Raw genomic sequence first — 230,686 nt, forward strand, 5'->3', positions numbered from 1 at the left:
AGAACCTAATCGCTTTAAATCAATGTAATAAAATAGCCTTAATAGTTTAACCGTCATCGGACTAATTTTCAAATGATAAGGATCTTTTTCTAAGCATCGATGACAAATAAACCCGCCTTCTCGAATGGAAAAATGAAATGTTCCTTCACCTCGATGGCAGACTGCACATTCATTTAATGTAGGATGAAGACCTAGAACGTTTAACATTTTCATTTCATAAATAAATGTTAAGATCTCTGCATCATACTCTTCGTTCATATAATGAATGGTTTGGTGCAGCAGTTCAAATAGAAATGGATTTGGTTTATTGTTCTCAGTAGCTTTATCCGTTAATTCAAGAATATAAGAAGCATACGCTGTTGTGAAGATATCTTCGCGTATGCTTCTCATAGATGAGATAACTTCTCCTTGATGGAGAGTACCCATTCCTGAACCTGCTTGTATAAAAAAGTATCCATACGTAAATAATTGTGTGACGGAAGCTAAGCGACTACTGGGCTTTTTTGCTCCTCTTGCCATGAGACCCACTTTTCCGAGTTCACGTGAATAAATGGTGACAATTTTATTTGATTCACCGTAATCATTCGTTCGAATGACAATTCCTTCACACTTTTTAAACAATCATCATCACCGCCATCTTACAGAAGGCTAAGACAAGGGAGAATTGAGACTTTCGCTGTTGTCCTCATATGTTTCGGGTCTTTCTTTCACTTCATTTTCAAGTTCCTTAAAAATGAGATAAGTATCAATGCTACCTGTTTGTGAAAAAATGTTCCAAGTAAAATTCAACATAGAACTCCCACCTTTCTAACCATAAAGATCAGATACATATTTCAATTCCTTATGTTTAGAATAGCCTTCCGACGTAAAATCATGTAACACAATTTTTTACAAATTACCTTCTTTTATGAAGGGATATAAATCGACGCAAACAAGAATTCAAATGATTAATATTCGTCTTCTCTAAATCCAAAGTCACGGAGATGCGACGCTCGGTTTCGCCAATCTTTTTGCACTTTTACCCATAGTTCTAAAAATACTTTTGAACCTAAAAGGGCTTCAATGTCTGCTCTTGCTTTTCTTCCTACCTCTTTTAACATCTTTCCTTGCTTTCCAATTACGATGCCTTTTTGTGAATCTCTTTCGACGATAATTGTAGCGCCGACGTAAACAGCACCATTATCTCGTCTTTGCATAGAATCCATCACAACGGCAATAGAATGAGGTATTTCTTCCCTCGTTGCATGCAGTACTTTTTCACGAATTAATTCCGTAATAATAAAGCGCTCTGGGTGATCTGTTACTTGATCTGCCGGGTAATATTGCGGCCCTTCCGGCAATCGCTGCTTAATTTGATCAAGCAAACGCTCCACGTTATTTCCTTGTAAAGCTGAAATTGGCACAATTTCAGCAAAAGGATATAAGTCTTTATAATTCGTGATAATTGAAAACAATTCGTCTGGATGAATTTCATCAATTTTATTAATCACAAGGAAAACAGGCGTTTTTGTATCCTTTAAACGCTCGATAATAAATTCATCGCCTCGACCTAAGCCTTCTGTTGCGTTAATCATAAATAAAATTAAATCTACTTCTTTAAGCGTATTTTGCGCTACCTTCATCATAAAGTCGCCTAATTTATGCTTCGGTTTATGAATTCCTGGTGTATCAATAAACACAATTTGCGCCTGATCTTCCGTGTACACACCCTGAATTTTATTTCTAGTTGTTTGCGGTTTGTCACTCATAATCGCAATCTTTTGACCAATTACTCGGTTCAAAAAAGTTGATTTCCCTACGTTTGGTCTTCCAATAATTGAAACAAAACCTGACTTAAATTCATTATTACTCATGTAAATCCTCCGATGAAAATGCTCCTGGAAGTAATTCTTCCACAGTTAATTCTTGTATGTCATTTTTTAAATTGGTTAATATAACTTTCATTTCTTTTGGACAAAGCTCAGAGATTACTTGTCTGCATGCTCCACACGGAGAAACAGGACGATCAGTATCAGCTACTACAGCAAGTGCTGCATACTCTTTATCTCCTTCTGAATAGGCTTTAAATAAAGCCGTACGCTCAGCACAATTGCACATGCTATAAGCTGCATTTTCAATATTGCAGCCGCGATAAACCTTTCCATCTTTCGTCAATAAAGCTGCACCAACTTTAAATTTTGAATACGGTACATAAGCCATTTCACGAGCTTTTTTCGCCTCATCAATCAGTCCGGTCTTATCCATTTATCCGCTCTCCTTTTGCGCTTCTACATGTCTTTTAACTTGTCCTTTTTTATTATACCACGGGGGTGTAAAGAACCAAAAAGAATCCTTTTTAAAACAAATACTTTAAGAAAATAATTCCTCCTATAAGGACAGCAAAACACGCATAGACCAACACCGCCGCTGCAGCTGCATCTTTTGCGTGTTTTGCTAGTATGTGATATTCAGGAGAAACTAAATCGACAACTTTTTCAACCGCTGTATTCATTAACTCCAAGCTGAACATGCCTGCAATCAGAAGCAGCACAACCGTCCATTCACCAGCTGTAATTGACAGCACGGTGCCTAAGAGAAGGACGATGAAAGAAGCTGCTACGTGAATTTGCATATTTCTCTGTGTTTTACAAACATAGAGAAACCCTTCTATTGCATAACCAAAGCTACTGACAACCTTAGCTATCCCTTTTTTATCGCGAGAGTCCATATTGTTCTAAAATATCTTTTTGACGTGTAAACATCTCTTTTTCATCTTCTGATGTTTCATGGTCATATCCAAGCAAGTGCAAGAAACCGTGAACCGTTAAGAATCCTAGCTCCCTCATAAACGAGTGATTGTATTCTTCTGCTTGCTCATGAGCTTTTGGAATCGAAATGACAATGTCCCCTAGGACTCTTGGCATCTCATCTCCGATAATTTGCATTTCATCTTCGCCCATTTCTTCTAGCGCAAATGATATTACATCCGTTGGCTGATTTTTATGGCGGTATTGATGATTGATTTCTTGAATTCGATCATTATCCACAAATGTAACGGATACTTCTGCATCCTCTTGCAGATTTTCATATATAGCAGCGGCTTCAAGCAGCTTTTCAAGCTCTTTTTGCTGCTCTTCACTCACTTCGTTTGTTTCATCAATAAAATCAATAACTAAACTCATACCTTCACCTTCTCTTTTTTTATCTCTGGATATTCGATTCGGGAATGAAAAATCCCATTTAAAGTTTCACATAGTGCTTGGCGAATTAACTCTAGCTCTTTGAGCGTTACGTTACACTCGCTAAGCTGCCCATCCTGCAAGCGATCTTTAATAATATTTCGCACCAAGTTCTCAATTTTTTCCGGAGTCGGATTGGACATTGACCTTACGGCTGCTTCTACACTATCAGCTATGCAAATAACCGCTGCTTCTTTCGACTGAGGCTTTGGTCCAGGATAGCGATATTCTTTTTCATCAATTTTTTCTTCTGTCTGTTCAAGTGCCTTATGATAGAAAAACTTAAGCAGGGTCGTTCCGTGATGCTGCTCTGCAATATCTACAATCTCTTTTGGAAACTTGTGATTTCGCAAAATGGTAGCTCCATCTGTAGCATGTGCGATTATAATATTTTTACTAGTCTTCGGACTTAGTTTATCATGCGGATTGGTAATATTCATTTGATTTTCAATAAAATACTGCGGTCGCTTCGTTTTACCAATATCGTGGTAATAAGCCCCCACTCTCGCTAATAAACCGTTAGCTCCTATCGTTTCGCACGCCGCTTCAGATAAGTTTGCCACCATTACACTGTGATGATACGTCCCCGGTGTTTCAGTTAAGATTTTGCGTAATAGCGGATGATTAGGACTCGATAATTCAATCAGCTTCATCGTAGATAAAATGCCAAATCCACTTTCAAAAAACGGAAGCAAACCTATAGTTAAAACGGACGCAATAACACCAGATGCAATTGACATCATGCTGTAATAGCCAAGCTCTACAGTGCCGATTTGGCCATTTTTAATAAAAATAATAGCAAAGCTGATAATTACGTTTACCATAGCCACAAATAGACCTGCCTGCAAAATCCGTGAACGCCTGTGCTGCCTGCTTAAAAATAAAATAGCAGCAATATTGCTAATTAAAAAGTAGATCCCAATGTTCATATTAAACGAGGTTGTCAATTCACCATTAAAAATAATGCTTCCACAAATAGCAAATACAATGCTTGATAAAATAGCAATGCGTTCATCCATTAAAATTCGAATCAGTAAACCTCCCACCGCAACAGGAGCTAAGAAACCAATTTCCGATAAATCAATTTGCTGAAACAAGCTTAAAATTTTCATGAGGCCAATCGTAATGGTTGCTACCAATACATACAGCAACAAGGGCTGATATGTATTGGTGTGAAACTCACGCAAATAGTAAATGAGGCCCGCTATCATCATCACAATTAGCAAAGCTAATCCCGCAAAAGGCTGAATAGATCCTTTATTATTCAACAATCCCGCGAGCTGGAGCTGACGATATATATCAGGATTAATAAGCTGATTTTCTTCTACAATAATCTGGCCTTGTTTGATTCGCACAGGCTCCACTTTTTCCACAGCTGCTTGGCGGTTTTCAGCTGTTTTTTGCGGATCATAAATCACATTTGGAATGATAGCGAATTTAGCAATTGCATTCATTGAATCCTTTAGGGAGTTGCTGACATTGGTGTAAACAAGCTGACTTTCTACCTGGTCTTTTTTCTCTTCTACATCGCTAATCTTCACTTGATCTTTCATCACATGATGAACGGCCGTGACTACAGCGTCTTTCGCAATCGATAAATCACTGTTAGAAGACTGAAGCAACTGCTTAATGGTATCCTTTGGCAAGTTTTTTTGAATGTCTTCAGGAAGCTTGTCTTCTAGCATTTTTTGTTTGGTTTTTAATACGGCATCGATACTATCATCTTCATGATCTTCTTTTTCATATTCCGTATTAACTTCCATCATCGCATCAAAAATAGATGCAACAAGATCGACTTGGTTCTGTGCGTATTCTGTTTTTTGTGTATACACATCTTCAACGGCTTGTTCTGCCTCTGCCCGTTTTTTCTCTGTGCTCTCTTTATCTTCAATGGTAACGGGTGAGTAAATGGTTTGCGGGGAAATAGACAGTAATCTGAGATCTAATTCCTGCGGCTTTACATTGCTATACATAGACGCAAACATCATTACACCTAACAAGGCATATAACCCAATTTGAATTAACCGTAATCGCTCGATCTGTGCCATTGTTTGCTTGATTATCCGAAACGTTGACACAAACGTACCCCCTTTTACAAAAAATAGACCCTATTAAGAAAGGGTCTTTTGGTCAGCTTGTTCGTACGCTTGAATGATGCGTCCCACAAGTGGATGGCGCACAACATCTGACTGTTCTAGATGAACAAACGAAATACCTTTAACATTGGTCAGGATTTTCGAGACAGCCGCTAGACCAGACTGAGCTCCTTTTGGTAAATCAATTTGTGAAATATCTCCTGTAATCACCATTTTAGACCCAAATCCTAGTCGTGTTAAAAACATCTTCATTTGCGCCATCGTGGTGTTTTGTGCTTCGTCTAAGATAACAAACGCATCATCTAGTGTACGGCCTCGCATATAAGCAAGGGGTGCTATTTCAATAACTCCGCGTTCGATTAGGCGTTGCGTATGTTCTGTTCCTAATACATCATGTAAGGCATCGTACAGAGGACGCAAGTACGGATCTACTTTTTCTTTCAAATCTCCTGGCAAGAAGCCAAGACTTTCACCTGCTTCAACAGCAGGACGTGTTAAAATAATACGCTGTACGTGACCATTTTTAAGAGCATTAACGGCCATGACAACGGCTAAATACGTTTTGCCGGTACCAGCAGGCCCAATTCCAAATACCAAATCATTTTTCTTAATAGCAGAAATGTATTGACTTTGTCCTAATGTCTTAACACGAATAGTCTTACCTTTTACATTTTTACCAATTTCTTCTTCATATACATCTTCAAAAAACTCGAGAGAATTTTTCTTAGCTAATTGAATCGCATACACAACATCTCGTTCAGATATGGAAATATTTTTTCGGATAATGTTCAGTAACTTTTTAAGCATTTCTTCCACTAGCTGAACATTTTCTGTACTTCCGGAGACTACAACAGTCTCACCTCTTGAAATAATAGAGACCTGCATTTCTTCTTCAATTCGCTTTAAATTCGCATCTTGTACGCCAAATAATGAAATGGCTTCGTTTGAATCATCAAGTTGTACGTTAATTGTTACTAGCTGTTCTGACATTCATCAATCTCCTTGAATAATTGGTTGAGTGTTCGCAATATTTTCTATAACTTGGTAATGTATTGATAATCTAACTTTACCATTGTCCTGTTCTTGGTGCAAAACTTTTTCACCTTTTATTTTAGCATCCTCACCTAAAGTTGATAGTAATTTTTTTCGACCGATTTCCAAAGCTTTTTCCACCGCCTCTTGTTTAGAATAGACGCGCTGCGAGTTCTGTTCTTCTCGTACAGCAACTATCTCATACGACAGAGGTAATTTCCATTTAAAAAAATAGAGTGGATGCTCCACTTTTTCTGTCACCTTTGAGCCGTATTTTTCTTTGTTAAAAGCCCAAAGAGGCATTTTAAAAGCTTGAAAATCTAAATAGTGCTTCGTATATCCATTACCCGTTAATACCTGAAAATCAGTTTTTAAAGGCACTTCTACCTCAGACTTATACCATGTTTCACCGTAGACTTTCCCTTTAGCAGCTACTACTTTTTTATTTTTTTCGTTTCCAATAATACCGGAAACTAAGACCTCGCCTTCATTGACAAAATCATTAACCTTGACTAAAGGTTGTCCTTTTTCGACAAACAAATTCGTAATAATGGCTTTCTTTTTAGCAATTAAATGTTGGTAAGGTGTTTTTTGCTGAGCCTTGGGTTCATTTTTTTCAACCACTTGGAAGTGATAAGAAGTGCCGCGCACTTCTACTCCCACCCAGGTAATATTGTTCATATTATCCGTTAAATAGCGCTGAATTTTTTCAGGACTCTCTAACAGAAATTGAAACTCTCCTCTTTTTACACCTATTTTGGCAAGCTGCTTAGTCATTTGATGTTCTGTTTGTGGTTCTGCACCGCTAATTTCCACTTTCCACACCATGTTGGAAAGCAAACCAAGAATAATAAAAAAAGAAAGAAAACCTAAAGCAAATCCACTATTTTTGATCACTCGTTTTGTTAAAAAAGGAAAACCTCTGCCTCTTATAAAATAAATTTTACAATCTGCGTTGCGAATTAGTATACGAATTTTCTTTACATCTTTCAATAATATCGTTGCTGTCGCTAGCTGACCGTCAACTTTATGGACATTCGAAATCATAATCTGTTGTCTCACACAATTATTTAAGAAACGTTCAATTCCTTTTCCAACAATTCGAATACGTACGGTACCAATAACAAAGTTTGTCCATCCATTCTTCATTTTTTTCCTCCTTGTGTTATTGTTCTAAATAAAGAACTTGATTGATTTTACCTTCTAAAACCAGTTCTTCTGGCAGTATTACTTTAATGACCAGTCCTTCACCTCGAATTAACATTTGTCCCTGTTTTAGTAACACGCGTATTTCAGTATCAGAAAAGGCTAATAAACCTTTATGATTTTCAATATAAATGTGTATTTGTCCAACTAACGTAATACGGGGAAGATCCATTAATACATCAGCGGGTAGTTCCATTGTTTTGGTCATCCATCTTTTCATTTGGTGTCTCCACTTTTTGCTCATAAAAAGAACCCCCTTTCATCTCATGTTTATGAGAAAGGGGGTTAATGTATCACATCTATTTATCGTTTATATTTACGTTGTTTCGATTTTGGCGGCCCTAGAATTTCGGACCATATCACTCCTTGAACAGCTTCTTTACGAGAAATGGGCTTAAAAACGTTTTTCTCACCCGTGATTTTTGGTTTGTCAACTGTGATTTTCTTTTGAATAGACGGTTCATGATACGAACGATTTTTTAGCTCTTCCAATTTTTCTTGCAAAGGATTTGTTTCTGCTGAAGGAACAGTTTCTGGCTCCATACGAGCTGTTTTTGGCTCTTCTTTGACAGGGCGGTATCTAGGTCTTTCCCGCCTTGAAGGATTGTTTACAGGAGGCATAGGAGCTCTTTTAGAACGCTGCTGTTCTTCCTCTTTTGACTGAGCCATAAAACGCTGCACAACGTTAAAAATAATCCCTCCAATGATGACAAAAATGAAAGCATTATTAATAATTAGTTTAATAAGCGTTTCAACGATATTCATTAGGAGAAAACCTCCTTGTTAAACTGATTCATTATTTCTCATCGTCTTCTTTAGACATTTTTCCAATTGAATCACGCATATCCGTATCAGCAGTCAAGTTTTGAATATTCATATAATCCATGACGCCAATATTGCCGGAACGCAGTGCTTCTGCCATCGCTAACGGTACTTCTGCTTCCGCTTCTACTACTTTTGCACGCATTTCTTCTACTTTTGCACGCATTTCTTGTTCTTGAGCAACGGCCATAGCACGACGTTCTTCGGCTTTTGCTTGTGCAATATTTTTATCTGCTTCCGCTTGGTCTGTTTGAAGAACTGCCCCAATATTTTTACCAATATCGATGTCAGCAATATCAATGGATAAGATTTCAAACGCTGTTCCTGAATCCAACCCTTTTCCTAAAACCGTTTGAGAAATCATATCAGGATTTTCCAATACTTTTTTGTGATCAGTTTGTGAACCGATTGTGGAAACGATCCCCTCGCCAACACGGGCAATAATCGTTTCTTCTCCAGCTCCCCCTACTAGTCGATCAATGTTTGCACGAACGGTAATTCGAGCTTTTGCTTTGACTTCGATTCCATCCATAGCCACCCCTGCAATAAAAGGTGTTTCAATAACTTTTGGATTAACGCTCATTTGTACAGCTTCTAGCACATCACGGCCCGCTAAGTCGATAGCTGCTCCGCGCTCAAATGTTAACTCAATATTTGCTCGGTGCGCTGCAATCAACGCATTTACCACGCGGTCAACGTTACCGCCTGCTAAATAGTGGCTTTCTAATTGATTAATGGTAATACCTAAACCTGCTTTACTTGCTTTAATTAACGGGTTCACAACGCGAGATGGTATCACTCGACGAAGTCTCATTCCGACCAGTGTGAAAATACTAATACGAACGCCTGCTGCTAATGCTGAAATCCATAGCATAATTGGTACAAAAGTGAAAAAAACAGCTAAAGCAATAATTGCTAGACCAATAACTACAAAAAACAATACGCTACCTACTTCCATTAATTAAGGTCCTCCTTTTTCAAAGGCTCTGTAAGCTTCCGCACCACAACCCTTGATCCCTCTACTTTTATAATATTTACTAACACATCTTTGTCTAAATATCCGCCTTCAGTGACTACATCCACATACTCTTCATCGATGAGCACGGTACCTGAAGGACGCAGCGGTGTTGTTGTTTTACCTTGTTTTCCTATTAATTCATAACGATTTTGATTCGACACATAACCAGATTCGGTATTAAGTGAATCATTAAGCACCATTTTTTTGAAAGGTGTAAGCTTTCTTTTAAAAAATTTCATCATCACAAACGCACCTCCCAGTGCCACCACTATTGCAATTACAAGAGAAATTCCCATTTCGACATTATTATCTGTTGACATAAAAAAACTTAAAATGATAGCTCCAAGCCCTAGTAGTCCTAAAACTCCGCCTGGTACTACAATCTCTAAGAGAAGCAATATAATTCCTGCTATAAATAAAACGAGCGCTTCCATTCCAGCTAATCCTGCTACCATATGACCATAGAAAAATAAAAGAAGTGAAGCTATTCCAATAGAGCCCGCAATACCAAATGAAGGCGTAAACAATTCAATTACAATTCCTAAAGCACCAATGGATAATAAAATGGGAACAACAAGCGGATGGGTAAGAAAACGAGCAATTTGTTCACTTACACTCATTTTTGCATACGTCAGTTTAGCATCTTCATAGCCAAGTACGCTTAGGAGATCGTCTAAATTTTTTACAGTCCCTTCTGAATAACCAACTTGCTCGGCTTGCTTCGGAGTGAGCGTCAACAATTCGTTTCCTTTTAAGTTGAGCTCAGGTATTACCATCTTTGTATTTGCCATCGCTTCTGCATATTTAGGGTTTCGGTTATTTTGTTCTGCTGCGCTCTTCATAGCCGATAACCAGTAGGACTGAGCTTTTTTTCCTGCTGCATTTCCCTGTTGGTCAATCACAGCTGCCGATCCCATTGTAGAACCGGGTGTCATATAAATTTGATCGGCGTTAAGTGCAATATACGCTCCGGCTGATAATGCTTTTTTATCGACAAAAGCAGCGGTAGGAATAGGTGTTGAGGTTAAGCTTTTAGCTATTTCAGAAGCTGCATTTACAGCTCCTCCAGGAGTATCTATGTCCAATATAATCAAATCTGCACCGTCATTTTCCGCATCTTCAATGGATCTGTTTAGAAAAGAAAGCAGTCCATTTTCTACCGTTTTATTTACAGGAATAACGTGTACGCGCTTCACGTCAGCGGTGCTAATAGTGGGGAATAACCCAGTGGCTAAGATAAGAAAGCACACGAAAGAAAATAAGGTTTTCACCGAATACACTTCCCTCCTTCCATAGATAGTATGAGTATGTATCTGTATATACGAATAACTTTAACAATAGTTTCAAATTTTTTAAAATTTATCTATTTTATTCTTCACACTAGAAAAACAAAACATACGTTCGTTTATTATTCATATAAAAAACACCTTACACAAGGTAAGGTGTTTTTTATGATAAGTGTTGAAGGACAAGCTTATTAACAAGAGAGCCATCCGCTTTGCCTTTTACTTTCGGCATAAGCGCTCCCATAACTTTCCCCATATCAGCTTTAGAGGAAGACTGCGTTTCTTCAATCGTCGTTTTAATAATTTCAGATAACTCTTCTTCAGTTAGCTGTTTAGGAGCGTAAACTTCTAAAACCGCTAATTCAGAATGAATTTTATCAACAAGATCTTGACGACCTGCTTTCTCAAATTCATGGAGGGAGTCTTTACGTTGTTTGAATTCGCGAGAAATAACCGTCAACTCGTCTGCTTCAGTTAGGTCAGTTCCTAACTTAATGGCTTCGTTTTGAAGAGATGCTTTGACCATACGAATGACCCCAAGCTTCTCTTTCTCTTTGTTTTTCATCGCTTGTTTCATATCACTATTTAAACGCTCGAGAAGACTCATAAATCCACCCTCTTATTAGAACTTGCGTTTTCTAGCAGCTTCAGATTTCTTCTTACGCTTTACGCTAGGCTTTTCATAGAATTCGCGCTTTCTTGCTTCTTGTAACGTACCAGTTTTTGAAACTGAACGTTTGAAGCGACGAAGAGCATCTTCAAGCGATTCGTTTTTACGAACAACTGTTCTTGACATTCTAATTCCCTCCCTCCGAACAAAACCACTAACATCATAATGAAATGACATGTTAGACATGTCTTTTGCAATTATAATATAATGATTCCTTAAGGTCAACCGCTTTACACAAAGTAATGCAGTTATTCCCCCTTTATTTTATGAACTTTCTTGATAAAACATTACTCGTTCAGCTTTTTTATACGTATGAAAAAAGCTGCGTATACACGCAGCTTTCCAATAAGTGTTATGAGCTCATTTTCACCTGATCTTGAAGATGAACCTCATCTAGCACGCGAACAAACTCACCTTCATTATAAGGATATCCAGCTTTTGAAATTTTAACTTTTACAAGCTTTCCAACCATCTCTTCAGACGCTTTAAACACAACCTTTAAGTAGTTATCAGTATATCCTACATATAAACCACTTTCAGGATCTTCTTTATATTTTTCTTCCGGAATTACTTCTAGTACTTCTCCTTCAAACGTTGAAGCATATTCTTTTGCCAATTGATTTGAAAGTTCGATTAAACGATGCACACGTTCATTTTTTACTTCTTCATCAATTTGGTCGGTCATACGAGCTGCTGGCGTACCTGTACGTTTAGAATATGGGAATACGTGAAGCTCTGAAAAACCGTGCTCTTTAATAAAGTTATACGTCTCCATAAACTCTTCTTCTGTCTCACCTGGGAAGCCAACAATAACATCTGATGTAATCGCTAATCCAGGAAGAGCTTCTTTCAGACGGTTTAAGCGCTCACCAAAGAACTCCATTGTATACTTACGACGCATGCGCTTCAATACCGTATTTGAACCTGATTGAAGAGGAATATGCAAATGACGTACAACCATTTCTGATTGATCTAGTACCTCAATCACTTCGTCCGTAATTTGGCTTGCCTCGATTGACGAAATACGAATACGTTTTAGCCCTTTTACTTGAGATTCTAAATCACGAAGAAGCTGGGCAAGATTGTAATCTTTCATGTCTTCTCCGTATCCGCCAGTGTGAATACCTGTTAACACAATTTCTTTATATCCCGCATCCACTAGCTGCTGTGCTTGTGCTACTACTTCTTTAGGATCACGTGATCGCATTAAACCGCGCGCCCATGGAATAATACAGAATGTGCAGAAGTTGTTACAGCCTTCTTGAATCTTTAACGAAGCACGTGTACGGTCTGTAAAAGCCGGTACATCTAGCTCTTCATATACGCGTGTTTTCATAATATTTCCTACGCCGTTAATCGGTTGACGCTCTTTTTTAAATTGTTCAATATAATCAAGCATCTTAACGCGATCTTGTGTACCTACTACGATATCAACACCAGGAATGGCCATAATTTCAGCAGGCGAAGTTTGAGCATAACACCCGGTTACACAAATAACCGCATCTGGATTTTTTCGCACAGCTCTGCGAATAACTTGACGGCTTTTTTTATCTCCTGTATTTGTTACCGTACATGTATTAATTACATATACATCGGCAGTTTGTTCATATTCAACACGCTCATAGCCTTGGCCTTTGAACAATTGCCAAATTGCTTCTGTTTCATAGTGATTTACTTTACACCCTAGCGTGTGAAAAGCAACTGTTGACATAATCGTCACCTCATTAACTCAGTTTGATAAGATATAGCAGACAGCGCATATAAAGGAGCTGTTTCTGCTCGTAAAATTCGCGGACCAAATCCGCTTATTGTAAATTCATTTTCTTCTAATACTTCTACTTCCTGCTCGGTCAAACCACCCTCGGGGCCTACAACCACAAGCACGGAATTGCCGGGTTTTAAAGCTGAAAGAACAGCATGCAGATGAGATGTTTCTCCTTGCTTCGCTCTTTCTTCATAGGCTACAACTTTATGAGTATAGTCACCGCTAATTTCTACTAGTTTTTTAAAAGAAATTGGGGCTTCTACTGCTGGTACAATCGTACGATGAGATTGTTCTGCAGCCTCTTTAGCAATCTTGTTCCAGCGATCTAATTTTTTTTGACTCTTTTTATCATCCCATTTAACAACTGAACGAGCCGCAATAAAAGGGATAAACTTATACGCCCCAAGTTCTGTCCCTTTTTGGATAATAAGCTCGAGCTTATCCCCTTTAGGCAGACCGTTCACAATTGTAACATGGACTGGAAGCTCTTTTTCTTCGCTTATCCATTCTATAATAGATGCTTTCACTTCGTTAGCGGAAATATTTTCAATTTCACACAAAGCAGCTTGCCCCTGTTCATTACAGGCAATAAACTGTGATCCTTCATTCATTCTCATGACGCGTGAGATATGATGGGCATCATCATGTGTCACTATGACACTTTGCTCTTGAAATTGATCATTTGGCAGAAAATAACGTTGCATCTTGACACCTTCTCACTTGTTAAGCTTGTTTTTGCGCAATAATTGCTACCCAGTCTTCCATAAGCGTTACTTCTTGAATAACAAAGCCCGCTCCCGTTAACGCTTTTTTGACATCTTCTTTTTTCGCACTAATAATACCTGATGTAATGAACATGCCTCCTGGCTTTAATACCTTTGCAGCATCGTCTACAAAACGAACGATTACTTCAGCTAGAATATTCGCCACAACAATGTCAACCGGTCCTTCTATACCTTGCAATAAGTTGTTTTGACCTACTGTTACGACGTTCCCAACTTGATTCAGTTCAATATTTTCGCGGGCAGAACGTACGGCTACTTCATCAAGGTCTAGAGCTTGTACATTACTTGCTCCTAACAGAGCTGCGCCAATACTTAGCACTCCTGAACCTGTACCCACGTCGATAACAGTATCTCCTGCTTTCACTGTTCTTTCCAATGCTTGAAGAGACATAACCGTCGTTGGATGCGTACCTGTACCAAAAGCCATTCCGGGATCAAGCTCGATAATCAATTCATCTGTGCTTACTTTTTCATAGTTTTCCCAAGTTGGTACAATCGTAAAACGCTCTGAAATTTTCACGGGATGGTAATATTTTTTCCAAGCAGTGGCCCACTCTTCCTCGTTCACTTCACTGATCGTAACTTTGTTAGCTCCTAAATCAAAGTCGTAAACAAGCAGTCCATTAATTTCTTTTTTGATACCATCCACAGTTTCTGCTAAAAAGCTGTTAACTGGAAGGTATGCTTTAATCACTACACCTTCTTCTGGATAGTCTTCTACGTTTAAATCGTAGATTTCACCAAAAGTTGTATCTCTGTCCTTCACTAAATCAGCAGGATCTTCAATGACTACCCCGCTAGCTCCTGATTCATGTAAAATATGAGAGATGGGTTCAATTGCTTCTTGCGCTGTATGAATACAAATTTCAGACCATTTCATTGCTACCAACTTCATCCTTTCTGCCTTCAGTAATATAGGATTTTAAATATGAACATGACAGATGACAGGTTGGCAAAGTACCTTTACCAACCTGTCTCTGTTTACTATGAAAGACAATTATTCTCCTTTAATTGCTCGTTTTACTTTTGCAAAAAAGGAATCATGCTGCTCATCAACGGCTTCTTGACCGCTCAGTTCAGCGAACTCACGCAATAATTGTTTTTGTTTTTCTGATATTTTTGTTGGAGTTACAACTCGAACGTGAATATGCTGATCTCCTTGACCATACCCTCGTACGTTTGCCACACCTTTTCCTTTTAAACGGAATTTCGTCCCCGTTTGTGTACCAGCAGGAATCTTCAGCTTCACCTTGCCATGTAGAGTTGGTACTTCTACTTCATCACCTAGCGCTGCCTGAGCAAACGTTAAAGGCATTTCGCAGTAGATATCGTCTCCATCACGTTCAAAGAATTCATGAGTGCGCACGTGGAACACTACGTATAAATCTCCCGGAGGACCACCATTTACCCCTGGTTCTCCTTGAGCACTAACGCGCAGCTGTTGACCATCATCTACACCAGCTGGAATTTTAACATTAATTTTACGTCGTTTTGTTACTTTACCGTCACCGTGGCACGTTGCACATTTGTCTTTAATGATTTTTCCCGTACCATTACAATGATGACACGCACGTCGATTTACCACGCGGCCAAACGGCGTGTTTTGTTCAACGTTTAACTGACCTGAACCATTACAGTGCGAACATGTATCGACTTTTGTTCCAGGTTTTGCACCTGAACCGTGACATGTTTCACACGTTTCTTCACGTGGAATTTCAATTGTTGTTTCTTTTCCGAAAACAGCTTCTTCAAAAGAAAGTGTCATCGTGTATTGTAAATCGGCACCTTGTCTCGGAGCATTAGGGTCACGTCTGCGACCACCACCACCAAAGATCGAGCTGAAAATATCTTCAAAGCCGAAGCCGCCAAAGTCTGAGCCGCCTCCACCAAAGCCGCCAAAGCCTTGATTTGGATCAGTATGACCAAATTGATCGTATTGTGCTTTTTTTTGGTCATCACTCAATACTTCATATGCTTCTTTTACTTCTTTAAATTTGTCAGCAGCATCTTCCGCTTTGTTAATATCTGGATGATATTGTTTAGAAAGCTTGCGGTATGCTTTTTTTATTTCATCTTTTGTAGCGCTCTTACTGATACCGAGTACTTCATAGTAATCTCGCTTACTCATCAATACTCACTCCCGAATCGTTTCACATAAACGTAATTGTATCATTATTAATAATTCCATAGCAACATAAAAGTTACTTTCTATTGCTCCCGTGCACGCAGAGAGCTAAGAGAAAAACTTTCCCTTTCGCTTTTCCACGTTAAAAAAGTCAAAGCCAAGAAATAAGCTTGACTTTGACTTTTTAAAAAGATGTGAATCGCACCATGGCGTCATTCACGTTAGTCGTCAAGATGCATTATTTTTTGTCGTCGTTTACTTCTTCAAACTCTGCATCTACAACATCATCATTTTGAGCGCCTTGTTCACCTGCTTGCTGAGCTTGTTGAGCTTGCTCATACAATTTTACAGTTAACGCTTGAACGATTTCTTGAAGTTCATCTTTTTTCGCTTTGATTTCTTCAAGGTCATTCTTTTCAATCGCTGCTTTTAAAGCATCTTTTGCTTCGTTAGCTTTTGTTACTTCAGCTTCTTCTACTTTTCCTTCAAGATCTTTTAATGTTTTTTCAGTTGTGAACACTAATTGATCTGCTTCATTGCGTAGTTCCACTTCTTCTTTACGTTGCTTATCAGCATCTGCGTTTTCTTCCGCTTCTTTTACCATGCGGTCGATTTCGTCATCTGATAAACCTGTTGAAGATTTAATTGTAATAGCTTGCTCTTTGTTTGTTCCTAAATCTTTTGCACGAACGTTTACGATACCGTTTTTGTCAATATCGAATGATACTTCGATTTGAGGTACTCCGCGTGGTGCAGGTGGAATGTCAGTTAACTGAAAACGACCTAGCGTTTTGTTGTCTGCAGACATTGGACGCTCACCTTGAAGAACATGAATATCTACAGCCGTTTGGCTATCTGCAGCCGTTGAGAATACTTGTGATTTACTTGTTGGAATCGTCGTATTACGCTCAATTAGCTTTGTAAATACGCCACCCATTGTTTCGATACCTAGTGATAAAGGCGTTACGTCTAGTAATACAACGTCTTTTACATCCCCAGTTAATACGCCACCTTGAATTGCTGCACCAAGTGCAACTACTTCATCAGGGTTTACACCTTTGTGAGGATCTTGACCAGTTTCTTTTTTGATTGCATCTTGTACCGCTGGGATACGAGTTGAACCACCAACTAAGATTACTTTATCAAGTTCGCTTGCAGAAAGGCCTGCATCTTTTAAAGCTTGACGCACAGGAGCCATTGTACGCTCTACAAGGCCTGCTGATAACTCGTCAAATTTAGCACGTGATAAAGATACCTCTAAGTGAAGAGGACCAGCTTCTCCAGCAGTGATAAATGGTAAAGAAATTTGTGTAGATGTTACGCCTGATAAATCTTTTTTCGCTTTTTCAGCCGCATCTTTTAAACGTTGAAGCGCCATTTTATCTTTGCTTAAATCAACGCCGTTTTCTTTTTTGAATTCAGCTACTAAATAGTCGATGATTACTTGGTCAAAGTCGTCACCACCAAGGCGGTTGTCACCTGCAGTTGCGCGAACTTCAAATACGCCGTCGCCAAGTTCTAGAATAGATACGTCAAACGTACCGCCACCAAGGTCATAAACTAAAACTGTTTGATCTTCATCTGTTTTTTCTAATCCGTATGCAAGTGCTGCTGCAGTAGGCTCGTTAATAATACGCTCTACTTCTAAACCAGCAATTTTACCAGCATCTTTTGTTGCTTGACGCTCAGCATCATTAAAGTAAGCAGGAACTGTGATAACAGCTTTTGTTACAGGCTCACCTAAATACTCTTCAGCATAACCTTTTAAATGTTGAAGAATGATAGCTGACATTTCTTGAGGCGTGTATTGCTTTCCTTCAGCTTCTACCTTATGGTCTGTACCCATATGACGTTTAACTGAAATAATTGTGTTAGGGTTTGTAATAGCTTGACGTTTCGCTACTTCCCCAACTTGACGCTCACCGTTTTTGAATGCCACAACTGATGGCGTTGTACGGTTTCCTTCTGGATTTGGAATTACTTTTGGTTCGCCGCCTTCTAATACAGCGACACAAGAGTTAGTTGTACCTAAATCGATACCAATGATCTTACTCATTGACAATGACCTCCTTCATAATATGTAGTGTTATTGATTCACTTTAACCATCGCAGGGCGGATGATTTTATCTTTTAATTTGTAACCTTTTTGAAGCTCTTCTACTACCGTGTTTGGTTCGTATTCATCGTCTTCTACTTGCATCACTGCTTGATGCTCGTATGGATCGAAAGTTTTCCCGACTGATTCAATTGCTTCAACACCTTCTTTTTGAAGTGCCTCTACTAATTGACGGTATACCATTTCTACACCTTGCAGCACAGATTTAGTTTGTTCGTCCGCTGTGTTAACTTGTAATGCACGTTCAAAGTTATCAAGTGCTGGTAAAATATCCGAAACTAATGATTGAGCACGGTATTTTTGAGCAGCTTCTGCATCGAGACGTGAACGACGACGGAAATTATCGAAATCAGCTTGTAGACGTAAGTAGCGATTCTCTTCTTCTTCAAGCTGTTGCTTTAATTGATCATTTTCTTGTTGAAGAGGGTTTACTTCCTCAGACACTTCAGCTTCAGTTGCTTCAGCAGCGTCTGTTTGAACTTCTTCAACCACTTCTTCGTTTTGTTCTTCTACTTGCTTTTCGTTTGACAATTCATTCACCTCCCTTAAATGTTTACACACATTTTCACATTTTAAACAACGATTTTTATTTTATCACAGGGAAAGGATGGAAGTAATATATTCCACCCGATTCCTTTATTCTTTATACAAGTTTGTTAATACTTGAGACATATCTGATGACAGCAGTGTAAGCAAACTAATCACACGCGCATATTCCATGCGGGTCGGTCCTAGTATAGCAATTGTGCCAAGCTGTTCGTGACCAAAGGAATAACTAGCTGTAATTAAGCTGCACCCTACCATTTCATTCAATTTATTTTCATGGCCAATTTTCACATGTATGCCAGCCTCATTTGGGCTTAACAGCTTATAAAACTGCTGTTCATGTTCAATAATGTTAAACAGCCCGCGAATTTTATTAAGATCATGAAATTCCGGCTGAGCAAACATATTCGTTTTGCCGCCAACTACTAATTTGCCATTCATGTTGAGCTTTAATGCATCATTGAGTATATCCATCGTCTGCTCATACCCTTGAATATGGCTTTTTAAGAGCGTCGCTACTTCTTTGTACATTTTATCATGTAAATCAGTAATGCGAACGCCGATGAGCTTTTCGTTTAAAATGTTAACCATTTTTTCAATATCGGAAGGTTGAATACTGCTCGGCAGCGTAATCGTCCGACTTTCAACGTGTCCTGTATCGGTCACAATAATGGCAACAGCTGACTGAGCCGTTAAAGGTAAAATCTGAAGCTGTTTTAACTTATGGCTGACCGCTTTTGGTCCTAGCACAATAGACGTTAAACTCGTTAAATCAGATAAAATTTGCGCTGACTTTTGAACGAGCTGCTCCAGTTCTACAATGCGTTCAGCGAATACCGAACGTACCGTCGAAACGTCGCTTGCTTTCAAGTGCTGCGGGGACACTAGATGATCAACATAATAACGATAACCTTTCTCAGACGGAACGCGCCCTGAAGAAGTATGAGTTTTTTCAATAAATCCAAGTTCTTCTAGGTCTGACATCTCATTACGAATCGTAGCCGAACTAAAATTAAACTCTTCTTTCTTAGATAATGTTCGAGAGCCTACCGGCTGCGCAGATCGAATGAAATCATCAATAATGACTTGTAAAATTAATAACTGTCGATCAGTAAGCACGCTTCATCACCTCTGTTAGCACTCTAAAACTCTGAGTGCTAAATCTAATAATAAATTACCAAATCACTATAGCGATGTCAACGATTTGATATTAGATTATCCCAATAAAGGCTTGAAAAACTTCATTCCCCAAAAATCGACCATTGTGTGTTAAAAAGACTGAGCTATTGTCTTCACCCAAAAGTCCTTTCTCTTTGTATTCTTGAATAGGTTCTCCAAATACATCTTTTAATTCTCGATTGAATTTTTTCTTAAACTCCTCTTTTGAGACTCCTTTCGTTTTACGAAGGCCCAAAAACATTTCTTCTTCCATTTTTTCAGCCTCGGTCACGCTCACTTCATTGAGATATGCATTTCCGTTTTGCTCGACCGAATCAATGTACTTTTTTAATGGTCCAATATTTGCTCGTCTTATTCCGTCTATATAGCTATGTGCGCCTGCGCCAATTCCGTAATAATCTTCGTTGTTCCAATATGTTAGATTATGAATACTCTCGTAGCCTGGCTTTGCGAAATTACTGATTTCATATTGATGAAAACCTTGTTTGTCCATTTCTTTCATAAGCAGCTCATACATAGCTGCTTCTTCTTCTTGAGCAGGCAACGGTAGCTTTCCTTTATTCATTAAATTATAAAATACCGTTTTAGGTTCAATAATCAACGAATAGGCAGACATATGCTCTACCTCTAATGAAAAAGCCGTTTGAAGCGTAGAAGAGAAATCAGCTACCGTTTGTTCCGGCAGGCTATAAATTAAGTCTAAGCTTATATTCGACATTCCAATCTTTCTCGCTTGCTCAACACAATCAAATACCTGTCTATTTGAATGCACACGTCCAATTTTCTCCAATAATCTTTCATTAAACGTTTGTACACCAATGCTTAAACGATTCACACCATAATCATGGAGAAGCTGAAGCTTTTCTTTTGTCAATTCATTCGGATTCGCTTCAAATGTAAACTCACCTTTCTCGTCATAAGGGAGGTACATACGAATGGATTCTAAAAAATACTCTAGCTGCTGTTCATCTAAGGCTGTGGGCGTTCCACCCCCAACGAATATCGTGTTTAAATTGGTCGTTGGATAACGTTCGACTGTTTGTTTCATTTCTTCTCGCATGCTTTCCAAATACGGCATAACGGGCTGATTTTTGAAAAACACTTTATTAAAGTCACAATAGTGACAAATATGATGACAAAACGGGATATGCAGATATGCTGCCTTCACCATGGACTTCCACCTCAATCACATTTATAAATGATAAAAATACCGCAGAGTCTCTCTGCGGTATTTTTATCTATGTTCGTTCACACTTATTTACAGCGCTCAAAACTCTTTACTATCGTATCAGATTAGCTTGATTTTCAAAACTAATTTGACATGTTAAATAATAGAATTTCAGCTATTAATCTTCGTCCATGCGAAGCACAGCCATGAATGCTTCCTGCGGTACTTCAACAGAACCGACCTGCTTCATACGTTTTTTACCTTCTTTTTGTTTTTCAAGAAGTTTACGTTTACGAGAGATATCTCCTCCGTAACATTTTGCTAAAACGTTTTTACGAATGGCTTTAATTGTTGAACGCGCCACAATTTTTTGACCGATTGCCGCTTGAATCGGCACTTCGAACTGTTGACGTGGAATAAGCTCTTTAAGCTTTTCTACAATGACTTTACCACGATCGTAAGCTGAATCTCTGTGCACGATAAAGGACAGCGCATCGACCGTTTCGCCGTTTAAGAGAATATCCATCTTCACAAGCTTCGAAGGCTGATATCCAATAAGCTCGTAATCAAACGAAGCATAGCCTTTTGTATTTGATTTTAATTGATCAAAGAAATCATATACAATTTCAGCTAGTGGAATTTCGTATACAATACTCACGCGATTAGCATCCAAGTACTGCATATCAATAAAGTTGCCTCGCTTCTTCTGACAAAGCTCCATCACAGCACCAACATAATCGTTTGGTACCATCATCGTTGCCTTCACATACGGTTCTTCCACACGTTCAATCTTTTGTGGGTCCGGCATATTAGACGGGTTATCTACAGACAGATGAGTCTCGTCTGTTAAATACACGTCATAAATAACGCTTGGAGCTGTTGTAATTAAATCAATTTTAAATTCGCGCTCAATACGCTCTTGGATAATTTCCATGTGAAGCAACCCTAAGAATCCACATCGGAAACCAAACCCTAAGGCCTGAGACGTCTCTGGTTCAAACTGAAGTGCAGAGTCATTTAGCTCTAACTTTTCTAGTGCTTCACGAAGATCGTTATACTTCGCTGTATCAATCGGATACAGTCCGCAGTATACCATTGGATTCAGACGACGATAACCAGGAAGAGGTTCACTTGCTCCGTTTTTAGCAAGAGTAATCGTGTCCCCTACTCGCGTATCTCCAACGTTTTTAATAGCTGCTGTTAAAAACCCTACGTCGCCAACAGAAAGTTCATCTTTAGCAACGGCTTTTGGCGTTAACACACCTAGCTCCGTTACCTCAAACTCTTTTCCTGTTGCCATCATTTTAATTTTGTCGCCTACTTTTACTCGTCCCTGTACGATACGAATAGATGCAACTACACCTCGGTATGCATCATAAAATGAATCAAAGATTAGTGCTTGAAGCGGTGCATCTGGATCCCCTTCAGGAGCAGGAACTTTTTCAACAATTTGTTCTAAAATTTCTTCGATTCCAATTCCTGCTTTAGCTGAAGCTAATACAGCTTCCGACGCATCTAATCCAATTACGTCTTCAACCTCTTGGCGCACTCGCTCTGGCTCTGCGCTCGGCAGGTCAATCTTATTAATGACAGGTAAAATTTCAAGGTTGTTATCAAGCGCTAAATATACGTTTGCTAATGTTTGAGCTTCAATACCTTGAGCTGCATCTACTACTAGAATAGCACCTTCACACGCGGCTAAACTTCGCGACACTTCATATGTAAAATCGACGTGTCCCGGTGTATCAATTAGATGAAAAGTATACTCTTCTCCATCTTTTGCTTTGTATTGAAGCTGCACAGCATTTAATTTAATGGTAATTCCACGTTCACGTTCTAAATCCATCGAATCTAAAAGCTGAGCTTTCATTTCTCGCTGTGTTAACGCATTTGTTTTTTCTAAAATACGGTCTGCTAATGTTGACTTACCGTGGTCTATATGAGCAATAATCGAAAAGTTTCTGATTTTCGATTGTCGTTTCAATCTTGCTTCTCTATCCATATTTTTTTCACTCCTACTGAAAATCGGCAAAATACACTAAATTAAATTATAACAACACATTCGTCAACATTCAATAAGCATTCCATTGGGGATTTTTCCATACAAAAAAGCAGAAAGAGATTCTGCTTTTAATTAAGAAGATGATGGATAGCCTTAAAAGCTTTTCCTATTGTACTTTTCACGCCTTCCGCTAGACTTTGACCTAGCGAGGAGAAAAAGTTAAAAGCCTTTCGTTTTTCTAAAAACTGCTGTTTTTCATCAATGTTCACGACTTTTTTTGAACCTAAAACAGCAGCTTCCACCTGACCATCTGACGTTTTAGACACATTAATAACATGTTCAATCGAAGGATCATTATATCCCTTCATTTTAATCAACCCTTGCTGAGCCGTCTGCATTCCTAAAAATACGACACACAGTAAAAAAATGGTTAGCACTACTGATTTTAAAGTAAATTTAATCATATTATTAGGCCCCTTACTTCTTTATCTTCTGTAGTACTAACCATTATGACTATATTCTGAAGAACTCATTCATCTAAAAACGTATTAATGAGTATATGCCCCAAAGTTCTCTTGATCCACTTCATGATGCAAAGCAGCGTTAAGTCCTCCTGCAACTACATTAGCCATATCTTCAATAAACATATCCACTTCTTTTGGCGTAACCATCAAATTATGGCCTAAAGGTGCAAGCACTTCATGAATAAGACGTCTTTTTTCTTCATCGGGAAGAGTACCAATCATACCGAGATACGTTTGACGCTGCTCTTCATTAGGTAAATCATCCTCCGTGAGCTTCTTTTTTTCTCCAAACGTCATACCAGACGGAAGCAGTGACTTAGACGGCTTTCCCTGCTCTTTCATTTCTCGGCCGAAATGTTTTAAGATAAAGTCAATTGTATCGCTTGTAATGGAAACAGCATCCACCACCGTTGGAATACCTATTGCAATAACTGGAATGCCAAGTGTTTCATAACTGATTTCTTTACGCTTGTTTCCAACCCCAGACCCCGGATGAATACCTGAATCTGAAATTTGAATGGTAGCATTTACCCGTTCAATCGAACGAGCGGCCAGCGCATCGATTGCAATAATAAAATCTGGATTCACTTTCTTTACAACGCCAAAGATAATATCACTTGTCTCAATACCCGTCATTCCCATTACTCCCGGAACAATGGCGCTAACGGGTCTAAAGCCATCTTGCACGCTTTCAGGCTGTAACTCAAACAAATGTCTTGTAATCAACAAATTATCTACTGCCTTTGGTCCAAGCGCATCTGGTGTAACACTTAAGTTTCCAAGACCCACTACAAGACAGCTAGCATCATCTGGAATGTTGAGGCTTTTAATAAAAAAATTCAGCTCTTTAGCAAATACTTCTTCCATGGCCTCTTGCTTTTCAGTATCCTGCTCGCGAATGCCTACCGATTCAAGGGTTACATATCGGCCTTTTTTCTTACCGATTGCTTCTGCGCCCTCTTCCGTAATTTCTACCATTGAAATTTTGACATCTTGTTCTTCTTTTTCTTTTACAATTACGCCTTTGATTTCTGACTGGTTATTCGGTTTAGGCTGGTTTTCTAACGCTATGTCTTTTGCTTCGACAGCTAAATCCGTGCGCACGCTATATTGACTTAAATCAAGTTCTTTTTCCATTTCTTAACCTCCTAGACAATCTTTGTTGAAATTATTGTCACCGAGGACTGGCAGATTCATGCATTTAAGAAATGAAAAGTAGAAGGAAGGGCTCAATATCAGCTACAAGCTTGTGAAGAGAGATCTGTCATATAAAATTCCTTGTCAAGGCTATTGCATTCTGTCCTTGTGTTTGATAAAATATCTTTTGTTCTTATTGTGAAGAATGTCGAGTTCTATATAATCTCGATTGTTATCATTTCGGGAGGTGAAACGGATGCCAAACATTAAATCAGCTATCAAACGTGTAAAAACTACTGAAGCTCGCCGTGCTCATAACATTCAAGCTAAATCAGCTATGCGTACTGCAATCAAAAACTTTGAAGCTTTAGTTGAAAACAACGATGTAGATAACGCAAAAGCAGCATTTGCTGTTGCTTCTAAAAAATTAGACAAAGCTGCACAATCTGGTATTATCCACAAAAATGCTGCAGCTCGTCAAAAATCTCGCTTAGCAGTAAAACTTAACGGTTTATCTGCATAATTGAGACAAAAACGATCCCATTAGGATCGTTTTTTTATTGCGCTCTTTTTAGTAAAAACAGCTGTAAAATAAGCGCTTTATCCATTTTTCCTGTCTTCATTTCATAATCTGCCTCTGCTAAATCCCTTAAAATTCCTTTAAGCTGCTGTTCCTCAAAACTTCTGCTCTGCTGCAAAGCAATTTTTACACGAAACGGATGAACCTTAATCGTTTGAGCAATTTGCTGCTGACCGTACCCTTGGCTAGACAGCTGCTTCGTATGATAAATCAAACGAAACTGCGTCGCTAACAAAGATAAAATTTTAATAGGCTCTTCGTTATTACGCAGTAAATCCTGATACATATTTAAAGCAGTAGAAACCTTTCGCTGAATAACAGCGTCAATAAGCGTAAATACATTTTGTTCAAGCGTTTTTGCCACAAGCTTAAGCACAACTTCTTTTGTAATGACTCCGCCTTGTCCAACGTATAACACCATTTTTTCAATTTCATTTGTCACAAGCGTTACATTAAGACCCACAAGCTGAATAAGCAGCGTTACAGCATCTTCATCCATATTCACTCCATCTTTTGAAAGTAAATTATGAATCCACTGCTTCATTTCTTTTTCACCAAATTCGTTCGCTTCGATGTAAGCTGCTTGTTTTTTTAACAATTTTGTTATTTTTTTTCTTTCATCCAGCTTTTCATAAGGGGCTAGTAGAATTAATGTTGAAAAAGACGGGGGCTGCTCCACATATTGCTGAAGTTTTGCGAGATCATGCTCTACTTTATCTTTCGATTTTTCAGCCGTTAAAAATGCTGCATTTTTCGCAACCACTACACGCTTGTCTCCTAAAAAAGGAAGCGTTTCAGCATCTTCTAGAACTTGATCAATCGATGTTTCTTCTAAATCGTATAGTGACAAGTTAAATTCTTTATCTTCTTCATTTAACGTATAGTCGACGATTTTATCTCTAATCTTTTTACTCATAAATGCATTGACCCCGTGTATTAAGTAAACGGGGGCTATATTATTTTTGGTAATACTTTTTAAGCTATCAACTGCCAACGTATATACGCTCCTCTTTTTTATTCATCTATATTGATTATGTATAGTTACTGATAAACAAAATACAATTTCTATCGTAAAGGTGTTATGAGTTTTTGGCAACAATACAAAAGGAATTGCCTTAAAACGACAATTCCTCAGTTTATAATAAACATTAACAATATAAGCCCTAGGTTACTTATTTGTTAATGATTAAACCCTTATCTCTATTTTCTCCTCATGCTCATAAAGTATAGTTGTTAACTGTTGTCAGTTTGTGAAAACGCTTTTAAATTGTCTAGATTTTTAAAAAAAGTTAGATTATACTGTAAACAGGAGGGGTGTTAATGAACCAATTTGAAGAAAGTGTCCAAAGTAAACGCAACGACGCTGTCGATTCTGCCGTAGGATTTGGTGTTTCATTTGGCTTTTTCACTGCCTTATTTGTTATTGCAACTGTGATTCACTACTTGGGTTCGTAAAATTGCTTCAAGGCTGCTTCTTAGCAGTCTTTTTTAGTTCGTTTTTCTTACTATAGACTATGGAAGTTGCCGCGAAAACGTTCCTGACTTTTTTGTAAATTCATACATTACCCCACCATCTTCATCCGTTCGATAAATATACACTCCGTAGCTTTTCAGAAGCTCTAATATTTCTTGATGAGGATGACCATAACGATTTTTTTGTCCCGCTGAAACAAGCGCTACTTTAGGATTTAAATGTTGAACAAACTCTTCTGAAGTTGAAGTTTTACTGCCATGATGCCCAACTTTTAATACATCTGCTTTAAGGTTTGGAAAGCCTTTCAATATTCTTTGTTCTCCTTCCTTTTCTAAATCTCCGGTGAATAGCCATCTTAAATTTCCTAACTTAGCGTCTATTACAATTGAGCCGTTGTTGCTCGTTTCTTCGAAACCTGTCGGAGAAATAATCTCAAATAAGACACCTCCTTCTTGCCAGCTATCTCCTTGTTGAACAATTTGAACAGGCACGCTTTGTTTTTGAGCAGCGATCACCAAGCCAGTCTCTACGTCATTTAATTCAGCTTTTTTCCCAAGCACCAGCTCTCCGACAGCCACTTGTGAAAATAAATGCTGTGCCGCCCCTGCGTGATCATAATCGCCGTGTGTGATAATCATTTTATCTACCCTTGTCATTCCTTTTGAATGCAAAAAGGGAACAAGTACGTCTTCTCCCACGTCAAAAGAAGAACGACGTTTTTGCCATGGTTCTTTTGGAAATGAAACGGTTCCTCCGGTATCGATCATATACACACCTTTTCGATAAGGAAGCTCAATGATAAAGCAGTCGCCTTGTCCTACATCGACCATTGTGATCGTTCCTTTTGGATTCAAATAAGGATACATACATTGTGCGGCTAACAATGCCACGAGAAGAAACATATAGCGAACGAAAAATTCTCCTTCTTCCACCGCCACAAATAAAGCATAAATGCATAAGTACATGCCCAAAAACAGCACAATGTGGGGTTTTCCCGTTACAAAATCAGCGGGAATCCACTCAAAAAATCCAAGCAATTTTTCACAAAAAAGTAAAAGAATATGAAGAATTTGCTCCAGCAATTCACTCACTCCCGGCAAGATGATACGAACAAAAAGAATGAGCAAACAAAGAGGTAATACAACAAGAGAAAACAGCGGTACAAAAACCATATTTAATGGCAAACTGAGGAGAGATACTCCATAAAAATAGTACAACAATAAAGGAAGTGAACTGACTTGTGCAATCGCTGAAACAGCCATGAGCTGGCTGAAAGAAGAATGAAAACGAGGTAAAATCGTCTGACTCGATAAAATCAATGCAAAACTAACGGCAAAAGAAAGCTGAAATCCTACATCAAATAAATAGTACGGCTTAAAAAGCAGCATGGCCATAAAAGCAAGGCTGATGCTATCAATCAAAAGAATTTTTCTTTGTATTTTTATCGATATAAGCATCAGCATACTCATAAGAACAGCTCGGACAACTGAAGCGCTGCCACCGGCCAAAACCATGTATACAGGAAGAAGCAAAAGTAAAAGCGTAATGGCTCGCTCGCGCGTTATTCCAATCCGAATTAGCAAATAAAAACACATCGCTGTCAGCAGTCCAACATGAAGACCTGATATGGCAAGCAAGTGTATTAAACCAAATTGCTGATAGCGCTTGATACTCTCTTCTTCGATGCCAGTGCGCTCGCCGTAAATTAGTGCCTGCATAAACCCAGCGCCTGGATCCGAAATATTTTGTTGAATGTAATTAATTCCTTTTTGACGAATAAAAGTAAGGTACGTAAGTGGAGTTAAAGTGGGGAGATGGCACTTTACCAAATCAAGTCTCTTGACGTTAAGCTGCCAATGAATAGACTGATGGTACAAATATTGCTGATAATCAAATGCATGAAGATTGCGAGCAGGTGAAGGAGAAGTTAATTGCCCCGCTAGTTGACAAACTTGATGAATCGTTAGCTTTTCGAGCTGCCGTTTCTCTTCCAACGTTTTTAGTTTATAAAAAGCCATGACCTCTTCATTTTGAACCGTAAACTTAAAAGTAAGCTTATCGCCGTCACTATGCGGAACAGATGAAATTTCGCCTGTAAAAGTAGAAGATTCAGCTAAAAGAACCGTTTTGTTATGCTTATTTGTCTCAGCTAATAGGTAGACGCACAAAACACTCAACAGTGCAGAAGCAATAACCACTTTCCTCGGACATTGTAGCCATTGAAAAATGAAAAGCAAGATTAGCAAAAACAGGCTTACAGCGGAATGATTATCATATACATATAAAGCTATCATCATGCTAAAAGCACAGTAAATATAATATCCTTTCACTTTTAGCTCCTTTCTTCTTAAAAGAAAGAGGCTTCTTACTGTTACCAAGTAAAAAACCTCTTTTACCTTTAATTTGCCGTAAACAAAGCGAGAGCTTCGCGCTGTAAATTCATCACTTCTGCTTCGTCAGCTCCGCTTTTTTCTAAACGAGCGAGAACATCCGTCACAAATTGAAGCTTCTCTTTACTTTTTAAGTCAATGATTGCTTCATCAAGTTCAACTTTTGCTGTTTTCACTCCCGCCTGTTGAAATAACTCAACAGCATACGGATGATTTTTGTAATCATTAGCGTAATATACTGTTTTAATTCCCGCTTGAATAAGGGCTTTACAGCAGTTTAAACAAGGAAAATGCGTGACGTATACTTCCGCATCTTCTGTTTTCACACCAAACTTAGCACACTGTAGCAGTGCATTCACTTCTGCATGGACAGTTCTTACACAGTGTCCATCAATCACATAACAGCCTTCGTCAGCACAATGCACGCCTCCGCTGATCGAGCCGTTGTATCCTCCAGCTATAATACGTTTATCACGCACCACTGTAGCCCCAACAGCCAGACGTTCACAAGTGCTTCTTAAAGCTAGCAAATGGCTTTGTGCCATAAAATATTGATCCCATGAAATCCGGTTCATCTCATTCCCTACCTTTTTATTTAACTGAATAATTATAATTATACTTGTCTCTTTCATAGTGTAGCGTTTCTTTTCCTTTTTCGTCAATAAGTCTCTACTGTACCGTAATTTGAGCTTTGATTTTTTCTAGCGACTTCTCGCCAATACCTGATACTTGCCCCAAATCCTCTACTGTTTGAAACAAGCCATTTTCCTCTCGATATGAAACGATGGCACTCGCTTTTGAAGGTCCAATGCCATTTAACGTTTGTAGTTCATCAGTGTTCGCTGTATTAATATTAACAAGGGGCTGATCATTTGAAGTTCCTGAGGAAGAGATTGAAGAAACTGGAGATGAAGGCGGGATTTCTTCTCCAGCAGCTGGAATGTAAACAGCCATTTCATCTTGTAGCTTGCTAGCTAAATTGAGCTGTCTTAAGTCCGCTTCTTTCGTAGCGCCTCCGGCTTGTGCTAGAGCATCTTTTACCCTTGCATCTTTCGGAAGCTGGTATACACCAGGCTTCTGAACAGCTCCTTTAATATCCACCATAACAAACGGGGAATCTTGGCTTGAAATGACTTGATCAGACGACTCTCCTTCTTTTTTTGTAGCAGAAGATTCTGCCTTTATCATATCTGAGGTTTGAAGAGAACTTTCCGGTTTCTCTCCGCCCGTGCGATAGATATAAAAAGCCAATCCAACTGCTAAGCAAACACACCCAATTAGCCATTGTTTTTTTGAAAAAGTCAAATTGTACACTCCTTTGAATTTTGAAGTAACGTCATAAATTCCGTTACGTCTTCATAGTGTTTAGAAGAAAAGGCTTTTGAAGGAGGGAATGAATCAGTGAACATAGGGTTTATCGGAACAGGAAACATGGGGAAAATATTAATTGATGCGTTTATTGAATCAAAAGCCGTACGTCCTTCTAAAATTACTATTATGAATCGCACAAAAAAAAGAGCCAAAGAGATTCAACAGCAGCATAAAAAAATTCATGTTGCTGATACAGCTGAAGAAGTTGTTCACGCATCCAAAGTCATTTTTATTTGTGTTAAGCCATTGGATATTCACCCCCTTTTAATAAAATTAGAACCACTGCTGACGAAAGATCACTGCATTGTATCCATTACCAGTCCAATTAGCGTAGAACAAATCGAACGCCTCATTCCGAGTCAAGCAGCTAGAATTATCCCTAGCATTACGAATCGAGCATTAGCAGGTGTTTCTCTTTTCACGTTTGGAGAAAGATGTACGCCTTTTTACCAAAATTATTTACATGAATTATTTTCATCTATGTCAAAGCCTGTGGCCATTGATCAAACGATTACGCGCGTATCATCTGATATCGTAAGCTGCGGTCCTGCATTCTTCAGCTTTTTGCTTCAACGCTTTATTGATGCAGCAGTTCAAGAAACAAATATTTCTGAAGAAGAAGCTACCGTCATGGCCAGTGATATGATTATTGGAATGGGAAAACTGTTGGAAAAAGAAATATTTACGCTTCCTACCCTACAGGATAAAGTATGCGTAAAAGGTGGTGTAACTGGAGAAGGTATTAAAGTTTTAGAAGCTGAACTCGGAGAAATGTTTGTGCACGTATTTCAAAAAACACATGAAAAATTTGACGAAGACATTGAGCTTGTTCACAATCAGTTTGATAGTCTTATTCCATAATTTCTGTAGAAATCCTGCTTTGAAACAAAAAAAGAAGCCTCTACTCGGCTTCTTTTTTTTGCGCAGAGAAAAAGATGCGCTCACTGTTTGAAGTAGGCTCACTCATTTTGAAATCTGCACTTACTTCTATATTTATAAAACCAGCTTCGCTCAGCCATGATTGATAATGGTCAATCGACCAAGTGCGCTGAGCATGCACCTCATCAAAGCGATGATATGCATCGATTTCTTCATCATAAGCAAAAAACGTAATATCATGCTCTACGCGGATATCTGCATCATTATAGGCGCAATTCCAAATATATGACACGTCTTCATCTACGTAAGAAAAAGATTGATTTCCAAATACATGCTGCATCTTATGCACCGAATGAACATCAAATATAAAGAGTCCACCTGGTTTTAAGTGCTTATATACACGTTGAATGGTTTCTTGAACTTCTTTATCACTTTGCAAATAGTTCAAAGAATCACAAAAAATTACTACACAGTCAAACTCTTTCAATAACTCAAGTTCCGCCATGTTTTGTTGAAAAAGAGATAGCGTTACCCCTGCTTCTGCTGCCTTTTCTTGAGCTACCATAAGCATATCATCAGACAAATCAACGCCTACTACGGAGAAACCTTCTTTTGCAAATCGAACGGAGAGTTCTCCCGTGCCGCAGGCAAGGTCTAATATACTGTCAGGCTTTGTTTTCGCTTTTGCCACCTGCTGATTAAAAAATTCAGCCCAATCGTCATACGGAACGTCTGCCATTAGCTGATCATATACGTAGGCAAATTCTCCGTACCTGCTCATAGCTGTAGCTCTTCTGAACTTACAAATGGTGCATCTCCCCATAAGCGTTCTAAGTTATAATATCCGCGCTCATCTTTATGGAAAATGTGAACCACAACATCTCCAAGATCAACAAGAACCCACTTAGCCTGCTCAAATCCTTCTAAACGCTTCACAGAAACGCCTTGTTCGTGTGCTTTTTCTTTAATTTCACGAGCGATTGCCTGCACTTGTTTATCTGAGTTACCGTGACAAATAACAAAATAATCTGCCACAAGTGAGATTCCTTCCATATTTAACGCTACGATATCGATTGCTTTTTTATCGTCTGCTGCTTCTACAACAAGAGATAGCAATTCACGTTCAGTCATGTGTTTGACCTCCTAAGATTAAATCATTATATGTCATCATCGTATCGGGATAAACGGCCTGATGTTTAGTCATTAAAAAAGAAATGGTGTTTTTTAGTGATTGAATAAGTGCTGCATTTAAGTCGGTTTTAGCTAACTCCCGCACTTCATCAACACCTAGAAATCTCCTTCCAGGTTCAATGTAATCAGCAACGTACACAATTTTTTCAAGTAACGTCATGCCAGGTCTTCCAGATGTATGGTAAGCAATTGCATCCAATACTTCCTTATCCGTAATCCCTACTTCATTTCTAACTAAAAACGCGCCTACTGGAGCATGCCATAATTCGGTATTGTATTCCAATAAAGAAGGATTCATGTTTTGATCAATAATAATTTGCTTCATCTCTTCCTTTGGACGAAACTTGGCGTAGTCATGAAAAATAGCAGCCAGTTCTGCTTTTTTTTCGTCTGCTTCAAAACGCTTAGCTAATTCAATTGCTGTTTCCATTACCCCAACAGTATGAATATAACGACGTTCTGTTAACTGTTTCTTTACGATTTCTAATGCCTCAGTTCGATTCATATAATTGATTCTCCTCGATATATTGTTTAACACCAGCAGGTATAAAATAACGAATGGTTTCTTTCTTTACTACTCGTTCGCGAATAAAGGAAGAGGAGACATCAAACTGTGGAACTTCTACTTCTTTTATCGGGTAAGGGGACGTAATGGTATACCCCGGGCGCTTTACACCTACAAATGTAACCAAATTGACTAATTCATCAATTTCATACCACTTCGGCAAATATTCTACCATATCAGCACCAATGATGAAATGAAACTGATACGTTGGATATTTCTCTGTTAGTATTCTCATCGTATCATATGTATATGAAGGCTCTTTGCGCTCAAATTCAATCGGCTGCAGAGTAAATTGATCATGTTCTTCAATAGCTAGCTTTAGCATCTGTAAACGATGATATGGCTCAATAGGCTCTTTGATTGTTTTATGAGGTGGAATGTACGACGGCATGAACCATATCTCATCTAATTTCAAGGCATGCAAAACCTCATTTGCCATCATTAAATGCCCCAAATGAGGCGGGTTGAATGTTCCACCTAAAATTCCAATACTCTTCAACAATCCCCGACTCCTTTAATTTACTTCATTATTAAATAGAGCGGGTTTCCCCGCTCTATTTCATTTCACTTTTGGAAGCATTAACTGCTTATTTTCGCGTGATTCTTTATATAAAACAATTGTATTTCCAATCACTTGTACAAGCTCTGCTTTTGTTCCTTTTGTTAATCGAGCAGCAACCGTGTCACGATCTTCGTCACAGTTTTGCAGAATGCTTACTTTTAATAATTCTCTTGCTTCTAATGCATCAGCAATTTGACCAATCATATTTTCATTGACTCCACCTTTTCCTACTTGGAAAATTGGATTTAAATGATGTGCTTTTGAACGTAAAAAACGTTTTTGTTTACCTGTTAACATAAAAACCTCCGCTGTATCTTATCTCTTAGTTAGTGTTGAAAGGACAATGTGTTCCATTGCCTCTTCGTCAGGACGAACGTTCGTCCACTTTTCAAATGCAAGTGCACCTTGCAGCACGAACATACCGACACCATTATGAGTGCCTGCCCCTTTTGCTTCAGCCTCTTTTAAAAGCTTTGTTTTTAAAGGGTTGTAAATAATATCGCTGACTACCGCTTCTTTTTGCAATAAAGTAAGTGCTAAAGGCAGCTCATCAACGTTAGGATACATCCCCACTGAAGTGGTATTAATAATAATATCGAATGTATCTAATTGTTTTTCCGCATCAGAAATAGACATCGCCGCCGTTTTCGTCGAAAAAGGCAGCTCATTAGCTAATACAGCTGCTTTTTCGACGGTACGATTGCATATCGCAATTACCTCGGGAGCGTGCTGAGCTGCAATTGTATAAAAAATAGCTTTGGCAGCTCCTCCAGCTCCAATAATTAAAATTCTTTTTTGGGATAAGCTGCCTTCTACTGCTTTTAGTAAAGAAGTCACATATCCCTCTCCGTCGGTATTGTATCCAATATAACGGCCATCTTGATTAACAACTGTATTTACAGCACCAATTGCCTTTGCTAATGGATCGACTTCATCCAAATGATTCATAATATCAACTTTATAAGGAATCGTGACATTAAATCCTTGAATGTTTTTATTTTTTAGCTCTCCAATGGCTGACTCAAAATGAACAGGTTCAATTGGAAAAGCTTCATAATGAGCGTTCATATCCAGACGTTTAAAGGCATCATTTTGCATCAATGGCGATAGTGAATGCCCAAGCGGATAACCAACTAGACCATATAATGTACTCAAGATTTTTTCCCCTTTTTGTTTAAATTAAAGAATCGCGCACAAATACGCCGACTCCTTTTGGTGCATGGGCCACAACTTTTGAACCTGCTTCATTAACCGTCACCCAGCCAAGCCCTGAAAAAACAATATCGGTTTTTTCATTTTTTATTGTAAATTCATGTGCAACGAGTTCAGGAAACTCATCCATTTGCTCTGGGCGCGGCGGCTGAAGCAGTTCACCTGCTTGCTTTTCATACAACTCATCTGCTTTTTCAAGCTTCGTACGATGGATATGCAAATCATTCGATACATAACATGTTAATGACTTGCGGCCTCCCTGTACATAATCTAAGCGCGCCAGTCCTCCAAAGTATAACGTTTGCCCTTCATTTAGCTGATAAACCTTCGGCTTTATTTCTTTTTTAGGAGAAATCAGCTTTAAGTCTCGTTTATCTACATAGTGAGCCATTTGGTGGTGATTAATAATGCCAGGCGTATCATATAAAGACGCGCCGTTATCAAGCGGGATATCAATCATATCCAGCGTTGTGCCGGGATATTGAGATGTAGTAATAATATCTTTTTCTCCCGTTACTTCTTTAATAATGGCATTAATAAATGTTGATTTACCAACGTTTGTACATCCCACAACATATACATCTTTACCTTCGCGATAATGTTCAATGGCTTCGGCAATTTCTCGAATTCCTTGTCCTTTTTGTGCGCTCATGAGGAACACATCCACTGATTTTAGCCCAAGCTCTTTCGCTTCTCGCTTCATCCAATGAATTAGTTTATTTTTCTTTATAGACTTTGGCAGTAAATCTGCTTTATTTCCCACTAAAAGAACCTTGTTATTTCCAACAAATCGATGCAAACCAGGTAACCAGCTGCCGTTAAAGTCAAAGATATCTACAACTTTTACAACTAAACCGTCCGTTTGACCAATTCCGTTTAAGATTTTTAAAAAATCATCGTCTGTTAAGGAAACATCTTGTACTTCATTATAATGCTTCAAGCGAAAGCATCGCTGGCAAATAATAGCTTCTTTTTCTAGTGCTGATTTTGGAGCATAGCCAAGTTCATCCGGTCGTTCTGTTTGAATCTCCACTCCGCATCCTACGCACTGTAATTTTTCTTCACTCACGTTTTAATCCTCCCAGTTAATCATACCTTTTCGTTTCATCCAACCTAGAATTCTTCGTTCCATTTTACGGTTAAATTTCGTTACAAATCCATCTGTTTGCGCAACTGGTACAACCAAAACTGTATATACGCCGAGACGATTTCCTCCTAATACATCCGTTAAAAGCTGGTCACCAATAACTACAACCTCATCTTTTTGCAGCTCCATATCACGAAGAGCTCTTCTAAATGCTTTACGCATCGGTTTGCGTGCTTTATATACAAATGGAAGTCCAACTGGATCTGAAAACAGCTTGACTCGTTTCTCCACATTATTCGATACAATCGTAATTTTAATTCCACTATCTTTCATTAACTGAAACCACTCAATTAATTCCGGAGTGGCATCAGGGCGATCCCATTCCACCAACGTGTTATCTAAGTCGGTAATAATTCCTTTTATTCCGCGCTCTTTCAAATCGTCTGGCTTAATTTGAAACACGTTTTTCACATGTTCATTTGGTAAAAAAAGTTTCAACACGTATCATGCACCTCGAATATATAGTTACATACTAAAATTAACGCCGTCTATCATTATAACGACTTCTTGTTATTTTCCAACCTAAAATTTTATTCTCTTCAAAAACAGGTCTTTTCTTAGTATAAAGGATATGCCTTGTGAATGCTTTAACTTTATACAGAAAGTTATTGACAAAAGGTAGTAAAACTCCATTTGTTCGTGAGCTTATGATATATTCACCCACTGTAAACTTAAAATAAAAAATAGTGCAGAAAACGTTTATTACTTATCAAATAGGGTAAGTGGTAAACAAATTCCGTTAAAAGTTTTCGACAAAAATTGATAAGCCCAATTATGTGGATAAGGTTATACACATTATCCTCTGTTATAGTTCAGCAATTAATGGTAATTATAAACAACATACCCACATTTTATCCACCGAAAGCTGTGGATAACAGAACGATTGTTCCTTTATTTGATTCATGTTAGATTATAAATAAGGAATTTATTAGCATTTAAATATAACTTTTTAGGATATTTATTTTAGTAGGAGGTGGCGGCAATCTTATGAGAAAATTATCAGATGAGCTGCTTATTGAATCATACAGCAAAGCAACTGAACTGCAATTAAGCCCTGATTTTATAAAATTAATTGAAGAGGAAATTGAGAGAAGATCATTAAAGATTAGCATACAAATTCCTTCTTAATGAATAAAAGAGCCTTCTTAATAAAAGAAAGCTGCATCTTCATTTATCTATCTACTCTTTTATTATATAGGCTCTATTTTTTCAAATGAGCAATTGGTTCTCCACATTTTACGTAAGAACCTGAGTAAACATTAGAAGCAAAAGTGATTGAGTTCTTCTCAAATAATAAAATGACAGTCGAGCCAAACGTGAAGTAAGCCATTTCTTCCCCTTTTTCGACTACTTCTTTTTTAGAAACCGCTTCAATGCTATTGATAAACATGGCTCCTACTTTTACCATCAGCATGTGACCATTTTCAAATGTTAACTCCGTGAGCTTCCGGAAATTTTTCACAAGCGGTTCTTTCCCGTATTTGATTCCTAATGAATTTACTGGATAAGACTTTTGTCCAACGGTCCACGTATCCCCCACTTGGGCTTTAAGAGGGCTGTGAATGCGATGATAGTCTTTCGGACTAAGGTAGAGGATAATAAACTGTCCCTCTATATATTTTTCAAGAACGAGATCATTTGAAACCATTTCCTGTATAGAATAAGGTTTGTTTTTTACAATCATTTCTTTTTGAGGCGTAATGACTCCATATGCTTCTATCTTTGCATCTACAGGACTGACAACGCTGTCTTTCTGCTGATCGACCGGACGGGCAGAAGGTTTCAAACGGCGAATAAATAGCTCGTGTAAGTTTTGATAGTGATGCAGAGGCTTGTCCATTTCTTCTTTATTTACTTTAAAAACTTTTGTATAGGAGGGTATAACAAACCGACTCCATTTAGAGAAAGTGAATTTTCGAATGAGCTTCGATGATCCTTGGTGATTCGTAAGCTCAATAAACGTTCGATACAGGTGCTGCAACAATAATTTTACCTCCACATACTGAATAGTTCTTTACTAGAATAAGGTTTGCGTCTACAATGAAATTACCATTATTTTTACCTTTAGTTCATTCCATCCTTTAAAGGAGTGAGGAAATTGTTTTTATTAGACTATCTAGATCATACAATTAAAAAGCTGAGATCCCAAGCGGCAAACTCCTTAACGATTGTTAATTTAAGTTTAGGAAGCTTTGCTATTTTATTTGTCATGAAAAATGAATTGAACTTAAGTTTATTACTAATTTTTTTAGCAGCGTTAGCAGACCGATTCGACGGCATGGTAGCCAGAAAGCTGCAAATTGAATCTGAACTTGGAAAACAACTGGACTCCATGTGCGATATTATATCATTTGGCATCGCTCCAGCTCTACTACTTTATCAAAGTATTTTGTCTCACTTTGGTGCTGCAGGTTCAATTGTTACCATCTGTTACATTGCTTGCGGAGCACTTCGTCTTGCCCGCTTTAACATCACAGAAAATACTGGGTATTTTACAGGGCTCCCTATTACCGCAGCAGGTTGTTTATTAACTCTTAGCTACTTGGGCGTCCCTTATTTGCCTTCACACTTTTATATGTTTTTAATTATCGTACTCGCTTGCTTGATGATTAGTACTTTCAAGCTAAAAAAAGTATAGAGCTCCATTTACTTTTACAGAGGGATATTATCGTCTTGCTTCTTTTCTTAATTATAGAATAAATCATCTTCTTTAAGAAACAAAGCGAAAATTCCTTAAGAATTCTTAAAAATGAATGGTTCTATTCGGTAGGATATGTCATCTAAAAAAACTCATGCGCATGCATGAGTTTTTTTTAACACCAGCAGCTAAACCAATAGAAGCTTCCGAAAATTAATAACAGGACAAACAGAACAATCAACAATCCAAGTCCCCAGCCAAAGCCTCCTCCACATGGGTAAGCTGGATAATTAGGATAACAGCAGCCTCCGTAACCGTACATACTCTCCCTCCTTACGCTATGAACTACTACTAGCGTATGTACATACTTTTTTCCCTGTATAGGCTGGTAACTATCTCTAAAGAAAAATCTGTGGACTTTTTCAAACTCTCTTGTCCCCGGGGGGAATTTTAAACGTACAGGCAAAGACATCCTTCTTTTTACATATAGTGTAATGTTAGTCTCTCACAGGTTGATATCCCCTTATGGAGGTGAAGAGATGTCTGCATTATTTACCGCACTAGGCTATTTCTTTAAAGAATTGGTTTTCCTTGTTTCCTACGTAAAAAACAATGCGTTTCCTCAACCCTTGTCTGCTGCTGAAGAAAAGAGATATTTATCTTTAATGGAACAAGGAGATCAAGAAGCGCGAAACCTTCTTATTGAACACAATCTCCGACTCGTTGCGCATATTGTTAAAAAGTTTGAAAACACGGGAGAGGATGCGGAAGATTTAATTTCAATTGGGACAATCGGTTTAATTAAAGCAATCGAAAGTTATTCTCAAGGAAAAGGAACAAAATTAGCTACTTATGCCGCACGCTGTATTGAAAATGAAATATTGATGCACTTGCGAGCGCTCAAAAAAACAAAAAAAGATGTGTCGCTGCATGATCCAATTGGCCAGGATAAAGAAGGAAATGAAATCAGTTTGATTGATGTATTAAAATCAGAATCAGACGATGTAATTGATATGATTCAACTAAATATGGAATTAGAAAAAATAAAAGAATACATCGATATCCTCGATGATCGAGAAAAGGAAGTAATTGTTGGCCGCTTCGGTTTGGATCTGCAGGATGAAAAAACCCAGCGAGAAATTGCAAAAGAATTAAATATTTCAAGAAGTTATGTTTCGCGAATTGAAAAGCGAGCGCTGATGAAAATGTTTCACGAATTTTACAGAGCCGAAAAAGAGAAAAAAAAGAGCGGAAAGAAGGAGAATTAATCCTTCTTTCCGCTCTTTTTTTAAAATAATTTCCAAATAATAATCCGTAGCAAACACATCATTACTCCCCCTACTAATCATTTAGGTGGAATCTTTCTCCACAAGTAGCCATACAACGATATATCCTTTTTGATTAATCATCATTCATCCACTCCTTTCCACTGTTCAAATTAGAAATGACGATAAAACTCATACTTGCGGTCTTTTATTTCTTCTTCTAATTGTCTTACATACTGTTCATGCTTAATTTCTGCCTCTGAGTATTGACGGGACTTTATGGTAATAGTTAAAAAGAAAATGTTCAGTGTCATTACAATCACCTCCTTATACACAAAAAAGCCACAGTAATGCATAAGCATCCTGTGGCTGAAAAATAATAAAAACCACAGGGCTACTATTCGCACCTGTGGTGAATTAACGTGTTTTAATGATCAAGGTAAGAAAGTTACTTGATACAGGAACACGGCCGAATAGTATACGTATATAGACGATTTTTGAACATAGTTGAAACTGGATGACCCATAACTGATAAACGTCTTAACATATGACTCGACCTCCTTTTAATAAAGTATTTTCCTTACAATGGTAATTATATCCACGAACTTATAAAAAGTAAACTGTTTTTTTGAAAAATAGGGAATTTTTTTATTTTTTCAACCCTCATAAAAAAAAGACGATGTATGATCGCCTTTTTATATCTATTATTCTTTTTCTTTCATTAGTTCTTTTTTCAGTTTTTTAGTTTGATAACTAAAATAAAAGGCAAGGGCGGCAAAAAGAATAACGATCGCTTCCATTATTCCAAGCTGCATATCACTTTTTTCACCTTGGCCAATCATAACACCAATGTACAAGAATGTACTTACGGCTAGAAGGACGTAAATAAAGCGGCTGTAATCTTCAATTTTTGCTTTGATGTGTTGAGCTTTCATACAATCACCTTCTCAGTAGAATGTTATAGCTCTACTTTATCATAGATCTATAGGTCTATAAAAATCCTATTTTTACCACCCTTATTTCAATGCCTCTTCTAAGTCTTCAATTAGATCTTCTACATCTTCAAGGCCTACAGAAATACGAATTAATCCATCTGTAATTCCTAGCTCTTTACGTCGGTCGCTCGGTATAGACGCATGAGTCATTTTGGCAGGAATTGAAATGAGGCTTTCAATGGCTCCTAAACTTTCTGCTAATGTAAAATACTTCACTTTGCTCAGTACTTGTTCCGCTTTCTCTTCGCTTCCCACATCAAAAGAAACCATTCCTCCAAAACCTCTTGCTTGCTTTTTAGCAATGAGGTGGTTTGGGTGGGTTTTTAATCCTGGATAATATACTTTTGTAACAGCAGGATGAGCAAGTAAAAATTCTACTATTTTCCCAGTGTTGAATTCATGTTCTTCCATGCGTATTCCTAATGTTTTAATCCCCCTCATTAAAAGCCAGGAATCTTGGGGTCCTAAAATGCCTCCAGTCGCATTTTGAATAAAATGAAGGTCTTCTGCCAATTTAGGCGAATTCACAACGGCTAGCCCTGCTACAACGTCACTGTGGCCTCCTAAATACTTAGTTGCACTATGCAGAACGATATCCGCACCTTTTTCGATAGGATTTTGCCAATACGGAGTACTGAATGTATTGTCGACGATGGTAAGTAAATGATGCTGTTTAGCTACTGAAGAAGCATGCTGCAAGTCAGTAATTTTTAGGAGAGGATTCGTGGGAGTCTCGATATAAATAGCTTTTGTGTTGGGGCGAATTTCTTTCTTAATATTTTCGATGTCGCTTGTATCAATAAAAGTAGCTTCAATGCCAATACGGCTCAGCACTTTTGTAATAACTCGGTACGTTCCTCCGTATACGTCATCTGTAATTAACACATGATCTCCGCTGTTAAACAGCATGAATACAGCAGTAGTAGCTGCCATACCAGATCCAAACGCAAACCCAGCATATCCTCCTTCAATTTCTTTGATAAGTTCTTCTAAGGCGTGTCGTGTAGGGTTACCGGTTCTCGAATACTCGTATCCCGTATGTTTTCCAGCTCCCTCTTGTTTATAAGTGCTTACTTGATAAATAGGAACAGAGACAGCACCCGTCTGTTCATCGCCAACAATTCCACCATGAATTAACTGTGTTTTACGTTTCATCTTATCTTCCTCCACTGTAAATATTTTTACTTAAGTACCGTTCGCTGCTATCGGGAAAAATGGTGACAATATGAGCGCCTTTTTCTGCATTTTTTACTTCGAGCAGGGCTGCTTCGAAGGCTGCTCCTGAAGAGCTCCCTACTAGTAACCCTTCTTTTAAAGCCAGCTCTTTCACTCTTTGAAAAGCATAAACATCTTCAACAGTATGAATAGCATTAAAATAAGACCGCTCCATATAATCAGGGATGAACTCCATTCCAATTCCTTCAGTTAAGTGAGGGCCGGATTTTCCTCCGTTTAAAATTGAACCTTCTGGCTCAACAATGACTGTTTTTAGAGAAGGATTTTTTTCTTTCAAAAATTTTGCTGTACCCATAAATGTTCCACCTGTACCTGCTCCAGCTACAAACACGTCAATTTTTCCATCAAGCTGTTCATATATCTCTGGCCCTAAGGTTTTGTAATAAGTCATAGGATTGGCCGGATTAGCAAACTGCTGAGGGCAATAAGAACCAGGTATTTCACGCAGCAGCTCTTGAGCCTTGTTTATAGCACCTTTCATACCACCTTCAGTAGGCGTTTGAACCACCGTTGCCCCCAAAGCCTTCATAAGCTGCTGTTTTTCAATACTGAATTTTTCTGGAACACATAGTATAACGTTTATTTCGTGCTGAAGAGCAGCTAAAGCCAGACCAATCCCCGTATTCCCAGCAGTAGGCTCAACCACCGTTCCGCCTCGCTTCAGTCTTCCAGATCCAAGAGCTTCTTGCAGTAGTTCTTTTCCTAAACGATCTTTTACACTTCCTCCTGGATTAACATATTCCAGTTTGGCAAATATCCTGATTTTTCTAGGTAAATCAAATTGTGTAATCTCAATCATAGGTGTGTTTCCAATCAATTCATGAACGTTTTTGGCTACCTTCATAATCTTGAACACCTCGCTATCGAAATAATATAACTTAACCCATAAACAAAGTGGGAATTAAAGTAAAAATATAGTCTACACCCCATGTTATGACAAACGATGCAGAGTGTAGACGAAAACAAACTCTATATTTTATGAACAGCTTATTTTAATTTTGTAATAAAATTCAATACTAATTTCGTTGAATTAACAGCTGCTTTTTCTAAAAATTGCTCAAAAGAAACATTTGATTCTTTGCCGGCGATGTCAGAAAGAGCACGAAGAATAACAAACGGTACGCCAAATTGATAGCATACTTGAGCAACAGCCGCCGCTTCCATTTCAGCTGCATACAGGTCTGGAAACTTAGAGCGAACAAACTCTACGCGCACAGGATCGTTCATGAACGAATCTCCTGTAGCAATTAGTCCTTTTACAATTTTCATATCCGTTACTTCAAGAGCACTTTCTTCAGCAAGACGAACTAGTTTTTCATCTGCTTTAAAAGCTGCAGGCAAGTTTGGCACTTGACCGTATTCATAGTTGAATACCGTTACATCTACATCATGATGACGAACTTCTGTTGAAATAACCGCATCCCCTACGTTTAACTCTGGATGGAAGCCGCCTGCTGATCCTGTGTTAATAACGTAATCAGGTTTGAACTTCTCTAGTAAGATGGCTGTAGATAACGCCGCATTTACTTTTCCAATACCTGATTTTAATAATACAACCTCCACGCCGCTGATTGTTCCTGTCGAGTATTCACATCCTGCGATTACTGTTTCTTGACGATTCTCAATTTTATCACGTAAAATCGTCACTTCTTCTTCCATTGCTCCAATGATTGCTACTTTCATTTTAAAACCTCTTTCTACTATTGTTTCGTTGCCTCCAATACCCACACAAAGTGATTAAATTGTGTAAAGGTTATGTGAAAACCATTGCTTTCAAAGATTTGCTGTAAGACGGGAATCGTTGTATAGTATTCCCTCTCTAGATCTTCTGCTAGTTGCGTATACCCTTTTTGTTTTGCCTGAACAATGGTATCAGCAAATGAATCCGCTGTTTCAAACATTGTATCAGCAAACACTATTTTACCACCGGTTTGAAGTAACTTTCCATAGTTTATCACAGCTTCTTCTTTTTCTTTATCTGTTAAATGATGAAAAGCATACGTACTAACTAAGCTCTCTGCTGGAAACAATGATGTATCAAATTGTAAAAAGTCTCCTGGTGTGACTAAAACATCTGCCCCTAATTTCTGGTGTGCCAATTGTCTCATTGGTACTGAAGGTTCAATTCCTACTACCGTCAGTTCTTTTTCTAACAGTTTTTTTGTTAAGTTTCCAGTCCCTGTTCCAAATTCTATCACATGCCCTATTGAACGGTCTGCTACATATTCTAAGATTTCATTATAATTGCGAAACACTTCCCTATACTGTTCATCTTTCCCGCTTACCGATGCATCATACTCATTCGCCCACTTTTCAAAGATATCTAAAAACTCTAGACCCATAAAAAACGCCTCCTTATAACTAATAATTCTTATGGATATAGTATGTTTTTAGCTATCGTTTGTTCTTCATTTACAAATATTTTAAGCTTTTAACTTTCTATTTGCTATACTATAGTAATGAGGTAAGGAGGTCGTAAGATGAATTTTGAATTTGAAATGATTGAAGATAAAATAGAATTTTTTGAAGCGCCTGATGTTAAAATGCTTGAGAAACAAATTGCTGAAAAAATTGATCAAAATAAAGCTATTTTACTTGAGGTGTATAGCGTATCTCATCAAATGTCTGTGGACTATGAACAAGGTAAAAAACTGTACTCTGCAGTTGTTCATTTCAAATTAAAAAAGCAGCGCTAGCGCGCTGCTTTTTTATTGAAGCTTATCCACTACTGCGGGCTTCCAGCCTTCTCCATCTACCCATTCAATTTGAACGCGGTATTTTGTTGATGAGTTTCCTTTAGGACTAACCGTAGCTACGGCTTTACCTACGCCACCGTTATTCCCTAAACGCCATACGGTCATATTGCTTGGGCTAATGCCTGACCCTTCGCCTACAGCTTTTAGCATTTCGTTCCAATCCGTTGATCCTTTTTTATATGTTGCTGCAGGTGCATCTTGTGACGTACCTACTGAATCCCATGAAGGATCTACCTTGCGTTCTGCCACGCCAGGCTCTGGATTTTTCTCTACTTCAGCCTGTGAATCTGAGTCGTTTGATTCTTCATCTGTTACTTGATCATCTTCAGAGCTTTGGTCATCTTCAGAACTTTGATCGTCCGTTGCTTGATCATCTGTTGCTTGATCATCTTTCGAAGAATCATCGTCTTTTTTAGCCGTCTTGTCCGTTTTTTGGTCATTTGTTTGCGGATTGTTTTGAGTTGTTTCCGCTTGGTTATCCGATTTATCCTTGTTTCCAAGAATCATCGTACCACCGACAAATACAATTAAAACTGCTACGACAGCAATTAACAGATTATATAATCGGTTTACTTTTTTTTCTTTGTTTTCGTGTCTTGAAGAACGATTGTTATTCATTGCTACAATTTCCTCCAACTTTTATAATGCTTTATTCTAACATGTGTTTTCTTATACATGAAGCATCAAAATTTATTTGAAGTATATTTGTAATATTTTTTACAAATTCTTCTTGTTTTAACGTGTATTTAAGTCATACATCCCTTTAACAATATCATAAAATACGCTGTTTGTGGGAGATATCGCACTTTTTGTATTTAAATCCACTACTACCATTGCATATTTTGGATCATCTGCAGGAAAGTAACCCGCAAACCATTTATTGACGATATCGTCTTTCACATTGATTTCAGCAGTTCCTGACTTTCCTGCCACTTCATAAGGAAGCGTTTGAAATCTTCTTCCCGTTCCTTTTTCGCTCTGTACGACACCTTTTAAAAGCTGCTGCATAGAAACAGCTGTGGCTTCATTAATCATATCTCCTTTTAGCTCATGCTCTTTAAACGTATACAATGACGTGTTGTTTTTATACTCTAGCGCATCTACAGCTTTTACCTGTTTCTTTTCTCCTCCGCGTGCAATTGTCGCCATCATATTTGCTACTGCAAGCGGAGTCACTTTTACATCAAGCTGTCCAATTGCCGTTTGCGCTACAGCATTTGGGACTTTTTTTTCTCTTTCATTTGTCCAAACTCTTCCCGATTTTTCTCCTAAAAACTGCTTAAAATGCTCAAAGTGAAACACATCACCCGTCCATCCTACAGGCTGAATAAGCCCTAACTTATCAGCGTATTGTTCAAGGATATTCGGATTAGATATTATCATTTCTTTTGCTAGCTGGGCAAACGTTGCATTACAACTTTGCGCGAAGCTTTCTTCAAACGTCAGCTGCCCTTTTTGATGATCTTCTTCTACATTATTGCCATAAATACTTTTATCGCAGTTATAGGTAAAAGAAGGCTGAATTTTATTTTGTTCAAGCGCTGCAGCTGCTGTTACGGTTTTAAATATAGATCCAGGAGTTTGTGGCGTCAGCAAACGATTTTCTACGCTGTCTGAACCGTTTTGCTCTTTAAATGGATCTTTCTTATTAATCGAAGGCCTGCTGGCCATCGCAATTACTTTATTGTTTTTTATATCAATTAAGACGGCTCCTCCGTCTTTTAACTTATAATGATTTAATGTATTCTCCACTAGCTCCTGAGCAGACAAATCAAGCGTCGTACGCACACTGACTGGATAATAAGGGTTAGCTGTGCCCGTATATTTTACATCGATGCCAAACATAGGCCCACCTAGGCGATCAACATGATAAAGGAGCTTAGACTCCTGTTCAGGCAGCAAAAACTCGTCAAAAGCCCTCTGCATCCCTGAGATACCTACAGGCGTAGTTGATTTAATTGCTCCATTTTTCAATTTGTCACTATACTTCTCTTCAATTATTTGCTTACTTTGTGCCTCTAGTCCGATTAAATGTTCAGCAAGAGGAACTGGACGCTCATCTTTTAGAGGAATTCCAAATACGCCAGGTACCTTTAATGCATTTATTTTTTCGACTTGTGCATGGGATAATTCTTTTGTAATAATAACCGGTGTTTTAGCATTCGCTAGTCTGTTCGTTAGTTCCTTTGGTTGCATTCCCACGATTTCGCTTACTTGCTGAACAGGCCACCTCATTTTTTCTAAAAATGGAAACAGGACTAAGCGATTATGCGTGATAGATGTTAAAGACTGTCCATTTTTATCTTCAAATTTCCCTCGCCCGTCGTCTACCACCATTTCCTGCGTACGCTGTTTTACGCTTCCTTCAATTAAGTTGATCTTTTTGTCAGTAAAAGATTCTGTGCTGACAAGCTGGAGTTGAACAAGCCGTGCTCCGAGTCCACTAATTAATAATAAAATAAAAATAAGAGTAATATAAATTCGCTTGTGAATTATTTTCATGACTACACCTCACTCTTTACAAGTGTCGACGTTGCCATTACTTTTAAAACCATTATCTTAAGAAATATTCATTCTTTTTTTCATTTCACAAAAAAACTTGCTGATTCAGCAAGTTTTTATTATTAATTTTCCGTTAAAAATTGTTGAGTTGTTCTTAGCTTTCCTATTTTCGGAAAGATGTAAGAAAGAGTTGCTTCATGCTCTTCTTTTGTAAATGTCGCCATGGCATCCGTGATAAAAATTTGGTTATACCCATACTGAAATGCTTCACGAGCTGTGCTTTCCACACCAATATTTGTTGCAATTCCGCAAAGGACAATTGTATCAATTCCTCTTCGGCGAAGCTGAAGGTCTAAATCTGTCCCAAAAAAGGCTCCCCACTGACGTTTTGTCACAATGTAATCATTCTCTTGAACATTAAGTCTTGGATCGAATCCTGCCCAGTCTGCAGGTCTTTCTTGAGGAGCAGATGGCTTTTGATCCGTTTCTGGCGTCAACGCATCTTTTCCATCTTGAAAATCTACTCGTACAAAGCTAATAAATCCATTTTGTTCGCGGAAACGATTCACAAGCTGAACAGATTTCTCTACAATTTCGTCTCCTCCAATTGGAACAATCCCTTTTTGTAAATCAATTAAAACAAGCGCTGTTATAGTAAAATCGATATCTTCCATCTTCATCTTTCCTTTCTTACATATCTTTTCTATTCTCTCCGTTTTTTAAAATCATATAAAAAAAGCTGACGCGTGTCAGCTTTTTTACTTACGAGCATTCAGTAGAACGCTTCCAACCATATGTTTTACTTAACAGATACAATTTTTACTGACATATCTCCACCAGGAGTTTGAACAGTTACTTGATCTCCAATTTGTTTGCCCATTAGACTTTTAGCAATTGGCGAATCATTTGAAATTTTCCCTTCAAACGGATCTGCTTCTGCACTACCTACAATTGTATACGTTTCTTCGTCACCATCTGGCAACTCTACAAATGTTACAGATTTACCTAATGATACAATAGAAGAATTTTCTACATCTTCTTCAATAATTTTCGCATTGCGAATCATATTCTCAAGCGTTGTAATACGGCCTTCTACGAAAGCCTGCTCGTCTTTTGCAGAATCGTACTCAGAGTTCTCCGATAAATCTCCAAAACTGCGGGCGATTTTAATACGCTCTACAACTTCTTTACGTTTTACTGTTTTTAAATATTCTAGCTCTTGCTCTAGCTTTAGCTTTCCTTCTTCTGTCATTGGAAATACTTTTTCTTGTGCCATAATCCCTTCACTCCTTCTTGAACTCAAAATCTCTAGTGTATACAGTCGATTTCTGTATGTACAAAAAATTTTCCACTCTGTGGAAAAATCAGTTAATAGAGAAATGACAGCTTCAAAATAGAAGCTGCTCGTTTCTCTATTCTTTATAATGTTTGTGTTTAGTTAGCAGAATATGTCTGCATTGTCTTCAAAAAAATTCCTGCATCTATGCTATGTTATTATAAAATGGCATTTTGTTCAAGAATTGTTTGAATTTTAGTGACCATCAAGTCAATCGCTACGTGGTTTTGACCGCCTTCAGGAATGATAATATCTGCATATCGTTTTGTTGGTTCAACAAACTGATTATGCATCGGGCGAACGACAGATACGTATTGATCAACAACTGACTCAAGCGTACGCTCTCGTTCTTTAATATCACGAAGCATACGACGAATGATACGAAGATCCGCATCTGTATCTACGTATAGCTTGATATCCATTAAATTACGCAAGCGCTGATCTTCTAGTACAAGAATACCTTCTAAGATAATAACATCTTTTGGTTCTTCTCTAATTACCTTTTCAGAGCGCGTATGAATTGCGTAATCATATACCGGTTTGTCAATGCTCTCATAATTTAATAAGTTTTGCAAGTGTTCAATCAGCAAATCATTATCAAATGCTAAAGGATGATCGTAGTTTGTTTGCAAACGCTGTTCAAACGGTACATCGCTTTGATCTTTATAATAATAGTCTTGCTCAAGAAGCATAATAGAATGCCCTTTAAAATACTCATAAATAGCTTTGGTTACAGTTGTTTTACCAGAACCGGATCCACCAGCGATACCGATTACAACGGGCTTTTTCCCCATTTATATTTAAATCCCCTTTCGCATCATGTTATATGAAAATAGAGGTTGGTCCACTTTAAATTTCACAATTTGCAGCGGATGACGCGCAGCATCTAGTTCATTGCCATCTTCGTCCCAAATTTTATCTATTTTTTGCGTAAAGTTTTTAATTTCCGGACCGAAAAATTCCACTTCTTCTCCCGGTTTAAAATAGTTACGCTGTTGCAATGTCACGATGCTTGTTTCTTCATCATAATTCAATACTAAACCAGCAAAATCAAATTTTGTTTTCTTGCCGTGTACGCCAAACATTTGCTCATCCACTCCAGGAATCCCTTCAAAAAAGGCAGGAGCCGTATCGCGGTTTGCACATTTGTCTAGCTCATCAAGCCATTCTTTTTGAATCACAAAATTCTCAGGATCTGCACAGTATGCGTCAATCACCTTGCGATATACGCTCACCACTGTTGCGATATAGTGAATCGACTTCATACGACCTTCAATTTTTAAGCTATCAATACCCAGCTCAATCATTTGAGGGATAGATTGAATTAAATTTAAGTCTTTTGGACTCATTGCAAACGGATCGTCTTGCTCATCAAATAAAGCCGTTTCCGTTTTACCGTCTTCTACTTTAAATAAATCATAGTCCCAACGGCATGATTGACAGCAGCCTCCACGGTTTGAATCACGCGCTGTCATATGGTTACTTAGCACACAGCGGCCTGAATAAGCAATACACATCGCTCCATGAATAAAAGCTTCAATTTCAATATCCACTTTTTCTTTCATTTCGCGCATTTCTTCAGCACCCGTTTCACGAGCAAGTACAACACGTTCTAATCCTTCTTCTTTCCAGAACTGAACGGCTTTCCAGTTTGAAAGTGATTGCTGCGTACTTAAATGTACTTCAAGCTTAGGTGCAACGCGTCGACAGGTTTCGATAATTAACGGATCAGCTACGATGATTCCAGAAACACCAGCGCGCTCTAAGCCCATTAAATAATCTTCAAGTCCGTCCATATTTTCATTGTGAGCAAAAATGTTTGTTGTAACATAAATACGTGCGCCGTATTTGTTTGCAAACTGAACACCTTCTGCCATTTCTTCAAATGTAAAGTTATCTGCATTTGAACGAAGGCCAAACTCTTTTCCTCCGATAAATACAGCATCTGCTCCATAGTGTACGGCAACTTTTAATTTTTCAAGGTTACCGGCTGGAGCTAACAACTCAGGCTTCTTAGTAATAACTCGTTTACCTTCTACTACAGTATCGATTTGAACAGCCATCGTTTGTACCTCCTTTGTTTATCTTTCTTTGCATGCTTTTTAATATACCGTTTCTTTAAAGAAAAACCCTGTGTCTAACGGACGGTTAATTGGCTGCAAGCTTTCAATTTCTTCTAACAAATCGTCTTTAACGTTTTCGTATTCTTCACGGTCATCTACACATAAATCAATCGCTTGACGATATTTTTTTGTTACTTCTAAAATATATTGCGGTGACTTTAATACGCCGTCAATTTTGAATACATCTACTTCAGCGTCAATCATTTCGGAAAGCTCATCGATAATGCACATATCATTTGGACTCATAATGTGCGTTCCATTTTCATCTTCGAAAATTGGATACTTATTGTTTCGCTCATTATCAAGTAAAAACATATCTTTTTCTACTTTACGATTTTCAATTTCCATGACTTTTCCTTGATACTCAAAGTAGTTGCCAAGAAGTGAACGTTTTGATTGGAACATACACGTCATGCCATGCACCTGAACTTCAATTTCTACTTCGGCTTTTTCTTTGATATCAATGATGCTATCCATGCTTAGCTCACGAGCAAGAACTGCACGCTTAGCTCCTTTACGCCCCCAGTAGTTACATGAATACCAGTTTGTTCCCGTTGTTTCAGTACTCCAGTGCATCTTCATTTCTGGAGCTGTTTCACGCACTGCCATCAATACAGCAGGATCTCCAAATACAATCGCATCCACGCTTGCTTCTTTTAAGAATAAAATATATTCATTTAGTTCGGCGATTTTATCATTGTGAAATAATCCGTTCATCGCTACGTAGACTTTTGCATTATGCTGATGAGCAATATTTACAGCTTCTACGATATCTTCACGTTTGAATTCACCTGCTAAACGCAAACCGTAGCGCTGTTCACCAACCATAATAGCCGTTGCTCCAGCTTGTAGTAATGATTCGATTTCCGAAACTGCAGTTGGTGTCACTAATAGTTCTGGTTTTTTCATTCTTGGTCACCTCTTTTAATACTAATCGCGATTCCGTCTCCAATAGGGAGAATAGTTGTATAATAATCGGGATGATTCATCAGCCACGTATTGTATGCCTGAATTTTTTTAATTAAGCTGCGGCGTCGACGCGTTTCTACTTCCGCCAAATCGGTCGCTACGTGACCTTTAAATAGTACGTTATCCGAAATAATCATTCCTTTAGAAGATAGCATCGGCTCATAATGTTCAAAAAAACGCTGATACTGACCTTTAGCTGCATCGATGAAGACTGCATCATAAGGACCATGACGTTCAATCTCATCTCTAAGCTCTAGTGCATCTCCAAACAACGACACTATTTTATCTTGTTTTCCCGCCCGTTCAATAAACTCTTGCGCTTTTTGGTAACGCTCTTCATTTCGTTCTACCGTAACCACTCGTGCCTCTGGAAGCGCATGGGTCATTCGAATAGACGAATATGCAATCGCTGTTCCAATTTCTAATATATGTTTTGGCTGATGAAGACGAAGAATTTGCAATAGCGTTTCAACACCAATCAATTCCATAATCGGAACGTGATGTTCTTTTGCATAAGCTTCCATTTCTTCAATAAGCTCCTGGCGCTTAGGAATAAGCTTTTCCACATACTGCTCTACGTTTTGTAAAAGCAAAACACTTCCTCCGTTCTCAGAAGTACATTTTACATTATGTTTTCATAACGTTTCATTACTGCAAAATAGTAAGACAACTAGTCTATTATAAGTTTTTTTCGTTTTTACGTAAACCCGATATATTTTAACATAAAAGATGGGGAATGCGAAGTATCGCGATTCCCCAATTTTAAATTTCCAATTATTTTTCGGTATTTTGCTTTTCTTTACCTGTAATATGCTTGGCTTTTTCTTTGTTATGTTCTTCTAACGTTTTGGTAAAAATAACTTTTCCTTCAGGTGTAGCCAAGAAGTATAAATAATCTGTATTGGCTGGATGTAACGCAGCTTTGATTGACATCAAACCAGAGCTGGCAATTGGTCCTGGAGGCAACCCTTTTACTTTATACGTATTGTAAGGAGAGTCCACTTCTAAATGCTTATAGAACACGCGGTCTTTATGCTCTCCTAAGGCATATAAGACGGTTGGATCCGTTTGAAGAGGCATGTTTTTTTCAAGGCGATTATAAAAGACGCTGGCAATTTTTTCTCGGTCGACTTTCTCAGTCGCTTCCTCTTCAATGAGGGAAGACATTGTTAACAATTTATGTGCACTGAATTTTTTCTTCTCCATTTGCCCACTGTACTGAGCTAATACATTATTTGTTTTCCCTACCATTTTATCCAATATTTCATCTAACGACACATTTTTATCATAAAAATCATACGTAACGGGATATAAATAACCTTCTAGCGGATGTTTAATATCTTTTTGCATCACTTCATCCGTTACTAAATCTGGATACTTTTCTTTCATTTTATTAACGAATGCCTTATCGTCTAGCTTTTTCATGACTTCGTCTTTTGTAAACTTTGTGTTTTTAGCAATGATATCAGCAATTTCGACAAGCTGGCGTCCTTCTGGAATGGTGACACGAATATCAGGTTGTTTTGAAACCTCGCCTTTTTCCATTTTTTCAACCATTTCCCCTAAGCTCATGGAAGGAGAAAATAAATACGTTCCAGCTTGAAATCCAGACACATGGGTTAATTTTACGTAATAGCGAAATGCACTTTTACTTTTAATTAAATCTTCTTTTTTCAATACCGTACCAATCGATTGGACGGAAGAACCTTGTGGAATGGTCACATTTACTTTTTTATTGCTGTTTTGATCCACGGGTGTTAAGCGGGATTGGGCATAGAAAAATGCACCGCCAACAAGTAAAAGAAGTACGATAATTGTAACAAGAATAACTCGTTTTTTTCTTGAACGATTAGGTGGTAAAAATGTTTGTTGCGACAAGCAGCTTCCTGGTTAAATCTACTTCTGTAAAAGAAGATACAACCAGTTTCACCTCTTTTCTTCTTGATTTTTTATAAGTATGAACAGAGAGGAGACATGAGATTGCGATTCATTCGTATCTCCTATAGGTGTGAGATGGTATCGCTTCCTTAAACTCTCGCCTCTCCTAAAATTTTTCCATGATTTATGTTATTGTCTGCCCAAAGTCTAGTTTCATCCGTTCAAACAATGAATTCTTTTATTAAAATGCACTCTCACACGCAGGAATTATTATACTACAATTTATCTTATTTTTCGTCATTATCATACAATCTGCCCTAAGAATGCAAGGAAAAACCTTTTTATATCTAAAAAGAACAGCCACTATGTAAAAAAAAGCTGATAACGATTGTCATCAGCTTTTTGACTATAATTATTCGCCTTCTTCGTCAAGGAATGTATTAACCATTTCCTCAACCATGTCCCACTCTTCTTCTGTTTCAATCGGTTGAAGCTCACCGTCTTGACCATCTTCACTTGGTGTGAAAGCAGATGCATGAATTTCAATTTCCTCTTCATCATCTTGGTCTGCTCCGATTGGATAGTAAATTACATATGATTTGTTATATTGATCAGAATCAAATGTGAATAAAATTTCGCATAGCTGCTCATTTCCATTCTCATCGACGATTGTAATTTTATTTTCTTCTACGCTCATGTTTGCACCTCATTTTATATTGTAAGCTCTTAGCTTAACTTTTTCTTCAGCGAAAAGCAAGCTGTTCAGTTATTTCACTTCCCTTTTACGTACAAAAGAATATGCAAAAGGGAAATTCATAACTTGTCAGCTTAAGCAAAGCCTGCTGCTTTTCTTATTGCTTGCTGTCTAAGTATCCTTGAAGAATCATCACAGCTGCCATTTTATCGATTACTTTTTTGCGTTTCTTGCGGCTCACATCGGCAGACAGCAGTACTCGCTCTGCTGCCATCGTCGACAAGCGCTCGTCCCACATCATCGTTTCAATGTTAAGTTTTTCTTTGACGTTGTCAGCAAACTCAATGCACGCTTCGCCTCGAGGGCCAATCGTACCATTCATATTTTTAGGAAGACCCACTACGATTTTCTCTACGGAATATTCGTCAATTAACTGCTGTAAACGAGGATATGATTGCTCCATCTGCTCATCTGCAATTTTAATTGTTTCAATTCCTTGCGCTGTCCATCCCATTTCATCACTAACTGCCACACCAATTGTTTTGGTTCCTACATCTAATCCTAATACGCGCATTTATGAATCCTTTCGATGCTGTTGTAAATAAGATTTAACAAGTTCTTCAATGAGCTCGTCTCGCTCTAACTGGCGAATTGTGTTTCTCGCATCGTTATGACGAGGAATGTAAGCAGGGTCTCCTGATAACAAATACCCAACGATTTGGTTGATCGGGTTGTAGCCTTTTTCTTGCAGTGCGTCATAAACCGTAAACAATACTTCATGTACGTTTGTTTCAGCTGGCTCATCTTGAAAATTAAATTGCATGGTTTTATCAAATGAACTCACGGTCCCACCTCACTCTCTTAATTTGTGAACACATTGTGCACTATGCTAAGTCTTATTTATATTGTACACCAAGAAAGAGGAGAATTAAACGGATTTAACCCATTCTTCTACAGTGCCAAGTGCTTTTTCAATTTGGCTAGCGTCTTTTCCTCCAGCTTGCGCCATGTCAGGACGTCCGCCTCCGCCTCCGCCGCAAATCGTCGCTACTTCTTTAACAAGTTTGCCAGCATGATGACCTTTAGCAATTAAATCTTTTGTTACACCTGCAATAATATTTACTTTTTCACCTTGTGGAGAAGCTAATACGATCACAGCAGATTCTAATTTTTGTTTTAAATCGTCAACCATTGCACGAAGGTTATTCATATCCGTTGCATTCACTTTCGCTGCTAGTACATTCACACCATTAATGTTTTGCACGCGGTCAACGAGATTGCCAGCTTCAATATTGCCAAGCTTTGTAGATAGTGAATCATTTTCACGCTGAAGATTACGAATTTCTTCTAGTAATCCTTCAACGCGCCCTACTAAATCACGCGGGTTGGATTTTACTTTTGCCGCAGCTTCTTTTAGTAAACCTACTTGGTCGTTCATTAACTGATAGGCAGCTTTTCCAGTTACAGCTTCAATGCGTCGAGTACCTGCACCGATTCCCGATTCTGATACAATTTTAAATAAACCGATAACAGATGTATTTGGCACGTGACATCCACCACATAATTCTAAGCTGTAGTCGCCTACTTGTACTACGCGCACGATATCTCCGTATTTCTCACCAAATAGCGCCATTGCACCCATCGCTTTTGCTTCGTCAATTGCTTTGTTTTCAATTTGTACAGAGATGCTGTCCCAAATTTTTTCATTAACGATTTGTTCAATTTTCTCAAGCTCTTCTTGTGTCACTTGACCAAAGTGAGAGAAGTCAAAGCGCAAGCGGTCCGCTGTTACTAAAGAACCCGCTTGATTAACATGCGTTCCTAACGTATCTTTTAATGCTTGATGCAATAAATGCGTTGCTGTATGGTTTTTCACAATAGCACTGCGGTTTTCTTCATCAAGCGTCGCCGTGTATGTTTCACCTTTTACAAGCTCACCGTTTGTTACAGCTACCGTTTGGACATTTTGGCCGTTTGGCGCTTTTTGAACATCTTTTACTTCCGCTGTTCCTGCAGCACTTTGGATCGTACCTTGGTCCGCAATTTGACCGCCGCTTTCTGCGTAGAATGGCGTGTGGCTTAAGATGACTTGCGCTTCTGTTCCAGCTTCAGCGCGGTCAACAAGCTCACCGTCTACAATAATTGCTTCAACAACTGTTTCTACTTCATTTTTATCATAGCCCACAAACTCACTTGCAACCGTTACTTCACCAAGTACGCCGCCTTGAACTTGCATAGAACTAGAATCTTGACGAGCAGCACGCGCACGCTCACGCTGTGCTTCCATTTCACGTTCAAAACCTGCATGATCAATTTTCATGTTCTCATCTTCTGCATATTCTTCCGTTAATTCAACAGGGAATCCATACGTGTCATATAAACGGAAAACATCTTCGCCTTGTACCGTATCACTGTTTTGCGCTTTTTCTTTTTTAATAACGGTTGCCAAAATAGCTAGTCCGTCATTTAACGTTTCGTGAAAACGCTCTTCTTCATTTTTTACTACGCGCTGGATAAAATCCGTCTTTTCCTTTACTTCCGGATAGAAATCAACCATGATTTCACCTACTACCGGCACTAGCTCGTACATGAATGGACGATTAATGTTTAACTTTTTAGCATAGCGAACTGCTCGGCGTAACAAACGGCGCAGCACATACCCACGGCCTTCATTTGAAGGAAGCGCACCATCACCTACAGCAAATGTTACCGTACGAATATGGTCAGCAATGACTTTAAATGCCGTATCTTGCTCATCATTTGTACGATATTTAGCGCCTGAAATGTTTTCTGTTGCTTCAATAATTGGCATAAACAAATCTGTATCAAAGTTTGTTTGCACGTCTTGAATAACAGAAACCATACGCTCTAAGCCCATTCCCGTATCGATGTTTTTCTTTGGAAGCGGCGTGTACGTACCATCAGGATTGTGATTAAATTGAGAAAATACAAGGTTCCAAATTTCTAAATAACGCTCATTTTCTCCACCTGGATATAATTCCGGATCAGTTAGATCATTTCCATATGCTTCTCCGCGATCATAAAAGATCTCTGTATTTGGACCACTCGGACCTTCTCCAATATCCCAGAAGTTACCTTCTAAACGAATAATGCGCTCTTTAGGCACGACCATTTTTTCATTCCAGATCTTAAATGCTTCTTCATCTTCAGGGTGAACTGTTACAGACAGCTTATCTGCGTCGAATCCAATCCATTTATCGCTCGTTAAGAATTCCCATGCCCATTGGATTGCTTCTTCTTTGAAATAATCACCGATAGAGAAGTTACCAAGCATTTCAAAAAACGTATGATGGCGAGCCGTTTTACCTACGTTTTCGATATCGTTTGTACGAATGGATTTTTGCGCGTTACAAATACGCGGATTTTGAGGAATAACACGACCATCAAAATATTTTTTTAATGTGGCTACTCCACTGTTAATCCATAATAAAGATGGATCTTCATGCGGAACTAAAGATGCGCTTGGTTCTACATCATGGCCTTTTTCTTTAAAGAAATCTAAATACATTTGACGAACTTGTGCTGACGTCAGTTTTTTCATGATTGGTCCTCCTTTAATACTCTTCTTATTTATAGACAAAAAAATGATGACATAAAAGCATCTATTTTCTCTGTGTACAAAAGCAATTGCTAGTTATTTGCACACAAAAAAACTCTCATCCCTGTAGCAGGGACGAGAGTTGAACTCGCGGTACCACCCTGATTATAAATGCCAAAAGCATTTATCACCTTCATAGCGTTAACGTTGCTGACACGGCAGGTTTTAGCCTGCACTCTGGACTAGCGTTCCGCTGCTCTTTGTTTAGCGCTTCTTTCAGCCAAGGAAGCCCTTCTCTAAAAACCAGTGTGCAACGTACTCGATCCATCATTGTGTTTAAAATATGTAGCGTTTTCTTATGGCGATATTATGACAAATTAACCGCTCTTTGTCAATGTTTGAGCGTATAAGAGCGGATATGCAAAATAGATATTTTAATGACTGCTAAAATTGGCACAGCCAAAATGAGACCCAATACTCCTCCAAACTCTCCTCCTAAAAGGAGCGCAAGCATGATAAACAAAGGATGAATATGAAGACTCTTTCCTACGATAAGCGGAGACAGCACATTTCCCTCTAGAAACTGCAGCACAAAGATTATAATGACAATGGTAATAACCAACTTTATCGAGATTGTGGCTGCAATAATAGCTGCTGGAACCGCACCAATAATCGGGCCAAAATACGGAATGATATTCGTTACGCCAATAATGAAGCCTAAAAGAAGTGCATAAGGTACATGAAAGAACCACAGTGCCGCTGTGGCAATCACACCAATAATGAGACAAACAAAAAATTGCCCTCTAATGTAATTGCCGAGCGATTCATTCACATCCGATAAAAAACGTTCGCCTGGTTTGTGCCACTTTTTAGGTGTGACATAAGCTGTTGCTTTCTTAATAGAGGAAAAATCCTTCAGCATATAAAAAACAATAAATGGAATAATGATTAAAATCAAAAAAGAGGTAATCAATGACTTTAATCCTTCGGTCACTTTTGTAAGCCACACGTTGAGCGTAGCCTCTACATCATCAATGCTGCCTTCAATTTTCTCATGTACACCGTTTGGAAGTGAAGTTGTACGATCATGAATCGATTCTACCCAATGTCTATATGTATTCGTAAAATGAGGCAGCTGTTCGTTTAAATCTTTTACTTGTTCCACAAAAATAGGGTAGGACTTATAGGCTCCAAACCCGATTCCTCCAAAAAAGATGATGTAGATCAGTAAAATAGCTAGAGGACGAGGCACGCCTTTATCATGCGTTTTTTCAATAAGCGGATGAAGTAAATATGTAATGAATGCTGCAATAAAAAAAGGCAGCAGTGCTTTTAAAAACATGTAAATAACAGGAAGCCATAAAAACTGGACTTTAAAAAAGACTAATATGCACAGCAGCGCTAATAACAGCAGTCCGAATCTATAGAACCATTTGAATGAACTATCTTTCAACGTAAACTCCTCCTCTCTTCTATTTTTTGATAAAGAAAGGAGTTTATACATGCAGTTGTATCTTCTGCCTGCAAAAAAGCACTATTGCAGCTCAGTGCAATAGTGCTTTTTTTATTAGTGAATAGCTTTCATCATACGTTTACGCATTTTTTTCATATTTCTTTTTGTAAACATCTCTCGATCATCTGCCATTTTAAATGCATAAGCTCCAAGACCGAAAGCGACTACTGACGGAATGATTCTGCCCATTGCTCTTCCTCCCGGTAAAAAAGAATTAGAAATTGATTGTGCGCTCGTCGTCTGAGAACAAATCATCAAGCGAGCTCAATGTTCCATCTTCTTCTACTTGGTGAGTATTAATTTGTCCTTTTGAAATAGTCATTTCAATAAAACAATTCCAGCAGTAATACTGATTTACACCAATTTTGCCAACGTCAATACTTTTACAGTTTGGACATTTAAACAAAGTCGACACCTCTTTATACGTTCTACTTATATAAACGCATTATGTCCACTTCTTTCCATGTCCATACTTTATTTTCTGACAATTAGCAAAGAAGGATGGCAACAAAGGAGTTTATTTAACTCTTTGTTAGCATGCGAAAGGTTACATGAAATCATACGGCGTAACGTTTTCCATCCCAATATTTGCATCTTTCATAAATGGAATTTCGGGATCTTCTATGTCGTTATCCAAGCTTTCTCGAAGCAAGGGCTGTAAATTCGTTTGGCGAACGCTGTCTTCATTTCGGCTGACTCCAAGCTGAAACGCTTCGTCTTCGCCGCATAAAATTAAAAACTGTTTGCTTCGCGTAACGGCGGTATAAAGTAAATTGCGTCGCAGCATCCGGTAATAGCTTTTGACAATTGGAAGCACAACAATGGGAAATTCACTTCCCTGTGATTTATGAATGGAACAGCAGTATGCATGAGTTATTTGATTAAAGTCTTGCTTTGTGTAAGTTACTTCATTTCCTTCATATGAAATAACCAGCATATCCTGTTTTTCCGTATTTTCTTTGGCAAAGAAAACGGAGACGATTTCTCCCATATCTCCGTTAAATACGTTGCTATCCGGCTGATTTACAAGCTGCAGCACTTTATCTCCGACTCGGTACGTAATATCTCCCTGCTTAAGCTCTCTTCTTTGCTCAGAAGCCGGGTTAAATAATTCCTGAAGAACTTCATTCAGTTTATCAATCCCTGCAGGACCTTTATACATAGGAGCTAGAACTTGAATATCTTTAGCCGTATACCCTTTCTTTAACGCATTCCCGCACACTTGCTGAACGACGTTTGTGATGTGTTGTCCTTGACAACGAATGAAGGAACGATCTCCTTGCTGTTTAGATAAATCTTCCGGAAGCTTTCCTTTTTTTATTTCATGAGCCAAATCAATAATTGACGATCCTTCCGCTTGTCTGTATACATCTGTCAGGCGGACGGTAGGAACTACTTCTGAACTCAGCAAATCTTTTAGCACCTGTCCCGGACCTACTGAAGGAAGCTGATCTTCGTCTCCAACGAGAATAACCTGTAAATTAGCAGGAAGGGATTTAAACAGCTGATGAGCAAGCCATAAATCTACCATCGAGACTTCATCCACAATCAGTAATTTGCCGTCGATCGGATTCTCCTCATTATGATCAAATCCTTCTTGCCCGTTCCATTTTAATAATCTGTGAATGGTAACTGCAGGAAGTCCCGTCGCTTCGCTCATTCGTTTAGCAGCTCGGCCAGTAGGTGCCACAAGCAAAACAGGAAAAGCTTCATCTTTTTTGTAATCACCTGGATTTAACGAACATCCGTGAAGCTCTGCATAGAGTTCAACTATTCCTTTAATAACCGTTGTTTTCCCTGTGCCTGGTCCACCTGTTAAAAGGAGCATTGGAGACATTAAAGCGGTTTGTATTCCTTTGCGCTGAGACGGTGCATACTGTACGTCTAATCGCTCTTCCAGCTCACCTAGAGCTAATAAAAATTCTGATTCTGGAAACTGCTCTTCGTACTGTGTTTGAGCCATAATTTTTTGAATAGCTTTAACCAGCCCTTTTTCAGCATAGAAAAGGGGCGGAAAATAAATTTTTTCGTCTTGAATAATAAGCTTTTTATCTTCTTTTAACGCGTCCACTTCTCTTGTAAGATCCATTTCAGACAGATTCTCATGCCTGCTTTTTCGAAGAAGCTCCGCTGTTTTTCCGTACAGCTGATCTGCCGTGACGTATACATGTCCCATTTGATTGCATTCTTGCTCAATGACATATAAAATACCTGCACGCAAACGATCAGGATGATTGGTTGCCATACCAAGCCTCTTTCCAAGTTCATCGGCCCGGCTAAAACCAATACCTTGAATATCTTCTACAAGCTGATATGGGTTATTTTGCACAATTTCAAGCGCTTCTTGTTTGTACGCTTGGAAAATCTTCATCGAAAGCTGTGGTCCAAACCCGAGGTCCGTCAGCTTGACCATTACTTCTTCTAACCCTTGATGTTCACGAAGCTGCGTGACTAAAGCTTCTGCCTTGTCGGCTGAAAGCCTCGGAACCTCTTTTAGCACAGACTCATTTTGTAAAATACGAAAGATAGCGCGTTCTCCTAAGGCGTCTACAATATTTTCAGCGGTTTTTTTACCAATTCCGTGAAATAAATCACTAGATAGGTACTGAACAACCCCTTGCCTTGATTGTGGAAGTTCTTTTTTAAACTGTTCAACATGGAACTGCAGACCAAACTTTGGATGCTCTTTGAAGTCTCCGTAAAACGTGTATGTTTCATCTTCATTCAGCTTAGGAAAATAACCTGTGACGACCGTTTCTTTATCTTCAATCTCTAAATTTGTTTTTTTGATCCGTATCCGCGTAACGTTATACAAGTTTTCTTCGTTATGAAAGACGGTTACAATCGACGTGCCGCTTATATAATGACGTTCTGGCTGTGAAGGGTTCACTAGTTCTTCGTTCATGTTATCCTTCCTTTACCCGCTTTCTTAATGTTCTAGTGTGGACAGAACTTGTTTGGCATTTGCTGCCATTACATGATCTGGCTGTACGTTTAAAGCTTCATCTAACATCTCAATCGCTTTGTCCTTCTCATCTTTCATGGCATACGCTACGCCCAAATTATAAAAAGCATCGGCATGTTCTGGCTCTTGATTTACTACCTTAAGAAATTCAGCAATCGCTTCATCCACCATTTCGAGCTGTGCTAAACAAAGACCGTACTGAAATTTTGCTTCTACATCATGGTCATTTAGTTCTACTGCCCGCTGAAGATAAGGCATCGCAAAACGAATTTCCTCCATATGAAACAGCGTTAAACCAAGCATAAAATACGCATCGGAGGAATCTAAGCCTTTTTTGATTGCTAAATCAAAATAGTGCTTTGCCTGCTCAAGCTGCTCTGCATTAAAATAAATATTTCCTGCTCCGTAATACGCTGTTGCCGTTTCTTCATCTAATTCGATTGCACGCTCATAAAATTTTAAAGCACGATCCATTTCACTAACAGCCGCTAATAAATTGCCAAAATTCACATACACAATCGGATCTTTTGGATTATCTTCAATTGCTTCTGAAAATGTTTTAGCTGCCTCTTCAAATTTCCCTTCCTGCATATACTGAATTCCTAGCTGATTTTTATCTGTCATTTTTTTGTTCACTCCACTGTTTTAGTTATAATTTAAAAGATTTTCACGTCATGAAAATCTAGAATATGTAAGTTGTTAGTTTACCCAATAATTAGAGTATATCATAGAAAAACCTCAGCTATATACAGCCGAGGTTTTTCGTTCTTGCTTATATGAATTATACGTACCAGATTTGCTCTTCTTCTTGAAATACTTTGTCAATTGTCGCTCCGCCAAGACATTCATCATCTTTGTAAAACACAACTGCTTGACCTGGCGTAATCGCACGAACAGGTTCAGCAAAAATAACCTTGATTGTATCATCATCGACTTTTTCAACGGTTACTGCTGAATCGGTTTGACGATAGCGGAATTTTGCTGTGCACGTCATTGGCGACGACCAGTCACGTTCACTTACCCAGCTGACATTAGTTGCTGTAAGAGATGTTGAGTAAAGCAATTCATTGTGAAATCCTTGATCAACGTACAAAACGTTTTTTTCTAAATCTTTTCCGACTACAAACCAAGGTTCACCGCTGCCTCCGATGCCTAAACCATGGCGCTGACCAATCGTATAGTACATGAGACCGTCATGCTTGCCTTTCACTTCGCCGTCAAGCGTTTGCATCATACCGGGCTGAGCAGGAAGATACTGACTTAAGAATTCTTTGAAGTTGCGTTCACCAATAAAGCAAATACCTGTGCTATCTTTTTTCGTTGCTGTAGCGAGACCTGCTTCTTTCGCAATTTCACGCACTTTTGATTTCTCAATTTCACCAATTGGGAACATTACTTTGGACAGCTGATCTTGTCCTAATTGATTTAAGAAATACGTTTGATCTTTATTTCCATCCACGCCTCGAAGCATTTTATACTCTCCGTCACGATACGCAACGCGTGCATAATGTCCTGTCGCTAGATAATCTGCTCCTAGCGTCATTGCATGCTCTAAAAAGGCTTTAAATTTAATTTCTTTATTACACATTACATCAGGATTCGGTGTACGACCTGCTTTATATTCATCTAAAAAGTAGGTAAATACTTTATCCCAATATTGTTTTTCAAAGTTGACTGCATAGTAGGGAATGCCAATTTGATTACATACGCGAATAACATCGTTATAATCTTCAGTAGCAGTACAAACGCCATTTTCATCTGTATCATCCCAGTTTTTCATAAAGATTCCGATCACATCGTATCCTTGTTGTTTTAATAAAAGAGCTGCTACGGATGAATCAACGCCTCCGCTCATTCCGACTACTACACGTGTATCTTTAGGTGATTTTGTCAACTTCGCCACCTCCGTTTTCTTCATTTTAATTAAATTGTTCGCTAAAAAGCGAAAGAAACGACACAAACCATCAGGGAGGGATGAAGACCCTACTGATGGCTGCTATTTACATCGTTAGTCGCTTAACGATGTTTGCTGTTTGACGTGCGGTTTTTTCAATTTGCTCAGCTGAGTTTCCTAGACCAAAGCTAAATCGAATAGAAGTTGTTAAACGTTCAGAACCTTTTCCAAACATAGCAACAAGCACATGAGAAGGATCAATCGCTCCCGCTGTGCAAGCTGAACCGCTCGATGCCGCAATTCCTGCTAAGTCTAAATTTACGAGCATAGATTCAACATTTGTTTTTGGAAATGATAAATTTAACACATGTGGCAGAGAGTTTTCAAGATGTCCGTTAATTTCAAATGAAATACCTTCTTTTTTCAACACAGCTACCATTATTTCTTTGTATCTTCTATATTCATCTGCACGTGTTTGCAGCGTTTGTTGCGAAATTTTCACAGCTTCTTCAAACCCGACAATACTTGTCATGTTCTCAGTTCCAGCTCGTCGTTTGCGCTCTTGTTCGCCTCCAAATAGCAAAGGAGACAGAGAAACGTGGGCAGCTGCATATAAAAAGCCCATACCTTTTGGTCCGTTAATTTTATGAGCAGAAACGGATAAAAGATCGACACCTAATTGTTGCACATTTAACGGAATTAATCCATAAGCTTGCACTGCATCCGTGTGGAAATATGCTCCATGCTCTTTTAATAGAACTCCAATTTCTCCAATTGGCTGAATAGCACCTACTTCATTATTTCCAAACATCACCGACACAAGAATTGTTTGATCCGTCAGGGCTGATTTTATTTCATCCACAGATACTTGTCCGTACTCGTTAACTGGTAAGTAAGTCACTTCAAAGCCCTGTGTTTCTAAATATTCACACGTATAAAGCACAGCGTGGTGTTCAATTTGCGTGGTAATAATATGATTTCCTTTATGGCGGTTTGCAAGAGCGACTCCGATCAGTGCCATATTATCTGCTTCTGTCCCACCACTTGTAAAAATCAGTTCATTTTCGTGTGCTCCAATACTTGCTGCAATCGTTTGGCGAGCTTCGTCTAAATAACGTCGACTTTCTCGCCCGTAGTGATGAATACTAGACGGATTTCCAAAGTACTCATGCATAAAAGTCGTCATTTTTTCAACAACTGCCGGATGTATTGGAGACGTTGCTGCATGATCAACATAAATACGTTCCAAAATAAACGCCTCCTAGCTCATTATTAAATATAAAACATATAAGACGCTTGATCATCATCGGAATGATTCGCTAAATCCTCAAGCGTTGTACTATCTAGTACTTCTTTAACTGCATCTCGAATACGAATCCACAGCTCACGTTTTGCAGGCTCTTCATCTTCAATTCCTTCTACAGGGCTAATAGGCCCTTCTAAAACAGAAATAATGTCACCAGAAGTAATGTTAGCAGGTTCATGTGCTAAGATGTAACCTCCATAAGCTCCGCGCACGCTTTTTACAAGCCCAGCGTTACGCAGCGGTGAAATAAGCTGCTCTAAATAATGTTCAGATAAGTCATGCGTTTGAGCAATAGTTTTAAGCGAGATAGGACCTTCGCCAAAGCGCTTCGCAAGCTCAATCATGATCGTTAAACCGTAGCGTCCTTTTGTTGAAATTTTCATACGATACACTCCTTCAATACACTTTTTTTATTTATGAAAAAAATAAGACCCTCACGTTGTCACTGAATGCTGTGATGAGTCGTTTTTTACTAAGCTATATGAACTTCTCTATACGCGTTTCTTGCAAATGTAACTGTTGATATTATAACATACTATGCCTATAAGATAAATTTCCACCACCTATTCACCTCTTGTGATACAGTGAAAGAAAAGAAAGGAGAAAAACATGGCTACAAAACCTCTCGCATTTCGAATGCGTCCGACTCATTTAGATGACGTTATCGGGCAGCAGCATTTAGTTGGCAAAGATAAAATGATTTATCGAATGGTAAAAGCAAATCACTTAAGCTCGATGATTTTATATGGGCCTCCAGGCGTTGGAAAAACAACAATTGCCACAGCTATTGCAAAAACAACCAACACAGCGTTTCGTCAGTTAAATGCCGTTGTAAACAATAAAAAAGATATGGAAATTGTCGCCGAAGAAGCCAAAATGTCAGGCAAAGTAATTCTGCTGTTAGATGAAGTTCATCGCCTTGACAAAGCCAAGCAAGACTTTTTGCTTCCTTATTTAGAAAACGGCATGATCATTCTAATCGGAGCGACAACAAGCAATCCTTATCACGCGATTAATCCTGCTATTCGAAGCAGATGCCAAATCTTCGAATTAAAATCTCTTACGCCAGATGATATCAAAATGGCGCTAACAAGAGCACTCAACGACTCATCCAACGGATTTGGGGATAGAAAAATTATCGTAGAAGATGACGCCATGAACCACTTTGCCAACAGCTGTAACGGTGACGTGCGCTCGGCTTTGAATGCTCTGGAACTGGCTGTTTTATCAACAAGTGAAAGCGATGGTAAAATCGTTATTACCTTACAAACGGCAGAAGAATGTCTGCAGCAAAAATATTTTTCACATGATAAAAATGGTGACGCTCACTATGATGTATTATCGGCTTTTCAAAAATCGATTCGCGGCAGCGACGTAAATGCCGCTCTTCATTATTTAGGACGGCTAATTGAAGCAGGAGACTTGATCAGCATCAATCGCCGCCTTTTAGTCATTGCCTATGAAGACATTGGACTAGCTGATCCGGATGCTGGCATGAGAACTCTAGCAGCTATTCAAGCAACTGAGCGGTTAGGACTCCCAGAAGCACGTATCCCGCTTGCAAACGCCGTTATTGAGCTTTGCCTATCACCGAAGTCCAACGCTGCTTACAAAGCATTAGATGAAGCGATAAGTGATATTAAAAAAGGGCTGTCCGGCGACGTTCCCCCTCATTTGAAGGATGCTCACTACAAAGGAGCAGAGAACCTTGGCCGAGGCGTTGAATATCAATACCCGCATGATTTTGATAATGGATGGGTCCCTCAACAGTATTTACCGGATCGCATCAAAAACAAACAATATTTTCATCCTAAACAAAATGGACAAGAAAAATACTTTTCAAAAGTCTTCAATCGTTTAGAGACATTAAAAAAAGAAAATGGCTGAAACTGTTGCTCAGTTTCAAAGCCATTTTCTTTTTTGTCTTTATCTATTAAGCTGCGCTTTTAACGTCTTTTCGTTTTTTCGTTTTTGTTGAACCTTTAAAGTAGCTGTCTAAAAGTTTTGCTACTAAACGAGCGACTACGTTAAACAATAGAACCATAATGATTAGAATAGCAGCTGACTTTGTTGCAATCAATCTTGCATCAGGTACGATTCCTTCCGAGTTTAATTTCCAAATGTGGACGGCAAGCGTCTCTGCTGGTCGAAAAATATTAAACGGGTTTACAGGACTCGTTAAGTCAGCATTTGAATTTAACATTGGCGTCGTTAAGCCAGCCGTATAAATCAACGCAGCTGCCTCTCCAAAGATTCGTCCCGCTGTTAAAATAACGCCTGTGATAATTTGTTGAATCGCTGATGGAATGACAACTTTGACAATTGTCTGCCATTTAGTCGCACCTAAACCTAAACTTGCTTCTTTTACACTGGCAGGAACAGATGCAATCGCACTTTCACATACGCGCGTTAAACCCGGTAAATTCAAAATCGTAATCACAAGTGCTCCGCCGATAAGCGTATAGCCCCAGCCGGAAAATGTGACAAAAATTAACAATCCAAATAAACCAACTACAATGGACGGTAATGACGCCATTGTCTCAATACATAAGCGGACGAAATTTAAGAAACGACCTTGCTTCGCGTACTCTGCTAAATAAATTCCGGCTCCTAAACCAAGAGGAATAGAAATGATCAGCGTTAAAACAAGCATGTAGAACGAGTTAAACAGCTGCGGTCCGATACCGCCTCCTGCCATCGTATTGCTCGGCTTTCCAAATAAAAAGTTCGGATCCCAAAATCCCCAGCCTTTAGCAATAATTTCAACAACTAAATACACTAATAGCGCCACAACTAGAGCGGCAATGCCATAAAAAATACCTGTCCATATATTATTTACTGTGCGTGCATTTTTGTTTCTCATTGATGTGCACCTCGTTTCCCAATTGCTCGGATAATTAAAATGAACACGAAAGAAATAAGCAGTAAAATCATGGCTAACGTCCACAGTGCGTTATTCCATGCCGTTCCGTTTAACGTATTAGACATATCCATTGTTAAAATACCCGTTAATGTTGCCGTTGGGCTATATAAGCTTTCAGGAAGCTTAACCGTGTTTCCAATAACCATTTGAACAGCTAGCGCTTCTCCAAATGCGCGGGCAAGCCCTAACACGATACCTGTTAAAATACCTGTTTTAGCAGATGGAATAATGACTCGGCTGATTGCCTGCCATCTTGTTGAACCTAATCCATAAGAAGCTTCTAAATATTCAGGTGCTACGCTTCGAATTGCATCGTCAGCAATACTTGCAATTGTCGGAAGAATCATGACGCTTAAGACAATAATTCCGGCAATCAAACTAAAGCCCACTCCGCCGAAGTTATCGCGAAGAAGCGGCACTAAAATTGTAACCCCTAAAAGACCGTATACCACTGAAGGAACTCCGACTAAAAGTTCTAAAACCGGTCGTAAAACAGTTGAACCAAATTTAGGCGAAATATAGTTGTTAAAAATGGCAATAGCAATTCCAATTGGAGCACTTATAATAACGGCTCCGATTGATACAAGCATGGAACCCAGAATAAACACAAGTGCGCCGTATTCTTTATTGTTTGGGCTCCATTTTGTTGAAGTCAACATTTCACCGATTGATATATTACTTTGTAAAAATGACTGTATGCCTTTTTCACAAATAAATACGATAATAGCTAACGTAACAAGTACAATTAAAATACCGCAAAATGTAGAAAGCGTACGGCCAATGTATTCGCTTTTTACATAATTAATGGATTTTTTCCCCTTCATCGCTCTGTCTCCTTACATATTCAGTATATATTCGCTTTTCTTTTTATTCGCTATATACTTTATTAACATTCAAATAGAATAAGACTGACTGTGTTAGTCAGCCCTATTCTTTTTAAAAACACTCTTATTTTTTGAACTCAGTCATTGGGATATATCCCATATCTTCTACTTGCTTAGCAAAGTCTTTACCAGCTACGTAGTCAATGTACTCTTTTGCACCATCTTTTGGCTCACCGTTTGTAATCATGTACTCATAAGACCAGAACGGATATTTTTTAGAAACAATGTTTTCTGTTGTTGGCTCCACACCATCAATATTAAGCATTTTTAAACTTTCTTTTTTATCGCCAATTAAATACGACATAGCAAGGTAACTTACTGCTCCTGGGGTTGAGTTTACTGATTGCTCAACCGCTCCGTTTGAATCTTGAGCTGTACCAACGCTGTCATTTACTTTTGCGTCACCCATTAATGTTTTCTCAAATGTAGCGCGTGTACCAGATGATGCTGGACGGTTGATTACGTTAATTTTTTCGTCGTTTCCGCCAACTTCTTTCCAGTTTTTAATTTCACCAGAGAAAATCTTTTGAATTTGCTCTTTTGTTAACGATTCTACTTTTACATCTTTATTTACAACAAGTGCGAACCCAATGCCCGCTACTTTCGTATCGACAAGTTTATCTGCTTTTGATTTATCTTCGATTTTATCGGCTGCTGGAACGTCAGAGTTTCCAATATCAACTGCTCCTGATGCTACTTGGTTAACACCAGTTCCACTACCTCCACCTTGTACCGTTACTGAAAGGTTTGGATATTTTTCAGTAATTCCATTCGCCGCTTCTTCTGCAAGTGGTTGTAAAGCTGTAGATCCCGCCGCTGTTAACGTACCTGACACTTCTTCTTTGCTGCCCGAACCACTGTCGTTGCTTGCTCCCTCTTTACCACATGCTGCTAGTGCTCCTACCATTAAAAAAGCTGCTAATGTTACTTTAAAACCCTTTGTTTTCATTGCATTACCCTCCAATAAATGTATGTGTAATTAGTACTAGTCCTTTGTACTCGAACAACAGGTACAAGACACATTATACGAGTAGATTGTTGTCTTTATATGAAGTGAATTTTAAGTTACTGTAAACTTACTTATTTGGGGTTTATTTTTTCTTGTTTCTATCAAAACCCTTGGTATATAAGGATTTCTGAATATCACTGTATAAGATATAAAAGAAAGAAAGCGAAAACGTAAATTTTATGTAAATAAAGCGTTAAATAAATTTACATAAATCTCTTTTTTTAATACAGTGTAAACTCACCATCAATCCATATTTTTCAATTTATTAGTACTTTTTATACATATCACATAGAAGATTCCACCCAAAGCATAAATAGAACAGATATTTCCATAAAAAAAAGAAGGCTGCGATAGCCTTCTTTTTATTCATCACCTACGCGGCGAATCTTAATATCACGTAATAATTCATTGATAACATGACCGCCCATAATTAATCCTGCTACAGATGGAACAAAAGCATTAGAAGATGGGGGCATTTTCGCTTTGCGAATTTGCGCTTGATCGTTTCCTACTTCTTTGCGAACTTCTTCGCGAATAACGATTGGACGTTCATCAGAAAAAACGACATTAATTCCTTTGCGAATTCCTTCTTTACGCAGACGAGTACGCACCACTTTTGCAATCGGATCTGTATGTGTCTTTGAAATGTCTGCAATTTTAAAACGTGTTGGATCCATTTTATTCGCAGCACCCATACTTGAAATAATCGGAATATCACGTTTTAAACATTCTTTCATTAAATGAATTTTATACGAAATCGTATCGGATGCATCCACTACGAAGTCCGGTTTGTAACTAAAGAACTCTTCATATGTTTCTTCCGTATAAAACATTTGAAGAGAAACGACGTCACAGTCTGGGTTAATATCTAAAATACGCTTTTTCATTAATTCTGTCTTGGGCTGACCTACCGTAGAAAGCAGCGCGTGAATTTGACGATTTACATTGGTAATATCAACATCGTCTTTATCTACAAGAATTAAACGCCCTACTCCTGACCGAGCCAAAGCCTCAGCAGAAAATGACCCTACTCCTCCTATCCCTAAGATAGCAACTGTGCTGCCTTTTAAAGTAGCTAGCCCTTCTTTTCCTATCGCCAGTTCATTACGCGAAAACTGATGCAACATCTTAAAACACTCCTCTATTAAATACACCAACATGTATGATTAATTCAAATAAACAACGAAATTGACTATACCATATTTTTAGCAAAACGAACATGAGCATTCGTTATTTATCCATAAAAAAACTCTATGCAAATAATTACATAGAGGATTTCTTATATGTATGCTAGTCCCGATCGTGCCGTCTCGAGTGCCTTCGTTTTGAACCCGCTCTCGGCAGGTGGGTGCTCTGCTTTAACCATTGTAAGTCCTCGAGATGAGGCATGTACGCTCGTTAAAAACTCCGAGCTCCCAAGCAAAAAATTGTTCGGTCAAAACTGGATTAAGGACGAACACATCAGGACTATTTAGTTCTTGAAAGTATCTTATCACAGAAAAAATCACTTTGCAATTAATAAGTAAAACAAAAAAATCGAGCCTGTCACGTTCAGGGGACAGGCTCGATTTAACAGACAGTTCAATCGATTACGCTTCTTTTTTTTGCTTTTTTACCTGCAAATGCAGCTCGTCTAATTGCGCTTCACTTACTTCACCAGGTGCGTTTGTTAATAGACAGCTTGCACTTGCTGTTTTAGGGAAGGCAATTGTATCGCGCAAGTTTGTGCGTCCTGCTAGAAGCATAACCAAACGGTCAAGACCTAACGCAATTCCACCATGAGGAGGAGTACCGTATTCGAATGCTTCAAGTAAGAAACCGAACTGCTCATATGCTTCTTCTAATGTAAATCCAAGCGTTTTAAACATTTTTTCTTGAATATCACGCTCGTAAATACGTAAAGATCCTCCGCCAAGTTCGTAACCATTCAATACTAAGTCATATGCTTGTGCACGGACTTGTCCAGGATCGCTTTCTAACATTGGTAAATCTTCACGAACTGGCATTGTGAATGGATGATGAGCCGCGTAGTAACGGTTGTCTTCTTCGTCATGCTCAAGAAGAGGCCAATCTGTTACCCATAGGAAGTTAAATTTCGTTTCATCAATAATTCCTTGTTCTTTTGCAAGCTTTAGACGAAGAGCGCCAAGTGCATCTGCTACAACTGACTTTTTATCAGCTACAAATAAAAGTAAATCTCCTTCTTCTGTTTGAAGAGCTTCAGCAAATTGCTTTTGCTCATCTTCATTGAAGAATTTTGCAATCGGTCCTTTTAAGCCGTCTGCTTCAACTTTCAGCCATGCTAACCCTTTAGCACCGTAAATTTTCACGAACTCTGTTAGAGCATCGATATCTTTACGTGAATAGCTAGAAGCGGCACCTTTTACGTTAATCGCTTTTACTTCTCCGCCGTTTTCAACTGCTGCGCTAAATACTTTGAACCCGCAGTCTTTCACAAGCTCTGATAAGTTGACTAGCTCCATTTCAAAACGTGTATCCGGCTTATCTGAACCGTAGCGGCTCATCGCTTCATCATATGACATGCGCGGGAAAGGCGTCGTTATGTCTAAATCTTTTACGCGCTTCATTACTTTAGACATCATTTCTTCCGTCATTGTCATGATGTCCTCTTGAGATAAAAATGATGTTTCAATATCGATTTGAGTAAATTCAGGCTGACGATCTGCACGCAAGTCCTCATCGCGGAAGCAGCGAGCAATTTGATAATAACGCTCAACTCCGCTTACCATTAGCAGCTGCTTAAAGATTTGCGGTGATTGAGGAAGAGCATAAAACTCCCCTTCGTGCACGCGGCTTGGCACAAGATAATCACGTGCGCCTTCTGGCGTACTTTTCGTTAAAATAGGTGTTTCAACGTCTAAAAAGTCATTTTGATCTAAGAAGTCACGAATTGTTTTTGTAATGTCATTGCGCATTTTAAGCGTGTTAAACATCTCAGAACGTCGAAGGTCTAAATAACGATATTTTAATCGAACATCTTCTGATACTTCCGTTTGATCTGCAATGGCAAAAGGAGGTGTCTTGGCTTTGTTTAATACCGTAATCTGCTCAGCGTGAACTTCAATTTTACCTGTTTTTAAGTTCGGGTTAACGGTTCCCTCTTCACGAGCTACAACAGTTCCTTGCACTTCCAGTACGAATTCATTACGTACATCTTCAGCAATTTTTAGCGCTTCAGCAGATTTTTCAGGATTAAATACAACCTGTACAACTCCGCCGCGGTCGCGTAAATCAATAAAGATTAATCCCCCTAAATCACGGCGTTTTTGAACCCATCCTTTTAATAGAACTGTTTCGCCAGTTGCTTGTTCTGTTACATCTCCACAGTAGTATGAACGTTTTGTCATCATGGTTCCCCCTTATACTTGTTCTTGCAAATAGCTGACCAATTGATCAATTGATACTTCTTGCTGTTCGCCAGATTCCATATTCTTTACGTTTACAACTTGTTTTGCTAGCTCATCTTCCCCTAGAACAACAACAAATTTTGCTTGTACACGATCAGCTGCTTTGAACTGAGCTTTCATTTTTTTATCTTGATAATCTTTATCGGCTACAAAGCCTGCACGTCGAAGCGTATTTACAATTGAAACGGATTTTTCTTTTGCTTCATCGCCCATTGTCACTACATAGCAATCTACGCCTGTTTCTACCGGAAGCTCAATTCCTTCTGCTTCCAATGCAGATAATAAGCGTTCGATACTTAAAGCGAATCCAATACCCGGTGTTTCAGGTCCGCCGATTTCTTGAATCAGCCCATTATAACGGCCTCCGCCGCAAAGAGTTGTAATGGCGCCAAATCCTTCTGCTTCACTCATTAGTTCAAATGCTGTGTGATTATAATAATCTAACCCGCGTACTAGCGTCGGATCTACAACATAGTCAATGTCTAAATCGGTTAAGTACTGCTGTACTTTTTCAAAATATTCTTTTGAATAGTCATTTAAATAATCCAGAATAGACGGAGCTGTAGCCATCAGTTCATGGTCACGATCTTTTTTACAGTCTAAAATACGAAGAGGATTTTTCTCCAATCTGCTTTGGCAGTCGCTGCAAAACTCTCCAATGCGAGGTGCAAAGTGGTCAATAAGCGCTTGACGGTGAGCTTGACGACTTTCTGTATCTCCTAAACTGTTAACAACCAACTTTAATTTTTTCAATCCAAGCGATTGGTAAAAACTCATTAACAGGGCAAGAACTTCAGCATCAATAGCTGGATCATTTACCCCTAATGCTTCTACGCCAAACTGAACGAATTGACGGAAACGTCCCGCTTGAGGTCGTTCATAGCGAAACATAGGACCAATATAAAACAGCTTTGTTGGCTGCGTTGGATTTCCAAACATTTTATTTGAAACAAATGATCGTCCAACTGCAGCTGTTCCTTCTGGACGAAGCGTTAAGCTGCGGTCACCCCGATCTTTAAATGTGTACATTTCTTTTTGCACGATATCTGTTGTTTCTCCCACTCCGCGTAAAAATAATTCAGTGTGTTCAAACATTGGTGTACGAATTTCTTGGTAGTTGAACGCACGGCAGATTTCTCTTGCTCGCTGTTCAACAAACTGCCAATATTCTACTTTGCCCGGTAAAATATCTTGTGTGCCTCTAGGTATTTGAACTGACATAACGTGATATGCCTCCTATATTTAAAATTTACAATACAAAAAAACTCTCGCCTCTACTATTTTTCCATAGTAGGGACGAGAGTTAATCTCACGTGGTACCACCCTAATTGAAACATATGACATGTTTCCACTCATTTCGTTAACGCACGAACACGTTCATCTCCTACTAAGTTTCCCTTTTCAGAGTGAAGCCTCCTGAGTGTTCTTTCATAAAGTCATCATGTAGAAATGCTTTCAGCCTAAGACATTTCCTCTCTAGCCATGTGTCATCTTTACTACTTTTCTCGATCTTTGGCTTATCAATATAAAAATGTTATACATTCATTTTAATTTAGCAATTGCTTTCTATATTACGAATGAAATGAGCAGTTGTCAAGCACCTTTCATGTTAAGAGCGGTCTAATTGTTTTCTTAGTTTCTGAATGTCTCGAAGCGTTAAACCAAATTCAGAAGCCAATTCAAGGGATGAAGCTTCACTTTCTCTATCAATAAAATCATGAAAATGAATGCCAAATACCGGATTTACCTGCTGAAATGATTGTTCACCTTTTTCACTAAACTTCATCGTTTCTTCCTCCCTGCCTACACTTACTTATCCTTTTATTAGCATTGCCCAAAAAAGATGTTTTTACATAAGAGAAAGGATTTTTTTTATTTTCATCGAATACTCTATTTTGTTATAAAAAGGAGGTCTATCTATTCGCCATCTAAACATGAAGTCTGTATCTGTTTTGGCTGCAAGTATCCTTTTGTTACTGTGCTCTTCCTCATTTGAGCGCCCAAACGTACCGGTGCATCAACCCATTATTGTAACAGCTGACTCTCTTCATGTACGGAGCGGTCCAGGACGTTCATTTTCAATTACAAATAAATTGACGAAGAATACAAGACTATCCGTTTCAGACCGTCAAGGAGATTGGTATTATGTAGAAAGTTCGGACATTCAAGGCTGGGTGTTTAAAAAATTCACGAAAACCGTAGCGCTCCGCAGCGTTCAGCCTAGCATGCAAGTAGCGCAGCGCCAGCCTGTTTATACGCTGAGTAAAAGCTTGCGGCACCTAAAGGGCAAAACAATTATTATTGATGCAGGCCATGGAGGAAAAGACAAAGGAGCCATCGGCACACAGGGCACATATGAAAAAGACCTCACTCTCCGAACAGCACTTATTTTACAAAACAAGCTTCAAAAAGAAGGCGCACACGTCATTTTAACCCGCACCCATGATGAGTACCTTCTACTTTCACAGCGCACGCTGCAATCGACTAAAGCAGATGCTTTTATAAGCATTCACTACAACAGTACAAACAGCTCACAGCTAACTGGCCTTATGACGTATTATTATCATCAGCATCAGGACAGTCCACTCACACATTCTATTCATCAGTCCCTTATTAATCATGCAAAATTGAAAGACAAAGGAGAACGTTTTGGAAACTATTATGTTCTTCGCGAAAATACACGTCCAAGTACATTAATTGAACTGGGCTTTTTAAGCAACGAGCGGGAAGAAACGTATATTAATTCCATCAGTTATCAGCAAATGATTACGTCCGCTATCGCTGAAGGATTAAATCACTACTTTCAAAGCAAAGAAAAAACGCAGGCTCATCTGTGAGCCTGCGTTTTTTCTTTGCTTTCTACAATAAGTGTGACCGGTCCGTCATTTGTAAATGATACGTCCATCATTTCGCCAAATGCGCCGGTTTCTACTCGAACATTTTTTTCTGATAATACTTTATTAAAATAGTTGTAAAGCGTTACAGCATGATCTGGCCTAGCAGCTCCCATAAAGTTTGGTCTTCTGCCTTTTCGGCAATCTCCGTACAGCGTAAATTGAGATACCGATAAAATTTCTCCTTCTACATCTAGAAGCGACAAATTCATTTTGCCAGACTCATCATCAAACACTCGCAAATTTACAATTTTATCCGCTACATACTCTGCATCAGCTTCAGTATCGTCATGGGTAATACCCACTAAAAGCATATACCCGTGCTTAATCTCACCGACCGTCTCACCTGCAACAGTTACTTTTGCATTCTTTGCTCTTTGTACGACTACTCTCATGTATAACGACCTTTCTTAATGCATAATTCGGCGAACTGAATAAATGTCTCGAAGCTGCTTAATGCGCTCAACCACTTTATGAAGGTGACTGATGTTATGAATAGAAATTGACATATGAATCGTAGCCATTTTGTTTCGGTCCGATTTTCCTGAAACGGCTGAAATATTCGTTTTGGTCTCGTTTACAACCTGCAGAACTTCATTTAGTAAGCCTCTGCGGTCGTACCCTGAAATTTCAATTTCCACGTTAAACTCTTTGCCTTCTTTAATATGTGTTTCCCACTCTACAGGAATAAGGCGGCTTTCAGCATCATCTGTGTGAACGTTTAAACAATCTGCCCTATGAACAGATACTCCCCGTCCCTTTGTAATAAAACCAACAATCTCATCTCCGGGAACTGGATTACAGCACTTGGACAAGCGAATCAGCATGTTATCTACACCCGGTACGATAACCCCGGAATCTTTTCGTTTATGCTGGCGAACACGCTTGGCCGCAGTGTCGCGTGCAATATCATCAATTTGGATCTCTTGTTCTTGATCGCGCTGCTTTCTCCACTTCTCGGTTAAACGATTAGCTACTTGAGCCGCAGTTAATCCGTTATATCCAATAGCTGCATACATATCATCTTCATTTGAAAAATTAAACTTCTCCGCTACTCGTTTGATATTATCAGCTGTTAATACTTCTTTTAAGTCAAACTCCATTTGACGAATTTCTTTTTCAACCAGCTCTTTGCCTTTTTCAATATTTTCATCGCGGCTTTGCTTTTTAAAGAATTGGCGAATTTTATTTTTGGCTTGAGACGTTTGAGCAAGCTTTAACCAGTCCTTGCTTGGACCATACGAATGCTTAGACGTCAAAATTTCGATAATGTCCCCCGTTTTCAAACGGTAATCAAGCGTAACCATCTTGCCGTTGACTTTTGCTCCAATGGTTTTATTTCCGATTTCAGAATGAATACGATAGGAAAAATCAATTGGAACAGAACCCGAAGGAAGCTCAATGACGTCGCCTTTTGGCGTAAAGATGTAAACCATGTCAGAAAACAAATCAACTTTTAGAGATTCCATAAACTCTTCTGCATCGTTTGCATCATTTTGAAATTCTAAAATTTCTCTAAACCACGTCAACTTTTCTTCAAATGAAGCATGCTCAGCTGTTTTTCCCTCTTTGTAAGCCCAGTGAGCAGCAATTCCATACTCAGCAATTTGGTGCATGTCAAACGTTCGAATTTGAACTTCTAACGGATCACCTTTTGGTCCGATAACCGTCGTATGAAGAGACTGGTACATATTTTGTTTTGGCATTGCAATATAATCTTTGAAACGTCCTGGCATTGGCTTCCAGCACGTGTGAATAATTCCTAACACCGCATAGCAGTCTTTAATACTATTTACAATAATGCGCACGGCTAGTAAATCGTAAATTTCATTAAACTGCTTGTTTTGCAGTGCCATTTTACGATAGATGGAATAAATATGTTTTGGACGTCCTGAAATTTCAACTTTAATCGACACTTCATCTACTTGCTCTCGAACTTCATCAATAACTTCAGCCAAATACTGCTCGCGTTCCGCACGCTTTTTCTTCATCAAATTTACAATGCGATAATATTGCTGAGGATTTAAGTAACGTAAAGCTGTATCTTCAAGCTCCCACTTAATTTTTGAAATACCAAGACGATGAGCAAGAGGAGCAAAAATTTCAAGCGTTTCATTTGAAATGCGTCGCTGCTTTTCCTGCGGTAAATGCTTTAGCGTACGCATGTTATGAAGACGATCCGCAAGTTTGATCAGTATGACTCGAATATCTTGAGCCATTGCTACAAACATCTTGCGGTGATTCTCAGCCTGCTGCTCTTCTTTAGACTTATATTTGATTTTTCCCAGTTTCGTTACGCCGTCTACTAACATTGCTACTTCTTCATTAAAAGCTTTTTCTAAATCCTTTAGTGTTATCTCTGTATCTTCAACCACATCATGTAGAAATCCAGCTGCAATTGTTGCTGGATCCATATCTAGATCAACTAAAATTCCTGCGACTTGAATCGGATGGATAATATATGGTTCACCCGACTTGCGATATTGTTCTTTGTGAGCTTCTTTTGCAAAATCATATGCTTTTTGTACAAAAGCCACGTCTTCTTCACTTAAATATCGCTTCGTATTGTCAATGACCTGTTCCGCTGTTAGGACTTGCTCATTTGCCATGAAATCACCTTTTATCAACTAGCATTTTTAATTCATATTGTAACTATTATCTTGAAAAAATCCAAGGATGTAAAGCCTTTGCGTTTAATTTATGAAATTTACATCATTTCAATTTTACGTATTAACGTTTTTTAACGAAAAAAGAGCACCTGTATCAGGTACTCTTTTTTATGTGATCGTTCTTCTTAATACGTCATTAATGTGAATACATCGTAACCGTCTAGTTTGTCACGGCCGTCAAGGTAAGAAAGTTCAATTAAGAACGCAGCTCCAACAACAATTCCGCCTAATTCTTCGACAAGCTTAATTGTCGCTTCAATTGTACCGCCTGTTGCTAATAAATCATCTGTAATCAACACGCGCTGACCTGGCTTAATTGCATCTTTGTGAATCGTTAATACGTCTTTACCGTATTCTAAACCGTAATCTACTTTGATTACTTCACGCGGTAATTTTCCTTCTTTACGAACAGGTGCAAAACCGATACCTAACGCATATGCTACTGGACAACCAACGATAAATCCGCGAGCTTCCGGTCCTACGATAATATCAACTTGTTTATCATTAGCATATTTTACAATCTCATCCGTTGCGGCACGGTATGCATCACCGTTATCCATTAATGTTGAGATATCTTTAAATGTAATACCTGGTTTTGGCCAGTCAGGTACAATTGTAATATAATCTTTAAAATTCATTCTAATGTTGCCTCCTCATTCAATCGAACGCTCAAAAATATCTTGAAATTGATTTTTAAGCTGTACATATGACGTATAAATAAAGTTTTTTTCTATTTCAATCTGCTGCTGCTTTTGGCGATAAGTCGCAGATTCTATTAAATCACGTTTCGTAGAATTTTTCACTAACGAAATTAAGCCATTGTTTATTGTAACAAATTCTAACTCAAAAAACACCTTTGCCATAAAATCAATCGTTTCTTTTGACCAGCCCTTATGAATCGCTAAATCTTCTTTGTAGCGTTTTAAATCAAATGGACCCTTTTTCGCTAAAAAGCCGTAAAACCATTTAAAATGATCGCGAGTTGGGATTGTATCAAAATAATGGTCTTCTTCCGTCAAGAAAATAGCGTATATTCTAGAAGGGATACCTTGGACAAACAAACATTCAAGCCACTTCTGTGAAGGAGGCAAATCTAATAAAACGATCTGTTCCCCTGCAAGCATACATGCTTTTGCCTGTTCTTCATTTTGAATAAGAACAACATGCTCCATCGGCAGCAGCGACTTGTATTTATCAATTGTTGAAGCGTGAAAAGCAACAACTTTCATTTGATCCGTAAATACCTGCTGAAAGAAACGTTTGACATCAACCGCACTGCGATAATCAAACATCTGCCATTCATCTACAGAAATATCTTCCACCATCAGCTGCGGCTTGCGCATATTGTTCCACTCATTAATAGATAGTTCACCTACTAATGATACTTTAGCTATAGGAGATACTTCATCTAATATATAGCCTAACCCAAATCCTACTGCATCAACCGATACACCGCTGTCTTCAAACACGAGTTTTAAATGATTTTTATTAGCACCAATTTTCCGCATAGATGTTGTATGGACATCTTTAATGAGAACTTTTGGCTTCGGGTTATGCATACCAAATGGAGCAAGCGCACTCATTTGTTCAATGTTTTCTAGCGTAATTTCCTCTGTTGTGCATACTGTATCAACTGATGTAATTGGAATAAAATCCTGTTCGGTTAACACGTCGCTTGCTTGTTCATTAAGACGTCTGCGCAGCTCTTCTACATCATCGCTGTTTAATGTCATGCCGGCTGCCATTGGATGCCCTCCAAAATGCGGCAAAATGTCACGGCATTTAGATAAGTTCGCGAATAAGTCAAAGCCTTCGATACTTCTTGCTGAACCTTTGGCAATACGGTTTTCAGAGTCAATACTTAGTACAATTGTTGGTCTGTAGAACTTTTCTACGAGCCTAGAAGCGACAATTCCAACAACGCCTGCATTCCAGCCTTCTCCTTCTACAATAAGAACGCTGTTTTCATCCGGAGGATACATACCTTCAACAAATTCAACGGCTTCTTCTGTAATATCGTTTACGATTTGCTGCCTTTCCTTGTTTAACGTATCAATTTCTTTAGCTAAACCTTTTGCCTCTTCAGCATTTGTGGTCATAAGCAAATGAACAGCTGGGTCTGCATCTTGAAGACGTCCTACTGCATTAATACGAGGAGCCATCGCAAATCCAATTGTATCTTCATTAATTTCTTCACGCTTTACTCCACATACGCTCAGCAGCGCTTCAATTCCGGTGCGCTTCGTGAGCTTGAGATAGTCAAGACCTTTACGAGCAATTAAGCGGTTTTCGTCGACTAAAGGAACTAAGTCAGCAATCGTCCCAATCACTGCTAGTTCTAACAAATGTTCCGGAAGCTCCCCTAACAGCGCATGAGCGAGTTTAAAAGCCACTCCTACACCTGCCAGTTCTTTAAATGGATATGTACTTCCCGGCAGCTTTGGATGAATAATTGCATAAGCATCCGGTAAAACCGGCCCCGGCTCGTGGTGATCAGTAATAATTAAATCAAAATTTAATTCACGTGCATACGCAGTTTCTTCGACAGCCGAAATACCTGTGTCTACCGTAATCACCAGCTGATAGCCGCCTGCACTTATTTTATCAAATGCCGCCTTATTCGGCCCATAACCTTCTGTAAAGCGATTAGGAATATAAAAATCAACATCAGCGCCAAGCTGCTGTAAAGCAGATAACATAACGGAAGTGCTGCTGACGCCGTCCGCATCGTAATCTCCATAGATCATAATTTTTTCATTATGATCAATTGCTTGCTGAATACGAGCTACTGCTTTGTCCATATCGTGCAATAAAAACGGATCGTGGAACGTTTGTACATCAACGTGTAAAAACTCACGTGCCGCTTCTACTGTTGTCATGCCTCTATTAAGTAATAACGAAGCTACTAGAGGTGTAATATTGAGGTTTTCTACAAATTCATTAACAAGTTGTTCATCACATTCTTGAACATTCCAACGTTTTTTTGACTGTAACATGTCTCTTCACCCCTTAACCCACATTATTATACTAGAGTGGATGAAATGGAGCAACGAAAGAAAATAAGCACATTTTTCTGACAGTACGGCTTGAATTTTCACGCACAAAAAAACGTGCGAACACTTCGCACGTTTTTGAATTACTTGCTTTCTACTTCTTTTTGTTCCTCGCGCTTCAACTGTTTTCCTTTCCACACAAGCCATAGCTGAGCAGCAATAAATACAGATGAATATGCACCAAGAATTAAACCTACTAACAGGGCAATTGAGAAATTTTGAATTGATTCACTTCCGAATAGAAGAAGCGCTACAACTGCAATTACAACTGTTAACACGGTATTCATCGAACGAGTAAACGTTTCGCGTAAACTTAGGTTTACGATAAACGCTAAATCGTCAAACGTTTTGGATGTAAATTTCTGCATGTTTTCACGAATGCGGTCAAACGTAACGATCGTATCGTTAATTGAGTAACCAACAATCGTCAAGACAGCGGCGATAAACGTTAAATCAACCTCTAACTTCGTTAAGCTGAAGACCGTGACGATAAAGAACGCATCATGTAACAAAGCAAGCACGGCTGCAAGCGCCATGTAAAACTCAAATCGAATCGTTACATAAATGATAATTCCAATTGAAGCAATTAAAATCGCAAGCATCGCATTTTTCGCCAGTTCTTTTCCAACCGTCGGCGAAACGGTGCTTACATTTGGTTCAGAACCGTATTTATCTTTAAAGTGATCTTTTAAATTGGCGATTTCTTTTTTATCGAGAACCCCAACTACACGTACAACACCCGTATCATTACTTTTTCCTGTAATGACTACGTCATCCGTTTTGATATCGAGAGACTTCATTTCACGCTGTATCTCAGCCTGCGTAACGGTATGATTTGCCGGAATCTCTATGCGAGTTCCGCTCGTAAAGTCAATACCGAGGTTCAGCCTGAACACAGCAACTGAGATAATACCGATAATGACGAGCACGCTTGAAAACGTGAAGAACGCTTTACGGTATTTTACAAAGTCGATTTTATCCCACGCTGTAGGTAAAACCGTTGTGCCGTCGTCTTTGCTTAAATCGTGAATTTGATCTTTCTTCACGCCGAAGTAGCCTGGTTTTTTATCAAACCAGCGGCTGTTTACTAAAAGGCTCATTAGTAATCGCGTACCATATACGGCTGTAACAAAACTTAGCACAATTCCGATCATTAATGTTGTGGCAAATCCTTTTACCGAACTTTGACCATAAAAGAATAATACAAGAGCCGCTAACATCGTTGTAATATTGGCATCAAAAATGGTCGCAAGGGAGCGACGATTTCCTGCCCGGTAAGCCGATATAACAGATCTTCCTGTTTTCAGTTCATCTTTAATCCGCTCGTAGGTAATAATATTGGCATCTACTGCCATACCTACACCGAGAATAAGAGCCGCAATCCCTGGAAGCGTCATAACCACGTGCATCCAGTCAAATACAACTAAGTTTAAGTACACATAGAAGCTGAGTGTAATAACGGCAATAAGCCCCGGTAAACGGTAGAAAAACAGCATGTAAAGGAAGATAATTCCGATGCCAATAATACCTGCTAATATAGTCGTGTGAAGAGCTTCTTCTCCAAACTGTGCTCCAACGGATGTAGAATATAGCTCATCTAATTTCACTGGCAGCGACCCGGCATTTAACAACTCCGCCAGCTGCGTTGCACTTTTCACCGTGAAGTTTCCACCTGAAATCTCAACATCAGGCTGTGTTAACACGCTGCTAACAGATGCTGCAGACAGATACTTCGGATTTTGTTTTGTCGCTTCTTTTTGGTACGAGTCTTTTCCTTCTTCATAATCCAGCCAAATGACAATTAAATTGTTAGGTGCTGGTTTTTGAGAAAGCTCTCGCGTGATCTTTTCAAATTTTTTCGCATTTTTTAACTTTAGTGAGACGCTAGGCTGATTGCTTTGGTCAAACGATTGCTTTGCTCCGCCTTGCGCTAAGTCTGTACCATCCATCAGCACCTTATCGTTCACGTCACGGAACGTTAAGTTTGCTTGAGTTGATAACAGATCCCTGGCTTGCTTTTGATTAGTGACACCAGCTAGCTGAACACGGATGCGGTCGTTTCCTTCAATTTGAATGCTGGGCTCACTAACTCCCAGTACATCGACACGTTGACGCAGCGCTTCAACCGTGCTATTAAGTGCCTTTTTGTCAATGACATCGCCTTTTTTAGCTGGACTGACTTTATATAAAATTTCAAATCCACCTTGAAGGTCGAGGCCAAGTTTAATATCTTTTGTAATTCCAGTCATCGTTGTTCCGATTGTACTAAACACAAGCAGTACTAAGAGGAAAAAGGCAACGATACGTCCTCTTTTAACCATCGACAGAAAATCCTCCTTCTTATGTAAAAAACATGAAATGATAACAATAGATAAATGACCAATCTAATTATCATTCATAACCTAATGTCTGTCAAATAAAGACCTTATCAAATTTTAATACATGTATTTTACAAACTCTACTTTAATAATTCTTTCCAGTCTTCTCCATTATTAACACTTGAGAACATATCAGATTTATAAGATTCAATTGTTACATAGCTCATCACCTGCGTGATCTTAACAGATAAAATATCATTTACAACTTGATGGAGAGATAGCTCCTTTTCTTTTTTCCATTTTTTCATTTCCAAATAACTCAATAAATCGTTCTCCGTTACTTCTTCATATCCAAGCATATGGAATTCTTCCATTTTGCTGGATACGACAGGCTGTATAAGTTCTTTCGAAGCTGAAATAAATGGATGTGTCATATCGATCCTCCTTTCCGTTTGACATTTTGCGTAAAATTTCTTTCTCGTATGAGGAATACTTGTCATGCTTGGACACCGACGGCGCATATATTCACTGTATAAACCTCAAGAAAGCAGTGAGTATATGTCTAAATTTTTACAGGGAACTATTATTTTAATAATTGCTGGCTTAATTACACGTGTACTCGGGTTTGTCAATCGAATTGTGGTGGCTCGAATGATTGGAGACGAAGGTGTGGGACTTTATATGATGGCGGTCCCCACGCTGGTATTAGTAATCACCTTAACACAGCTTGGGCTACCAGTTGCCATATCCAAGTTAGTGGCAGAAGCAGAAGCTTTAGGTGACAGGCATAAAATAAAAAAAATACTTGTCGTCTCTTTAAGTATTACGTGTACGCTGAGCGTTTTATTTACGCTCGGATTAATATTATTCGCTCCCGTTGTAGCAAAAACCTTCTTTACAGATTCACGTACGATCTATCCGCTGCTTGCGATTATTCCAGTTATTCCAATCATCGCCGTCTCGTCTGTCATCCGCGGATATTTTCAAGGAAAGCAGCAAATGAAGCCTGCTGCTTATTCTCAAATTATCGAACAAGTGGTGCGCATTACGTTAATTGCCGTATGTACAAAAGCATTTTTGCCTTATGGAATTGAGTACGCTGCGGCTGGCGCTATGCTATCTTCCGTATTTGGAGAACTAGCTTCACTGTTTTATATGGTGTTTATGTTCAAGCGAAAGAAGAAAATAACGGTAAGACGAAAATTTTTTGCTTCTTTACATGCGGGCAAAGACACGTTCTTTGATTTAATGCGAATCGCTCTTCCCACGACAGGAAGCCGCATGATTGGGTCAATTTCTTGGTTTTTAGAACCGATTGTAGTAGCTCAAAGTTTAGCAATTGCAGGAGTAGCGACAGCTGTAGCAACGAAGCAGTATGGAGAATTAACAGGCTTTGCACTCCCTCTCCTGATGCTGCCTTCTTTTGTAACGGTGTCTCTATCCACTTCTTTGGTTCCCGCAATCAGTGAATCTCTTGCACAGAATCAAATGAAACAAATCGAATATCGGCTTCATCAAGCTCTCCGCTTGTCGTTTGTAACAGGCGGACTGGCCGTTGTTGTTCTTTATGTATTTGCTAATCCGGTAATGGAATTGATGTATGGTTCTGACAAAGCTGCTATTTTTGTCAAAGTAATGGCGCCTTTTTTTATCTTTTATTACTTTCAAGGGCCGCTTCAAGCTGTTCTGCAGGCGCTAGACCTTGCAAAAGCCGCCATGATTAACAGTTTTATAGGAGCAGCGGTCAAAACATCTCTTATCTTCTTACTCGCAACTCAGCCCAATTTAGGCATTATGGGAGCTGGCCTTGCGATTGTTGTGGGAATGATGCTTGTCACTCTTTTACACCTGTCTACCGTCATGAAAAAAATTACGTATAAGCTTCATGTGTTTGAGTATCTTCGCAGTTTTTCTGTAATGGGAATATCAGGTTTTACCGGACACTTCGCTTATATGAACCTTTTCACTTCCATCCCTTTGAGCTTACGAACCGTTTTATCGATTGCACTTACAAGTTTTGTATACGTACTGTTTTTGCTGCTTTTTAGACTGATAACAAGAGAAGAATTAAACCGTTTTTCTGTTTTACGCTATTTTAAACGAAAATAAAACGCGGAGCAATCCGCGTTTTATTGTTTCACATCTACCAAATCTATAAAAAATTTTCCGTTGTCGTAGCTACAATATGAAATCTTATCTAAGTTTGAATACCCTAGCTTTGCCAGCTCTGTCCTTAACCATTCCGTCGTTTTATGTTCATGCAGCAGATGCTCTTCTTGAATAATGCCGTCAATGATAAAAGGCAAATTCAAATTGCCTTTTTCACCTGATTGCTGATCTTTTTCAAACACGGATAGCCTTCCTGAAGATTCTAAAATAGCAAATTCAACATCAGCTACATTTTTTATATTTTTATCTCGCAGCTGCACGAGCAAATCATTGAAGTTATATCGCTGCCTTTTCATTTCATGTTCGTTTATTTTTCCATTTTCAATAATAATGCTAGGCTTTCCATCAATAAAATTTCGCATTCGATTGCTTTTAAGAGACCATATAGCTAAGCCAATTTGAATAATAAGAAGCGTTAACATCGGAAGAATTGAATGCAGCAAAGGATCTTTTGGATTTTCAATAGCCATTACTGCCATTTCAGCAATCATAATAAAGACCACTAAATCCAATATGCTCAGCTCCCCTATTTCCCTTTTACCCATAACGCGAAAAATAATTAAAACTACTACATATAAAAGAACGGTTCGCGCAACCATGATCAACAACTCCACCGCAAAGACCTCCTTTATGTATTCCCTTGTAGTTTGTACCATTTATTTTAAAATAGCCTTACTTTTACGCGTCTATTTTGAAGGTCTCTCGAATATGCTCGTACTAAGGGTTCACCTATCTTTTTATTTCATGAGGGGGAAACAAGTTGGGTGCAAAACGAATGAGCAACGCTGTATTTGCAGGAGTGGCAACAATCTTGGTGATGGGTTTAGCAATTAGCATTATCTTTTCGCTTATTTTAAAATTTACATCGGTTGAAGAACAGTCGGTCCGTTTATTTTTACTTATTCTCTCATTTATCACACTGTTTATCGGAGGATTTATCGCGGGAGGACGAAACGGCTCAAAGGGACTTCTTGTTGGAGGAGCTACTGGTATTTCTTATTCTTTTTTAATGTTTTTGCTACAATTTCTCGGCTATAGTCACCTGTTTTCTGCACAGCAGCTTTTATTTCACGCTGGATTTATTGGAGTCGCTATTCTCGGGGGAATTGTTGGCGTAAACATTGCCGGCTCACGAGAAGCATAAAAAAACGTCACGTACATGTACGTGACGTTTTTTTATTAATCTACGCTTCTTACTTCACGAATAGCATTGCGGTCAAATGTTAATTTTGAACCGTCAGTGCTGCGAACCACAACTTGTGACTCATCGATTGCGTCTACCAAACCGTGCATACCGCCAATTGTAACAATCTTATCACCTTTTTTAAGTGCTGATTGCATTTGCTGTACGTTTTTTTGACGTTTTTGCTGTGGACGGATTAACAAGAAATAGAAAATGACAAACATTAAAAGTAATGGCCAAATATTTTGTAAAACACCCATGAAAACTCCTCCTTTTATTTATATTATCAACAGGTACTCATTCATAAATTTGATGAAAATTCCTGTAGTGACCTAGAAATTCTTTGCGTCCGGGCCGTTAAACCCATATTTTTCAAAGAACTCATCGCGGAAATCGCCAAGTCGGTCTTCGCGAATGGCTTCACGGACTTGCTCCATTAAGTTTAGCAGAAAATATAAGTTATGGTAAGATGTTAAACGAATTCCAAACGTTTCATTACAGCGAATTAAGTGGCGAATATACGCTCTTGAATAATTTTGACATGTGTAGCAGTCACAGTTTGGATCAATCGGACCGAAGTCTTCTGCATATTTTGCATTTTTAACAACAAGACGACCTTCGCTTGTCATAAGCGTTCCGTTACGTGCAATACGCGTTGGTAATACGCAGTCAAACATATCAATCCCGCGAATCGCTCCATCAATTAACGAGTCAGGTGATCCCACTCCCATTAAATAACGTGGTTTGTCGGTTGGTAAGTATGGCGTCGTAAACTCAAGCACACGATTCATTACATCTTTTGGTTCTCCAACTGACAGGCCTCCCACAGCATAACCGGGGAAGTCCATTGAAACTAAATCAGCTGCACTTTGACGGCGTAAATCTTCAAACTCTCCGCCTTGAACAATCCCAAAAAGACCTTGGTCTTGAGGGCGGCTGTGAGCTTCAAGGCATCGCTCTGCCCAGCGGCTTGTGCGTTCAACTGAACGTTTTAAGTAGTCATATTCTGCTGGATAAGGTGGGCATTCATCAAATGCCATCATAATATCAGACCCAAGCGCATTTTGGATGTCCATCGCTTTTTCTGGAGATAAGAAAAGCTTGTCTCCATTCAAATGGTTGCGGAAATGAACGCCTTCTTCTTCAATACGGCGCAAATCACTTAAGCTAAAAACTTGGAAGCCGCCTGAATCCGTTAAGATGGGACGATCCCAGTTCATAAATTTATGAAGGCCTCCCGCTTTTTTAACAATTTCATGACCCGGACGAAGCCATAAATGATACGTATTACTTAAAATAATGCCTGCCCCCATTGCTTTTAAATCTTCTGGAGACATTGTTTTTACTGTAGCTAATGTGCCTACTGGCATAAAAATAGGTGTTTCAAATGAGCCGTGAGGCGTATGGACAATCCCTAAACGCGCTCCTGTTTGTTTACAAGTTTTTATATGTTCGTAACGAATTGCTGTCATTGATGTATTCCTTTCATGTTAAATTACAAAATTAGCATCGCGTCGCCGAAGCTGAAAAAGCGATACTTCTCTGCTACAGCTTGTTCATAGGCAGAAATTACGTTTTCTCTTCCTGCTAAGGCACTTACAAGCATAATGAGCGTAGATTTTGGAAGATGGAAATTTGTAATCATTCCATCAATTGCTTTAAATTCATACCCTGGGAAGATAAAAATATTGGTCCAGCCTGAAGAAGCAACAAATTTGCCGTTATGCTCAGTTGCAATCGTTTCAAGGGTACGGGTAGAAGTTGTGCCTACTGAAATAATGCGACCGCCTTTTTGGCGTACGCTGTTTAGTAAAGCAGCGGTTCCTTCACTCACTTGATAAAACTCCGAGTGCATATCGTGCTCTTCTAAGTCGTCTACGCTGACTGGACGGAATGTACCTAATCCGACATGAAGCGTTAAAAATGCAATATGCACACCTTTTTCTTTTAACTGTTCCAGCATCTCTTCTGTAAAGTGAAGACCTGCTGTTGGCGCTGCTGCAGAACCTTGTTCGCGAGCAAAAACCGTTTGATAGCGCTCTTGATCATCCAAGCGTTCTTTGATGTAAGGCGGCAGCGGCATTTCTCCCAGTTGTTCCAACACCTCATAAAAGATGCCTTCATAGTTGAATTCTAACAAACGTCCGCCTTGGTCGCTCGTTTCTTTACATACAGCTGTCAGACGTCCGTCACCAAACGAAATAACCGTACCTTCTTTTACTCGCTTAGCCGGTTTTACAAGCGTCTCCCACGTATCGCCTTGTGTTTGTTTTAAAAGCAATACTTCGATATTAGCACCTGTATCTTCTTTAGTCCCAAATAACCGTGCAGGAAGAACACGCGTGTCGTTTAACACTAAACAATCCCCTTCTTGCACATAATCAAGAAGGTCATGAAACATATGATGCTTCACATTTCCTGTTTCCTTGTTTAATACCATTAGTCTTGACGCATCTCGCTGCTCAAGCGGCGTTTGGGCAATCAACTCTTCTGGTAAATGAAAATCAAATAAATCTACTTTCAAAATGTTCACCTGTTTCTACTTAATTATTTAAATTTGCCAATTACATAAAAAATAAGTGATAACACAACGCTTACTAGAATACATGTCACAATCGGGAAATAAAAGGTTGTATTTCCTTTTTTGATAAAAATATCGCCAGGAAGCTTACCAATAAACTGCCATAATAGCCCAATGACGACTAAAATGCCCCCTAATGTGATAAGCATCTTAGACATATCATTCACTGATCAGGCACCTCCAGCTGAAAATGATCATAAACCAAAGGCGTCACAATTCGTCCTCGCGGCGTTCGCTGCAAAAAGCCGATTTGCAATAGATACGGCTCGTATACGTCTTCAATTGTGTGAGACTCTTCACCAATAGTAGCCGATATTGTGTCTAACCCTACAGGTCCGCCCCTAAATTTTTCGATAATCCCTCTTAATAATTTATGGTCAATATGATCAAGACCTAAACGGTCCACCTGCAACATTTCTAATGCTTCGTTGGCAAGCCTTTCGGTTATGGCTCCGTCTCCTTTGACCTGAGCAAAATCTCTGACTCTTCGAAGCAAGCGATTCGCAATACGCGGAGTCCCCCTAGCGCGCCTAGCCATCTCAAACGTAGCTTTCTCATCAATCTCTACATCTAAAATAGCGGCTGTCCTTTCTACTATCGAAGCAAGATCTTCTTCTTGGTAATATTCTAAACGGCTTAAAACGCCGAAGCGATCACGCAAAGGAGAAGATAAAAGCCCTGCTCTTGTCGTTGCACCTACTAGCGTAAACGGAGGCAAATCCAGACGGACGGAACGTGCACTCGGTCCTTTTCCAATAACAATATCTAAACAGAAATCTTCCATTGCTGGGTATAGTACTTCTTCAACTGAACGATTTAATCGATGAATTTCATCAATAAAAAGTACATCTCCAGGCTCTAAGCTGGTTAAAACTGCGGCTAAGTCGCCTGGACGCTCAATGGCTGGCCCTGAGGTCGTTCGGATTTGCACGCCCATTTCATTAGCGATAATAGTAGCAAGGGTTGTTTTCCCCAATCCTGGAGGACCATATAAAAGCACGTGATCTAACGTTTCGCTTCGCATTTTGGCAGCTTTAATAAAAATGTCCAGATGGGATTTCACTTTATGCTGACCAATGTACTGCTGTAAGGTTTGCGGCCGCAAACTTTGCTCGATGATTTCTTCTTCACCAAGAACATCTCCCGTTACAATACGATCGTCCATTTTACTCCTCCCTTACTTATTGTTTCAATAATCGTTTTAGCGCTTCTTTAATATACTGATCCGTTGTCATCGTTTCCTTCATTAAAGCCGGAACAATTTTTTTGATTTCTCTTTCTGCATAACCTAATACTTTAAGTGCTTCAATCGCTTCATCGAGTGCTTCTGAACTTTGAGATTTGACTTCTTGTGCGTCCAAATCTGCAAATAAAGAAGGAACGGCATCTGGTACAATATCATGCAGCTTTCCTTTTAAATCTAGAATCATCTGTCGAGCTGTTTTTTTACCTACTCCTGGAAACTTAACTAAAAACTTCTCGTCTTCCTCTTCCACAGCTTGGACAACCTGCGCTGGATTACCTGACGCTAAAATAGCTAAACCGCCTTTTGGGCCGATTCCTGACACGCTAATTAACTTCATAAATAAATCCTTTTGTTCTCGGGAAGCAAACCCGTAAAGTGCAATTACGTCTTCTCTTACATATTGATAGGTGTAAACCGTCTTTGGTTGTTCATCAATTGAAAATACATATGGATTCGGCGTAAAGACTTGATAGCCTATCCCGTTGTTTTCGATTACTACATACTCAGGATTTATATATGTAACAGTGCCTTTGATATAATCAAACAATAAGCTCTCTCCTTAATCACGTACGCGCGGGCAGTGACCTTCAACTTTGCCTACGAAGAATCCTGCCCGCATCGTTCTCTATTTTCCTTTAAAGTTGCTTTTTAAAAAGACGTTCAAGAGAACGTTTGCCTCTTTCATCTTCGTCAACCCATTTTTACAATAGCTGTAAAAAATAGAACCGCCCACTTGTATTGATGAATGGCCTTTTAAAATATATACAATACTAGACTGCTGAATACCATTTTAACATATCGCCAAAAGCAAATAGAAGCAATTTAGAATGTTGAATTCAATAATTATTTTACCATACTAAAAAACGGCTGCTTGATCGAAAGCGGCCGCTGCTGGAGCTGATAGATTTTATAGAAATTAATGAGGGAAAGATATTCATCTTTTGATTGAACGCGAATACCTTTCTTTAATTGTTCATGCTGATAGCTTTCAAGCCTTTTGATGTCAATTTGAAAAAACGACTGTATAATGTGCTGCGACGAAGCTGGTTTGCCTTCAAATGCTGAGAGAATACCGTTAACAGAAAGCCCTACATAACCGTTCTCTTTTAAAATAGGTGAAATATCGTCTATGCTTGTTCTAAAAACTAGCTCTTGATCCGTTTCTTTAAGCAGTCGCCAATTTTTATATTTTTTCATTAATTGTTTTTTCGTCATAGAAGGGCTTTTGATCATCTCTTGACTTACGACTCCATCCACATACACGCGCTCAAGAAATAATGTCATCGGCACCTTTTCATTCGCATCTGCACGGTATGGCATTATACAAAGCACAATACTTACTAGCATTAAAAAAGCTGCTTGATGAATGACTTTCTTCACTCACCTTCACCTCACACGTTAATCATACTCTTTTTAGTATTATCTAAAAAGGTTTTGTGAAAATCTACACTAATAGTTTGACCTACTTATTTTCTTTTATCCTCTTATTTTATTAAGCAAATCCCTTTTACGATATTATGTTAAGAAAACATGGAGTATTTGTTACATTTGCACACTATTTGTAAAATTTTCTCTTGAACGTTTTAATTAAATTTTCGCAGGGTATGTACATAGTGGAAGTAATTGTAAGGACTTCTATTATCTATTTTCATAAAAAGGGAGCTGAAGTAATGAGAATGAATAAACGTGTAGTCGGAACTTTTTTTTCAGAGAAAGAAGCTTTAGATGTTATCCACAATTTAAAGCGTCAAGGTTATCGAGAAACAGACATTATGGTTATTTCTAACAGTAAAAGCAATACATTTCAAATAGGTCATGATACAAATGTAATTATTGAAGCTGGTTCACCTGCCGTAAGTTCATTAGCTGGCGTCATGATGGATAACTTTTTTACCATGATGACAGGCGGCATGGGGCTCAAACAAGGAAACGGCTTGAAATCAAAATTAATCCGCATGGGCATACCAGACATCTCAGCCGTGCAGTGCGAGACAGATGTAGCTGCTGGTAAAATTCTAATCTTGATAGATGCCGTAAGCTCTGAACAAACTCCAGCGTACGGAAACTATACGGAACACAACGAGCATAGAGCCGTCCAGCTACGTGAAGAAAAATTAGATGTCTTAAAAGAACGCGTCCAAGTCGGTGAAGTAAAACTCCACAAAAAAGTAATAGAGGAAGAAAGAACTGTACACGTTCCTGTTACGAGAGAAGAGTTTTATATTGAACGCCGCCCTGTAATTGACGGAGACTATAACGCTGGGCCACTTACAGAAGATGAAATTATTCGTGTTCCAATCATGGAAGAACGAGTAGAAATAACCAAAAGACCAGTTATTGTTGAAGAAGTAATTATAGGAAAAAAACTTATTCAAGAAACAAAAGAATGGACTGAAACGATTAAGAAAGAAGAAGCAAGCGTAGAACCTGATGGACTCGCGAGCCCTGAAGTATACGAAAATATGATGAACTATACAGACCATACTTATGCTCAAGTTTCTGCAGCTCTAGCAAGCGACGTGGAAGCTGAATACGAAAATAGTCAGACAACTAACAACGAGAAGCCAAACACACAAGCTAATGAGACAAGCTCTTCTGCAAAAAATGTAAAAAATACAAAGAGTGTCGCTACGGCACCAGCAGATACGAAAAAAAGAGAAGGTCGCCTCAAACAAAATGAAACTAACGCTCAAAAGGAAGAAGCGGAATCCAAAACAACAAACAAATCTGCTTCTAACAAGAAAAATTAATAGTTACATGTTCGAGGAATAGCTGCCTGGCTTCAATGGCAGCTTTTTTATATGTCTTCTCATCAAAAAAACAGCCGTCCTTCACAGACAGCTGCTTCTTCATTTAACGATGTTTATGATTGACATTCTCATCGACTGATTCAAATAGACCATTGAAATTAGTTTGAATCGTATTTCGGTCTTTTCCATTTCGAATATCGTCATCAAGAGAACGAGCGTTCATAAATACATCATGATCTACTTTTACTTGAACATTGTAGTCCTTTGCAATAGGCTTTACTTTATCGAGCACATTTTGTTTTAAACGGCCGTTATTTATGTCTTTGGCAGGATCCACAGCAACTAATAGCTGATCTCCACGGACAACGGCGCGACTATTTTCTACACCTTTAACGCTTGCAGCCCGATCAGCCACTTTTTCCGTAAAGTCTCTTGGATAATCTTCACCATAATACATATTAGCAACGCCATTTGTACGATCATTTGTATTATTGATGTTTCCATAAGGGTTTGTCGGATTGTCAAAACGTCCATCACTTACGTTTAACGGATAATTAGGTGTTCCATTCCCATCTAAAACTTCAGTCATTGGACCTTTCGGATTATCTACGCGATGTTCATTCGCTTTTTCATTTGTATGATACCCAACAGGCTGTGTCGTATCTGTATAGCGCTGTTCCATACCTTGGTCTTTGTTATTGCAAGCGCCAAGTCCCATCATACATGCAAAAGCTAAAGAAGTTGCTACATACCTATTCAACATAATCGCCCCCTAATTTAAGCTCTATTTACTCTGAGCTTACTATTAGGATTAAAAGACGAGGCGTTTCTTATTCGATGAAGTGTTTATAAACTCTTTACATGTCATGTAGGTTTTGTAAGTGCTGGTAAATCACTCGATAAAAATGTGTACGCTGTGACCATTCTTCGACTGATTGCTGCATTAACCTTTGGCGGTTTGCCCATGATAAAGCAGAGGCATTTATATTCCAGTTTCTCATCAGCATCGATGGAAATAGTAAAGAAGCAAGAAAAAAACGCTGCTTGCTTAATTCTTTTATTTTCGAGTGTTGAAGTAGTTCTTTCATCGACCACTGGACGTAAGGCAAAAAGCGCTGGGCAAGCTGAACATAGTCATAAAGAGCAGGAGCTTTAGCCGATAAGTCAAAATCAATCATAACAATACCCAAGTGGTTTGTTTTCAAGAAATTATGTGAAGCAACGTCACCATGAATAATGGAACAGTTCAACCCACTATCTTTGAAACGCTCCATTAAGACTAAAGCTTTTTCTCCCCAAGTCACAATGTCTTTATATACATGAAATTGATTAAATTCCCTAAATATATGTGATGCTTCTCGAAAAGAGGAAAGCCGCTTTTTCCACTTTAAAATAAGATCATATTCAGGAAGCTTTGTATACACGGCTATTTTCTTTTTCTGAACCTCTCTATGATAGCGGGTCAATGTTTGTAATACTTCTTCCCGATCCTGAAAACTTTCATACGTTACCTCTTTTACTTGCTTAACAAAAGGCATCATCGCCCAATACAAATGACGGTCCTTTATATAAAGTTCACCTTCTGGGTAAGCTTCGAAATTAACAGCGTACCCTTGTTGAATCTGAGATAAAAAATGATAAACATGTTCAATTTTACCTTTGTCTCTGTATGCTTTTATTACTTTTTTTCCTTTATTCGTATCCGCTATGATGACATGAGGCTTTTTCATACGGTAGGTCTCAACGTGAATATCTCTTCTTTTCAAATAGAGAAAGAGACGATTTAAATTAAAATCGTCTCGTGTATAATAATCAATCTTCATCTTCGTCGTACTCATCATATTCTGGAATACTAAATGCATTTGGGTCAAACGCAGGATACGGAGGTACACCAATCATGCCATATGGGGCTGGATAGGGTGCCCTTGGGTCCTGAAAGCCATAAGGTACCTGCTGTTGGTACTGTGGATAAGGCTGCTGTGGTGCATAGTCGTCAGGTCTTGGTTCACCGCAGCCGCAGTCTCCTTGCTGCTGTGGCGCATAGTGCTGCCCATAATGGTAAGGAGCGTTTCCAAAACCATCGGAAGAACTTTCATAATGGCCACCTGTCATAGCTCCTTGCACTTGTGGATACATCGGTGCTTGATGATAGGCCGGATAAACGGGCTGCTGATATCCTCCCCATGGAGGCGGACAAGGAGAACATTGTACCGGTCCATAGCAGCTGTGTGGCATCATTGGATACATTGGGATCGGTGCCATGTGAGCGCCCATTGCATGTTCTTCAAACGATTCGTTTTCATAACCGTGATGATACATTGGAGCCTGTTGATACATTGGCATTGGATATGGCTGCGGTGCATACATTGGCGGATGACACGGCATATAATTAAATCCGCAGCCTGGCATCACAGGCGATATCGGCATGATTGGGTAACATGGCATTTGAGGAGGCATTTCTATACTCTCCATCTCAGGACTTTCTGGCGATTCATGCTTGGGTAGTTCTTTTGGTGCTTCTTTTTTTGGAGCCTGCATCGCCATATTAACTGTGTAATAATTGTTAATATCAATCTCAGGTGCAATTGGCTTTAATTTAGGAAGCTTTGGCGCAACTGGCATTTCTTTTTTAGGCTGCGCAATTGGTGCTTCTTTTTTAGGCTGCGCGATCGGCGCTTCCTTTTTGGGTTGAGCAATCGGTGCTTCTTTCTTTGGCTGCGCAATTGGTGCTTCTTTTATCGGTTGCATAAACGGTGTTTGAGCAGGCTGATTAGCTGACTTTTTCTCATCTGGACTTTCATCAATTTCCGTTACTGGATAAGCTTTTGTGGATTGGTCACTATAAGGGTGTTGAACTTTAGGCATTTCTTTTATACCAGGTGAAGGAGCTCCTTCTTTTTGAACAGGCACTCCGCTTGTCGGCACTTTAATTTTCATTCCAGGCATGATCATGTCTGGATTGCTTAATTGAGAATTCGCTTTTTTTAACTCTTCAAAATTAACCCCATACTTTTCAGCGATTTTCCAAAGGGTATCCCCTTTTTGAACGATATGGATTTTCAACGTCATTCCCCTCCCGAGTAGAGTCTCTGCCATCTATATGTGCAAAATCAAAGTAAGTTCTGTTTGTTCATCACAAGATATGCCTTGAACCATTTTTTTATTCATTTTGCCCACAGTTTGGTTCAAGTTTTTATGATAAAGAAAAAAAGACTTATCAACACAAACAATATGTCAATAAGTCTTCTTTTAGACCTTCTCTTTTTAATTGTCTTAAAAATCTTTATGCTCGTTCTAACATATTCGTTAGCGCTTTGATAGCGCCTTGTGCTGTATGTTTATCCACCTTGATTTGATTCACTTCTGTTCCTTCTTCGATGCTTTCTAAAGCCCACAGCAAGTGAGGCAAATCAATTCTGTTCATCGTCAAACAAGGACACATATAGGGATTAAGCGAAACAATTTCTTTATCCGGATGACTGTTGATGATGCGTTTCACTAAGTTCATTTCCGTGCCAATGGCCCATTTAGAGCCTGAAGGAGCTTTTTCAATTGTATCAATAATATATTTTGTAGAACCTGCATAATCTGATTTTTGCACCACTTCATAAGAACACTCCGGATGAACAATAATATTCATCTCAGGCTGCTTCTCGCGTAAATAATCAATATTTTTAACCGTGAAATTTTCGTGCACAGAACAGTGACCTTTCCACAGAATCACCTTGATATTGTTTATATCCCCTTCATATTCAAGCATTTCTTCAATAGGATTCCAAATGGCCATTTCATCTAGTCCAACACCTAAATCATAAGCTGTGTTTCTGCCCAAATGCTGATCTGGCAAAAAGAGAATGCGCTCTTTTTTAGAAAATGCCCACTCCACCATATTTTTTGCATTTGAAGATGTTACTGTTGCACCATCATGTTCGCCTACAAAAGATTTAATTGCAGCTGTAGAGTTCACATACGTAAGCGGAATAATCGTATCTCCGAAAAGATCCTGTAAGACGGGCCATGCCTTTTCTGTTTGCTGAATAGTAGCCATATCAGCCATTGAACAGCCAGCTCGCATATCGGGTAAAATGACTTTTTGATTTTCAGCTGTTAAAATATCAGCTGTTTCTGCCATGAAGTGAACGCCGCAAAACACAATATGCTCAGCTTCTCTATTTTCAGCTGCTATTTGAGCCAGCTGTAAGGAGTCTCCTACCGCATCTGCAAATTCGTACACTTCGTCTTTTTGATAATGGTGGCCGAGCAGAAACAATTTGCTTCCGAGCTTTTTCTTAATTTCTAGTACTCTTCTTTTCATTTCATTTTCTGTGAGCTCCGTATATTTAGCGGGCAGCGTTTGCTGCTGAAGCGTTTGTAATAAACTCATCATTTTCTGTTCCCCTTTCTGTTAATAAGTCCAAGCTGATATCGATAGACCCTGCTGAATGCGTTAAAGCTCCAAGTGAAATATAGTCCACTCCGCTGTCTCTAAAAGAATGGAGCGTGCCAAGCGTAATTCCACCGGATGCTTCTGTGACAATATGAGCAGGAACCAGTGGTATCCAATCTTTAATGACTTCTGGAGAACAGTTATCGAACATAATGACATCTGCTCCTGCCTCTATTGCTTCTAGCAATTGACTTTTGTTTTCAATTTCTACTTCCACCTTAACCATATGTCCAACCTGCTCTCTTACTCTCACAACAGCGTCTAGAATAGATCCTGCATGTGCAATATGGTTATCTTTTAACATGACGCCATCGTACAATCCAAAACGATGATTATAACCTCCTCCAGCACGAACGGCATACTTCTCTAACATTCGCATACCAGGCGTTGTTTTTCGCGTGTCACATATGCGCGTATGTGAGCTGCCAAGCAGCGCTACGGCTTTGTGCGTCATCGTGGCAATGCCACTCATTCTTTGAAGTAAGTTTAAGATTACCCGTTCACCGGTCAAAATAGATCGCACGGGTCCTGAAACGGTAGCTATTTTATCTCCAGGCTTAAGAACATCTCCATCTTTTTTCTCGAAATTCACTTTCACGTTAGGGTCTATTAAATGAAATCCTTCTTTAATCAATTCCACTCCTGCGATAATACCTGATTGCTTTGCCGTGAATACAGCCTTCCCTTGGTCAGACGGAGAAAAAATAGCTTCACAGGTTATATCTCCATCTCCAATGTCTTCTATAAAAAAAGACTGCAATAGTTTTTGTAATTTCAACGTGTTCATTGTGCTACCTTCACCTTTCTTTTTAGATTTCCTTGCTTATAAAATCAATGATTGTTTTGTTGAAGTAGCAGACTGCTTAATAATTCGCTTATGCTCCCATTCTTGCTTTTCATGCGGAAAGTCACTTCGGTAATGACCTCCTCTACTTTCTTTTCTTGCAAGAGAGGACTCGGCAATAAGCAGACCTGCAGTTAGCATATTGCAGATGGTCGCAGCTTCCCTCGAATATATAACCTCTTGATCAAGAGGTATTCCATCCAGATAATTTGTGAATTCATGCACAATAGTAGCCAATTCGTTTTCATGACGAATTATTCCTACACAATCCATCATTTTATGCTGAATTTGTCTTGTGGCAGGCAGTATTTTAGGCATGCCTTTATAGACGTAACGGACGGGGGTATAACGAGATACCGTTCTCGCTTTATGTAAAATATGACGCCCTGTCCGTTTTCCAAATACAAGACACTCTAACAATGAATTGCTTGCTAGACGATTTGCTCCATGAACGCCTGTAGAAGAAACTTCCCCCACGGCATACAATCCTTCAACACTTGTTTGTCCGTAACCATCTACTTCAATTCCACCCATTAAAAAATGTGCGCCGGGAGTAACAGGTATTCGTTTTTTGTCCAGTTGAATTTTATACTTTCGACACAGTGCCGTAATCGTAGGAAATTTTTGTTCAAAATGAGCCACTTTTTCAATGTCTAAAAATACGGATCTTCCTTTTTTCATTTCATTAAAAATTGTCCTTGCTACAACATCTCGCGGTGCTAAATCCTTAAAGAGATGAACGCCTTCCATTATGCGTTCATTCCATTCATTTACCAGTACGCCACCTTCACCTCGAACCGCTTCGGATACTAGACCTTTCGCTTCGTTTTGATACAAAAGCGTCGGATGAAACTGAACAAATTCTAAGTCCGCTAATTTTGCTCCAGCCCTGTACGCAAGCGCTAGCCCATCTCCTGTCGCAAGCGGCTGGTTAGATGTATGCTTGTACAAAGCGCCGATTCCTCCGGTAGCAATAACCGTTTGGCGAGCATGATATATAGTAATTTTGTTGTCTTCACCTTGTCCGATAGCACCTCTGCACGTTCCATCTACAGTTACTAAATGCTGAATCATTTCGTTTTCAATCACTGTAATATATGGCAGTACTTCTTTTTTCAAAAAAGCGAACAGCGCTTGTCCTGTTGCATCCCCACCTGCATGCAGAATACGATTCATACGATGGGCTCCTTCTTTTCCAAAATGCAGCGTACCATCTGGATTTTTATCAAACTTCATTCCTTTATGAATCAATTCATTTACTACAGCCGCACCTTCTTCCACTAAAGTGCGTACCGCTTGTTCATTGCAATGCTTATTGCCCGCAACCAACGTATCATAGAGATGTTCACTCCAGTGATCGCTGCTTCCAATAGCAGCTGCTACTCCGCCTTGAGCAAGAACTGAGTTATTGCGGTCAAGTTTCCCTTTCGTTACCATTACAACTCTGTTATGACGACACAGTTCATAAGCTGCAGAAAACGCTGCTAATCCGCTTCCAATAATTAAAACATCCGCCTCTAACATTTTACACCTCTTTATTTACATGTGTCTTGACACCTATATTTACATATTATTAAATGAAAGACAAGAAGTTTTTTTATCGGAGGGAGAAAATGATTTATCTGGACTATGCAGCAACAACGCCAATGAGACAAGAAGCAATTGAGGTATATACTGAAGCGGCAACAAGCTATTATGGAAACTCCAGCAGTCTTCACACACTTGGAACACAAGCGGAGAATTTACTTACGCTATGCAGAAAAAAATTAAGCCTGTTAGTAAATTGTCGAGAGGATGATCTTTTTTTTACAAGCGGGGGAACAGAGGCTAATTACTTAGCTATTCATTCTCTTTTAAAAGGAAAAAATGACGAAAGAAAACATGTAGTGACAACGAAGCTAGAACATTCTTCGGTTCTTCATACGTTGCAGCAGCTTGAAAAAGAAGGATTTTCCCTATCTTACGTACCTGTAGATCAAAACGGAGTTGTGTCTGTAGACGACTTAAAGAAGACTATTCGACCTGATACTGTGCTAGTAGCCATTCAGCATATCAATCATGAGCTCGGTACAATTCAGCCAGTTGAGGATATTGGCCATTTTTTATCTAAAAAAGAAATTCTCTTTCACTGTGATTGTGTTCAATCTTTCGGTAAGCTTCCTATTGATGTTAAAAAGCTGAAAGCTGATAGCATCTCAGTCTCTAGTCATAAAATTTACGGACCAAAAGGTGTAGGAATGGTATACATGAATTCAAGTTCTTCTTGGAAGCCTATTTACCATAAAGCAACTCATGAAAAAGGCTTTCGCCCTGGGACTGTAAATACAGCGGGCATTGCTGCCTTTACTGCATCAGCTGAATGCGCATATGCAGAAATGAAGACCACCCGAAGCCATTATGAGCGCTTAAAATCGTACTTACTGGAAAACCTAGAGCCTCTTGCTCCTTTTATAGAAGTAGAAGGCCTTGGGAACTCTCATTTTCCTGGAATTATTGGACTGACGTTTTCAAACATACAGGGTCAATATGTTATGTTACAATGTAATCGTCACGGAATTGCTATATCTACGGGAAGTGCCTGCCATGTAAATCAGCAGGAACCATTAGCTTCTCTACTTGCGATTGGCAAATCGACTGCGAATGCTAAGAACTTTGTACGTATTTCATTCAGTCAACATTCAACGTTTAAGCATATTGATCGACTCATATCCGTTTTTCATTTATTACATCAAGAATTTATGACAGTGTAAAAGGAGGGATTAAAGGTGCCAGGAACTCAAAAGAAAATTCTTGGAGAAGAAAGAAGAGAACTTATTCTACAATGGTTAAAAACAGAGAATACACCAATGACAGGCAGTGAGCTTTCGAAACGAACGAACGTTAGTCGCCAAGTCATTGTACAAGATATTTCGCTGCTTAAAGCTAAAAATGAGCCCATTATCGCAACAAGCCAAGGATATATTTATATTCAAAATCCATCTCAAACTACCGTGCATCAGCGAATTATTGCCTGTCAGCATACGCCAGAAGATGCTGAAAAGGAGCTTCTCCTACTTGTTGACCACGGCGTTCTCATAAAAGATGTAACCGTTGAACACCCTGTGTATGGTGAATTAACGGCTTCCGTTATGATTCAAACGCGAAAAGAAGTAGAAACGTTCATAAAAAAAATTCAAGAAACAAACGCAACTTATTTATCTCAGCTAACAGATGGAATTCACCTTCATACGATTGAAGCAGATACAATTGAAAAACTGAATGCTGCCTGCTTAGCTCTTGAAGCGGAAGGCTATTTAGTTTCGAATGAATAAAAAGGTGTTATAACAAAAAAATCCCGCTTTAAAGCGGGATTTCTGTTTCAAGTAGTGTATGAGGATAGCTTCCTAAAAGCTCTACGCTACAGCCTAGTGCCTCAAGTTCAGCCATAGCCCCAGGGATTAATACTTCATCCATTTTTTGTTCAATATCAACGATAAAGAAATAGTTTCCAAGCCCTGTTTTCATAGGACGGGATTCAATTTTAGACAGATTTAGCTTACGCCAGGAGAAGGCTGAAAGCACTTGATGAAGCGCTCCTGCCTGATCAGATGGAAGTGTAATCATTAACGTTGTCTTGCACCCGTTTCCAGCTAAAAATGGCACCTCTTGCGCTCCATCTTTATGCAAAATAACAAACCTTGTTGTATTATGATCATAATCATGAATGTTCGGGCAGGCAATATGTAATCCATATTCATGGGCTGCTAATCCATTCGCAATAGCTCCAATATTAAGCTCAGGGTGTTCGCTTACATACTTAGCAGCAAACGCCGTTGATGTCATCTCTTCTACTGCAGTTGACGTACATTCTCCGTGTAAAAATTTATGACACTGCGCAATTGCATGAGGATGAGAATAAATCGTTTCAATGTTTTTCCACTGTTCTGCACGAGATGGATGAACCATTAAATGCTGACGAATTGGAAGCACAATTTCCCCAACAATCGGCAGACGACGTTCATGAATAAGATAATCAAGTGTTAAATTTACAGATCCTTCAAGTGCATTTTCTAACGGTACAATTCCATACTCAATTTCTCCGTTATCCACTGCATCAATGCATGCTGGAATTGTTTTATATGGAATATGGTCGTGCTGTTTAAATACGCCTTGGACGGCTACATGTGTAAATGTTGCCTTTGGTCCTAAATATCCTACTTTCCCCACAATCATGCCTCTCCTTATCTATATCTGTTTACCATTATGCCCCTGAACCAAGCACGTCCACTTTATCTACAAACTCTAAGCTTTTCAGTCTTCGCAGCATTTCATTTAATTCAACATTCATGCTTGCTGTATCTAATGAAAGAGTTACGTTGGCACGCCCTTGTAAAGGGATGGTTTGGTGAATCGTTAACACATTGCATCCCGATGATGCAACGGTGCTCAATAAATGTGATAAAGTTCCTGATCGATCTTCAATATGAAAAAATAGTGAAATAATGCGCTGTTTGACAACCGTCTGAAACGGAAAGACCGTGTCGCGGTACTTATAAAAAGCACTGCGACTCAAGTCTACGGCTTGTACAGCATCTGCTACCGACTCAGCTTTTCCCCGTTCAATTAACAGCTTCGCATCCAATGTTTTTTTCATCGCTTCTGGTAATACATCTTCGCGAACTAAATAAAACTGCTTATCGCTCTTATGCAAGTAAAGCCCCTCCCCTTATCCTATGAACAACAATTAGTCAATAAATTCAAATTCATATTCAAACAGCTTTACAATATCGCCATCTTTTGCTCCTCGTTCACGAAGGGCTTCATCGACGCCCATGCCTCGAAGCTGACGCGCAAATCGACGAACTGATTCTTCACGTGAGAAGTCAGTCATCTTGAATAATTTTTCGATTTTTTCACCGCTTAATACGTATGAGCCATCGCTATCACGCGTAATAACAAATTCCACTTCTTTCTTTTCATGCTTGTACAGTACGCGGTGCATAGATAGATCTTCCTCTTCTTGCATTGGGAATTCCGGCGTAGTTTCTACAAGATCAGCTACTGTAAATAACAGTTCGCGGATTCCATCACGTGTTGCTGCAGAAATTGGAAAGACTTTCACTTCGTCTCCTACTTTTTCTTTGAATGCAGCTAGATTCTCTTCAGCTTGCGGGATATCCATTTTATTTGCTACCACTACTTGCGGACGTTCTGTTAAACGCATATTATATTGACGCAGCTCTTCATTAATGGTTAAGTAATCTTCATATGGATCACGGCCTTCTAAACCTGACATATCGATTACATGGACAATAACGCGGGTACGTTCAATGTGACGTAAAAACTGATGACCTAATCCTACACCTTCATGTGCACCTTCGATTAGCCCTGGTAAATCTGCCATCACAAAACTGCGATTATCTTCTGTTTCAACTACTCCTAAATTCGGATTAATTGTTGTAAAATGATATTCAGCAATTTTTGGCTTTGCAGCAGACGTTACGGATAATAACGTTGACTTTCCAACACTTGGGAAACCAACTAATCCTACATCGGCTAATACTTTTAATTCAAGAATTACATTTCTCTCTTTACCTGGCTCTCCATTTTCTGAAAGCTCCGGTGCTGGATTTGCAGGTGTAGCAAAACGCGTATTCCCACGCCCTCCGCGTCCACCTTTAGCAATCACTGCGCGCTGGCCGTGCTCAACTAAATCAGCAATCGTTTCGTTCGTATCTTCATCTAACACAACGGTACCTGGTGGAACTTTTACAATCATCGGCTCAGCGTTACGTCCGTGCTGTCCTTTTGACATTCCATGTTCACCGCGGCTTGCTTTAAAGTGACGCTTATAGCGGAAATCCATCAGCGTACGTAATCCTTCTTCTACTTCAAAAATGACATCTGCACCGTGACCACCGTCACCACCTGCAGGACCTCCTTTTGGTACGTACTTTTCGCGACGGAAGGCAACCATTCCATTTCCTCCGTCGCCACCTTTTACATATACCTTGACCTGATCTACAAACATTTCTTTTCCACTCCGTTCTATATCTTAGCTCCTGCAATAGCAAAAGCGCTGTTAACTTATTGTAAGCATAAAGCTAAATTCATCTTCAGACATATGCTGTTCAACCAATGCAACTCCTTGAGCGCACTCATAACATTGTAGCTTGTTTTGTAGCTTCTGTATATCTGTTAGTATTCCACTAAAGTCAAAAAAGAAACGAATTCCCTGTTCTTCAATGCATACTGAAATACTCAAATAGTTTTCTGCATGATAATCAACATACTTTTCGAGTGCTTCTGTCAAATAGCAACACCAGTTGTATACGAACTCATCGTATTGTGATAAATCCTTCAATCCTCCGAGCACTTCCACATCTAAGCGAACAGCATGGTTATTCCAATGATAGGTCATAACAAAGCCCGCAAACAGTCGCATATTGATGTTTGTTAACTTGGATTCATGTTTGGATTCATTTACAATTTCTTCAATGATTTCATTCGCTCGATCAAGCCGATTCAACGCTAGATTGCCTTTGATTAATTGCAGCTTATTTAACCAATCATGCCGCGCGTATCTTAATACCTCTACGACATCCCATTCTTTTTCCATCTTAGCACTCCTAACTTTGACTCGAGCATAAGTATTTCACAACGCTGACAAACATCTCGTATCAATCTTCTTAGATATGTTCGATTATAACAAATTCCAATGGGTAATAGGTGAAATATTCTACAAAAAGAAAACTCTAACCTACTTGGGTTAGAGTTTTCTTTTTGTATCTTATGCTTCTTGAGCAACAGGGTATACAGATACTTTTTTACGGTCACGACCGAAACGTTCAAATTTAACGATACCGTCGATTTGAGCGAATAAAGTATCATCTCCACCACGACCTACGTTTGCACCTGGGTAAATTTTAGTACCGCGTTGACGGTATAAAATTGAACCACCAGATACGAATTGGCCATCAGCACGTTTAGCACCAAGACGTTTCGAGATTGAATCACGACCGTTTTTAGTACTACCTACTCCTTTTTTAGAAGCGAAGAATTGAAGGTCTAATCTTACTAACATGACATCCACCTCCTGTTTAGTTGTCGTTAATTTTTATATAATTACTGTAATCTAATTCGATCGTTTTCAGTGAAACAACCATACCTTCTAATAGCAATTGAATCTGTTCCAATGTGAACGAATCCACATCTTTTGGAATCTCACAACGAAGATACCCACCATCTCCACCTTGCTCTAAGTGCGGTTCAACCCCACTTATTGAAAAGATAGCATTAATTGTCCCAAATGAAACTGCAGATGCTCCCGCACAAACAAGATCTTTTCCGTGTTCGGAAAAGTCAGCATGTCCACTCATCGTGAACCCGTCAACTTTCTTATTTGCATCACGAGAAATCGTCACCTTAATCATTTGTTATAATTACGCGTTGATAGCGTCGATTACAACTTTTGTGTAAGGTTGACGGTGACCTTGCTTACGACGATAGTTTTTCTTTGCTTTGTATTTAAATACAGTGATCTTTTTAGCGCGACCTTGTTTTTCAACTTTAGCCGTAACTGTTGCACCTTCTACGAAAGGAACACCAACTTTCACGCTGTCGCCACCTACAAATAATACTTTGTCAAAAGTAACTGTTTCGCCTTGTTCACCAGCAAGTTTTTCAACGTAGATTGCTTGACCAGCCTCTACTTTAATTTGCTTACCACCAGTTTCAATAATTGCGTACATTCTCTGCACCTCCTCTAAAAACTAAGACTCGCCATCACAGGTGTTCAAGTGAACTTAAAACCTGTTCTGAGCGGTTGTAGCACGGGTGCTACAAACCAACATATTAAATCTTACTACAAATCAAAGGTTAGTGTCAATTGGAATTCATGTTTTCTTCTAAAATTTTATATAGAAGTAGAGACCCTTTTTTGGATCTGCTCATTCGACCCCAATTGACGCAAAACAAATGCGTTTGTATAATCATCGCTTGGCGTAAGATATACGGTTTTTTTTACCATTTTCTCTAAAGCTTTGAGAAATCCTTGAGCCTTCATTTCATTTATAACATCACTTCGCGTCTCAATCCAAATAGCCTCTTCTTCCGCGCCGCGATGTTCCCAAATTACACGTTCAATTTGAAAAGCAGCCGTTTTGGAATCAATCATTTTACCGGTTCCTTCACATACTTCACAAGGCATAGTTAATGTTGATCCAATACTATTGCGCACTTTCTTCCGCGTTAATTGCAATATGCCGAGCTCTGTAAAGCCAACTACATTCGTCCGCACTTCATCTTGTTCACATAGCTTTTTCATGTACCTTTCTACTTCTGTCCGATCTTCTTTATGAGGCATATTTATAAAATCAATTAAGATCATGCCGCCTAAGTGACGTAATTGCATCTGTTTGGACAATTCATACGCAGCTTCCATATTTGTTTGAAGCATTGTCTTTCGAATATTATCTTTTCCTGAAAACTTCCCCGTGTTCACGTCCACGACCGTCATCGCTTCCGTTTCGTCAATAACGATATAACCTCCGCTTTTGAGCCACACGATTCGCTTTAAAAGCTTCTCTATTTGCCGTTCCACATCATAAAAAGAGAAAATATTTTCATTTCCTTTATAGTACTCTATTGACGAGTTAGGGTAGGTAGTTCGAAGACGCTGATATAGGTCGAAGTCATCTACTACTATCCCATCAATTCCTTGTTGAAGTGCAGCTTGCACTCTTGTTTCAAGAAAATCTTGTCCTTTGCTGACTAGGGCAGGAGCTTTCATTCCCTGTGTCTGTCGTTCAAGGCACTCATATTTCTTCTGTAGCTCTTTTATTTTATGTTGGACCGCAGCTTCTGATTTTTCCTCAATCGCTGTTCGAAATAAAAAGCCTTCCATCCCATGTTTTAACCGCTCACCAAGCTGTTTCCACTGTTGGCGTTTTGGCTCAGCTATTTTTTTGGATACAGCGACATAGTTTCCGTGCGGTAAATATACAAGCTCATCAGAAGAAAATTCAATGATACCCGTCAGCTTGGGCCCTTTTGTCCTAATACCTTCTTTTACAACTTGAACCAATACTTTTTCTCCTTCACGAATAAAAGCAGACATCGGCTGCTGATCTTTGTGAGGATTCTCTGACTGCTGATAGGATACAAGTTCATTTCGATGAATAAATCCGTTCATTGATAAACCGATATCGATAAAGGCTGCTTGCATATGCGGCAGTACTTTTACTACTTTACCCCAATATATATCACCAATAATTTGATTCTCGCTTTGTTCTTCTAAATATATTTTTTCTAGTGCTTTATCGTTTATCACGGCTATACGTTTTGAAGAAGTAGCCGCGTTAATGATACATGCCTTCACATACATTGCCTCACTTTAATCTAAATTCATAGGAAAAAGTTCGGTCAGTGCAACCGAACTTTTTTCACTCTGTTCTATGTTACTAGAAATCAGTAAACTGTTACAAGTTCATCTAGTGGGCTATTTGTTCTTTTTTCTACAAAGTAAGCGTGTAAAAGTTCATTTTCATCAATTTGTACATGTTCGCCTGTTTGAGATGTAGCAATAATCATATGCTTACAACCTCTTTGGAATTTTTGCAGGACTTGATGGAGTGTCTCACTGGTTGATACACTTAGCGTTTTTAAAGCTCCAATTGGATGCTCTTTTCCATGATATCTCTCCAACAAAAAGCGCATGTAGACAAATTGCCTGCTCTTCCATTCCAAATATCCGGATATGATTAAAAATGAAATAACAATCCATAAGTGCAGCTGAAAAGGATGCATAATGACGGCGTAGATAATACCGATTGCTAAAAAAAACGTTGATAACCGGAGCGCAAGCTTATGCGCTTCTAAAAATGGTAAAGAACGACTGCAAATTAAAAAAAGCAGCTTCCCTCCGTCCAATGGCCAAATGGGCAAAAGGTTAAACAGTAAAATCACCGTGCATTGAAACATAAATTGCTCATACGTTTCCAAAGACAACACATTTATTTTCATTAATAAGAAAGCAGCTCCAAACATCCAAAGATGCTGAAGAGGTCCACTTATTGTCACGATAAACTCTTCTCGAAATGGACGATTACCATGTTCGTCTACTTCTGCTACTCCCCCAAAAGGTAAGAGCATAATTCTGCGAATCCGCCAAGAAAAACACTGAGCCGCTACGGCGTGGCCCAGTTCATGAATAATTACAATAATAAATAACAAAAAAAGCTGCTTTACCGTAGCCGTTAAGATACCAATTACGAAAATCCCCCAAAACAATGGATGAATGTGAATTTTCATCAATAACGAAAAAGCACTATTCAAATTGAATCACCTGACTAGGATCCACAAACTTATCGCCTTTTTTAATAGCAAAATAGAACGTTCCAGCATCGCCTTTTTTACTGTTTTCCACAATTCCTACTTCTTTGCCTTTATTCACAAAATCATACATACTAACATTGATTTTTTTGAGCTGTCCATACCAAGTTTCGGTTCCATCGGCATGTTGAATAATAACGGTATTCCCAGTATCATCACGTTTTCCTACATACCTTACAATACCTTCACTCATTGCTTCTACAACAGAATCTACTCCTGTTTGAACCGTCACGCCTTGCTTACTTTGAGCAAATGTTTCCGTTACTTTCCCTGAAGCTGGAGTAGCATATTCTCCGCTTACACTTTGCTCCGTTTTGCTAGACTCTTTATTCGGCAGTAGTGTTAACGGCTTCCCAAACTTATCTTCATACCAGGAGGAAACAGCTGCAAACTGAAATTCTTTATCCATTGTTTGTTGAACCACCACTCTGGCCTGTTCAAAAGTAGGAGAAGCGTTCTTGAACATAATCCCTACAATTAACACTAAGCAGGCTGAAGCTAAAATTTTAAATAAAAAGCGCTCTTTTCGAAATAACGGATGATATTCCTTTGCTGATGGTGTGTATTCAACCGTAGAATAATCCATCGATCCATATTTTTCTTCTTCACTCATTAAGGACGTATGAAGAGGTTCTTGAGGAAGACGCTTCGTTGTATTTAATTGTTTTCGCTTACGCTCAGCAATTCGTTTACGGATTTCATCAGCACGTCGATTCATGATTCATCATTCTCCTTGTTCTTATCGTATAATCAACTATATGACTTGTCCGTGGAGCTTATGACAGCTTGACTCTACAAAATCACACAAATAAAAAAAGCTTCCTCTATCGGAAGCTTTTTAAGAACGAACACCAAAGAATCGTTTAATACGTGCAAACATTCCCTTATCTTCTTCATCTAACGATTGAAGAGGAACCGTTTCACCTAGAATACGTCTTGCAATATTACGATATGCAATTGATGCTTTGCTTGATGGGTCCATGACAATTGGTTCACCATTGTTAGAAGCACGAATAACATTTTCATCGTCAGCAACGATTCCAATTAAATCAACAGCCAGAAGCTGAGAAATTTCTTCCACGTCCAGCATGTCTCCATTTTTCATCATATGACTACGGATTCGGTTAATAACCAGTTTTGGAGACTCGATATCCTCTTGCTCCAATAATCCAATAATACGGTCAGCATCACGAACAGCTGAAACTTCCGGTGTTGTCACAACGAGTGCCTTATCAGCGCCAGCTACGGCATTCTTATAGCCTTGTTCAATACCAGCTGGGCAATCAATAACCACATAGTCATAGTCTTGCTTTAACTGAAGAACTAACTCTCGCATTTGTTCTGGTTGAACAGCTGTTTTGTCACTCGTTTGAGCAGCAGGAAGTAAGTACAAACATTCAAAACGCTTGTCCTTAATCAAGGCTTTTTGCGGTTGGCATCGACCTTCTACCACGTCTACAAGATCATAAATAATACGATTTTCAAGCCCCATTACAACATCCAAGTTGCGTAAGCCGATATCAGTGTCTACTAGACACACGCGCTTTCCAGCTAATGCTAGAGCAGTACCTAAATTGGCTGATGTCGTTGTTTTTCCAACTCCACCTTTACCAGACGTAACAACAATAGCCTCTCCCACTGTCAAATTCTCCTTTCTACCCTGGTCAAATTCGGTCTTAGATGCGGTAAAGTTTGCACGCGATCTATCACCATTTGATCATTATCATCTAAGTATGCACATTCCATTATATTCTCTTCCTTCTCACTGCGCTTTTCTTCTGATCGGGTAATGATATCAGCAATGCGCAGCTGTGAAGGTTTCATTAACGATGCAGCAATAACGGCGTTTTTATTGCCGCGATATCCTGCATGAGCAATCCCTTTTAAAGCACCTAATACAAATAAATTTCCTCCAGCTACAACGGTTCCTCCGGGATTTACGTCTCCGACTAGAAGCAAATCGCCTTCTACATGGAGAACCTGTCCTGAACGAACTACCTTTGTAACAGATACTAATTCACTTTCTTCTCTTACTCGGACTGCATCTTGCTTTAAAATAACGTTACTATCAATTTGTTTAACTACTAAATACTGATTTTCTTCTATGAGCGCCTTCAATTCGGTTTCCTGCTCTGTAGTTAAATAACGATTTCCGATTTTGACATACACTGTGACGATTTGATCGGCATCGCCATGCTTATTTGTCAAAAGCTTCGTCTTAAGTTCCGTCAAAAGCTCTGCAAATGAACATGTATCATTGAGATGCAACGTTAATCCATCTTTTGTTCCTTTAATTGTCACATTTTGTTGCTTTTGTTTATTCAAGACGCTCACCTCAACGAATATATAATTTCGACAGAGACTTACTCAATTCCTTTTTTTCGTTTCTTCAATCAGCATTTTTATCCTATCATGAACGAGAAGCGTAATATATTTTCGGATCAGCGTTCATCGATAAATTTAGCGAAATATTGAAAACATCTTTGAAGCGGAAATGCAAAAATGAGTGCAAATATGGCATTTAAAATGATGGTTGCGTAAAATCGCTCTTGCAAGAAGCGACCAATGGTCATATCGGATATATTAATAATGCTATTAATTCCATATACATAAAACTCAATAATGGCTACAGCTAATAGCGACATGCAGATTACGATAAGCGTATTTTGCTGAAAAATCTTCATTAGTTTTGATACGATATAGCATACGGCCGGCAATCCAAGCGCGTATACTCCCAAGACATCCGTAAAGGCAATATCGTACATGAATCCAAGGATTACCCCATATAGCATCGCTTGCTTTGGGTGATAGTACACTGACATAAAAGCCAGTACCACTACAACAAAGTGAGGCGATAGAATCCAGTCTCGCCATGGTGATGCCATGGCGACAAAATTAACAAAGATACTTTCAAACATAAAAACGACAAGCACGAGAATAGGAAGGACAAACCGCTTCATCAGTTAGCCTCCTCCGCCCCTAAATCGTCTTCAGCAGCGGGCGCACTTCTTTTAGCTACAACTACGTTATCTAAGTCATACAAGTCAGCAGCAGGTTTGATATAAGCTTTTTTCGTTAATCCATATTCATCAGGCTCAATTTTTGTGATAACGCCAATTGGAAGATTGCTAGGGAAAATGCCGTCTTCTTGTCCTAGACCGGACGTTACTACTTTTTGCTTTTCTTTAATATCAGCATCAAATGGAATACGACGCATAACAAGCGCCTGTTCTTTATCATCATAGCCTTCAATTAAACCAAACACTTCTTTTTTAGCCTGAATTTTAGCAGATACACGGTTTGTACGATCTGATGAACTAATTAACTGCACAGTAGATGTGAACTTAGATGCATGCTTCACTTTACCAATCAGCCCTTCAGGAGTCATAACAGCCATATTTTCCTGCACATTATGAACCGTCCCTTTATCAATGGCAATTACCTCATGCCAACGGTCTGGATTACGAGCAATAACTGTTGCTTCGATTGGGTTGTATTGACTTAAATCCGTTTTTTTGTCGAGCTGTGCTCTTAATTTTTTATTTTCTTGCTGCAAAGCGTTGGCTTTCGTTTCTAATTGCATGCGTTCGTCTAAACGAGCTTTTAATACCTCGTTTTCTTCGTATGTACGCTTTAAGTCACCTACATTCTGAAAGAAACCCGCTACAAATTGTGCGGGTTCATTAAAGGTAGCCTGAACAAGACCAACCGTATCTTTGACAAACTGTTCAGGCCACGTTACATTTTTACGACCATTTAACGAAAAACCAATCAATGCCACTAATACAATAATACTGACTAATAAAATAACTAAACGTTTATTTAAGAAAAATTGTGGCACGATCTACACCTCTTAATATTTAGCGATATGAATCGCTTGTACGATTTTTAAATAAATCAATGTGTTCTAACGCTTTACCAGTTCCAATTGCAACACAGTCAAGCGGATCTTCTGCGATGACAACCGGCATATTTGTTTCTTCACTAATAACTTTATCTAAATTACGTAGCAATGCGCCACCGCCTGTTAATACAATACCGCGATCCATAATATCTGCCGCAAGTTCAGGTGGTGTTTTTTCTAATGTGCTTTTTACTGAATCGACAATAGAAGCCACTGTATCTTTTAGCGCCTCTGCAATTTCTTCTGCTGAAATTTCGATTGTTTTCGGTAGACCTGTTAGTAAGTCACGTCCGCGAATTTCCATGTTTTCAATACCTTCTGGAATTCCGGCAGAACCGACTTCTACTTTTAATGCTTCTGACGTACGCTCACCGATCATTAAATTGTAATTCTTGCGAATATATTGAATAATCGCTTCATCCATCTCGTCACCAGCGATACGGATTGACTGACATGTTACGATTCCTCCTAAAGAAATAATCGCAACTTCTGTTGTTCCTCCGCCAATATCTACTACCATACTTCCCGTTGGCTCCCAAACCGGTAGATTGGCGCCGATTGCTGCAGCAAACGGTTCTTCAATTGTATACGCATCACGCGCGCCAGCCTGACGAGTCGCATCAATAACGGCACGTTTCTCAACAGCTGTAATGCCAGAAGGTACACAAACCATTACATACGGCTTACCCGCAAACAAACTTTTTGTTTTTTGAGCTTGATTGATGTAATATTTCATCATCGTCGCAGTTGTTTCGTAATCTGCAATAACTCCATCTTTCATTGGACGAAGGGCTACTACGTTCCCAGGTGTACGACCAATCATATTTTTTGCATCGTTACCTACCGCAACGATTTGTTTTGTATCAGTTTGCAAAGCCACAACAGACGGCTCACGCACAACAATTCCTTTTCCTTTTACATAAACGAGCGTATTTGCAGTACCCAAATCTATTCCAAGGTCTCTAGTACCGATTCCAAACATGTGTCTCTTCCTTTCTCTTACCAAAATGCAAAGGTAAAAATTCCATAATTCAATTTCTTCATTTCATAAGTAACATTTTTTATTTTCTATACTTTTTTCATAGATGTCAACGCCAAATATTGTATGATAAAAAGTCATACTTTGTCTATTAATAACGAATGATTGTAAAGAACTTGTCATTTAAAATCATGACTACTATTATAACCCAAGGATTTTAAAAAGCATAGCCTTACATGTATCCTTTTTCTTTTAAACTAATATATTTTCGATCTCCGATAATTAAATGATCTAACAATTCAATTCCTATGATAAATCCGCACTCTTTTAAGCGCTTCGTTACCTCTATATCTTCTCTGCTGGGGGTAGGGTCGCCAGAGGGATGATTATGAATACAAATAAGGGATGCAGCTGAACGACGAAAGGCTTCTTTAAATACTTCTCTTGGATGGACAATAGATGAATTGAGGCTTCCGATAAAAATGGTTTGCTTGTGGAGAACTTGATTTTTCGTGTTGAGGTATAAACAGACGAAATGCTCTTGAGACAGCACGCGCATTTCTTCCATCACATAATTAGCTCCGTCTTCAGGGCCATGAATGGTATATCGCTGACTAGATTTCCGGTGTACAATCCTCTTACCTATTTCAATAGCCGCTATAATTTGAATTGCTTTTGCAGGTCCGATACCTTTAATATTCATCATTTCATTAAGCGATGCATGCTGCAAAAGTTGAAGACCTTCAAAATGCGTTAATATGCGATTGGACAGCTGAAGAACAGATTCATCTTTGGTTCCAGTGCGCAGCAAAATAGCAATAAGCTCGTGGTTAGAAAGACTAGAAGCACCCATTGACACAAGGCGCTCTCGAGGTCTTTCATCTTGAGGAAAATCTTTAATTAACAATGATTGATCCAATTTCGTCACTCCTTTTTAGTAGACGAAACCGTATTGTTTTAGCTCACGTATTGTTCGGGAGAGCGGCAAGCCCACCACGGAGAAATAGTCTCCTTCAATTTTTTTAACTAGCGCAGCACCGAGACCTTGAATTCCATAAGAACCAGCCTTATCCATAGGCTCTCCTGACTCTACGTACTGTACGATTTCATCTTGTTCAATCGGCCAAAACTCTACATCTGTTTGTTCATAAAACGTATGAACTTTTGCATTTGATACGAACGCTACTCCAGTTAATACCTGATGTTTTTGACCTGACAGCATCGTAAGTGTTTCAATCGCTTCTTGTTTCGTTTTTGGCTTTCCTAAAATACGATTGCCATATACGACAACTGTATCGGCACCTAGGACCATATCCTCTTTATGATGCGAAGCGACGTCCACTGCTTTTTGCCTAGCTAAATCCATTACTACCTCGGACGGAGTGTATGATGGATTGATGATTTCTTCAATTGTACTAACGTGAACGGTAAAGGGAATGTGAAGCTGCTGAAGTAATTCTTTTCGACGAGGAGAGCCTGAGGCTAAAATTAATGTTTGTTTCATACATCTCACCTTTGCATTTTGATTTAAAAAGAAGGACATACCGTTATTTTAGCAATTTCATCTCCAAATGACAATAAACAAGTGAGGCAGCATTACACTACCTCACTTGTTAAGACGTTACAAGGCTTTCATACTGCTGAAGAGCTTTTAACACGTATCGCTGAGCAAGCCAAGCATCTTTACTGCTTTTATTGTCTTCATATGAAGAAAGAGAAGCAGCAGCTTTTTGAAGGGTGCTCACCATGGTTTTAATGTCTTCATTTGACGCTTCTTTCTGAACTTTTGTCAGCTCTTTTTTCAGAGATTTGATATCGGCTACCCGCTCTCCTTCAATTGCTTTAACAGATTGATCTAAGAGATTAGCCATAAACGGCTGCGCTGTTGTTATAACCGTTTGATCTTTTTGCCCTAATTCGCTAGTGGGCTTAATTTCATAAGACTTTACATATACATCTTTACCTTGTTGTTTATACGTTTTACTAAGTGCGTTCGCTTTTTCTTCTCCAGTGGCAGCACCAACGACAAGAGAATAGGTTTTAGGTGAAAAGATCTCGCCTGCTTCGTTCTCTTCTTTCCATTTATCCATTGCTTTATTTGCAGCAGTTTTTGATGAAAAAGCACCTGCTTGTACAATGTAAAAGGAAAAAGGTTCTAAAGTAGAAGCAGCAGCGGATGTCCCCTTCGATTCCTGTTCGCTTTTCTTTTCAGCTTTCCCAACACTTTCAGTGGTAGACGCTGTTTGAGCAGCTTTTTCTTCTTTCGTTCGCTCACTTGTTTGTGCTTTGCTTACGGGCTGTTCGCTTCCTGTCATCATTTTCACACCGACCATGCCGATGCCGCTGCCTATTCCGACTGCTAGCAGTACAATCACGGCCGTTCGTTTAATTACACCGCCGTTTACCGTTTTAATCGAAACATTTTTAGGATGTAATCGCGGCTTTTTCTTTTTTTCATTTCTTACATCTTCAATAAACACCACTTTATTTTCTTCCACATGAGAATCTGTGGATGCCGGTTCCGGAAGAACCCAAGTAAATTCGTCTTTTTCTGGCGCTTGTTCTTCCTTGGATTGACCGTTGATTTTAATTGAAATTTTTCGTTCCTGCTTGTCCACTGCCCCACCGCCTTTAGTTAACGTAGTCTTAGTACCGGTTGCAAGCTGAGGTAAACCGACATAAAACATACACTTTTTTCCATGCTATCATAGAAGAAAAAAAAAATAACAAGACATTTGTCGTCTTGTTACAAAAGGTTTTCGCTATTTAGTTACAGAAATTTTAAATTTGTCGAAGACTTGAAGTTCAATAAAAATAGTTGCTAACATACCAATCTATCAATTCGTTTCCATGAAAATAAGCAGCGATTGTCCCTATAAAAATAAATGGAACGAAAGGAATTGGTACACCTACCTTTGCCTTTTTCATTAATAACGCTCCTATACTAACGGTTCCGCCTATTAATATAGCTAAAAAAAGCGATAGTAAAACAAGCTTTACTCCAAGCACAATACCAATCAAACCATACAATTTAATATCTCCTTCTCCAAGCCCTCCTCTGCTGAGAAATGCGATTAGAAAGAGGAGAAAAAATGCTATTCCTCCTCCCATTAAGGAATCACTCCACGAAGTTAATGGAATGAAAAGACGCTCAAGTAGAAAGATAGGCAAAAAGAAAAGCAGCACCTTATTTGGGACAATCATATAGGCTATATCTGAGACAACTATAATTGTTAAAAAAGAAACAAAGGTTAATATGACAATCAGTTCTAACGTCATATTCAATCTAAAAAAAGCATAGACAAATAAACTTCCTGTCGAAAATTCTACGAACGGGTAGATGAAGGAGATTTTTTTGCGACACATACTACATTTTCCTGCATTTTTAATGTAGGAGACTATCGGAATTAATTGTTGTGGAGAAAGCATGTATAAACAGTGTGGACAATGAGATCTTGGAGATAAAATAGATTTTTTCTGAGGAATTCTAAGGCCTGCTACGTTATAAAATGAACCTAACGTGATACCTGAAACAAATGCATAGAGGTAAATTAAACTCATACTATTTCTTCCATCTCAGGCGTGCTGCTTACTAATTGTAGGTTTTCTTTTGAGTGAAGAAATGTATCTTTTTCCCTTAAATAGCTGCCAATAAACGGAATGAGAAAAGCTGCTAGAAGACCTATTACGATAACCAGTATGATCACTTTCATTAGAGAAATTTCTTTATTCCTCGTTGACAGTTTATCCATTTCAATATCTCTCCTTTATTGATTAGTATCGAACAGCTCCTTCATTAATAAACTGAATCATAATACCCATAAAAGTCATATTCTGTATGCCTCCTTCCTTAAAACACACTTTTTATAGGTAATAAGGATTATACCACTAAAAAACAAAAACAGCATAAAAAAACGTCTGCAAAAGCAGACGTCTTTTAATAGTAAGGAGCCATAAATAAGTAGACAATTACACCTGTAAGACTTACATAAAGCCAGATTGGCATTGTCCATCGCACAATTTTTTTGTGTTTTTCAACTTGCATTGTCCAGCCCCACACAAGTGCAAACAGTGCCAGCGGAACAATAATCGCTGCTAGGAAACTGTGTGTGATCAAAATAAAGAAGTAAATGGGACGAACGATTCCTTCTCCACCAAACGTAGCTGTTTCTGTGGAAATATAATGGAACGTTAAATATGAAACTAAAAAGAGCAGTGTAGAAGTGAATGCTGCTAAAATAAAACCTTTATGAGCATTAATATTTTTCCTGAAAATTGAAATCAACGCTGCAACTAAAAAAATAAACGTAAAACTATTCAAAATAGCATTTAACCGTGGAAAGATAGTCAAATCAAAACTTACTTTTCCTTGATAGCCAATATTCGAAAAGAATAGCAGTAAAATAATAACATTCGCTATCACTGAAAAGGTAAGAATAATACCGGTAAAGTTTTTATTACTTTTCGGTACAATTTTTTCATTATTCTTACTCATGTTAACAATCTCCTTATTTAGTGATGTACATGTTTATTATATATCACTTACCTAGGGGGTGAAAGTGACAATACTTTGAACTTAGTGCTTCCTTATTATCCGTATCCTTTCCTCACATTATGTTAAAAGCAGCAAGCTTTCACTTGCTGCTTTTGCTCATTTTAGAAGAAAAGCCCGCACTTCTGATATAAAATACAGAGACCCTGTAATCACGACCATGTCTTGTTCACCTGTCGCCTTTTCCTTTACGTAAGCAATTGCTTTTTTCCACTCCTCGTCCATATGCCTATTATGATGAGTACTCATCTCATAAAGCTCTTGAGCTGCGCGAGCACGAGGAAAGTCAAACGACGTAAATGTAATACTTGCAGCGATTGTTTCAAGTTCTTGGACCATTCGATCAGCGCTTTTATCATTTAAGCAGCTGAAAACTAAATGAATGTTTCGATCTTCATAATGAAGGCGTAAAGTAGATAACAAGCTATCAATGCCTTCTGCATTATGAGCCCCATCAATAATCGTTAAAGGATGCTCATTTACTATCTCAAAGCGGCCGTTCCACTTTGTATGCTGAATCCCTTTTATCATTTGCTCATTGGAGATAGAAAGCTTTTTCTTTTCTTTTAAATAACAAACGGCCATGACGGCCAAAGCTGCATTTTTAACTTGATGATAGCCAAGCATATTTAATTTCAAGTCTTCAAATGTGTCATACGGCGTTTTTAACGTAAAGCTTTCCCCATTCACTACCGGCTCATAGTTTTCAATGTCAAAATCTTTTCCTAACACAAATAACGAAGCCTGCTTTGACTTTGCTTCTTCAGTAATGACATCAAGTGCCTTTACTTGCTCTGCACCAGTAATAATAGGGACTTCTTTTTTAATAATCCCCGCTTTTTCTGCTGCAATTTCTTCTACCGTATCACCTAGTATTGCCATATGATCAAATCCAATGCTTGTAATAATACTCACCATAGGATTCACAACGTTTGTTGAGTCATACCGTCCTCCAAGACCTGTTTCAAACACAACATAGTCAACTGACTCATGATAGCCGAAATAAAGAAAAGCCATGACTGTAATCACTTCAAATTCCGTTGCTGACCCTAAGCTTGTATGTTCTAGTCGCTCCACAACAGGCTTTATTTCCTGAACAAGAGCGGTCATTGCTTCATTTGAAATAGGCTGTCCATTCACGCTGATCCGCTCATTAAATGTTTCGATATAAGGAGAAGTAAACGTTCCAACTTTATATCCTGCTTCTTCTAACATGTTTCGTAAATAAGAAACGGTAGAACCTTTACCATTCGTCCCAGCAACATGAATAGCATTTAGATTTTGCTGCGGAAAATCAAGCTGCTCTAGCATCCATTCCATTCGTTCTAACCCCGGCTTGATTCCAAAGCGAAGTCTATTATGAATCCAATCAAGCGCTTCTTCATATGTCGTTATCATCTTTTATTCACCTTTCTTTTCCATCGCTATTATTATGTAAAGAAAAAGCGTCGCTATACAAGCCACGCTTTTTCTGTTGGTTCATTAACCCATTGATTATCCGCGTAATTCAGCAATACGAGACTGAACAGCTTCGCGTTTTTCAACATAATCCTGCTCTTTTGCACGCTCTTCTTCTACTACTTTAGCAGGAGCTTTTGCAATAAAGCCTTGGTTGTTTAATTTCTTTTGTACACGTTCTACTTCTTTGTTTAACTTGTCGTATTCTTTTTCTAAACGCGCGATTTCTTCTTCGATATTAATTAAACCTTCAAGAGGTAAAATTAATTCTGCGCCTGTTACAACAGCAGTCATCGCTTTTTCATCTAATGAAACATCTGTTGAAATCACAAGCTCACTTGGATTACAGAAACGCTCTACATACGCACGGTTCTTTTCAAGCTGGCTTTGAATATTTTCATCTTTAGCTTTGATAAATAATTTTACTTGTTTGCTCATCGGCGTGTTCACTTCAGCACGAATGTTACGAACAGCGCGGATAATATCTACAAGTAAACGCATATCGTTAGCAGCTTCTTTATCAGAAAGCTCAGGGCGTACTTCCGGCCATTTAGCTACTGTAATCGATTCGCCTTCATGCGGCAAGCTTTGCCAAATTTCCTCGGTAATAAACGGCATGAATGGATGTAAAAGTCGCATTGTGTTATCAAGTACATAAGCTAAAATTGAGCGAGTTGTCTTTTTAGCTGCTTCATCTTCTCCGTAAAGAGGAAGTTTAGCCATTTCAATGTACCAATCGCAGAAATCATCCCAAATAAAGTTATAAAGAATACGTCCAACTTCACCGAATTCATATTTGTCAGCTAATTTTGTTACGTGCTCAATCGTTTCATTTAAGCGCGTTAAAATCCATTTATCAGCAACAGACTTTTCGCCTGATAAATCAAGCTCTTCAAATGTGATGCCGCCCATATTCATTAATGCAAAACGAGAAGCATTCCAAATTTTATTTGCAAAGTTCCACGTCGCTTCGACTTTTTCAAAGCTGAAGCGTAAATCTTGTCCTGGTGAGCTTCCTGTAGATAAGAAGTAGCGAAGAGAATCCGCACCGTATTTCTCGATTACTTCCATTGGATCTACACCGTTACCAAGTGATTTACTCATTTTACGCCCTTCAGCATCTCGTACAAGACCGTGAATGAGCACATCGTCAAACGGACGTTTACCCGTAAATTCAAGACCTTGGAAAATCATACGAGATACCCAGAAGAAAATAATATCGTAGCCTGTTACAAGCACGTTTGTTGGGTAGTAGCGTTTGAAATCAGCTGCATCCACATCCGGCCAGCCCATTGTTGAGAATGGCCACAGCGCTGAACTGAACCATGTGTCTAATACATCTGAATCTTGTTCCCAGTTTTCGATATCTGCTGGAGCCTCATGATCTACGTATACTTCTCCAGTTTCTTTATGATACCAAGCTGGAATGCGGTGTCCCCACCAAAGCTGGCGCGAAATACACCAGTCGCGAATATTTTCCATCCAGTGTAAGTATGTCTTTTCAAAACGATCAGGCACAAAGTTTACTTTTTCTTCTTGTTTTTGAAGATCTACTGCTTTATCTGCTAACGGCTGCATTTTTACAAACCACTGAGTTGATAAATAAGGTTCAACAACGGCACCGCTTCGTTCGCTGTGACCTACTGAATGCATGTGGTCTTCAATGTTGAACAATACACCGTCTTCTTGAAGGTCTTTAACAATTTGCTTACGGCAAGCAAAACGATCCATTCCTTCATATTTACCTGCTTTGTCATTCATCGTACCGTCTTGATTCATCACTAAAATACGCTCTAAATTATGACGGTTTCCAATTTCAAAATCGTTTGGGTCATGAGCAGGCGTAATTTTCACCGCACCAGAACCGAATTCCATATCTACATAATCATCGCCTACGATTGGAATTTCACGACCTACAATCGGAAGGACAACCTTTTTGCCGATTAAGTGCTTATAGCGATCGTCTTCAGGGTGAACAGCTACAGCCGTATCTCCTAGCATTGTTTCAGGACGAGTTGTTGCGATTTCGATATGTCCAGAACCATCTGCCAACGGATAGCGCATATGATAAAATGCACCTTGTACATCTTTGTAAATAACCTCGATATCTGAAAGAGCTGTTTTTGTAGCTGGATCCCAGTTAATAATATATTCTCCGCGATAGATTAACCCTTTTTTATAAAGCGTTACGAATACTTCACGTACTGCTTTAGAAAGACCTTCATCAAGCGTGAAGCGCTCGCGTGAATAGTCCAAGCCAAGTCCTAGCTTCGACCACTGCTGGCGAATAAAGCTTGCATATTCTTCTTTCCATTTCCACGTTTCAGCTACAAAGTTTTCGCGGCCTAGATCGTAGCGGCTTTTCCCTTCGCTGCGAAGCTTTTCTTCTACTTTTGCCTGAGTTGCAATCCCTGCATGGTCCATGCCAGGAAGCCATAAAACGTCATAGCCTTGCATGCGCTTCATACGCGTTAAAATGTCTTGTAACGTTGTATCCCAAGCGTGGCCTAAATGCAGCTTGCCCGTTACGTTTGGGGGTGGAATTACAATTGTATATGGCTCTTTTTCAAGATCGTTTGTTGCTTCAAAAAACTTCCCGTCTAACCAATACTGATAACGATTTTCTTCAACGGCTTTTGGATCATACTTCGTTGGAAGAGTCACTTCTTTTTCAGACATAATGTATACCTCCATAATATAAAGTTTCAGTCTTTAGAAACTGTGTAAATCTTTTATAAACATAAAAAAACTCCTTTCCTAATAAAAGGACGAAAGGAGTTGATTTCGCGGTACCACCTTTTTTTATAGACGTATCCCATTTGATAAGCCTATACACTTCATTTCATAACGGTTGATTAACCGGCTTTTTCTACTGAGCTATGCAGCTGTTCAAAAAAGCTACTCATAGGCGACATTCCGAGTGCACATTCTTAAGAAATCTCACAGCAGCTGATTCCTCTCTCTGAAAGACGAACATCCCGTACTCTTCCTATTCACTGTATTTATGTATGAATTTCTCTTAATTATACTATATGAAAAAATGTTGAATCGTCAATAATCTTCTCCACTTTTTTACGATAATATTCATAATTTTTTTGTTCTGGTCTTTATTTTTTCATTCACTCGCTAAATTTGGAAATAAAATGAAGAGTCCACTCAAAAAAATGGCACCATTTCTTTCTTTTTTCATATACTGACTTTAACCTGGGCACGTGGATTGAAAGGGGCATGTACAAATGAAGAAACGAATAAATGTAAATTCGTATCAGCTGCAGCGGTGGCTCAAAACAGCAGGAGCGGCTTGTGGACAGTTTATTGTTCCTTTAACAATTTTTCAAGGTATACGTACACTATTTTTCCCTACAACCTTTGATGTACTGTTGCTGGCACTGCTTGCCATACTAGCGGTTGCTTTATATTCGGACTGGATTTAAAAACCCAAGCGCTATTCGTTCGCTTGGGCTTGTGCAGCTGCTTCCGCTGCCATTTTTTTTTGCTGATCTACTTCAAATATTTTAATATTCAGCTGTTCAATATTTTTCGTCAGCCAGTATGCTCGAATAAATGATTGCATATGTTCAAGCTCCGTTTTACTTTCTTTATGATGCCTATATTGAACGATACACTGATACAGGGGTTCTGGAAACGCCAAATAACTGTGCAAAAGCAGCCGTTCCTCTTCTCTGAGAGCAAAATGTTTTTCATACGTACTAAACCACTCATAGCTATCATAGGTAGTTACTGGGTATGTGCGAAGAGTACGGAAATAAAATGAGACCAAATCATAAATTGGCGAAGCATCTTTTGCATGTTCAAAATTAATAAAAAAACCATTTCCCCGTTCGTCATAGATAAAATGTTTAGCCGATAGCTTTCCGTGAGAAGTAACCAGCCGGATCTTTTCCTTTTCTTCCATTTCATCGTTCCACTGATCGAGCTTTCCAAAACCAAATTCAAGCGCTCTCGTCATTTCGTAATAAAATGTACAGTAATGCAATTCAAAAGGGGACATATAAACTTTCTTCTCGCATTCTACTACGTATTGCTTCAGCTCTTCCTGACGTTTTTCCCACGTTTCTTTCATCGATGTATAATGATTTTCTATATCTTCTTTTTTTACTTCTACTTCCTGCGCCGAAGCACCGTGAAGCTTAGCAAGCTCTTGAAACAATTTATGATATCGAATGTCACGCTCTTCGGTTGGATTATTTGGGAGCCACGGCATTAAGTAATACGAGCCGCTTTCATCTGAAACAATGGGCTGAGAACGTTTCGTTTGATAAATAGGGACAAAGCCCATCCATCCTTTTTGATACATGTTCTGCAGCTTTTGAATGAAGTTCTGATTTCGTTCTTGATGATTCGTCATTTCTTTAAGCGCAAACACGCCGGTTTTCGTATAGACTTTTTTTACTTTTCCGTAGTCTTCGATAAAGTCAACATCTAAGTCATATTCTTTTAACAATACTTTGTAGTCTGCTACTGTCCGCTGCATCTATATTCTCCTTCCTCGTAAAAAATAAAGAAAACAGTTAAGACATTATATGCGTCAAAACTGTTTTCTTTCCGACTTTAACGAACGGGAATATTTAAGATGCTTCCTTCTTCCAGTTCATATTCATCTTCTAAATTATTCACCCGTAAAATATTTTGCACATTCGTCTTATAGCGGTCTGCTATCGTATCAAGCGAATCTCCGTCTTGAACAATACAAAGCTTCCACGTTGAAAAAGCTTCTTCTTCCCGCGAAAAGAGCTTTGTTAAATAAAGGGCGTTTTCATTTCGTCCGCTTTCATTTTCTTCTTTACGAAATTCAACAATAATTTTTTCCTCTTCTTGCTCAGCTTCTTCTTGCTCAGCCTCTTGTTGAACGTCAGCATACGTATTCAATTCACTAGCTTGCGATTCTTCTAAACTTTCTTGCTCTTGACGAAGCTGAAACAACTCAATCACGTTGTCTTCTCTTTCTTCCTCGATTTGTGCCTCTTTTTTCACTTCGACTTCAAATGGTTCATATGCTTCCTCTTCATATTCCACGACCGGCTCAGCACGAGATTCTTTTTTAAATACAGATGAAAAATAACTAGGGGGCTCTTCTGAATGATCTTCTTCAATAGCCTCTGCCTCTAAAAGTGCGGGAGCTTCACGATAGCTTACGTCAAACTCTTGTTCCTCTTGTTCCTCTTGTTCCTCTTGTTCCTCTTCTTCTTGAGCAAAGTTTTCAGTATATGCCTCTTCAGCGTCGTCCACTTCTTCATAGGAGACGATGTGCTGTTCCTCCGAAAACTCTTCCTCTTCTTCTCGTTCTTCATGCTGTTCTCCGTACAATCCTGTGATGGACAAGTCAGCCATTAGCTGCAGCTGATTTGTACCTGGCAATTCATAATCAAATAAATCAATAGATACATATACGTCTTCAATACTTTGAATACGATTTTTAGGAATGGTAATATCAACAGGAAATTGATGTGATAATTCAGCCGTTCCGTCTTCACGGACAGAGATAGATTGCACTTGATTCTCATTTGTATATTCGCGTAACGAGTGCTCTCCCTCGTACGTTTCGTATTCACCTGTTAATTGTAATGCTCCTCGAATAGACACGTATTGGTCATATTCTTGAATAGATACTTGAGGCTCTAAGGAGATAGACAAAAGTTGTGAGACTTCCTGTCCTTTTTGAAACCATACTGATTCTTCTACGGAAAAACGCAGACATGATAAATTATCCTGCGACAAATTGTTCTCCCCCTTCCAACACCCGCCAGGTAATAGCGCGGTCATTAAAGATGTATGAACAAATAAATTAAAATATGTCTTTAAAACTAAAAAAGCTTACGGAATCCTCCGTAAGCTTTGATATAAAAGTCAATCTTATTTAGCTGTTTATCCACGTAACTTCGAAAAAGCTTTTTCAGCTGCTGCAATTGTATGTTCAATGTCTGCATCTGTATGAGAAGTTGATAAAAACATTCCTTCGAATTGAGAAGGAGGTAAAAACACGCCTTCATTAGCCATTTCACGATAGTAAGCTGCAAAATAATCTAAATTCGATGTTTTCGCTGTTTCGTAATTTATTACTTGTTCGTTTGTAAAGAAGAAACCGATCATTGAACCAGCTCGGTTTACGGTAAACGGCACATCATATTTTTCAGCTGCTGCCATCAATCCTTCTTCTAATCGATCTGCTTTACGAATGAACTCATCGTAGGATTGAGGTGTCAGCTGCGTTAATGTCTCGTATCCAGCTGTCATCGCAAGCGGATTACCTGATAATGTACCTGCTTGATAAATCGGGCCGCTTGGTGCAACTCGCTCCATAATTTCAGCTTTACCACCGTAAGCACCTACTGGTAAACCACCACCGATTACTTTTCCTAAGCAAGTTAAGTCAGGCGTAATGTTATAGTAGCCCTGTGCACAGTTGTACGCTACGCGGAACCCTGTCATTACTTCATCAAAAATGAGCAGTGAGCCATATTCTGATGTGATATCACGAAGCCCTTGTAAGAAACCTGGCTGAGGCGGTACCACACCCATATTTCCTGCTACCGGTTCAACGATTACTCCGGCAATGTCATCTCCGAATTCTTTAAAAGCATATTGTACGCTTTCTAAATCGTTGTACGGCACTGTAATCGTGTTTTTAGCGATTCCTTCAGGCACTCCCGGGCTATCTGGTAGGCCTAATGTTGCAACGCCTGAGCCAGCTTTAATTAGAAGAGAGTCACCGTGCCCATGGTAACAGCCTTCAAATTTTAAAATTTTGTTGCGGCCCGTATAGCCACGTGCTAAACGCAGTGCGCTCATCGTTGCTTCCGTACCTGAACTCACCATACGGACGATTTCGATTGAAGGAACGCGCTCAATAACAACCTTAGCAAGCTCATTTTCAATTAATGTTGGTGCACCAAAGCTTGTACCAGATTCCGTTACTTTTTTTACTGCTTCAACTACTTGATCGTTGGAATGTCCGTGAATTAAAGGTCCCCATGATAAGACGTAGTCAATATATTTGTTGCCGTCAATATCGTAAATCGTAGCGCCTTTTCCTCGTTCCATAAAAATAGGATCCATATCTACTGATTTAAATGCACGAACAGGACTGTTTACTCCACCCGGCATTAATTGCTGCGCTTCTAAAAAAGCTGCTTTTGACTTTTCATAACTTCTCATGTGTAAGCCTCCTTAATTACTTGTCAGATAACCAGCGTGCTGCGTCTTTAGCATGATACGTTACAATTAAATCCGCTCCTGCACGCTTCATACTAATTAATTTTTCAAGAACAATCTCTTTTTCATTTACCCAGCCGTTTTGAGCTGCCGCTTTAATCATCGAATATTCACCGCTCACATTATAAGCCACTACCGGTAAATTAAACGTGTTTTTTACATCGCGCATAATATCTAAATAAGATAGAGCTGGTTTTACAATTAAGAAATCTGCTCCTTCTTCTACATCAGATTCTGCTTCTCGAAGTGCTTCTAAGCGATTGGCTGGGTCCATTTGATATGTTTTACGGTCTCCAAATTGAGGAGAAGAATGCGCTGCATCGCGGAATGGTCCGTAAAAAGCAGATGCATATTTAACAGCATAAGACATCACAGGCACATCTTCAAATCCAGCTTCGTCTAGACCGTGGCGAATAGCTGCCACGAAACCGTCCATCATGTTTGAAGGCGCAATAATATCCGCTCCTGCTTTAGCTTGACTAACCGCTGTACGCGCTAATAAGTCAAGGCTAGGATCGTTTAAGATTTTTCCGTCTTCAATTACACCACAGTGGCCATGATCTGTGTATTGACATAAGCATGTATCTGCGATAACAACAAAGTCTGGAAAATTTTCTTTAATTTGACGAATACCTTTTTGGACAATTCCATGGTCATGGTATGCCTGTGAACCGACTGCATCTTTTTCAGCGGGAACACCAAATACCATAGCTGACTTGATTCCTAAATCGACTAACTCTTGGATTTCATCATTCAAGTAGTCTAAAGAAATTTGATCCACACCTGGCATTGATTTTACAGCATTTCTTTTTTGTTCACCTTCTACAATAAAAATAGGATATATAAAGTCTTCAGGATGTAAATGTGTTTCACGTACAAGCGCACGCATATTTACAGAATTACGAAGACGACGATGACGTGTAAATTGTAAATCTTTCATGTTAAAATCCTCCTTTATTATTCAAAACAACTAACCAACATATCTATCATACCATTTATCGTGTATGTGTTAGGAACAAGATGCTTAATTCCATATTCGCTCGCTGTCTGACTCGTAATAGGACCGATGCAAACAACTTTGGTTCTATTTATAAGCTCAAGCCAATTCGGAATATCTTTAACTGACTCGACAAAAAATCTCACTGTAGAAGAACTTGTAAAAGTAATAGCATCAATTCCTATTTCTAAATGTTGCTTAACCAAGCGTTCAGAGTCTTGATTTCGAATGGTCTGATATACAACTAAATCCGTTACCTCACACTCTTTTAACCCATCTTTTAAAACAGAGCGGGCTAATTGTCCTCGTACAAGGAGAACTCGCTCGTGATGTGACACATTTGCTTTTAACGACTCAAGAAGTGATTCCGCAACGTATTCTTGTGGAACAAGTTGCACATTAAGATCGTGTTTTTCTAGCAATTTTGCGGTTTTTTCTCCAACCGCGGCCACTTTTAATCTTTTTAAAGCACTCCAACTGATATTTAACTCTTTTAGCCATTCAAAGAAAAAAGAAATGCCGTTTTGACTTGTAAAAACAATCCAATCAAAACAGTCAATCGACAGCAGGACATCTTCCACTTCTTTTTCATTGTTAGAACGTGCGAACGTGAGGACTGGTAAGCTTAAAGGTATGCCTCCAAGCTTTTTAATCTGTGCTGCAAATGAATGAGCCTGCTTCGCTTCTCTTGTAATCAAAACTTTTTTCAAAAAAAGAGGAGCCTCATGACTCATTATTTGTCCAGCTCCTCTTTTACACGGTCAATTAAAAGCTTAGCTCCTTGAGATGTTAAGCGCTCAGCAGCTTCTGAACCGATAGCAATGGGGTCTTTTCCCGTAATGTGCTCTTTGTAAATCGTTTTGCCATCAGGAGACGCGACTAGCGACGTTAGCTCAATGTTTCCGCCGTCCAATATACGCCCATAACCCGCAATCGGCACTTGGCATCCGCCTTCCATCTCTTTTAAAAATACGCGTTCAGCTCTAACAGCACGAGCCGTTTCATCATGATTTAGAGCTTGAAGAAGCGATAATAATTCATGGTCATTTTCTCGGCATTCGATAGCTAAAGCTCCTTGTCCCACAGCGGGAACGCTTATTTCCGGCTCTAGGTACTGAGTGACCGTATCTTTCGACCAGCCCATACGAGATAACCCTGCAGCTGCCAAGATAATCGCATCGTAATCTTCATTTTTTAATTTCTCTAGGCGTGTGTCGATATTTCCTCGAATCCATTTAATTTCGATATCTGAACGCATAGATAGAAGCTGTGCCCCTCGACGCAAGCTGCTTGTCCCAATCACAGCACCGCTTGGTAGCTCCTCAAATCGCTCACCATTTTTTGAAATAAGCGCATCACGATGATCTTCTCGTAAAGGAATACATCCAATCGTTAATCCTTCTGGCAAAACAGCCGGCATATCTTTCATACTATGAACGGCCATATCAATTTCTTTATCTAACATGGCTTGTTCAATTTCTTTTACAAAAAGACCTTTACCGCCTACTTTGGACAGCGTTACATTTAAAATTTGGTCCCCTTTTGTAACCATTTCTTTAATTTCAAACTCAAAAGGAAGACCTTGTTTTTTTAACTGTTCAATGACCCACTTGGTCTGTGTTAACGCAAGTTTGCTTCGACGAGAGCCGACAATAATTTTTCGCATGTTGTCCTCCTAATTACGAACCCCAAAAGTGAAAATTCGATAAACTGCCAAATAAAAAGAAATTAATAAGTAAGACTAAGAACAATCCAATATTCCACATCGCGATTGCCTTTCCTTGAATACCTCTACGCAGTCTAGCATACAAGTAAGCGCTGTATGCAACGAACATTAAAAATGAACCTAACACTTTTGTATCGTACCAATGAAAATCTACGTATTTAATATAAGCCCATATGATTCCTAAGATTAACGAAAGCAATAACAGCGGTACACCAATTAAAATTAATACATAGGACATGTAATCTAGCTTTGTTAAATCTTCAATTCTTAGCAAGCGCTTGCCCCATTTCTTCTTTTTCAATAAATTATACTGAACAAGATACAGAGCGGAAAAAACAAAAGAGACTGAAAAAGCGCCGTAAGATAAAATAGCCATGGTAATATGAATGATTAATAATTCTGACACAAGGCGCTCCGACTGGACAGCAGTGTATGTTTCAAGTGGAGCAAACGTATGAATAGCCATAATTAAGAAACCAATCACATTTGTAAAAAACACCATAAAATCAACGCGGAACAGGCGATTAATCACAAGTGAAAGAGTAATTAACACCCACGCGTAAAAATACAGCCCCTCAGAAACGGTAAGAATAGGAAACCTTCCCGTCTCAAACATTCGTAAAATTAAAAAGGCTGTTTGCAAAACCCACACAATAGAAAGTAACCAGAAGGCTATCGAGTTTGCCTTCCGGTTATTTTGTACAAAATCAATAAAATATAATAAAACGCTCACCGCGTATAAAATCACAATCAATTCATAGATTCTGGTTAATTCCATATCAACCATTATTCAATCCTCACTTAAGACTGATAAGCTACTGAATGAGACGTAATCGATGTATGAAGCTGCTCTTCTTTTTCTTTTTGCAAAGCAACTTCCTGTTCAATATTAAAAATCTTCATGAACAGCTCTAAAGACTCTTCAGCATGTTTCTCTCCAGCCAATTCTTTCGCGTGTAAAATTGGATCGCGAAGAAGTTGATTAATTATACTTTTTGTATGTTTATTTAAAACTTTGCGCTCACGCTCAGATAAATCTGGGAGCTTACGATCAATGCTTTTCATCGTTTCAGCTTGAATGGTAAGTGCTTTTTGACGAAGTGCAGAAATAACAGGCACAACGCCTAATGTACCAAGCCAAGACTTGAAAGCAACAATTTCAGCTTCAAGCATAATTCCAATTTCATCCGCAGCTTTTTGACGCTCTTGCAAATTGGATTCTACAATCCCGTTTAAATCGTCGATATCATATAAAAAGACCGTCTCTAGCTCATCTAGTTCTGGATCTAAGTCACGCGGAACGGCGATGTCTACCATAAACAATGGACGACCTTTACGCGTACGCTCGGCTTCACTCATCATTTGTTTCGTTACTACATAGTCATTAGCTCCTGTTGAACTAATTAAGATATCTGCTTCGCTTAAAGCATGTTGAAGATCAGCAAATGGTTTGGCTTCTCCAGAAAAACGGTTTGCTAGCTCCTGTGCCTTTTCAAATGTTCGATTCACTACCGTTACTTTTTTAGCTCCGCTGCCATATAAATTCTGTACGGCAAGCTGACCCATTTTTCCCGCACCAAGAATCAATACATGTTTGGATGATAAGTCTCCAAAAATCTTTTTAGCAAGCTCTACGGCTGCATAGCTGACAGAAACTGCATTCGCACCAATTTCTGTTTCATGATGAGCTTTTTTTGCTAATGTCACAGCTTGTTTAAACAGCTGATTAAAAACCGTTCCAATTGTTTCTTCTTCTTGAGCAAGCAAAAAGCTTGAACGCACTTGTCCAAGAATTTGTGTTTCACCAATCACCATTGAATCTAATCCACATGCTACTCGGTATAAATGTTCGATGGCTCCATCATTTTCATAGATGGTTAAATAAGGCGAAAACTCTTCTTTATCTATTCCGAACCATTCAGCTAAAAATGCTTTTACATAATAACGGCCCGTGTGTAATTGATCAACAACAGCATAAATTTCCGTACGATTGCATGTTGAAACAATGATGTTTTCCAAAATACTTTTTTGGCCGCTTAACGTTTTCATGGCAGATGCTAGTTCTTGCTCATTAAAACTAAGCTTTTCTCTTATTTCAACAGGGGCTGTTCGAAAGTTTAAGCCGACTGCTATAATATGCATTTGTACATACCCCCTATAATTGAAATGTGCTTATTTATCCGAATTTGACGGGCAGTAACCCCTAAATTTCCAAAGAGCTACAGTGAGATAACTGCCCGTAAAATCCGGCGTTCTTCATTCTACTATTCGTAAAAAACGGCGGACATTACACAGATGTAAGCTTCGCCTTATCTCTAACTATTATAACATGTTCTGTAAGTCATTCGAAAAAAAAATGTGAACAGTCTTTGAAAACATGTGTTAAGATATTAACTGTTATTCCGTAATAAATTGTATCAAAAAAGCAGCGTTTTATCACGTTTTCTGTTTTGAAACACCTGGAGGTTACTATGAAAAAGCAATCAATGTTTTTTGGTGTCTTACTAGTTGGATTTGGAATCTTTTTCTTACTGAATGAACTACATATGAGCATTGCAGCAAAGGTATACACGTGGCCTGTACTGTTAATTTTAATAGGAGCAGCACTGTTAACTGAGTCTGCTTTATCTCAAGATCATTCAAACTTGCTTGCAAGCTACATATTAATCACTTTAGGTATTCATTTCTATGTAAGTGAACAAATTCCCTTTTGGCCTACGAATATTAGCATGGTCGTTTTTATGGTGGCCATTAGCTTTTTACTCAGTGCTAGAAAAGCCAAATCAGGCTTTTTCCAAGGCGGCACCCTTTTAATTATTGCCATTTTAATGATGTTTTCAGACCGTCTTAAACTATTTTTGCCAAAAGTTGAAGACGGCGTAAATTATTTAACAACCTTCTGGCCTATTTTATTGTTACTAGTTGGGCTATATTTATTATTTTTCAAACGAAAGTAATCTATGTAAACAAGTTAAAAAAATGGAACGTTTGACTCACTTCCTGTTAGAGTGATGATAAACGTTCCATTTTTTTAGCTTCTATTCCTTTGTTTAGTGAGTCATGCGATACTGCAAAGATTTCCACGCTTTATCTTTTCCTTCACCTGTTTCAGATGAGAAATGAATTAATTCATCATTTGGATCTAAATCCAGCGTTTCTCTCACTACTTTTAAGTGCTTTTGCCATTTTCCTTTAGGAATTTTATCAGCTTTCGTCGCAATAACCATAACGGGAAGGTCATGGTGCTTCAAAAACTCATACATCATAACGTCATCCTTTGAAGGGGCATGGCGCAGATCAACAATCATTAACACAGCTTTAAGCTGCTCACGATTTGTTAAATACGTTTCAATCATTTTCCCCCATGCTTCACGCTCTTTTTTAGACACTTTTGCAAATCCGTAGCCAGGTACGTCTACAAAGTGAAGGATTTCATTAATTAAAAAGAAGTTAAGCGTTTGAGTTTTTCCAGGCTTAGACGACGTACGCGCTAAGCTTTTGCGATTAAGCATCTTATTAATAAAAGATGATTTTCCTACATTTGAACGGCCTGCTAACGCAAACTCTGGCAGGTTTTCTTTAGGATATTGTTCAGGGCGTACGGCACTGATGACAATATCGGCTTGAGTTACTTTCATTTTACCTCTCCTACTAGCGCATGTTCCAATACTTGGTCCACATGTGACACAAGAACGATGTCTAATTCCTCTTGTACACTGTCAGGGATATCTTCAATATCACGTTCATTATCATGAGGGATTAATATTTTAGTTAATCCGGCACGATGTGCACTAAGTGATTTTTCTTTTAAACCACCGATTGGTAATACGCGACCTCTTAGTGTAATTTCTCCTGTCATTCCTACTTCTCTACGCACTGGTTTACCCGTTAGTGCTGATACTAGAGCAGTGGCAATGGTAATTCCTGCAGAAGGTCCATCCTTTGGTACAGCTCCTTCTGGAACATGGATGTGAATATCATGTTTTTCATAAAACTTTTCATCAATTCCTAGTTTCTCTGCATTTGAACGCACGTAGCTAAATGCTGCCTGAGCTGATTCTTTCATCACGTCTCCAAGCTTTCCGGTTAGCACTAGTCTTCCTTTACCAGGGGACAAGCTTACTTCAATGGCTAGCGTGTCTCCTCCTACAGTTGTGTAAGCAAGACCTGTAGCAACGCCGACTTGATCTTCCGTCTCAGCCTGTCCGTAACGGAACCTAGGCTTACCAAGGAATTCTTCAAGCGTTTTGGCCGTCACCACCACGCGCTTTTTCTCACCAGAGACTACGATACGAGCTGCTTTTCGACAAATTGAAGCAATTTCGCGTTCAAGGTTACGAACACCCGCTTCTCTCGTATATAAACGGATGATTGCTGTTAACGCGTCATCGCGAATCTGCAAATTGCCCTTTTGCAATCCGTGATTTTCTAGCTGGCGCAGCAATAGGTGACGCTTCGCGATTTCAAGCTTTTCCAGCTCCGTGTAACCAGCAATTTGAATAATTTCCATTCGATCGCGCAGCGGCCCCGGAATTGTAGCTAAGTTATTAGCTGTAGCCACGAACATCACTTTTGATAAATCATACGTTTCTTCTATATAGTGATCGCTGAAATTATGGTTTTGTTCAGGATCCAATACTTCTAACAAAGCAGAAGACGGGTCTCCTCGGAAATCATTTGACATTTTATCGATTTCATCAAGCAGAAATACCGGATTAATCGTTCCTGCTTTTTTCATTCCTTGAATAATGCGTCCAGGCATAGCTCCCACGTAAGTGCGACGATGACCGCGGATTTCAGACTCATCTCTCACGCCACCTAGAGATACTCGTACAAAATGACGATCTAGAGACGTAGCAATTGAACGGGCTAGGGATGTTTTCCCTACGCCAGGAGGTCCTGCTAAACATAAAATAGGGCCTTTAAGAGATTTTGTCAACTGCTGCACAGCTAGATATTCTAATACGCGTTCCTTCACTTTTTCAAGGCCATAATGCTCATCGTTCAGCACTTGTTCAGCATTATGAATATTGAGCGTATCTTCCGTTTCATTTGTCCAAGGTAGCGCAATCAACCACTCGATATAATTTCGAATGACTGAGCTTTCAGCGGAGGTAGCAGGAATTTTTTCATAGCGATCCAATTCTTTAAACGCCACTTGTTTGACATGGTCAGTCATCCCACTTGCTTCAATTTTTTCGCGAAGTGTTGCTACTTCTCCCGTCTTTCCTTCTTTGTCTCCAAGCTCTTTTTGAATCGCCTTCATTTGCTCACGAAGATAATACTCTTTCTGAGTGCGTTCCATTGATTTCTTTACACGCTGTCCAATTTTTTTCTCCAGCTGCAAAACTTCTTGCTCGTCTTGAATATGAGAAATGATCGTATTTAATCTTTCTTTCACATCAGTTATTTCTAAAATTTCTTGTTTAAGCTGAATTTTTATTGGTAAATGAGAGGCTACAATATCCGCTAATCTTCCTGGTTCTTCAATGTCGCTTACGGTTGAAAGAGTTTCAACGGACACCTTTTTGGAAAGTTTTATGTATTGTTCGAAATAGTCTAAAAGCGTGCGCATCAGCGCTTTATCTTCTACATCAACCTGATGTTCTTCGTTTTGCTTTTCCACGTGCACAACAAAATATTCTTCGCTGTCTTCAAATTCTGTAACGGTTACGCGATTTAGTCCTTCTACTAAGACGCGCATCGTTCCATTCGGCAGCTTTAGCATTTGTTTAATTTTTGCTAACGTACCGGTTCTATATAAATCCTCGTTTGTTGGTTCATCGATACCCATGTCTTTTTGTGATACTAAACAAACTAAGTGATCATCCATCATTGCTTTTTCTAATGCTTGCACAGATTTATCTCGCCCAACATCTAGGTGAAGCACCATTGTCGGATAGACGATCAAACCTCGTAAAGGCAATAGCGGCATTGTCAATTTTTCTTTTTCTGCCATGCAATGAACACCTCCAATGCTCGTCAATTAAAGTATGTAAAGTGTGAATTCTTTTAACAATTTTATCTTATTTATATACACATGTCTAACAATAGTAATTACTAATTGTATCATGAGAAAGAATTAAAAGGCAAAATATATCTTTTTAAGCTCTTTTCATAAAAAAACGCCTTTTTCGTTGGTTGTGTATAAAGATTTTATACGCGAAAAAGGCGATGAATATTCATCTGACCATTAATTTTTAATTATCATGATAGAATTAACTAGATTCTCTATTTGAAATAGCTGAATCTACCGACAAATGTGCAACATGCTCATGTACAGACAATAGCGCTTGTTCAAACACCTCTGTTAAATGATGGACAGGAATAATATCGATACCTTTTACCTTTTCTACCATTGTATTCATATTTTCCTTTGGCACAATCACCGTCTGAACTCCCGCTTGTTTTGCTGCCTTGATTTTTGGAATCACACCGCCAATTGGCTTCACGTTGCCGTGCAGACCAATTTCTCCTGTCATTGCTACCGTATGTTTAATTGGCACTTCATAAATCGCTGAGTAGATCCCTGTTGCCATAGCAATACCAGCAGAAGGTCCATCAATTGGCACGCCTCCCGGAAAGTTTACATGAATATCATACTCATCGGCTGGAACATCCATTGAGCGAAGAACAGTTATGACATTTTCAATTGAGCTTTTAGCCATACTTTTACGGCGAATAGACTTCCCTTGAGTCCCTATACTTTCCTCTTCAACGATACCCGTAATAATAATGTTCCCTTTCTCTTTTGCAGGAATCGCTTTGACTTCAATTTCTAAAAGTGCTCCAGAGTTGGGCCCGTACACCGCTAATCCATTAATAAGTCCCACTTTTTCCTCATCCGCAATTTTCGGATCGTGTCTTGGAGATAGTTGACTAGAATGAACAATCCATTCAATATCTTCATTTTTAATGTCCGTTCGTTCCTCTGATATCGCTAATCCAGCCGCAATTTGCATCATATTAACCGTTTCACGTCCATTGCGTGCATATGTAGAAAACAGAGATAAACCTTCTTCTGATATATCCATTCTTACTTTATTTGCTGCTTTTTTTGCAACTGTAATAATTTCGTCGCGATCAAGCTCACGGAAAAATACCTCTACGCATCTGGAACGAATGGCAGGCGGAATTTCATTAGGCGTTCTAGTCGTCGCACCAATCAAACGAAAGTCTGCTGGCAAACCATTTTGAAAAATATCGTGAATATGTGTCGGGATTTGTGTGTTTTCTTCGCTGTAATAGGCGCTTTCCATAAACACTTTTCGATCTTCTAGAACCTTTAACAGCTTATTCATCTGAATAGGATGGAGCTCTCCAATTTCATCAATAAATAAAATTCCCCCGTGTGCATCTGTAACCGCTCCTTGTTTTGGCTGCGGAATTCCAGCTTGGCCCATGGCACCCGCTCCTTGGTAAATAGGATCATGAACAGACCCAATCAAAGGATCAGCAATGCCCCGCTCATCAAAACGCGCCGTAGTTGCATCTAACTCTACAAATACAGCCGATTGTTTGAAAGGTGATTTTTTATTCTTCTTGGCTTCTTCTAACACTAAACGTGCTGCTGCTGTTTTTCCTACTCCAGGCGGTCCGTATACAATCACGTGCTGTGGATTAGGGCCGCAAAGGGCCGCCTTTAGTGACCGAATTCCATCTTCTTGTCCGACAATATCGGAGAAGCTAGACGGCCTTACACGTTCGGCAAGCGGCTCAGTTAAAGAGATGGCTCTCATTTTCTGCAATTGCTCCATTTCTTTCTTTGAATCCCGGTCAATTGAGACTTTTTGCGTACGCTGATTGCGTAATAAATTCCAAAAATATAAGCCAATGATGATACCAAAAAAGAGTTGGACCATTAAGGCAATATTCGTCCAGTTCATAGATAAACCTCCTGCGCAGTTTAGTAAGATAATTATCAGTTATTATCTCCCTGCAGCAGTAGGAATAAACAAGATTCTAGTAAAAAGTAAAATTTAGTTGTCCTTCATCAGCATAAAAAAAGCCGGGTACTCAAATTGAGTACCTGGCTTTTTTTATGCTGATGTTTTGCTGCCTTCTTGAATGGTAGATCCGTCTTCTAATACGAACTTAGGAGCCGCTTGATCACGAACGGTTTCACCTGTAATAATACATTTTGTAATATCATCACGTGAAGGAAGATCAAACATTACATCTAACATAATACCTTCAATGATTGAACGTAAACCACGAGCACCTGTTTTACGCTCGATTGCTTTTTTAGAAATTTCTACTAAAGCCTCGTCTTCGAACTCAAGTTCAACGTCATCAAGTTCAAGCATTTTTTGATATTGTTTTACTAGTGCATTTTTCGGTTTTGTTAAAATCTCAACTAGCGCTTCTTCATCAAGAGGCACTAAGCTAGCAGTAACCGGTAAACGACCAATAAACTCTGGAATTAAACCAAATTTTAATAAATCTTCCGGTAATACTTTTGCTAGTAACTCTTTTTCTGTAAAGTCTTGTTGTTTTGTTTCTGAACCGAAACCAATTACTTTTTTACCTAGACGACGCTTAATAATAGGTTCGATTCCGTCAAATGCACCACCGCAAATAAATAAGATATTGGTTGTATCAATTTGAATAAATTCTTGATGAGGGTGTTTACGTCCACCTTGAGGAGGAACACTTGCTACAGTACCTTCTAAGATTTTAAGAAGAGCCTGCTGCACACCTTCACCTGATACATCACGTGTAATAGATGGGTTTTCAGACTTACGCGCTACTTTATCAATTTCATCGATGTAGATGATACCTTTTTCAGCTTTCTCCACATCGTAATCAGCTGATTGAATTAATTTTAATAAGATGTTTTCAACATCTTCTCCTACATAACCCGCTTCTGTTAGAGATGTTGCATCTGCAATCGCAAACGGTACGTTTAAAATACGAGCCAATGTTTGAGCTAGTAAAGTTTTACCGCTTCCTGTAGGTCCAATTAATGCAATATTACTTTTTGATAACTCAACGTCATCAATTTTACTGTTTGAATTGATTCGTTTGTAATGGTTGTATACTGCAACGGATAACGATTTTTTCGCATCCTCTTGACCAATTACATACTCATCTAAAATGTCACGAATTTCTTTTGGTTTTGGTACATCTTTAAATTCTACTTCTTCTTCTGTACCTAACTCTTCTTCTACGATTTCCGTGCAAAGTTCAATACATTCATCGCATATGTAAACACCTGGACCCGCAACTAACTTGCGTACTTGTTCTTGTGTTTTACCACAAAATGAGCATTTTAACTGCCCTTTCTCATCGTTAAATTTAAACATAATTTTCACCCCTTGTAGTATTTACTAAAGTGCTCGAAGCTGATTTCTATCCGCGCTATAGCCCAACAACATGGACAACTCATCTATTTGTAGGTAAATGCCCCTCTTTATCACATAGTAAAAGCGCTATGAAAAGATTTGTATTGCATTTTACCATACATTTTCTTGAATAGATACTAAAACGTTTTATGTATATGTTGTTGATGAGCATAACAGAATGGAGATCTGCTATTATATAGTGTCCTCTTATTGGGCCTATTTCATAACCACGGATTTCAAACAATGGGTTAAAGCTGCTTCTACGGTGTTGGTTATGATATAAAAAAACTATTGAAGTTTATAAAACAAGGCACGATCAAGTCGCGCCTTGTTTCTTACTTACTATTATGCAACAGCTTTGCTGTTTTCTACAAGAAATTCAACTGCTTTACGTACTTTCATGTCTTCTTTAATGCTATCAAGACTGCCAAGCACTTTCTTAATTTCTTCGACAGGCATGTTGTACATTCCTGCCATGTTTTCTAATTCTTTTTCTACTTCTTCTTCGCTTACTTCAAGATTTTCAGCTTTTGAAATAGCTTCTAGCGTTAAGTTGATTTTCACACGCTTTTCAGCATCCGGACGCATTTGGTCGCGAAGAGCTTTTTCATCTTGACCTGAGAATTGGAAGTAAAGTTCAAGGTTAAGACCTTGCATTTGTAAACGTTGTTCAAACTCTTGCATCATACGATCCATTTCAGTATTGAACATTGCTTCTGGAATTTCTACTTCAGCATTTTCAGCAGCTTTTTCTACTAAAGTGTCGCGAAGAGCTGATTCCGCTTGATTCTCTTTATCGCTTTGTAATTTTTCTTTTGTTTTTGCTTTTAACGCTTCTAAAGTTTCTACTTCTTCATCTACGTCTTTTGCAAACTCATCGTCTAAAGCTGGAAGCTCTTTAGATTTGATTTCGTGTAATTTCACTTTGAATTTAGCAGCCTTACCAGCTAGCTCTTCAGCGTGATACTCTTCAGGGAATGTTACTTCCACTTCTTTTTCAGCGCCTACTTCAAGACCAACTAGTTGCTCTTCAAAGCCAGGGATGAATGTGTTAGAACCGATTTCTAAAGAATAGTTTTCGCCTTTTCCGCCTTCGAATGCTTCGCCATCAACGAAACCTTCAAAGTCGATTACAGCTGTATCACCTTCAGCTACAGCTCCTTCTTCTTTAACAACTAGTTCAGCGTGACGCTCTTGAAGTGTTTTTAATTCAGCTTCAACGTCTTCATCTGTTACAGTTGTATCTACTTTTTCTACTTCTAAGTTTTTGTATTCGCCTAATTTAACTTCAGGTTTAACAGTTACTTTAGCAGTGAAAACTAGAGGTTGTCCTTTTTCGATTGTTTCAACATCGATTTCTGGACGATCAACCGGCTCGATACCAGCTTCAACAATTGCATTGCTGTAAGCTTCAGGTAATAAGATGTCTAGTGCATCTTGGTATAAAGATTCTACGCCAAAACGTTTTTCGAAAAGTGGACGAGGCATTTTACCTTTACGGAACCCTGGTACGTTTACTTGTTTTACAACTTTTGTGAATGCTTTATCTAAGGCTTTATCAAACTCAGCAGCTTCAACTTCTACTGTTAAAACGCCTTGATTTCCTTCTTGTTTTTCCCATTTTGCAGACATGAATGTTTCCCTCCAAAATCATTTTAAGTAGTGATTTCTAAATTAGATAATGCAGATAGCCTATCAGTTCAAACATCAATCATTATCTATTTAACTCCCTATTACTTTAAAGTAAGTAGGAATGTAATGTAAAGATGAAATTCTACTATACGTATTTAAGTGCATTTTACAACCATTATATTATAACATACAACAATGACGTTTCAACTAAACACCACATTTTATATAAAAGAAATTTCTTCAATTTCTTTTAGCTCTTTAATTGCCTTTCTTAATTCAGCTGCGGAGAAACTTCCGTCTTCCTCTGCTACAGCTGCATCTGACTCTTCTCCTTGCATCATCAGACTAACAGCATACACCGCTTCTGTCCAAAGTTTTACATTATCACCCGGTAAAAACGGAAATGTAATAAATAAATGACGCTGCCATATCTCAACGGCAACCTGCAGCAGTGTAGGATTTTCATGCTCCAGCTTTTCCGTCAGCTTCGCTTCTACTTGCTCGGCAAACAAATACGGTGTTGTTCGTTGAAGCTGAAGCGCATTTACTTTTTTCGTCTCTCCAAACTTAGTAATCATAAAATCAATGTCTACTTCTTCTTCCATGACTGTTTTTAAAGCGACTGTTTTTACGATAGGGTGAACAGCTTCGGATGAAAATAGCTGTTCCAGAAAGAAGCGCTGCTTTTCAATTCTCTTTGTTTTTAATGAATGAACCCATTCAAGCTGATCTTGAATATTGTCTAGAGCTGTGAATGATTTAAACTGCTCTAGCTGTTCTTCTTCTGTTTGTTCTTCTATGACTTGTTCTTGATTCATTCTATTCTTGCAGAACTCCAATAGCTGATAAAGCTGTTCAGCATGTTCAGAAGGAAGTTTGTGTTCTTGAATAACTGCTTGTAGAGTGACATATCCTTCATGATAGTGACCAAGCTGAATTAACACCATGAGGTACATTTGCAAATTATGATAATAATCGCCAATATCTTCTTTCAGCATTTGCTCACATAATTCCTTAGCTATGCCTGCATCACCGAGCTCCACGTAACAAATAACAAGGCCAAGCAAAATTTCATGATGCTTATTATCAAGTTCGTAGGCCTGCTCAAATAAAGGAAGTGCTTCTTGAAATTGCTTGTGCTGCATATGATCTGTAGCTTTTTCAACCAACCGTTCTTTTAATAGAGGAAAAGCTACAATTTTGTTTTGTTGTTCATTCGACATGTTTTCTCCCCACTTCGCGGTCCATTTGCTTTACAGTTTAGCAATTCGATTAACGGAACGCAAAAAAATCGAGCAAAATCATAATTTTGCTCGATTTTTGGTTAATATCTTACCGTTTTTGCTTCATAAGCAGAAATGTCGTCTTCAAAAGAAAGCGTATAGCCAATTTCATCATATCCGTTAACAAGCATATATTTCCAATGGCCATTGATATCAAACGTACGTTCAAAACCTGCTTCATCGGTAATTTTTTGCTGATGAAGATCGATTGTACAGGCGTAAGAAGCACTTTGAGACTCTTTCATTAAATAGGAAACATCTTCTTTTGGTAAAACAATAGGTAAAATACCATTTTTTAGACAGTTTTGTTTAAAAATATCCGCAAATGAAGGTGCGATAATGGCACGAAACCCGTAGTCTAAAAGCGCCCATGGAGCGTGTTCACGTGACGAACCACATCCGAAGTTCTCGTCAGCTACAAGAATTGTTGCTCCTTGATTTTGAGGCTGATTTAATTCAAACGTTTCATTTAACGTTTCATCTTCATTATATCGCCAATCAAAAAATAGAAATTGGCCAAAGCCAGTACGCTCAATTCTTTTCAAAAATTGCTTTGGGATAATTTGATCAGTATCTACGTTTGCTCGGTCGAGACCTGCTACTTTCCCTGCATGGATTGTAAAAGCATTCATCTGTGTTCTCCTCCTTATCGCACCGCTTGTTCTTGTAGTTTGCGTACATCAACAAAATGTCCATATACCGCTGCCGCTGCTGCCATTACCGGGCTTACTAAATGCGTTCTGGCGCCTTTTCCCTGACGTCCTTCAAAATTGCGGTTAGAAGTGGACGCACAGTGTTCGCCTTGTGGAACTAAGTCAGAGTTCATGCCTAGACACATGCTGCAGCCTGAGTCTCTCCAATCAAAACCTGCTTCAATAAAAATAGCAGATAATCCTTCTTCTTCAGCCACTCGCTTTACTTTTTGAGAACCTGGTACAATTATCGCTCGCACATCTGGTGACACTTTCTTTCCTTTAATAAAGGCTGCCACGTCACGAAGATCAGACAAACGAGCATTTGTACATGAACCGATAAATACATGCTGAACTGGAATCTCTTCTATTGCCATGCCAGGCTGTAAGCCCATATACTCAAGTGCTCGTGACAAAGACTTTCTCTCAGCTTCTGTTTTACACTCTTCTAATGTAGGAACTTGCTTGCTAACATAAGAACTCATCGCCGGGTTTGTTCCCCATGTTACAACAGGTTCAATTGTATCTGCATCAATTTCCAGCGTTTCATCGTATGTTGCACCTTCATCTGTTGCTAAAGCTGCCCAAGCTTCCACTGCTTTTTCAAACTGTTCTCCTTTAGGAGCATACTGACGTCCTTTAATATAAGAGAAAGTGACATCGTCTGGACTGATTAAACCAGCTTTTGCACCGGCTTCAATAGACATATTACAAATGGTCATGCGCTCTTCCATTGAAAGATCGCGAATACATTCGCCCGTAAATTCCACGATTGAACCCGTTCCAAAATTCACACCGAATTTTTGAATTATTGCTAACACAATGTCCTTAGCATAAACGCCAGGCTGCTTTTTGCCATTTACTTTCACTTGTAGCGTTTTTGGTTTCGCTTGCCATAGCGTTTGTGTTGCTAAAACATGCTCTACCTCACTAGTTCCTATACCAAAAGCAAGTGCTCCAAATGCACCGTGAGTAGATGTATGACTATCTCCGCACACAATGGTTTTTCCAGGCTGAGTTAATCCTAATTCCGGTCCAATGATATGCACAATTCCTTGCTCTTCACTTGTTAAATCTAAAAGCTTCACACCAAACTCATGACAGTTTTCGGATAGTTTGTCTACTTGTTTCTTTGCAATCGGATCTTTAATATTAAAACGGTCAACCGTTGGAATGTTGTGGTCCATTGTAGCAAACGTTAAGTCTGGACGCTTCACTTGGCGATTTGCCACGCGAAGACCTTCAAATGCTTGAGGGGAAGTTACTTCATGAATAAGATGAAGATCGATATATAATAAGTCCGGCTTCCCCTCTTCTCGACGTACAACATGTTGTTCCCAAAGCTTATCAATAATTGTTTTTGGTTTCATACTGCTCCTCCTTTCTGATTATGAAAAACGTTTCTCACAAAACGTGAGAAACGCATGATTAACTGTAAGCTGTCATAATGCTTGAAATGGCAGAATCATTGGCAATTACCGCAGTTATCGCCTCCACCATTTTATCGGTACCTAAATAATGATTACCGTCTGCTAAGTCAGCTGTTCGATGACCTGCATGTAATACACTTTCAACCGCTTGTTCAATCACTGCTGCTTCTTTTTCTAACCCAAATGAATGTCTAAGCAACATTGCTGCAGATAAAATAGCAGCAATCGGATTAGCTTTGTTTTGACCAGCAATATCTGGTGCAGAACCGTGAACCGGTTCGTATAAAGATGGACCATCAGCCGTTAAGCTCGCAGATGGCAACATTCCTAACGATCCTGTCAGCATAGAAGCCTCATCACTTAAAATATCACCAAACATATTTTCAGTTACCACTACATCAAAATACTTCGGATTACGAATTAACTGCATAGCAGCTGAATCTACAAGCATATGCTCAAGCTCTACATCCGGGTAGTCTTTTGCTACTTCTTCAGCTACTTCACGCCACACTCGACTAGACTCAAGCACATTCGCTTTATCAACAGACGTTACTTTTTTACGTCGATTTACAGCCGTGTCAAATGCTTGGCGAATAATTCTTTCTATTTCTGTACGCTTATAAAATAATGTGTCGACAACTGTTTCTTCATTTCCTTCTGTTCGGCGCTCGCTAGGCTTACCAAAATATAAGCCTCCTGTTAGCTCACGGACGATAATGAAGTCGACACCTTCAATGTATTCTTTTTTCAGAGGAGAGGCATCCGCTAAGCTATCATAAAACGTCACCGGACGAAGATTAGCATATAAATCCAGTTCTTTTCGAATAGCTAGCAAACCTTTTTCCGGTCGCAAATGTGAAGGGTTACGATCCCATTTTGGCCCTCCAACCGATCCAAGTAATACAGCATCCGCCTGCTTACAAGTCTCAATTGTACTTTCTGGAAGAGGTGTGCCCGCCTCATCAATTGCAGCTCCGCCAATTAGTCCATACGTAAACTCAAATTGATGATCAAAGCGCTCTCCAATTGCTTTTAAAACGGCAACAGCGCCTTTGGTTACTTCTGTTCCTACGCCGTCACCCGGTAATACAGCGACTTTTTTTGTCATGGTGGTCTCTCCCTTCAGTTCACATTACTTCTTGCTTTGTACGATGCTGCTGAATAGCGATTAAACGATTAATGGCGTTCAGATATGCTTTCGCTGACGATTCTAATACGTCAAATGCTACTCCGCGTCCGCTTGCTTCAGTTCCTTCGCTTTCAACCTTCACAAATACTTCAGCCAGTGCATCCGGCCCACCGTTAATAGACTGAATACGATAGTCTAATAGTTTCACATCTTGTTCAACACAGCGCTGCAGCGTATTATAGATAGCTTCCACGCTTCCAGATCCCGTAGCTGCTTCTTGAATCTCTTCGCCGTTTTCTTTGCGAAGCGTAATCGTAGCCGTAGGAATATTGTTCGTACCATACTGAACTTGCAGACTTTCAAGCTTATATTCACTGTCTTTGCTAACTTGCTTTTGAATGACTAATGCCAATAAATCATCATCGGTAATGTCTTTTTTCTTATCTGCTAAGTCTTTAAACTTCTCAAAAAGCACGTTTGCTTCTGTATCTTCCAATGTGAATCCAAGCTCTACTAAGCGTGTACGGAACGCATGACGGCCTGAGTGTTTACCAAGCACAATTGGATTTTGTTTAACACCCACAAGTTCTGGGGAAATAATCTCATATGTTAACGGATTTTTTAAGACGCCATCTTGGTGAATACCTGATTCATGAGCAAAAGCATTTTTTCCGACAATTGCTTTATTTGGTGCAATATTCATCCCGGTAAGCTTACTGATAATGTCACTCGTACGCTTGATTTCAGGTAAGATAAGACCTGTGCTCGCTTGATAGAAATCTTGACGGACATGAAGCGCAAGTGCTACTTCTTCAAGAGCTGCGTTACCCGCACGTTCTCCGATTCCGTTAATCGTTCCTTCAATTTGAGTAGCTCCTGCTTCAATAGCAGCCATTGAATTGGCCACAGCTAGCCCTAAGTCATCGTGACAGTGAGCTGACAAATCAACTTTATGAATATTTGACACATGTTCTTTTAAGTAATTAAATACTGATTGATAGTCACCAGGAGTGATAAATCCTACTGTATCTGGAATATTAACGACTTTTGCACCAGCATCAATAACTGCTTCTACAATTCTAGCTAAAAACGGTAAATCTGTTCGACATGCATCTTCAGCAGACCATTGAACAACCGGGAATTTTTCACTTGCGTACTTCACCATTTCCACTGCTGTTTCAAGTACTTCATCAGGTGTTTTTTTCAATTTATGCTGCATATGAATTTCGGAAGTAGCGATAAAGACATGCAGTCTTGGTTCTGCACTTTCTTTTAACGCTTCCCATGCAATGTCAATATCTTTTGTAACAGACCTCGCAAGGCCTGTTACAGAAGAATTTTTGACAATAGACGCAATTTCTTTTACGGATTGAAAATCACCTTTTGAAGAAGCGGGAAATCCGGCTTCAATGATGTCGATACCTAATCGCTCTAACTGCTTAGCAATTTCAAGCTTTTCTTGTAGGTTCAAATTGACTCCAGGTGACTGTTCACCATCGCGTAGCGTCGTGTCAAATAGTTTAATTTTTTGCACTAGCGATCACCGCTTCTTTCTTTTGTTTTTTAACAAATGGCATCATTTCACGTAATTGAGCGCCAACTTTTTCAATTAAATGTTCGTTTTCACGGTTATTGATAGCTGTAAATTCCGGACGATTTGCTTGGTTTTCTAGGATCCAGCCTTTTGCAAATTTACCTGTTTGGATATCTTCAAGCACTTTTTTCATTTGTTCTTTTGAACGCTCATCTACAACGCGTGGTCCTGAAACGAAGTCACCCCATTGAGCTGTATCAGAGATTGAATAACGCATGCCTTCCATTCCGCCTTCATACATAAGGTCAACAATTAATTTTAATTCGTGTAAACACTCAAAATATGCAACTTCCGGTTGGTAGCCAGCTTCTACAAGCGTTTCAAAACCAGCTTTAACTAATGAAGTTAAACCACCACAAAGTACTGCTTGCTCACCGAAAAGATCTGTTTCTGTTTCTTCTTTAAATGTTGTTTCTAACACACCCGCACGAGCTGAACCGATTGCTTTAGCATAAGCTAACGCTACGTCTTTTGCTTCTCCAGTTACATCTTGGAATACTGCGAATAACGCCGGTACGCCAGCTCCTTCTTCATACGTTCTTCTTACAAGGTGACCAGGGCCTTTTGGAGCTACTAAGAATACGTCAACGAATTCAGGTGCTACGATTTGGTTAAAGTGAATGTTGAAACCGTGAGCAAATACTAAAGATTTTCCTGGTTTTAGTCCTGGAAGAATTTCTTCGTTATAAACTTTTGGCTGATACTCATCTGGAAGTAATACCATTACTACTTCTGCTTGTTGAACTGCATCTTTTACAGATAATACAGTGAAACCGTCTTGCTCTGCTTGATCCCATGATTTACCTTTACGTAATCCCACTACCACGTTTACTCCGCTGTCGCGTAAGTTTTGTGCGTGAGCGTGACCTTGTGAACCATAACCTACGATTGCTACTGTTTTACCTTGTAATAATTGATCCTTTGCATCTCCGTTATAATATACCTTTGTCATAATAAATCTCTCCTCTTAGTTTATATAGTTTTATATAGTTTACTTTTTAGTAACTAGCTAGAATTAAATGATTGATGAAAGTTTGGCTGCTGCTTTTTGCGTACCGCGCGGAACAGCTACTGTTCCCGTGCGCGTTACTTCTTTTAATCCATAAGGCTGAAGTAGATCAATCATCGCTTCAATCTTGCTGGATTCACCTGTTACTTGAATAATTAGGCTGTCGCGGCTTACATCAATAATGGTTGCACGGAAAGGCTCAATTACTGCATAAAGTTCGTTACGGCTCGCTGGTGTAGATGCTACTTTCATTAAAGCAAGCTCTCTTGACACCACAGCTTGATCCGTAATATCTTGAACTTTCAACACGTCGATCTGCTTATTTAACTGCTTGATCACTTGTTCAGCAGCGTTATCATGCTCTACGTTCACAACAAACGTCATGCGTGATACATCCTCAGATTCAGTGTGCCCTACTGAAATACTCTCAATATTGAAATTTCTTTTTGTAAATAACCCCGTTACGCGATTTAAAACGCCCGCACGGTTTAATACAGTTGCTGTAATAATTCGCTTCATGGTTTCACCCCTACCATTTCATGTAATCCTTTTCCAGGTGCAACCATTGGATATACGTTTTCTTTAGGTGCGACAAAGAAGTTTAGTAAAACAGGTCCATCTGTTTCCATTGCTTCTTTCAGAGCCGCATGCGCTTCTTCTTCAGTAGAAGCTTGTAAACCTTTGATATCATAGGCTTCTGCAAGCTTCATTAAATTAGGCTGATTCGGAATTAAAGAGTGTGAGTAGCGTTCTTCATAGAAGATTTCCTGCCACTGACGAACCATACCAAGCGACTGATTGTTGAGTACAACCACTTTTACAGGTAAATTTAATTCTCTAATGACCCCTAATTCTTGAAGCGTCATTTGAAATCCACCGTCACCAACGACTGCTACAACTGTTTTATCTTTATTTGCCAGCTGAGCGCCGATTGCAGAAGGTAATCCAAAGCCCATGGTGCCAAGACCACCTGAAGTTACCCATCGATCTGGATTATTAAATGTGTAGTATTGGGCTACCCACATTTGATGTTGCCCAACGTCCGTTGTAACAACGGCATCTCCATTTGTATACTTGTGAAGCAACTCAACTACTTTTTGTGGTTTTAACACGTCCGCTGAGTTCTGATACCATAATGGATATTCTTGCTTCCACGCCGCTAATTTCTCATGCCATTTCGTATAATCTCCAACTTCTCCTTCTTGCAGAAGCAATTGCTTCAATACTTCTTTTGCATCTCCAACAATTGGAATCTTGGTTGGAACATTCTTTCCAATTTCCGCTGGGTCGATGTCAATGTGAGCAATTTTTGCATTTGGTGCAAAATGCTTTAAATTACCTGTTACTCGGTCATCAAAGCGTGCACCGATACTAATGAGAAGATCACTCTCATAAATTGCCATGTTTGCTGTGTACGTTCCGTGCATGCCAGCCATTCCTAAATGAAGCGGATGATCTGCAGGAAAACAGCCCAACCCTAAAAGCGTATTAATAACCGGAATATTTTGACGCTCAGCATAATTTTTTAATTCTTCTGAACCTTTACTCAATAACACTCCCGCACCTGCTAGGATAACAGGTTTTTTTGCAGCTGCTACTGCGTCTGTTAATTTTTTAACCTGCAGCTGATTTGGAAAATAAGTTGGCTGATAGCCTGGTAAATCAATTTCTCCTTCGTAATTAAATGTTCCATCACCCTGTGCCATATCTTTTGGAATGTCGATTAAGACTGGACCAGGTCTTCCTGTTGTCGCAATATGAAATGCCTCTTTGATGATTCTCGGCATATCGCTGATATTGCGTACTTGATAGCTATGTTTTGTAATTGGCATTGTGATCCCTAATACATCTGCTTCTTGGAACGCGTCAGAACCAATTACACTTGAAGCTACTTGACCAGTAAAAACAACTAAAGGAAGTGAGTCAATCATCGCATCTGCCAAACCTGTTACGATATTTGTTGCACCAGGACCACTTGTTGCGATAACTACACCGGGTTTGCCTGAAATTCTTGCGTACCCTTCTGCTGCGTGAATTCCACCTTGTTCGTGACGAGCAAGTACGTGAAACATTCCTGAACCGTATAGTTTATCGTAAATCGGTAAAACGGCTCCCCCTGGGTAACCGAAGATGACGTCAACATTTTCTCTTCTTAGAGATTCAATCAACATGTCAGCTCCATTCATTTGTGCCCCAGCGCTTACAGGTTCTTTCGTTTGCATATTGGCTCCCACTTTTCTCATCCTTTCGTTTTCTAGATAAAAGAAAAAAGACTTCTCACCCCTAAATAGACCCTATCAAATGATATAGGTCAAGGGGCGAAAAGTCTTTTGTACTTTACGCGGTACCACCCTCGTTTGTAATCGTAATGATTACCTTATGAATGTATACTTACATTCTTTTTGATAACGAGTGCTTTGGAAGTACACTCGGTCGCCCTTACTGAATTTCAGGGTGACACTCTGAGGTGAGTTCATTTTGAGTTGGTAACGTCGGCTTCCAGCAACCCGACTCTCTGTTGATACCTAAACATCAAAACTACTTATCCTCTTCAACGTTTTAAAACGCTATATGCTTTTTGAACAATGCTTTACACATCATATTTTAAATTAATTACAATTAATTAAAATTTTTAGAAAACTTATATTTGAGGACTATCTTACGCCCATTTCTATGCATAGTCAACCACTTTTCAAGATTTTTTTAGACAATTTAGACTAAACAGAATATTTGAATGCGTTTTCATTATTGATGTAATAAGGGTTTACAGCTGTTCAAAAAGTTTTTCTGAAACGTTCATTTGTACACACTGAATGAACAAACATTCACTTTTAAGATAAATAAAAAAACCGGCTTTTACTAAAAAGTAAAAGCCGGTTTTTTCTGGACGTCCCAGGAGAGATTCGAACTCCCGACCGACGGCTTAGAAGGCCGTTGCTCTATCCTGCTGAGCTACTGGGACATAATGTTAAAGTGTATCAAAGACAATACTTATTATATTCAAATATAATTTAAAAGTCAACGTTTTTTTGAAATTTTATGAGAAGAGAGGTAAAAAACCTTCTCTTCTCCCTATATTTGGCTATATTATGCTGAAAGTGTACAGGTTAACTGCATGCTAGGAATATGTTTACCGCTTATATCGTAAAACTGCACGGTAGCTTCTGTACCATCCATTACTAGTATAGCATACGTACGTTCTTTTCTCATACGAGGAAGTAACATACTTCCTGGATTGATAAATAAAACTCCGTCCATGAGCTCAGCTCCCGCTATGTGAGAATGCCCAAAACAAACAACGTTTGCCCCGACTTCTCTCGCTTTGTAATGGAGATTCATCATAGACATTTTAACATTATATAAGTGACCGTGTGTAACCAGACACGTAGCTTCTCCAAGCGACTCTACTCGATCATTAACGTAAGATGCATCGTAGTCACAATTTCCTCGAACGCCTAAAAACGCAGACATTTCTTTGCCGTCTTGCGGCAACTCAGAGTCCCCACAATGGATCATCTTATCTACATCAGCATGTCTCTCTCTGATAGTGAGCAGTTCTTCTTGTAACCCGTGGCTATCGCTCACAATTAATAGTTTCACACGTCATCACTCCTTCTAAAATTGCGCATCAATTAGCGGTGCTAGTTTTTTTAACGCATTTGCTCGGTGACTAATCTGATTTTTTTGCTCTTTGGTCAATTCTGCCATGGAGCATCTCCATTTTTCTACAAAGAAAATGGGATCGTACCCAAAACCGTTTTCCCCTCTTTTTTCCTCCAAGATGTGCCCTTCACATGTGCCTTCTACAATTTCGGTTCTCTTTCCGGGCACTGCAATAGCAAGAGCACAATGAAAGCGTGCCGTGCGCTTTTCAAACGGCACGTCATTTAATTTTTGAAGTACCTTCTCTATATTAGCATTATCATCTTTATTTTCACCAGCATAACGCGCGGAATAAACGCCTGGCTCCCCGTTTAAGGCATCAATAGCAAGCCCGGAGTCATCAGCAATGACCGGCTTATTTAATGCGGATGAAATGGCCTCTGCTTTTAGCGTCGCATTCTCTGCAAATGTAACGCCCGTTTCTTCCACGTCTTCAATCTCAGGAAAATCAAGAAGCGATTTTACTTTAAATCCCTTTGGTGAGAAAAGTGTTTCAAAATCTTTTACTTTGCCTGCATTTTTAGTTGCAATAATGATTTCACGCACGTTAATCCCTTACCTTTCTTTAACCGGAATGTAAGCAGCCAGGTGATCAAGAACTTCCTTTTGCTGTTCAATCAATTGATAAACACCCTTTTCCCCTAAATCTAGAAGATGGTTTAACTGTTCTCTCGAAAACGTCGATTCCTCTCCCGTTCCCTGTAATTCTACAAACTGTCCGCTTCCTGTCATCACAATATTCATGTCAACTTCTGCTGTCGAATCTTCTTCATAATTTAAATCTAAAATCGAATTTTCTCCATGAATACCTACTGAAGTCGCAGCTAAGTAGTCACGAATAGGAATTTCTGTCAGCTTGTTCTCTTCAACCAGCTTTCCAAACGCTAAAACCATAGCCACAAAAGCACCTGTAATCGATGCTGTTCTTGTTCCCCCATCTGCTTGAATAACATCACAATCAATCCAAATTGTCTTTTCTCCGACCTTTTCCAGATCGACTACAGAACGAAGAGCTCGTCCGATTAGACGCTGAATTTCCATTGTTCGTCCTGTGACTTTACCCTTTGATGATTCACGTATATTTCTTTGTGCCGTAGCTCGAGGCAGCATAGAATATTCAGCTGTAATCCATCCTTTTCCTTGTCCACGCATAAAAGGAGGCACTCTGTCGTCTATGCTTGCTGTACAAATAACCTTTGTGTCTCCCACCGAGATTAATACAGATCCTTCTGGATGCTTTAAGTATGAAGTATGAAGAGATACAGGTCTCAATTCATTAAATTCCCTACCGTCCAAACGCATTAAGCATGTCCTCCTATTAATTCATTTATATGTAATAGTCTCTTCCGTTTTAACTATAAAACAGCGGAAAGAGGTCGCTATTTCAGCAGACCTCTTTCTACTTAGTCCTTTACTAGTATAACAAAAATTTGTTTTTAAAAACTACCTGTGTTCACATTTTTAGGTCTTGAAACTGGTTCCGTTAATTTTTTCCCTTTTTCATCTTTTAGCGTTTTTTTGCCATTCACCTTAATAGCAACGCTGTCTACGGCTTTTTGTTCCGTCAGCGATAGCACCAAGGAGTCGAGAACATGCTGAGAAATTTCCGTTCCTTTTAAATTCCCAAAGATGTTTTTATTAAAGTTCAGCGTTAACTCACCATCCGCATACTTTGGAGCTGCTACGAGCTTTGCATCAGGATTAAAATCTGTCACTAAACCTGATGCAGGCGCAGGTCCTTCTACAAGTTCGTTCACAATTGCAGTGTACATATCTTTGTCATCAGAAGCAATTCGTTTTGTGACAGGAACATAGTAAGTTTGTTTGCCCTCTTGAGCTAAGTAATAAATCGTAACTGGCTTCGTTTGAGTTACGTCAACTACTCCAGTATTATCAAAGTTAATGCCATCTGCTCTGCTCAACCCTTTACTGATTGGCGTATGATTTACAGGCATCTCATCTTTATCATAGCCGTTAATGCGAATTTTAACTTTATTTACGCCTTCAAACTGCGTCAGCGTCCAAGTGACGGCCTGCAGAATACGGAGTTCATCTTCTTTTTTATACTCAGCAAATTCAGGTGAAAAATCTGCTACCATCGTGCCGTCACTTTCCAGCTTTGTCCCTAAAACTCTTGTATCAGCAGGAAGAACCGCTCGGAAATTATTTGGCAATAAGTTTGTGACTGGTCCACCCTCTACTAAATATTCAAGAGACTGTTTAGCGACACCTTTTGATTTAGGAATTTCAAGCGTCTGGGGAACAACGTACCCGTTTTTATCAATTAAGTAGAGTTCTCTTTTGGTAGGCGCAGATGTTTCTGCCGCTTTACTTTGTTTTTTATTAGCTTCCGTTACTTTCGCTTCAGTCGCTAATGATTTTTCATCTTTCACATAGGTGACATCCTTTGGCGGATCAATTTCCTTTGCTGCGTTATCCCCTCCGAAAAGTCCACAGCCGGATAACAATACAGATGTGGTCACCACGGCGGATATGAGAACAAGTTGGGTCTTTTTGGACATTCCTTTCCCTCCTCAGACTGTTTGTACTACTATGTATACGAGCTTTTTTGCATTTTAGACCAGCTCAAAAAAGTTTTTGTCCACAAAAAAACCGAGCATGATATGCACGGTTTTAAAGCTTGATATGTTCAACATTATATACAGGGTGCTCAAACCATTTAGATGCAATAGATTGAAACAGTTCTGTTGATCCTGTTGTAAAGAAGTAGTGTTCAGGCTCCATGTTTCTAGGAGCTAGTAAATTGCTATAAGAAAGAATGGCACTTACCTCTATTGCCGTTTCTTCGCCAGAACTGATCAACTGAACTCGAGGCCCAATTGCTTCTTGAATAACTGGCTTTAATAACGGATAATGCGTACATCCTAAAATAAGGGTATCCATATCTGTATGATAAAAAGGTTTTAATGTTTCTTTTACAATTCGCTGCGCTTCCGGTCCTTCATAATTACCGCTCTCTACAAGAGGTACAAACAAAGGGCATGCTAAATTTTCCACTTCCACTCTCGTATGAAGAGCGCGGAGTGCATGTGTATAGGCTTGACTTTTCACGGTTCCGTTTGTGCCGATTACGCCTATTTTATGATTTTTAGTTACTTTAAGCGCAGCGCGTGATCCTGGTTCAATGACGCCTATAACCGGAATATCGAGCTGTTCTTGAATTTCATCTAGTACAACTGCCGTAGCCGTATTGCACGCAATAACAAGCATTTTAATATCTTTATCTACTAAATAATTAGTCATCTCCCATGTGAAAGCTCGTACTTCTTCACTAGGACGAGGACCGTATGGGCAGCGGGCTGTATCTCCAATGTACATAATTTGTTCTTTCGGAAGCTGTCTCATAATTTCCTTTGCTACCGTTAATCCGCCCACACCTGAATCTATAACACCAATTGGTCTACTCAAAACAATCGCCTCATTTTTCTTTCATTTCATCATGCAATTTTCGTAACGTTACTCGTAAAACTTCCGTTTCACTCGGAGAGAAGTTTGCCAGTACGCCATTTAAATACGTTTGTCGCTTTTCAATTACTTCTTCGATAACACGTGCTCCTTCAGGAAGCAAATGAATACGCACTACGCGGCGGTCTTTTGGATCTTTCACCCGAACCACTAACTTATTTTTTTCCATACGATCTACTAAATCTGTCGTTGTACTACAAGCGAGAAAAATACGATTTGATAAATCGCCAATCGTCATATCTCCACGTTCAAACAGCCACTGCAAAGCAATAAACTGAGGTGGCGTAATCGTATAGCCTTCTAAAATTTCTCTTCCTTTTTGCTTCACAATCGCTGCAATATGTCGAAGTGACTTTTCTAATTCTGCCACTGTATCCTCATTATTTTTTGCTGTCATACCGTAATCCTTTCCACCTATAAGTCTTATTTTCTATTATTTCTTTCAGTTAAACCCGTCTCTATTGTTTCTCTTTTCTATTTTATATTGTGCTCTTTTTTCAGCGATTTTTCAAGGTTAACATGAGGATTATACACGGTTCATCATAAGTCTACATACTCTCATTCAGCATCAAAAAACAGCTGCTCCATAAAAGGAGCAGCTGTTTCTATTAATTATTGATATACAGCTCGAAAACTGAGCTGAAATCTTTTGTTGTGTAAGCTGTTTTTTTATCTAATAACCAAGAAAACGCAGCTTCGTTAATTTCTTTAAATTCACCAGCAACACTTCCACTTGTATTTCTTGTACTGCTTAGCGTAGAAGAAGCTAGCTGAATGCTTTGTTTAGCAAAATCGAGCGCAATTTCATTTTCACGCGTTATTTCAGACATTTTAAACAGCGCTTTATATAAATCTTTTACCTCTTCTATATGCTTTTTGTGTACATCGATAGAAAAAGTCTCCGAGCCAATTTTAAATTTAATTTCTACATCTAAATCGACAGTTCCAGCCGTTTCTAGCATCACATTTGAAATGTGATTTGTGCTGTAGTTATAGCGGCGAAGCATTCGCTTTTTGCTTGTAGCACTTGTTCCATCAAGGTGAATGAGCGCTTTATTGGTAAAGCAATATTCATCTGACTTTGATTTGATTAGAAAATAAATTTTTTCTTGTTCTTCGTGCATAACGTAATCGTCTGCATCTACCTTGTCATAATCAACTGGCTTAATAACAGAACCAATATCACTTAGCCCCAATACATCAGCAGCTACTTTTCCAAACATTTCCCCATCTCCCTTTTAAAAATGATTGTGTTATTTTCATGTTTTAAGTGTACTGTGCAAATGAGGGGATGTAAATAAAAAAAGGAGCTTCTTTAAAAGAAGCTCCCCATTTATTAAAAGAACAAATTTAAAATCATATAGATAAGTGCAGCTAACGAAGCTGAAATTGGCAATGTGATAACCCATGTAATCACCATGCGCTGTGCAGTTCCCCACTTTACACCTTTCACTCGGTGAGCAGAACCTACACCTAAGATAGAAGATGAAATAACATGAGTAGTACTGACAGGTAGATGAATAAACGTTGCTCCAAAGATAATGGCAGCACCTGTTAAGTCCGCAGCTACTCCATTAACAGGACGAATTTTCATAATTTTACCGCCAACGGTTTTAATGATTTTCCATCCACCAATTGACGTTCCAAGCCCCATTGCAACCGCACAAGCCAGCTGTACCCACCACTGAATCTCAGTGCCGCTTTGCATATTGTTAGCAATAAGCGCTAGCGTAATGATACCCATTGCTTTTTGCGCATCATTCGTACCGTGTGTGTAAGATTGTAGGGCTGCAGTCAGGATTTGAACGCGTCGAAAACGCTTATTCGTTTTCGTTAAGTTATGGTTTTTAAACGTTAGTTTGATAATCGTATAGACAATATAACCTACTACAAAGGCCAGAACTGGTGAAATTAGAAGGGCTTCAATGATTTTGATGAAACCTTTATAATTTAAAGCACCAAATCCAGCAGCTGCAATAGCTGCTCCTGCAATCGATCCAATAATTGCATGAGAAGAACTACTCGGGATACCGAAATACCATGTGATTAGGTTCCACGCGATAGCAGAAATTAATGCTGCTAAAATAACGACAGAACCATTTTGAAGCGTATAAGGATCAACGATATCCTTTGTAATCGTTTTGGCTACGCCCGTAAACGTCATAGCACCGACAAAGTTCATGGTTGCGGCTAAAAGAATTGCATGTCGCGGTTTTAAAGCTTTGGTTGAAACAGAAGTCGCAATGGCATTAGCTGTATCGTGAAATCCGTTGATAAAGTCAAAACCAAGTGCACCAACTACAATTAGAATGGTTAATATTAGCATCGAATCCATTATAATATAGCCCCGTTACGCATTCTTCATAATAACTGATTCTAAGTTGTTCGCAACCGTTTGACAATAATCCGCGATTTCTTCTAGCGTTTCATAAATTTCTTTATATTGAATAACTTTAATTGGATCTTTACATGTTGCAAATAATTGTTTTAGTGCACGACGATATAATGTATCACAATGTGACTCATACTCTTTAATTTTAATTGCATGCTCACTAATTTGAAGAAGCTTTTTCTCAGACAACAAATTAATAGTAATTAAAATTTCTTCAGCACAGCCTTGAATATTTTTAACAAATTCAGCTACATATTCATCAAATGTCGTAATTGAATGAATTTCCATTAAAGCAGCAAAGCTGTCGATGCCATCAAGTACATCATCCATGCTCATCGCTAGCTGTAAAATATCTTCACGCTCAATTGGAGTAATAAATGCTTTGTTCAACTCAGTAATCACTGTATGCACGTATTTATCACCTTTTGATTCATACGCTTTTAAAACGTTGGCAAATTCCTTTAGGTCAGATACGTTTTGAAGTTCAAAGCTGCCTAAAAACTCCGCTGAGTCCTTAATATTTTGGGCAATGTCCATTAACATTTCAGAAAACTTGTCTTTTTTTCTTTTGATCACGTTGCAATCCTCCATCCAATTTATCGAAACTTTACCACTCGTTTTTTCTCTCTATCTTTTTATATGTGTTCTAGTTTCTTTTTTCATTTAAAGTAATGGATAAAACTTAGCTGTTCATTACTATAACGAGAGAAACCACCTCTCTTGTGTATCAAAAAATTCTAAAAAAACAAACGTTTACCAGAGCAAAAGTCCCAAAAGGTGATTCTTTTACTTATAGGTTATGCGATTCATTTTTTTACGCCAAGTCAAAAATTACTCCTATTATTGTTAATTGTCAATAACTTTTCAAACACATTTTTTTAGGCCTCTTTACAATACATTAACAATAATACGTTGATTCCTTTTAAAATAAGGGTTTTCAGAGTTTGTATAAAACTGGGATTTACAAAAACTTAACATTACTCCCCTTGTGTAAATAATAAAAGCCAGCTCTTTTAGAACTGGCTTTTATTATTTACTTATTATATTGCTGAAATACATTTTTTACTTTCGGCACGACGTAATGACTTCCGCCTTTATCTTCTACTCCTTCAACCATCATTGAAACGAGTAGGTTTTTCTGTTTTGTGTCCACAGCTACAAACCAGCCGTTTTCCTGCCCTTTTTCACCTTGAGTTTTCTTTAATTCTGCCGTTCCAGTTTTTCCAGCCAGGGTTAACCCATCTATCTTTGCAGCATGACCCGTACCATTTTTATCTTCAATGACATCAACTAAATCATTTTGAATTAATTGCGCCGTTTCTTTAGATATTACTTGTTTTTTCCATATTCCACTCTCATCACCGTTCATAAGAATAGGCTTTACTATGTTTCCATCGTTTACAATCGATGTATACATCAATGCCAAATGGAGAGGATTCACTTGCAGTTTCCCCTGGCCATAGCCAGAGTTTGCTAATACTCCCTCATCTTTAATATCTTGATCACCTGCAATTTTAGACGTTTCAAAAGGATAATTAACAGGCATTTTTTGATTGAACCCAAACTGTTTTAAACCACTGTTAAATTTGTCTAAACCTAGCTTCAAAGCAGTCTGCGCAAAATAAATATTATCAGATGTAACATAAGCATCACGTAAATTAACATTCGGCTTGCTGCCCACTCGTGTTACGTAGAAATTCCCCCAGCTTTTATCTTTTTGCCATTTCTTCCCGCTGATTGATATACTTTCGTTTGGATTTAGCACGCCTTCATCAACTGCTAAAGCTCCCGTGACTAACTTAAATGTAGATCCGGGAGAATACGTTTTGGTAAAGCGATTCATTAACGGCTTATTGGGATTCGTTGAAAGGGATTGATACGTATTAGCATCGATTCCAAAAGAAAAAGAATTCGGATCAAAAGCTGGCGTGCTTACAAGACCTAATATTTCTCCCGTTTTAGGTTGAAGAGCAGTAGCTACTCCTTTTTCATCTTTTAACTGTTCATAAAGGGATTTTTGAACATTCGTGTCTACCGTAACTTGAATGCTTTCCCCGTCTTTTGGATTCACTTTTGCAATTTCATCCTTTTTATTACCATCTTTATCTACAGTATAAATCGTGACGCTGTCTCGAGCACGAAGCTTATCTTCATATAAAGACTCTAAGCCAATCATTCCAGCTTTAGACTGAGCATTATAGCCTTCATCTTTATGCTCTTTTAAATATTCCGCCGTGACAGGCGCAACGTATCCAACTAAATGAGCACACGCTTCTTCACAAGGATATACGCGCGCATTTACCTTTTTTTGTTGAATGCCTTCTACTTTTTTCAAAGAATTCTCTAAATTAGAGGCGTCTTTTTGACTAACTGTTTTAATAGGAACAAATTGATTCTCTTTCACCCAAGAAGCGCTCAGTGCTTGATTAATACTTTTTTCTGAAAGAGCAAGAGTCTTGCTTAATTGTTGTATAGCTTGCTCGCCGCCTTTAGAAAACTGCTGGGGAACAACTCCAACTTGAATCGCTTCTCCGTTTTGAGCTAAATATTTCCCTGAACGATCCATAATTTCTCCACGCACAGCTGACTGAGTAGCTACTCTTACTTGCTCTCCTTGCTTAAGTCCTTTAAAAATCATATTAGGCTTCCAATTAATATACCAATTCTCTGCATCCCCTTGTTTTTCTTGAACCACAGCAGCATTTTCTTTAAATGAGATTTCACCGGCTACAGAGTTCATGTTTACTTCAAAAGGTAAAACAGCTTTATGGTCTTTTATTTCTAAGTCTTCTATTTTACTTGCCTTCACTTTAAGCTTGTCCGCTTCAATTGCATCATAGATATTTTTATATCGATTTACAAAGTCTTTTTCTGAAATCGTCTTTTTAGCATCTTTAGACAAGTATCCATACATGCCTTTAAAATCTTCTTTATTCCACATGGCTACATATTTATCAAATCGATCCTGTACTTTCTGTTGATCATTTGAGCAACCGGCAGTTATTAATAAGAGAATTGCCATAGTAAAAAATAGCCACCCAATTCGTCTCATGATGATTTTCCCCCTTTTTTCAATACCATTTCTATCATATAAAATTTTACATAAACTTTCCATCAGAAAGTTATAATCAGGAATTAATTGGTATTACAACCCACTAAATTTACATATCTACAAAAAAATCAATAGGTAAACAAGAAAAAAATCGAACATTTTGTGAATATTTTGTGTCTTTTTTGGAAAGTATTTGATATAATAATTGTAAGAAGAAAAAGAATAGGAGGCGACTAAAATGAGAAGATTCTTACAGTTTTACTTTATGTTTAGTTCTCTGTTCTGTTTTGGAAGCGTTTTCGTCCTACTTATGTCTCAGGAATATTATTTTGCACCGTTATTCCTCACACTGGGCTGTTTAAATATTTTTCTCTTTAAAGTATATATTCAAGAAAGTCGAAAAGATAAACAAGCTGCACCTGAAAAACCAAAACCAACAATTTAACGGACTCGTCTCTCGGCTGAGATGAATGAAAAAGAAGAACCGGTGAATTTTTCACCGGTTCTTCTTTTACGAGGTTGAAGCTTTTGGAAACCTATCGTTTGCAATAATCTCACCGATGCTTTCACTCTTTCCTTCACCCTCATCAATATTTAAAAGCGGGAACAATAACTCCCCTACGTGATAAGCTTCTTCTAAATGCGGATAGCCTGATAAAATAAAGGATTCAATTCCTAAAGCTTCATATTCTTTTATTCGTTTCGCTATATTTTCAGCACTGCCTACTAGTGCAGTTCCTGCACCTCCCCGGACGAGCCCTACACCTGCCCATAAGTTAGGGCTAATCGTAAGTTCCTCTCGGGTTCCTCTATGAAGGCTCGCCATTCGCTGCTGCCCGACTGAGTCATACCTTGCAAAAGTACGCTGTGCAGCTTGAATCGTGTCGTCGTCCAAATGCTGAATTAATCGATCGGCTGCTTCCCAAGCTTCTTCTTCCGTTTCCCGTACAATAATATGCAAACGAATTCCAAACTTAACGGTTCTGCCTTCTGCTTCTGCTTGCTTTCTCACAGCCGTTATTTTTTCTCTTACTTGTTCAGGAGGCTCGCCCCACGTTAAATACACGTCAGAATGTTTCGCTGCAACTTTTTGTCCTGCGGGTGAAGATCCACCAAAATAAATAGGTGGAGAAGGTTTTTGAACAGGTGGATACAACAGCTCACTGTTCTCTACATGAATATGTTTTCCTTCATAATTTACCGTATCTCCAGCCAATAACCCTTTCCACACATCTAAAAATTCATCCGCAGCTTCATAACGTTCATCATGTGATAAGAAAAGGCCGTCTCCGGCTAATTCTGCTGGATCTCCTCCTGCTACTACGTTAACTAGTAAACGACCGTTTGAAATTCGATCAAGAGTCGAAGTCATGCGCGCTGCCACGGAAGGAGCCATAATACCGGGGCGTACAGCTACTAAAAATTTCAAACGCTCTGTTTCAGGTATAAGTGAAGCAGCCAATAGCCACGGGTCTTCGCATGATTTCCCCGTTGGAATCAGAACTCCTTCAAATCCTAACCGGTCAGCTGCTTGAGCAACTTGCCGAAAATATGAATAATCTGCTGAACGACCTCCTCGATTTGTCCCTAAATATCTTCCATCTCCATGGGAAGGAATAAACCATAACATTTTCATGATTCAACACTCCTTTTCGTTTGTTCTAGATGATATCCCAGCTCTTTTAATGAACGTTTAATTCTCGCTTCTGCTTCTTCCGCAATAAACTCAATTTCATTTTCTTTCGTATAGGCCACCTCAGAATCAACAATATAAACTCCATGAATAAGAGCAGTAGCTCCTAAAACGGATAAAGTTGGCTTAAATACATAATCAAGAGCCAGTAGGTGAGCAATGGTTCCCCCTGTAGCTATCGGCAGCACGGTTTTATTGTGCAAACCTTTTTCAGGTATTAAATCTAAAAATGTTTTTAAAATTCCTGTGTAGCTAGCTTTATAGATTGGGCTGACAATAATAACGGCATCAGCATCTGCCACTTTCTTTTGAGCTTCTTGAATCGCAGGGCTAGAAAAGTTAGCATATACTAAGTCTTCAGCGGGCAGATCACGGACATGCACGGTTTTCACTTCATATTTTTCATCTTGTAGATATGCTGCAATATACTCGCTTAAAGCAGTTGACCTTGATTGCTTTGAAGGGCTTCCTGTAATAATTGTAACCTGGCTCATTATCATCTCTCCTTTTAACTTATAAAACTGATAGATTTACAAGGATTAATGCGTATATAAATCCTTATTTTATTTTTCACCTGCGTAGCTGTCTCTCCATTTAAGAAGACGCTTTTCTAATACTCGGACAAATGAATCGGTTAATTTGCCTACAACAGCAAAAATGATAATTCCAACAAAAACTACGTCCGTTTGAGAAAACTGTCTAGCATCCATAATCATGTATCCTACACCTTCACTTGCTCCCATTAATTCAGCTACTACCAGTCCGAGCCATGCAATACCTAAAGACAATCGGACACCAAGTAAAATATTAGGAAGAGCGGCTGGTAAAATGAGTTTTGTAATTTGTTTCCATTTACTAAATTGAAGAACACGAGCAACATCAAATAATTTCGAATCAACGCCGCGAATGCCTAGATACGTATTAACATAGATTGGGAAAAATGCACCGTTTGCAATTAGCAATATCTTTGAAATTTCACCAAAGCCAAACCATAAGATAAATAAAGGCGCCAATGCAAGGTGAGGAACAGTTCTAAGCATTTGAATAGATGGATCCATATAGTGCTCTGTTTTCTTTGAGAAACCAACAATTACACCCAATAGTAACCCTAGTCCAGCTCCAACGGCAAAACCTATGGCAGCACGCAAAATACTGATTTGAAGGTTAGCTCCGAGTTCTCCCGATACGATGAGCTGTTTAAAAGAAAGTACAATATCAACAGGTGTAGGAAGAACAGTTTTGGATACATAGCCCGCAGAACCAATGATTTGCCACACGACAATAAGCAGAATTGGCACGACAAGAGAACGAAGGAAAATTCCCTGCTTATTTTTCGCTTCTTCCTTTCTTTTTTTCACTTTTTGCAAGTGAGCAGCTGAAGACTGAACATGTCCTGAAACCACAGATGTTTTACTCATTTTCATCACCTCATTTTTCTTTTAATGCTTTTTTAATAAATGAATTATCAACGACATCTCCAGTATCAATTTTCTTTTTAATAACGCCTAAAGATTGTTGAAAATCAGCTGTTCGCTGTTGTTCTGCAATAATTTTCTTAGAAGTTGGGCGGTTATAAGCAGGATTATTTTTTAATACTTGTCTTACTACATCTTTATCTAGATTTTTTTGCTTTGCTAAAATATCTACAGATTCTTCAAAATGTTCGTTTTGCCATTCAAGCGCTTTTTGATAAATTTGTAAAAACTTAACGACTAACTCCGGATGGTCTTTTGCAAAGTCTTCTCTTACAATAGTAAAACCTGGTGAAGCAACATTTAACGAATCCCCGTCTGCTAAAATACGCGCTTCATTTTTTAAGTTTTGCAGTGAGATAAACGGTTCCCAAATTGACCATGCATCAACTGACCCGTTTTCAAATGCTGGCTGAGCTTCGTCTGGCTGAAGCTGAATAATCTTTACATCACTTGGCTTCAAACCATTTTGGTCAAGAGCTCTGTACAATAAATTAAAACCACTGCTTCCTTTCGCGACCGCAATCTTTTTACCTTTTAAATCTTTTATACTTTTAATCTTGCTGTTTTTCCCTACTAAAATAGCATTTCCTTTTAATCCATCGCTGGAATTAGCAATTTCTAAAAACGGAATGTCTGCGCCTTGCCCAGAAATAACAGGTGAATTTCCAACTTGGCCGAAATCCAAGTGTCCAGATGCTATACCTTCAAATTGCGGAGGACCGCTTTGAAACTCTGTCCATTTGACATTTACACCTATTTTTTTAAATTCTTTTTCAAACCATTTTTGGTTTTGTGCCAGCATTAAAGGACCTAAGCTTTGTTGGATACCAATATTGACTGTAACGTTTTTTGAATCTTCTCCGCTCGCTTTTTCTTTCGTCCCGCACCCAGCCAATGCGAGAACAAGTACAATAGCTGCAGTTAAAAGTAGCTTTTTCATCTGTTCTGTCTCCTTCTCTGTCTTATTGAATCTTTAATGTTCTCCTGCTTCTTCAAATTCTTTCAGTACTTGCTGCCTTAGCTGCTGAAAAGGTAGTTCTGTCTTTTTTCGCGGATGACTAATTTCTACTGGAACGACCCGGCTAATTTCTCCTGGTCTGGCACTCATAATCACAATTTTAGTCCCCAAGTAAATGGATTCGTCTAAATCATGCGTAACAAAGACCATAGTTGTTTTTTCTTTTTTCCATATGTCTAGCAGCACATCTTGCAAATGAGTGCGAGTAAAAGCATCTAACGCACCGAACGGTTCATCTAACAATAAAACTTCTGGATTTCTTAAAAGAGCACGCGCAATAGCAACTCGTTGAGACATCCCCCCAGATAGTTCTCGAGGATAAGCTTTTTCAAATCCTTTCAGCCTGACAATATCAATTAACTCATCTACGCGGCGCCGAACGTTCGAATCTTTCAAAGATAAGTCAGCCGCTATATTTTGCTCCACATTAAGCCAAGGGAACAAGCGGTGTTCTTGAAAGATCATTCCTTGTTTAATGCTAGGTCCGGCTATGTACTTCCCGCTGATTTCAATACGCCCTTCATAATCCATATCAAGTCCTGCAATCATTTTAAGCAGTGTACTTTTTCCGCACCCGCTCGGACCAATAACGGTGATAAATTCACCTTTATTAATCGTAAGATTTACATTCCGCAATGCTTGAGTTACTTGTTCTCCTTTTTGAAATGAGCGGTTAACAGATTGAATGATAACACTCACAGCAATTCCTCCTCCTTGAATTTTTAAATCAAAAGCTCGTTCATCTAAAAACACAAAAGCTCCTACCTGAAAAAGGTAGGAGCTTTCGGTTGACCGATCAGCCCGTTGCTATATTTAACTGATTTGTTATTGGATTATTTTGAATTTTATCATATTAATCCGATTTGTCAACTGTGTTTTATATATTTTATCCTTTTGATTCTTGAGGATTTTGTTTTTTCCATTTAAATACTCGGTTTAAAAATCCGTATATATGCTTAGACTCCTTCGTTAACAAAGGGCCAATAATAGCTAAAATCAATACATAAAGCGCAGCGAATGGCTGAAGAATTGCGGATAATCCTCCTTCAATTCCAATGTTAGCCATAATGATAGAAAACTCGCCTCGTGACATAATCGTTAACCCAATGTTAGTAGAAGCCTTGTGTGACAGCCCGCTTTTTCTTCCTGAGATCATACCGGCTGTAAAGTTACCAATAATCGTAAGCGCAACTGCGCCAAGCGCAAGCCAGCCTGCATCCCATAGCGTGAGAGGATCAATACTTAACCCGAAGCTGAAGAAAAAGATGGCTCCAAAGAAATCACGAAACGGTACGACAAGATGTTCAATACGATCGCGATGTTCCGTTTCAGAAAATACAAGTCCAAGCAATAACGCACCAATTGCTTCTGCCACGTGAATTGTTTCTGAGAAGCCTGCCACAAAAAACAATACCGCAAAAACGACGATTATAAAGATTTCGTTTGATGAAATATTTAAAAGTTTATTTAGTAGCGGCGTGGCTTTTCGAGCAATGATAAAGAACAGCATCATATAGCCAAACGCAATTAAAATAGATGTTAAAGATCCAGCAAGCGATCCGTGGTCTCCAAGTACCAACCCTGAAACGACAGAAAGATAAACGGCTAAGAAAATATCTTCAAACATGATGATCCCTAATATCAGTTCCGTTTCTGGATTCGCTGTTCGTTTTAAATCAACCAATACTTTTGCGACAATTGCGCTGGACGAAATCGTAATAATTCCAGCGATAATCAGCACTTCAAGAAGAGGATTTCCTGTCAGGTATCCATACAATAATCCTAAAGTGAAGTTAATTAAAATATAAATAGATCCTCCCACCGCGATGGACCTACCTGATTTAATTAGCTTTCCAACTGAAAATTCTAATCCTAAATAAAATAGTAAAAAGAGAACTCCAATTCTCCCCATAAATTCAATAATCTCTTGGCTTTCAATAAACTTTAAACTGAATGAGCCAAACTCAGGAGCATGGGGACCAACCGCCATGCCCAGCAGAATGAGGAATGGAATAATCGTAAATTTAAATTTGTGTGCTAGTATAGCCGCTAAAGCGACTAGTAACAAAGCTGTCCCAACTTCAAATACTAAATGATCCAATTACGAACTACCTCCTTGTGAAAGCAATTCTTTAATGAGCGTTTTTAAATTCCCTCGTTCTCCAGAGATAACAAGCGTATCTCCTTCTTCAATTAACGTATCTGGTCCTGGAGTTGATAATTTTTTTTGCGTATTTTTAATGACGGCGATGATAGTGACATCATAGTTACTGCGAACGTCAATTTCACCAATTGTTTTGCTATGCGCTTTCGCTTGCTTTTCAACTTTATACCATTCAATCACTAAGTCATTAAATGCCACTTCAATGGTTTCCATTGCTTTTGGCTTGTAAATCATGCCGCCTAAAATTGCAGCTAGCTGTCTTGATTCCGTATCTGTTAACGTAATGTCAAAAATGCTTTCTTCTAAATCTTTTTGATTGAAGTGGTAGATTTCACGTCGTCCATCATCATGAATAATAACGACCACGCGGTTTCCTCCGCTTGTCTCAATTTCAAATTTACGGCCGATTCCTGGTAATTCCGTTTCTTTAATCATCATTGAATGATCACTCCTATAAAGTTTTTAACAAGGGTTTTACATTTTTATAGATTTCACATTATTTTCCTAGAAAATTCGCATGACAAATAGGCCTAAGAATAGTTGGTAATTTTAGGTTTGAAGAAAAGGCTGTTGAAATTTCAACCTTTTTTATTTAATTGAGGTAACTTGATTGAAAGATTTTCGGATAAAAAAGTGTTTTCTTGAGGATAAAATACGCAATTTGATGCGTTGGAATGATGAGTTTGGCACTCACCCATACTAAAGCAAAAGTTACTATCACGCTTTGTATGAGAGATCCTATTTGTTTAACGCTGTGCTTAGCTCCTGGAGACATGTGCACAATATCCGTATAATGCTGAACCGAACTTTTTGTGACCTTCACTTTTTCAAAGTCGTTATCAATAAATTTATCTGGCAAACTCGCAAAAGGCAAACAGAATATCATGCATAACAATAAGCTCATCCATACATTTTTCATCATCTCACCTCTCTTTCTTCTGAGCTAGTATCTCCTTACTTAAAAGTATACGTACTCTGAAATTCAATTTCAAGCAATAAGTTTTTTTTATAAAGATTTACCTTTTTTATAATATTTTCTTAACGTTATTCTTTTTAGATATTTATGCGACACTTAAAAAAATATACAAAAAGCTGGCTTTCTAAGAAGAAAGCCAGCTCATGTTATAGTTCAAGTTCTCCCATTCGAAGGAGTTCTACGACTGCTTGAGAACGCCCCTTGACTCCAAGCTTTTGCATCGCATTAGAAATATGATTTCGAACTGTTTTTTCGCTAATGAATAGTTCACTCGCGATTTCTTTTGTTGTTTTGTCCTGTACTAAAAGCTCGAATACTTCTCGTTCACGCTTTGTAAGTAGCGGTTTAGGTTGAAACTCTTTTTCTTTCAATGTAACCCTCCTTGCCTGATCCTGAGTTGAACTATCGGATGGGTGTAAATTTAGTCAACATATCTTATGTGCGGTATGCCTACGCGGTTACTAGTTTTAGAAAAAATATGCAAAAAACTCTTTTTTACCTTTAAAAAAGAAAAAAAGCCTGAAGAAAGAGCCTTCAAGCCATTTTCATATATTTGATAAACACCTTTTCATCTCTTCATTCCAAGGCACGCTTTTTCCTGTTTCTTTAGAAATTTGCACCATTGTTCCTCTCCCGGTGAGTACAACCTCTCTTTGCTCATTTTGAATCATATAGTGTAAATCAACCGACGAACGTCCAATTCTATGAGCTTTCACAAAAACAGATAGCACGTTGCCAAAATACACTTGTTTGACATAATCGCACTGCAAATCAGCCACCACCGGTATCGTTCCCTCATGCTCACTCGTCCACTTTTGCATAAAGCCAATATGGTGAAAGAATTCCGTACGTATTTGTTCAAAATAAACAAAAGGAACCGTATTATTTAAATGCCCAAACATATCTGTTTCAGAAAATCTTACCTTGATCTCCTGCTTAAATGAAAATGACTCTTTCCAATGATCCATGTCTTCAATATACGAAATATTATTCATCTGTATTTCCTCCGTTCGCCATAGAAAAAATAAAACCTCTCCGCACGGAGAGGTTTTGAGTGATTATACTTGATCGCTACCAAAGAAACTTCTGAATGCTTGAATGGTTGTATCGCGGTTCAAGGCTGCGATTGAAGTAGTCAATGGAATTCCTTTTGGACATGATTGAACGCAGTTTTGAGAGTTCCCGCAGTTCGCTAGCCCTCCATCACCCATAATCGTCTCTAAACGTTCTCCTTTATTTAACGCACCTGTTGGATGGGCATTAAACAAGCGAACTTGAGAAAGCGGTGCTGGACCGATGAAGTTTGACTTGTCGTTTACGTTTGGACAAGCTTCTAAGCAAACGCCGCATGTCATGCACTTGGATAACTCATACGCCCACTGACGTTTCTTTTCCGGCATACGCGGTCCTGGACCTAAATCGTATGTGCCATCGATTGGAACCCAGGCTTTTACTTTTTTTAGTGAATCAAACATACGGCTGCGGTCTACCTGCAAGTCACGAACAACTGGGAATGTTTTCATTGGCTGTAAGCGAATTGGCTGTTCTAGTTTATCAACAAGAGCTGTACATGACTGACGAGGTTTACCGTTGATGACCATTGAACAGGCTCCGCATACTTCCTCTAAACAGTTCATTTCCCAGTTTATCGGAGCAACCTCTTTACCTGAAGCATCAACAGGGTTACGTCTGATTTCCATCAGTGCTGAAATAACGTTCATATTCGGACGATACGGAATTTCAAACTCCTGATTGTAAGGAGCAGATTCAGCTGAATCTTGACGTGTAATAATGAAGCGCACTGTCTTTTGGACTGTTTGTTGTTCACTCATTGATTAACGAACCCCCTCTTGTTGTTTTTTTGGTTTTTCATCTTTTTTCTTTGTGTAGTCGCGCTTACGCGGTTTGATTAACGATACGTCTACCTCTTCATAATGGAAAGAAGGAGCCGTTTTCTTATCCACAAAAGATGCCATTGTTGTTTTTAAGAATTCTTCATCGTTACGATCTGGGAAATCCGGCTTATAATGAGCACCGCGACTTTCGTTACGGTTGTAAGCTCCTAGCGTTACAACACGTGAAAGCTGAAGCATGTTTTGCAGCTGGCGAGTAAATGTTGCCGCTTGATTACTCCATTTAGCCGTGTCATTAATGTTAATACGATCATAGCGTTCAATTAATTCTTGAATTTTTTCATCTGTTTTTAACAGTTTGTCATTGTATCGTACGACTGTCACGTTGTCAGTCATCCATTCCCCTAGCTCTTTATGAAGAACGTATGCATTTTCTGTACCTTGAAGATTCATGATATTGTTCCATTTCTCTTCTTCTTCTTTCACATGACGATCATATACGCTTGAAGAAATAGCATCTGCGCTCTTTTCTAAACCATTGATGTATTCAACGGCTTTAGGACCAGCAACCATACCGCCATAAATAGCTGATAATAATGAGTTTGCTCCTAAACGATTCGCTCCGTGCTGTGAATAATCACACTCACCAGCTGCGAATAAGCCAGGAATATTTGTCATTTGATCGTAATCCACCCATAAACCGCCCATTGAATAGTGTACGGCTGGGAAAATTTTCATTGGTACCTTGCGCGGATCATCGCCCATGAATTTTTCATAGATTTCAATGATACCTCCAAGTTTAATGTCTAGCTCTTTTGGATCTTTATGTGAAAGGTCCAGATAAACCATGTTCTCTCCGTTAATTCCTAACTTCTGCGCTACGCAGACGTCAAAAATTTCACGAGTTGCAATATCACGAGGTACTAAGTTACCGTATGCAGGATATTTTTCCTCTAAGAAATACCAAGGTTTACCGTCTTTATATGTCCAAACGCGTCCGCCTTCTCCACGAGCAGATTCACTCATAAGACGAAGCTTATCATCTCCCGGGATAGCAGTTGGATGAATTTGAATAAACTCTCCGTTTGAATAGTATGCACCTTGCTGATACACGATAGATGCCGCTGAACCTGTATTAATAACTGAGTTCGTCGATTTTCCAAAAACAATTCCTGGTCCACCTGTAGCCATAATAACCGCATCAGCTGGGAACGTTTTAATTTCCATTGATTTTAAATTCTGTGCAGAAATTCCGCGACAGCTGCGCTCATCATCAAGAACAGCACCTAAGAATTCCCATCCTTCGTACTTTGTCACAAGTCCGGCAACTTCATAGCGACGAACCTGCTCATCTAATGCGTACAATAATTGTTGACCCGTTGTTGCTCCAGCAAAAGCCGTACGGTGATGCTGCGTCCCGCCAAATCGTCTGAAGTCTAACAAACCCTCAGGAGTACGGTTAAACATAACACCCATGCGGTCAAGTAAGTGAATAATACCAGGAGCTGCTTCACACATTGCTTTTACAGGTGGCTGGTTGGCTAAAAAGTCTCCGCCGTACACTGTGTCATCAAAGTGTTCCCATGGTGAATCCCCTTCACCTTTCGTATTTACGGCTCCGTTAATTCCACCTTGCGCGCAAACTGAGTGAGATCTTTTTACCGGAACTAGTGAAAATAAATCTACTTGCTTGCCAGACTCAGCAATTTTTATCGTTGCCATCAAGCCAGCTAAACCGCCACCGACTACGATGATTTTTCCGTTACTCATCGGAACCCCACTCCTTCAAAACCTTAATTTTATGCAAATGCGAATAATGTACGAACACCTACAAATGTAAGTGCTAAGAAGATTGCTAATGTCACATAAGTTGAAATTCTTTGAGAACGTGGTGTTACAGTTAACCCCCAGCTAACTCCAAATGACCATAGACCGTTTGCAAAGTGGAAGATCGTAGATACAACACCAACTATGTAGAATGCAAGCATTGCCGGGTTGCTTAAAATTCGTTCCATCATTTGAAAATCTACTTCTTTTCCAAGCGCAGCTTGTATTCTGGTTTCCCATACGTGCCATGTGATGAAGATAAGTGTGATTACACCTGAAACACGCTGAAGGATAAACATCCAGTTACGGAAAAACCCATAGTTGTTAACGTTTGTTTTAGCAGTGAATGCGATGTAAAGACCGTATATTGCGTGAAAAACGATTGGTAAGAAAATAATGAAAATTTCTAGAGCATAGCGGAAAGGTAAGCTCTCCATGAAGTGAGCTGCTTGATTAAATGATTCTTCTCCCTTTGTCGCGAAATGATTCACAACTAAATGCTGTGTTAAGAAAATCCCGATTGGTATTACCCCAAGTAATGAATGGATTCTCCGATATTGAAACTCTCTGTTTGCCGCCATCTGCGTAGACCCCCCTTAGTTAAATGAACATAGTTTGTGAAGAACTTTCTTACTCCCACTAGACAAATAGATTAATCGTGAATATAGGAAATGAAAACCTTTGCATTTCCTAATAAAGTATGTGACAGGTTAATTTTACTCCCATCGATTAAGAGCGTCAAGGCAAGATATTTAAATCTTCTATAAAATATAAATTTATAAAATTTTATATTTGTTAACGCTTACTATATTGATGTTACAGATTTTTTCTTTCTATTATAATATTGCTTACCACAATTAAGTAAGCGTTTACTTTATACTTTTATTGTAAACAAGTTCACAAAACATTTACACAGGTAAAAGTACCCTTTTAAAAGGGATTTTATGGTTTTTTTATCTTTACATCTAACTCTTTTTACCATAATAAAGATCCTCTTACATTTTATTAAAAAAATGCGTGAGAGGTTTTTTAGATTTGTATATAATAGTAGTAAAGAAAGAGGGGAAAGCATGAGCAATTTACAAACAGAATCACAGCAAGAACTTGAAGAGACGATGGAAACATCAGAACCTAATGTCACAGCTGAAACAGAAAGAGCTCTTGATCACGTTTCATATTTCGGATACAGCCTTTTGCGTGACGTGTTAATTCCAGAGCTTCTTGGAGACGAAACGAATACCATCTCATACTGGGCAGGAAAACACCTTGCGCGTAAATACCCATTAAATACAATGGATGAAATCGTCGCATTTTTTAAAGCAGCTTCCTGGGGAACACTGACGCTTGCAAAAAAAGATAAATATTCACTAGAGCTTGAATTATCAGGTGATGTGGTCAGCAAAAGATTTCAACAGGAAACTTGTTCGTTTCATCTTGAGTCAGGATTTGTGGCTGAACAGATTCAGCGTCAAAACAACTGCCTAACAGAAGCCTACTTAACACATAAAGAAAAGAACGGAAAAGTGCTGATTTCCGTGCAGTGGGACCGAAAAGATATCTTACCTACCGAAACACGTGCGGAGCGTTATAAAAAGTAAGAAATACGTATATATAAAAGACGTGGAGATACCACGTCTTTTTTCTCTTCTTTATACTTGCACTGCTTGCTGCTCTTCTAATTCAAATGCTACGTGAAGCGTCTCAACAGCTTTTACCATATCAGCATGCGGTACAACTGTAGATACTTTAATTTCAGACGTGCTGACCATCTTCACTTCAATTTTCTCTCCTGCCAGCACTTCAAACATTTCGGCTGCAACACCTGGATTAGAAATCATGCCAGAGCCGACAATTGATACTTTAGCCAGACCGCTTTCATGTTCAATACGCGTATATCCCAAAGTAGATTTATACTCTTTTAAGACGGCAAGAGCAGCTTCTACGTCTACGGTTTTAATAGAAAATGAGATAGAGAGGCGATTATTAGCCGTTACGTTTTGAATAATAATATCCACATTTAACTGTTCTTTTGCTAATGCTGTAAAAATAGTAGAAAGAGTTTGTAACTCGTTGTTTAACCCTTCAATTGTCACCCGTGAAATATTATCTTCAAACGCAATTCCTCTTACGACTAAGTTTTGTTCCATTGAAACTTCCTCCTCAACAATCGTTCCATTCTCGTTTTCTAAGCTTGAACGCACTTCTAGCGGTACCTGATAATTTTTTGCAAACTCAACAGCGCGCGGATGCAGCACCCCTGCTCCCAAATTGGCTAATTCTAACATTTCGTCATATGAAATAGAGTGAAGCTTACGAGCATCTTCTACATAGCGCGGATCTGTCGTAAACACTCCTGTTACGTCTGTATAAATATCACATTTTGCAGCTTTTAATGCTGCGGCAAGAGCTACTGCCGTCGTGTCAGAGCCGCCTCGACCTAATGTTGTAATGCTCCCATCTTCTGAACAGCCTTGGAATCCAGCTACTACTACGATTCGACCTCTATCTAATTGGCTTTGAATACGAGTCGTGTCAATGTGCTGGATTCGTGCATTGCTGTGAACTGCTTCCGTCTGGATACCAGCTTGCCAACCTGTTAGCGAAGTTGCTTCATGCCCTTTGCATTGAAGAGCCATTGTTAACAGGGAAATCGTTACTTGTTCTCCAGTTGTAAGAAGCATATCCATTTCGCGTTTGCTTGGACTGTCTGTAATATCATTTGCTAATTTCACCAGTGCATCTGTGGTTTTGCCCATTGCCGATACAACAACAACTACTTGGTTACCGCGCTCTGCTTCTTGAATAACACGGTTTGCTACATGTTGAATACGTTCAACAGAACCAACAGATGTTCCACCAAATTTTTGAACGATTAATGCCATAATTTTGTTCATTCCTTTTCAATAAATTTGCATATGCAGGATGATGAGAAGCTAAATTTTTTTACTCAGACAATAAAAAAAGCAATGAGATGAGCTCTCATTGCTTAACGAACGAAAATTATAAAACATAACCGTCCACTGCCGTGAGATAGCTCTCCAAGAATCTACATCTTGACAATCCTACGTTTATTCAACGCAGAACCAGCAATCATTACTATGAGGTAATGTTCACTTCGGCAAATTTCCCTTTCCGCATCATTCATAAGGGCTCATACCCTTCCTGATACGTACTGATTAAATTTGCACCTCTATCTTCACTTCATTTGATGAAGTGTCGTATGAAATTAGTTAATAGCTTATCAAATATTTTCTATTATTTCAAGACTATTTTTGCAATGTTTCATAAATTTTTTCAGCAATGTTTTGAGGAACACCTGAATTCCGAATATCTTCAACCGTTGCTTCTTTCAATTTTTTCACCGAACCAAAATGCTTTAACAAAGCTTTTTTACGCTTTTCTCCCACTCCCGGAATGTCGTCCAGAACGGACTGAAAAGCGGACTTAGAGCGCACTTGACGGTGGAAGGTAATCGCAAAGCGGTGAACTTCATCTTGAATTCGCTGAAGCAAATAAAATTCTTGACTATTGCGTTCAAGCGGTATGATTTGAGGAGGCTCACCAATCATCAGGTTGGAGGTTCTGTGCTTATCATCTTTGACAAGACCTGCTATAGGCACTAAAAGTCCCAATTCATTTTCGAGAACGTCCTGTACTGCAGCTAAATGCCCTTTGCCTCCATCTACAACAATTAAATCCGGAAGCGGAAGACCTTCTTTTAACGCTCTGGAATACCGTCTGCGAACTACTTCTCTCATGGAACTGTAATCATCTGGTCCTTTTACGGTCTTAATTTTATATTTGCGATATTCTTTCTTTTCCGGTTTCCCATCAACAAAAACAATCATCGCAGAAACTGGGTCTGTTCCTTGAATATTTGAGTTATCAAATGCTTCAATCCGATAAGGAGCGGCAATTCCAAGCTCTTCTCCTAACCGTTCAACTGCGCCAACCGTGCGCTCTTCATCTCGTTCAATTAAATAGAATTTTTCACCGAGCGCAATTTTTGCATTTTTACACGCAAGTTCTACTAATTCTTTCTTTTTACCTCGCTTTGGATGCTGAACCTCTACTTCTACTAATTTCTCAGCTAACTCTGCATCAATCGTTGCTGGAACCATCACTTCTTTTGGCTTAATATTTTTGGCATAAAACTGACCGATAAAAGTTAAGAAATCTTCTTCTGGCTCTTTATAAAAAGGAAACATAGAAACTTCTCGCTCAATTAATTTTCCTTGGCGAATAAAGAAAACTTGAACACACATCCAGCCTTTATCATAAGAATAGCCAAACACATCTCGATTAACAAAATCATTAAACGTTACTTTTTGCTTTTCCATTGTCGCTTCGATATGAGCAATTTGATCTCGATATTCTTTAGCCCGTTCAAAGTCAAGTTCTTCTGAAGCTTTTAACATTTTTTCAGTTAACTCTGTTTTGACATGCTCATATCCACCATTTAAAAACCGCGTGATATTTTCAATAATTTGTTTGTTTTGCTCTTCTTTTACTTCTTTTACGCAAGGAGCTAGACATTGCCCGATATGGTAATACAAACAAGGCCTGTCTGGCATGGTAGAGCACTTTCTTAATGGATAAATGCGATCAAGAAGCCGCTTTGTTTCATTTGCAGCTTGAACGTTAGGATAAGGACCGAAGTATTTTCCTTTATCTTTTTTTATTTTTCTTGTAATAACAAGTCGGGGCTGTTTTTCAGCTGTAATCTTAATAAAGGGATAACCCTTATCATCTTTAAGCATGATATTGTATTTTGGATCATGCTTTTTAATTAAATTCATTTCTAAAATAAGCGCTTCTAAATTAGAAGATGTGACGATATATTCAAAATCGACAATGTCGTTTACAAGTCGAAGCGTCTTTCCGTCATGAGATCCGGTAAAGTAGGAGCGCACTCGATTTTTTAATACTTTTGCTTTTCCTACGTAAATGACTGTTCCATATTTATCTTTCATCAAGTAACAGCCGGGCTGATCCGGTAAAATAGCCAGCTTTTCTTTTAAATAATCATTCATACTTTTCTCCTTCCTCTTCTCTTACTCTGTCCATCTATACATTCGCTTATGAAGCGTAACCTACATTCTTTCCTGCCTTACAATACATGCACATAAGCCGGATTTATGACGGTGTTCCTTACATCTAGTATAAAACAAACGAACGCATATTCGCTAAATAAAAGTATTCCCAAAAGAGAAAAAGTGGAGAAAAAGAAAAAACCTAGCCTGAGCTAGGTTTTGACTTACGCGTGTTTATTAATTAATTCTGTTAATGCTTCTTTTGGTTGGAAACCAACTACTTGGTCAACTTTCTCTCCATCTTTAAATAATACTAAAGTTGGGATACTCATAACACCAAATTTTCCAGCCGTTTCTTGGTTTTCATCAACGTCTACTTTCACGATTTTAACTTTATCGTTAAGTTCGCCATCAATTTCTTCAAGAACTGGAGCAATCATTTTACAAGGGCCACACCATGGTGCCCAAAAGTCAACAAGCACTAGGCCTGATTTAATTTCATCTGTAAAGTTTTTATCTGTAGCATGTGCAATAGCCATTTTAATTCCTCCTAAATATATGCAATATCCAAATTCTACTCACAGTATATCACCTTCAAATAAGGTTTGCTAACTTTTTGCTTACATTTATACTGTTTATTCTCCGCTCTAGTTTGTACAATTCACATAAAAACATACGTAGAAAATTTCGTTTTCCATGAGGTTGAGACATAACTAAATCCCATCTAAAGACGAACAAATAGTATACATGGGCTGAACCGCTTGTGACACCGCAGTTGATTTCTGTACAAGACTTCGCTTTCCGCGGGAGTCTTCGCCTTGCCCTCCAATCAACTGCTAGAAAGACCCACACACATGAAACCTACGTTTACCCTAACAAAAAAACGAACCACTAATCAAACATCTTGATCAATGGTTCGTTTTTCACTTCGTCTAAAATACTTTTGTCCCAGCCTCTTACGCAGACTGTACTTTCAGCTTTTTAAATTCTTCCGTTAGCAGAGGCACCACTTCAAATAAATCTCCAACGATTCCGTAATCAGCTACTTTAAAAATATTCGCCTCAGGATCTTTGTTAATTGCAACAATAATTTTTGAATTTGACATGCCGGCCAAATGCTGAATGGCTCCTGAGATTCCGCAGGCAATGTATAAATCTGGTGTGACTACTTTGCCCGTCTGACCGATCTGAAGAGAATAGTCGCAGTAATCTGCATCGCACGCTCCGCGAGATGCCCCAACAGCTCCATTTAACACGTCCGCTAGTTCTTGAAGAGGTCCAAAACCTTCCGTGCTTTTTACACCTCGACCACCTGCAATCACGACTTTTGCTTCGGATAAATCAACCCCTTGCGTTGCTTTACGTACAACTTCTTTTACAACTGTACGCAGGTTTTTGATTTCAACATTTAAATCCTCTACATCGCCTGTAAGTCCCTCGTCTTTTGCAAGCGGTGAAATATTATTTGGACGAATCGTTACAAACGTAAAAGCATCGGTCATGATTTTCTTCTCAAATGCTTTACCAGAATAAATTGGGCGAGTGAAGACTACTTGATCCCCTCCAACTTCTACATCCGTCACATCGGAGATAAGTCCTTTGTCTAAGCGAGCTGCCAGTTTTGGCGCTAGGTCTTTGCCAAGAGCCGTATGGCCAAATACGATAGCTTCAGGCTGTTCACTTTCAATGATGGCTAATAACGCCTGAGCGTAACCATCCGATGTGTAAGCAGCTAAATCTTCATGCTCCGTCACAACAACTTTATTCGCTCCGTACGCAATAAGCTCTTCACTTAAAGCTTTTACGTTCTTTCCTACTAACGCTGCAACAATTTCTCCACCGTCAGCTACAGTAGACGCTGCGGAAATCGCTTCAAACGATACGTTTCGTAATCCCCCATCACGTGCTTCTCCTAGAACTAACACTTTGCGTCCCATTGCAATACCCCCATTGTTTTGACTTTTGACTTATTAAATGACTTTTGCTTCCTTATGCAGTAAATTGACCAGTTCTGTCACTTGATCTTTTATATCTCCTTGTAATACGCGTCCTGCGTCTTTTTTCGGAGGCAAATAAATTTCAATAGTCTTTGTTTTTGCTTCTACATCATCTTCATCTAAATCTAAATCATCCAATTCCACTTCAACCAACGGTTTCTTCTTCGCTTTCATAATCCCTGGAAGAGATGGATAGCGAGGTTCGTTAAGTCCCTGCTGAGCTGTTACTAAAAGAGGAAGCGACGTTTCAATAACCTCGGAATCACCTTCCACATCGCGTACAACAGTCACTTTTTCACCTTCGATATCCAATTTTGTAATGGTCGTAATATAAGGGATTTCTAACTGTTCTGCTACGCGCGGTCCCACTTGGCCCGAACCTCCGTCAATCGCTACGTTTCCTGCCAAAATTAAGTCAGGAGATTGTTCTTTTAAGTACTGTGCCAGCAGCCTAGAAGTCGTATACTGATCGCCATCTTCTATGTCATCTTCCGTATTGATTAAAACCGCTTTATCTGCTCCCATAGCCAAAGCTGTTCGGAGTTCTTTTTCTGATTCTTCCCCTCCTACACTCACGACCGTAATCTCCCCGCCATGCTTTTCCTTTAGCTGAATAGCTTCTTCAACTGCATACTCATCGTAAGGATTAATAATAAATTCAGCACCATCTTCAACAATTTGACCATTTTTTAATGAAAGTTTCTCCTCTGTATCGAATGTTCTTTTTACTAACACATAAATATTCATTCAATTCCCCTCCTAAGCTTATTTTCCTAAAAATTTAGGCTGGCGCTTTTCAATAAAAGCGGCTACGCCTTCTTGAGCATCCCGGCTTTTGAATACGCTTCCAAAAAACTGCGCTTCTTTTTTGATGCCGCTGTAATAAGCATCTGTTTTTACATGCTGAAGCAGCTGCAAGGTAGCTTTAACAGAGATTGGGCTTTTTTTGGCAATTTTTCTAGCAAGTAAAAATGTTTCATTGATAAGCTGACTTTCTTCAAAAGCTGCATTTGCCAATCCTAACTCCACTGCCTCGCTTCCGGATATTGGATCACTTGTCAGCATCATCTCACAAGCCTTATGAACTCCTACATAACGAGGCAATCGCTGAGTTCCTCCAAACCCTGGTATAATTCCTAACTGAAGCTCAGGCAAGCCCAGCTTAGCATTTTCCGTTACCAAACGGATATGGCAGCTCATAGCAAGCTCCAATCCTCCGCCTAAAGCAGCTCCATGAATAGCTGCAATAACTGGTTTTGGGTAATTTTCAATATACTCAAAGAGCTCTTGACCGTTAACAGCAAGCTTCTCGTATTCTTTTTCCTGCTGAAGTGATGTGAATTCTTTTATATCAGCTCCGGCACAAAAGAATTTCCCTTCACCTTTAATGACGATAACCCTTGTCTCTTTACTATCTTCTAAATGTTTTAAAACACTTGAAAGATCTTTTAATAAATCTTGAGACAAAGCGTTAGCAGGTTGTCTATTCAACGTAATGAAGCTTATTGCATCAACAGTTTCAACCTGGATAATCTCCATTTGTTTACGCCACCCTTTCTTTCTATTTTCATTAACTTGCGCTTTTCCCCTCGCAAGGGAGCAGCAGGCTCACTTACGATTATGAGCCGCTGCAGCCGTTTAACAGCAGGGAATGGACTTTATCTACCGATTCTATTAGACCATATCGATGATCGTTCATTACCCATGTTGTGACAGTTTCATCAATCGTTCCAAAAATCATCTGTCGCGCAAGACGAATATCTATATTTTCAGAAAACTCACCCGTTTCGATTCCTGTCTGCAAAATAGAATCAATGAGAGTCAGATAATCTTTTAATACATCGTTAATTTTCAACCTTAAATCTTTGTTCGATTGACGCAGTTCGAGCTGTGTCACTGTAGCTAAATGATGATCCTCCGCTAGAAACGAAAAATGTTTGTCAATTAACACATGAAGTTTTTCTGCCGCGGTTTCAATTCCCGCCAGTTCTTCATAAATTTTTTCTACAAATTGTCCCATCTTCTCTTGAAACAAGGAAATCAAGACATCTTCTTTGTTTTTAAAATATAAATATATCGTACCGTCTGCAACTCCAGCCTGCTTAGCAATTTTAGAAACCTGAGCATTGTGGTATCCGTTTTCTGCTATTACTACTACAGCTGCATCGATAATCTGTTTATACTTTGGCTTATTTCTTCTCAATCTTATACGCTCCTTTAAAATATGAATGATTATTCATTCATATCTTTATAATAAAGAAACCGCAAGTATCTGTCAATTATGTTTCAGTAAAAAAATCAAAGGCGACGATCGATTACGTCGCCTTTTTATGCTTTTCATTTTCTTCATCAATCAGCGCTCGTCGCAGAATCTTACCGACTGCCGTTTTGGGAAGCTCATTTCGAAATTCATAAAGGCGCGGAACTTTATAAGCAGCTAAATACTTTCTAGAAAACTCATTTAACTCTTCTTCAGTACATCTTACACCATTTTTTAATACAATGTAAGCCTTCACCGTTTCTCCTCTATATGGGTCAGGAACACCCACCACTACAGCTTCTTGAATTTTTTCATGCTCATATAATACTTCTTCAACTTCTCGAGGATAGATATTATATCCCCCGGCAATAATAATATCTTTCTTTCGATCTACTACATAAAAATAACCTTTATCATCCATATAGCCAACATCACCTGTTAGCAACCATCCGTCTCGCATAACAGCCTCCGTTTCTTCAGGCTGCTTCCAATATCCTTTCATTACCTGAGGACCTTTAACCGCAATTTCTCCTACTTCGCTTACAGCAGCTTCTTTACCTGTTTCAAACGAGAGAATTTTGGCATCTGTGTCTGGCCAAGGCACTCCAATGCTTCCTGGTATTCTCTCTTTCCAAAGAAAATTAGCATGAGTAACAGGAGAGGTTTCCGTTAAGCCATATCCTTCCACTAGTTTACCTCCGGTGAGCTTTTCAAACTGCTCCTGCACTTCCACAGGAAGTGGAGCCGAACCGCTCATACATGAATCAATAGAAGATAGGTTGTATTTTGCTAAATCAGGATGGTTTAATAATGCGATGTAAATTGTCGGAGCACCTGGAAATAAAGTAGGCTGCTGCTTATGAATGGTTTTGAGCGTCGTTTTTGCATCAAATTTAGGCAAAAGAACCATCTCATAGTTTTGCAAAACCGATAGAACAAGAACCGTTGTTAAACCATACACATGAAAAAATGGGATAATTCCAAGCACTTTTTCTTCTCCATGCCTGCAGCGGTATAACCAATGTGAACACATCGTTGCATTGGCTACCAAGTTTTTATGAGTAAGCATGACTCCTTTTGGAAAACCTGTTGTTCCCCCGGTGTATTGTAAAATCGCGATATCTTCGTCTGAAATTCCCTCAGCGTTACATACTGCTGGAGAGGATTCATTTATAATACGTTTAAATAAATGAGTAGTCTCCGTATGACTCACATCCACGCTTATCTTCTGCTGCTTGCGCTGAATAAATGGATAGATTATGTTTTTGGGAAATGGGAGATAATCTTGAATAGAGGTGATGACTACGTGCTTTATCTTTGTTAACGCTTTCACTTTTACTACACGCGGATATAGCAAATCGAGTGCAATAATCATGGTCGCTTCTGAATCATTAAGCTGATACTCTAACTCTCTTTCCGTATACAAAGGGTTTGTTTGAACGACTACTCCTCCGGCAAGAAGAACAGCATAAAAGGAAATGACAGCTTGAGGGCAATTTGGAAGCATAATGGCTACTCTATCCCCTCTTTTTAATCCCAGTTCAATAAGGTAAGATGACAGCTTCAGAGAATCTTGATGCAGCTGGGAAAACGTCATTTTTTTCCCTAGAAAATAGATTGCGCTTTTTTTAGGATCCTTTTGAACTGCTTCTTCAAAAAGCTGTGCTAAATTTTTTTGTTCATAATGAAGCATAGCAGGTATTTCATCCGGATATTGAGAAAGCCATATCTTTTCGGTGGATTCCACACGCATCCTCTCCCTCAAAAAAATAAAAAATTAGAATTTTCTAATTAAAATTATAGTTCATTCTTTTTTTATATGCAATCGTTATTGAATGTTCTCTTTCCTACCTAATCACTCTTTCATCCTGCAGCGTAATAAATAAAAATTGGATTTACCCCTGTACATTATCCGAATTTTTTGTATATAATAAAAATTAGATTTTTTTTAAGGAGCTGTATGAATTGACAACAACATTGACTAAAGGACCGTTCAAAGCAGATCACGTTGGAAGCTTTTTGCGTCCCGAGCGTATCAAGCAAGCACGATTACAGGTGGAAAACGGGGAAATGACAAAGAAACAGCTTCGAGCAATTGAAGATGAAGAAATTCGTAAGCTCGTAGAAAAGCAAAAACAAATTGGATTAAAAGCCGTCACAGACGGTGAGTTTCGCCGTGCGTGGTGGCACTTTGATTTTCTGTCAGAGCTTGTTGGCGTAGAACTTTACGAAGCAGAGTCGGGAATTCAGTTTCACGGGGTCCAAACAAAAGCTCACGGTATAAAAGTGACTGGAAAACTAGATTTTAATCACCACCCTATGATTGAAGATTATAAATTTCTTCATCAAGCTGCTGGAAAAGAACACGTAGCTAAGTTCACCATTCCAAGTCCTAATATGCTGTTTTTCAGAGGTCATATTGAAGAGTCTGCTTACTCGGATACGGATGTATTTTTTGCTGATTTAGTTAAAACATATCAAAAAGCCATTCAAGCATTTTATGATGCCGGATGCCGCTATTTACAGTTAGATGATACTGCGTGGGCAGTCTTTTTCTCAGAAAAAGGACAAGAACAAATCGCTTCAAAAGGTTTCACGCCCCAAAAATTACTGAAACGTTTTACGGATGCGATCAATGAATCCATTGCGCATAAGCCAGATGATATGGTCATTACAATGCATATTTGCAGAGGGAATTTCCAGTCTACTTATACAGCAAGCGGCGGATATGAAAATGCGTCAAAAGCTATTTTCAGTCAGTTAAACGTAGATGGACTATTTTTAGAATTTGATGATGAACGCTCAGGAGGATTCGAACCTCTTCGACATGTAATGCGAGATGATCTTCAGATTGTCCTTGGTCTTATCACATCAAAATTTGGAGATTTAGAAGATCCTGAAGCAGTGAAAAAACGAATTGCTGAAGCGGCAGAATTTGTTTCTCTTGATCAAATTTGTTTAAGTCCCCAGTGCGGATTCGCTTCTACAGAAGAAGGAAATTTACTAACTGAAGAGCAGCAGTGGGATAAAGTAAAGCACGTGATTTCAATTGCTGAAGACGTATGGAAGTAATCATTAAAAAAGCTGACCTGCTTTAAGGTCAGCTTTTTTGCTGTCATCACAATGTTAGGAAAAGCTATATAGATAAATAGATAAGACCAATAAGCATAAACACTCCGCATAAAACGAGTAAAATTTTCGCTAACTTCTCCATGAATCTCTCCTATCCTATCCCTGCTCCTATTACATAGGACATACCGATTGAAATAACAAGTGAAATAAACCCAACGGCTCTGTTATCTTGTTCAATTTCATCATCGATTCGAAATTTTGGCGTCAAAAATTCGAAAATAAAATAGCTGACTAGTAAAAGAACAAACCCATATATTCCCCATCCGAGCATTCTTAACAAGTTGTCGTTATGCTCAATCGAATAGCGAAAAATATTAGCTAATCCAAATATTTTCCCACCTGTTGCCATCGCAACAGCCATATTTCCTTTTTGAATCTCTTCCCAATTCTTATACTTAGTAACGAGCTCAAACACAACAAGAAAGACGACAATGCTCAAGACAACCACGCTGTAATAAGCGGCGGATTCAATATACGGGTCTTTCCAAAAATCCCTCATTTTTGCATCACTCCTAATTTATATTACGCTCCACGTAATGAACTGACAGGTCTCTTTCCTTTACTTGTATCGTTCTTAAAAGAGATAGAAAACCCAGCATAGTCCATGAGCCATGTCGGATTTTCTATCTTCATATATGCTTGTTCAGCGCATCGACTGACACCTTTATTTCAGCATTCTTTTATTTAAATTCCACAACCGTAACGCCAGAACCTCCTTCAGAAGCTTCTCCGAAACGAATATTTTTAACAGAACGATGATTTTTCAAATATTCCTGTACACCTTTACGAAGAGCTCCAGTTCCTTTACCGTGGATAATCGAAACACGCGGATAGTTGGCTAACAAAGCATCATCAATATATTTTTCAACTCGAATCAGCGCATTTTCATAGCGTTCTCCTCTTAAATCCAGTTCTAGACTTACATGATAATCTTTTCCTTTTACCGTAGCAAGCGGCTTCGTTTCTACAGGTTTTGGGGAACTGATATATTCGAGATCTTTTTCTTTCACCTTCATTTTCATGATTCCCATTTGTACTTGCCATTCATTATTGCTTACTCGTTCCACAAGCGTTCCTTTTTGTCCCCAGCTTAAGACTTTCACTTCATCTCCAGCTTGAAGAGTGCGCTCTTGTTTTTTCGGCACAGCCGGTTTCTTTTTACTTTTTTCAAGAGTTGGAACTGCATCTTCTAGACGCTTACGCGCTTCAATCAATTCATGCTCTTTTACAAGCGCATGATTTTTTTGACTCATTTTACGCAAATCGCTAATGATTTTCTCTGCTTCTTCAGATGCTGCTTTAACTGTGGCTTGAGCTTTTTCTTCAGCTTTTTCGTACAGCTTATCTCGTTTTTCATTAAACTCAATAATCTGACTCTGTAATTCTTTATGAAGCTTCTGAGCCTCTTTTCTTAGCTCTTCAGCTTCTTCTAGCTCGTGTTCAGATTGACGGCGGCTATCTTCAAGAGAGGCAATCATATTTTCTACTTTATTTGTTTCTGAGCCAATATAGCCTTTGGCACGTTCAATTACTTCAGCACTTAAACCTAAACGTTTTGAAATCTCAAAAGCATTGCTTCGGCCCGGTACACCAATGAGCAGCTTGTAAGTAGGGCTCAATGTTTCAATATCGAACTCTACGCTAGCATTGACCACTCCTTCACGGTTATAGCCGTACGCTTTTAATTCAGGATAGTGAGTAGTCGCAACTACGCGAGCGCCTCTTTCATATACTTGATCTAAAATCGAAATCGCAAGCGCTGCACCTTCTTGAGGATCCGTTCCTGCTCCCAATTCATCGAACAAGACCAGACTTTCATGATCTACTTTTTGTAAAATATCTACAATGTTGACCATATGAGATGAAAAGGTACTCAAACTTTGTTCAATCGACTGCTCATCTCCAATATCAGCAAATACGTGTTTAAACACAGCCATTTCCGATCCATCCAGCGCAGGAATCTGTAAACCTGCTTGAGCCATTAACGTAAATAATCCAAGTGTTTTTAACGTTACGGTTTTACCGCCGGTATTTGGTCCTGTAATAACGATAGACGTATATTGATCACCTAGCTCAATATCATTCGCAACGACATCTTCCTGTGCAATAAGAGGATGTTTTGCCTTCACTAACTTAATATAGCCTCGGTCGTTCATTTTAGGTTTTGAAGCTTTTAGCTCATGGCTATAGCGCCCTTTAGCAAACATGAAGTCCAGCTCACCTAACAGATAAACGTTTTGACGGAGTTCATTTGCCACTTCCGCTACCTGAACGGTTAAAGCAATGAGAATACGCTCAATTTCTTGTTTTTCTTTTACTTTTGCTTCTTGAAGCTCATTGTTTAACGTCACAATCGCCTGAGGCTCAATAAATAAAGTTGCTCCAGATGAAGACTGATCGTGCACAATGCCTCCATACGCACTGCGATATTCTTGCTTAACAGGAATAACAAAACGTTCGTTTCGAATGGTAACAATCGCATCTGACAACATTTTTTGAGCAGACGAGGAGCGAATAAGACTTTCTAGCTTTTCGCGAATACGAGACTCCGTCGAGCGAAGTTTTTGACGAATGCCTCTTAGCTGGTCGCTTGCACCGTCTAGCACTGTACCATTCTCATCAATGCTCATTTTAATTGTTTGTTCTACCTCAGGAAGAGGCATTAGTTTTTCGATATGTTCAGTTATAATTGGAAGCTGTAAATCTTCGTCTTCTACTACTTGCTCGATAAATTGCTTGACTTGTCTTGCAGCATAAATAGTGCTTGCTACTTCAAGAAGTTCATTAGAGCTTAGCGTTCCCCCAATTTCAGCGCGCTTTACGCTAGGTCGAACGTCAAAGATGCCTCCTAGCGGTACGTTGCCACGCAATCGCAGCACGGTTGTAGCTTCATCTGTTGCTTCCTGCCATTTGACTACTTCTTCATACTGAGTCGAGGGAATCAAATTCGCTACTTTTTCTCGGCCTAAAGAAGAAGCTACTTTTTTCTGAAGCTGTTCCTTAACTTTATTAAACTCTAGTACATGAAAAATACGTGATTGCAAAACTGATTCCTCCTGTTGCTTATTTATGTCGATTTAAAAAGGCGGTTAATTCCTTGAGGCTATACGTATTTAATACCGTTTCTGGTGTAAGCCAGCCTTTAATTCCCGTAGATATTCCAATTTCCATATGTTCTAGCATGTCTAGATTGTGAGCATCTGTATTAATAGCAATTTTAACTCCTGCCTCTTGTGCTTTTTTTATGTGCTCAGCAGCTAAATCTAAACGGTTTGGATTCGCGTTTAGTTCAAGAGCCGTTTTTGTTTCTTTAGCTAATTCAATTAGCATATCAATATCTACATCATATCCGTTGCGGCGACCAATCAAACGACCGGTCGGATGAGCGATTAAATCTACATGAACATTATTTAACGCTTGCTTTAAGCGATTCATAATTTCTTCGCGTGATTGCGAAAAACTAGAGTGAATGGACGCAATAACAAAATCTAGCTCAGCTAGCATTTCATCATCATAATCAAGTGTTGCATCAGGCAAAATATCCATTTCAATTCCTGCTAGTATTGTAAAATCATCGAACTGTTCGTTTAAACGATTAATTTCTTCACGCTGTTTACGAATGCGTTCAGGCGTTAGACCGTTAGCTACTTTTAAATACTGAGAATGGTCTGTAATCGCCATGTACTCATAGCCTCGCGCGCGACATGCTTCCGCCATTTCTTCAATCGAATACGCCCCGTCGCTCCACGTGGAGTGCATATGCAAATCACCTTTTACGGCACCGTAGGTCACAAGCGTTTGAGGCTTTATAAATACATCTACTTCCGTTCCATCTTCACGAAGTTCCGGCGGAATAAACGACAGCCCAAAATGTTCATAGAATGCTTGTTCAGACTCAAAAGTCATGACTTCGCCTGTCTCCGCATTTTCAACGCCATACTCGCTAATTTTTTCACCGCGTTCTTTTGCTAATTGACGCATACGCACATTATGATCTTTTGATCCTGTAAAATGGTGAAGCGTTGTGGCAAACGCTTTATCTTCTACAAGACGAAAATCCACAGACACATCGTACTCATAGGCTAACGTTACCGATACTTTTGTATCTCCATTTGCAATGATATCCTTCACATTTGGCAGCGATACTAGCTGTTCACGGACAGCATGAGGCTCAGCTGTTGAAATAATAAAATCAAGATCTTTTACGGTTTCCCTCATGCGGCGAATGCTCCCTGCTTGAGAAAAACGCTCGATGCTATGCATATGTTTAAGGGCCTCTAAAATTTCTTCCGCTATTGGAAGCATAAAAGCAAGAGGCAAACGATCAGGACGCTTCCCAAACTCCTCAATAGCAGCGATAATTTTTTCTTCTGTCTTTTTACCAAAACCGCTTAGTCCCTGCACTCGATTTTCCATACAGGCCTGATGCAGTGATTCCATATCTCGAATATCTAGCTCTTTATATAATTTAGCGATTTTTTTACCTCCAAGCCCCGGCAGCTTAAGCAGAGGAATAAGTCCTTCAGGAACTTCTTGCTTTAGTTCTTCTAGTACACTTGACTCATTTGTTTCCATATACTCTGTAATGACTGCAGCCGTTCCTTTTCCAATCCCTTGGAGCTTAGTAAAATCCTCAATCTCTGTCAGCGTTCTCTCGTCAGTTTCTAGCGCTGCAGCTGCTTTTCGAAAAGCAGAAATTTTAAAAGGGTTATCTCCCTTTAATTCCATATATGTAGCAATTGTTTCTAACAATTTAATAATATCCTTTTTATTCATCTCTTTTCACCAGCCTATTATCATAATAACGAAACTTTCAAAAACATGATGAGTGACATATGTACTCTCTCAAATTTTTATCTAGACATACTTTTATCCTCGTGAAAACCGCAGAACAGACTGCGATAAAAAAAGAGGGTATCTCAAAAGTATTATGACACTTTCGACACACCCTCTCAACAAGCTATTGTAATTTCATTACATTACACCATACTGAGTCCACAAATCTTGAATGGCAGACGATAAGTATGGAGTATTTTGTACGATATTGATTGCAATTGAAGACTGTTGAATTGGCGTCTGAATTTCACTTACAGGAATCACGGCTCCAATGTATAACAAAATAAAAACGATGATATACACTTCAACGAATCCAAGTGCACCTCCGCCCCATTTATTTAACTGGCGCAGAATTGGCAGTTCGGTTAAAGCCGTTAAAACAGAGCCTGCAAGGCGAAGTACAATGTGAGTAGCAAAAAATAAAATCGCAAATGCAATCATTCGATAAAAAGCGTCTTCTATCGTTCCAGAATCAAATACAAACGATGCGACACTTTGCTGCTGAATATTGTCCGGAAACGGAATCAACAAGCGAAGTCGACTTGCCAAATCTCCACTAAACATATAAGCTACGATAAACGAAACCGCAAAACTGACAATATGAATGAGCTGCAAAATAAATCCTCTTTTAAGACCTGTTACAAAGCCTAAAAGAAGCAACACAATTAAAATGATATTAAGCATTGACTCAGTCATTCCTCTTTTCCATAAAGTTTTTGTTCAAGTCTCTCATAATCTTCTTTTAGTTTTATATATTCGTGTACAGCATTCACAGCTGTTAATACTGCTAATTTATTGATATCTAAAGAAGGGTTTTTAGTACTGATTTCACGCATTTTTTCATCCACTATAGAGGCGACAAGTCGAATATGGCTTGTACTTTCGCTACCGACGATGCTGTACTGCTGACCAAAGATGTCAACTGTCGCACGTGTTTTATCTTGTCTTGACACGAGAAAATCCTCCGTTCCACGAAAAATCCTAATCCCTATCATACCACGAAGAAGACTTCAATGGAAACATATCTATATTTAAGCTATCATAAGGGATAGTGCTTATAAAGTAAACTAAAATACCCCGAAAGGAGTGAAGCATTATGTCACATGCTGTTATTAAGGTATCAGCTGATCAAATAGCTAAAATGAAGCTTCATTACACATCCTATTTGCAGCCTAAACTGCCGCAGGGAAGTATTTTTGCAGCTAAAACCCCCGGCTGTTCTATCACTGCGTACCGCTCTGGAAAAGTACTTTTTCAAGGAAAAGAAGCTGAAACAGAAGCGGCTAAGTGGAGAGGCTCTTTAGATGCTGCTAAAAAGACTTCTGTCTCACACCTCCCATCAAACTTCAGTTCACTATCGGTCATCGGTTCTGACGAGGTAGGGACGGGAGATTATTTTGGTCCTATGACCGTGGTTGCTGCCTATGTTCAAAAAGAGCAGCTTCCTTTGTTAAAAGAATTAGGAGTACGAGATTCAAAAGAGTTAACGGATGCTAAAATCATTGAAATTGCCAAGCAGCTTGTTTCATTTATTCCTTACAGTTTGCTTGTTTTACATAACGAAAAGTATAATGAATTTCAAGAAAAAGGCATGTCGCAAGGTAAAATGAAAGCTCTGTTGCACAACAAAGCTTTATCCAACGTGTTAAAAAAATTGGATCCTGAAAAACCTGATGCCATTTTAATTGACCAGTTTGTTGAAAAAAGCACCTATTATAAACACGTGGTAAAGGAAAAAGAGATTATCAAAGAAAATGTCTTTTTCAGTACAAAAGGAGAAAGCGTTCATTTATCTGTAGCCGCTGCTTCCATTATTGCCAGATACGCATTTTTAAAACAAATGGATTTACTGACGGAAAAGACCGGGATGGTTATTCCTCGCGGAGCTGGGGCACAAGTTGATATCGCCGCTGCTAAAATTATTAAAAAACATGGCGTCAATGCGCTGAACTCTTTAGCTAAAATCCATTTTGCTAATACAGAAAAAGCTTTAAAATTAGCTAAAAAATAAGAGATGTGGAAATCCACATCTCTTTTCTTATTCTTATGAACGAAGCGTTGCACCAAATTCTTTTTCTACTGCTTCTAACACTGCACCATGTGCTTTTGCTACTTCTTCATCTGTTAATGTACGTTCAGGATCTAAGTAACGTAAAGAGAAAGCTACAGATTTCTTGCCTTCTTCCATACGCTCGCCTTCATATAGATCAAATACCGTCACGTCTTTTAAAAGTTCTCCGCCTGCTGCATAGATGACGCGCTGAACTTCTCCTGCAAGAACGTTGTTATCTACAACAAGTGCAATATCACGTGTAATAGATGGGAATCTTGGAATAGCTGAATAACGAACTTCTTCGACATCTGCAGCTAATAGCTCTTGAAGGTGTAATTCAAATACGTATGTTTCACGAAGACCATACTGTTTCTGAGCAACAGGATGAACTTGACCTACGTATCCAATTTCTTTTTCATCTAACCATACAGCCGCTGTACGTCCAGGGTGCATACCGTCTTTTTTAACGGGAGCATATGAGATTCTTTTCTCTAAACCAAGCTGTGCAAATAACCCTTCTAGTACACCTTTAATCACATAGAAATCAACGGCTTTCTTTTCACCTTGCCAGCCGTGAGCATGCCACAGACCCGTGATTGCACCAGCTACGCGCTCCTGCTCATCCGGTAATTCTCTTTCACCTTTAGATAAGAACACTGAGCCTGTTTCGTATAGCGCAATAGAATCCGATTGACGAGCATTATTATGCTTCACTGCTTCTAGCAAATGAGGCACTAAGCTTTGACGAAGGATGCTGCGATCTTCACTCATCGGCATTGCTAAACCAATCGTACTTGTTGCATTTAGTGCAAACTGAGTAGCTTTTTCAGCGCTCGTTAACGAATATGTTGTTGTTTGTGCTAGTCCCGCTCCCTCTAAGAAACGACGAACTTTACGGCGTCCAAGCTGATACTCCGTTAATTTCCCTGGAGTTGCCACTGTTACAGGAAGCGTTGTAGGAAGGTTGTCATAGCCATACATACGAGCTACTTCCTCTACGATATCTTCTTCGATTGTAATATCGCCTCTACGAGTTGGCACTGTTACAACAATGGTTTCGTCTTCTACTTTATTTTCAAATTGAAGACGGTTCATAATATCTTGTACTTCTTCCATTGACAATTCTGTACCAAGTACATCGTTAATACGTCCAAGTGACACAGCTACAACAGCAGGTTCCACAGTTAGTGTATCTACTTCTACAGTACCGCTTACCACTTCACCTGAAGCGTATTCAGCCATTAATTCTACTGCGCGGTCAGCAGCTACGCGCGTACGGTTGGGATCAATTCCTTTTTCAAAACGAGCGCTTGCCTCACTTCGAAGACCGTGGTCTTTTGAAGCTTGGCGAACCGTTAAGCCTTTGAAGTAAGCTGATTCAATGAGAACATTTACCGTATCGTCTTTTACTTCAGAGTTCGCTCCGCCCATTACACCTGCAAGAGCTACCGGCTCACTTCCGTTTGTAATGACAAGCTGATTGCCTTTTAATACGCGCTCTTGATCATCAAGTGTTACAAACTTCTCGCCTTCTGACGCGTGACGTACAACAATTTCTTTTGAACCAAGACGATCATAGTCAAAAGCATGCAGCGGCTGGCCGTATTCAAGCAAAATATAGTTGGTAATATCAACAACGTTGTTATGAGGTCGAATACCAGCTGCCATTAAACGCGTTTGCATCCATAATGGTGACGGAGCAATTTTTACGTTTTTCACAATGCGCGCTACGTAAAGCGGATTGTCTTCTTTTGCCTCTACTTTAACGGAAATATAATCAGCTGCTTGCTCATCAGACGTTTGCACGTTTACTGACGGATACTTCACTTCACGACGTAAAATAGCAGCCACTTCATGTGCTACGCCTAACATACTTAAGCAGTCTGAACGGTTTGGTGTTAGCCCCAGTTCTAATACTTCATCGTTTAAGTTTAATGCATCTAGTGCATCCGCTCCTACTTCAGCATGGCTTGGGAACACGAAGATGCCTTCTTGATAATCTTTTGCCACAAGCTTGCTTTCAATGCCAAGCTCTTGAAGAGAACAAATCATACCGTTCGATTCTTCACCGCGAAGCTTAGCACGCTTGATTTTAAAGTTACCTGGAAGTACAGCTCCCACTTTTGCAACCGCTACTTTTTGACCTTGTGCCACGTTCGGTGCTCCGCACACGATTTGAACGATTTCTCCTCCGCCAAGATCTACTTGACAGCGGCTTAATTTATCAGCATTTGGATGCTGTTCACGTTCTACAACGTGACCAATTACCACTCCGCTGATGCCTTTATTTAAGTTTTCTACACCTTCAACTTCAATTCCACTTTTTGTGATTTTATCTGCTAACTCTTCTGCCGTTACGCCTGATAAGTCAACATACTCTTGTAACCAACGATAAGATACAAACATCGTAGTCCCTCCTTTATACTTGTTTAAATTGATCTAAGAAACGAACATCATTTGTATAGAAATGACGAATATCATCCACGCCGTGTTTTAACATAGCAATACGCTCTACACCGATTCCAAAAGCAAAACCACGATATTTAGTTGAATCGTATCCAGCCATTTCAAGGACATTTGGATGAACCATGCCGGCTCCTAAAATTTCAATCCAGCCTGTTTGTTTACATACATTACAGCCTTTACCTCCACATTTTGCACACGATACGTCTACTTCTACAGACGGCTCAGTGAATGGGAAGAAACTTGGACGAAGACGAATTTCACGGTCTGCACCGAACATCTTTTTCACAAATACTTCAAGCGTGCCTTTTAAATCGCTCATACGAATGTTTTCGTCTACTACAAGACCTTCAATTTGCATGAATTGATGAGAATGCGTAGCATCATCGTCATCACGGCGGTACACTTTACCTGGGCAAATAATTTTAACAGGTCCTTTGCCTTCATTCTTGTTCATAACACGAGCTTGAACAGTTGATGTATGCGTACGAAGAAGCGTTTCTTCCGTAATATAGAACGTATCTTGCATATCACGTGCTGGGTGACCTTTTGGCAAGTTCAGCGCTTCGAAATTATAGTAGTCCTGCTCTACTTCCGGTCCTTCTGCTACTTCATAGCCCATTCCTAAGAATAAATCTTCTACTTCTTCAACCACGCTTGTTAGCGGGTGATGCGTACCTGTTTTAACAGGGCGTCCTGGCAGCGTTACGTCGATTGTTTCTGAAGCAAGTTTACGCTCTACCTCGGCTGCTTCTAACGCCGTTTGTTTTTCTTCAATTTTAGATGCAATAGCTTCACGTACTTCATTTGCAAGTGCTCCCATCACAGGACGCTCTTCAGCTGAAAGTTTCCCCATACCGCGAAGTACTTCTGTGATAGGGCCTTTCTTTCCTAAATAAGCTACGCGTACATCGTTTAATTCTTTTAAAGCACTTGCTGCTTCGACTTTTGCAATTGCTTCTTGTTGAAGTTCTTGTAAACGTTCTTTCATCACTTATTCCTCCTTTTAACATAAAAAATGACAAATAAAAAAACCTCCTCCCAAAAAAGGGACGAGGATTAGTCGCGTTACCACCCTTGTTAACTATATACACAGACGTATACAGTTCACTTCATTCAAGTTAACGGAATCTCCGGAACACCTTTACATCTATGTAAGATGGTCTAAGTGTCAACTCAAGAGGTGAATTCACTTATTACATTTATAAAAATGCTTTCAGTCACGGCATTTTCTCCCTGCATAAACGGACATAAGCTACTGCTCTCTTTCATCGTTTTTTACATATGTAACTATTGTATTATTATAGTGAAAACACGTTCTCGATGCAACTACATTCCGCGTAAATAATAAAGTAAGATTCCAGAAGCGATGGCAACATTTAGCGACTCGCTCTTTCCATAGATAGGAATGTACAGATTCTGATCCGTTTGTTCCAGCACTTTCTCGCTTACGCCGTTTCCTTCATTTCCCACAATCAGCGCAAATTCGTTTGAAGGTTTTACGTGTGTGTAGACCTTTCCATTTTGTAGCGACGTGCCGTAAACTGCTATTCCTCTTTCTTTTAACAGTGAAATCATTTCGAGTAAATCACCTTTTACAATTGGAAGGTGAAAAATAGCTCCTTGCGTTGAACGAACGACTTTTGGGTTGTACACATCCACGCTGCCCTCTCCAACGATAATAGCGTCCACTCCGGCAGCATCAGCGGTTCGAATAATCGTACCTAGGTTACCTGGATCTTGCACCGCATCTAAAAGCAATACTTTCTGTGCTGTATGAATGATTTCTGCATGCTTCGTTTGAAAACACACGGCGATAATTCCTTGAGGTGTTTCTGTGTCAGATAATAATTTGATTATTGCTTCGTTTACAACGGTTATTTCGATACCATCTATGTTCCACTGTGCTGGCACTTCGATCGATTCGCGTATAATTAGTTCCTTTACGCAATTCTTATTTTTGATAGCTTCTTCGACTAAATGAAAGCCTTCTACCATAAAAAGGCCCTGCTTATCACGGTCTTTTTTATTATGCAGCTTTTTCCACGCTTTTACCTGCGGATTTTTAACTGAATCAATTTGTTTCACAAACATAACTCCTTTATCTATACAAAAATAAATAGTTCGATTACATTTTGCTCAATAATCATTAGATAAGTTTCACTTTATTGTACATAGAAATCGCAAAGAAAACAAAAACTATTGGTAACTTTACGATAGCTGAGGTGAAAATGATGGATCTTAATTTACGAAATGCTGTTATTGCAAACGTTTCAGGAAACTCAAAAGAAGAGCTTGAAGCTACAATTTCTGACGCTATTCAAAGCGGTGAAGAAAAAATGCTCCCTGGACTTGGTGTTTTATTTGAGGTGCTTTGGGAAAAGTCTCCAGAATCAGAAAAAGAAGAAATTCTGACAACACTTGAAAACGGTTTAAAATAAATAGCCTTTTCCTATGTACAACAAAAAGCTCATTCTCCTGGGAGAATGAGCTTTTTTTAATTATACGTAATTGTGTTCACCGTATCTCGGTCTAAGCGTTTAATTACTTCGGCAATTAATTTAACTGCATTTTCATAATCATCACGATGAAGCATCGCTGCATGAGAATGGATATAACGAGTTGCGATTGTAATCGAAAGTGCCGGCACCCCGTTAGCTGAAATATGGATAGAACCTGAGTCCGTACCGCCTCCAGCGATTGCATCAAATTGATATGGAATATTTAATTCATCTGCCACATCTACCACCGTATCTCGAAGTCCTTTATGAGAAACCATGGAAGCATCATATAAAATGATTTGCGGACCGTCTCCCATTTTAGAAGATGCTTCTTTATCAGAAACGCCAGGTGTATCTCCAGCGATACCGACATCAACAGCAAATGCAATATCTGGTTCAATAAAGTTAGCGGATGTTTTTGCGCCTCGAAGTCCAACTTCTTCTTGCACCGTTCCTACACCATACACAACATTTTCATGTGTTTCATTTTTTAAAGCTTTTAATACATCGATAGCTATTGCACAGCCAATACGGTTATCCCAGGCTTTCGCTAGCAGCATCTTTTCATTGTTCATAACTGTAAATTCGAAATAAGGCACAACCTGATCACCCGGTTTCACTCCCCACTCCGCTACTTCTTCTCTACTAGAGGCACCAATATCGATGAACATATCTTTAATGTCAACTGGCTTTTTACGAACTTCTGGAGGCAGGATATGAGGAGGCTTTGAGCCAATAATCCCCGTTACCTCTCCTTTAGATGTAACGATGGTTACGCGTTGAGCAAGCATAACTTGAGACCACCATCCGCCTACCGTTTGAAAACGAATAAAGCCGCGTTCATCAATTTGAGTCACCATAAAGCCTACTTCATCTAAGTGACCGGCTACCATAATTTTAGGCCCTTGTTCGTTTCCCACTTTTTTTGCAATCAAACTGCCTAGCCCATCCGTCGTTACTTCATCTGCATAAGGTGCAATATATTTCTTCATAACCTCACGCGGTTCACGTTCATTGCCAGGAATTCCTTTTGCATCTGTTAGTGCTTTAAGCATTGTCAATGTTTCATCTAACTTTGTCATATGGATTACCCCTTTCATATGTATACCTCTATTATAGCTAAAAAGAGGTTGAAGTAAAATTTCCCATCCCTTTATTTCTAGTATCCTTGTTCTTGGCGTTTAAAATTCACTTCATTTTTTGAGATGTACGCCTCTTCAATATGTTCAGCGGAAAAACCGAACATATCGCCAAGCGTCATGTAAGATACAAACATGTCCACATAGTTTTCTTTCGACTGATCCTTCTCGAAAGCAGCAACTTGCGCAAATACCTGTAAAAATTGTGCTGTTTTTGAATCACTTGCTTTTGCTTTCGGTAGCTCAGTTAAATCATCGTATCCTTTTTCAATACCTAAAGAAAGGATAAAATGTACGCCGTCCACAAATTCTTCTAAAATAACAGCGTCTTCAGCGGGAGGTTTAACACTCCAAAATTTGAAGCAGCGCGTTTCGTTTGCCAGTTCTCCCATTTCGACAAGCAGTGCTAAAAGCTTTCTCGGAATCAAGTCTTCCTTATGAAGCTCATGCTTATCCTCTATATGCTGATCCAGCTGGCGCTGCATAGTAAATAGCTGTTTTAAATTCAATGTAATCACTCCTGTAATTATGTATATCTTCTTCTTTTTAAACCAATAAAGAAATTATATCAAAAATCATGAAACTTTTTAGAAACTCGAACGTAAAGTAAGAAAACTGTGCCTTGTAAAGGAGGGAGCGTTATGTTTGTTATTGTTATCGTTCGCGTGTTCATTTTCGCGCTTGTTGCTTACACGCTATTAAAGCTGGTTCAGCATTTTCGCAGTCCAAAGCGGAAGCTTGTAGCAGCTCAGGAACATCAGCAATTCTTTGTCGTTGATGAAAAAACGAATATCCGCAAAAATTTTCTATTAACGTATAAAGGTATTTTATTTGAAGGAGAAAAATACAGCAATCCCAATGAACCAGAGTCTCTATCAATTACAATGGTGTTAACAGATCCATCTCGATTACATGAACTGCAAAAAGAAGATTTCAAGCTGCTTGAAAACCACGTACACGACATGTATCCAAATGCTCCTATTCGCTGGAAAAGCCCCGTTCGAGAATTTTTACACTGAGCACAAAAAATATTTGTGCTCAGCTGATAACAAAAAAGAAAAATAAATCAAGAACAGCAAGAATAGGAAACCCTACTGTAAATGCTTTGTGCTTCGTTTTATGACGATAGCAATACATACCAATGAGTCCTCCAAGTGCTCCTCCGATAGCAGCTACCGTCCACAGTGTGCTTTCGGCAATTCTCCACTCATGCCTTTTCGCTTTTTGTTTATCCCTATACATCATTCCTATCCCTACTATATTGATGATAATAAAATAGGTAAGCAGCAGTTGGTTCATGATATATCCTCCGATAGCAAAAAAGCCTCATCATCCAAAGATGACGAGACTTTATAATCAATTACTTATCTAAGCCTTTTTTAGCAGCAGTTGCTAATTCAGCAAATGCTTTTTCATCAGCTACAGCTAAGTCAGCAAGCATTTTGCGGTTAACTTCAATACCTGCTAATTTTAAACCGTGCATTAAACGGCTGTAAGAAAGACCGTTCATACGAGCAGCTGCATTGATACGTGTGATCCATAATTTACGGAAGTCACGTTTTTTCTGACGACGGTCACGATAAGCATACATGTGAGATTTCATAACTTGCTGATTAGCAACTTTATATAATCTATGCTTCGAACCGAAGAAACCTTTAGCTAATTTTAAAACTTTTTTACGACGTTTGCGTGTTACTGTACCGCCTTTTACGCGTGGCATAATTGTTTACCTCCTGTATTGTTTCTATCTCAACCCAAATTACTTAATGTTATCTAATAAGTGACGGATACGTTTGAAGTCACCTTTGCTTACTAAAGAACCTTTACGTAATTTACGCTTTTGTTTTGTAGATTTGTTAGCGAATAAATGGCTTGTGTAAGCACGAGCACGTTTTAATTTACCGCTTCCAGTCTTTTTGAAACGCTTTGCAGCGCCACGATGTGTTTTCATTTTTGGCATGGGGTGTTCCTCCTCGTTCTATTACTTTTCGTTTTTAGGTGCCAAGACTAAGAACATGCTGCGGCCTTCCATTTTTGGAGCCGATTCAACTGAACTTACATCTTCGCAAGCTTGTGAAAAACGTTCAAGTACTTTTTGGCCAATCCCTTTATGAGTAATGGCACGACCTTTAAAGCGAATAGACGCTTTCACTTTGTCACCTTTTTCAAGGAACTTGCGTGCGTTACGAAGTTTAGTGTTAAAATCATGTTCATCAATTGTTGGACTTAAACGAACTTCTTTTAAGTTTACAACTTTTTGGTTTTTACGAGCTTCTCTTTCTTTACGTTGTTGCTCATAGCGGAATTTACCGTAGTCCATAATACGACATACCGGCGGTTTCGCATTTGCAGCAACCATTACTAAGTCAAGATTTACTCGTGAAGCAATTTCTAATGCTTCATTTTTTGATTTAATTCCTAATTGTTCACCGTTTTGATCAATTAGACGAACTTCGCGAGCTCGAATGCCCTCGTTTACCATCATGTCCTTGCTAATAAGTAGCCACCTCCAAGGTTTAATGAGCGAATACGCTTGCTTAGACCGATTATTAACTCACACAAAAAAGTGTGAGTACATACTGCACCCACACTTCTATCGTTTTAATTAAGATACGATGTACCTGCTAACTGCTCTATGCGTCACTCAGGTGAGAAGCGGGTGCTTCTTCTTCTGTATAAACAAGTATTCAATTACTTAAGCTATTATAGTATCAACAAAGACAAAAGTCAATGATTTCGTTCTTTTTTCACAACAAAAGTTATTGTATCAAAGGAAAAACATTTATGCAACAGTTTTTTATAAATGTTGCATAAAAAAGCAGAGAATTTCAATTCTCTGCTTTTTTCATTAACGAGATGCTTCTGCTTTTACATTTTGTAAAAAGGCTTGGAAATCCACTGTTTCTGAATTCTGCTCACCATATTTACGTACGTTTACTGCTTTATCCTCTACTTCTTTATCCCCTACAACAAGCATATAAGGAATTTTTTGCATTTGAGCCTCACGGATTTTATAGCCAATTTTCTCATCGCGTGAATCAAGTTCCACACGAATACCCGCAAGCTGAAGCTGTTCTTGCACTTCTTTTGCATACTCAAGGTGAACCGTAGGTGATACCGGAATCACTTGAACTTGTACAGGTGCTAACCACGTTGGGAAAGCTCCTTTGTATTCTTCGATTAAGAAAGCTACAAAACGTTCCATTGTTGACACCACGCCGCGGTGAATAACAACCGGTCGATGTTGTTTTCCGTCTTCCCCTACATACGTTAAATCAAATCGTTCAGGAAGTAAGAAATCCAATTGAACCGTAGATAGCGTCTCTTCTTTACCAAGAGCCGTTTTAACTTGAACGTCTAGTTTTGGACCGTAGAATGCCGCTTCGCCTTCAGCTTCATAATAATCAAGGTCAAGCTCATCCATTGCGTCTTTTAACATGCTTTGTGCTTTTTCCCACATTGCATCATCATCAAAGTATTTTTCTGTATCTTCAGGGTCACGGTAAGATAGACGGAATGAATAATTTTCAAATCCAAAATCTTTATAAACCGCTTCAACTAAGCGAACCACACGAATAAATTCTTCTTTGATTTGATCCGGACGTACAAAGATATGCGCATCATTTAGCGTCATGCCTCGAACACGCTGAAGTCCTGATAATGCTCCTGACATTTCGTAGCGGTGCATCGTTCCAAGCTCAGCAATACGGATTGGAAGCTCACGATAGCTGTGAATACCTTGTTTGTAAACCATCATGTGATGAGGACAGTTCATCGGACGAAGAACCAGGTCTTCGTTATCCATTTCCATTGCAGGGAACATGTCATCTTGGTAGTGCTCCCAGTGACCAGACGTTTTGTAAAGTTCTACACTTCCCAGCACCGGAGTGTAAACGTGCTGATAACCAAGGCTTACTTCTTTATCTACGATATAACGCTCGATAATACGGCGGATCGTCGCACCTTTTGGAAGCCATAAAGGCAGACCTTGTCCTACTTTTTGAGAATTTGTAAATAAGTTTAGCTCTTTACCAAGTTTACGGTGATCACGTTCTTTTGCTTCTTCAAGAAGACGAAGATGCTCGTCTAAATCTGCTTTTGTAAAGAATGCTGTACCGTAAATACGCTGCAGCATTTGATTATCGCTGTCTCCGCGCCAATAAGCACCTGCCACGCTTAATAGTTTAAATTCTTTAATTTTGCCTGTTGACGGCACGTGCACGCCTCGGCAAAGGTCAAAGAATTCGCCTTGTTGGTAAATCGTAACCTTTTCACCTGCTGGAATTGCATCGATCAATTCAAGCTTTAGTTCATCGCCAACTTCTTTAAAAAGTTGAATGGCTTCTTCACGAGAAACTTCTTTTCGTTCAATTTCGATATTTGAATTAACGATTTTTTTCATTTCTTTTTCAATTTTACCTAAATCTTCAGGAATAATTGACTCTTCCATATCGATGTCATAGTAAAAACCGTTTTCGATAACCGGCCCTACACCTAGCTGTACTTTTGTATCTTTGTATAAACGTTTGATTGCTTGAGCCATTAAATGCGCTGTACTATGACGCATAATTTCAAGCGCTTCAGGAGCATCTTGCGTAATGATTTCAAGACTGCCATCTTGTTCGATTGGCGTACGTAAATCCAGCAGCTCGCCGTTTACTTTGCCTGCTAATGCTTTCTTCTTTAATCCCGGGCTAATAGAAGCCGCAATATCTTCTGTTGATGATCCTTTTGGATACTCTTTAACAGCTCCATCAGGAAATGTCATTTTGATTACTTCTGACACAACTTTCCACTCCTTTAACATAACTGAATAAACTTTTTGTAAAAACAAAAAACTCGTCCCTTATCAAAAGGGACGAGTTGTGTATACACGCGGTACCACCCTTGTTTCCTCTTCGTATCTTGGATAACCCAAAGAACCCGAAGCGGCTCGAGGTTTTATAACGGAAATTCCGTCAGTAATTACTAGAGGCTCTGCTCGTTTACTACTGAAGTTTAGAGGTGGTAAGAATATATTCCGTGTTAGGAGATTTTCAGCCTAGATCTCCCTCTCTACAAACCGTAAATATACACTCATGTCCTCATCATAACTTGTAACATATAGCTGTTTTTCAATATGCATTTATTATATTCATTTTCAAAATAGAAATCAACCTTTCACGTTATATTTTGCTTTTGATCAAACGGAAATTCATTTTTTTCGTATAACATAACTTTTTCTTGGAAGATATTTTGAATGGTATAAACAAAATCATGATCATGCTGGTCGCTATACAGATGAATAGCAGCTGGAGATAAACTTAGCAAAGGCGCGATAATAGTCGAGTCTATGTATAATGATTCTTGTTTAGATAAAAAGGCCTCTGCTAGAGCTGCACATTCACGTTCAGGAACATATCTACTGCTGTGGTCGTACAATACAAACTTGTTTTTATTCAAGTGCATCACATACACATCACCTGTAGATGACTGTCTTTCATTAGCTGCTTGACGCAGCTGATGAATAAGAATTTGATAGTCTTGCTCAAGCCTATATTCATCAATCGCCAGCTCAGCATAATAGCGCAGCCGCTCTTGATATTCTTTTAAACGGAATTGGAGAAAAGACTCAAAGGTGAATGTTACATTATGAATGAAGAAGTCTTGAAGAGCCTGGCGGATAAGTAATTCTCTTGGAAGAGAAAATGTTTTTTGCGGAATTTCGCCTCTCTCTCCTTCCATAATCCCCCCCATAATTTGAAGCAGCAAATCTTGCTCTTCCTCTTCTGAATAGAAAAATTGTTCTTTTAATATGTTTACCATCATCTTTTTTTCTTTCTTTTTTAAAATTACGTGGGTTAATACCGGTATCACCATGTCTTGTAAAATGGCCTCTCTATTGTATGTCTCATCAATGACTAAAAGCTGATTATTCACCAGCTTCAAGCACTGTGAACCATATGATAAAGCGCTTCGCTTCGCGCATAAAGACTCATATACAACGACTGCGTCTTCTACATATTTAAAAAATATTTTCATTCCTCATAGCCCCCCTTTGGACACGCTTTATTAATGTATATGGGGCAACATGCAAAAAAATGAGCAAGTCGTTACAAGAAATGTAAAACGACCTGCTCATCTATTTCGTTTATTCTCTCCATTCATTTCAACAGGAATGGCTAGAGACTTAATTCGTTCCATGACACGAGCGGCTTTGAGCTCTTCCTGCTCGCCTCTTTGGGTATAAGTCAAATGATGTTGAAGCTCTTTAAAATTTAAATTCGAGCTGAAAAATGTCGGCAAATTTTCGAGCATACGGAATTGTAAAATGGTTCCGAGCACATCGTCTCGCATCCAGCTCGTTACGGATTCTGCTCCGAGATCATCAAGCATAAGAACCGGTACTTTTTTGACATACTCTATTTTCTCATTGAAGCTTTGATCTTGAAACGAACCTTTTAACTCACGCAAAAACTCCGGAACATACAGAATGGTAGATTTCACTTTCTTTTCGGCTAACGCATTCGCAATTGCTCCAAGAAAATACGTTTTCCCCACACCAAAAGAACCGTGTAAATATAAAGCTTTCATTTTCTTATTTGGCTCATATTCTCGCACAAAATCTCTTACTAGTTTAATGGCTTCAAATCTTCCCTGCTCAATTTCAATATCAGACATTGTTGCCTGTAAAATTTCTTTAGGCACGTACATACACTGAATAAAAGATTCTTGTTCTTTTCGCTCATCTTCTTGTACTTTTCTAGGACAGCGTTCATACTGTAAATCAATATTACGGCCTTTTACAACCAGCTGAGGGTGGTATCCTTTCACCATATTGACACAGCTTTGCAGAGAAGGACACTTGTCACAGCATTTGCTTTGGTCGATAAATTCATGCATCTTCATCAAGCCTCGGTCGACCATTTGCTCATCTAACTCATGGCGATGCTCTTGCAAAAATGTTTTAACTTCGGGATTAGACAGGATACTGTTTCTTAATGCTTCTAAGCGTGCTTTAAAATCCTTTTTGTTCACTAACTGATTTAGTGAATCATTGATAGGCTTCATCTTTTTCACCTCATCTCTATCATACCTGCTTTTTATTCTTTATGCTTTTGTTTTAGCTCTTGATCTAACTGCTTGAGCTCTTCTTGTAGCTTTCGTTTTTCTTCTTCAAATCCGTCCACTTCTTTTGAAGGCTGCTTTTTCTCTTCTTTTTCTTCATCGCTCAGCCACTCTGGCACCATTTCTTTACGCACAATTTTTCGTCCAGCCGTTTTTTTATTTTGCTTTGCTTCGGTCCAATTCTGATATTCTTTCTGTTCATTTTTAGCTAAATTCATGGCATCTTGAACAGTTTGTACCTTTTTGCGCGCCCAGTGTCCAGCAATTTTCTCTACATAGCTCTTAGATAATTTCATATCGGATCTTAGCATAACATAGTAAATCAGAACATTTACTACCCCTGGTGAAAGCTTTTGGTTAAACATCACTTCTTCAATCATTTGCAAATCTGCTTTTGAAGGCTCTGCTCCCCCGGAAAACTCGATCAAAAGCTGTCGAGGAGAAGTCACTTCAAGCTGTTGAATGAGCTGCTCTTCCTTTGTCTGCGGCTGCTTTTCCTGCATGGTACGAAGCATAGGAGGCTGAATTTGTTCGCTTAGATTTGGAAGTGCTTCTCCATTTTCAAATTGGTAAAAGGACTGTGCTGCTTTTCTAAGCAATTCAATATCAACTTGATCGTTCTCATTTAGCGAATCGAGCACCACATTTTTCATTTGAAGAGGATCGATACCGTATAAAAAGGCTAGCTTTTCAATCGCTTGTTTTACTTTAGATGTAATGGACCTTTTCGAAATCATTGAATCTGTTAGACCTGCTAAAAATAAATCAAAATCAAAGGAATCCGGGCTCATCTCAATAGAAGCACGTTTGGAGGAATCCACAAAGTCCGTTTGAGCATCAGGAGAAAATACATCCTTGCTTTCAGACTGAAAACTTGGAGCCAGCTCTGTTGCTTTAACTGATTTAAATACATCGTTAAATGAATGCGTCACATCTTTGAACGATTGGTCATCGACGAGTGAATCCGAAAAATAATTTTTTACTTTTTGAAAGATGGATTTTCCTAGTCGGTTATATAAATATACATTTAACACGCCATCGTTAAAAAACTGATGGGGCGTAAGAGGAGGAATGAGCTCATAAATGAACACACGAACATCATCTTCTTCCTTAATATATGTTTTTAACAAACCAATGCCTTCTAATTTTAACCGCTCATGGTAAATAGCTTTCAAATTAATTTGCATCATTGACATTAGATGATGATGCGTAGACTCTTTTCCCCATAAACGATCTTGTTCCAGCTCGCTCCATAGCGTCATATACAGACCAAAACACGTCGTACCCACCAACGGCTGATAGAGCATTGTTAAAATCTTTCGGTCGTATTCCTGCAGTATGCCGTTCGAACGAACAACATAACGATCGACCGGTATCATTTCTTTCCAATGTTGTTCTTTCATGTCGTTCCCTACCTACTTTTAAAGTAATAGAAATGACAAAAAAAGAGCCTAAAGAATACTTCAATAGCTCTTTTACAGTCGTTCCTTCTTAATTAAATCTTTTAATTCATCAATAAATACATTGATGTCTTTAAATTGTCGGTATACAGAAGCAAATCGAACATAAGAGACTTCATCGATAGCAGCTAATCGCTCCATCACCATTTCTCCTACCACATCTGACTGCACCTCTGATGTACCCTGACTGCGCAGCTCTGTTTCAATATCGTGTACGGTATCTTCTAATTGTTTTAAGCTTACTTGGCGTTTTTCACACGCCTTAATTAACCCTCGAAGGATTTTGTCTTTGCTGAACTCTTCTCTCGCTCCATCTTTTTTTACAACAATTAACGGAAGTTCTTCTACTTTCTCAAAAGTTGTAAAACGATAGTGACACTCTTCGCATTCACGTCTTCTACGAATAGAGCGGCCTTCTTCTACAGGGCGCGAGTCCAGCACTCTCGTTCCATTGTAATGACAGGATGGGCACTTCATATTCTCAGCTCCAATAATAAACCTTGTTTTTCTTTTTATTTTCTCTTATATAAGTTAATTTCCATCTATGTTAGTCGGCTATTCGCCATTTATTATGATTTTTATCATCATTTCCTTTAACAAACACGATGCTGTATTAAAGGATTTACTTTATTCCATCTTATAGAAAACAAGGCTTGAATACAAGTAAAGGAAAAGGAATTTCCCCATTTTATTTCCTGAAATTCAAAAATGATAAGGAACTTACGAAGAAAGAGGAATAAGTTTTTGATCAAAGCTCTTATAAAGCGTACGTACAAGTTCTTTACTAAAACCAAAATCAAACGGCACCACTTTTGATTCTGTTGTAGCAGAAAAATCGATAGCGGTTTCAAGAGGACGTACGTTAATAATGGTAATCACAACAAAAGCTTTTCTTCCTTTTACAACGTTTAAGCTAATTTCTCCTCGCTCTTCATACGCAGCAAGTATCTCTATCCCTTGCATGTGCTTCAACATTTCATGAACTTGCTTAAATGCATTCCCAGCCGTTGTTTTGTAATAATGCGTTTTTAGAGTCGGATCTGAATGGTGATCGCTTGTTTCTACATGATTAGAAAATAAAGATTTAACTGCTTGTACTACCCCCATGTTGTTATCCCCTTTGTTTTTGCGTATTAAAAATTTATATACTAAAAAGAGGTGTGTAATACACCTCTTAACTTACGTAATCAATCGACACTATTAAAGTGCATTCGCTTTAGTTTGTTTTACCTGAACAGGACCCATTCCACGTGGTAATTCAATTGTTTCACGTGTCTGTGCACTTAGAGCATCTGCAATATAATCTGCTGCGATTGTAGGATCTAAATGACCACAAGTATAAACATCGATACTTGCATAACCATGCTCTGGGAAGCTGTGAATCGTTAAATGTGATTCTGAAATAATAACAACGCCACTTACACCTTGAGGTGCAAATTTATGGAACGCTACTTCGCGAACTTCCGCACCAGATTTTAAAGCTGCATCAACAAACGTTTTTTCAATATAATCAATATCATTTAACTTATCGAAATCGCATCCCCATAATTCTGAGATGACATGACGACCCATTGTTTCCATAATGATATTTCCCCCTTTAACAATTTTTAATCGTTAAACATGAAGTTCTTTCGCCATATAGCATGTTAACTACCACGGGGGAAAGTTAGTCCAAAGAGGTCCTAACCCTTTAAGTAGCCACATCACCGAAAGGTACACAAGAAGTTCACGAAACATAGTATACTTTGTTTACATTTATTTTGCAATACGTGTTTTGATTTTATTAAAGATTGTTCTTGCAGATAGACCTATACAAATTACCCCTGTATTCTCGTGAGACAGTGTGTAAAAGCTGCTAAACGACTATTAATTTTTTATTAAAATTGAGGAAAATAAACACCCCTTTGCATGCTTATCTTATTGCTTTTCCCTATTCTTTTGAATAAAAACAAAAAAAAACAGGGCGATAGCTCCCTGTTTTTTTAAAGCAATCAATAGCTTTCTTAGCTTACTCTTATTTTTGATCCATTACGCATTTCTGCAGCAATATATCTTACCAAATCGACTACGCGCTGAGAGTAGCCCCACTCGTTATCGTACCAAGCTAACACTTTAATTTTATGATCTTCCATTACGATAGTCGATAGTCCATCTACAATAGCTGAATGAGGATTTGTATTAAAGTCAATTGATACGAGTGGTTCCATTGTTAAATTTAAAATATTCTTTAATGGTCCTTCAGCAGCTTTAATAAACGCTAAATTAACATCTTCCATCGTCACAGATTTCCTTACATCCACAACTAAATCGACAAGTGATACGTTCGGCGTTGGCACGCGCAGCGCCATCCCATGAAGCTTTCCTTTTAAATGAGGAAGAACTAATGAAAGTGCCTTGGCTGCTCCAGTTGTTGTAGGAATAATTGATTGAGCACACGCACGGGCTCTTCGCAAGTCTTTGTGCGGATTATCGATATTCTTTTGATCATTTGTATATGCGTGAACGGTCGTCATTAAACCGTTTTCAATTGTGAACGCTTCGTCTAACACCTTGACAACTGGAGCTAGACAATTTGTCGTACAAGAGGCATTAGAAATAATGTTATGCTGATTCACATCAAACTCTCGTTCGTTTACGCCCATCACAATGGTAATATCTTCTTGTTTACCTGGTGCCGTTAAGACAACTTTTTTCGCACCTGCTTCAATATGTAACTGCGCTTTTTCTCTTGAATTAAATTTCCCCGTTGCTTCAACAACTAGATCAACCCCAAGCTCTTTCCAAGGCAAATTCAGCGGATCACGTGAATTTAATAGCTGAATTCTTTTACCGTTAACAATTAGCGCATCATCATCACATTTGACATCTCCATTAAATGGTCCGTGTATAGAGTCATATTTGATTAAATGTGCTAACGTTTCTGCTGGATAAGATGCATTTATTGCAATAATATCTAAATTTTCCTCTATAATCGCTGTGCGAAACACCATTCTTCCTATTCTCCCAAAACCATTAATGGCAATACGTGCTTTCATGGCTATACCCCTCTCTATATGTGTTATACTATTTAACTTTTTATATTGAATAGTATAACATAAATATTTAAAAAGTGAATAATATTAATTTTTTTTAATAAATTATTTTAATTAAGTTTTACTATATGTATATAGCGAGAACAGATATTTAACACATTCTTTTTTAGAAGCCCTTAAATATTCCCAATAAAAAAAGAGTGAATGCAATCATTCACTCTTTAATCTAGCCACAGGGCCAATATACTTAAAAGCTGTTGTTTTGTTTCCTCTACAGGTCCGTTATTGTTGATCACCGCATCGGCTAAGGCTACTTTTTGAATCAAAGGCAGCTGTGCATGGATACGCGCATAGGCATCCTCCGTCGAGAGATCATTACGAGACTTTAATCTTTCTAGCTGCACAGGCTCATCGACATATACAACCACTACTTTATCGACTAAGTGTGTCAAATCACTTTCAAACAGCAGCGGAATATCTAATACAACGGCTTCGTAACCTTCCTCTATATAGCTTTCCTTTTGAGAAAGCATTTCTTTTCTTACGGCAGGATGTACAATTGCATTCAACTTTTTACGTTCTTCCTCTTGATAAAACACAATTTCCCCTAAAGCCGCTCGATTGATCTCCGCATTCTCGTGAAGAATAGCACGGCCGAACGTCTCTACAATTTGTTTGTATGCTTCTTTTCCTGGTTCTACGACTTCTTTTGCAATGTGATCGGCATCGATTACTGGAATATTGATATCTCGTAGCATTCCGGTTACCGTGCTTTTTCCGCTTGCAATTCCGCCTGTTAATCCAATTACAATTGACATTGGCCTCTCCTTTATCGCTTTATTTAAAATCTAAAAATACCTAAAATAATGAGCAGAACTCCTGGTACAAACGAGAACATTTTCATCCATGATAAACGTGAAAAAATTTTGCCAAACTGTATGCCAGCACTTAAAAAAAGTGAACTCATAAGAGCTACAGCAATTGCTAAAGCATACGGCGAATAACCTAATAAAGCTGCTCCAAACCCAGCTCCAAATGCATCAAGAGATAATGCAATTCCAAGTATAAATGCTTCAATTCCAGTGATGGAACCCGAATTATCTAAATCTGCTGCAGTCGGTTTTTTCAATACGTTAATGACTAAGCCAATGGACTTAATTTCAATTTTCACTAATGTTTTTTCTTCTTTCACTCGAGATGAATCTGCTGGACAAAAAAACTGGTATAAAATCCACATTCCAAGCAGAACAAGAATACCTCCGCCTACTTTATTTAGTACATCCACTGAAAATAGATGCGTAAGTACTTTTCCTAAAAACATAGAAAACATTAAAGAAAATGCTGAGCAACATGAAATAATAAAAATGGATTTCAGCGGAATTTTCACCTTTCGAAGTCCGTATGTCAGGCCAACGCTAAAGCTGTCAAGACTTACGGCAAAAGCAAGAATAAGTAAAGAAAATGTTATCATGATGAGAGGACTCCTTTCCTTTCTGTCTATACGTAGTATATGAAAGGAGCCCATCCATTGTTATTTTTTAGCCGGCTGACAATTTGGGCAGATATGTGTTCCTCTACCGCCTACAACAAATTTTTCAATTGGGGTACCGCAGATTTTACAGGATTCGCCTTTTCTCCCGTACACATAAAGCTGCTGCTGAAACATGCCTATTTGTCCCTGTGTGTTTACATACGTGCGAATTGTGCTGCCTCCTTGTTTCACAGCTTCTTGAAGGGTCGCTACAATTTCTTCGTACAATTTTTCATACTCTTCGTCTGTTAATTGGCTGGCCACTCGTTCAGGATGAATCCCTGCGCGAAATAGTGCTTCATCTACATAAATATTCCCGAGTCCAACCACGACATTTTGATCGAGTAAAACCGGCTTGATTTTTCGAGAGGTTTTGCCGATTCGCATTTTTAATTGACTTGGATTAAATGTTTCGTCAAACGGTTCAGGTCCAAGGCCAATAAGAGGAGGAAACAGATCTTCCTCTCCCTTTTTAAATAAGTGCATAGTACCAAACTTCCTTACATCCCGGTATCGCAATTCCGTTCCATCCGTGAAGTGAAAAAAGACGTGTACATGCTTATCTGGTTCTTCTGCATTCTCATGGAGAGCATATTTCCCTTCCATACGCAAATGAGAAACCATCGTATAATCATCGAGCACAATTTTCAAAAATTTACCTCTTCGTTCAACATCTCGAATGGTTTGTCCAATAAGCGCATCACAAAACTGTTCAACTTGTTCAGGACGTTTGATAATATTAGGCCATTTAACTGTTACACGCTCAATGATCTTTCCACTGGCTAATTCAATTAACGTACGTCTGACGGTTTCAACTTCTGGTAATTCTGGCACGTTTGTCACATCCTTTTTCCACTACTTTGCTTCGTACCAAGTCTTTCCGTAAGAATAATCTACTTTCAACGGAACTTCTAGCTCTAAAGCATGCTCCATTACTTCTGGTACGATTTTCTCTAAAATTTTAATTTCTTCTTCTGGGGCTTCAAAAATCAGCTCATCGTGTACTTGAAGCAGTAGCTTAGCCTGAAGATTTTCATCTTTTAAGCGCTTATCCATTTCAATCATTGCTTTTTTAATAATATCAGCTGCTGTCCCTTGGATAGGCGTATTCATAGCCGTACGCTCAGCGAAGCTGCGGAGGTTAAAGTTTCGGCTCGTGATTTCAGGCAAGTAACGTCGGCGGTGCAAGAGCGTTGTTACATATCCCTTTTCTTTTGCATCGCGTACAATCGTATCCATATACTCCTGTACACCCGGGAAGCTTTTTAAATAGCGTTCAATAAAAGTAGCCGCTGCTTTTCTTGTAATTCCTAAACTTTGCGATAAACCGTAATCACTGATGCCGTAGACGATTCCAAAATTAACTGCTTTAGCCTGACGGCGCATATTCGACGTTACTTCTTCTCTTTCGACGTGGAACACATCCATCGCTGTTTTCGTATGAATATCTAAGTCATGCTTAAACGCATCAATTAGCTTTTCATCATCTGCAATATGAGCCAGTACGCGCAGCTCAATTTGTGAATAATCCGCCGCAAATATTAACCAATCAGGCTGTGAAGGCACGAACGCACCTCTTATTTTTTTACCTTCTTCAAGACGAATCGGGATGTTTTGCAAGTTAGGATCTACGGAACTTAACCTTCCCGTTTGAGTTAACGTTTGATTAAAGCGGGTATGAACTTTTCCATCGATTTCATGAATAACCTTTTTTAATCCTTCAATATACGTAGACTGTAATTTTCCTAGCTGACGGTATTGTAAAATCTCTGGGATAATATCATGGGTACTAGCTAATTGCTCTAATACATCGGCTGATGTGGAATAGCCTGTTTTTGTTTTCTTTATGACTGGAAGCTGCATTTTTTCAAAAAGAACAACTCCTAGCTGCTTTGGCGAATTAATATTGAATTCTTGTCCAGCGTATTCGTAGATTTTCGCTTCAATTTTTTCAAGCTGTTCTCGAAGATCTTCGCCCATTTCATCCAAACGCGCACGGTCAATTTTCACCCCTTGATATTCCATATCAGCAAGGACAATGGCAAGAGGCATTTCAAGCTTCTCAAATAGCTCAAACTGTTCATTTTCAACCAATTCTTTTTCTAACACTTCTTTTAAATAAGCTACGGCGGCTGCTTTTCTTATAACATGCTCAGCTAGCTGATCAGCTTCTGCAATGCTTCGCTTAGCTCCTTTTCCATACACAGCTTCATCTGATTGCACTTGATGATATCCTTTTAATTTTGCAATTGTCGCTAGATCATCATTTGCCTCAGCAGGATTCAAGATGTAAGAAGCAATCATTACATCATGTTCAATTCCTTTAATTTCATGCCCCACCCATTTTAACGATACAATCGTACGTTTCCCATTAAACACCGTCTTTTTTACACGTTCATCTTCTAACCATGCTTTAAATTTAGAAGATGAAAGAGCTGTATCTTTATCAATAAAATAGTGGCCATTTTTGTTGCTGATTCCAAAACCAAGCAGCTGATTGTGATGATAGTTTTCTTCATAACCTTCTACGATCAGAGCTGCTTCGCTTGTTAACATATCATCGTGAACTTCCTGCGCTATTTCAAACGTCAGGTCTTCAAAATCTGCTTCCTCTTCTGCTGATTCACCAAATTTAGCAAGCAGAGAATTAAACCCAAGCTCTTTAAATAAAGAGATGACCTTTGAAGATTCAAACCCGTCATACTTTGCATCTTCTACAGATACTTCAAGAGGCGCTTCGCAATAAATAGTTGCAAGCTTTTTACTCATGATGGCTGATTCACGATTATCTTCAAGCTTTTCTTTTAATTTTTTACCGCTGACTTGATCGATAGATTGTAATACATTTTCAACCGTTTCGAACTCTTTTAATAGCTTTAAGGCTGTTTTTTCTCCGACTCCGGGCACGCCTGGGATATTATCCGAGCTGTCCCCCATAAGGCCTTTCATATCAATAATTTGTGCAGCCGTAATACCATACTTTTCATCAATGGCTGCAGGCGTATAGGAATCGACATCTGTAATCCCTTTTCTCGTAATATCTACGGTTACATGTTCTGACACAAGCTGAAGTAAATCTTTATCCCCGGAAATGACTTTTACGGCCATTCCTTTTTGTTCAGCTTGCTTTGAAAGTGTACCGATAATATCATCTGCTTCATAATCAGGCAGTTCATAGCGCTTAATCCCATATGCATCTAATAACTCGCGAATAAAAGGAAACTGCTCTGAAAGTTCAGGAGGCGTCTTTTGTCTGCCTCCTTTATATTCTGTAAATGTTTTGTGACGAAACGTTGTTTTCCCTGCATCAAAAGCCACCAGTAAATGCGTTGGCTTCTCTTCCTCTAGGATACGTGTCAGCATTGTGGTAAAGCCGTATATGGCATTTGTATGTATTCCTTTATCATTGTTTAAAAGCGGCAAAGCAAAAAATGCACGGTAGGCAATACTATTCCCGTCAATTAATACTAGTTTTTGTGTCATTCATGTTCCTCCATTTCGCTCTCTTCTTATCTTACCTTTATTTTAGCAAACAATAAGCTTTAAGGACAAAAAGTACTCTTCAATTCAACGTTTTATTTTCATGTGGTGATAAGATCTATACATCATAAAATAAAAACACCGCCTAGTTATTTTAGGCGGTGTAACATGTGAGTGGATAAAAATCAGCAAAAAGAATCGGCGAAAATAGCACGGTTAAAGCTATCTTCGCCTTACATATTGGCTCCTTGGATGAAGGGGTTTCCATGAAAAATTGTATCAATTATTTATTAAGCTACATTAAATAAATTGTAAAAGGAACGTAAACATTTTACATCTGCGGCAAATACTTGTGCAGCTTCACCGAAAAAGTTGTCCCTTTGTTGGCTTCACTTTTCACTTCAATTTCCCCTTTATGAGCTTCAACAAGGTGTTTAACAATTGCTAATCCAAGACCTGTTCCTCCCGAATTACGGCTTCTTGCTTTATCTACTCGGTAAAAGCGCTCAAAAATACGTGAAATTTCATCGGCATCAATACCGATACCTGTATCTTGAATATGAACCGTAATCGTTGCTTCTTCCTCTTCAAGCGAAACGTGAACGGTTCCTCCAGGCATTGTATACATGAGCGCATTGCCGATTAAGTTAACAAACACTTGCATAAGGCGCTGACTGTCACCATCAATCCACGCTTCTTCAGGAAGCGTATCTAACGTTAGCGTGATTTCTTTTTCAGTCGCTCGGTTTGATAGCACTGTCGTCACTTCGTAAAGAAGCGTATTCAGATCTACTGAATGAATGCTTAGTTTAAACCCTTGCTGTTCAACTTTAGACAAATCTAAAAGATCTTGAATCAAGCTCTCCATGCGCTGACTTTCCGTGAGAATAATAGATAGGAACTGCTGTCGCAGCTGCGGATCTTCCATGGCACCGTCTAATAATGTCTCACTAAACCCTTTAATGGAAGTAATAGGGGTTTTTAGTTCATGAGACACATTCGCTACAAAGTCACGGCGCACTTGTTCTAGTTTTTTCAGCTCGGTAATATCATGGAAAACAAGCACAATCCCTTTCCATTCATCGTTTAAGCCAATAATCGGCGCTCCGTAAACATCAAAATATCTTCGTTCAATATTTAAAGGCAGAACCACTTGTTTTCGAACCTTTACTTCCGTCATAAATATTTTTTCCACAAGCTTAATGATTTCTTTGTGCTCAAATACCTCGTAATACAAATGATAAAGGAAGTCATCCGGATGTATATGAAACTGCTCTTTATAAGCTCGATTCACTAAGTTTATATAGCCCCGACTATCGATAAGAAGCATGCCGCTTCCCATATTTTCAATTAGCGTGCGCAGCCTGTCCTGCTGCATTTCTTGATTAGTGATAGACTCTTGCAGATTACGAGCAAGTGCGTTAATAGACTGACTCAGCATCCCTGTTTCATCTACATAATCTTCATATGTACGAGCTTTATAATTCCCTTTTGCAAGTTCCATAGCCACCTTGGTTGCCGATTCAATAGGACGGGTATAGCGTCCCATAATCTTTACACCTAAGAGTAAAATCACAATCAAAGCTAGACCTAAGCTTCCAATAAGAAGGCCCCAAATTTGCTGATTTACTTGTTTTAATGAATCAAACGATGTACTCAGCACAACAAATCCCTCTTGCTTACCTTCTATAATAAGCGGGATACCATAGTAATATAAGTCGTAATCTTCTTTAATTTGATCAAAGCTTTTTTTACTGTTTAACTGCTTTTTCAATACTTGTTGGATTACGATACTTTTTTCGATTCTTTGCTGCTTGCTACCTGGATTTGAGTCAACTAATATTTTTCCGTCTTTTTGAACGATAGTCGTTCGTACACTTAACGAATGGCTGATTTGATCAACTTTAGATTTTAAACCAGGACTTGCGATACCTTCTTCGCTAATGTACATTTCTACAAGCTTTGCCTCTTTTTCCATTCGCTCTTGAAACGTCTGAAAATAAAAGTTTTTAAACAACTGTCCCAGCAGCAGGCCAAGACCTACTAATACAATAATAATAAGTACTAATAGAGCCAAAAGTAGCCTTGAACGAAATTTATTCATCTACCTTTGGTTCCTCCAGCTTATATCCTAATCCTCTAATCGTTTTTATATAAACAGGTTTTCGCGTATTGTGTTCAATTTTCTCACGCAAATGGCTGATGTGCACATCTACAATTCGCGTATCTCCGGCAAAATCATAATTCCACACTGCACTTAGCAGCTGATCACGAGTTAATACCCGCCCTTTGTATTTTGCCAAATATAATAATAACTCAAATTCTTTCGGAGTAAGCTCAAGCTGCTCTTGATTAAAGTAGGCCTCATAATGATCTGGAAGAATTTTTAAATCACCGATCATGATGCGTTCGCCATCTTCCTCTTGTTCATTTTCCTGAGCAATAATTTGTGTTCTGCGTAAAATGGCTTTTACACGCGCTACTACTTCTCGAGGGCTAAATGGTTTCGTCATGTAGTCATCTGCGCCAAGCTCTAGCCCTAATACTTTGTCAAATTCATCGTCTTTTGCAGTTAACATTAAAATAGGCGTCATCACTTTTTGCTGACGAAGCTTTTTACAAACTTCAATTCCATCCATCTTAGGAAGCATCAAGTCTAACACAATTAAATCCGGTTTTCCTTCTAGTGCCTTGTTGTATCCTTCTTCCCCGTCTTCAGCTGTTTCTACTGTAAAGCCAGCTTGTTGTAAATTATATTGTAATAATGTTGAAATTGATTGTTCATCATCTACGACTAATAATTTCTTACTCATATTAACGATATAAGCCTCCATCTAGTTAAATTAAACCGCAGCTTCATCCAAATGATATTATTTTCTATTTATCTTCTCTTATCATACAATGTTTTAGCCTCGTTCTCCAATACATTTCAACATTTTCAGAAAATATGGCCAAAGAGTTTCTTCTATATTATTTATAAATATTTAAGGCATTATTTATAAATATTTAAGGCGTTTTAAAAATTTTCAAAGTCGTGTGTCTCTACTGATGGAAGTCTAAACGGCGGATACACAAGAAACCGTGCCGTTACTACTTTCTCTTTTTGCTCATTGACCGCTTCCACCTCAATCGTAACAGTTCTAGAAGAAACATTTACCTCTGTGACTTCAAATAAAAATTCAATCGTGCTATAATGATGAATTTTTTGAGGGAAGGCTACCGTATGTTCTGCAACGTGACTTCCAGGTCCGGGCAAATACTTTGAAATGGCTGCTGTCATAATACCGGTAATCATAATACTTGGCACAATAGGTTTTTTAAAAGGGGTCTGAGATGCGTAATCATGCTGAATGTATAAAGGGTTAGAATCATTTGTCAGCCCTAAGTACAATAAGATATCCTTATCTTCAATTCGTTCAGTTAGCGTTAATTTTTCTCCAACTTTTATATCTTCAATACTTCGACCTATTTTTTGTTTTTTACCTAATACCATCATCATTCCACCTTTTGTATAAAGTAATAGCTTTTCTTTATATACAAGAAAAATTCGAGGTTTCCCTCGAATTTTCCTTGTGACTATTGTTTGAATATCGATAAAAACCTATACTCAAACCTATTTTATTGTATTAAGCTAATACACCCATGACAGTTTTGACTGATTTTGCTGATTGATCTAACGCAGATTTTTCAGAATCAGTAAGTTCTAATTCAATTACTTGCTCAATTCCTGCAGCTCCTAATACGGTTGGAACACCTAAGTAGATGCCGTTATAACCATATTCACCCTCTAGGTAAGCAATCGCTGGTAAAATACGACGCTGATCTTTTAAGATCGCTTCTGTCATTTCTACTAAAGAAGCAGCAGGCGCGTAGTACGCACTTCCGTTACCTAATAGGTTAACGATCTCGCCGCCGCCTTTGCGTGTTCTTTCAACAATTGCTTCAAGACGCGCTTTTGGAATAAGCGTTTCAAGAGGAATACCGCCAGCATATGAGTAGCGTACAAGAGGTACCATATCGTCGCCATGTCCACCAAGTACAAAACCTGTGATATCTTTCACTGAAATGTTTAACTCCTGCGCTACGAACGTACGGAAACGTGCAGAATCTAATACGCCTGATTGACCGATTACGCGGTTTTTAGGAAAACCAGATTCTTTAAATACTGTGTACGTCATAGCATCTACCGGGTTTGTCAACACGATGATGTGACAGTTTGGCGAGTATTTAACAACTTCTTGAGTAACAGACTTCATGATTTTTTGGTTCGTTGTTACTAAATCATCGCGACTCATACCTGGCTTACGCGCGATACCAGCTGTAATAATGACAATGTCAGAATCAGCTGTGTCTTCGTAGTTGGCTGTTCCTGTAATGTTAGCGTCAAAGCCTTGTACAGGACTTGCTTCTAACATATCCAGCGCCTTACCTTTAGCTGGATTTTCTAATTGCGGAATATCAACTAATACAACATCAGCTAATTCTTTTTGACCAATTAAAAAAGCAGTTGTAGCTCCCGTAAAGCCCGCTCCGATAACAGATACTTTTTTACGCATATTTGCCATTATAATTCCTCCCCTAAATGAATAGCTATTAAACTGTTACTTGTTTTCCTAGATTGCTAATTAATTCATCAGCAAACTCTGAACACTTCACTTCTGTTGCGCCGTCCATTAAACGTGCGAAATCATATGTTACTACTTTTGAAGCAATTGTTTTTTCCATTGATTTCATGATTAAATCCGCTGCTTCATTCCAGCCAAGGTGTTCAAGCATTAACACACCTGATAATAATACAGAAGACGGGTTTACTTTATCTAAACCAGCATATTTAGGTGCTGTACCGTGAGTTGCTTCAAAGATAGCATGTCCAGTTTCGTAGTTGATATTTGCCCCTGGAGCAATTCCAATACCACCAACTTGTGCTGCTAATGCATCTGAAATGTAATCTCCATTTAAATTCATTGTTGCTACTACATCGAATTCACGTGGACGAGTTAAAATTTGTTGTAAGAAGATATCTGCAATTGAATCTTTTACAATAATTTTTCCTGCTGCTTCCGCTTCTGCTTGAGCTTTGTTTGCAGCCTGTGCACCTTCTTTTTCAACGATGCGGTCATATTGAGCCCAAGTAAATACTTTATCGCCGAATTCTTTTTCAGCTAGCTCATAGCCCCAATTTTTAAATGCGCCTTCTGTATATTTCATAATGTTACCTTTGTGTACAAGCGTAACAGACTTGCGGCCTTGTTCAATTGCATAGTTGATTGCTGCACGCACAAGACGCTCTGTTCCTTCAGAAGAAATAGGCTTAATACCTAATCCAGAAGTTTCAGGGAAACGGATTTTATTTACGCCTAATTCCGTTTGTAGGAATGAAACAAGCTTTTGTACTTCTTCAGAACCCTTTGCATATTCAATACCAGCATAAATATCTTCAGTATTTTCACGGAAGATAACCATATCTGTATCTTCTGGGCGCTTAATTGGAGAAGGTACACCTTCAAAATAACGAACAGGACGTAAGCATGTAAATAAGTCTAATTCTTGACGCAATGCCACGTTTAGAGAACGAATTCCACCGCCTACTGGTGTCGTTAATGGTCCTTTGATTGCAATTATGTATTCGCGAATTGCATCTAACGTTTCTTCCGGTAACCATTCGCCAGTTTGATTAAATGCTTTTTCACCTGCTAATACTTCTTTCCAAACGATTTCTTTTTCACCATTGTATGCTTTTGCAACTGCTGCTTCTAATACGCGGGAAGCTGCTGCCCAGATATCCGGACCAATTCCGTCACCTTCGATAAATGGAATAATTGGGTTATTTGGTACGTTTAAAACGCCGTTTGCTACAGAAATTTGTTCACCTTTTGTCATGAGAATGACCTCCTTAAAAAATTTGTCTACTTTCACTTATGGAAAAGTGCTCAACGAACGTGAGCACCTTCGTCACATTGTTTAGCTGCGCTCTTCAAGCGGAATGTACGTTTGTTTTCCAGGACCGATATAATCAGCTCTTGGACGAATCAAACGATTGTTTGAATACTGCTCTAAAATGTGAGCAATCCATCCTGATACGCGGCTTACGGCAAAAATCGGAGTAAATAGATCGTGATCAATACCTAAGCTGTGGTATACAGAAGCTGAATAGAAATCAACGTTTGGCGGAAGCTTTTTCTCGCCTGTTACGATTTCCTCAATTTTCACTGACATATCGTATAGCGTTGTATCTCCTGCTTGTTTTGTAAGTTTTTCAGACATTTCTTTCAAGTGCTTGGCACGAGGATCACCCTGCTGATACACACGATGTCCAAATCCCATAATCTTTTCTTTTTTTGCGAGCTTTTCGCGAATGTAAGGTTCTGCATTTTCAACTGTTTGAATGTCAGACAACATTTTCATAACAGCTTCATTCGCTCCCCCGTGAAGAGGACCCTTTAACGCCCCAATAGCGGCTGTAATTCCTGAATAAATATCGGATAACGTTGCCACACAGACACGCGCTGTAAAAGTTGAAGCATTTAGCTCATGGTCAGCGTGTAAGACAAGTGCTTTATCAAACGCTTCTACTTGGATATCAGTTGGCTCTTCGCCGGTTAACATATATAAAAAGTTAGCGGCAATGCTATAATTTTCGTTTGGCTCAATTGGCTCTAATCCGTTGCGAACTCTTGAAAAAGCAGTCACCACTGTTGGTAATTGTGCTTGCAAACGAACAGCTTTGCGATAATTTGCTTCTTCATCCATTAAATCAGCTTCAGGATCGTACAACCCCAATAGTGATACGACTGTTCTTAAAGCTGCCATTGGATGAACATCTTGAATTGGATAAGTTTTGAAATGATTTAAGACTTCTTGGGGTAATTTAGCGTTTTCTGCTAGTAATCTAGAAAACACAGATAATTCTTCTTTATTAGGTAATTTTCCGTGCCATAGTAAATACACCACTTCTTCAAATGTTGCATAATTCGCTAAATCATCAATATTGTAGCCTTGATATGTTAAAGTGTCATCAATAATTGAACTTACTGCTGACGTTGTAGCGACTACCCCTTCTAGACCTCGAGTTGCTGTCATAAATCTCCACTCCTTTACAGAAAAAATTCCCCATACCTTTCTGTGTAAAACGTGAAAAACAAAATTGAGCCTCTGCTCAACTAGACATTAAATGATATACGAAGCGCCTCTTTTGAATATATATCTTGGAAGAACATTCCTTCACCCCACGTAAAGAAAATGCTTACATTTCCATTTGTTTCAATAACACACAAAATTAAAACATCTGCATGTGTCATTGCTTTGTTACAGCCCTATAGGTAAAACATACAATTGTATGTAAAAAGATGCGGCCTCAAAATATATTATAAACAATTATCTGACTTTTGTGAATCAAAAGAGAGAAGAAATTTTAAAAAAATTATTATTATACAAAAATTTCTACGAAAAAAGTTCAGTTAATTTCATAAATAAATAAGCAATTCCAGCACCGATTAACGGACCTACTGCTACCCCTTGAAACAGCGCCACAGCAAGAATTGTGCCAAAAACTAAAGCGGTCGTAATATGCGGATCATCTTCCAAGAGTGTAAGTCCATATTTGGCAATAATTGCTACAGCAATTCCGGCTCCTAGAGCAATCCAAGCATAAGAAGATTTCACGGCTTCTCCTAATTGTTTGAACCCTATGTCTCCTGTTGCAATTGGCACAAGAACGGCAATTGTAATAACCGTTACTCCAATATTAATTCCTTTTGATTGTAGAAACGGAAAAACCTTACCGTCTAACCCGATTAATTTTAAAATAAGTAAAAATGCAACTGCAATGATTAATGATTGATTTTTAGCCACTAATCCAATTACGAGTAAAACAGCTAAAAAAAGCATGGGTTGTGAGAACATTTTACTCATCCTTTCTTTTTTATTGTGATAAATCTAAAGCGTATTACGTAAATATTTTATGAGTAGCTTTTTCTTTTGTTGACTATCGTTTACAAGGAGGCCTCTATTTATTGTGTACAAGCTTCATTTACATCGACTATTTCGCTTAGCTTGTGTGTTGGTAATTATTGCAGCATCTATGTTTCTTAGTTATTATGTCTCTTCTCTCATATATCCATTTATTATCGCCTGCTGCATCGCTTTTTTTATAAATCCTATGGTTAATCTATTTGAATTGAAGCTGCGCTTACCCCGCTACTTAGCTGTTTTACTGTCAATGGTTCTTATCTTCTCTCTTTTGGCCGGACTTATTACGTTACTTATCACAGAAATCATTGCAGGAAGTACGTATTTAGCGAAAGTTGTTCCCACAAATTTCAAAGAAGTAGTCATATTTATTGAAAATATTGCTACAGAACAAATACTTCCGTTTTATGAACGCATTACTTCTATGTTTAATAACTTAAATACCGGTCAGCAAGCAACTATTTTATCGAACATTAAAGGGGTAGGCAACCATATCGCTCAAACAGTGGGCGATTTTCTGCAAAATGTATTGCAAAGCATCCCAGTACTTTTATCCGTATTGCCTAATGCAGCTACTGTGATTATTTTTTCATTACTGGCTACTTTTTTTATTAGTAAAGATTGGTACAAGCTGATGGCTAAAAGCAGCGTGTTTATTCCTAAAAAAGTAAGAGAAAATGGACAGACAGTTGTTGTGGAGCTTAAAAATGCACTGTTTGGTTTTATTAAAGCTCAGCTTACGCTTATTTCGATTACCACAATCATCGTTCTTTTTGGTTTACTTGTTCTTAGGGTTGATTATGCTATTACAGTCGCTTTATTAATTGGCTTAGTAGATATTCTTCCTTACCTCGGAACAGGACTGGTTTTTGTTCCTTGGATGATTTATGCATTTGCAACAGATAACGTGTCATTTGCTGTAGGGCTTTCGGTACTATATGCTGTAGTACTAGTGCAGCGACAAATTATGGAACCAAAAATTTTGTCATCAAGCATTGGTCTTGATCCTCTCGCTACATTAATTGCTTTATTTGTAGGATATCAATTGATTGGATTTTTCGGATTAATAGTTGGCCCTGTTATTCTTGTTATTCTAAAAACACTTCATACAACGGGGGTTTTTAAAGAAACGTGGCAATTTATTATAGGAAAATGAAAAAGTGTGTGAAAGAAGCTTCTTTCACACACTTTCTAGTTAACGAATAATCGTCATTCGATTACGTCCTTGAAAAAATCTTCTTAGCCACGTCAAAAGAAAAGGCTTAACGATTTTGCGTGTAAACGGCAGTAAAAAGATAAAGCCTACAACATCTGTCAAGAAGCCTGGAAACAGCAGAAACAGTCCGCCAAATAGTACACACATACCATCAAGGATTTCACCGCTCGGAACATGTCCCTGGCTCATCTGACGCTGTGCTTTTTGAAAAAGAGATGTTCCTTGTTTTTTCGCTAGAAACGCACCAATAAAACTGGTAGCAATAATCAGTAAAAATGTTGACATTACACCAATGAGATGACTTGAATAAATCAAAATCATTACCTCAACAGCAGGTACAATAAGAAGGAGCGGAAGGAGCTTCCTCACCATCATCACCTCTTCGCTTATTGAATTGCCTAAACAAAAAGAGAAGGATTCCCCTTCTCTTTTTTCTATCATCTACGTGTTCTTAGAGTACGCTTGCGTGTCCGTTGTATACAACACCACGTGAAGCATCAACTGTAATATCTTGATCTTCTGAGAATACGCTTGTTGCGTTTTCTACGCCTACAATGACAGGAATGCTTAAGTTTAACCCTACTACAGCTGCATGGCTTGTTAGACCGCCTTCTTCTGTAATAAGAGCCCCTGCTTTTTCGATTGCACTGATCATATCGCGATCTGTGCTGTTTGTAACAAGGATAGCACCTTCAGTCATTTTTGCATTTGCTTCTTCAGCAGTTTTAGCAATAACTACTTTACCAACTGCTGCTTTACGACCAATTCCTTGTCCTTTAGCAAGAACGTCACCTACAACTTGAACTTTCATTAAGTTCGTTGCACCTGATTCTCCAACTGGAACACCAGCTGTAATAACAACTAAGTCGCCGTGTGCTACAACGCCTGTTTTTACTGCGTCATTTACAGCGTGATCTAACATATCGTCAATTGTATTTACGCGCTCACCAACAACTGGTGTAACACCCCATACTAGAGACAGACGACGTGCAACAGAATCGTTTGCTGCAACAGCTACGATTGGAGATTGCGGACGATATTTAGAAACGATTTTCGCTGTATAACCACTTTCTGTTGGCGCTACGATTGCACTAGCGTTTAAGTTAAGCGCTGTGTGTACAACAGATTGTCCGATTGCATCTGTAATAGATGGGCCAACTTGCTTGCTGCGCTGTTGTAAAATCTCAGAGTAGTTTAGAGCTTGCTCAGCACGAGAAGCGATTGAATGCATTGTTTGTACAGCTTCAACTGGGTAAGAACCTGCAGCTGTTTCACCAGATAACATAATTGCATCTGTACCATCAAAGATAGCATTGGCAACGTCACTTGCTTCCGCACGAGTCGGGCGCGGGTTGCGTTGCATTGAATCAAGCATTTGTGTAGCTGTAATAACTGGTTTGCCAAGCGCGTTACATTGTTTGATTAGATCTTTTTGTACTAATGGTACTTCTTCAGCAGGAATTTCTACTCCTAAGTCACCACGAGCAACCATTAAACCGTCTGAAACTTCAAGAATTTCCTTGATGTTATCTACGCCTTCTTGGTTTTCGATTTTTGAGATGATTTGAATGTGAGCTGCATTGTGTTTTTCTAGTAGTTCACGAATTTCTAATACATCAGATGCGCGACGCACAAAAGAAGCAGCGATAAAATCAATGCCTTGTTCGATACCGAATACAATATCGTTTGCATCTTTTTCAGTGATACCAGGAAGGTTTACACTTACGTTTGGCACGTTTACACCTTTTTTATTTTTTAATGTACCAGGGTTAAGTACTTTTGTTTTGATTTCACCATCAGTTTTATTGACGTCTAGTACTTCAAGACCGATTAAACCGTCATCTAAAAGGATTTTTGATCCTACGTGTACGTCATCGATTAGACCTGGATATGTAATTGAGAATTTTTCAGTTGTTCCCACTACTTCTGTCATAGAAACAATGATTTCAGAGCCTTCTTCTAACTCAATTGCACCATTTTCCATTGTGTTTGTACGAATTTCAGGCCCTTTTGTATCAAGTAAGATACCTACTGTTTTACCTGTTTGTTTCGCAGCTTCACGAATGTTAACAATACGTGCACCGTGCTCTTCAAAGTCACCGTGAGAGAAGTTTAGACGACAAACGTTTAAACCTGAGTTAATTAGTTCAACTAATTTTTCTACACTTTCACTGGCTGGTCCAATAGTACATACAATTTTAGTTTTACGCATTCAAATTTCCTCCTATATATTTACTATTTACTCTTTAGATAGGGCAAATAGCTATTTCTTTTACTAACCTTGTACTAGCAGGCTGTGAACAAATATTTTGTTGCCTTGACTTGTTCACCTTGCTTTACGTGTAACTTATGAAATACCTACGTAGCGCTGAATCAAATAGCAAACAAATACACAGCACTTTAACGATGAATTTCTTCATCGTTTGCTTCTTGTTTTACTATTCCCTGCAATTCATACAGCAATACTTGCTGCCTGATTTGTCTTATATATCTCACGTTTTAGAGAAAAGACAAACGCTCGCACAGCTGCTAATAACCATAGGAAATTTTTTAAAAACACTCTTTTTCTACTTTTACTTAAAGGTTTTTGCTGTCTATAAAATACCACGAAGAACTTGTAAACACAATAGAGAAGGGCTATACAAACCGCACAAAAACGCGCACCCTTATTTTTCAAGAGTGCACGTTTCTTTATTTTATAGTAATGGCATCGTTTTCAGCTGCAAATTGTCCGATTTTTTTGTATTTTAAATAACGCTCTTCCACTAGCTCTTCTTTTGATAAATTCATCAGCTCTTTTAATGATTTCTTGATAATGCCCTCCATGTATCCAGCTTGTGCATCGATATCTCGGTGAGCTCCGCCTTTTACCTCTGAAACCATTTCATCTACAATACCCAGTTCTTTCAAATCTGGTGCTGTAATCTTCATCGTTTCAGCAGCTTTTTTCGCAAGAGAAGAATCTTTCCAAAGAATGGCTGCCGCTCCTTCTGGAGAAATAACTGAATACGTCGAGTTCTCAAGCATATGAAGGTGATTTCCTAAACCTAATGCCAAGGCTCCTCCGCTTCCTCCTTCTCCAATTACAATGCAAATAACAGGTACAGTTAAGCCAGCCATTTCAAAAAGGTTTTTCGCAATAGCTTCGCTTTGTCCACGCTCTTCTGCCGCTTTCCCTGGATAAGCTCCTTTTGTATCAATAAAGCAAATAATTGGGCGGTTAAATTTCTCCGCTTGCTTCATTAGGCGCAGTGCTTTACGGTAGCCTTCAGGATGAGGCATACCAAAATTACGGCGAATATTTTCTTTCGTGTCTTTACCTCTCTGATGTCCAATCACGGTAACAGGCACGCCATTAAACTTGGCAATTCCTCCTACGATTGCTTCATCATCTCCATAAAAGCGATCTCCATGACACTCTAAAAAGTTTGTAAACAAGCGAGAAATATAATCGAGTGTTGTAGGACGCTCAGGATGACGAGCAATTTGAACACGGTTCCATGGGCTTAGATGATTGTAAATATCGTTTTCTACTTTTTCTAAGCGATTTTCTAACTTATCAATTTCGCTAGATAAATCCACTTCTGTATTTTTAGCAAACTCTTTAAGCTCTGCAATCTTGTTTCGCAACTCAACAATTGGACGTTCAAATTCTAATTCGCTTACCACTCGATGTCACCTCCTGCTACGTGTATATCTAAAATAGTTGTTAACGTTTCTTTTAAATCATGACGGTCAATAACTCCGTCTAGCTGACCATGCTTCAGCAGAAATTCCGACGTCTGAAAATCTTCTGGAAGCTCTTCTCTAATTGTCTGTTCAATAATACGTCTTCCAGCAAAGCCAATTAACGCGCCAGGCTCGGCTAAATTATAATCGCCTAACGAAGCAAAGCTTGCCGACACTCCTCCTGTAGTAGGATGTGTCATAATCGAAATGATTAAGCCGCCTTCGTCACTGAACATTTTAAGAGCTGCACTAGTTTTAGCCATTTGCATCAAGCTCAGAACACCTTCTTGCATACGTGCACCGCCTGAAGCTGTGAAAATAAGGAATGGAACATGCATTTCCTTCGCTTTTTCAATGGCGCGAGTAATTTTCTCGCCGACTACAGAGCCCATGCTTCCCATACGGAAATGTGAATCCATAACAGCAACCACTACTTTAATTCCTTCAATATCCCCTTCACCTGTGACAATCGCTTCACTTAAATTAGTTTTCTCACGATCTTTTTCAAGCTTTTCAAGATAGTCCGGGAAACCAAGAGGGTTTTCTGACGTCATATCTTTGTCGTATTCGACAAACGTACCGATGTCAATCAAGCTTTCGATACGCTCCGGTGCTGTCATTTGATGATGATATCCACAGTTTAAGCATACTTTTAAGTTTTTATTTAACTCTTTCGTATACATGATTTTTTTACACTTTTTACACTTAGTCATAATCCCTTCAGGTACATCTTGTCTCATATGCTCAGAAGGAATCGTAGCATATTTTCGTTTTTTTGGAGTTTTTGTGTTTTTTGTAAATAAATCTCGTAACAAGGTGTAACCTCCTTTTGGTTCTTTTCTTTACCATAAGAACCTTTATTCTTCCTCTTCTTCTACTATTTACAAGTTGTGAAAATCCGCCTGAAATACAAAACAAGCGACGGATAGACAAAAATTGGACGAACTGTTCGCTTCACTTTATTAGTTGCTATTTACTTTACTAGATGACTGCTTGATTTTGTGTAGAAAGATGGCATGTCTCTTTCGACAAATTCCTTCTTTCACACTTGTTTGTAGCACTGATGGTGAAGATTTAATACAGCTGCTTCATCTTTTTTAGCTAACGCCTCTACTAATTCACTTATCAGAGTGTCGCTTGGCGCTGAGTTTTGTTGAAAAGTTTGAGAAAAACGGCAAATAATCAGCCAGATTCGGTGTAATAGCCGATTAGGCTGCAAAGAAAACAAATAGTCAAACAAGTTCTTCAAACAATCGTCGTTCTGCTTTTGAATTGCTTTCGAAACATTGATTTCGTCCTGTTCCGCTAAAACAAAAAACAAACAGCTCTTTTCAAGAATATATCTCGTCTGAATTAAATCTGATTTTGTTTTACCGTCTTGTACTAAAAAAGTAGCTAATAAATCAATAAATTGATGATCTCCTACTTCTTTAATAAACGTACCTTCACCTCTTCTAGTTTCAATCAACCCAATTAGCTCTAACGCTCTGAGCGCTTCTCGAACGGAAGAACGTCCTGCGCCTAACCGTTCAGAAAGCTCTCGTTCTGACGGGATTTTATCCCCCGTAGTTAAACGATCGTCTTCCATTAGCTGGCGAATTTGTTTTAGAATTTCTACATATACTTTTGAACGTTCATTCTTCAAGTTTACAACCACTCACTTTACATTACTTTAACAGGCATGCTTGAAGCATCATGCCTGTCAAAGAACAGTTGATGTAACCTTATTCAATAATCGCTAAGCGACGTGTATTTTCAGCTACGGCTTCTGGCTTTACTTTTATTCGGGCAACACCTGTTTCCATAGCTGCTTTTGCAACAGCGGCGGCTACTGCCGGAGCCACTCGTGCATCAAATGGACCTGGAATCACATAGTCTGTATTCAAGTCCTCTTCCGTAATTAAATTAGCAATGGCCTCAACTGCAGCCATTTTCATTTTTTCATTAATATGAGTAGCACGCACATCTAGTGCACCTCGGAATATCCCCGGAAACGCTAAGACATTGTTCACTTGATTAGGAAAATCAGAACGTCCGGTGCCGATTACTTTCGCGCCAGCTTTTTTAGCTTCTTCTGGCATAATTTCAGGCACGGGATTTGCCATTGCAAAAATGATTGGGTCTGGATTCATCTTTCCAATCATCTCCGGTGTGAGTGCTCCTTCAACCGAAACTCCAATAAATACGTCAGCTTCTTCTAACGCATCAGCTAACGTACCTTCTACTTTGCTTCGATTTGTATAGGCTGCAACTTCATCTTTTATACGGTTCATGCCGTGAGGACGCTTGTCATAAATCGTTCCTTTGGAATCACACATAATGATATCGCGCACTCCATAGCTGTATAATAATTTAATAATAGCAATGCCAGCAGCTCCTGCTCCATTCGCTACCACTTTGATTTGTGACATTTTTCTTCCTGTCAGCTTCAAGGCATTAAGAAGACCCGCTACCGTAACAATAGCCGTCCCATGCTGATCATCATGAAAAACCGGGATATTTGTTTCCTTTTTCAACCGCTCTTCAATTTCAAAACAGTTAGGAGCCGCAATGTCTTCTAAATTAACGCCTCCAAAAGTAGGTTCTAGCAATTTAACAGTTTCTATAATTTTGTCCACATCTGTCGTGTTTAAACAAATTGGGAACGCATCTACGCCGGCAAAACTTTTAAAAAGGACAGCTTTCCCTTCCATTACTGGCAGAGCAGCTTCAGGACCTATATTG

230 protein-coding genes, 1 tRNA gene, 1 other RNA gene, 1 riboswitch and 8 other annotated features (2 of these 241 running past the window's edge) are annotated in these 230,686 nt (G+C 38.8%); of the genes, 22 read left to right on the forward strand and 210 right to left on the reverse strand.

Going from position 1 to position 230,686, the window contains the following annotated elements; all coding sequences use genetic code 11:
* The 26 genes from recO to gpr all read right to left on the reverse strand — a co-directional run.
* Positions 1–621: the 5' portion of a DNA repair protein RecO gene (gene recO, locus LIS78_RS23035; protein ID WP_252284399.1), read on the reverse strand. The gene continues 144 nt to the left of window position 1, outside the view; the window shows 621 of its 765 coding nt (coding positions 1–621); it begins with the start codon at positions 619–621; its stop codon lies off the left edge, out of view.
* Between the two features lie 27 nt (positions 622–648).
* Positions 649–792 carry a YqzL family protein gene (locus tag LIS78_RS23040; RefSeq protein ID WP_014458193.1) on the reverse strand — a complete coding sequence of 48 codons (144 nt, stop codon included), beginning with the start codon at positions 790–792 and terminating at the stop codon, positions 649–651.
* 155 nt (positions 793–947) lie between these two features.
* On the reverse strand, positions 948–1,853 hold the full coding sequence (gene era, locus LIS78_RS23045) for a GTPase Era (protein WP_013059225.1): 906 nt from the start codon (positions 1,851–1,853) through the stop codon (positions 948–950).
* On the reverse strand, positions 1,846–2,244 hold the full coding sequence (locus LIS78_RS23050; protein WP_013059226.1) for a cytidine deaminase: 399 nt from the start codon (positions 2,242–2,244) through the stop codon (positions 1,846–1,848). Before LIS78_RS23050 ends, era begins: the two co-directional genes overlap by 8 nt.
* A 91-nt stretch (positions 2,245–2,335) precedes the next feature.
* Positions 2,336–2,707: a diacylglycerol kinase family protein gene (locus tag LIS78_RS23055; protein ID WP_057233423.1), complete on the reverse strand. Its 372-nt coding sequence runs from the start codon at positions 2,705–2,707 to the stop codon at positions 2,336–2,338.
* Positions 2,691–3,161, reverse strand: coding sequence for an rRNA maturation RNase YbeY (gene ybeY, locus LIS78_RS23060; RefSeq protein ID WP_025750544.1), 471 nt, complete (start codon positions 3,159–3,161; stop codon positions 2,691–2,693). The genes LIS78_RS23055 and ybeY overlap by 17 nt, the downstream gene beginning before the upstream one ends.
* Complete coding sequence (locus LIS78_RS23065; protein WP_434092368.1) at positions 3,158–5,266, reverse strand: HD family phosphohydrolase; 2,109 nt, start codon at positions 5,264–5,266, stop codon at positions 3,158–3,160. Before LIS78_RS23065 ends, ybeY begins: the two co-directional genes overlap by 4 nt.
* A gap of 63 nt (positions 5,267–5,329) precedes the next feature.
* On the reverse strand, positions 5,330–6,304 hold the full coding sequence (locus LIS78_RS23070; RefSeq protein WP_013085052.1) for a PhoH family protein: 975 nt from the start codon (positions 6,302–6,304) through the stop codon (positions 5,330–5,332).
* A gap of 3 nt (positions 6,305–6,307) precedes the next feature.
* Positions 6,308–7,495 (reverse strand): sporulation protein YqfD, encoded by a 1,188-nt coding sequence (gene yqfD / locus LIS78_RS23075; RefSeq protein WP_252284400.1) that lies wholly within the window; start codon positions 7,493–7,495, stop codon positions 6,308–6,310.
* Positions 7,496–7,511: 16 nt separating this feature from the next.
* Complete coding sequence (gene yqfC / locus LIS78_RS23080) at positions 7,512–7,796, reverse strand: sporulation protein YqfC (protein ID WP_013059232.1); 285 nt, start codon at positions 7,794–7,796, stop codon at positions 7,512–7,514.
* A 59-nt stretch (positions 7,797–7,855) separates the two neighbouring features.
* A complete protein-coding gene (locus tag LIS78_RS23085) occupies positions 7,856–8,317 on the reverse strand; it encodes a YqfB family membrane protein (RefSeq protein WP_013059233.1) in 462 nt (153 codons plus the stop codon).
* 31 nt (positions 8,318–8,348) lie between these two features.
* Entirely contained in the window at positions 8,349–9,332 is a 984-nt protein-coding gene (floA, locus tag LIS78_RS23090; RefSeq protein ID WP_013085055.1) for a flotillin-like protein FloA, read from the reverse strand.
* The gene (locus LIS78_RS23095) at positions 9,332–10,663 is read right to left on the reverse strand and encodes an NfeD family protein (protein WP_252284401.1); all 1,332 of its coding nucleotides are present in this window, start codon (positions 10,661–10,663) and stop codon (positions 9,332–9,334) included. The genes floA and LIS78_RS23095 overlap by 1 nt, the downstream gene beginning before the upstream one ends.
* A gap of 178 nt (positions 10,664–10,841) precedes the next feature.
* The gene (locus LIS78_RS23100; protein ID WP_013059236.1) at positions 10,842–11,285 is read right to left on the reverse strand and encodes a GatB/YqeY domain-containing protein; all 444 of its coding nucleotides are present in this window, start codon (positions 11,283–11,285) and stop codon (positions 10,842–10,844) included.
* A gap of 15 nt (positions 11,286–11,300) precedes the next feature.
* Entirely contained in the window at positions 11,301–11,474 is a 174-nt protein-coding gene (gene rpsU, locus LIS78_RS23105) for a 30S ribosomal protein S21 (protein WP_013059237.1), read from the reverse strand.
* 226 nt (positions 11,475–11,700) lie between these two features.
* Positions 11,701–13,059, reverse strand: a complete 1,359-nt coding sequence (gene mtaB, locus LIS78_RS23110) for a tRNA (N(6)-L-threonylcarbamoyladenosine(37)-C(2))-methylthiotransferase MtaB (protein ID WP_013059238.1) — start codon at positions 13,057–13,059, stop codon at positions 11,701–11,703.
* 5 nt (positions 13,060–13,064) lie between these two features.
* On the reverse strand, positions 13,065–13,817 hold the full coding sequence (locus tag LIS78_RS23115; RefSeq protein ID WP_014458184.1) for a 16S rRNA (uracil(1498)-N(3))-methyltransferase: 753 nt from the start codon (positions 13,815–13,817) through the stop codon (positions 13,065–13,067).
* A gap of 19 nt (positions 13,818–13,836) precedes the next feature.
* Entirely contained in the window at positions 13,837–14,778 is a 942-nt protein-coding gene (prmA, locus tag LIS78_RS23120; RefSeq protein WP_013085059.1) for a 50S ribosomal protein L11 methyltransferase, read from the reverse strand.
* Positions 14,779–14,895: 117 nt separating this feature from the next.
* Positions 14,896–16,026, reverse strand: a complete 1,131-nt coding sequence (gene dnaJ, locus LIS78_RS23125) for a molecular chaperone DnaJ (protein ID WP_013059241.1) — start codon at positions 16,024–16,026, stop codon at positions 14,896–14,898.
* A gap of 235 nt (positions 16,027–16,261) precedes the next feature.
* Entirely contained in the window at positions 16,262–18,079 is a 1,818-nt protein-coding gene (dnaK, locus tag LIS78_RS23130; RefSeq protein ID WP_013059242.1) for a molecular chaperone DnaK, read from the reverse strand.
* A 30-nt stretch (positions 18,080–18,109) separates the two neighbouring features.
* Positions 18,110–18,670, reverse strand: a complete 561-nt coding sequence (grpE, locus tag LIS78_RS23135) for a nucleotide exchange factor GrpE (RefSeq protein ID WP_016765598.1) — start codon at positions 18,668–18,670, stop codon at positions 18,110–18,112.
* Positions 18,671–18,775: 105 nt separating this feature from the next.
* Positions 18,776–19,804, reverse strand: a complete 1,029-nt coding sequence (gene hrcA / locus LIS78_RS23140) for a heat-inducible transcriptional repressor HrcA (protein WP_013059244.1) — start codon at positions 19,802–19,804, stop codon at positions 18,776–18,778.
* A gap of 91 nt (positions 19,805–19,895) precedes the next feature.
* Positions 19,896–21,035 carry a radical SAM family heme chaperone HemW gene (gene hemW, locus LIS78_RS23145; RefSeq protein WP_195781836.1) on the reverse strand — a complete coding sequence of 380 codons (1,140 nt, stop codon included), beginning with the start codon at positions 21,033–21,035 and terminating at the stop codon, positions 19,896–19,898.
* A 175-nt stretch (positions 21,036–21,210) separates the two neighbouring features.
* A complete protein-coding gene (gene lepA, locus LIS78_RS23150; RefSeq protein WP_013059246.1) occupies positions 21,211–23,034 on the reverse strand; it encodes a translation elongation factor 4 in 1,824 nt (607 codons plus the stop codon).
* Between the two features lie 128 nt (positions 23,035–23,162).
* Positions 23,163–23,498: a DUF3679 domain-containing protein gene (locus LIS78_RS23155; RefSeq protein WP_014458177.1), complete on the reverse strand. Its 336-nt coding sequence runs from the start codon at positions 23,496–23,498 to the stop codon at positions 23,163–23,165.
* Between the two features lie 84 nt (positions 23,499–23,582).
* Positions 23,583–24,695, reverse strand: a complete 1,113-nt coding sequence (gene gpr, locus LIS78_RS23160; protein WP_182003490.1) for a GPR endopeptidase — start codon at positions 24,693–24,695, stop codon at positions 23,583–23,585.
* 256 nt (positions 24,696–24,951) lie between these two features.
* Between gpr and rpsT the strand changes: the two genes are divergently transcribed.
* On the forward strand, positions 24,952–25,218 hold the full coding sequence (gene rpsT, locus LIS78_RS23165) for a 30S ribosomal protein S20 (protein WP_013059249.1): 267 nt from the start codon (positions 24,952–24,954) through the stop codon (positions 25,216–25,218).
* Between the two features lie 34 nt (positions 25,219–25,252).
* Here the strand turns inward: rpsT and holA are convergent, their stop codons facing one another.
* Positions 25,253–26,269, reverse strand: a complete 1,017-nt coding sequence (gene holA / locus LIS78_RS23170; RefSeq protein ID WP_195781835.1) for a DNA polymerase III subunit delta — start codon at positions 26,267–26,269, stop codon at positions 25,253–25,255.
* Between the two features lie 326 nt (positions 26,270–26,595).
* On the opposite strand from holA, the gene LIS78_RS23175 reads away from it, so the two are divergent.
* Positions 26,596–26,730 carry a YqzM family protein gene (locus LIS78_RS23175; protein WP_013059251.1) on the forward strand — a complete coding sequence of 45 codons (135 nt, stop codon included), beginning with the start codon at positions 26,596–26,598 and terminating at the stop codon, positions 26,728–26,730.
* A gap of 57 nt (positions 26,731–26,787) precedes the next feature.
* Here the strand turns inward: LIS78_RS23175 and LIS78_RS23180 are convergent, their stop codons facing one another.
* The 3 genes from LIS78_RS23180 to LIS78_RS23190 all read right to left on the reverse strand — a co-directional run bounded on the left by LIS78_RS23180 (position 26,788) and on the right by LIS78_RS23190 (position 30,444).
* Positions 26,788–29,079: a DNA internalization-related competence protein ComEC/Rec2 gene (locus LIS78_RS23180; protein WP_252284402.1), complete on the reverse strand. Its 2,292-nt coding sequence runs from the start codon at positions 29,077–29,079 to the stop codon at positions 26,788–26,790.
* Between the two features lie 68 nt (positions 29,080–29,147).
* Positions 29,148–29,714 carry a ComE operon protein 2 gene (locus LIS78_RS23185; RefSeq protein ID WP_025750557.1) on the reverse strand — a complete coding sequence of 189 codons (567 nt, stop codon included), beginning with the start codon at positions 29,712–29,714 and terminating at the stop codon, positions 29,148–29,150.
* Between the two features lie 94 nt (positions 29,715–29,808).
* Entirely contained in the window at positions 29,809–30,444 is a 636-nt protein-coding gene (locus LIS78_RS23190) for a helix-hairpin-helix domain-containing protein (protein WP_195781833.1), read from the reverse strand.
* A gap of 96 nt (positions 30,445–30,540) precedes the next feature.
* Between LIS78_RS23190 and comER the strand changes: the two genes are divergently transcribed.
* The gene (comER, locus tag LIS78_RS23195; RefSeq protein WP_025750559.1) at positions 30,541–31,371 is read left to right on the forward strand and encodes a late competence protein ComER; all 831 of its coding nucleotides are present in this window, start codon (positions 30,541–30,543) and stop codon (positions 31,369–31,371) included.
* A 40-nt stretch (positions 31,372–31,411) separates the two neighbouring features.
* On the opposite strand, the gene LIS78_RS23200 is transcribed toward comER, so the two are convergent.
* Genes LIS78_RS23200 through LIS78_RS23235 form a run of 8 tightly spaced genes read right to left on the reverse strand, consistent with a single transcriptional unit; the run spans position 31,412 to position 36,504 of the window.
* A complete protein-coding gene (locus tag LIS78_RS23200; RefSeq protein WP_195781832.1) occupies positions 31,412–32,170 on the reverse strand; it encodes a class I SAM-dependent DNA methyltransferase in 759 nt (252 codons plus the stop codon).
* Positions 32,167–32,520 carry a ribosome silencing factor gene (gene rsfS, locus LIS78_RS23205; RefSeq protein WP_195781831.1) on the reverse strand — a complete coding sequence of 118 codons (354 nt, stop codon included), beginning with the start codon at positions 32,518–32,520 and terminating at the stop codon, positions 32,167–32,169. Before rsfS ends, LIS78_RS23200 begins: the two co-directional genes overlap by 4 nt.
* Positions 32,513–33,085 (reverse strand): bis(5'-nucleosyl)-tetraphosphatase (symmetrical) YqeK, encoded by a 573-nt coding sequence (gene yqeK / locus LIS78_RS23210; protein ID WP_252284403.1) that lies wholly within the window; start codon positions 33,083–33,085, stop codon positions 32,513–32,515. The genes rsfS and yqeK overlap by 8 nt, the downstream gene beginning before the upstream one ends.
* Entirely contained in the window at positions 33,072–33,644 is a 573-nt protein-coding gene (locus LIS78_RS23215; RefSeq protein ID WP_025750563.1) for a nicotinate-nucleotide adenylyltransferase, read from the reverse strand. The genes yqeK and LIS78_RS23215 overlap by 14 nt, the downstream gene beginning before the upstream one ends.
* Before the next feature lie 60 nt (positions 33,645–33,704).
* Positions 33,705–34,004, reverse strand: a complete 300-nt coding sequence (yhbY, locus tag LIS78_RS23220; RefSeq protein ID WP_013059260.1) for a ribosome assembly RNA-binding protein YhbY — start codon at positions 34,002–34,004, stop codon at positions 33,705–33,707.
* 18 nt (positions 34,005–34,022) lie between these two features.
* Positions 34,023–34,862 carry a shikimate dehydrogenase gene (gene aroE, locus LIS78_RS23225; protein ID WP_209150677.1) on the reverse strand — a complete coding sequence of 280 codons (840 nt, stop codon included), beginning with the start codon at positions 34,860–34,862 and terminating at the stop codon, positions 34,023–34,025.
* A 19-nt stretch (positions 34,863–34,881) separates the two neighbouring features.
* Positions 34,882–35,988 (reverse strand): ribosome biogenesis GTPase YqeH, encoded by a 1,107-nt coding sequence (yqeH, locus tag LIS78_RS23230; protein WP_195781828.1) that lies wholly within the window; start codon positions 35,986–35,988, stop codon positions 34,882–34,884.
* Positions 35,989–35,991: 3 nt separating this feature from the next.
* Positions 35,992–36,504 (reverse strand): YqeG family HAD IIIA-type phosphatase, encoded by a 513-nt coding sequence (locus LIS78_RS23235; RefSeq protein WP_013059263.1) that lies wholly within the window; start codon positions 36,502–36,504, stop codon positions 35,992–35,994.
* 549 nt (positions 36,505–37,053) lie between these two features.
* Here LIS78_RS23235 and LIS78_RS23240 point away from each other — a divergent pair.
* Positions 37,054–37,194 (forward strand): sporulation histidine kinase inhibitor Sda, encoded by a 141-nt coding sequence (locus LIS78_RS23240; RefSeq protein WP_013059264.1) that lies wholly within the window; start codon positions 37,054–37,056, stop codon positions 37,192–37,194.
* A gap of 73 nt (positions 37,195–37,267) precedes the next feature.
* Here the strand turns inward: LIS78_RS23240 and LIS78_RS23245 are convergent, their stop codons facing one another.
* Positions 37,268–38,050 (reverse strand): phosphatidylserine decarboxylase, encoded by a 783-nt coding sequence (locus LIS78_RS23245; RefSeq protein ID WP_029320147.1) that lies wholly within the window; start codon positions 38,048–38,050, stop codon positions 37,268–37,270.
* A gap of 114 nt (positions 38,051–38,164) precedes the next feature.
* On the opposite strand from LIS78_RS23245, the gene pssA reads away from it, so the two are divergent.
* Entirely contained in the window at positions 38,165–38,704 is a 540-nt protein-coding gene (gene pssA, locus LIS78_RS23250; RefSeq protein WP_013059266.1) for a CDP-diacylglycerol--serine O-phosphatidyltransferase, read from the forward strand.
* 175 nt (positions 38,705–38,879) lie between these two features.
* On the opposite strand, the gene LIS78_RS23255 is transcribed toward pssA, so the two are convergent.
* Positions 38,880–39,026 (reverse strand): hypothetical protein, encoded by a 147-nt coding sequence (locus LIS78_RS23255; protein WP_192885554.1) that lies wholly within the window; start codon positions 39,024–39,026, stop codon positions 38,880–38,882.
* Between the two features lie 217 nt (positions 39,027–39,243).
* Here LIS78_RS23255 and sigK point away from each other — a divergent pair, with 217 nt between their 5' ends.
* Entirely contained in the window at positions 39,244–39,972 is a 729-nt protein-coding gene (gene sigK, locus LIS78_RS23260; RefSeq protein WP_013059268.1) for an RNA polymerase sporulation sigma factor SigK, read from the forward strand.
* Positions 39,973–40,142: 170 nt separating this feature from the next.
* On the opposite strand, the gene LIS78_RS23265 is transcribed toward sigK, so the two are convergent.
* The 6 genes from LIS78_RS23265 to LIS78_RS23290 all read right to left on the reverse strand — a co-directional run bounded on the left by LIS78_RS23265 (position 40,143) and on the right by LIS78_RS23290 (position 44,542).
* On the reverse strand, positions 40,143–40,283 hold the full coding sequence (locus LIS78_RS23265) for a YrzI family small protein (RefSeq protein WP_013059269.1): 141 nt from the start codon (positions 40,281–40,283) through the stop codon (positions 40,143–40,145).
* Positions 40,284–40,673: 390 nt separating this feature from the next.
* Positions 40,674–40,904 carry a YrhC family protein gene (locus LIS78_RS23270; protein WP_013059270.1) on the reverse strand — a complete coding sequence of 77 codons (231 nt, stop codon included), beginning with the start codon at positions 40,902–40,904 and terminating at the stop codon, positions 40,674–40,676.
* An 81-nt stretch (positions 40,905–40,985) separates the two neighbouring features.
* Entirely contained in the window at positions 40,986–42,119 is a 1,134-nt protein-coding gene (locus LIS78_RS23275) for a bifunctional cystathionine gamma-lyase/homocysteine desulfhydrase (RefSeq protein WP_195781827.1), read from the reverse strand.
* Between the two features lies 1 nt (position 42,120).
* Positions 42,121–43,044, reverse strand: coding sequence for a PLP-dependent cysteine synthase family protein (locus LIS78_RS23280; protein ID WP_252284404.1), 924 nt, complete (start codon positions 43,042–43,044; stop codon positions 42,121–42,123).
* A gap of 143 nt (positions 43,045–43,187) precedes the next feature.
* Positions 43,188–43,883 carry a 5'-methylthioadenosine/S-adenosylhomocysteine nucleosidase gene (gene mtnN / locus LIS78_RS23285; RefSeq protein WP_028411671.1) on the reverse strand — a complete coding sequence of 232 codons (696 nt, stop codon included), beginning with the start codon at positions 43,881–43,883 and terminating at the stop codon, positions 43,188–43,190.
* 17 nt (positions 43,884–43,900) lie between these two features.
* Positions 43,901–44,542, reverse strand: a complete 642-nt coding sequence (locus LIS78_RS23290) for a class I SAM-dependent methyltransferase (RefSeq protein ID WP_195781825.1) — start codon at positions 44,540–44,542, stop codon at positions 43,901–43,903.
* Between the two features lie 138 nt (positions 44,543–44,680).
* On the opposite strand from LIS78_RS23290, the gene LIS78_RS23295 reads away from it, so the two are divergent.
* On the forward strand, positions 44,681–44,896 hold the full coding sequence (locus LIS78_RS23295; RefSeq protein ID WP_195781824.1) for a DUF2536 family protein: 216 nt from the start codon (positions 44,681–44,683) through the stop codon (positions 44,894–44,896).
* Positions 44,897–44,908: 12 nt separating this feature from the next.
* On the opposite strand, the gene LIS78_RS23300 is transcribed toward LIS78_RS23295, so the two are convergent.
* From LIS78_RS23300 to cymR, 21 genes are all read right to left on the reverse strand, one after another.
* Positions 44,909–45,574 carry a YrrS family protein gene (locus LIS78_RS23300; protein WP_195781823.1) on the reverse strand — a complete coding sequence of 222 codons (666 nt, stop codon included), beginning with the start codon at positions 45,572–45,574 and terminating at the stop codon, positions 44,909–44,911.
* 117 nt (positions 45,575–45,691) lie between these two features.
* On the reverse strand, positions 45,692–47,458 hold the full coding sequence (locus LIS78_RS23305; RefSeq protein ID WP_195781822.1) for a peptidoglycan D,D-transpeptidase FtsI family protein: 1,767 nt from the start codon (positions 47,456–47,458) through the stop codon (positions 45,692–45,694).
* Positions 47,459–47,580: 122 nt separating this feature from the next.
* Positions 47,581–48,138, reverse strand: a complete 558-nt coding sequence (locus LIS78_RS23310; RefSeq protein WP_434092315.1) for an isochorismatase family protein — start codon at positions 48,136–48,138, stop codon at positions 47,581–47,583.
* A gap of 119 nt (positions 48,139–48,257) precedes the next feature.
* Positions 48,258–48,734: a transcription elongation factor GreA gene (gene greA / locus LIS78_RS23315; RefSeq protein WP_013059279.1), complete on the reverse strand. Its 477-nt coding sequence runs from the start codon at positions 48,732–48,734 to the stop codon at positions 48,258–48,260.
* A gap of 218 nt (positions 48,735–48,952) precedes the next feature.
* Positions 48,953–49,588 carry a uridine kinase gene (gene udk, locus LIS78_RS23320; RefSeq protein ID WP_013059280.1) on the reverse strand — a complete coding sequence of 212 codons (636 nt, stop codon included), beginning with the start codon at positions 49,586–49,588 and terminating at the stop codon, positions 48,953–48,955.
* Positions 49,589–49,594: 6 nt separating this feature from the next.
* Positions 49,595–50,857, reverse strand: coding sequence for a peptidase U32 family protein (locus tag LIS78_RS23325; RefSeq protein ID WP_195781821.1), 1,263 nt, complete (start codon positions 50,855–50,857; stop codon positions 49,595–49,597).
* Between the two features lie 39 nt (positions 50,858–50,896).
* Entirely contained in the window at positions 50,897–51,826 is a 930-nt protein-coding gene (locus LIS78_RS23330) for a peptidase U32 family protein (RefSeq protein WP_014458158.1), read from the reverse strand.
* Positions 51,823–52,479 (reverse strand): O-methyltransferase, encoded by a 657-nt coding sequence (locus LIS78_RS23335; RefSeq protein WP_013059283.1) that lies wholly within the window; start codon positions 52,477–52,479, stop codon positions 51,823–51,825. The genes LIS78_RS23330 and LIS78_RS23335 overlap by 4 nt, the downstream gene beginning before the upstream one ends.
* 181 nt (positions 52,480–52,660) lie before the next feature.
* Positions 52,661–53,764: an endolytic transglycosylase MltG gene (gene mltG / locus LIS78_RS23340; protein ID WP_252284406.1), complete on the reverse strand. Its 1,104-nt coding sequence runs from the start codon at positions 53,762–53,764 to the stop codon at positions 52,661–52,663.
* Positions 53,765–54,176: 412 nt separating this feature from the next.
* The gene (locus LIS78_RS23345; protein ID WP_013059285.1) at positions 54,177–54,461 is read right to left on the reverse strand and encodes a DUF1292 domain-containing protein; all 285 of its coding nucleotides are present in this window, start codon (positions 54,459–54,461) and stop codon (positions 54,177–54,179) included.
* 154 nt (positions 54,462–54,615) lie between these two features.
* Positions 54,616–55,032: a Holliday junction resolvase RuvX gene (gene ruvX / locus LIS78_RS23350; RefSeq protein WP_013059286.1), complete on the reverse strand. Its 417-nt coding sequence runs from the start codon at positions 55,030–55,032 to the stop codon at positions 54,616–54,618.
* A complete protein-coding gene (locus tag LIS78_RS23355; protein ID WP_013059287.1) occupies positions 55,033–55,302 on the reverse strand; it encodes an IreB family regulatory phosphoprotein in 270 nt (89 codons plus the stop codon).
* A gap of 84 nt (positions 55,303–55,386) precedes the next feature.
* Complete coding sequence (gene alaS / locus LIS78_RS23360; protein ID WP_252284407.1) at positions 55,387–58,020, reverse strand: alanine--tRNA ligase; 2,634 nt, start codon at positions 58,018–58,020, stop codon at positions 55,387–55,389.
* Positions 58,021–58,145: 125 nt separating this feature from the next.
* Positions 58,146–58,357 (reverse strand) — a binding site (T-box leader).
* A gap of 51 nt (positions 58,358–58,408) precedes the next feature.
* Positions 58,409–59,470 (reverse strand): AI-2E family transporter, encoded by a 1,062-nt coding sequence (locus LIS78_RS23365; RefSeq protein WP_195781819.1) that lies wholly within the window; start codon positions 59,468–59,470, stop codon positions 58,409–58,411.
* A 114-nt stretch (positions 59,471–59,584) separates the two neighbouring features.
* Positions 59,585–59,719, reverse strand: a complete 135-nt coding sequence (locus LIS78_RS23370) for a YrzQ family protein (protein WP_013059291.1) — start codon at positions 59,717–59,719, stop codon at positions 59,585–59,587.
* Between the two features lie 25 nt (positions 59,720–59,744).
* Positions 59,745–59,936 (reverse strand): YrzR-like zinc ribbon domain, encoded by a 192-nt coding sequence (locus tag LIS78_RS23375; RefSeq protein WP_013059292.1) that lies wholly within the window; start codon positions 59,934–59,936, stop codon positions 59,745–59,747.
* 141 nt (positions 59,937–60,077) lie between these two features.
* On the reverse strand, positions 60,078–62,435 hold the full coding sequence (recD2, locus tag LIS78_RS23380; protein WP_252284408.1) for an SF1B family DNA helicase RecD2: 2,358 nt from the start codon (positions 62,433–62,435) through the stop codon (positions 60,078–60,080).
* A gap of 24 nt (positions 62,436–62,459) precedes the next feature.
* Positions 62,460–63,119 (reverse strand): tetratricopeptide repeat protein, encoded by a 660-nt coding sequence (locus LIS78_RS23385; protein WP_195781817.1) that lies wholly within the window; start codon positions 63,117–63,119, stop codon positions 62,460–62,462.
* Positions 63,120–63,276: 157 nt separating this feature from the next.
* Positions 63,277–64,389 (reverse strand): tRNA 2-thiouridine(34) synthase MnmA, encoded by a 1,113-nt coding sequence (gene mnmA / locus LIS78_RS23390; RefSeq protein WP_252284409.1) that lies wholly within the window; start codon positions 64,387–64,389, stop codon positions 63,277–63,279.
* A gap of 106 nt (positions 64,390–64,495) precedes the next feature.
* The gene (locus LIS78_RS23395) at positions 64,496–65,638 is read right to left on the reverse strand and encodes a cysteine desulfurase family protein (protein ID WP_252284410.1); all 1,143 of its coding nucleotides are present in this window, start codon (positions 65,636–65,638) and stop codon (positions 64,496–64,498) included.
* A gap of 23 nt (positions 65,639–65,661) precedes the next feature.
* Positions 65,662–66,078, reverse strand: a complete 417-nt coding sequence (cymR, locus tag LIS78_RS23400) for a cysteine metabolism transcriptional regulator CymR (RefSeq protein WP_013059297.1) — start codon at positions 66,076–66,078, stop codon at positions 65,662–65,664.
* 226 nt (positions 66,079–66,304) lie between these two features.
* Here cymR and LIS78_RS23405 point away from each other — a divergent pair, with 226 nt between their 5' ends.
* A complete protein-coding gene (locus tag LIS78_RS23405) occupies positions 66,305–67,582 on the forward strand; it encodes a replication-associated recombination protein A (protein ID WP_195781814.1) in 1,278 nt (425 codons plus the stop codon).
* A gap of 46 nt (positions 67,583–67,628) precedes the next feature.
* On the opposite strand, the gene pstA is transcribed toward LIS78_RS23405, so the two are convergent.
* The 8 genes from pstA to LIS78_RS23445 form a co-directional block, all read right to left on the reverse strand.
* Positions 67,629–68,558 (reverse strand): phosphate ABC transporter permease PstA, encoded by a 930-nt coding sequence (gene pstA / locus LIS78_RS23410; RefSeq protein ID WP_057233362.1) that lies wholly within the window; start codon positions 68,556–68,558, stop codon positions 67,629–67,631.
* Positions 68,555–69,442, reverse strand: coding sequence for a phosphate ABC transporter permease subunit PstC (gene pstC, locus LIS78_RS23415; RefSeq protein ID WP_013059300.1), 888 nt, complete (start codon positions 69,440–69,442; stop codon positions 68,555–68,557). Before pstC ends, pstA begins: the two co-directional genes overlap by 4 nt.
* Before the next feature lie 124 nt (positions 69,443–69,566).
* Positions 69,567–70,451, reverse strand: coding sequence for a phosphate ABC transporter substrate-binding protein PstS family protein (locus LIS78_RS23420; RefSeq protein WP_016765625.1), 885 nt, complete (start codon positions 70,449–70,451; stop codon positions 69,567–69,569).
* Positions 70,452–70,873: 422 nt separating this feature from the next.
* Positions 70,874–71,638: a tRNA threonylcarbamoyladenosine dehydratase gene (locus LIS78_RS23425; protein ID WP_014458143.1), complete on the reverse strand. Its 765-nt coding sequence runs from the start codon at positions 71,636–71,638 to the stop codon at positions 70,874–70,876.
* Between the two features lie 162 nt (positions 71,639–71,800).
* Positions 71,801–71,982, reverse strand: a non-coding RNA gene (gene ssrS / locus LIS78_RS23430) — 6S RNA.
* A 118-nt stretch (positions 71,983–72,100) separates the two neighbouring features.
* Positions 72,101–73,879 carry an aspartate--tRNA ligase gene (gene aspS, locus LIS78_RS23435; RefSeq protein WP_252284411.1) on the reverse strand — a complete coding sequence of 593 codons (1,779 nt, stop codon included), beginning with the start codon at positions 73,877–73,879 and terminating at the stop codon, positions 72,101–72,103.
* Positions 73,880–73,891: 12 nt separating this feature from the next.
* Entirely contained in the window at positions 73,892–75,160 is a 1,269-nt protein-coding gene (gene hisS / locus LIS78_RS23440; protein WP_028410586.1) for a histidine--tRNA ligase, read from the reverse strand.
* A 68-nt stretch (positions 75,161–75,228) separates the two neighbouring features.
* Positions 75,229–75,461 (reverse strand) — a binding site (T-box leader).
* Positions 75,462–75,548: 87 nt separating this feature from the next.
* Positions 75,549–75,725 (reverse strand): hypothetical protein, encoded by a 177-nt coding sequence (locus LIS78_RS23445; RefSeq protein ID WP_013059305.1) that lies wholly within the window; start codon positions 75,723–75,725, stop codon positions 75,549–75,551.
* 166 nt (positions 75,726–75,891) lie between these two features.
* On the opposite strand from LIS78_RS23445, the gene LIS78_RS23450 reads away from it, so the two are divergent.
* Positions 75,892–76,776 (forward strand): N-acetylmuramoyl-L-alanine amidase family protein, encoded by an 885-nt coding sequence (locus LIS78_RS23450; protein ID WP_229754521.1) that lies wholly within the window; start codon positions 75,892–75,894, stop codon positions 76,774–76,776.
* Here the strand turns inward: LIS78_RS23450 and dtd are convergent.
* The 6 genes from dtd to LIS78_RS23480 form a co-directional block, all read right to left on the reverse strand.
* A complete protein-coding gene (gene dtd / locus LIS78_RS23455) occupies positions 76,767–77,228 on the reverse strand; it encodes a D-aminoacyl-tRNA deacylase (protein ID WP_013059307.1) in 462 nt (153 codons plus the stop codon). The genes LIS78_RS23450 and dtd overlap by 10 nt on opposite strands.
* Before the next feature lie 15 nt (positions 77,229–77,243).
* Positions 77,244–79,442: a RelA/SpoT family protein gene (locus LIS78_RS23460; RefSeq protein ID WP_116073761.1), complete on the reverse strand. Its 2,199-nt coding sequence runs from the start codon at positions 79,440–79,442 to the stop codon at positions 77,244–77,246.
* Positions 79,443–79,627: 185 nt separating this feature from the next.
* Positions 79,628–80,140 (reverse strand): adenine phosphoribosyltransferase, encoded by a 513-nt coding sequence (locus LIS78_RS23465; protein WP_013059309.1) that lies wholly within the window; start codon positions 80,138–80,140, stop codon positions 79,628–79,630.
* Positions 80,141–80,155: 15 nt separating this feature from the next.
* The gene (gene recJ, locus LIS78_RS23470) at positions 80,156–82,498 is read right to left on the reverse strand and encodes a single-stranded-DNA-specific exonuclease RecJ (protein ID WP_252284412.1); all 2,343 of its coding nucleotides are present in this window, start codon (positions 82,496–82,498) and stop codon (positions 80,156–80,158) included.
* A 140-nt stretch (positions 82,499–82,638) separates the two neighbouring features.
* Entirely contained in the window at positions 82,639–84,876 is a 2,238-nt protein-coding gene (secDF, locus tag LIS78_RS23475; RefSeq protein ID WP_195781809.1) for a protein translocase subunit SecDF, read from the reverse strand.
* 137 nt (positions 84,877–85,013) lie between these two features.
* Positions 85,014–85,307, reverse strand: a complete 294-nt coding sequence (locus tag LIS78_RS23480) for a post-transcriptional regulator (protein ID WP_028411692.1) — start codon at positions 85,305–85,307, stop codon at positions 85,014–85,016.
* A gap of 64 nt (positions 85,308–85,371) precedes the next feature.
* Between LIS78_RS23480 and spoVB the strand changes: the two genes are divergently transcribed.
* Positions 85,372–86,982, forward strand: coding sequence for a stage V sporulation protein B (gene spoVB / locus LIS78_RS23485; RefSeq protein WP_252284413.1), 1,611 nt, complete (start codon positions 85,372–85,374; stop codon positions 86,980–86,982).
* A gap of 20 nt (positions 86,983–87,002) precedes the next feature.
* Here the strand turns inward: spoVB and LIS78_RS23490 are convergent, their stop codons facing one another.
* Positions 87,003–87,656 (reverse strand): DUF421 domain-containing protein, encoded by a 654-nt coding sequence (locus LIS78_RS23490; protein ID WP_412033959.1) that lies wholly within the window; start codon positions 87,654–87,656, stop codon positions 87,003–87,005.
* Between the two features lie 146 nt (positions 87,657–87,802).
* Between LIS78_RS23490 and LIS78_RS23495 the strand changes: the two genes are divergently transcribed.
* The gene (locus LIS78_RS23495; protein ID WP_116073769.1) at positions 87,803–88,186 is read left to right on the forward strand and encodes a TIGR04086 family membrane protein; all 384 of its coding nucleotides are present in this window, start codon (positions 87,803–87,805) and stop codon (positions 88,184–88,186) included.
* A gap of 35 nt (positions 88,187–88,221) precedes the next feature.
* Here the strand turns inward: LIS78_RS23495 and yajC are convergent, their stop codons facing one another.
* From yajC to LIS78_RS23530, 7 genes are all read right to left on the reverse strand, one after another.
* Positions 88,222–88,485 (reverse strand): preprotein translocase subunit YajC, encoded by a 264-nt coding sequence (gene yajC, locus LIS78_RS23500; RefSeq protein ID WP_116073771.1) that lies wholly within the window; start codon positions 88,483–88,485, stop codon positions 88,222–88,224.
* 72 nt (positions 88,486–88,557) lie between these two features.
* Positions 88,558–89,697: a tRNA guanosine(34) transglycosylase Tgt gene (gene tgt, locus LIS78_RS23505; protein ID WP_013059317.1), complete on the reverse strand. Its 1,140-nt coding sequence runs from the start codon at positions 89,695–89,697 to the stop codon at positions 88,558–88,560.
* A 23-nt stretch (positions 89,698–89,720) separates the two neighbouring features.
* Positions 89,721–90,749, reverse strand: a complete 1,029-nt coding sequence (gene queA, locus LIS78_RS23510) for a tRNA preQ1(34) S-adenosylmethionine ribosyltransferase-isomerase QueA (protein WP_252284414.1) — start codon at positions 90,747–90,749, stop codon at positions 89,721–89,723.
* Positions 90,750–90,772: 23 nt separating this feature from the next.
* Positions 90,773–90,964 carry a DUF2905 domain-containing protein gene (locus LIS78_RS23515; protein ID WP_374726321.1) on the reverse strand — a complete coding sequence of 64 codons (192 nt, stop codon included), beginning with the start codon at positions 90,962–90,964 and terminating at the stop codon, positions 90,773–90,775.
* A gap of 5 nt (positions 90,965–90,969) precedes the next feature.
* Positions 90,970–91,971 carry a Holliday junction branch migration DNA helicase RuvB gene (gene ruvB, locus LIS78_RS23520; RefSeq protein WP_013059320.1) on the reverse strand — a complete coding sequence of 334 codons (1,002 nt, stop codon included), beginning with the start codon at positions 91,969–91,971 and terminating at the stop codon, positions 90,970–90,972.
* Between the two features lie 16 nt (positions 91,972–91,987).
* Positions 91,988–92,599: a Holliday junction branch migration protein RuvA gene (ruvA, locus tag LIS78_RS23525; RefSeq protein ID WP_013059321.1), complete on the reverse strand. Its 612-nt coding sequence runs from the start codon at positions 92,597–92,599 to the stop codon at positions 91,988–91,990.
* A 296-nt stretch (positions 92,600–92,895) separates the two neighbouring features.
* Positions 92,896–93,432 (reverse strand): BofC C-terminal domain-containing protein, encoded by a 537-nt coding sequence (locus tag LIS78_RS23530; RefSeq protein ID WP_098197281.1) that lies wholly within the window; start codon positions 93,430–93,432, stop codon positions 92,896–92,898.
* Positions 93,433–93,722: 290 nt separating this feature from the next.
* Here LIS78_RS23530 and LIS78_RS23535 point away from each other — a divergent pair, with 290 nt between their 5' ends.
* Positions 93,723–94,802, forward strand: coding sequence for a YsnF/AvaK domain-containing protein (locus LIS78_RS23535; protein ID WP_195781806.1), 1,080 nt, complete (start codon positions 93,723–93,725; stop codon positions 94,800–94,802).
* Between the two features lie 103 nt (positions 94,803–94,905).
* Here LIS78_RS23535 and LIS78_RS23540 read toward each other — a convergent pair whose 3' ends face one another.
* From LIS78_RS23540 to nadB, 6 genes are all read right to left on the reverse strand, one after another.
* The gene (locus LIS78_RS23540) at positions 94,906–95,565 is read right to left on the reverse strand and encodes a YhcN/YlaJ family sporulation lipoprotein (protein ID WP_013059324.1); all 660 of its coding nucleotides are present in this window, start codon (positions 95,563–95,565) and stop codon (positions 94,906–94,908) included.
* A 94-nt stretch (positions 95,566–95,659) separates the two neighbouring features.
* Positions 95,660–96,625 carry an aminoglycoside phosphotransferase gene (locus LIS78_RS23545; RefSeq protein WP_252284415.1) on the reverse strand — a complete coding sequence of 322 codons (966 nt, stop codon included), beginning with the start codon at positions 96,623–96,625 and terminating at the stop codon, positions 95,660–95,662.
* Positions 96,615–97,871 (reverse strand): SafA/ExsA family spore coat assembly protein, encoded by a 1,257-nt coding sequence (safA, locus tag LIS78_RS23550; protein ID WP_252284416.1) that lies wholly within the window; start codon positions 97,869–97,871, stop codon positions 96,615–96,617. The genes LIS78_RS23545 and safA overlap by 11 nt, the downstream gene beginning before the upstream one ends.
* Positions 97,872–98,085: 214 nt before the next feature.
* A complete protein-coding gene (gene nadA / locus LIS78_RS23555) occupies positions 98,086–99,186 on the reverse strand; it encodes a quinolinate synthase NadA (protein WP_116372623.1) in 1,101 nt (366 codons plus the stop codon).
* Positions 99,143–100,036 (reverse strand): carboxylating nicotinate-nucleotide diphosphorylase, encoded by an 894-nt coding sequence (gene nadC / locus LIS78_RS23560; protein ID WP_195781804.1) that lies wholly within the window; start codon positions 100,034–100,036, stop codon positions 99,143–99,145. The genes nadA and nadC overlap by 44 nt, the downstream gene beginning before the upstream one ends.
* A gap of 36 nt (positions 100,037–100,072) precedes the next feature.
* Positions 100,073–101,617, reverse strand: a complete 1,545-nt coding sequence (gene nadB, locus LIS78_RS23565) for an L-aspartate oxidase (RefSeq protein WP_195781803.1) — start codon at positions 101,615–101,617, stop codon at positions 100,073–100,075.
* An 89-nt stretch (positions 101,618–101,706) separates the two neighbouring features.
* Between nadB and LIS78_RS23570 the strand changes: the two genes are divergently transcribed.
* Both LIS78_RS23570 and LIS78_RS23575 read left to right on the forward strand, forming a co-directional pair.
* Positions 101,707–102,843, forward strand: a complete 1,137-nt coding sequence (locus tag LIS78_RS23570) for an IscS subfamily cysteine desulfurase (protein WP_195781802.1) — start codon at positions 101,707–101,709, stop codon at positions 102,841–102,843.
* Positions 102,844–102,858: 15 nt separating this feature from the next.
* The gene (locus tag LIS78_RS23575) at positions 102,859–103,404 is read left to right on the forward strand and encodes a transcription repressor NadR (RefSeq protein ID WP_252284417.1); all 546 of its coding nucleotides are present in this window, start codon (positions 102,859–102,861) and stop codon (positions 103,402–103,404) included.
* 28 nt (positions 103,405–103,432) lie between these two features.
* Here LIS78_RS23575 and pheA read toward each other — a convergent pair whose 3' ends face one another.
* From pheA to LIS78_RS23690, 23 genes are all read right to left on the reverse strand, one after another.
* A complete protein-coding gene (gene pheA / locus LIS78_RS23580) occupies positions 103,433–104,305 on the reverse strand; it encodes a prephenate dehydratase (RefSeq protein ID WP_028410569.1) in 873 nt (290 codons plus the stop codon).
* A gap of 28 nt (positions 104,306–104,333) precedes the next feature.
* On the reverse strand, positions 104,334–104,783 hold the full coding sequence (locus LIS78_RS23585) for an ACT domain-containing protein (protein ID WP_013059332.1): 450 nt from the start codon (positions 104,781–104,783) through the stop codon (positions 104,334–104,336).
* 33 nt (positions 104,784–104,816) lie between these two features.
* Positions 104,817–106,103 carry a GTPase ObgE gene (gene obgE, locus LIS78_RS23590; RefSeq protein ID WP_045292154.1) on the reverse strand — a complete coding sequence of 429 codons (1,287 nt, stop codon included), beginning with the start codon at positions 106,101–106,103 and terminating at the stop codon, positions 104,817–104,819.
* 51 nt (positions 106,104–106,154) lie between these two features.
* Entirely contained in the window at positions 106,155–106,691 is a 537-nt protein-coding gene (locus tag LIS78_RS23595; protein WP_195781800.1) for a Spo0B C-terminal domain-containing protein, read from the reverse strand.
* Positions 106,692–106,862: 171 nt separating this feature from the next.
* Positions 106,863–107,156, reverse strand: a complete 294-nt coding sequence (rpmA, locus tag LIS78_RS23600) for a 50S ribosomal protein L27 (RefSeq protein ID WP_013059335.1) — start codon at positions 107,154–107,156, stop codon at positions 106,863–106,865.
* Positions 107,157–107,172: 16 nt separating this feature from the next.
* The gene (locus LIS78_RS23605; RefSeq protein ID WP_013059336.1) at positions 107,173–107,505 is read right to left on the reverse strand and encodes a ribosomal-processing cysteine protease Prp; all 333 of its coding nucleotides are present in this window, start codon (positions 107,503–107,505) and stop codon (positions 107,173–107,175) included.
* Positions 107,506–107,514: 9 nt separating this feature from the next.
* A complete protein-coding gene (gene rplU, locus LIS78_RS23610) occupies positions 107,515–107,823 on the reverse strand; it encodes a 50S ribosomal protein L21 (protein ID WP_013059337.1) in 309 nt (102 codons plus the stop codon).
* A gap of 14 nt (positions 107,824–107,837) precedes the next feature.
* Positions 107,838–107,909, reverse strand: a sequence feature (ribosomal protein L21 leader region).
* 78 nt (positions 107,910–107,987) lie between these two features.
* A complete protein-coding gene (locus LIS78_RS23615; protein ID WP_252284418.1) occupies positions 107,988–109,457 on the reverse strand; it encodes an Rne/Rng family ribonuclease in 1,470 nt (489 codons plus the stop codon).
* 83 nt (positions 109,458–109,540) lie between these two features.
* Positions 109,541–110,407, reverse strand: a complete 867-nt coding sequence (locus tag LIS78_RS23620; RefSeq protein WP_116073795.1) for a M50 family metallopeptidase — start codon at positions 110,405–110,407, stop codon at positions 109,541–109,543.
* Positions 110,400–111,182 carry a M23 family metallopeptidase gene (locus LIS78_RS23625; RefSeq protein WP_028410565.1) on the reverse strand — a complete coding sequence of 261 codons (783 nt, stop codon included), beginning with the start codon at positions 111,180–111,182 and terminating at the stop codon, positions 110,400–110,402. The genes LIS78_RS23620 and LIS78_RS23625 overlap by 8 nt, the downstream gene beginning before the upstream one ends.
* Positions 111,183–111,302: 120 nt before the next feature.
* Complete coding sequence (gene minD, locus LIS78_RS23630; RefSeq protein WP_013059341.1) at positions 111,303–112,103, reverse strand: septum site-determining protein MinD; 801 nt, start codon at positions 112,101–112,103, stop codon at positions 111,303–111,305.
* Positions 112,104–112,105: 2 nt separating this feature from the next.
* Complete coding sequence (minC, locus tag LIS78_RS23635; RefSeq protein WP_252284419.1) at positions 112,106–112,789, reverse strand: septum site-determining protein MinC; 684 nt, start codon at positions 112,787–112,789, stop codon at positions 112,106–112,108.
* A 116-nt stretch (positions 112,790–112,905) separates the two neighbouring features.
* Complete coding sequence (mreD, locus tag LIS78_RS23640) at positions 112,906–113,424, reverse strand: rod shape-determining protein MreD (protein ID WP_013059343.1); 519 nt, start codon at positions 113,422–113,424, stop codon at positions 112,906–112,908.
* Positions 113,424–114,305, reverse strand: coding sequence for a rod shape-determining protein MreC (gene mreC / locus LIS78_RS23645; RefSeq protein ID WP_013059344.1), 882 nt, complete (start codon positions 114,303–114,305; stop codon positions 113,424–113,426). The genes mreD and mreC overlap by 1 nt, the downstream gene beginning before the upstream one ends.
* 19 nt (positions 114,306–114,324) lie before the next feature.
* A complete protein-coding gene (locus LIS78_RS23650) occupies positions 114,325–115,350 on the reverse strand; it encodes a rod shape-determining protein (RefSeq protein WP_013059345.1) in 1,026 nt (341 codons plus the stop codon).
* A gap of 229 nt (positions 115,351–115,579) precedes the next feature.
* A complete protein-coding gene (gene radC, locus LIS78_RS23655) occupies positions 115,580–116,266 on the reverse strand; it encodes a RadC family protein (RefSeq protein WP_286676936.1) in 687 nt (228 codons plus the stop codon).
* A gap of 15 nt (positions 116,267–116,281) precedes the next feature.
* Positions 116,282–116,851, reverse strand: a complete 570-nt coding sequence (locus tag LIS78_RS23660; protein ID WP_195781797.1) for a Maf family protein — start codon at positions 116,849–116,851, stop codon at positions 116,282–116,284.
* 109 nt (positions 116,852–116,960) lie between these two features.
* Positions 116,961–118,034 (reverse strand): SPOR domain-containing protein, encoded by a 1,074-nt coding sequence (locus LIS78_RS23665; RefSeq protein WP_252284420.1) that lies wholly within the window; start codon positions 118,032–118,034, stop codon positions 116,961–116,963.
* Between the two features lie 118 nt (positions 118,035–118,152).
* Positions 118,153–118,908 (reverse strand): prepilin peptidase, encoded by a 756-nt coding sequence (locus LIS78_RS23670; RefSeq protein WP_195781795.1) that lies wholly within the window; start codon positions 118,906–118,908, stop codon positions 118,153–118,155.
* Complete coding sequence (locus LIS78_RS23675) at positions 118,905–119,099, reverse strand: hypothetical protein (protein ID WP_195781794.1); 195 nt, start codon at positions 119,097–119,099, stop codon at positions 118,905–118,907. The genes LIS78_RS23670 and LIS78_RS23675 overlap by 4 nt, the downstream gene beginning before the upstream one ends.
* 185 nt (positions 119,100–119,284) lie before the next feature.
* Positions 119,285–119,842 carry a DUF420 domain-containing protein gene (locus LIS78_RS23680; protein ID WP_013059351.1) on the reverse strand — a complete coding sequence of 186 codons (558 nt, stop codon included), beginning with the start codon at positions 119,840–119,842 and terminating at the stop codon, positions 119,285–119,287.
* A gap of 156 nt (positions 119,843–119,998) precedes the next feature.
* Positions 119,999–121,297, reverse strand: coding sequence for a bifunctional folylpolyglutamate synthase/dihydrofolate synthase (locus tag LIS78_RS23685; RefSeq protein ID WP_252284421.1), 1,299 nt, complete (start codon positions 121,295–121,297; stop codon positions 119,999–120,001).
* A 96-nt stretch (positions 121,298–121,393) separates the two neighbouring features.
* On the reverse strand, positions 121,394–124,036 hold the full coding sequence (locus LIS78_RS23690) for a valine--tRNA ligase (protein WP_252284422.1): 2,643 nt from the start codon (positions 124,034–124,036) through the stop codon (positions 121,394–121,396).
* A gap of 82 nt (positions 124,037–124,118) precedes the next feature.
* Positions 124,119–124,363 (reverse strand) — a binding site (T-box leader).
* Between the two features lie 230 nt (positions 124,364–124,593).
* Between LIS78_RS23690 and LIS78_RS23695 the strand changes: the two genes are divergently transcribed.
* Positions 124,594–124,791 (forward strand): YszA family small membrane protein, encoded by a 198-nt coding sequence (locus LIS78_RS23695; RefSeq protein WP_013059354.1) that lies wholly within the window; start codon positions 124,594–124,596, stop codon positions 124,789–124,791.
* Between the two features lie 11 nt (positions 124,792–124,802).
* Here LIS78_RS23695 and ysxE read toward each other — a convergent pair whose 3' ends face one another.
* The 8 genes from ysxE to hemA all read right to left on the reverse strand — a co-directional run bounded on the left by ysxE (position 124,803) and on the right by hemA (position 133,455).
* The gene (ysxE, locus tag LIS78_RS23700) at positions 124,803–125,852 is read right to left on the reverse strand and encodes a spore coat protein YsxE (protein WP_252284423.1); all 1,050 of its coding nucleotides are present in this window, start codon (positions 125,850–125,852) and stop codon (positions 124,803–124,805) included.
* Between the two features lie 77 nt (positions 125,853–125,929).
* Positions 125,930–127,096 (reverse strand): stage VI sporulation protein D, encoded by a 1,167-nt coding sequence (gene spoVID / locus LIS78_RS23705; RefSeq protein ID WP_252284424.1) that lies wholly within the window; start codon positions 127,094–127,096, stop codon positions 125,930–125,932.
* Between the two features lie 147 nt (positions 127,097–127,243).
* A complete protein-coding gene (gene hemL, locus LIS78_RS23710) occupies positions 127,244–128,533 on the reverse strand; it encodes a glutamate-1-semialdehyde 2,1-aminomutase (protein ID WP_013059357.1) in 1,290 nt (429 codons plus the stop codon).
* A gap of 16 nt (positions 128,534–128,549) precedes the next feature.
* Positions 128,550–129,530: a porphobilinogen synthase gene (gene hemB, locus LIS78_RS23715; protein WP_014458109.1), complete on the reverse strand. Its 981-nt coding sequence runs from the start codon at positions 129,528–129,530 to the stop codon at positions 128,550–128,552.
* Between the two features lie 17 nt (positions 129,531–129,547).
* Complete coding sequence (locus LIS78_RS23720) at positions 129,548–130,321, reverse strand: uroporphyrinogen-III synthase (RefSeq protein ID WP_252284425.1); 774 nt, start codon at positions 130,319–130,321, stop codon at positions 129,548–129,550.
* A complete protein-coding gene (hemC, locus tag LIS78_RS23725; RefSeq protein WP_116073817.1) occupies positions 130,321–131,253 on the reverse strand; it encodes a hydroxymethylbilane synthase in 933 nt (310 codons plus the stop codon). The genes LIS78_RS23720 and hemC overlap by 1 nt, the downstream gene beginning before the upstream one ends.
* Before the next feature lie 13 nt (positions 131,254–131,266).
* The gene (locus tag LIS78_RS23730; protein ID WP_013059361.1) at positions 131,267–132,100 is read right to left on the reverse strand and encodes a cytochrome C assembly family protein; all 834 of its coding nucleotides are present in this window, start codon (positions 132,098–132,100) and stop codon (positions 131,267–131,269) included.
* 14 nt (positions 132,101–132,114) lie between these two features.
* A complete protein-coding gene (gene hemA, locus LIS78_RS23735; protein WP_097824644.1) occupies positions 132,115–133,455 on the reverse strand; it encodes a glutamyl-tRNA reductase in 1,341 nt (446 codons plus the stop codon).
* A gap of 329 nt (positions 133,456–133,784) precedes the next feature.
* On the opposite strand from hemA, the gene LIS78_RS23740 reads away from it, so the two are divergent.
* Positions 133,785–134,270, forward strand: a complete 486-nt coding sequence (locus LIS78_RS23740; protein WP_013059363.1) for a LiaF transmembrane domain-containing protein — start codon at positions 133,785–133,787, stop codon at positions 134,268–134,270.
* Between the two features lie 93 nt (positions 134,271–134,363).
* Here the strand turns inward: LIS78_RS23740 and yihA are convergent, their stop codons facing one another.
* From yihA to LIS78_RS23925, 37 genes are all read right to left on the reverse strand, one after another.
* The gene (yihA, locus tag LIS78_RS23745) at positions 134,364–134,951 is read right to left on the reverse strand and encodes a ribosome biogenesis GTP-binding protein YihA/YsxC (RefSeq protein ID WP_013059364.1); all 588 of its coding nucleotides are present in this window, start codon (positions 134,949–134,951) and stop codon (positions 134,364–134,366) included.
* Positions 134,948–137,272 carry an endopeptidase La gene (gene lon, locus LIS78_RS23750; protein WP_252284426.1) on the reverse strand — a complete coding sequence of 775 codons (2,325 nt, stop codon included), beginning with the start codon at positions 137,270–137,272 and terminating at the stop codon, positions 134,948–134,950. Before lon ends, yihA begins: the two co-directional genes overlap by 4 nt.
* 259 nt (positions 137,273–137,531) lie before the next feature.
* Positions 137,532–139,199, reverse strand: coding sequence for an ATP-dependent protease LonB (lonB, locus tag LIS78_RS23755; protein ID WP_252284427.1), 1,668 nt, complete (start codon positions 139,197–139,199; stop codon positions 137,532–137,534).
* A gap of 153 nt (positions 139,200–139,352) precedes the next feature.
* A complete protein-coding gene (clpX, locus tag LIS78_RS23760; RefSeq protein ID WP_013059367.1) occupies positions 139,353–140,618 on the reverse strand; it encodes an ATP-dependent protease ATP-binding subunit ClpX in 1,266 nt (421 codons plus the stop codon).
* Between the two features lie 384 nt (positions 140,619–141,002).
* Complete coding sequence (gene tig, locus LIS78_RS23765) at positions 141,003–142,289, reverse strand: trigger factor (protein ID WP_252284428.1); 1,287 nt, start codon at positions 142,287–142,289, stop codon at positions 141,003–141,005.
* Positions 142,290–142,510: 221 nt separating this feature from the next.
* The gene (locus LIS78_RS23770) at positions 142,511–143,512 is read right to left on the reverse strand and encodes a tetratricopeptide repeat protein (protein ID WP_252284429.1); all 1,002 of its coding nucleotides are present in this window, start codon (positions 143,510–143,512) and stop codon (positions 142,511–142,513) included.
* Between the two features lie 101 nt (positions 143,513–143,613).
* Positions 143,614–144,204, reverse strand: coding sequence for a 3-isopropylmalate dehydratase small subunit (gene leuD / locus LIS78_RS23775; protein ID WP_195781783.1), 591 nt, complete (start codon positions 144,202–144,204; stop codon positions 143,614–143,616).
* Positions 144,205–144,218: 14 nt separating this feature from the next.
* Positions 144,219–145,634: a 3-isopropylmalate dehydratase large subunit gene (gene leuC / locus LIS78_RS23780; protein WP_013059371.1), complete on the reverse strand. Its 1,416-nt coding sequence runs from the start codon at positions 145,632–145,634 to the stop codon at positions 144,219–144,221.
* Between the two features lie 58 nt (positions 145,635–145,692).
* On the reverse strand, positions 145,693–146,802 hold the full coding sequence (leuB, locus tag LIS78_RS23785) for a 3-isopropylmalate dehydrogenase (protein ID WP_013059372.1): 1,110 nt from the start codon (positions 146,800–146,802) through the stop codon (positions 145,693–145,695).
* 19 nt (positions 146,803–146,821) lie between these two features.
* On the reverse strand, positions 146,822–148,357 hold the full coding sequence (locus LIS78_RS23790; RefSeq protein WP_013085140.1) for a 2-isopropylmalate synthase: 1,536 nt from the start codon (positions 148,355–148,357) through the stop codon (positions 146,822–146,824).
* Positions 148,344–149,369, reverse strand: coding sequence for a ketol-acid reductoisomerase (gene ilvC, locus LIS78_RS23795; protein ID WP_013085141.1), 1,026 nt, complete (start codon positions 149,367–149,369; stop codon positions 148,344–148,346). Before ilvC ends, LIS78_RS23790 begins: the two co-directional genes overlap by 14 nt.
* A 63-nt stretch (positions 149,370–149,432) precedes the next feature.
* The gene (gene ilvN / locus LIS78_RS23800) at positions 149,433–149,945 is read right to left on the reverse strand and encodes an acetolactate synthase small subunit (protein WP_013059375.1); all 513 of its coding nucleotides are present in this window, start codon (positions 149,943–149,945) and stop codon (positions 149,433–149,435) included.
* Complete coding sequence (gene ilvB / locus LIS78_RS23805; protein ID WP_205689536.1) at positions 149,942–151,669, reverse strand: acetolactate synthase large subunit; 1,728 nt, start codon at positions 151,667–151,669, stop codon at positions 149,942–149,944. The genes ilvN and ilvB overlap by 4 nt, the downstream gene beginning before the upstream one ends.
* 68 nt (positions 151,670–151,737) lie before the next feature.
* Positions 151,738–151,990: a binding site (T-box leader), on the reverse strand.
* A gap of 324 nt (positions 151,991–152,314) precedes the next feature.
* Positions 152,315–152,388, reverse strand: a tRNA-Arg gene (locus tag LIS78_RS23810).
* A gap of 125 nt (positions 152,389–152,513) precedes the next feature.
* The gene (locus LIS78_RS23815; RefSeq protein ID WP_195781782.1) at positions 152,514–153,026 is read right to left on the reverse strand and encodes a metallophosphoesterase family protein; all 513 of its coding nucleotides are present in this window, start codon (positions 153,024–153,026) and stop codon (positions 152,514–152,516) included.
* Positions 153,027–153,041: 15 nt separating this feature from the next.
* Positions 153,042–153,635, reverse strand: a complete 594-nt coding sequence (locus LIS78_RS23820) for an XTP/dITP diphosphatase (RefSeq protein WP_025601437.1) — start codon at positions 153,633–153,635, stop codon at positions 153,042–153,044.
* 9 nt (positions 153,636–153,644) lie between these two features.
* Entirely contained in the window at positions 153,645–154,391 is a 747-nt protein-coding gene (rph, locus tag LIS78_RS23825) for a ribonuclease PH (RefSeq protein WP_013059379.1), read from the reverse strand.
* Between the two features lie 134 nt (positions 154,392–154,525).
* On the reverse strand, positions 154,526–155,611 hold the full coding sequence (locus LIS78_RS23830) for a GerMN domain-containing protein (protein ID WP_025601439.1): 1,086 nt from the start codon (positions 155,609–155,611) through the stop codon (positions 154,526–154,528).
* A gap of 112 nt (positions 155,612–155,723) precedes the next feature.
* A complete protein-coding gene (racE, locus tag LIS78_RS23835; RefSeq protein ID WP_025601441.1) occupies positions 155,724–156,518 on the reverse strand; it encodes a glutamate racemase in 795 nt (264 codons plus the stop codon).
* A 10-nt stretch (positions 156,519–156,528) separates the two neighbouring features.
* Entirely contained in the window at positions 156,529–156,972 is a 444-nt protein-coding gene (locus tag LIS78_RS23840) for a MarR family winged helix-turn-helix transcriptional regulator (protein ID WP_252284430.1), read from the reverse strand.
* A gap of 211 nt (positions 156,973–157,183) precedes the next feature.
* On the reverse strand, positions 157,184–157,798 hold the full coding sequence (locus LIS78_RS23845; RefSeq protein ID WP_013059383.1) for a PH domain-containing protein: 615 nt from the start codon (positions 157,796–157,798) through the stop codon (positions 157,184–157,186).
* Between the two features lie 113 nt (positions 157,799–157,911).
* Positions 157,912–158,910 carry an inorganic phosphate transporter gene (locus LIS78_RS23850; protein ID WP_028411744.1) on the reverse strand — a complete coding sequence of 333 codons (999 nt, stop codon included), beginning with the start codon at positions 158,908–158,910 and terminating at the stop codon, positions 157,912–157,914.
* Positions 158,911–158,925: 15 nt separating this feature from the next.
* Entirely contained in the window at positions 158,926–159,558 is a 633-nt protein-coding gene (locus LIS78_RS23855) for a DUF47 domain-containing protein (RefSeq protein ID WP_029711160.1), read from the reverse strand.
* Positions 159,559–160,000: 442 nt separating this feature from the next.
* A complete protein-coding gene (locus tag LIS78_RS23860) occupies positions 160,001–162,019 on the reverse strand; it encodes a penicillin-binding transpeptidase domain-containing protein (protein WP_252284431.1) in 2,019 nt (672 codons plus the stop codon).
* Positions 162,020–162,530: 511 nt separating this feature from the next.
* The gene (gene ssuD, locus LIS78_RS23865) at positions 162,531–163,655 is read right to left on the reverse strand and encodes an FMNH2-dependent alkanesulfonate monooxygenase (RefSeq protein WP_033579638.1); all 1,125 of its coding nucleotides are present in this window, start codon (positions 163,653–163,655) and stop codon (positions 162,531–162,533) included.
* A complete protein-coding gene (gene ssuE / locus LIS78_RS23870; RefSeq protein ID WP_195781779.1) occupies positions 163,652–164,206 on the reverse strand; it encodes an NADPH-dependent FMN reductase in 555 nt (184 codons plus the stop codon). The genes ssuD and ssuE overlap by 4 nt, the downstream gene beginning before the upstream one ends.
* A gap of 69 nt (positions 164,207–164,275) precedes the next feature.
* Positions 164,276–165,130 (reverse strand): ABC transporter permease, encoded by an 855-nt coding sequence (locus tag LIS78_RS23875; protein WP_252284432.1) that lies wholly within the window; start codon positions 165,128–165,130, stop codon positions 164,276–164,278.
* A gap of 10 nt (positions 165,131–165,140) precedes the next feature.
* On the reverse strand, positions 165,141–166,127 hold the full coding sequence (locus LIS78_RS23880) for an aliphatic sulfonate ABC transporter substrate-binding protein (protein WP_195781777.1): 987 nt from the start codon (positions 166,125–166,127) through the stop codon (positions 165,141–165,143).
* 33 nt (positions 166,128–166,160) lie between these two features.
* Positions 166,161–166,904, reverse strand: a complete 744-nt coding sequence (locus LIS78_RS23885; protein ID WP_195783205.1) for an ABC transporter ATP-binding protein — start codon at positions 166,902–166,904, stop codon at positions 166,161–166,163.
* Between the two features lie 187 nt (positions 166,905–167,091).
* Positions 167,092–168,306 (reverse strand): cation:proton antiporter, encoded by a 1,215-nt coding sequence (locus LIS78_RS23890; protein WP_195781776.1) that lies wholly within the window; start codon positions 168,304–168,306, stop codon positions 167,092–167,094.
* A complete protein-coding gene (locus LIS78_RS23895; protein WP_098779183.1) occupies positions 168,307–168,807 on the reverse strand; it encodes a cation:proton antiporter regulatory subunit in 501 nt (166 codons plus the stop codon).
* Positions 168,808–168,961: 154 nt separating this feature from the next.
* Complete coding sequence (locus LIS78_RS23900) at positions 168,962–169,288, reverse strand: hypothetical protein (RefSeq protein WP_014458080.1); 327 nt, start codon at positions 169,286–169,288, stop codon at positions 168,962–168,964.
* Positions 169,289–169,491: 203 nt separating this feature from the next.
* On the reverse strand, positions 169,492–169,716 hold the full coding sequence (gerE, locus tag LIS78_RS23905; protein WP_013059396.1) for a spore germination transcription factor GerE: 225 nt from the start codon (positions 169,714–169,716) through the stop codon (positions 169,492–169,494).
* 174 nt (positions 169,717–169,890) lie between these two features.
* A complete protein-coding gene (locus tag LIS78_RS23910) occupies positions 169,891–170,340 on the reverse strand; it encodes an acyl-CoA thioesterase (protein ID WP_029320056.1) in 450 nt (149 codons plus the stop codon).
* A 63-nt stretch (positions 170,341–170,403) separates the two neighbouring features.
* Positions 170,404–171,177, reverse strand: a complete 774-nt coding sequence (sdhB, locus tag LIS78_RS23915; RefSeq protein WP_013059398.1) for a succinate dehydrogenase iron-sulfur subunit — start codon at positions 171,175–171,177, stop codon at positions 170,404–170,406.
* A 3-nt stretch (positions 171,178–171,180) separates the two neighbouring features.
* Positions 171,181–172,968 (reverse strand): succinate dehydrogenase flavoprotein subunit, encoded by a 1,788-nt coding sequence (gene sdhA / locus LIS78_RS23920; RefSeq protein WP_013059399.1) that lies wholly within the window; start codon positions 172,966–172,968, stop codon positions 171,181–171,183.
* Positions 172,969–172,997: 29 nt separating this feature from the next.
* Positions 172,998–173,606: a succinate dehydrogenase cytochrome b558 subunit gene (locus LIS78_RS23925; RefSeq protein ID WP_013059400.1), complete on the reverse strand. Its 609-nt coding sequence runs from the start codon at positions 173,604–173,606 to the stop codon at positions 172,998–173,000.
* Positions 173,607–174,095: 489 nt separating this feature from the next.
* Between LIS78_RS23925 and LIS78_RS23930 the strand changes: the two genes are divergently transcribed.
* Entirely contained in the window at positions 174,096–174,623 is a 528-nt protein-coding gene (locus LIS78_RS23930) for a YslB family protein (protein ID WP_074677719.1), read from the forward strand.
* 51 nt (positions 174,624–174,674) lie between these two features.
* Here the strand turns inward: LIS78_RS23930 and LIS78_RS23935 are convergent, their stop codons facing one another.
* The 8 genes from LIS78_RS23935 to LIS78_RS23970 form a co-directional block, all read right to left on the reverse strand.
* On the reverse strand, positions 174,675–175,907 hold the full coding sequence (locus LIS78_RS23935) for an aspartate kinase (RefSeq protein ID WP_195781773.1): 1,233 nt from the start codon (positions 175,905–175,907) through the stop codon (positions 174,675–174,677).
* Between the two features lie 141 nt (positions 175,908–176,048).
* Positions 176,049–176,226: riboswitch (Lysine riboswitch) on the reverse strand.
* 65 nt (positions 176,227–176,291) lie between these two features.
* On the reverse strand, positions 176,292–178,058 hold the full coding sequence (gene uvrC / locus LIS78_RS23940; protein ID WP_252284433.1) for an excinuclease ABC subunit UvrC: 1,767 nt from the start codon (positions 178,056–178,058) through the stop codon (positions 176,292–176,294).
* Between the two features lie 224 nt (positions 178,059–178,282).
* Positions 178,283–178,597: a thioredoxin gene (gene trxA, locus LIS78_RS23945; RefSeq protein WP_013059404.1), complete on the reverse strand. Its 315-nt coding sequence runs from the start codon at positions 178,595–178,597 to the stop codon at positions 178,283–178,285.
* A 417-nt stretch (positions 178,598–179,014) separates the two neighbouring features.
* Positions 179,015–179,995 carry an electron transfer flavoprotein subunit alpha/FixB family protein gene (locus LIS78_RS23950; protein ID WP_195781770.1) on the reverse strand — a complete coding sequence of 327 codons (981 nt, stop codon included), beginning with the start codon at positions 179,993–179,995 and terminating at the stop codon, positions 179,015–179,017.
* A 33-nt stretch (positions 179,996–180,028) separates the two neighbouring features.
* Entirely contained in the window at positions 180,029–180,802 is a 774-nt protein-coding gene (locus LIS78_RS23955; protein WP_016765685.1) for an electron transfer flavoprotein subunit beta/FixA family protein, read from the reverse strand.
* An 18-nt stretch (positions 180,803–180,820) separates the two neighbouring features.
* Positions 180,821–181,594 carry an enoyl-CoA hydratase gene (locus tag LIS78_RS23960; protein ID WP_013059407.1) on the reverse strand — a complete coding sequence of 258 codons (774 nt, stop codon included), beginning with the start codon at positions 181,592–181,594 and terminating at the stop codon, positions 180,821–180,823.
* Between the two features lie 79 nt (positions 181,595–181,673).
* Entirely contained in the window at positions 181,674–182,258 is a 585-nt protein-coding gene (fadR, locus tag LIS78_RS23965) for a fatty acid metabolism transcriptional regulator FadR (protein ID WP_013059408.1), read from the reverse strand.
* A gap of 112 nt (positions 182,259–182,370) precedes the next feature.
* Entirely contained in the window at positions 182,371–184,068 is a 1,698-nt protein-coding gene (locus LIS78_RS23970; protein WP_195781769.1) for an AMP-binding protein, read from the reverse strand.
* 212 nt (positions 184,069–184,280) lie between these two features.
* Here LIS78_RS23970 and LIS78_RS23975 point away from each other — a divergent pair, with 212 nt between their 5' ends.
* Positions 184,281–185,387, forward strand: coding sequence for a 5-methyltetrahydropteroyltriglutamate--homocysteine S-methyltransferase (locus tag LIS78_RS23975; RefSeq protein WP_252284434.1), 1,107 nt, complete (start codon positions 184,281–184,283; stop codon positions 185,385–185,387).
* Positions 185,388–185,538: 151 nt separating this feature from the next.
* Here LIS78_RS23975 and LIS78_RS23980 read toward each other — a convergent pair whose 3' ends face one another.
* The 5 genes from LIS78_RS23980 to zapA all read right to left on the reverse strand — a co-directional run bounded on the left by LIS78_RS23980 (position 185,539) and on the right by zapA (position 191,236).
* Positions 185,539–185,946 (reverse strand): DUF350 domain-containing protein, encoded by a 408-nt coding sequence (locus LIS78_RS23980; protein WP_013059411.1) that lies wholly within the window; start codon positions 185,944–185,946, stop codon positions 185,539–185,541.
* 181 nt (positions 185,947–186,127) lie between these two features.
* Positions 186,128–188,491: an endonuclease MutS2 gene (locus tag LIS78_RS23985; RefSeq protein WP_195781767.1), complete on the reverse strand. Its 2,364-nt coding sequence runs from the start codon at positions 188,489–188,491 to the stop codon at positions 186,128–186,130.
* Between the two features lie 19 nt (positions 188,492–188,510).
* Complete coding sequence (polX, locus tag LIS78_RS23990) at positions 188,511–190,223, reverse strand: DNA polymerase/3'-5' exonuclease PolX (protein WP_195781766.1); 1,713 nt, start codon at positions 190,221–190,223, stop codon at positions 188,511–188,513.
* A gap of 198 nt (positions 190,224–190,421) precedes the next feature.
* A complete protein-coding gene (locus tag LIS78_RS23995) occupies positions 190,422–190,967 on the reverse strand; it encodes a CvpA family protein (protein WP_192885562.1) in 546 nt (181 codons plus the stop codon).
* A gap of 8 nt (positions 190,968–190,975) precedes the next feature.
* Positions 190,976–191,236 (reverse strand): cell division protein ZapA, encoded by a 261-nt coding sequence (gene zapA, locus LIS78_RS24000; protein ID WP_013059415.1) that lies wholly within the window; start codon positions 191,234–191,236, stop codon positions 190,976–190,978.
* Between the two features lie 143 nt (positions 191,237–191,379).
* Here zapA and rnhC point away from each other — a divergent pair, with 143 nt between their 5' ends.
* Entirely contained in the window at positions 191,380–192,294 is a 915-nt protein-coding gene (gene rnhC, locus LIS78_RS24005; RefSeq protein ID WP_252284435.1) for a ribonuclease HIII, read from the forward strand.
* 33 nt (positions 192,295–192,327) lie between these two features.
* Here the strand turns inward: rnhC and pheT are convergent, their stop codons facing one another.
* From pheT to LIS78_RS24020, 3 genes are all read right to left on the reverse strand, one after another.
* Positions 192,328–194,742 carry a phenylalanine--tRNA ligase subunit beta gene (pheT, locus tag LIS78_RS24010; protein ID WP_195781764.1) on the reverse strand — a complete coding sequence of 805 codons (2,415 nt, stop codon included), beginning with the start codon at positions 194,740–194,742 and terminating at the stop codon, positions 192,328–192,330.
* 13 nt (positions 194,743–194,755) lie between these two features.
* Positions 194,756–195,790 (reverse strand): phenylalanine--tRNA ligase subunit alpha, encoded by a 1,035-nt coding sequence (pheS, locus tag LIS78_RS24015; RefSeq protein WP_071270365.1) that lies wholly within the window; start codon positions 195,788–195,790, stop codon positions 194,756–194,758.
* Between the two features lie 54 nt (positions 195,791–195,844).
* Positions 195,845–196,080, reverse strand: a binding site (T-box leader).
* A gap of 48 nt (positions 196,081–196,128) precedes the next feature.
* Entirely contained in the window at positions 196,129–196,893 is a 765-nt protein-coding gene (locus tag LIS78_RS24020) for a TrmH family RNA methyltransferase (RefSeq protein ID WP_252284436.1), read from the reverse strand.
* Positions 196,894–197,033: 140 nt separating this feature from the next.
* Between LIS78_RS24020 and sspI the strand changes: the two genes are divergently transcribed.
* Complete coding sequence (gene sspI, locus LIS78_RS24025; RefSeq protein ID WP_013059420.1) at positions 197,034–197,240, forward strand: small acid-soluble spore protein SspI; 207 nt, start codon at positions 197,034–197,036, stop codon at positions 197,238–197,240.
* A gap of 56 nt (positions 197,241–197,296) precedes the next feature.
* On the opposite strand, the gene LIS78_RS24030 is transcribed toward sspI, so the two are convergent.
* Both LIS78_RS24030 and LIS78_RS24035 read right to left on the reverse strand, forming a co-directional pair.
* Complete coding sequence (locus tag LIS78_RS24030) at positions 197,297–198,382, reverse strand: M42 family metallopeptidase (protein WP_252284437.1); 1,086 nt, start codon at positions 198,380–198,382, stop codon at positions 197,297–197,299.
* Between the two features lie 77 nt (positions 198,383–198,459).
* Positions 198,460–198,948, reverse strand: a complete 489-nt coding sequence (locus LIS78_RS24035; RefSeq protein ID WP_195781762.1) for a dUTP diphosphatase — start codon at positions 198,946–198,948, stop codon at positions 198,460–198,462.
* Between the two features lie 132 nt (positions 198,949–199,080).
* Between LIS78_RS24035 and LIS78_RS24040 the strand changes: the two genes are divergently transcribed.
* Entirely contained in the window at positions 199,081–199,458 is a 378-nt protein-coding gene (locus LIS78_RS24040; protein WP_195781761.1) for a hypothetical protein, read from the forward strand.
* A 19-nt stretch (positions 199,459–199,477) separates the two neighbouring features.
* On the opposite strand, the gene LIS78_RS24045 is transcribed toward LIS78_RS24040, so the two are convergent.
* The 23 genes from LIS78_RS24045 to LIS78_RS24155 all read right to left on the reverse strand — a co-directional run bounded on the left by LIS78_RS24045 (position 199,478) and on the right by LIS78_RS24155 (position 222,951).
* Positions 199,478–199,738 (reverse strand): DUF1294 domain-containing protein, encoded by a 261-nt coding sequence (locus LIS78_RS24045; protein WP_252284438.1) that lies wholly within the window; start codon positions 199,736–199,738, stop codon positions 199,478–199,480.
* Between the two features lie 61 nt (positions 199,739–199,799).
* Positions 199,800–200,159: a 50S ribosomal protein L20 gene (gene rplT, locus LIS78_RS24050; RefSeq protein WP_013059425.1), complete on the reverse strand. Its 360-nt coding sequence runs from the start codon at positions 200,157–200,159 to the stop codon at positions 199,800–199,802.
* Between the two features lie 39 nt (positions 200,160–200,198).
* Positions 200,199–200,399 (reverse strand): 50S ribosomal protein L35, encoded by a 201-nt coding sequence (rpmI, locus tag LIS78_RS24055; protein ID WP_013059426.1) that lies wholly within the window; start codon positions 200,397–200,399, stop codon positions 200,199–200,201.
* A gap of 21 nt (positions 200,400–200,420) precedes the next feature.
* On the reverse strand, positions 200,421–200,924 hold the full coding sequence (gene infC, locus LIS78_RS24060; protein WP_013059427.1) for a translation initiation factor IF-3: 504 nt from the start codon (positions 200,922–200,924) through the stop codon (positions 200,421–200,423).
* Positions 200,925–200,993: 69 nt separating this feature from the next.
* Positions 200,994–201,116 (reverse strand) — a sequence feature (ribosomal protein L20 leader region).
* A gap of 171 nt (positions 201,117–201,287) precedes the next feature.
* Entirely contained in the window at positions 201,288–203,246 is a 1,959-nt protein-coding gene (gene thrS / locus LIS78_RS24065) for a threonine--tRNA ligase (protein WP_434092370.1), read from the reverse strand.
* Between the two features lie 44 nt (positions 203,247–203,290).
* Positions 203,291–203,539: a binding site (T-box leader), on the reverse strand.
* A 60-nt stretch (positions 203,540–203,599) separates the two neighbouring features.
* Entirely contained in the window at positions 203,600–204,460 is an 861-nt protein-coding gene (gene ytxC, locus LIS78_RS24070; RefSeq protein WP_195781759.1) for a sporulation protein YtxC, read from the reverse strand.
* A gap of 96 nt (positions 204,461–204,556) precedes the next feature.
* A complete protein-coding gene (dnaI, locus tag LIS78_RS24075) occupies positions 204,557–205,489 on the reverse strand; it encodes a primosomal protein DnaI (protein ID WP_013059430.1) in 933 nt (310 codons plus the stop codon).
* 32 nt (positions 205,490–205,521) lie between these two features.
* Positions 205,522–206,949, reverse strand: coding sequence for a replication initiation and membrane attachment family protein (locus LIS78_RS24080; RefSeq protein ID WP_028410528.1), 1,428 nt, complete (start codon positions 206,947–206,949; stop codon positions 205,522–205,524).
* Positions 206,950–207,021: 72 nt separating this feature from the next.
* Positions 207,022–207,483, reverse strand: a complete 462-nt coding sequence (gene nrdR, locus LIS78_RS24085; protein WP_013059432.1) for a transcriptional regulator NrdR — start codon at positions 207,481–207,483, stop codon at positions 207,022–207,024.
* Positions 207,484–207,726: 243 nt separating this feature from the next.
* Positions 207,727–208,113 carry a cytosolic protein gene (locus LIS78_RS24090; RefSeq protein WP_195781757.1) on the reverse strand — a complete coding sequence of 129 codons (387 nt, stop codon included), beginning with the start codon at positions 208,111–208,113 and terminating at the stop codon, positions 207,727–207,729.
* 93 nt (positions 208,114–208,206) lie between these two features.
* On the reverse strand, positions 208,207–208,587 hold the full coding sequence (gene speD, locus LIS78_RS24095) for an adenosylmethionine decarboxylase (protein WP_013059434.1): 381 nt from the start codon (positions 208,585–208,587) through the stop codon (positions 208,207–208,209).
* 422 nt (positions 208,588–209,009) lie between these two features.
* Positions 209,010–210,041 (reverse strand): glyceraldehyde-3-phosphate dehydrogenase, encoded by a 1,032-nt coding sequence (locus LIS78_RS24100; protein ID WP_252284440.1) that lies wholly within the window; start codon positions 210,039–210,041, stop codon positions 209,010–209,012.
* Between the two features lie 218 nt (positions 210,042–210,259).
* Complete coding sequence (gene coaE / locus LIS78_RS24105; RefSeq protein ID WP_209150701.1) at positions 210,260–210,856, reverse strand: dephospho-CoA kinase; 597 nt, start codon at positions 210,854–210,856, stop codon at positions 210,260–210,262.
* 23 nt (positions 210,857–210,879) lie between these two features.
* Positions 210,880–211,509, reverse strand: a complete 630-nt coding sequence (gene ytaF / locus LIS78_RS24110; protein ID WP_195781755.1) for a sporulation membrane protein YtaF — start codon at positions 211,507–211,509, stop codon at positions 210,880–210,882.
* Between the two features lie 60 nt (positions 211,510–211,569).
* Entirely contained in the window at positions 211,570–212,403 is an 834-nt protein-coding gene (mutM, locus tag LIS78_RS24115; RefSeq protein ID WP_195781754.1) for a DNA-formamidopyrimidine glycosylase, read from the reverse strand.
* A 21-nt stretch (positions 212,404–212,424) separates the two neighbouring features.
* Entirely contained in the window at positions 212,425–215,052 is a 2,628-nt protein-coding gene (gene polA, locus LIS78_RS24120) for a DNA polymerase I (RefSeq protein ID WP_252284441.1), read from the reverse strand.
* A gap of 328 nt (positions 215,053–215,380) precedes the next feature.
* Complete coding sequence (pnpS, locus tag LIS78_RS24125) at positions 215,381–217,153, reverse strand: two-component system histidine kinase PnpS (protein WP_252284442.1); 1,773 nt, start codon at positions 217,151–217,153, stop codon at positions 215,381–215,383.
* The gene (locus tag LIS78_RS24130) at positions 217,146–217,862 is read right to left on the reverse strand and encodes a response regulator transcription factor (RefSeq protein WP_013085192.1); all 717 of its coding nucleotides are present in this window, start codon (positions 217,860–217,862) and stop codon (positions 217,146–217,148) included. The genes pnpS and LIS78_RS24130 overlap by 8 nt, the downstream gene beginning before the upstream one ends.
* A gap of 203 nt (positions 217,863–218,065) precedes the next feature.
* Complete coding sequence (locus LIS78_RS24135) at positions 218,066–218,542, reverse strand: MaoC family dehydratase (protein WP_195781751.1); 477 nt, start codon at positions 218,540–218,542, stop codon at positions 218,066–218,068.
* Positions 218,543–218,675: 133 nt separating this feature from the next.
* Complete coding sequence (gene mdh / locus LIS78_RS24140) at positions 218,676–219,614, reverse strand: malate dehydrogenase (protein ID WP_195781750.1); 939 nt, start codon at positions 219,612–219,614, stop codon at positions 218,676–218,678.
* A 28-nt stretch (positions 219,615–219,642) separates the two neighbouring features.
* The gene (gene icd, locus LIS78_RS24145; RefSeq protein ID WP_269091680.1) at positions 219,643–220,935 is read right to left on the reverse strand and encodes an NADP-dependent isocitrate dehydrogenase; all 1,293 of its coding nucleotides are present in this window, start codon (positions 220,933–220,935) and stop codon (positions 219,643–219,645) included.
* Between the two features lie 75 nt (positions 220,936–221,010).
* Entirely contained in the window at positions 221,011–222,129 is a 1,119-nt protein-coding gene (gene citZ, locus LIS78_RS24150; protein ID WP_033579621.1) for a citrate synthase, read from the reverse strand.
* Between the two features lie 360 nt (positions 222,130–222,489).
* Positions 222,490–222,951, reverse strand: a complete 462-nt coding sequence (locus LIS78_RS24155) for a DUF441 domain-containing protein (protein WP_013059446.1) — start codon at positions 222,949–222,951, stop codon at positions 222,490–222,492.
* Between the two features lie 112 nt (positions 222,952–223,063).
* Here LIS78_RS24155 and ytvI point away from each other — a divergent pair, with 112 nt between their 5' ends.
* Positions 223,064–224,173 (forward strand): sporulation integral membrane protein YtvI, encoded by a 1,110-nt coding sequence (gene ytvI, locus LIS78_RS24160; RefSeq protein ID WP_252284443.1) that lies wholly within the window; start codon positions 223,064–223,066, stop codon positions 224,171–224,173.
* A 39-nt stretch (positions 224,174–224,212) separates the two neighbouring features.
* On the opposite strand, the gene LIS78_RS24165 is transcribed toward ytvI, so the two are convergent.
* From LIS78_RS24165 to ystJ, 6 genes are all read right to left on the reverse strand, one after another.
* Positions 224,213–224,605, reverse strand: coding sequence for an FxsA family protein (locus tag LIS78_RS24165; RefSeq protein WP_033579618.1), 393 nt, complete (start codon positions 224,603–224,605; stop codon positions 224,213–224,215).
* 79 nt (positions 224,606–224,684) lie between these two features.
* Positions 224,685–226,445: a pyruvate kinase gene (gene pyk / locus LIS78_RS24170; RefSeq protein ID WP_129705034.1), complete on the reverse strand. Its 1,761-nt coding sequence runs from the start codon at positions 226,443–226,445 to the stop codon at positions 224,685–224,687.
* Positions 226,446–226,924: 479 nt separating this feature from the next.
* Positions 226,925–227,902, reverse strand: coding sequence for an acetyl-CoA carboxylase carboxyl transferase subunit alpha (accA, locus tag LIS78_RS24175; protein ID WP_013059450.1), 978 nt, complete (start codon positions 227,900–227,902; stop codon positions 226,925–226,927).
* Positions 227,896–228,777: an acetyl-CoA carboxylase, carboxyltransferase subunit beta gene (accD, locus tag LIS78_RS24180; RefSeq protein WP_057244984.1), complete on the reverse strand. Its 882-nt coding sequence runs from the start codon at positions 228,775–228,777 to the stop codon at positions 227,896–227,898. The genes accA and accD overlap by 7 nt, the downstream gene beginning before the upstream one ends.
* Before the next feature lie 227 nt (positions 228,778–229,004).
* Positions 229,005–229,607, reverse strand: coding sequence for a FadR/GntR family transcriptional regulator (locus LIS78_RS24185; RefSeq protein WP_195781747.1), 603 nt, complete (start codon positions 229,605–229,607; stop codon positions 229,005–229,007).
* Between the two features lie 79 nt (positions 229,608–229,686).
* A protein-coding gene (gene ystJ, locus LIS78_RS24190; RefSeq protein WP_013059453.1) for an NADP-dependent malic enzyme crosses the window boundary here: on the reverse strand, positions 229,687–230,686 show its 3' portion. Its footprint extends 230 nt past the window's final position; 1,000 of the gene's 1,230 nt are visible here — the last part of the coding sequence; its start codon lies off the right edge, out of view; it ends in the stop codon at positions 229,687–229,689.

The sequence above is a fragment of the Priestia megaterium genome (assembly GCF_023824195.1).
Lineage (GTDB): Bacteria > Bacillota > Bacilli > Bacillales > Bacillaceae_H > Priestia > Priestia megaterium_D.

Excerpts from the sequence above, each read along its gene's own strand:
- LIS78_RS23040 (WP_014458193.1), bottom strand. The coding sequence starts at position 792 with ATGTTGAATTTTACTTGGAACATTTTTTCACAAACAGGTAGCATTGAT.
- era (WP_013059225.1), bottom strand. The coding sequence starts at position 1,853 with ATGAGTAATAATGAATTTAAGTCAGGTTTTGTTTCAATTATTGGAAGA.
- LIS78_RS23050 (WP_013059226.1), bottom strand. The coding sequence starts at position 2,244 with ATGGATAAGACCGGACTGATTGATGAGGCGAAAAAAGCTCGTGAAATG.
- LIS78_RS23055 (WP_057233423.1), bottom strand. The coding sequence starts at position 2,707 with ATGGACTCTCGCGATAAAAAAGGGATAGCTAAGGTTGTCAGTAGCTTT.
- ybeY (WP_025750544.1), bottom strand. The coding sequence starts at position 3,161 with ATGAGTTTAGTTATTGATTTTATTGATGAAACAAACGAAGTGAGTGAA.
- LIS78_RS23065 (WP_434092368.1), bottom strand. The coding sequence starts at position 5,266 with ATGGCACAGATCGAGCGATTACGGTTAATTCAAATTGGGTTATATGCC.
- LIS78_RS23070 (WP_013085052.1), bottom strand. The coding sequence starts at position 6,304 with ATGTCAGAACAGCTAGTAACAATTAACGTACAACTTGATGATTCAAAC.
- yqfD (WP_252284400.1), bottom strand. The coding sequence starts at position 7,495 with ATGAAGAATGGATGGACAAACTTTGTTATTGGTACCGTACGTATTCGA.
- yqfC (WP_013059232.1), bottom strand. The coding sequence starts at position 7,796 with ATGAGCAAAAAGTGGAGACACCAAATGAAAAGATGGATGACCAAAACA.
- LIS78_RS23085 (WP_013059233.1), bottom strand. The coding sequence starts at position 8,317 with ATGAATATCGTTGAAACGCTTATTAAACTAATTATTAATAATGCTTTC.
- floA (WP_013085055.1), bottom strand. The coding sequence starts at position 9,332 with ATGGAAGTAGGTAGCGTATTGTTTTTTGTAGTTATTGGTCTAGCAATT.
- LIS78_RS23100 (WP_013059236.1), bottom strand. The coding sequence starts at position 11,285 with ATGAGTCTTCTCGAGCGTTTAAATAGTGATATGAAACAAGCGATGAAA.
- rpsU (WP_013059237.1), bottom strand. The coding sequence starts at position 11,474 with ATGTCAAGAACAGTTGTTCGTAAAAACGAATCGCTTGAAGATGCTCTT.
- mtaB (WP_013059238.1), bottom strand. The coding sequence starts at position 13,059 with ATGTCAACAGTTGCTTTTCACACGCTAGGGTGTAAAGTAAATCACTAT.
- LIS78_RS23115 (WP_014458184.1), bottom strand. The coding sequence starts at position 13,817 with ATGCAACGTTATTTTCTGCCAAATGATCAATTTCAAGAGCAAAGTGTC.
- prmA (WP_013085059.1), bottom strand. The coding sequence starts at position 14,778 with ATGAAATGGTCTGAAATTTGTATTCATACAGCGCAAGAAGCAATTGAA.
- dnaJ (WP_013059241.1), bottom strand. The coding sequence starts at position 16,026 with ATGAGTAAGCGAGATTACTATGAAGTACTCGGTATCAGTAAGAGCGCT.
- dnaK (WP_013059242.1), bottom strand. The coding sequence starts at position 18,079 with ATGAGTAAGATCATTGGTATCGATTTAGGTACAACTAACTCTTGTGTC.
- hemW (WP_195781836.1), bottom strand. The coding sequence starts at position 21,035 with ATGGTGAAGGCAGCATATCTGCATATCCCGTTTTGTCATCATATTTGT.
- lepA (WP_013059246.1), bottom strand. The coding sequence starts at position 23,034 with ATGGATAGAGAAGCAAGATTGAAACGACAATCGAAAATCAGAAACTTT.
- LIS78_RS23155 (WP_014458177.1), bottom strand. The coding sequence starts at position 23,498 with ATGATTAAATTTACTTTAAAATCAGTAGTGCTAACCATTTTTTTACTG.
- gpr (WP_182003490.1), bottom strand. The coding sequence starts at position 24,695 with ATGGAAAAAGAACTTGATTTAAGTCAATATAGCGTGCGCACGGATTTA.
- rpsT (WP_013059249.1), top strand. The coding sequence starts at position 24,952 with ATGCCAAACATTAAATCAGCTATCAAACGTGTAAAAACTACTGAAGCT.
- LIS78_RS23175 (WP_013059251.1), top strand. The coding sequence starts at position 26,596 with ATGAACCAATTTGAAGAAAGTGTCCAAAGTAAACGCAACGACGCTGTC.
- LIS78_RS23185 (WP_025750557.1), bottom strand. The coding sequence starts at position 29,714 with ATGAACCGGATTTCATGGGATCAATATTTTATGGCACAAAGCCATTTG.
- LIS78_RS23200 (WP_195781832.1), bottom strand. The coding sequence starts at position 32,170 with ATGAGCAGGTACGGAGAATTTGCCTACGTATATGATCAGCTAATGGCA.
- rsfS (WP_195781831.1), bottom strand. The coding sequence starts at position 32,520 with ATGACTGAACGTGAATTGCTATCTCTTGTTGTAGAAGCAGCAGACGAT.
- yqeK (WP_252284403.1), bottom strand. The coding sequence starts at position 33,085 with ATGAATCGAACTGAGGCATTAGAAATCGTAAAGAAACAGTTAACAGAA.
- yhbY (WP_013059260.1), bottom strand. The coding sequence starts at position 34,004 with ATGTTAACAGGTAAACAAAAACGTTTTTTACGTTCAAAAGCACATCAT.
- LIS78_RS23240 (WP_013059264.1), top strand. The coding sequence starts at position 37,054 with ATGAGAAAATTATCAGATGAGCTGCTTATTGAATCATACAGCAAAGCA.
- LIS78_RS23255 (WP_192885554.1), bottom strand. The coding sequence starts at position 39,026 with ATGTACGGTTACGGAGGCTGCTGTTATCCTAATTATCCAGCTTACCCA.
- sigK (WP_013059268.1), top strand. The coding sequence starts at position 39,244 with ATGTCTGCATTATTTACCGCACTAGGCTATTTCTTTAAAGAATTGGTT.
- LIS78_RS23265 (WP_013059269.1), bottom strand. The coding sequence starts at position 40,283 with ATGACACTGAACATTTTCTTTTTAACTATTACCATAAAGTCCCGTCAA.
- LIS78_RS23270 (WP_013059270.1), bottom strand. The coding sequence starts at position 40,904 with ATGAAAGCTCAACACATCAAAGCAAAAATTGAAGATTACAGCCGCTTT.
- LIS78_RS23275 (WP_195781827.1), bottom strand. The coding sequence starts at position 42,119 with ATGAAACGTAAAACACAGTTAATTCATGGTGGAATTGTTGGCGATGAA.
- LIS78_RS23280 (WP_252284404.1), bottom strand. The coding sequence starts at position 43,044 with ATGAAGGTAGCCAAAAACGTTCATGAATTGATTGGAAACACACCTATG.
- mtnN (WP_028411671.1), bottom strand. The coding sequence starts at position 43,883 with ATGAAAGTAGCAATCATTGGAGCAATGGAAGAAGAAGTGACGATTTTA.
- LIS78_RS23290 (WP_195781825.1), bottom strand. The coding sequence starts at position 44,542 with ATGGGTCTAGAGTTTTTAGATATCTTTGAAAAGTGGGCGAATGAGTAT.
- LIS78_RS23295 (WP_195781824.1), top strand. The coding sequence starts at position 44,681 with ATGAATTTTGAATTTGAAATGATTGAAGATAAAATAGAATTTTTTGAA.
- LIS78_RS23300 (WP_195781823.1), bottom strand. The coding sequence starts at position 45,574 with ATGAATAACAATCGTTCTTCAAGACACGAAAACAAAGAAAAAAAAGTA.
- LIS78_RS23305 (WP_195781822.1), bottom strand. The coding sequence starts at position 47,458 with ATGAAAATAATTCACAAGCGAATTTATATTACTCTTATTTTTATTTTA.
- LIS78_RS23310 (WP_434092315.1), bottom strand. The coding sequence starts at position 48,138 with ATGAAGATGGAAGATATCGATTTTACTATAACAGCGCTTGTTTTAATT.
- greA (WP_013059279.1), bottom strand. The coding sequence starts at position 48,734 with ATGGCACAAGAAAAAGTATTTCCAATGACAGAAGAAGGAAAGCTAAAG.
- udk (WP_013059280.1), bottom strand. The coding sequence starts at position 49,588 with ATGGGGAAAAAGCCCGTTGTAATCGGTATCGCTGGTGGATCCGGTTCT.
- LIS78_RS23325 (WP_195781821.1), bottom strand. The coding sequence starts at position 50,857 with ATGGCTGTTCAAATCGATACTGTAGTAGAAGGTAAACGAGTTATTACT.
- LIS78_RS23330 (WP_014458158.1), bottom strand. The coding sequence starts at position 51,826 with ATGAAAAAACCAGAACTATTAGTGACACCAACTGCAGTTTCGGAAATC.
- LIS78_RS23345 (WP_013059285.1), bottom strand. The coding sequence starts at position 54,461 with ATGAGCGTAGAAGAAAATAAAATTACAATCGTCGATGAGAATGGAAAT.
- ruvX (WP_013059286.1), bottom strand. The coding sequence starts at position 55,032 with ATGCGCGTATTAGGATTAGATGTAGGAACCAAAACAATTGGTGTGGCA.
- alaS (WP_252284407.1), bottom strand. The coding sequence starts at position 58,020 with ATGAAAAAACTGACGTCAGCACAAGTTCGTCAAATGTATTTAGATTTC.
- LIS78_RS23370 (WP_013059291.1), bottom strand. The coding sequence starts at position 59,719 with ATGGGCAGAATCATTCCGTCAGTAGTCGCTTTCGGTCTTGGAGCTTAT.
- recD2 (WP_252284408.1), bottom strand. The coding sequence starts at position 62,435 with ATGAACGAAGAACTAGTGAACCCTTCACAGCCAGAACGTCATTATATA.
- LIS78_RS23385 (WP_195781817.1), bottom strand. The coding sequence starts at position 63,119 with ATGACAGATAAAAATCAGCTAGGAATTCAGTATATGCAGGAAGGGAAA.
- cymR (WP_013059297.1), bottom strand. The coding sequence starts at position 66,078 with ATGAAAATTTCAACAAAAGGACGCTACGGTTTAACGATCATGATTGAG.
- LIS78_RS23405 (WP_195781814.1), top strand. The coding sequence starts at position 66,305 with ATGGCTACAAAACCTCTCGCATTTCGAATGCGTCCGACTCATTTAGAT.
- pstA (WP_057233362.1), bottom strand. The coding sequence starts at position 68,558 with ATGAGAAACAAAAATGCACGCACAGTAAATAATATATGGACAGGTATT.
- pstC (WP_013059300.1), bottom strand. The coding sequence starts at position 69,442 with ATGAAGGGGAAAAAATCCATTAATTATGTAAAAAGCGAATACATTGGC.
- LIS78_RS23420 (WP_016765625.1), bottom strand. The coding sequence starts at position 70,451 with ATGAAAACAAAGGGTTTTAAAGTAACATTAGCAGCTTTTTTAATGGTA.
- LIS78_RS23425 (WP_014458143.1), bottom strand. The coding sequence starts at position 71,638 with ATGTTGCATCAGTTTTCGCGTAATGAACTGGCGATAGGAAAAGAAGGG.
- aspS (WP_252284411.1), bottom strand. The coding sequence starts at position 73,879 with ATGACAAAACGTTCATACTACTGTGGAGATGTAACAGAACAAGCAACT.
- hisS (WP_028410586.1), bottom strand. The coding sequence starts at position 75,160 with ATGTCAGTTCAAATACCTAGAGGCACACAAGATATTTTACCGGGCAAA.
- LIS78_RS23445 (WP_013059305.1), bottom strand. The coding sequence starts at position 75,725 with ATGAAGTTTAGTGAAAAAGGTGAACAATCATTTCAGCAGGTAAATCCG.
- dtd (WP_013059307.1), bottom strand. The coding sequence starts at position 77,228 with ATGAGAGTAGTCGTACAAAGAGCAAAGAATGCAAAAGTAACTGTTGCA.
- LIS78_RS23460 (WP_116073761.1), bottom strand. The coding sequence starts at position 79,442 with ATGGCAAATGAGCAAGTCCTAACAGCGGAACAGGTCATTGACAATACG.
- LIS78_RS23465 (WP_013059309.1), bottom strand. The coding sequence starts at position 80,140 with ATGAATTTTAAAGATTATATTACAATTGTACCTGACTGGCCAAAACCA.
- recJ (WP_252284412.1), bottom strand. The coding sequence starts at position 82,498 with ATGTTACAGTCAAAAAAACGTTGGAATGTTCAAGAATGTGATGAACAA.
- secDF (WP_195781809.1), bottom strand. The coding sequence starts at position 84,876 with ATGGTTAAAAGAGGACGTATCGTTGCCTTTTTCCTCTTAGTACTGCTT.
- LIS78_RS23480 (WP_028411692.1), bottom strand. The coding sequence starts at position 85,307 with ATGACACATCCATTTATTTCAGCTTCGAAAGAACTTATACAGCCTGTC.
- spoVB (WP_252284413.1), top strand. The coding sequence starts at position 85,372 with ATGCTTGGACACCGACGGCGCATATATTCACTGTATAAACCTCAAGAA.
- yajC (WP_116073771.1), bottom strand. The coding sequence starts at position 88,485 with ATGGGTGTTTTACAAAATATTTGGCCATTACTTTTAATGTTTGTCATT.
- tgt (WP_013059317.1), bottom strand. The coding sequence starts at position 89,697 with ATGACAGCAATTCGTTACGAACATATAAAAACTTGTAAACAAACAGGA.
- LIS78_RS23515 (WP_374726321.1), bottom strand. The coding sequence starts at position 90,964 with ATGTCTAAGATGCTTATCACATTAGGGGGCATTTTAGTCGTCATTGGG.
- ruvB (WP_013059320.1), bottom strand. The coding sequence starts at position 91,971 with ATGGACGATCGTATTGTAACGGGAGATGTTCTTGGTGAAGAAGAAATC.
- LIS78_RS23535 (WP_195781806.1), top strand. The coding sequence starts at position 93,723 with ATGAGAATGAATAAACGTGTAGTCGGAACTTTTTTTTCAGAGAAAGAA.
- LIS78_RS23540 (WP_013059324.1), bottom strand. The coding sequence starts at position 95,565 with ATGTTGAATAGGTATGTAGCAACTTCTTTAGCTTTTGCATGTATGATG.
- LIS78_RS23545 (WP_252284415.1), bottom strand. The coding sequence starts at position 96,625 with ATGAAGATTGATTATTATACACGAGACGATTTTAATTTAAATCGTCTC.
- safA (WP_252284416.1), bottom strand. The coding sequence starts at position 97,871 with ATGACGTTGAAAATCCATATCGTTCAAAAAGGGGATACCCTTTGGAAA.
- nadA (WP_116372623.1), bottom strand. The coding sequence starts at position 99,186 with ATGAGTTTATTACAAACGCTTCAGCAGCAAACGCTGCCCGCTAAATAT.
- nadC (WP_195781804.1), bottom strand. The coding sequence starts at position 100,036 with ATGAACACGTTGAAATTACAAAAACTATTGCAGTCTTTTTTTATAGAA.
- nadB (WP_195781803.1), bottom strand. The coding sequence starts at position 101,617 with ATGTTAGAGGCGGATGTTTTAATTATTGGAAGCGGATTAGCAGCGTTT.
- LIS78_RS23570 (WP_195781802.1), top strand. The coding sequence starts at position 101,707 with ATGATTTATCTGGACTATGCAGCAACAACGCCAATGAGACAAGAAGCA.
- pheA (WP_028410569.1), bottom strand. The coding sequence starts at position 104,305 with ATGATTGTGGGGAAAGTAGGATATTTAGGACCAAAGGCAACATTTACA.
- obgE (WP_045292154.1), bottom strand. The coding sequence starts at position 106,103 with ATGTTTGTAGATCAGGTCAAGGTATATGTAAAAGGTGGCGACGGAGGA.
- LIS78_RS23595 (WP_195781800.1), bottom strand. The coding sequence starts at position 106,691 with ATGGAAAAAGAATGGGATGTCGTAGAGGTATTAAGATACGCGCGGCAT.
- rpmA (WP_013059335.1), bottom strand. The coding sequence starts at position 107,156 with ATGTTAGTAAGATTAGACCTTCAATTCTTCGCTTCTAAAAAAGGAGTA.
- LIS78_RS23605 (WP_013059336.1), bottom strand. The coding sequence starts at position 107,505 with ATGATTAAGGTGACGATTTCTCGTGATGCAAATAAGAAAGTTGACGGG.
- rplU (WP_013059337.1), bottom strand. The coding sequence starts at position 107,823 with ATGTACGCAATTATTGAAACTGGTGGTAAGCAAATTAAAGTAGAGGCT.
- LIS78_RS23615 (WP_252284418.1), bottom strand. The coding sequence starts at position 109,457 with ATGTATGTGAAGGCATGTATCATTAACGCGGCTACTTCTTCAAAACGT.
- LIS78_RS23625 (WP_028410565.1), bottom strand. The coding sequence starts at position 111,182 with ATGAATCGACGTGCTGATGAAATCCGTAAACGAATTGCTGAGCGTAAG.
- mreD (WP_013059343.1), bottom strand. The coding sequence starts at position 113,424 with ATGAAGCGGTTTGTCCTTCCTATTCTCGTGCTTGTCGTTTTTATGTTT.
- LIS78_RS23650 (WP_013059345.1), bottom strand. The coding sequence starts at position 115,350 with ATGTTTGGAATCGGTACTAGAGACCTTGGAATAGATTTGGGTACTGCA.
- LIS78_RS23660 (WP_195781797.1), bottom strand. The coding sequence starts at position 116,851 with ATGAAACAAACATTAATTTTAGCCTCAGGCTCTCCTCGTCGAAAAGAA.
- LIS78_RS23665 (WP_252284420.1), bottom strand. The coding sequence starts at position 118,034 with ATGTTTTATGTCGGTTTACCTCAGCTTGCAACCGGTACTAAGACTACG.
- LIS78_RS23670 (WP_195781795.1), bottom strand. The coding sequence starts at position 118,908 with ATGAGTTTAATTTACCTCTATGCATTTGTTTCAGGTATCACGTTAGGT.
- LIS78_RS23675 (WP_195781794.1), bottom strand. The coding sequence starts at position 119,099 with ATGGATAAACTGTCAACGAGGAATAAAGAAATTTCTCTAATGAAAGTG.
- LIS78_RS23680 (WP_013059351.1), bottom strand. The coding sequence starts at position 119,842 with ATGAGTAAGAATAATGAAAAAATTGTACCGAAAAGTAATAAAAACTTT.
- LIS78_RS23685 (WP_252284421.1), bottom strand. The coding sequence starts at position 121,297 with ATGATAACGACATATGAAGAAGCGCTTGATTGGATTCATAATAGACTT.
- LIS78_RS23690 (WP_252284422.1), bottom strand. The coding sequence starts at position 124,036 with ATGTCTGAAAAAGAAGTGACTCTTCCAACGAAGTATGATCCAAAAGCC.
- LIS78_RS23695 (WP_013059354.1), top strand. The coding sequence starts at position 124,594 with ATGAAGAAACGAATAAATGTAAATTCGTATCAGCTGCAGCGGTGGCTC.
- ysxE (WP_252284423.1), bottom strand. The coding sequence starts at position 125,852 with ATGCAGCGGACAGTAGCAGACTACAAAGTATTGTTAAAAGAATATGAC.
- hemL (WP_013059357.1), bottom strand. The coding sequence starts at position 128,533 with ATGAGAAGTTATGAAAAGTCAAAAGCAGCTTTTTTAGAAGCGCAGCAA.
- hemB (WP_014458109.1), bottom strand. The coding sequence starts at position 129,530 with ATGAAAGATTTACAATTTACACGTCATCGTCGTCTTCGTAATTCTGTA.
- LIS78_RS23720 (WP_252284425.1), bottom strand. The coding sequence starts at position 130,321 with ATGAGTCATGAGGCTCCTCTTTTTTTGAAAAAAGTTTTGATTACAAGA.
- hemC (WP_116073817.1), bottom strand. The coding sequence starts at position 131,253 with ATGCGAAAAATTATTGTCGGCTCTCGTCGAAGCAAACTTGCGTTAACA.
- LIS78_RS23730 (WP_013059361.1), bottom strand. The coding sequence starts at position 132,100 with ATGGTTGATATGGAATTAACCAGAATCTATGAATTGATTGTGATTTTA.
- hemA (WP_097824644.1), bottom strand. The coding sequence starts at position 133,455 with ATGCATATTATAGCAGTCGGCTTAAACTTTCGAACAGCCCCTGTTGAA.
- LIS78_RS23740 (WP_013059363.1), top strand. The coding sequence starts at position 133,785 with ATGAAAAAGCAATCAATGTTTTTTGGTGTCTTACTAGTTGGATTTGGA.
- yihA (WP_013059364.1), bottom strand. The coding sequence starts at position 134,951 with ATGAAAGTAACTCAAGCCGATATTGTCATCAGTGCCGTACGCCCTGAA.
- lon (WP_252284426.1), bottom strand. The coding sequence starts at position 137,272 with ATGGCAGAAAAAGAAAAATTGACAATGCCGCTATTGCCTTTACGAGGT.
- lonB (WP_252284427.1), bottom strand. The coding sequence starts at position 139,199 with ATGAACTGGACGAATATTGCCTTAATGGTCCAACTCTTTTTTGGTATC.
- clpX (WP_013059367.1), bottom strand. The coding sequence starts at position 140,618 with ATGTTTAAATTTAACGATGAGAAAGGGCAGTTAAAATGCTCATTTTGT.
- tig (WP_252284428.1), bottom strand. The coding sequence starts at position 142,289 with ATGTCTGCAAAATGGGAAAAACAAGAAGGAAATCAAGGCGTTTTAACA.
- LIS78_RS23770 (WP_252284429.1), bottom strand. The coding sequence starts at position 143,512 with ATGTCGAATGAACAACAAAACAAAATTGTAGCTTTTCCTCTATTAAAA.
- leuD (WP_195781783.1), bottom strand. The coding sequence starts at position 144,204 with ATGAATGCTTTTACAATCCATGCAGGGAAAGTAGCAGGTCTCGACCGA.
- leuC (WP_013059371.1), bottom strand. The coding sequence starts at position 145,634 with ATGAAACCAAAAACAATTATTGATAAGCTTTGGGAACAACATGTTGTA.
- leuB (WP_013059372.1), bottom strand. The coding sequence starts at position 146,802 with ATGACAAAAAAAGTCGCTGTATTACCGGGTGACGGCGTAGGAACAGAA.
- ilvC (WP_013085141.1), bottom strand. The coding sequence starts at position 149,369 with ATGACAAAGGTATATTATAACGGAGATGCAAAGGATCAATTATTACAA.
- ilvN (WP_013059375.1), bottom strand. The coding sequence starts at position 149,945 with ATGAAGCGAATTATTACAGCAACTGTATTAAACCGTGCGGGCGTTTTA.
- ilvB (WP_205689536.1), bottom strand. The coding sequence starts at position 151,669 with ATGAGAAAAGTGGGAGCCAATATGCAAACGAAAGAACCTGTAAGCGCT.
- rph (WP_013059379.1), bottom strand. The coding sequence starts at position 154,391 with ATGCGTTTGGACGGTAGGGAATTTAATGAATTGAGACCTGTATCTCTT.
- LIS78_RS23830 (WP_025601439.1), bottom strand. The coding sequence starts at position 155,611 with ATGTCCAAAAAGACCCAACTTGTTCTCATATCCGCCGTGGTGACCACA.
- LIS78_RS23840 (WP_252284430.1), bottom strand. The coding sequence starts at position 156,972 with ATGACAGCAAAAAATAATGAGGATACAGTGGCAGAATTAGAAAAGTCA.
- LIS78_RS23845 (WP_013059383.1), bottom strand. The coding sequence starts at position 157,798 with ATGTTTGGAAAAGTAGCTGCTGATGTATTGGGGCTAAGTGATATTGGT.
- LIS78_RS23850 (WP_028411744.1), bottom strand. The coding sequence starts at position 158,910 with ATGGATTCGATGCTAATATTAACCATTCTAATTGTAGTTGGTGCACTT.
- LIS78_RS23855 (WP_029711160.1), bottom strand. The coding sequence starts at position 159,558 with ATGGAGGATTGCAACGTGATCAAAAGAAAAAAAGACAAGTTTTCTGAA.
- LIS78_RS23860 (WP_252284431.1), bottom strand. The coding sequence starts at position 162,019 with ATGAGACGAATTGGGTGGCTATTTTTTACTATGGCAATTCTCTTATTA.
- ssuD (WP_033579638.1), bottom strand. The coding sequence starts at position 163,655 with ATGAAAATGTTATGGTTTATTCCTTCCCATGGAGATGGAAGATATTTA.
- ssuE (WP_195781779.1), bottom strand. The coding sequence starts at position 164,206 with ATGAGCCAGGTTACAATTATTACAGGAAGCCCTTCAAAGCAATCAAGG.
- LIS78_RS23875 (WP_252284432.1), bottom strand. The coding sequence starts at position 165,130 with ATGAGTAAAACATCTGTGGTTTCAGGACATGTTCAGTCTTCAGCTGCT.
- LIS78_RS23880 (WP_195781777.1), bottom strand. The coding sequence starts at position 166,127 with ATGAAAAAGCTACTTTTAACTGCAGCTATTGTACTTGTTCTCGCATTG.
- LIS78_RS23895 (WP_098779183.1), bottom strand. The coding sequence starts at position 168,807 with ATGATGATTAAAGAAACGGAATTACCAGGAATCGGCCGTAAATTTGAA.
- LIS78_RS23900 (WP_014458080.1), bottom strand. The coding sequence starts at position 169,288 with ATGAAAAATGTATGGATGAGCTTATTGTTATGCATGATATTCTGTTTG.
- LIS78_RS23910 (WP_029320056.1), bottom strand. The coding sequence starts at position 170,340 with ATGAATAATATTTCGTATATTGAAGACATGGATCATTGGAAAGAGTCA.
- sdhB (WP_013059398.1), bottom strand. The coding sequence starts at position 171,177 with ATGAGTGAACAACAAACAGTCCAAAAGACAGTGCGCTTCATTATTACA.
- sdhA (WP_013059399.1), bottom strand. The coding sequence starts at position 172,968 with ATGAGTAACGGAAAAATCATCGTAGTCGGTGGCGGTTTAGCTGGCTTG.
- LIS78_RS23925 (WP_013059400.1), bottom strand. The coding sequence starts at position 173,606 with ATGGCGGCAAACAGAGAGTTTCAATATCGGAGAATCCATTCATTACTT.
- LIS78_RS23930 (WP_074677719.1), top strand. The coding sequence starts at position 174,096 with ATGAGCAATTTACAAACAGAATCACAGCAAGAACTTGAAGAGACGATG.
- LIS78_RS23935 (WP_195781773.1), bottom strand. The coding sequence starts at position 175,907 with ATGGCATTAATCGTTCAAAAATTTGGTGGAACATCTGTTGGTTCTGTT.
- uvrC (WP_252284433.1), bottom strand. The coding sequence starts at position 178,058 with ATGAATGATTATTTAAAAGAAAAGCTGGCTATTTTACCGGATCAGCCC.
- trxA (WP_013059404.1), bottom strand. The coding sequence starts at position 178,597 with ATGGCTATTGCACATGCTACAGATAAAAACTTTACAGATGAAATTAAA.
- LIS78_RS23950 (WP_195781770.1), bottom strand. The coding sequence starts at position 179,995 with ATGGGACGCAAAGTGTTAGTTCTAGGAGAAGCACGTGATGGGGGATTA.
- LIS78_RS23955 (WP_016765685.1), bottom strand. The coding sequence starts at position 180,802 with ATGAATATTTATGTGTTAGTAAAAAGAACATTCGATACAGAGGAGAAA.
- LIS78_RS23960 (WP_013059407.1), bottom strand. The coding sequence starts at position 181,594 with ATGGAGATTATCCAGGTTGAAACTGTTGATGCAATAAGCTTCATTACG.
- LIS78_RS23970 (WP_195781769.1), bottom strand. The coding sequence starts at position 184,068 with ATGCGTGTGGAATCCACCGAAAAGATATGGCTTTCTCAATATCCGGAT.
- LIS78_RS23980 (WP_013059411.1), bottom strand. The coding sequence starts at position 185,946 with ATGAGGGATTTTTGGAAAGACCCGTATATTGAATCCGCCGCTTATTAC.
- polX (WP_195781766.1), bottom strand. The coding sequence starts at position 190,223 with ATGAATAAAAAGGATATTATTAAATTGTTAGAAACAATTGCTACATAT.
- LIS78_RS23995 (WP_192885562.1), bottom strand. The coding sequence starts at position 190,967 with ATGCTTAATATCATTTTAATTGTGTTGCTTCTTTTAGGCTTTGTAACA.
- rnhC (WP_252284435.1), top strand. The coding sequence starts at position 191,380 with ATGTCACATGCTGTTATTAAGGTATCAGCTGATCAAATAGCTAAAATG.
- pheT (WP_195781764.1), bottom strand. The coding sequence starts at position 194,742 with ATGTTTGTATCTTATCGTTGGTTACAAGAGTATGTTGACTTATCAGGC.
- pheS (WP_071270365.1), bottom strand. The coding sequence starts at position 195,790 with ATGAAAGAACGTTTACAAGAACTTCAACAAGAAGCAATTGCAAAAGTC.
- LIS78_RS24020 (WP_252284436.1), bottom strand. The coding sequence starts at position 196,893 with ATGTTTGTGAAACAAATTGATTCAGTTAAAAATCCGCAGGTAAAAGCG.
- sspI (WP_013059420.1), top strand. The coding sequence starts at position 197,034 with ATGGATCTTAATTTACGAAATGCTGTTATTGCAAACGTTTCAGGAAAC.
- LIS78_RS24030 (WP_252284437.1), bottom strand. The coding sequence starts at position 198,382 with ATGACAAAGTTAGATGAAACATTGACAATGCTTAAAGCACTAACAGAT.
- LIS78_RS24040 (WP_195781761.1), top strand. The coding sequence starts at position 199,081 with ATGTTTGTTATTGTTATCGTTCGCGTGTTCATTTTCGCGCTTGTTGCT.
- LIS78_RS24045 (WP_252284438.1), bottom strand. The coding sequence starts at position 199,738 with ATGAACCAACTGCTGCTTACCTATTTTATTATCATCAATATAGTAGGG.
- rplT (WP_013059425.1), bottom strand. The coding sequence starts at position 200,159 with ATGCCACGCGTAAAAGGCGGTACAGTAACACGCAAACGTCGTAAAAAA.
- rpmI (WP_013059426.1), bottom strand. The coding sequence starts at position 200,399 with ATGCCAAAAATGAAAACACATCGTGGCGCTGCAAAGCGTTTCAAAAAG.
- infC (WP_013059427.1), bottom strand. The coding sequence starts at position 200,924 with ATGATGGTAAACGAGGGCATTCGAGCTCGCGAAGTTCGTCTAATTGAT.
- thrS (WP_434092370.1), bottom strand. The coding sequence starts at position 203,246 with ATGTTAAAGGAGTGGAAAGTTGTGTCAGAAGTAATCAAAATGACATTT.
- ytxC (WP_195781759.1), bottom strand. The coding sequence starts at position 204,460 with ATGAAAATATTTTTTAAATATGTAGAAGACGCAGTCGTTGTATATGAG.
- dnaI (WP_013059430.1), bottom strand. The coding sequence starts at position 205,489 with ATGAAGCCTATCAATGATTCACTAAATCAGTTAGTGAACAAAAAGGAT.
- LIS78_RS24080 (WP_028410528.1), bottom strand. The coding sequence starts at position 206,949 with ATGAAAGAACAACATTGGAAAGAAATGATACCGGTCGATCGTTATGTT.
- nrdR (WP_013059432.1), bottom strand. The coding sequence starts at position 207,483 with ATGAAGTGCCCATCCTGTCATTACAATGGAACGAGAGTGCTGGACTCG.
- LIS78_RS24090 (WP_195781757.1), bottom strand. The coding sequence starts at position 208,113 with ATGGGGGTAGTACAAGCAGTTAAATCTTTATTTTCTAATCATGTAGAA.
- speD (WP_013059434.1), bottom strand. The coding sequence starts at position 208,587 with ATGGAAACAATGGGTCGTCATGTCATCTCAGAATTATGGGGATGCGAT.
- LIS78_RS24100 (WP_252284440.1), bottom strand. The coding sequence starts at position 210,041 with ATGAAAGCACGTATTGCCATTAATGGTTTTGGGAGAATAGGAAGAATG.
- coaE (WP_209150701.1), bottom strand. The coding sequence starts at position 210,856 with ATGTCAATTGTAATTGGATTAACAGGCGGAATTGCAAGCGGAAAAAGC.
- ytaF (WP_195781755.1), bottom strand. The coding sequence starts at position 211,509 with ATGATAACATTTTCTTTACTTATTCTTGCTTTTGCCGTAAGTCTTGAC.
- polA (WP_252284441.1), bottom strand. The coding sequence starts at position 215,052 with ATGACACAAAAACTAGTATTAATTGACGGGAATAGTATTGCCTACCGT.
- pnpS (WP_252284442.1), bottom strand. The coding sequence starts at position 217,153 with ATGAATAAATTTCGTTCAAGGCTACTTTTGGCTCTATTAGTACTTATT.
- LIS78_RS24130 (WP_013085192.1), bottom strand. The coding sequence starts at position 217,862 with ATGAGTAAGAAATTATTAGTCGTAGATGATGAACAATCAATTTCAACA.
- LIS78_RS24135 (WP_195781751.1), bottom strand. The coding sequence starts at position 218,542 with ATGGTATTAGGTAAAAAACAAAAAATAGGTCGAAGTATTGAAGATATA.
- mdh (WP_195781750.1), bottom strand. The coding sequence starts at position 219,614 with ATGGCAAATATGCGTAAAAAAGTATCTGTTATCGGAGCGGGCTTTACG.
- citZ (WP_033579621.1), bottom strand. The coding sequence starts at position 222,129 with ATGACAGCAACTCGAGGTCTAGAAGGGGTAGTCGCTACAACGTCAGCA.
- LIS78_RS24155 (WP_013059446.1), bottom strand. The coding sequence starts at position 222,951 with ATGTTCTCACAACCCATGCTTTTTTTAGCTGTTTTACTCGTAATTGGA.
- LIS78_RS24165 (WP_033579618.1), bottom strand. The coding sequence starts at position 224,605 with ATGGTGAGGAAGCTCCTTCCGCTCCTTCTTATTGTACCTGCTGTTGAG.
- pyk (WP_129705034.1), bottom strand. The coding sequence starts at position 226,445 with ATGCGTAAAACTAAAATTGTATGTACTATTGGACCAGCCAGTGAAAGT.